This window comes from Nocardioides sp. JCM 18998 (assembly GCF_055391535.1).
On record NZ_AP043886.1, the window covers coordinates 3,731,100 to 3,961,785 of the forward strand.

Below are 230,686 nucleotides of genomic sequence, written 5' to 3' on the forward strand. Positions count from 1 at the left end.
CTGAGGAGATTCCGGCTGAACGCAACGAATGTGATGCCGGGGTGAAGAGTGCGATAGCGCTGGGTCCGGCACACGGAGCCGAGGCAGGCGCGCAGCGCGAACCGCTCGTGTGGATGCTGCACAGTGACGCTCGCGTAATCGATCATGATGCCTGACGTCGTGTCGACGAGAGTGCATCCCTCAGCGTGAAGCTCGCCGCAGCCACCGAGCAGGACCAGCGTCGAGACACCGGCGAGGCCGCGCAGCCAACCGAGCAAGACCATCGACTCATCGTCTCGCGTGCGTCGCACGAGAACCGCCGAACGGTGCAAGACGGGCGTCGATCGACGCGAGAGCGTGACGCGCCAGCCACCTACCGCCGACGGCGCGCCAGCCGTTCGCGGCGATGTGCCGTCCGGCGACCGACCTCCTGCTGGAGGGCGAGGGTGAGCCAGCCGGCGAGCACCATGCCGGAGATGTTGAGGGCGAGCTGCGCGGCGCTGCCCAGCACCTCGTGGCGAGCGCCGAAGGCGATGCCCAGGGCGACGTTGCCCGCCGCCGGGACCGTGGTGACGGAGATGAAGACCCCCGACAGCCCGCCGACCTTGGCGCTCGTCAGCGACAGGACACCGGCTGCGGCGGCGATCAGGGCGACGATGAAGGACCACTTGTCCGGGCTGTAGATGAAGCTGGTGTCCGGACGCTTCCCGGTCACGTCGGCCGCCGTCACCCAGCCGAGCGCCCGTGCCGCCAGCGCAGCGAGTGTGCCCACCGCGATCGCCACCGCGAACCCGATCACCAGCGTCCGCGCCGCCGCGGTGAAGAGACCACGACGGCGCCGTACGAGCGCCAGTCCGAGCGCGGCGATCGCGACGAACTCCGGACCCAGGACCATCGCACCGATGACCAGGATCTGGGAGTCGACGACGATCGCGATCGAGGCCAGCAGCGTCGCCAGCGTCATGAACGCGACGTACGTCCAGTTCAGCTCGGCCTCCTCGTACGCCCGCTGCGTGACCTCCGCCCACACCACGGCATCGGCGCCCGCTCCCGGTGCCCGACGCTCCGAGTCGAGACCGGCCCGCGAGATCCAGGTCGTGACCGGCTCGGCGTGGATGGACCCGCGCTCGGGGACGCCCAGTGCGGTGAGGCGGTCCAGGATGTCGTTCGTCGCCTCGCGGGCGACATCGGCCAGGACGATATCGCCGGGAGGCGCGAGCGAGACGCCGCGCATCACCGCCAGCTGGCTCACCGCCGGCTCACCGGTGAACACCTCGACGACGCGATCGGTCAGGTCTGCGGGCGAGGTGACGCGCAGGTGCTCCATGGTCGGGCTCCCTCTGGGTCGGCGTGAGGACGACTCAGTCTGATGGACGCGCACCGGGCGAGCCAGGACATCCACAGCACACCGAGCCGACGGCGGGCGTTCACCCGTTCCCCCACCCGGAGCGCCGCAACGTGCGATTCTTCTGCCACCTTCCACCTGGCCGCGCGGACACAGACTCGAGCGGTCCCTGCGCGAAAGCCTGCTGCCACATGCTGTCGTACCGCTCCTCCACGCTGCTCGCCTCCACGGCGCTCGCCCTCGGGGCCGCCCTCGTTCCCGCGAGCGCCTTCGCGGACACCGCACTCGCCCCGACCTTCACCACCGCGGACCTCGTCACCGCGCTGACGGCCGCCGAGCCCCCGACCACGGCCGCCGCCAAGGCCGGGTGGAACGCTCAGGGGAGCTCGGCCGAGGCCGGCGCGGCGCCGGTTGCGATGCAGGCGATCTACGCGGTGGACCTCGGCTCGGCCGGCGTCGGCGGCAGCAGCACGCTGGTCGAGGCCCAGCACTCCGGCACGTACATGACACTCAGCAGCCTCGGTGCGGCTGTGCCGACCAAGCGGGTGCTGCAGGCCATCAACCGGCCGCACGCCAGCTGGATCTTCGTCCCGGACGCGTCCCTGGACATGCGCAACACGGATAGCGAGAGCGCGATCGCTCAGATCGCTCCCGACCTGGCGCTCGCCTCCATCGTCGACCCCGCCCAGTCGACGCTGACCGGCACACCGAGCGAGACGGTGGCTGCCGACGGCGCGACGACCTACGTCTTCGCCCTGACCGATCTGACCTCGAAGGGCCAGAGCGGCACCTACACGCTCACCGTCGACGCGGGCGGAGTCGTGACCGCCATCAAGGTCGTCTCCGGTGGCGAGACCGATGTCGCCGACTTCGCCTACGGAGCGCAGCACGTGTCCGTCCCCGCCGCGGGCAGCACCATCACGCTCCAGCAGTTCACCGAGGGCTCGTTCCTGGCGACGATGCCGACCCAGATCAAGGCGGGGGCGACCGTGCTCGCCCGCGGTCTGACCCAGCACGCCCACCACCACACCGTGGCGGTGTCAGCCGTCCGCTCCGCCGCCGGGCGGTTCGCCAGGATCACGAACCGCCTCATCGGCGCGAAGGTCGTCACCACCGAGCAGGTCCCCGGCGGCGCGCGCATCACCGGCACCAACCCGTTCCTGCACCGCCACGTGGCCTACACCGTCACCACCACGGGCAAGAAGGCGGTCGCCCACCGGGCGTGACCGCGCCCTCAGGCAGCCAGCAGGGTGCCCGTCTGGGTCAGGCGCACCACGCGCAGGACGCCGTCGCTGGGGTTGATCAGCGAGACCGTCGACCCCGTACGGCTGGCGGCGCGGCGGATGTCGAGCATCGCATTGATGCCCGAGCAGTCGATGAAGCTGACCGCGCGCATGTCGACGCCGATCGTCGCGGCGCCCTCACCGAGGCAGTCCAGGACGGCGATCCGCAAGGCCGGCGCGGTGGCCAGGTCCAGCTCGCCGCGGGCGAGCACCACCGCGTCGGGCCCGGCGAGGGTCGTGATGGTGAAGGAGGCGGGTCCGCGCATGTCGTGACCTTGTCGTCGTGGAGAACCAAGAACGGTCGCGCCTCAGCCGGCGAACTCGAGAAACCCTCAGTCGCCTTCGACAGTACGGGCAGCGCGCGCCGGAAGCCAGCCGTCGCGGCGCAACTGTGCGGGAGCATCTCCACGACCCTGGACGTGATCGGCGTCACGTCCTATCGTTTGGAGCCGAACGACACGAGCTCATCTCTCCCGTCTCGGAAGGCCACGATGAACGACGACCGCACCCACCAGCCCGACCACAGCGGCGTACGGCGCCGGAACCTCCTCACCGGCGGCGCGACCGCGGCCGTCGGCGCCGCATTGGCCCTCGGCGCGGGACCCGCGCTCGGCGCCGATATCACCACCCGCCGCCCCTCGAAGCCGTTCGGGAAGGCCGAGCTCGTGCTGCTCGGCACCGCGGCCGGGCCCCCGCCGGAGCCAGACCGCGCCGGCATCGCGAGCGCCCTGCACGTCGAGGGCAGGAACTACCTGATCGACTGCGGGCGCAGCTCGGTGACGAACTACTACGACGTCGGGCTGCGCTACGCCGACCTGCAGTCGATCTTCATCACCCACCTGCACGCGGACCACATCGCCGACTACTACAACGTCTTCCTCCTGGCCGGTTGGGGCGTGACCGACGACAACGACGCGCTCACCCAACGCGTCGACGTCTACGGCCCGGGCCCGGCGGGCGCGCTGCAGCCGCCGTTCCACGGTGGCAGCGTCCCCACCGTGGCCCCGCACGACCCGACTCCGGGGCTGGCCGAGATGACCGAGCACCTGGTCAAGGCCTATGCGTACAGCTCCAACGTCTTCATCCGCGACTCCGGCAGCCCCGACCCACGCGACCTGTTCCGCATCCACGAGCTCACCCTCCCGAAGCGGGTCAAGGCGGACCCGCTGACCGACACCGCACCCCGCATGACGCCGTTCAAGGTGATGGAGGACGACCGGGTCCGGGTCACCGCGACCCTGGTCCCGCACGGCCCCGTCTTCCCGAGCTTCGCCTACCGGTTCGACACCGATCACGGGTCGGTCGTGTTCTCGGGCGACACCTCGCTCACCCCGAACCTGGTCCGGCTGGCGAAGGGCGCCGACATCCTGGTGCACGAGGCGATCGACCTGGACGCGCTCGGTGACCTCCCGCCGGCCGCGTTGGACCACCTGCAGAAGTCGCACACGTCGGTGACCGATGTCGGCGGTGTGGCCGAGGCGGCGGGGGTGCGGACCCTCGTCCTGACCCACCTCGTGCCCTCGGCTCACTCCCTGGTCAGCCACGCCCGCTGGAAGCGCCGGGCACAGGTGGGCTTCGGCGGTCGGGTCGTCGTCGGCGAGGACAGGCTGCGCCTGCCGCTGCGCGAGCACCGCCGCTGAGGCAGGCACCGCCGGGCAGCCAAGCCGGGCAGCCACCCTCGGGTGGCTGCTCAGCGACGGGGCGCGAAGGTGACGATGGCGATGTCGTCACTGGGCTCGCCGCCCTGGAAGGCGAGTGCCTCGCGGGCGATGCCGTCGGTGATGGCGTGCACGTCGGCTGGCAGGCCCTGGACGAGTGCCTGCAGGCGCTCCTCGCCGTACATGATCCCGCTCGGTGCGCGTCCCTCGGTGACACCGTCGGTGTAGAGCGTGACGCTGCCCTCGGCGAGGCGGTGTCGAACCGTCGAGAACCTCGGCTTGTCGACGAGTCCGACCGGGGTGCCGAAGATGCCGAGCTCGGTCACACCGCCCTGCGGGCTGCGGAGCAGTGCGGCAGGGTGCCCGGCCAGGCTGACGGCGAGCTCCCATTCGTCGCCCGAGCGTTCGAGGCGCGCCACGACCAGGGTGGAGTAATGGCGGGTCTCGTGCGCTGAGAGCACCGCGTCGACCTGGAGCAGCAGATCGGCCGGATCAGGGTGCTCGATGGCGAACGACCGCACCATGTAGCGCACCAGCGAGGTGACCATGGCCGCCTGGACGCCCTTCCCGCTCACGTCGCCGAGCACGACGATCCATGCGGTGGCACTGACCTGGAAGACGTCGTAGAAGTCGCCACCCACTTCGCGGCCGGTGCCGGCCGGACGGTAGACCGCCGCGATGTCGAGGTGCGGGATCCGCGGCGGGGCGGGCGGGATGAGGGTCTGCTGGAGCGTCTCTGCAAGGGAGGCCGCCTGCGCGCTGGCGACCTCGGCAGCGCGGGTCGCCTCGCGCAGGTCGTCCTCGTACCGGTGACGATCCCGCGTCTCGACGAACACCGCCCGGACCGCCCGACCCGTGCCGGGCGCGAGCAGGCTGGCGTTGAGCAGCACCGGCACGCGACGCTCGTCGGCACCGACCAGGTCGAGGTCGATCTCGCGCACGACCCCGTTGTGCTCGAGCATCGGGAAGAGGTGCGTCTCCACGAAGATCCGTCCGGCGAGCGACAGCAGGCTCGCGAGGGTGCGCCGGGACACCACCTCGTCGGCGCGCCGCCCGACCATGCGGAGGAACTCCGCGTTCGCGCGGACGATCACGCCCGCGCCGTCGGTGACGACGTAGCCGCAGGGAGCGTGCTCGAACAGGTCGGCGGTGCCGGCAGCGGTCTCCACCGAGGTCAGGCGCCCAAGAACTCTCGGATGGCGGCGATCGTCGCGCCGGGGTCACTGAGATGAGGGCAGTGGCCACGCGTGTCGAGGACGGCGAGGGTCGATCCCGCGGTGTGCTCGTGGATGTACTCACCGGCGGACAGCGGCGCCACCGCGTCCACGCCCGACTGGATGACGAGGGTCGGGATCCGCACCTCGGCGAGGTCAGCGCGGTTGTCGCCCCGGAACGTGACGGCGGCGAACTGGGCCGCGATGTCCGGCCGCGTGCGACAGAAGCTCTCCTCGAGCTCGACCTTGACCTCGGTGGCCGCCTCGCCGGCGACCATCGCCGCGAGCGGGTCCTGCCAGCCCAGGTGGTTGCGCTGCATCAGGTCGAGCAGCTCGTCGACGTCGCGCTCGGAGAAGCCACCGACGTACCCGTCGTCGTCGAGGTAGCGCGCGGACGGCGCCACGAGGACCAGCCGGCCGACACGGTCGCGGGCCGCGTTGGCGACCAGGACGCCGATCATGGCCGAGACGGAGTGACCGACGAACACGGCGTCGGTCAGGTCGAGCTCCTCGAACAGCTCGAGGAGATCGTCGCGGTAGGCCTCGAGACTGGTGTAGTGCGCCGCCCGGTACTGGGTCAGGTCGGAGTCCCCGGAGCCGGGCAGGTCGAGGAGGACCACGCGATGGTCGTCGGCGAACGACGGCGCGACGTGGCGCCACATCCGCTGACCACAGCCGAACCCGTGCACGAACACGATCGGGCGAGCGTCGACGGGCCCGTGCGTGGTGACGTTCAGCCGGCCAGCCAGATTCATGACCGAAGGGTATCGGGACAGGCGGACCGCTGGTGACCACCCGCCCGAGGACGATGCCCACGTCGGCGAGCGGTCAGCAGAGTCCTCCAGAGGATCCATCGTGAGCCGGTCCCAGTGCGTGACGAGGGAACGGCCCACGACCGGTCAGGTGGCCGAACGGCCCGAGGTGCTCGCGGGGAAGGTGGCGAGCACCGCTGCGGCGGCGTCCGGTGAGCTGTCGGGCGGGATGACCGTGATCACGCGCCTGCTCCCGTCCATCATCGACAGGGTGACGTTGTGGGTGTCGTCGTCGGGGAAGCATCCGGTCTTGATCCGGCGTCCGGCCCCGACGGCCACCGAGCGCGGTCGGTCCTCCCAGTCGGGCGGGGAGTAGAGGAGCCGGACGATACGCCCGGCCTCATCCGGCCACAGCGCGAACAGCTCTGTCAGCTCGGTGCCCAGGGAACGGCTCTGCGGCCACCACGCCCCGGCCGGCGACCCCGGGACGGGTGCCGTACGTAGGGCAAGACGTGGGAGATCATCGTGCGTGGCCATGGCCACCGCCTCGCGATTGCTGTCTTCGTCAGAATCCGTGAACCGGAGGCCCAGAGCGGGCGGAGCGTGACCTGACGATCACAGTGCTCTTGCACGGTAACAGTGCGCGGGCCGTACGCCCATTCCCCGCGCCCGTGCCCCCGCCCGTTCCTGGCTCGCCCGCCGTGGCGCGGTGCAGGCCGGACGTCACCCGGATCTACTGCGTCAGCTGCTGGAGCTGCAGCGTGTGGTGTCGTGCGCTGCGGGCGAGGGTCGCGATGTGGAGCGTACGACCGTACCCGGCCTGCGCGACATGGCCCTTCTGCCAAGCGGCGTAGGCGAGGCGCAGGCGTCCGCGGCCGTCGACGAAGGCATCCGCTCCCCCGGGCCCGGCGATCCGGCCGGTGCTCTTGAGCAGCGGCGTGTGGCGCGGCTTGGTGCAGGGGCCGGCGACGGACCGACAGATCGCGTAGCCGGTCGCATAGCGGCTGGTGCCGTAGGAGTTCGCCGAGTAGAAGAGATACAGCGTCCCGCGGTAGCGGATCATCGACGGGTTCTCCACGATGACGCCCTCCCATTTCTGGGAGAAGGTGAGCAGGTCGTGGCGACGGCTCCCGGGCGCCCACCCCGTACCCGCGGCGTTGAGCTGGCGGATCGCGAGCCGGCCCTTGCGCTCGTGCGGGATCCCCTCGGCGGCCCAGGCCAGATAGATGTGGTGGGTGCGAGGGTCGACGAAGATGTTGGGGTCGATGACGCCGAAATAGGTGGACGGGTCGCACAGCAGCGACCTCGACAGCGGCCGGTAGGGCCCGGCCGGATCGGAGGCCAGCGCCAGTCCGATGCAGGAGCGGCGACGATCGCTCACGCGGGTGGCGGCGGAGAACGCGGCGAGATAGCGGTGCTTGCCGATCCGCGCCAGCGACGGTGCCCACTGCGAGATGCGCTTGACGTTCTCCCGGGTGCTCGTCCGGGCCGCCCATGCCGGTGCCTCAGGCAGCGCGTCGTTGTACTGCGGCCAGCTGGTGTAGTCGTAGTAGTTCGGCAGGGGCGCCCGCGGTCGCCACGTGCGCAGGTCGGTGCTGGTCAGCACAGGCAGGTTGAGGTTCGAGTTGGTGGTCGCTGCGGCGTAGTAGTGCCGTCCGACCCGCATGACGGTCGGGTCGGCGAAACCGCCGGCATAGCTGGTGAGCTGCGGCGAGAAGGACGGGCTCGGGCTGTAGTCCACGTGCCGGCGGCTCATCCACGAGGGCACCACGATCCGGTCGCTCTGGGCGGCGCGGAGTCGCCAGGTGGCGCCGTAGGCGACGGGATGCGTCGCCGAGACGCCCGGGCCGGCGACCGGCGTGGCGCTGATCGTGGTCGAGCCCGCGAGCGCCACGCCCGCCCGGAACGTCCCGTCCGCGCCCGCCCGCACCGTCGCGAGGACGCGTCCCGTCCGGTTGTCCCGTACGTCCACCTGTCCACCCGCGAAGGGGTGCGTGGTGCCGTCGCTGCGCTCGGTACGCAGCGTGCCCGTGACGCTCACATAGGGATCGGGCTCGCCGCGCACGCCGTACGGCGTGGAGGTCTGGAGGTTCTCGACCGAGGCCGAGCAGTGCCGGTACCGGACGTGGAAGACGTGGCTGTAGCGGTTGCCGCTGACCTCGAACTCGGTGAGCCGCCCGGCCAGGTGCACGGGTGCGACCCGACCACCGGGGCCGGTCCGTCCGCGCCGTGCGTGCCAGGCGCCGCTCTGGGTGGTACGCCAGAAGATGGTGTACGCCCGCGACCCGCGAGGCTTCCTGCTGCGCTTGTCGAAGAGCCGGGCCGCGATCCTGGTCGCGCGCGGACACAGCGACACGGTGCTCTCGGCGGCGTTTCCGGCCCGGACGTGCACGCCGTTGACGGTCACCGTCGCGATCTCCGGTCGCATCTCGGCGGCGGCGGGTCGGATGTCACCCCCGGAGACGAGGGCGAAGGTCGTCGCGAGGACGGCGAGGGCGGAGACGTAGACGAGCAGGCGGCTTCGGAGGACCGAGAAGAAGCGATTCACAGACAGGTGTTCCGGGTCGGAGGCGAGGCGTTGACCGGCGGACAGTAACAGGAGCCCCACCCGCTTCAGCGAAACCTGGCGGCGCGCCCTGCCAGGTGTTCAGGACGCGGTCAGTCCTGCGGCCGGCCGCGCAGTCGCTTGGTCTCCGAGCGCCGCTTCTTGGCGTCCACCCGCCGGCGTTGCGAGCCCTTCGACGGCTTGGTCGGGACCCGACGGCCGGGCGGGGGCTTGAGCGCGTCCTCCAGGCGAGCGGCGAGGCGCTCCTCCGCGGCCTGGCGGTTGCGGTGCTGGGAGCGGTGCTCCGAGGCGACGACGACGACCTGCTCCCCCAGGCGCGCGATGAGGCGCTGCTTCAGGGGCTCCGGGAAGATGTCGCTGGCCCCGAGGTCGAGGATCAGCTCGACGCGGGAGTCGGTGGTGTTGACGTGCTGGCCGCCCGGGCCGGACGAGCGTGAGAACCGCCACGCCAGTGCGGCGTCCGGAACCACGTAGCCGCGTACGGTGATCACCGGGCCATCATGCCCGCCGCTTCATGCCCGCACCGCGTCCTCGGTGTGCGCATGGATCGCATCGACGAGCAGCGGCCACAGCGGTCGGGGCCGGTCGTGCCCCATGTCGTCGACCATCACGAGCCGAGCACCCGGCACGAGCTCGGCGGTACGGCGCCCGCCGCTGGGGTCGATCGCGGTGTCGTCGCGCCCGTGGATGACGAGCGTCGGGACGTCCAGGCTCCGGAGCGCGTCGGCCCGCGAGCCGTCGAGGATCATCGCGGCCAGCTGCCGCGGCACGCCGGCCGGGTAGAAGCGGCGGTCGTAGCTCGCCGCCGCGAACGCACGCAGGTCGGCCACGTCGCCGTACCGGCGCGAGGCCCAGACGAGCTCGCGCTCGGCCGCCGCGATGTAGCCGTCGCGATCGGACGGACGTGGGGTGAGCAGGACCTGCTGGGCCTCAGGCGTCGCCTGCCCGTACTCCGGCTCACCGGTCGAGGACATCATCGAGGTCAGCGACAGCACGCGCTCGGGGAACCCGATCGCCATCCGCTGCGCGATCATGCCGCCCATCGAGGAGCCGACCACGTGGGCGCGATCGATGCCGAGCGCGCGCAGGAGGCCGATCCCGTCGCGGGCCATGTCCAGCAGGGAGTACGGCGCCATCGCCCGGGCCTCGTCGACGTCACCGGACGACAGGGCACCGAGCAGCGCCATCAGGTCGACGGGATGGTCGTCGTACGTCGTCGACAGGCCGCAGTCCCGGTTGTCGTAACGGATCACGTACCGCCCGTGGGAGGCCAGGAGGCGGCAGAGGTCGGCGTCCCAGCCGAGCATCTGGGTGCCGAACCCCATCACCAGGAGGACGGCAGGATCGCTCGGGCTGCCGAAGGTCTCGTACGCCACCACGATGCCGTCATCGGTCTTCACGTGCACTGCCGTCACCCCGTCGCTCGCTTCTCTGTCATGTCTATTCTTACATGTCTTGCAGGACATGTAAGAACCGAGACGTCGGGCTACGCTGGCCCCATGTCGTTGCGTCACGCCGTCCTGGGCCTCCTGGCCCGCCGCCCGTCCACGGGCTACGAGCTCACGCAGACCTTCGACCGCTCGCTGAGCGCCTCGTGGCACGCGCGCCACAGCCAGATCTACCCTGAGCTCGCCAAGCTCCGGGCCGCCGGCATGGTGGAGGTCGTAGGCCGCGGCGCCCGCCGAAGCAAGACGTACGCGATCACGCCCGCCGGCAGCACCGAGCTGCGGCGCTGGCTGGTCGAGGGCGTGCCGGACCGGTCCCAGCGCAACGAGAGCGGCCTGCGCCTCTTCCTCACCCCGCTCCTCGACGCCGCCGACCGGCGGGCCTGCTACCAGCGCGATCTGGCCCAGGTCGAGAGCGATCTCGCGGGCCTGGAGGCGCTGCACCACGGCGCAGCCGACGCAGCCTCCTCCGAGGTGTTCGCGTCGCAGGTCGACCTCGGCATCCGGATCAACGGCGTCCTGCGCACGTGGCTGCAGGAGCAGCTCGACGGCACGAGCGACGCCTCACAGACGCAGCGCTGACGCTCCGAGCGCGGCTCGCTCCGACGCACGGGCGTCGTAGGTCTCCTCGTGCAGCACCGAGGCCAGCGGCGAGCGGTGCCGCCAGCCGTACCGCTCCAGGTCGGGCACGTCCGGAAGGTCGGCGACCGGGCCGACGCACAGCCACGCGACCGGCCGTACGTGCGGGGGCATCCCGACCAGCGAGCGCAGGAACTCCTCGCGGTAGAACGACACCCAGCCGACCCCGACGTCCTCCGCGGTGGCCGCGAGCCAGAGGTTCTGGATCGCGCAGACGGTGGAGTAGAGGCCGGCGTCGGCGATGGCGTGCCGACCCAACGGATTCGGGCCACCACGGGTCGGGTCGTAGCCGACCACGATGCCCATCCCCGACTCGCGGATGCCCTCGATCTTGATCCGACCGAACGTCGCGGCGCGCTCGCCGGCCAGGGTGGCTGCGAAGGTGTCCCGCTCCTGCGCGACGTGGGTCGCGAAGGCGTCCAGGGTCGCCGTCGAGCGGACCAGGACGAAGTCCCACGGCTGGGTCATCCCGACGCTGGGAGCGCAGTGCGCGGCGGACAGGATCCGCTGCAGCGCTTCCGGGGCGACCGGTTCGCCGGTGAACTCCCGCCGGATGTCGCGCCGGCGGTTGATCACCTCGTAGAGCTCGTTCACCGCTTGCGGCTCCGATCGCGGCCGGCGTCGTAGAGATACGACTCGCCGCCCTCGCGACCGAGGGCTTGACCGACCAGGATGACCGCGGCCTGGCGCAGACCGATGCTCCCGACCAGGTCGGCGATGGTGGCGACGGTGCCGCGCAGGATCAGCTCGCCGGGCTGGCTGGCGCGGTGCACGACGACCACGGGGCAGTCCGCGCCGTACTCCCCCACGATCTCGTCCATCAGCTCGCGGATCCGCGTGATCGCCAGGTGCAGCACCAGCGTCGCGCGGGTCGCGGCGAACGCGGCCAGCGACTCGGTGGCCGGCATCGCGGTGGAGCGTGCCTGCGTACGGGTGAGCACGACCGACTGCGCCACCAGCGGCACGGTCAGCTCGCTGCCGACCCGAGCGGCGGCAGCGGCGTAGGCGGGGACGCCGGGTGTGACCGACCACGACACACCGGCCAGGTCGAGGCGCCGCGTCTGCTCGGTGAGCGCCGAGAAGAGCGACGGGTCGCCGGAGGTCAGCCGCACCACGGAGCGGCCCGCGGCGACCGCCCCGACCATCGTCTCGACCATCACGTCGAGGTCGAGGTCCTGGGTGTCGACGAGCGCGGCCTCGGGCGAGCAGTGCGCAAGCACCTCGGGGTCGAGGTAGGTGCCCGGGTAGAGCACCACGTCGGCGTTCGCGAGCAGGCGGGTGGCGCGTACGGTCAGCAGGTCGGCCGCGCCCGGCCCGGCGCCGACGAAGTGGACGATCTTGGCGGAGGGGCTCATCGCACGTACCTCGGTGTCCAGGCCTGGCCGGCGTCGGTGACCCGGGTCGCCGAGGCGCCGACGATGAGCAGGCACTTCATGTCGATGCTGTCGGGGTCGAGCTCGGCGAGGGTCGTGACGGTCAGCGACTCCTCCGCGCGGCCCACGTCGCGCCCGACCACCACCACGGTGTCCGGCTTCCGGTGCTCGAGCAGGATCTGCCGCATCTCGGCGACCTGGGTGGTGCGCGATCGGGAGCGGGGGTTGTAGATCGCAAGCACCAGGTCGGCCTCGGCGATCGCGCGCAGCCGCCGCTCGACGACCTCCCACGGTTTGAGCCGGTCGCTGAGCGAGACCACCGCGAAGTCGGCGCCGATCGGTGCGCCGGCGCGGGCCGCGACCGCGTGGACAGCGCTGAGTCCAGGCAGCACGCGGACCGCCACCCCGGCGTACGCCGGATCCTCGGCGGCCTCGAAGACCGCCGAGGCCATCCCGAAGACGCCCGCGTCGCCGCCGGACACGACGGCCACCCGCTCGCCCCGGCGCGCGAGCTCGAGCGCGAAACGCGCCCGGTCGACCTCGACGGTGTTGCCGCTCGCATGCCGCTGCAGCCCGACGCGCTGCGGCACCCGGGCGACGTACGGCGCATATCCCACCACGTGCTCGACGCTCGCCAGCGCCTCGGCGACCTCGGGCGTCAGCCATCGGTCCGGCCCCGGCCCCAACCCGACCACCAGGAGCTCGGCCGCCGGGGCCTCGATACGGGTCTCGATACGCTCGCTGGCGCTCGCTACTCGACCTCCGACTTCGGTGGTCGAGTGGCCGTCGCGAGGTACGAGCGACGGCGTATCGAGACCCATCGCTGCTCGACCTCCGACTTCGGTGGTCGAGTAGCCGTCGCGAGGTACGAGCGACGGCGTATCGAGACCCGCGAGCCTCGAAACCCCGGCTCGCATCCGCTCGGCGCTGGTCGTCACGCCGCTGTCGCCGGGGACCACGACGAGCGAGAAGTACGGCACCGTGTCGGGGTCGACGTCGGCGACCGGGAGCCAGCGTTCCTCGGCTTGGGAGGCCCGCTCGACGTACCAGGAGCCCTCGAGTCGGCCCGCGGCGGCGAGGGCCGCACGAACCGCCGGGAACGTGCGGCCGAGCTTCATGATGATCGCGCCATCCGTGTCGGCCAGGCGGCGGGCCAGCTCGGGCTCGGGCAGGGTGCCGGGCAGGACGGTGAGCACGTCGCTCTGCCGGACCAGCGGGCCCGCAGCGCCGGCGACGGCGGCTGTCGCAGCGGCGAAGGCCGGGATCCCGGGCACGACCGACGTGACGTAGCGGTCCTTGAACCGGTCGTGCAGGTACATCGAGGAGCCGTAGAACAACGGATCCCCCTCGGCGAGCAGCACGACGTCGCGCCCGGCGTCCAGGTGCGTGCCGAGCCGGTTCGCGCACTCCTCGTAGAAGTCGGCCATCGCGCCGACGTAGCCGCCGGGGTGGTCGGTGGTGCCGGTGGTGACCGGGTAGCGCAGCTCCTCCTCGAGGGCGTCGGCCGGGATGAGGTCGGCCGCGATGCGGCGAGCGTGCGACTGCCTGCGGACACCCGCGTGGAAGGCGACGACGTCGGCCTCGCCGATGATCCGCGCCGCCTTGATCGTGATCAGCTCCGGGTCGCCCGGGCCGATCCCGACGACGGTGAAGCTGCCCCTCGCCATGCCTCCCGCGCTCATCACTCGACCTCCTGGGCGAGCGCGTTGAGCGCGGAGGAGGTCATCGCCGAGCCGCCACGGCGACCGCGCACCGTGACGTACGGGATGTCGATGTCGTGCTCGCCGGCCAGGTCGACCAGCGCCTGCTTCGACTCGGCCGCACCGATGAAGCCGACCGGGCAGCCCACGATCGCGGCCGGTCGCGGACCGCCGTCGAGGATCAGCTCGAGCAGGTGGAAGAGGGCGGTCGGGGCGTTGCCGATCGCGACCACCGCCCCTTCCAGGTGCGGCACCCACAGCGAGACCGCAGCGGCCGTACGGGTGGTCCCCATCGCCCGCGCGAGCGCTGGCACGCGCTCGTCGTTGAGCAGGCAGAGCACCTCGTTGTCCTTCGGCAACCGGGCGCGGGTGACGCCGGTCGCGACCATGGTGGCGTCGCACAGCATCGGCGCTCCGGCCTCGAGCGCCGCACGGGCGGCCGCGACGACGCGCGGGTGGACGACGAGGTCGGCGGCGAGGTCGACCTGGCCACTGCCGTGGATCATCCGGACCGCGAGCTTCTCCGCGTCCGCCGGCACCCGCGACAGGTCGGCCTCGCGACGGATGGTGGCGAAGGAGTCGACGTAGATCGCCGGGCCGCTGTCCACGTACGCATAGCGGCGCGGAGGCCTGCGCAGGTCGCCGGGGTGATCGACGGGGTGATCGATGGGGTGATCGACGCGCTGGGTCATCGGGGATCCTCCGGGATGAGCACCCCACGCCACGGCGTGACGATCAGGGTGGGGGCGGCTGCGGTGAGCGTGGCGAGCAGCGGGCGGTCGAGCAGGGCGTCGGGGATCTCGACGTGATGCCCGCCCGGCACGTCGCCGTACGGAAGCGGTCCGGCCGGCGGTGGCACGCGCGGGTCGACGGGCCGGGTCGGCGTCAGCGGCGCGGGGAGCTCGCGGACGTGCCACGCCGCGGCGGCACCGCTGCCGCGGGCGGCGAGGAAGCGCGCGGCGAGGCCGGCGAGCTCCGTGGCCGCGTCGTCGAGCCGCACGATCCGTCCGTACGCGGCGCCGACTCGCAGCTGCGCGGAGCCGGCGTCGAGGGCGACCAGCCCGAGATCGCAGTCCCGGTCGCGGAGATCGCCGCGGCCGTCGTCGAGGACGAAGAGGAACCGTCCCGGCAGCTCGCCGAGGCGGGCATCGGCGAGCAGGGCGGCGTCGAGGGCGTCGGCGGCCGGGCGCAGATCCGCGACGCCACCGGCGAGCCCGGTCTGCGGCGAGACCATCACGTTGCGCACCAGGTCATGGGCGCGGCTCGGGAGGAGGCCGGTCCCCTCGATCGTCGTCAGCACGCCCTCCGGGAGCGCACCGTCATCGGACGGCAGTCCGCGGAGCTGGAGGTTGGTCCGGGAGGTCAGGTGGATGCGGCCGTCGCCGTACCGCTCGGCGACCTCGAGAAGCGAGCGCAGGCTCGCGGCGGAGACACGGCCGCCGATCAGGCGCAGCCGCACGAGCAGCCCGTCATCGGCCGGCCAGGGCCGGAGCACGCCGGGACAGCGGTCCGCGCGTACGCGGGGTGGGGAGGGCACCGACGGGTCCTTCGGGGTCTGGGACCCGTGCGCGGGGTCCGCGATGACCGGGCGACGGTTGTCACCTGGGCCAGCAGGTCTTCGGACTCGGGATCATCCGGACGAGGCGCCTTCCCAGATCACCTTGGATCCAGTGGCTGTATCGCTACGTGCCCCGCCCGTCACCCATACCGCTGCGCGTCAGTCCCGGATTCACACCGGGTTCCCTGACTCCACGTGGGAGTGCGACTGGCGCGCTCAGACTACGCGACCGCGGGCGTGCGCGTTCGAAGGCCCACGCGAACGCCGGCCGGCGCTCCTCACGGCGGCCGGTCGTGGCCTCGGTGACCAGACCGAGGCGCCCGGCGATGGCGTGTCCAGGTTCGCCAGCGACTCACTGTGCTCGATGAAGTAGCCGGTGACGTGGACGCTGATCGGGATGCCGGGGTCGACGTAGAAGCGATGGACGCCGGGCAGCTCCGAGGGTCGGGTCCGAAGGTCCGCATCCCCGGGAACGGGTCGCCGGGTGCGCGCCCGACGTAGACCGGCAGACCGTCGAGGCCGCGGGCGTCACGCGAGGCAACTGGTGAGAACGGGGCACGCTGCCGGCCTGGCAGGGGCCCCGTTCTCACCAGTTTCTCTGCTGTCCGCCCCTCACGCGACGAAGATGCAGAACGGGTGCCCGGCCGGGTCGGCGAGGACGTAGAGCGGCTCCTCCGGATCGGCCGTCCTGTCCAGGAGCAGCGTCGCACCCAGATCCTCGGCCCGCTCGCGCTGGCGATGGAGGGTCTCGACGTCCTCCACTGTGCAGTCGAGATGCATCTGCATTGGCACATCGGGCTCGGGCCACGTCGTCGGATCCAGGCGATCGACCTGCTGGAAGGCGAGGTGACTGCCGCCATTCGGGTCGATCAGCACGAGCCAGTCGGCATCGTCCGTCCCCGACGCCGGCGGCTCGTCCCCCGGCCGGTACGTCATGCCCAGCAGCAGACGGTAGAACTCGGCGAGGCCGCGGATGTCGGTTCCGTCGATGACGGTCTGGAGGAGCCGAGGGTGGTCGCTCACCGCTCCATCGTGACAAAGCCGAGCGCGTCGCGCGAGGGGGTAGGCGCTCGATCAGCACGCACCCCGCGTATGACCGCGGCGCGCATGGCCTCACCCGCCGTGGGTACCTGCCAGGTCGACGTCGTCCCGCCGCCCGCTTCACGCAACGGGCGAGCGGGACGATTCGTGTCCGAGCACACCGCGCCCGTACCTGCGCCGCGTCGGTGCCCGCCTCGCCAGCCGTCGGGCGATCGTCGACGGAGGTAGGCTCGACGGCGTCCGGCCGTCGCGCCGGGTGCACCCCGCCGCGTCATTCGGCTCCATCATTCGGCGCCGCCCTCCACCCTCCCGGCCGGGAGGCGCGCCTCAGCCTTCGACCCTCGAAGGAGTACGCGCATGACCACCTCCTCGGACGCCGACTCGGCCCTGTTCGGCAACCGGTTCGCGACCCAGGCCCCGCCCAGCCAGACCTTCCCAGCGGGCGGGATGACGTCCTCCGACGCCTACCGGCTGGTGGCCTCCGAGATGGAGATCGAGGGCGAGCCCGCACGCAACCTGGCCACCTTCGTCACCACCTGGATGGAGCCGGAGGCGCAGCAGCTGATCGCGGAGAACCTGCACCGCAACTTCATCGACCACGCCGAGTACCCGCGCACCGCCGAGATCGAGCAGCGCTGCATCCGGATGCTCGCGGATCTGTTCCACGCCCCCGGCGAGACGACGGGCGCCCGCACCCAGGGCTCGTCCGAGGCGATCATGCTCGCGGCGCTGTCGCTCAAGTGGAACTGGCGCACCCGTCAACGCGCTGCCGGCCGCCCGACGACGAGCCCCAACCTCGTCTTCGGCGGCGACGTCCACGTCGTCTGGGACAAGTTCTGCCGCTACTTCGACGTCGAGCCGCGGGTCGTACCGCTGCGTCCCGGCAAGTACACCATCGGGCCCGAGGACGTCGCGCCGCACCTCGACGAGAACACCATCGGCGTCGCCACCGTGCTCGGCACCACCTTCACCGGTCACCGCGACGACATCGTCGGGATCAACGAGCTGCTGCTCCGGATCCGTACCGAGCGCGACCTGGACATCCCGTTGCATGTCGACGGGGCGAGCGGCGGCTTCGTGTGGCCGTTCCTGTATCCCGACTCCCTGTGGGACTTCCGCCTCGAACAGGTCCGCTCGATCAACGTCTCAGGACACAAGTTCGGACTCGTCTACCCCGGCGTGGGCTGGCTGATCTTCCGGGAGAGGGCCGATCTGGCTCCCGACCTGGTCTTCAAGGAGAACTATCTCGGCAAGACCGACGAGACGTTCACGCTCAACTTCTCGACCGGCTCGGCGATGGTTCTCGCGCAGTACTACAACTTCGTGCGGTACGGGCGGGCCGGCTACCGGTACCTGCTCGACACGATGCAGCACAACGCGAACAGGCTTGCCGATCGTCTCGAGGAGATGGGCCGGTTCGAGATCATCGGCCGCGAGCAGGAGCAGCTTCCGCTGGTGGCGTTCCGTCTGGCCGGCGAGGCTCCGTACAACGAGTTCGACATCTCCTGGCAGCTGTCCGCCGAGCGCGGCTGGATGGTGCCTGCGTACACCATGCCGCCGAACGCTCAGGAGGTGACGATCATGCGGGCCCTGGTGAAGGAGACCTTCAACCAGGAGCAGGTCGACACCCTCGCGCAGGACATCGCCGACGCCTGCACGACGCTCGACGCGAAGGGCGGCGCTCACCAGTCCGAGCGGGCGCAGATGGTGATCGGCCCCGGACACTGAGGCACGCGCGCACGCCGAGCCCGCGGCCTCTCAACGCTCAAGGCCAGCCGGAACCGTGGAGGTCGCGAGCAGGCCTGCGAGAAACGCGCTCGCTCCGTCCTCGACCTTCACCGTGGCCAGCTCGTCGCCGCGCGTGACACCGCGGTTGACGATGACGATCGGCGTGCCCTGGCGGGCGGCGGCGCGTACGAAACGCAACCCGCTCATCACCGTGAGCGAGCTCCCGATGACCAGGAGCGCCGGCGCCTGCTCGACCGCCTCGAAGCACTGGCGTACGTCCTCACGGTCGGCATTCTCGCCGAAGAAGACGACGTGCGGCTTGAGGACACCGCCGCACCGCTCGCACCCCGGCACCACGAATCCGGTCGTCTGCTCCAGGTCGACGTCGCCGTCCGGCCGGGAGGCGACGTCGGCATGCGCCTCGATCCAGCCGGGGTTCGCCTCGTCGAGCCTGCGCTGCAGGTCCGTGCGCTCGGAAGTGTCCCCGCAGGTCAGGCAGACGACCTCGGAGACCCGACCGTGCAGGGCGACGAGTCGCCGACTGCCCGCGGTCTCGTGCAGACCGTCGACGTTCTGGGTGATGAGGAAGCGGCAGGTTCCCCGCGTCTCGAGCTCGGCGAGGGCATGGTGACCCGCGTTGGGCGCAGCGCGCCCATGCGCTGCCAGCCGATGTGGGAACGGGCCCAGTAGCGCTGCTGCTGGGCCGCGCCCGAGCGGAACTCCGCGATCGTCATCGGGTTGCGGTTGCGCGAACCCGGTCCCCGGTAGTCGGGGATCCCCGAGTCGGTGCTCATGCCCGCGCCGGTCAGCGCCACGAAGCCTCCGGCGAGCAGCTGGGTCGCCGGATCAGTCTCCACCACGTCAGTATGGCTCGCCGAAGCAATCCGGCCAGAACCGTGGCACACCAGCACATTCCGCCGCGCGTGTGCCCGGTTCGTGTCATCCTGTCGCCGCGGTAGGAACGGCCGGCGGTTCGCACCACCGCTCAGAACAGTGAGCTTGAGAAGGAACGGCCGCGTCATGGAGGCTTCGCCGAACGCAGTGGGCGACGCCGATCCGCGCGGCGGAGCGGCACCCGCTGTCGCCGTTGGCCGTCAGGTCGTCGTCGACCGGGCCGGCCAGGTGATCGGATACGAGCTGCTCTACCGACCCCTGCAGGAGGGTGCTCCTCTCCCGTCCGGGGAGCAGATGACCGCCGACGTGGTCCTTGGCGCGCTGACCATCGGCATGAGCCAGCTCGTCGGCGACAAGGTGGTCTTCTGCAACGCCGAGCGCGGCATGCTCACCGGCGCGACCCCTGTCACCCTGCCATCGCACCGCACGATCATCGAGGTGCTGGAGACGGTCGCGCTCGACGACGACATCGTCGCGGGCTGCGCCGGGCTCGTGGCACAGGGCTACCGGCTCGCGCTCGACGACTTCGTCTGGATCGACGGTGCCGAGCGGCTGCTCGACCTGGCCGCCATCGTGAAGCTCGACGTCCGTGCCGGGACGCGGGACGAGGTCGAGGCCTTGGCCCGCCGATGCGCGCCCTACGACGTACTCCTGTTGGCCGAGAAGCTCGAGACCGAAGAGGAGGTCGCCTGGGCCCGGGCAGCGGGGTTCGACTACTTCCAGGGCTACGCCATCGAGCGCCCGGAGGTGGTGCGCTCCTCGACCCTGCCCTCCTCCACGGCTGCCCACGTCCAGCTCGCAGCGACGATGCTGACCGAGGACATCGACTTCGGCGACCTCGAAAGGCTCTTGCGCCGCGAGCCGGGACTGGTGATCCAGGTGCTCCAGCTCGCCGCGCTCGGCGCCGGCCACGGCCTGCGACGCGAGCTGCAGACCCTCCGGGAGGCGCTCGTGCTGCTCGGCACCGTCCGGATCAAGCAGTGGGTCGCCCTCACCCTCCTCTCGGGTCGGCCGGGCGCCGCCGTCGACGCGCTGGCCACGGCGCTCGTACGGGCCCGCACCTGCGAGCTGCTCGCCGACTCCCGGCTGCTCGGCGACCCGTCCTTCGCCTTCACCGCCGGGTTGCTCTCCACCCTCGACCTGCTGCTCGGCATCCCTCTCGAGGAGGTCGAGTCGACCGTCGATCTACCCACGGCAGTCGCGGACGCGGCCTTCCGCAAGGCCGGCCCGGTCGGGGCGATGGTCGCAGAGGTCACGGCGTACCAGTCCTCCATCGCACACGGCCGCACGGCCGGGCCCACGTCTGACATCGACGGCGCCTCCGCTGCCGCCTTCGGGTGGGCGATGCCGTTCGTGAGTACCTTCGCCGACTAGTCGGGCCCCCTGCGAAGCACCAGGGCGATACCTCATTCCGGCGATCTCCGTGCGCTAGCGGCCAACGGTGGTCCAGCCGCTCGTACGGTCCAGACAGCCGGCGTCCGGACGTCGGTTCCGACCAGAAGCTGCTGCCCATGGAAGGAGACATCATGGCGGCACGCGCGCAGACCGATCCCGACTTCGCGTTCGCGGGACTGGCCACGCCGGAGGCGGAGAGCGCGGAGGCGGTCGAGGTCGCCCGGAGGGCGCCCCATCCGCTCGGTGCCTTGGCGGGCCTCGTGGGCACGTGGAAGGGCCATGGCTTCAACGCCATCTGGAGGCCGCACCGGGTCACCCAGCACGACCGCTTCCTGGAGCTGAACAGGACCGACGAGACCCTGGTGTTCACCCGGATCAACGGACCCATCCCGAACCGTGGCCTCGCGATGCACGACATCGAGATGCACGGCCTGACCTACATGCAGCAGATCAGCGAGTCGAGCACCGGCGCGGGCCTCCACATCGAGCCGGGGATCTGGGCCACGGTGCCGCCCACCACCGATCCCCACGAGCCGGCATCGGTGGTCCGGATGGCGTCGATCCCGCACGGCACGGTCATCCTCGCCCAGGGCATCGCCTCGGTCCAGCAGGGTGGAGCGCTGCACATCCCGGACAACAACATCCTGCCCTTCTTCTTCGGTCAGACCGCCCCCGCGAACAACCAGTTCCAGAGCGTGGCCGCGACGTTCGACGAGCTGGACCTGTCGCACGCGACGCCTTTCCGGTTCGTGGCCCCCGGGGTGTCGCAGGCCATCGTCAAGAACCCCAACAGCGTGCTGCAGGCGGCACTCCAGGCCTCGCTGCAGGGCACGTCCTTGAAGAGCGTGACGGCCCTGCACGTGGCGACCAATCACAGCGTCATCAAGGCCGGGGGCGGTACGGCGAACACGGCGTTCCTGGCCGCGAGCGGCAACCCTCCGGGAGGCAACGCGAACGCCGCACGGGCCGAGGCGACGTTCTGGCTCGAGACGATCGCCGGCACCGGGGGCCATCCGGACAAGCATCAGCTCCAGTACACGCAGCTGGTGATGCTCGACTTCAACGGCATCCGCTGGCCGCACGTGAGTGTCGCGACCCTCGTCAAGCAGTAGCCGCAGGTGTGGCCCGTACGTCAGCCGAGGGACTCGACGCAGATACGCCGCCGGTGCGCGTGCGGCGCGGTCCGGCGGCGTATCCGTCGACTGGAGATGGCTGGCGACTACTCGCTCTGGTCGCCGGCGAGCGTTCCGGCGGCCACCATGCCGAGCTCTGCGTGCGGTGCGTCGTGCTCGGAGGCCGGGGGCTGCCGCTTGAGCGTGGGGATCAGCAGCCCGGCGAATGCGGCGATGAGCATGCCGACAGCCAGCATCCCGAAGCCGGCGGTGTAACCGGACTCCTTGGGCAGACCGCTCGCGGCGACGTGGGAGGTGACGATGCTGGCCATCAGCGCAGACCCGACGCTCCCGCCGATGGTGCGGATGTTGGCATTCATGCCCGACGCGACGCCGGTCTGCTCGGGCGGCACCGCGGCCACGATGAGGCCCGACATGGCGGCGAACGCGGCCCCGATGCCGATGCCCATGACGCCGGTCGCGACGTAGATCTCCCACTGCTGGTCGTGCGCGAAGGCCATCAGGCCGATCCCGACGGCCGCGACCGCGCAGCCGGCCACGACCAGCGTCTTGCCGCCGAAGCGAGCGGCGAGCCCGCCGGCCAGCATGGAGACGACGAACATCGTCACCGTGTTGGGCAGGAGCATCAGACCCGACTGGGTGATGCTGGCACCGAAGCCGTACCCCGCCTGCGAGGAGGTCTGGACGAACTCCGGCAGGAAGGCGAACGTCGCGTACATCCCGACGCCGACCAGGAGCGCGACCAGGTTGTTGGTCCACACCGCGGTCTGGCGCATCATCCGCATGTCGATGAGCGGCGCAGCCGAGTGCTGCTCGGAGAACACCCACGCAGCGGCGAGCACGACCGCCAGCACCAGCAGGCCGATCACCTTGACCGAGCCCCAGCCCCAGTCGGGCGCCTCGCTGAGCGCGACCAGGAAGCACACCAGCCACGCCGAGAGCAGCAGCGCCGGCTGCCAGCTGATCCGTCCCGGGGTACGTACCGGCGACTCGGGCACGAAGAGCAGCGCAGCCACCGCGGCGATCGCGGTGATGATCATCGGGATCCAGAACAGCCAGTGCCAGCTCAGGGCATCGACGATCGGGCCGGCAAGAACGATGCCCACCCCGGCACCCACGGCGGTGAGCGAGGCGATGATGCCGACCGCGCCGGTCACCTTCTCCTTCGGGAACTCGTCACGGATGATGCCGAAGGCCAACGGCAGGACGCCTCCACCGATGCCCTGGATGGCGCGGGCGACGATCATCACCGACAGCGAGCTCGCAACCGCTGCCAGCAGCGATCCGACGGCCAGCGCGACGAGCGTCGCGACGAACACCTTCTCCTTGCCGAGCATGTCGCCGATGCGCCCCATGATCGGGGTGAAGATCGAGGCCGAGAGCAGGTAGGCCGTCATCACCCACGTGACCGAGCTCTGCGAGGCGTGCAGCTCGGCACCGACGGTGGCCAGGACCGGCATGATGAGCGATTGGAGCAGCGCGTACGCCCCCACTCCGATCGCCAGCACGGCGAACGTGACCTGGTAGTGAGCGCGTGATGCCGATGCCATCAAGTACCTCTCAGCAGAAAACGGAAACCCCCTCCGGAACTCTAGAGTAAAATGCATGGCTGAATGCATCTCTGTGGTGAGCGCCACTATCGGGTGCTGCCGCCGGCAGCACCGCGCGCAGATGCTTCTCGGCGACCTCACTGCCCTCGCAGGCTCTGCGTGCGCGCTCGGCGCGGCCCGGATGAAGGAGGTGCGCGTGTTTGCGGCTAGCCTGCGCGCTCCGCCCCGAGAGGAGTCTCCGCATGGCCACCGACTACGACGCATCCCGCAAGACCGAAGAGGAGCAGAAGGAGGAGAGCCTGGAGGCTCGTCGCCTCGCCGCGGGCGAACTCGACAAGAACTCGGGCAAGGTCGACGAGGACGAGACCGAGCTGGCCGAGTCCTACGAGCTTCCTGGCGCGGATCTCTCGCACGAGACCCTCGAGATCGAGGTCACGCCGAAGCAGGCCAACGAGTTCACCTGCACGTCGTGCTTCCTCGTCCAGCACATGTCGCGCCGCGCGGCGGTAGGTCCCGATCTCTGCCGCGACTGCGCCTGAACGACCGACAGGCACTCCCGGCGGCGTGAGTGCCTGTCCCGCAAGAGTCGGGTCCACCCGGAAGCGGACGATCGCAGACGTAGCCGGTGAGGTCGCGCTCCTCGACCACCCACCGGTCGTCGCTGTCGCCGGACTGGCCTAGCCTCGAGCCAGCCCGCAACCGGTCGAAGGAGACTCGATGTCGCAACGCATCTCGGTCGAGCGTCTGATCGACGCCACCCCTGCTGAGATCTACGCGGTTGTCACTGATCCCGCTGCTCACGTTCGGATCGACGGATCCGGCATGCTCGTGACCGCTCCGGACGCCCGTCCGGTCACCGCCGTGGGCGACACGTTCACGATGGAGATGGACCGGGCTCCGCTCGGTGACCTCCCGATGGGCCGGTACGCCGTGGTGAACACCATCACCGCGATCGAGCCCGACCGCCTGGTCGAGTGGGCCGTCGGAGGCGAGGGCCGCACGCCGATCGGCCACGTCTACGGCTTCCTGATCGAGCCGGTCACCGACGGCACCACGCGTGTCACGTCGTACTGCGACTGGTCCGGGCTGCATCCCAAGCTGGTCGGCAAGATCACGTTCCCCGTCGTGCCCGCCACCATGATGGAGCAGACACTCGAGCGGTTGGCTCGGCTCGTGTGACGGCGGTCGGCCGTCGGCAAGCTTCGCGACCTCTGACCCGCGACCTGTCGCGGCCTTGCTGGTCTCCGGTGGGCGTCAGTTCCCGCCGGCGGGGAGCGCCTCGAGCATGACGTCGGGATGGTCGCTCGCGGTCTTCTTCGCCCGCCACTGGTCGACGAAGAGCGCGAGATGGGTGCCGTCGCTGCGCTGCAGGACCTCGACGCCCCGGATCCCGGCCAGCGCGGCCGCGCCCTCGGCATCGGTGCGCCGGGCCACCTGGTAGTCGAGTCGTGAGAAGCGGATCGGGGCGTTGAACTCGTTGGTCATCCGGTCCTCGACCACCTCGAACTGCATCGGCCCGACCGCCGCGAGGACCGGGTTCTGGTCACCGCGAAGGTCGGAGCGCAGCACCTGGACGACGCCCTCCTGGTCGAGCTGCTCGATACCGCGGCGGAACTGCTTGTACCGGCCGATGTCGCCCGCGCTGGCGGTCACGAAGTGCTCGGGGGCGAACGTGGGCACGGGCGGGTACTCGATCGACTCGCCGGCGTACACGGTGTCACCGACCCGCAGCGCCGTCGCGTTCACCAGGCCGATGATGTCGCCGGCCTCGGCGGTCTCCACCGACGTCGTCTCGCGACCGAAGACGGCCTGGGCGAACTTCGTGGCGAAGGGCCGGCCGGTCGCGGCGTGCGTCACGACCATGCCCCGCTCGAACGAGCCGGACACGACCCGCGCGTACGCGAGGCGGTCGCGATGGGCGGCGTTCATCCCGGACTGCACCTTGAAGACGAAGGCGCTGAAGTCGTCGGTGACCTGGCGGATCGCGCCGTCGACGCCCGCGGTCTCACCGGGCGCCGGGGCGAGGTCGAGCAGCAGGTCGAGGAGCTGGGCGACGCCGAAGTTCTGCAGCGCCGAGGCGAACATGACCGGCGTGGTCTTCCCGGCCAGGAAGCGCTCCTGGTCGTGGTCGGCCTCGTCGAGCTCGAGCAGCTCGTGCTCCTCGACCGCGGCGGCCCACACCCGGGCGTCGGACTCCTCCACCTCGCCCGGCCCCATCCGCCTCTCGGGCGCGCGGGTGGCGCCGCCGGCCGTACGCGTGTACTTCACGAACTCGCCCGTACGGCGGTCCAGCACGCCGCGGAAGTCCCCCGCCTCGCCGACCGGCCAGGTCAGCGGGGTTGGGCGCAGCCCGATCTTCTCGGAGATCAGGTCCATGAGCTCCAGCGCTGACAGCCCCGGCCGGTCCCACTTGTTGATCACCGTGATCACCGGGATGCCGCGCAGCGCGCAGACCCGGAAGAGCTTGAGGGTCTGCGGTTCGAGGCCCTTGCCGGCGTCGACCAGCATGACCGCCGAGTCGACCGCGGAGAGGACCCGGTACGTGTCCTCGGAGAAGTCGCTGTGGCCGGGGGTGTCGACCAGATTGACCACGTGGTCGCGGTAGACGAACTGGAGCGCGGCCGAGGTGATCGAGATCCCGCGGGCCTTCTCCATCGCCATCCAGTCGGACACCGTGCGGCGCCGATCGCCCTTGCCGTGGACCGCTCCGGCCTCGTTGATGGCCCGGGCATGCAGGGCGAGCGCCTCGGTCAGGGTCGACTTGCCCGCGTCGGGGTGGCTGATGACGGCGAACGTACGGCGGGGGCGGGAGTCGGGCACCGGAAGAATCTACCGGCCGACCGGCGACTTCACCGACTCGTGCGTAGCCCTCTCGCCCCATCACGAGCACGAGGATCACCACGATGACGGCACCCCTCGCGAGTACGACACGGCATCATGCATCGACGTCGGCCCGCGTCGGAGCCGCCACCTGTGAGTTCCGTATGCAAACGGTTCACGGCGGTCGGAAACTCCTAGACTCGAAGGTCCAGCGGCCACCACGGGAGGGCACCCCACATGGGCACGACGAGGCACGGATTCTCCACGTTTCTCACCCTGGCGTTCGTGGCCTCGGCTGCGGTCGGCCTGAGTCCGGCCGCGCGGGCAGCGGACGTGCCATCCCTCGCCAACGCGCCGATCCCGGCGGTATGCGGCCAGCAGGCCACGGCCCTGGACGGGTACGAGAAGGACAATCCGCGTACCGGCGGACACGTCGCGCTCCGAGTGGACCAGGCGGTCAGCGGTCTCGCCAGCGGCGACCCCGGCCGGGCCGCCGGCCAGGCGGGTCCGGTGACTGCGGTTCCTCTGACGTGCAGCATCCACGGCGCGGCGAAGCCCGATCTTCTCCTGATCTACAGCCCCGGAGCCCGGCTCCTCGCGACCCTCCGTCTCGTGACAGCGATCGGCACCCAAGCCCACGCCACCATCTCGGAACTCAAGGCCGTTAATGCGTGGTCTTCACCGGGGCGCTCGCCCGCCGCCTTCAGGTTCACCGTGACCACGTCCAACGCCCGCGGCTTCCTGCGGACCATTTACCACTCGAAGCTGACCTGGTCACAAGGACATGTGCACTTCCGCCTGGGGAACCCCCGGAACATCGACGGCGCACCGGAAGGCACCTCGCAGAGCACCATCACCGGCCAGCCTGGGCCGGCGATGCCGATCGTCAGGGGCGCGAAGAGCGCCGGTCGGCTCAAGCCCGCGCCACTCGGGTTGGGCCGGTATCTCGCGCGTCATGGCGGTGGCGCCCTGATGCGCTTCTACCATGCCTTCCACGGCATTGCACTGGTCTTCGAGCCCCGCAGCGGTAAGGCGGTCCTCGTGGCAAATAGTGTTCTCCCGGACTTCACGCAAAGCGTCGATCCCGGTCCCAGCGGCTGGCGGCAGATCGGCGTCTACTGGAGCCGCACCACCGACATCCCCTTGTGTCGCGATGTGAAGGGCGACCCGTACACCGCTGCGCACATCGCGGAGGTCTCCCTCGGTCTCAGTTGTAGGCCGAGTGCGGACGACAGTGCCGTCAAGGTCGGCCGGTGGCCGGCCGGCGGGCAGCCCGTCGCCTCCCCGTACACGTACTGACCGGAGGCTCTGCTCCACGTACGCTCCGGCTGGCGTGCGCCGGGCCCCGTCTTGCATCTCCCCTGGTCATCGGCGCATCCTGGCGCACCCGTAGCATTCTCCGCCGCTGCCGGAGCCAGAACGAGGAATGTCGTGCCAGCAGGAGAGCAGGCGGATTCCGCCCTCCGTGATGCGCAGACGCGCCGGAGCCTCGCTGCCTACACGGGGCAGGCATTCGCTGCGTTGGTGGTCGGCATCGGTTCGCTGTGTCTGGGCATCGGCGTGCTCATGGACGCGAACGGCGATGCGAAGCCGGGCGTTCCCTCCTTCGTCCTGCTGGTCGTGATGTTGGTCGGCCTCTTCGGAACACCCTTCGGACTCCTGTTCCTCCTCAACTGCGCGCGGGTGGCGTGGGTCCTCGCCCATCATCCGTGGACAGCCGTGCCGTCCACATACGAGATGGTGGGTAGCAATGCGTTTGGAAACGGCCAGCCGACCGTGACGCTGGGCTCCGAGACCAGCAAGCACACGCTCACGCTTCTCGCGTTCAAGTGGCGCTGGAGGCGCTTCGCCCAGTCGGAACTCTTGTTCGCCGGACGACCCAGCCGCGCCGGCGTCATCGCAACGACCGACCGGCGCGCGATCGTGTGGGCGGGCAGGTCCCTGGTCACATGGATCGAGATGCGGTGGCTCAGCAAAGGATGACGGTCAGTCTTGCGATGCTGGCGAGTCAGACGATCGTGGACCCCGACAAGGCCTGATACCGGCCGCGACTCACGCGCTCGACCTGGAGGTCCTTGAGGCAGACCAGTGGCGTGCTCTTCGGCCCGGTTAGGGGTGCTGTGGCTTAAGAGGCTGTGTCCGCGGATTGCGGCGGAGGGCGTATAGGTCCGGGAGGTCGCCGCGACACACGAGCACCTCGCATCCGCACTGCCACCGGCCCGATTGCCGCGCCCATGGCTCAGGTCCACCGAGAGCATCGATTGCACCTGACACGCGACATGCGGACTGTCGAACTCCGCTGTCTAGTCGGCACACGTGGTGTCAGTGGTGTCACTTCGCCGCGATGAGGCGCATTTCCTCAAGACGAGCCGGATCTGTCGATGACAGGTCGATTCACTTCTCGCGGGCCGGGGAGCGAAGTCGGATACCCGGGCGAGCGCGGAGCCGGACGCAAGCGCGCCGGGTCGGACGGAGGATCTGCATGCCCGCCGGTGTCGATGTGGTGTCGACGTTGAACGGGAGCGTTTCGTACGGGCGCTAGGTCTGCGGCTCGTCTGGGCGGCAACACGGCTGGTTCCGGCATTCCGGTGCGAGCGCGGCGAGACCCGGACCGTCGCCGGACTGGTCCCATCTGCGTGGGCGCGGCGCTAGGCTCCCGCCATGTCGGCGTTGGGTCCGATGATGTCGCGTCGCGAGGTCGTCCCAGTCGTGCAGGCGGCTGTCGAGGAAGCACTCGCTCGCCGGCACCCGCTCTGCATCCTCCTGCGGGCCGAGCTCGGTGCAGGGAGGTCACACCTCATGCGCGAGGTGGTGTCGACTCTGGAAGCTCGCTCCCGCCAGGTCGAGGCAGCACCGGCATCGATCAGCAGGCCGTACTCAGTGATGACGAGTCTGCTGGGCCTACCCCCGCCCGCGACCGTCCCGGCTCGCTACGACGAGGTCCTGCTGGAGCAGGTCGACGAGCTGTCGAGCGACGGAGCGCTCATCCTCGCCGTCGACGACCTCGATCTCGCCGATGCCGAGTCGCTGCAGATGCTCGAGCGACTGATCGCGGGATCGAGCGTGTCTCCCATCGCCGTTCTGGGCACGATCAGGACCGGCCAGCAGCGCGACGAGGTTGCCCGCTTCATCGCCCGGTCCCAGGTCGCGATCCTCGACGTACCGCCGTTCGACCTGCTCGACCTCGATGCCCTGGTGCACGAGCACACGGGGGATTGGCCAGACCCAGCAGTGCGCTCGATGCTCGCGCCGGTAGCCGGGAATGCCCTGCACGCGCTCGCGATCCTCGACGGGTTGGTCGCCTCCGGAGCATTGCGAGAGACCGGAAGGATCGGTGCGGCTGCCGCGTCCAGCAGCCCCACGGTCGACATCCGCAACACCGTCGCGACGATGGTCGCGACATTGGCGGGCACGAGTCTCGACGTCGCGCGCGCCCTGGCGGTGTACGGCGCACCAGCCACCATCGAGGACATCGCGGGCGTCTTGGCAGTACCGCCACTTTCTTTGCTCGGACCGGTCCAGCGCCTGCTCGACGCGCACGTCGTCGTGGCGGTTGGCGAAGCCATCACCTTCGCCAACGACCTCTACCGGCAGGCGGTCTACGACGCGGCTCCACTCCCGGTACGGCGCCTGCTTCACAGCGCAGCCGGTGCACACGGCGGACCTGCGGAGCGAGCTCGGCACGTGATGGCGTCGCAGGCGCGGCCGGACGAGGTGGTGGGCGCGGTGCTCGCCGCCGCGCACGACCTGGACAACGCCCCCGGCGTCACCGCTGAGCTGGTCGCCGACGCCCTGGCCAGCACCGATGTCGACGAGGAAGCAGCGGCGGCTCTGACCGCGACGCGCGCTCGCGCGCTGGCGCGATCGGGACGGCTACGAGAGGCGTGGGAGGCGGCCCACGCCGCGCAGGCTCGCACCCAGGACCCCGCCGTCCTGACCGCGCTGCGCCGGGTCGAGCTCTTCAGCCTCACCACCCGAGGACAGGTCGACGCCGCCCAGAAGCTCATCTCCGCAACGCTCGTCCTGCCCCTTCCCGACCGGATCCGCGCGATGCTGGCTCACCACCGCAGCTACCTGAGCCTGCTGGGTGGGCGTGGCCCGGTGCCCCTCGAACCGCTGGCCGCTGCTGCGGACGACGTACCTCTCAACGGGCTCGTCGCGGAGGCACTGCGCCGGTGCCTCCTCGGCGACACGGCGGTGGCTCTGGAGTACGGCTGGCTCGCCTCCCGCCGCTACCTGGCCGCCGATCACGACCCGAACGAGGGCCTCTCGGCCGACATCTGGCTCCCGTTCATCGAGCTCTTCCACAGCGGGCCGGACGCGGCACGACTAGCGCTGCACGAGGTGGTCCGGCGGCGCGACGAACGCGGCGACGGCTGGCAGACAGCAGGTCACCAGTCCATCGGCGGCGGCATCGACGCCCTCGCCGGAAACCTCGAGGATGCGGTGGCCCAGTACGACGCTGCGGCGGAGTCGGCCACCCGCAGTGAGCTGGGCTGGACTTCCCAGATGGTCGGCTGGCGCATCCTGCTCGACGTGCTGCGGGGCGACTCACCCGCTGCTGCCCGCCGCTTGGCCGCTTGGGACGCCGACCCGGGCGTCGTACAGCTCGGGATCCCGCAGGTCGAGCGGGCCCGGATGGCCCTGCTCGAGGCGGAGCGTCGCTACGCGGAGGCGGCCGACATCGCCCAGCGCGTCTGGTCGCAGGCCATCGACCTGCGGTTGTACGCGTGGGCAGCGATGACGGCACCGGAGGTCGCACGGATCGCGCTGCGGGCAGCCGACGACGACCTTCGCCTGCGCGTCGCCTCCGACCTCAGGAACCTGCCGGAGATGACGGGAACCCCGCCACGCATCGCCGCCACCCTGGCACGGGCGATGTGCGAAGGGATGTACGCCGACCTTCCGCGCACCGCCGCCGAGATCGCCGAGCTGGCGGCCGACAGCGGCGACGGGCTTCTTCGGCTGACAGCCACCGAGGAGGCTGCCGTGGCCACGGCGCTGACCGGAGACCGCGACGAGGCGAGGTCGCGCGCTCGCGACGCTCTCGCCCTTGCCGGGGCCTTCGGTGCCTCCGGCGTCGCTGCCCGAGTCTCGGGTCGGATGCGCTCGGCCGGCGTACGGCTGGGCTCGGCCGCGACCCGCGCCCGACCGAGTCACGGCTGGGAGAGCCTGACGCCGACGGAGCGCACGGTGGTCGACCTGATCGCGCAGGGACTCTCCGGGCCCGAGATCGCGCGCCAGCTCCATCTCTCCCCACGGACGGTGCAGACCCACGTCTCGCACGCGCTCGCCAAGCTGCAGGTTTCCAACCGCGTCCAGCTCGCCGCCGTTGCGCTCTCACGGTCGACGTCCACCACGGCAGAGTGAGGAACCGCGCCACCTGCCCCTCGTGCCGCGCTGCCTGAAACATCGGGTAGGGGTGGCGCGAGAACCTACGTCATCGCGCCGATGTTGGCGGCCCTCGACTGAACCAGAGTCGGTCTCATCACCGCACCACGACTCTGCAGGAGAAGACCATGAAGCCGACCAACCTGTTCCTGGGCCTCGCGCCCTGGTTCCTGTTCTCGTTCACCGCCGAGCTGCTCGGCCCCAACGGCGTCATGTACGGCGCCGCCCTGGCGTGCCTCGGCTCGCTCGTCCTGGCGATCCGGAGCCTGCGCACGGGCGGGTTCAACCTGATCGACGTAGCCGGAGTGGCGACCTTCGGCATCCTGACGGCGGTCGCGGCCGCGTCGGACCACACCGTTCGCCACGACATCGTCGACTACGGTCGCGGCGGTGCGGCCGCCGTACTGGCCCTGCTGATGCTGCTGTCGGCGGTCACCGTGCCGTTCACCGAGTCGTTGGCCCGTGGCGAGGTCGACCGCCGTTACTGGGGAAGCCCGGTCTTTCGCGCCGTGAACCGCAAGATCTCGATGATCTGGGCCGGCCTGATCGCCATCATGGCCGCTTCCCACCTGGTCGCCGGCGCGTTGACCGCTGCGGGGGATGACCGTCCGATCTTCCGGATCGCGCTCAACTGGGGCGTCCCGGCGCTGATCGTGCTGCGCGGCCTGAAGCTGACCGAGCAGGTCGCCGGGCAGGGCCTGCGCTCGGACCGCGCCGTCGCCCAGCAGGTCACCGGTGGCGCCGCATGAGCACCGCCGTCACCGGGGGGCCGCACGTCGCGGACACCGAACCGGCGCTGAGCCGCCGAAGCTGGCTGACCCTGGTCGCGATGACCGGCAGCCTCTCCATGATCATGCTCGACCAGACGGTCGTCAGCGTCTCGCTCCCGACGATGACACGGGACCTGCCGCTCACCTCGAGCGGCGCCCAGTGGGTCGTCAACGCCTACGTGCTCGCCATGGCAGCAGCGGTCGCTCTCGGGGGCCGACTCGGCTCCAAGCTCGGACCAGTCACGACCTTCTGTGCCGGCGTCACCACGTTCTTCCTGGCTTCCGCCCTGTGCGGACTGGCGCCGGCAGGCGGTTGGGGCCAGGACTGGATGATCGCCGCTCGTGTCGGGCAGGGCCTCGGGGCCGCCCTGATGATGCCGGTCAGCGCGACGATCGTGATGAGCGCCTTCCCGACACGGATGCGAGGGCGCGCCATGGGCACCTACGTCGGCATCAGCCAGATCTTCCTGGCCCTCGGGCCGCTCCTGGGCGGCACCTGCACCCAGTGGCTGTCGTGGCGAGCGGTCTTCTGGATCAACCTTCCCGTCGGTGTCGCCGCACTGATCCTCGTCGCCGCCGCCCGACCGCAGAACCCGAAGCAGGCGCGCCTCACCGTCAGCCCGCTCGACACCACGATGCTCGTCGCCGGCGTCGCCGCCAGCGTGTACGCCCTCCAGCAGTCCTCGAGCTGGGGCTGGGACTCGGCTAAGACGCTCGGCATCCTGGGCGCCGGTCTGGTCGTGCTGGCGACGTTCGTGTGGCGGCAGACGCGCCAGGACCAGCCACTCGTCGACGTGCGGCTGTTCCGGAACCGGGCGTTCACCGGCGACGTACTCGTGCTCTTCGCGACCCAGTTCGGGATGCTCGCGATGACGCTCTACGCCTCGCTCTACGCCCAGAACCTGCTGGGCTACAGCCCGATCAAGGCCGGCTTCACCGCGCTGGCGATGATCGTGCCGCTGATGATCGGCGCCCAGGTCGCGGGCCGTTGGTACGACCGCTCCGGCGCTCGGCCGCCCCTGCTCACCGGTCTGACGATCGCCACGATCGGCGCTGCCCTGTGGACCGTGGCCCTGCCGAACATCGCCTATGCCTCCAAGGTCCCCGGGATGGCGCTGGTCGGCCTCGGCCTGGGCCTCGTCTTCTCGCCGATCAACACCGACGCGCTCAGCAGGGTCAGCGCTAGCGCCCGGCCTCAGGCCTCCGGCATCGTGCAGACCGTGCGTCAGCTCGGTGGGACCCTCGGAGTGGCGGTGATCGGATCGGTGATCCTTGCGCACGAGGACCCGCACCTGGTCCCGGCCGACCGGATCGCCAACACCGCCCAGGCCATGACCTATGGCTTCTGGATCGCCGTCGCCGTCTTCGCCTGCGGTCTGCTCGCCGGATGGGCGCTCCTCCCCCGGCGCAGCCCGTCGGTCACACCGGACGCAGCAACAGACGCGGCATCGGACGCAGCACGCGTCTGACCGCCCGACTCAGCCCGGTCCAGCGGCCCGGCACGGCAGGCGCACCGTCGCCACCGTGCCGTGGCCCGCTTCGGCGTCCGGCAGGACCACCAACGAGCCCCCCGCGGCCGCGAGCCTGATCCGCAGCGACGCCAGCCCCACGTGACCCATCGCCACCTTGTCCGCCGCCTCCCCCAGGTCCATACCGACGCCGTCGTCGCTCACGACCAGGACGGCGGCCCCGACCGCTGAGCCGTCGTCCGCCTCGACACGCAGCAGCACCCGAGCCTCACTCGCCGCCGCATGCTTGCCGATGTTCGCCAGCAGCTCGCGGGCCGCGGCGTACAGCAAGGCCTCGACCTCCGGCTCGAGCCGCGCGCCCTCCTCCTCGGGCCAGCCTTCGGTGTCCACGTGCACCGTCGTTGTTCCGGCACGGGCGGACGTCGCGGCGAGCGCGCGCAACGACGCGGGCAGGCCCGCCGTCGAGAGTACCGCCGGATGCAGCTCGGTCAGAGCGCTGCGCAGGAGCTCGCGTGCCCGGCGCAGCGCTTCTGCGACGCGCTCGACCGCCTGAGACTGGTCCAGGGCTCCGTCGCGGGGTGGCCGTAGCTGCTCGATCTCCTGGCCTGCGGCCAGCACGTACTGCAGCGCTCCGTCGTGCAGCGTGTCGGACAGCGCGGCACGCTCACGCGCCTCCACACCGAGTAGGTCGCGCAGCAGTTCCGACCGCTCCGCCGCCAGCGCTCCGATCGTCAGCAGGCGCCATCGCTGGATGAACGCCAGCGACACGCACCCGAAGCTCACGCAGGCCACCATGACGGTGCGCAGCGCCGCCCACGACCACAGCGCGTGCGAGCTGCCGTGGTTCACCGTCGACGAGGCGAAGCACGCGGCCACCGTGGCGACGCAGACGATCGCGCACGTCACCGGGCGCACCTGCGCGGCAGCCACCACGGGGATCACGAAGAAGCCGTACCCGAGCGGGTCCGCGGTGCGCGTATCGCCCGGTGTCGTGCCCGCCACCAGGGCGACCGCCGCCAGCGCCACCGCATCCACGACGAGCGCCACCCACTGCAGTCGAAGGGGCGCCCGGCCGCCGCGGTCGTTCCACACGGCCGCCGCGACGCACCACCCGACGTATCCGGCCAAGATCACGAAGCACGCCGTTCCGCGCCCGCTCGGCGGCACGAGCACCAGAGTCGCCCCGATGAAGGCGATGAGGGCGTACCGCATCGCGAACTGCAGCCTGATCCCACGGAAGCGCTGCGAGAGCAGCAGCCCCGCCAACCCGGGATCGGCGGCCGCCAAGGCCCGCATCGAGCCGCTGCCGCCCCCTGCCGCGTCGCGCTCCGCGGCAGGCCGTGCCGTTGCGTCCGATGCCAAGGCCACCACCTCCGCCCACCGACCGCCGGGGTCTCGGACAGCAGCACCGTAGCGCGGGCGCCGGATCCCCGCCGTCCCACCGCTGTCCTGCGGTGTCCACCGATCGGCGGACACCGCTCTCCGCCGGCGGATCCACGAACCGGCGGACACCGCTCGGCGCCGAGGCGTTCGAGAGTGGAACAGCGGCAACCAGCCGCACCACCGGAAGGAATCTGCATCATGAATCGCATCGCTCGTGCCGCCGTGGCCGGCGCAGCCCTGACCTCACTCGCAAGCGGCGTCCTCGTCGTCGGTACCGGCGTCGCCAACGCCCAGCCGCCGACACCGACGCATCGAGCCGCCAGCCCAGCACGGCACGGCGAGCACCGGCGTCCGACCGGGCGGCGGCGCACCACGGGGGCGCCCGTCGTGTCCGTAGGCTCCACGATCGGGTTCAACCTGTACGACGACAGCGCCGAGACCCTGGACTTCGTCAAGACCACCGGGTCGCTGCCCGCCCCGCCGAGTGCACCCATCACCCCCGGCCACCACGTCAACCTCGAACTGCCGGAGCCGTTCTTCGGCGGCGACAAGGGCTCGGCCTACTACGACGTGATGGCGCCCGACGGCACCCAGACCGGCACGATGGAGCTCGACCTCGCCGACCCCGACGGCTACGGCAACACGATCTGGACCGCGACGTTCCTCGACATGGACGGCAAGCCGCTGAAGACGATGACCGTGCCCGGCAACCCGGCATCGAACGCCGGCCTGGACGTGGAGGACACGTCGGGCAGCCCGATGAGCACCCAGGCCCTGGCCGCCGGCTCCGACGCCGAGCAGACGATCCTGGACTCGGTGTGCCAGACCGTGTCCAGTGCCTGCACCTTCGACGCCACCAGCGAGACGAAGAACTACTCGGCTCCCAAGCTGCTCGCCGAGGGCTACAACGGTGGCAGCGAGGACGCCGAGATCACCGCGAACAACGGTTACACCGACTCGACGACCGACACCTGGGGCGCCGCCATCACCGCCGAGAGCGAGCTCGGTCCGATCAAGGCCTCCGTCCAGGCCAACTACTCCCACGCCGTGTCGGAGAGCACCGACTTCTCCACCAGCTACGAGGGCTCGGTCAGCCCGGGAGACACCGGCTACGTGTCGGTCGAGGTTCCCCAGTACGAGGACACCGGCACGATGACCATCCACCTCGGGAACACCACGTGGACGTTGCCCGGAATCACCGTCGACAACGCCATCCCCAACGCCGCGCTGATGTACGAGTACAGCCAGGCGACGGGCAACGTGCCCCTGCCGCTGGACCCCGGATCGCACGCCTGACGCAGCGGGCGTACGACGCCGAGGCTCCGACCCGAACCAGGGTCGGAGCCTCGACTGCGCTCTCCAGCGCTCACGCTCGGGCCTCTGTAGAGAAGCGGTCCTACGATGCGTCCATGGAGCAGCGTGTCAGCGCGGTGGTCGTCGACGACCATCCGTTCTACCGCGACGGCATCAGCCGCGGCCTGGCGCAGAGCGGCCGCATCGACGTCATCGGCGAGGCCGGCGACGGGCGCGAGGGATGGGACCTGATCCGAGAGCAGGAGCCCGACGTAGCGGTCGTCGACGTGCAGATGCCCGTCATGAGCGGCACCGAACTGGTCCACGCCGTCGTACGGGACAAGCTGCGCACCCGGGTGCTGCTGCTCTCCGCGATCACCGACAGCGCCGTGGTCTTCCACGCCTTGCAGGAGGGCGCCGCCGGTTACCTGGCCAAGGACGCCTCCCGGCTCGACATCGTCGCCGCCGTCATCGACGTCGCCCGCGGCCGAACGGTTGTCCCACCCGAGCTCGCGGCCGGCCTGGTCGACCAGATCCGCCTCCGAGCGGACGTCCGCGGACCTGTCCTGTCCGAGCGCGAGGCCCAGGTGCTCGAGGGCTTCGCCCGTGGCCTGTCGATCCCCCAGCTCGCTCAGGAGCTGTTCATCGGCTCCAGCACCGTCAAGACCCACACCCAACGGCTCTACGAGAAGCTCGGCGTCTCCGATCGGGCCGCCGCGGTGGCCGAGGGCATGCGACGCGGCCTCCTCGACTGACACTGAGCAACGTCGATCAGGCGCATCGACATGCGTCCGACCGTCGCTCTCGATCCGTTCGCCGCCCTCAGTTCGCCAAACGGCTCGAACCACTCTGGTCGTCCCTGCACACCTGGTGCGCACCTGGCCACAAATGCACTGTGGCCCCGACCGGGTTCCCCCTGGTCAGGGCCACAATTCAACGCGTGCGCGAGGGGGGACTTGAACCAGCAAAAGTGCCGCCTGACCTGCGGGTTTACCTTCAGCTGAGCGTCACTTCGACCCTGTTCAAGCCCGTTGGGACCCGTTCGACCAGGAGGCGTGCCCCCTGGGGGTGCACCACCACTTGATGACATGAGCGAGTCTATGCGGCTGCTCGCGCGGAGGTGCCGCGTTGGTGCCAGCTCGCTGGCACCGCCTACGACACCGTGCGCGCCGGCGGAGGACCGACGCGCACAGTGGCTTATCGAGCCGCGGGGTTAGCGCTTGTGGTTTGCCTTACCGACGATCTTCACCGTCCCAGCGCTCGGCGAGAAGCTCCCCGTGCCGGCGTACGAGGCGACGATGGTGTGGCTCCCCTTACCGATCTTGAGACGGAGCTTGACCTTGCCCGACGCAGTCTCCGCGATGGCGCCGACCTTCTTCCCGTTGTCCGTGAAGACGACCGCCCCGGCGGGGACCGCCGCGCCGGTCGCCGTGGCCTTGGTCGTGGCCGTCACCACGACCTTCTTGCCCGCCACGACCTTCTTGCGGCTGGCGCTGACGGTGGTCGAGGTGGCCGGCGGAGGACTGGCGAACGTGACGCCCGCAGTCACGTACTCGGCCGGCGTACCGATCACCGCGTCGGTGGCGACGATGTCGCAGGGACTGTGGACGTCGCAGGTGCCCTTCTCGGCGGATGAGTAGTTCACGAAGGACTTCCCGCTGTGCACCGTCACGGTTGCGGATGCCTGCCCACTCGCATTGGGAGTCACCTGCACGAGAGTTCCGGCGTCACACCCACCCACGTTCTGCGCGGTCGCAGCAGCAACCGTGCACTGAGCGATGAAGAGCGACTTGTTCGCGGTGAATCCGCTGAGCGTGACTGTCACCTTCTGGTTGTTCGCGAGATTGCTCGCCGGCGTGACCGTCATGGTCGGCGTGGTGTCTGCCTGTGCTGCAGACACGCCTCCGCCACCGGCGAGAAGCAGGACGACGGGAGCCAGAGCGGCGCCGATGGCGATGTGCGGTTTCATTCTTCCTCCAGGGTTGGGTGTTGATGAGCGTGGGTGAGTAGCCGCGGCACGACGTCCGGTTCAGTCGTCCAGGGCGTTGCGGATGCTTCGCAGTCGCTGGTTCGCCCAGGCGGCATACCCCAGCGCACCCAGGCAGATCGCGAAGCCCACCAGGATCAGCGCTGTGGTGGAGACATAGACACCGGAGCGCGTGTCGCTGACCGGTGCGATCTGCGCGGCGACCGTGGGCGCGGCCGTCACGGTGACCACCGCGACGGGGCCGGCCGCCGGGGTCTGCTGTGGCACCGTTCCACCGTCCGGAGCTGCGGCTGCGACGGTGTCGGCCGTGGTCGCCTCCGTCGCATCGGGCGTGGGGAGCGTTGAGGCACCCGAAGCGGCCGCGCTCGGAGTCGAAGAGCCGGTGGCGCTGGCAGCGGCGGTCGCCTCCGGTTGTGTGATCGGGATCCTCCCGATCACCGGCACGTTCGAGTTCGGCAGGAAGCAGGCCGTCGTCACGATGAAGACGCCGCCCGGACCGCTGACGCGTGCAGTGGCCACGAAGGCGACCGTGGCAGGGGTGCTCGCATTGGGGTTCTTCGCCACGTTGTTCTGCGGCATCTGCAACACCAGATCCCCCTTCGCGTCAGCCGGGACCGTCACCTTGGGGAGAGTGAGTGCGCCGGAGACCTCGAGCGGGTTGCCGATCTGCGTCGGACTCGTCTGCCAGCGGTCGGCCTTGAGCGTCTCGGTCGCGCCGCCGACCTTCGTCCCGACGGACATGTCGGTCGAGTAGGCGTCGACGGTGGTGGCTCCCAAAGCAGAGGCGTTCTGCCGCAGCTGTTCGGAGAACTGGAACGTCAGCGTGCCGCTCATCGACACCTTGTCACCGGGCTTGACGCTGGTCGGGACGTTGAGCTGCAGACGCACCGTCGCGCCATCCGGGGTCACCGCCGAGATGCCCTTCGCTGTCAGCAGACACTTGTAGGCCGTCTGCGCCGTCAGCGTCTCGGTGGTGTCCGCGGCGACCGCGGACGAAGCGGGAACCACAAGCGCCCCGAGGAGCGCGGTGGGCGCCATCGCCAGGATGGCCACGACGAGGCGACGGGAGCGGTAGGCGATTGAATTCTTCATCTCAGGTCCTGCTCTGTGGTGGATTCGAAGATCGAGCTCGGAGGAGTGCTGCCCGTGCTGCGGAGAGCCGAAGTCCGGCTCGAACAGCGACGACCAGGAGGAGTGCGGGCAGCGTCAGCACCATGAGGATCAGGAGCCACGCCGGTACGAACGTCCCGCTGCGTACCGTGTTGGCGGGGATCTGTGTCTCATCCGCGAGATGAGCCGCGGCCTCGGGATCTGCAGTAGGTACGGAACCCGCCGTGGTCCGGGCGTCAGCGCGCGCCGCGACAGAGTGACCGGCTTGGGCCTCGGCGTGCGCCGGGGCTGCTGAGGCGACACCGGCCAACGTCCAGATCAGCATGAGCAGCGCTGCCCCGCCGCGTCGGATGCTCATGCTCGCGCCAACGCTCGGGTCGGCGGGACGAAGCTCGCGCGCTCGACGGGGGCCAGGGCCGCGAGCCGCACGGCCCACACGGTCGCAACGATCACGACGAGCACCGGAGCGAACGGGATGCTCAGTCGCTGATCCACGCCGATGCTCGCGATGATCATCCGGGACGCCACGATGCCGAGGAACGATCCGACGACGACACCGAAGCCTGCCGACGTGCCGGCGACCAGGAGGATCCGGGCACCCAGCATCCGTTCGAGGTCGCGACGCGCCAGACCCAGCGCCCGGAGGGTGGCGTGCTCGCGTGTGGATTGAGCGAGCGAGAGCGCTGCCGTAGCCGCGGCGCCCATGATGGCGACCACCACGGCAAGGCTCAGGATCCCCGCAGCCGCGGCGCGCGCCACTCCGAGGGCCTGTGCCGCCCGGACATCCAGGATCACGGGGCCGGCCACGGGAAGGAGCCCGCCCTGGATCGCGATGCCGGTGATCTCGTCCACGACATGGGCACGATCGACGCCCGGTTTCAAGGCGATCCACACCAGCTTGCGATCCGGCTGTGCGTCGACACGCCCGAGCGTCTCCTGGCTCACCATCGACGGCACGGGAAGGCCCTTGACGTAGTGCACCGTCAGATCGCGGGCGTGGCCGTCCGGCCCAAGGATCGTGACGTGGCTGCCGGCCGAGAACGGGGGTACGCGGAGGTGGGTAGGTAGATGCTGTCGTCGCGCACCTCCGAGACGGGACTGCCGTGGGGCAGCGCACGTTGCATCGCCTGCTCGTCGAGCGCGGCCGTTCCGATCGAGATCCGCACCCTGCCGTCCTGTCCTCGACCGCTGATCGTGACGTTGCGGCCGAACGTGACGCCGGAGGCCGACTCGACTCCTTCGACCCCGGTGAGCGCCGTGAGCGTCGCGTCGCCGATGGGCGCGGCACCGGCCACCGCTCCGACCGTCAGGTCGGGGAGGTCCGAATCGCTCAGCCGGGCGGACGTCGCGGCCTGGACCGATGACAACGCCACCCAGGAGAGGACGATCATCCCGACGGCCAGCGAGACAGCCACCGCCTCGATCACCGCCAGCTGCGGCTTGCGTACGACATCGAGCAGACCGAGACGTCGATGCACGACTCGAGAGCGCCACGCGAGGCTCTGCGCGATGACCTTCATGACCGGCGAGAGCAGGAAGGCCGACCCGATCGTCGCGACGGCAACACCGGCCGCCGTCGCTGCCGGCGCATGGCTCCCTGCCTCGTGCAGTGCGATGAGAGCACCGCCCACCGCAAGCGTCGCCGCGACCACGGTGCGGGTGTTCGTGCTTCGAGTGGGCGTCGCCATCGCCGCCTTCAGCGCGGCTGACGGCGCAATGCGAGACGCGCTCCAGGTCGGGATGGCCGCGCTGAGGAGCGCCAGGCCCGTACCGAGGACGATCGGCAGGACCACGGCCGCCTGACGGATGACGAACGAGGAGCCGTCGATCGGCGGCAGACCTGGGACGAGTCCGACAGCGGGCAACAGCAGTCGCGCGGTGCCCAGACCCAGTATCACGCCGATCGTGGCGCCGCCCAGCCCCAGGAGTGTCGACTCCACGGCCACGAGCGCACCGACCTGCGCGCGGGTCGCGCCGATGCAGCGCGCCAGGGCCCAGACACGACGCCTGGTCGCAAGGTTGGCGCCCGCCGTCGTCGCAGCGATGAGTGCAGCCACGACGCTCGACACGCCCGCTAGGGCCGAGACCACGCTGCCCACGGTGTCGATCTCACGCGACTGCAGCGCACGCTTCGCATCAATGATCTCGTCGGTCCGTTGCGGGAACCCGACCGGTGCGACGCGATTGATGTCGTCGACCAGGGCGCTGAGATCCGCGCCCGGCCTTGCGGCGATGGTCACCGTGTTGGGGCCGTCGACGCCCGCCAGCGTTTCGGCCACCGCGGTGGTGACGATGCCGTACGCACTCCTGAGCCGATCGACGGAGCCGTGGGTGTCGACGACTCCGACGACCCGGTAGAGCTGCGTGGGGATGCCGGGGCGCCCCAAGGCGAGCGAGTCGCCTAGCCGGATGCCCAGCTGATCGAGGGTGTAGGTGCTCAGTGCGATCTCGTCGCTGCCCTGTGGGGCTCGCCCTGCACTCACGGTCTGCCAGCGGAACGCAGGGTGGGTGTTCAAGGACTCCACGGCGAGCCCGAGGGTCGACGAGCCCGCCTGAGCGACGGCCGTCGCCTGCACGGTGGTCCCGACCGAGGCGACCTCGGACAGGCCCGCGACGCGGCGAATGTCGCGCTGTGGGATCGCCGTCGAGGTGCTGCCGACGGCCGCGGAGTCCTGGGCGGTGTTGAGCGCCGAGCGCTGCACGATGTCGACTCCGTTCACCTCGACCCGGAGTCCGTGGTCGACCGCACGCTGGGCGCTGGCACCCAGCGTGAGAGCCGTCGTCAACGCCGCAGCGCCCAGGATGGCGGCGCTCAAGGTCACGAGGATCCGGCCGGGACGGCGCCGCGCCTCCGCCGATCCGAGCCGAGCCAACGCTGCGGCCCGGCGCGATGCTGGACCGAACATCATGCGCCGACCTCGTAGGCGACGCCGGAGCTGCTCGTGCCTGCGGGTGCTCCCGGGACGACCTGGGTCAGTCGTCCGCTGTCCATCGCGTAGACCTTGTCGCCCCGTGCCGCGACGAGCGGGTCGTGGCTGATCACCACGACCGCATGCCCATGGTCGTGGGCGACCCCGAGCAGCATGTCGACCATCTGATGTGCCGACGGAGGATCGAGTGCGGCCGTCGGCTCATCGGCGAAGACCACCTCGGGATCGGCGAGCAGGGCGCGGATGACGGCCACCCGCTGCTGCTGTCCGCCTGAGAGCTGGCTCGGCAGGTGATCGAGACGCTCGCTCATGCCGAGGTCGGCGGCAAGATTCTCCAGCCGGTCCTCGTCCGCGGTTCGGCCGTCGAGCTCCAGCGGCAGCGTGATGTTCTGTCGTGCTGTGAGGGAGTCGATCAGGTTGAAGGACTGGAAGACGAAGCCGAGCTTCTGGCGGCGAAGCTTCGCCATCTGCCGATCGCCTCGGCGGGTGATCTCGACGCCGGCGATCTCGACCGTGCCGGTATCGGGTCGATCGAGGCCGGCGAGGACCTGGAGCAGGGTGGACTTGCCGGAACCGGAGGGTCCGGCGACCACGGCCATCTCGCCGGGATAGACGTCCAGGTCGACCGCATCGAGTGCACGGACGGACGAGCCGTCCGGCCTCTGATAGGTCCTGTTGAGGTCGCGGGCTACGACGATGGGGCTAGTCATGAGACTCCTCGCGTCTGGGATCGGGCTGGACACCGCAACGCCTCAGAGCACGCTCGGGCGAGGCATACGGACGGCACGGATGCTTGGTGTACGAGTTGGCGATGGGCGTATGAGTTGGTGCTTCGGTGTTTCCCCGGTGTCGAGCCCCATGGCGAGGAAGCTCAGTGACGCGCGAACGCCGAGTCGTCCTCATCTGACCGAGCGGATCGGGACCACGGCGACGGCCCCGACCAGGGCGAGGAGCGAGGCCACAGCGAACATCGCCTGATAGCCGACCAGCGAGATCGCCAGGCTTCCGATGAGCGGGGCGACCATCTGGCCGACCGACGCCGCGACGTTGAGGATGCCGAGGTCCTTGCCCGCTTCGCTCTCCACGGGAAGGACCATCGTCATCAGGGCTTGGTCCACGGCGAGATAGACGCCGAATCCGAACCCGGTGATGACGAACGAGACGATGAAGGCGGTGATGGTCGGAAAGAAGATCGGGATCGTGCTCGCAGCCGCCATGACGACTGACGACACGATGACCGGCGTCTTCCTCCTCCCGATCCGATCCGAGATGCGTCCGGCGGGATAGACAGCGATGAGGATCGCGATCACGGCAGTCACCGACACGACCGGCACGAGATCGGCGGCTCGTTGGCGACCGAGGCCGAGGTAGTCCTGCATCGTGTAGAGCAGGTAAGACGTCACCGAGCTGTAGCCGGCATACATCGTCACCCTGGCCAGGAAGGCCCACGCGAAATCGGGGTGCTTTCGCGGGGAGACCCAGAACTGGGTGGCGAAAGCACGTGCTGTGAGGCGTGGGGGTCGCGGGAGCCGGCTGCTGTCGCGGCGCAATCCGTAGGCGATCGGGACCCCGAGCAGCGTGATCAGCGCCAGCACCAGGAAGCCCGTCGACAGGTGGGCGCTGAGCAGCGTGCCGACGAGAACGCCCGAGAGGATGCCGGCCCACATGCCCAGGCCGCCGACCGCTGCGACGGTGCCGCGACTCTCCGCTGGTGTGCGCTCGGCCAGCACGGCGAACAGCGGCGCCGCCACGAGCGAGTAGGCGATCGTGAGTGCCATCGCGAGCACCACCAGAGCAGCGATCGTGGTCGCTAGGGCGAACGCCGCGATGATCGCGGCGCAGGCACAGAACCCGCCAAGCATCCAGGGCGCTCGGCGCCCCCACCGCGAGCGGGTGGCGTCCGACAGCTGGCCCGCGAGGGGCAGCGCCACCAGCGAGGTGACGGCGCTGACGAACGAGATGATGCCCAGGTTCACTACCTTGTGATCGCTATCGATCAGGTCGACCCGGAACGGGATCATGAACTGGGTGACGGCACCGTTGGCGAAGTTCACGACGAACTGCAGGCCGAAGTAGGCCCACGTCAGCTGCCGAAGCCGGTCTGACGCGACCAGGTGCGGCATACCGGGGTCGCTCGCCGTTCGCAACGCGGGGTCAGACATTGCGGCGCTCATGGCGTCGGCTCCTTCGGGTGGGTAGGAGTGATGCGGTGTGGCTACGGCGCACTGCCCCCGGGGTGGATCGGGTCGTCTGCTGCCGGCGGTGCGAGCAAGATCGTGTGGAACAGGCTCTGGTTCCGTGCCGACTCCCGGCGATCGAGCCTGAGTCGAGCTGCTCTGTCGCAAGGTGGCTGGGAACCGACATGCGATGAACGTACGGAGCGGCCAGCCCCCGCCCCATGACCCTCGGGCCCGCATTCGTTGACCAAAACAATCAGGCCTGAGGACACGGAACGAGCGGACTTCGACCCGCTCAGCGGAGGCCCACTGTCGCCCGGCTGGGCGCGACTTCCGGATGATCCGTCCTGCGGCCGGCGTCGGTCTTCGAGTGCTGCGCTGCAGCCTGCAGCCGGAACCACAGGAACCCGTATCCGCTCACTGTCAGGCGGTAGGCCCCGGTCGCGATGGTGGGGAAGGGCACCGAACCGGTGATCTCGATCGGCTCGTAGCCGTCGAGTGCCGAGAGATCGACGTCGGTCGCCTGCGGATGCGGCGAGAAGTTGCTCAAGCAGAGCACGATGTCGTCGTCGTGGCGTCGCAGGAAACAGAGGACCGCCTCGTTGCTGCCACCGAGGTCCTCGAACGACCCGAGCCCGAATGCCGGGTGTCGCGCTCGGAGGGCCAACATCTTCTGGGTCCATCGGAGCAGGGAGGACCTGTCCTCCATCTCCGCCTCGACGTTGACACGCTGGTAGCCGAAGACGGTGTCCTGGATCAGCGGCAGGCTCAGCCTGCCCGGATTCGCCTTCGAGAAGCCCGCGTTGCGATCAGCGCTCCACTGCATGGGGGTGCGGACACCGTCGCGATCTCCGAGCCAGATGTTGTCGCCCATGCCGATCTCGTCGCCGTAGTACAGCACCGGCGAACCCGGCAGCGAGAGGAGGAGCGCGGTGAGCAGCTCCATCTGGTCGAGCTGATTGTCGAGCAGCGGCGCGAGGCGCCGCCGGATCCCGAGATTCGCCCTCATCCGCGGGTCCTCGGCGTAGTGCGACCACATGAACGCCCGGTCCTCGTCGGTGACGGCCTCGAGGGTGAGCTCGTCGTGGTTGCGCAAGAAGATGCCCCACTGACAGCCAGCCGGTGCCACCGGCGTCTGGGCCAGGATGTCGGTCACCGGGAGGCGCGTTCCTCGCCGGGCGGCCATGAAGAGTCGCGGCATCAGCGGGAAGTGGAAGGCCATGTGGCACTCGTCGTCGTCCCCGAAGTAGTCCGCCACCTGGCTGGGCCAGCCGTTGGCCTCGGCGAGCAGCACCCGGTCGGGGTAGTCCGCCTCGATGATGCCGCGAAGGTGCTTCAGAAAGCCGTGGGTCCGGTCGAGGTGTGCGCAGTCGGTCCCGTCCTCTTCGAAGAGGTACGGGACGGCATCGAGCCGGAACCCGTCCACACCCAGGTCCAGCCAGAACCGCATGGCGCCGATGACGGCCGTACGCACGGCCGGGTTCTCGAAGTTGAGGTCGGGCTGGTGGGAGTAGAAGCGATGCCAGTAGTACTGCTCGCGGACCGGGTCCCAGGTCCAGTTCGAGGTCTCCACGTCGGGGAAGATGATCGGCGCTCCGGGATAGTCGACGTTGGTGTCGGACCAGACGTAGAAGTCGCCGTACTCCCCCACCGGATCGTGGCGCGACGCGACGAACCACGCGTGCTCATCGCTGGTGTGATTCATGACGAAGTCCACGATGATCCGCAGGCCCCTCGCGTGAGCTGCCGCGAGCAGCCGCTTGAAGTCCTCGAGCGTGCCGACGTCGGGGGCGACATCGGTGTAGTCGCTGACGTCGTACCCGCCGTCTCGCAGTGGAGAGGGATAGAACGGCGGAAGCCACAGACAGTCCACGCCCAACCACTGCAGGTAGTCGAGACGCTGTTCGACACCGTGGAGGTCACCGATGCCATCGCCGTTGGAGTCCTGGAAGGACCGCACCATCAGCTCGTAGAAGACGGCGCCCTGGAACCACCGGGGGTGGTGGGCGCTCAACGAGACGATGCCGACGCTGGGTTCGGCGGGCTCGACGGGGGTGTCGGGCTTGTCGAGGAGTGACATGGTGCGGGTCCTTGCGTTCAGGGATGGATATGCCGGCGATGCGCCCATCGCGGGCGATCGGTGTCTGCAGCGGTAGATGGCGCGCACGGCGCGAACGGATCTTCTAGGCCCGGCGCTCGGCGAGAGCGGTGTGAGCCTGCAGACGTACGGAGCGTTGAGCAGCACGGGCGATGGGCTTCGCCGCGGGGTCGATCCACCGTGCCAGCGCTACGAGGCGTCGCTGGGCCGCCCGGCCGCTGAGATCGACCTCGACGGTGGCGGGCCAGCCGCCATGACCCACGTCGATGCGGGCGCGGAGACTGACGCTCTCGAGGACACTCATGAGTGCCGCGGCGTGCATGGTGCTGCTGCAGCCGACAGCCAGCCATCGCAGCCAGTCCCGGCCATCAGCACATCGCGCCCCGCGCAGGGAATCCAGGGACCGGCAGGCCGCATCGAGGCCCTCGGGGCGAGCGACCGCATCCGGGAGGAACCGAATCGAGTCGACCGCGCTCAGATCGCCGAACTCCGAAGCTCCTCGGCGAGGAGGGTCTGAGAGGGATCCTGCGGCCCGTCGCCGAACCGCATGACGATTCCGGGTGCGCGTCCGAATGGTGCCCAGCCGGGATCGCCGGACTTCACGAAGCGCACGAACGCACCGTGCATCTCGTGGGCCAGCTCCTCCGGCGGGTCGACGCCGAGCATCTCCGCGCCGATGGAGGTGGAGGTGAGCAGTGCCTCGAAGTCGTCCTGGACGAACGGGATGTCAAAGGTGTGGTCGGCTCCCATGCCAGCGGGCAACGAAGGCGACTGCCACGTGAACCGGTACGCGTGACACGCGCCCTGGTGCGCCTGGGCCATCCGCAGGCTCGGTATCCCGAAGAAGGCATCGGAGAGCACCCCACACAGCGCAACCAGGTCCGAGTCGGTGCCGCGCGCCCGGCGGTAGCGCCCGAGCAGCTCGTCCGTGATGCCGAGATGCTCGGTCATGAGGGGGATCAAGACCTCACTCTCCGGGCCGGCGAGCCCGAGCCTGGCCATCATCCCGGCGACCTCGTCGTTGGTGGCGCCGACGAGAAGGTCGACGTGGCGCGCGGCACCGTCGCCGAGCGCCTCCAGCACCGGCCTCGGCAGGCTCGGTGTGCCGTGGGTGACAGCGAACGCGATCGGCAGACGAGCCTCGTCCAGCGAGATGTCACTTCCGGCGAGTTCGTCGACCTCCTGGAGGACCCGACGCGTCTCCTCCTCCGACAGCGCACGCATCGCGGTGCGCGTGGGGTCGCAGCCCGCTAGGCGGGCGACCAGCTCGGTCTTCGCCCGTGCCGTCTCGATCGAGAACGATCCGTGCGGCGCGCCGCTCTGAGTCACCGCCCGCCGGAAGAGTCCAACGGCCAGGGGGGACGCCATCAGCATCGCGACGCATACGGCACCTCCCGACTGGCCCATCACGGTGACGTTCTCGGGGTCTCCTCCGAAGGCGGTGATGTTGCGCTGGACCCAGGCGAGCGCGGCGATCTGATCACGAAGACCCAGGTTGTCGACGCCTTGCTCGATCGAGTCGTCGAACAGCATGAAGCCGTCGAGACCGGTGCGGTAGTTGACGGCGACGTGGACGATCCCGTCGCGCACCCAGCTGTCGCCACGATGGGCAGGAGCAGTTCCGACGCCGGAGATGAAGCCTCCGCCGTGGATCCAGACCAGAACAGGAGCCTTCTCGGCACCAACCGGGGCGTGCACCGTCAGAGTCAGGCAGTCGAAGCTCTGCTCTGGCGGGTTGAAGTAGCCGTTCCACGGATCGTCGGTCCGCCAAGGCTGGATCGCTCCTGGTGCGGGCTCTCGAGCCTCCCGTACGCCCTCCCAGGGCTTCATCGGGGCTGGTGCGGCGAACCGGCGCTCACCGACCGGCGCCTCGGCGTAGGGGATCCCCGCGAACAGAACGGTCGCGCCGCGCCGAGTGCCGACTACGACCCCGCTCGCGGTGGTGACGATCGGGTCGTCGCTAGGCATGGACACGTCCCTCGGGGGCGGGATAGAGAGTGTCGATCTCCGCGGCGTACTTCGCGGCGATGGGCCGACGGCGGAGCTTCAAGGTCGGGGTGAGCTCCTCGCCGCCCGGCTGCCAGAAGGTGGGCAGGATCGCGAAGCGCTTGATCTGCTCGACCCGGGCCAGCTTCTGGTTGGCATGATCGATGCCGTCCTGGATGACCCGTCGCAGACCGGGGTCCTCGGCCAGAACCGCCGCATCGGCCGCCAGCCCGTTCTTCTCCGCGTACGCGGCGGCCAGATCCGCGTCGAGAGCGATCAGGGCGACGACATAGGGACGCGCATCACCGATGGCGACCACTGATCCCGCGAGAGGGCACGCGGTCTTGACCTGGTTCTCGATGTTCGACGGCGACATGTTCTTGCCGCCGGTGTTGATGATGATCTCCTTCATCCGATCGACGATCGTCAGGTACCCGTCGGCGTCGACCGTCCCGACGTCACCGGTGTGCAGCCATCCGTCGGCGTCGAGCGCCGCGGCGGTGAGCTCGGGCTGGTTGCGGTAGCCCCGCATCACGCCCCTGCTGCGCACCAGCACCTCGTCGTTCTCCCCCAGCTTCAGCTCGACCCCGCGGGCCGGGCGGCCTACGGTGCCGAGCCGCACGGTGGCGGGCAGGTTCAGCGTTCCGATCACGCCGAGCTCTGACATTCCCCACGCCTCACAGACCGGCAGGCCGATCCCGAGGATGAACTCCATGGCCTCGTTCGAGATCGGGGCGGCACCGGACAGGGCCAGCTTGGTCTTGTCGAGGCCGAGGCGAGCCCGCATCCGCGAGAGCACCAGACGCTCAGCGAGCGCGACCTGGAACGATTCGACCGCCGACAGCGAGCGTCCTGCCGATTGAGCACGGACTCGCCGACGCCCCGTGTCGACCGCCCAGGCAACCAGGCGACCCGTGATTCCCCGCTGCTCGGCCATGGCCGTCTGGAGCGCGGCGATGAGCCGGTACCAGAGCATCGGTACGGCGACGAAGACGGTCGGCCTGACCGCCGGGAGCGCGCCGAGCAGTTCCTGCCGGTTCGCCACCGTGGTGACCTCGATGCCCCAGACCATCGGCGTGTAGTGCGCCAGATAGCGGTTCACGATGTGCGCGTCGGGCAGGTAGGAGATGACCCGTTCGTGATCGCCGACCGCCATCACATCGAACACCACCGAGAGGTTGTTGAGCAGACCTCCGTGGGTGAGCTCCACGCCCTTCGGATCCCCAACGGTGCCGGAGGTGAAGATCAGGGTGGCGACGTCCTCGGGTCCGACGGCTCGCCAGGCGGCATCGAAGTCGAAGTCGGACGTCCGCTGCTCCATCAGGGCCTGCAGCGACATCGTCGCCCCGTCGGCCTCGCCTTGGACGCAGACGACGTGCTCGACGTCGCTGCCGGCGCGTGCTTCGGTCACGACGGCGAGGAACTCCTCCTCGCACACGACGACGCGGTTCGCGGCGTTGGAGAACAGGTAGGAGATCTGTTCGGGGGCGCTGGTCGTGTAGATCGAGAACGGGATGGCACCCAGGTGCATCACGGCGGCATCGATCACGTTGAACTCCGGGCGGTTGATCAGCATCAGCCCGACCGTGTCACCGCGCTCGACGCCCAGTGCGGCGAGACCGGCCGCAACGCGACGCACGCGTTCACCGTATTCGCGCCACGACCAGCTCACCGTGCCGTCGTAGCTGCGCAACGCCACGTGGTCGGCGCATGCCGCGACCGTCGATTGGAACAGTGCGCAGAGGCTAGGCGCCTTCTCGACATCAGCGAGCGTCAGTGGAGGCCTGTGCACGAGCCTTCCCTCCTTCGGTACGGCGCTCGTCGGCAAGGAGACCCTTCGCCACATGGGTCACCTGGATCTCGTTCGAGCCGGCGTAGATCATCAACGACTTCGCATCCCGGGCGAGCTGCTCGACCCGGTACTCGGCCATGTAGCCGTTGCCCCCGAACAGCTGCACCGCTTCCATTGCGACCGCTGTCGCGGCCTCCGAAGCGTAGAGCTTCATCGCAGACGCCTCGGCCAGCGTCGGCAGCTTGCCAGCGCGAACGTGCTCGAGGAGGGAGAACACCATGTTCTGCACGTTGATCCGGGCGACTTCCATCGTGGCAAGCTTCAGCTGGATCAGCTGGAGGTCTCCGATCGGCCGGCCCCACAGCTCCCGATTGCGCGCGTACTCCAACGACAGTCGCTGGCACTCGTTGATGATGCCGAGTGCGAGGACCGCGACGCCCATCCGCTCGCTGGCGAAGCTCGAGCGAACGCTGTCACGACCGTCACCGCTCGCGCTGTTGCCACCCGCGAGGAGACGCTCAGGTCCCAGCCGAACGTTGTCGAAGAACAACTCCCCGGTGGGAGAGCTCATCATGCCCATCTTCTTGAAGGCCTTGCCCTGGGTGAGGCCCTCCATGCCGGAGTCGAGCACGAAGCTGAGGACCTGCCGTTGGCGCGGGTCACCGCCGTCCTGCTCGTCGAGCTTGGCGTACACGACGATCACGTCGGCGAAGGGACCGTTGGTGATGAACGTCTTGCGGCCGTTGAGGATGTAGTCGTCGCCCTCGCGTCGGACGTAGGTCCGCATGCCGCCGAAGGCGTCGGAGCCGGCGTCGGGCTCGGTGATCGCCCAGGCACCGACGTGCTCGAACGTGGCGAGCTTGGGCAGCCAGCGCTCCTTCTGCTCCAGCGAGCCCTTGTTCCAGATCGTGGCCGCGGTGAGGCCGAGGGAGACACCGATCGAGGCGACAGTGCCGAGGCTCACGCCTGCGAGCTCGCTGATCATGACCGCAGCCATGCTCTCGGCGCCATCGAGGCCGCCTCGACGCCCGTCCTTCGTCCGCTCGCCGGCATCCGAGACGGCCGCCTCGGCCTTGCGACGCTCCCGGGCCAGGGCCTTGCCCACGGCGTCGGCCGCCATCGCGTCCAGGCCGAAGGAGGCCCAGAGCGAGCGGATGATCTCGTACGGCGCCAGCTCTCCGGTCTCGAGCCGGTCGAGGTGGGGTCTGATCTCCTTGTCGATGAAGCCCCGAACGGCTTCCTGGATCGCCAGGTCGCTCTCCGACCACTCGATCATCAGCTCACGCCCACTCGGTGAGGCGCTGAGCGACGTCGGCGATCGTCCACGGGTCGTCGGTCTCGGTGGTGTGGGCGACACTCCAGCCCTGCAGCTGCTGGATCGAACCGCCCTGGACGGCGTAGACCTGCCCGGTCACCTCGCACTTGTCCGTGCACAGCCAGGCCACCAGCGGCGAGATGTTCGCCGGATGGAACGGATCGATCACCCCGGCCTCGATGGTCGAGCGCATGACGTCGCCGAAGCCCGGAGTCGCCTCGGTGAGCCGCGTCCGGGCGACGGGCGCGATAGCGTTGACCCGAACGCCGTACTGGCCCAGCTCCTCGGCAGCAACGAGGGTCATCGCGGCGATGCCGGCCTTGGCGGCGCCGTAGTTGACCTGACCGGCGTTGGCGACCGTCACACCCGACCCCGAGGCGGTGTTCACCACCGCGGCACGGGGCTGGCGGCCGGCCTTGCTCTCGGCCTTCCAATACGCCGCGGCGTGCCGCAGCATCGAGAAGTGGCCCTTGAGGTGGACCTGGATGACGCTGTCCCACTGGCTCTCGTCGAAGTTGGCCAGGTAGCCGTCGCGCAGGATGCCGGCGTTGTTGACGAGGACGTCGAGTCCGCCGAAGGCGTCCACGGTGTGGTCGATCAGTGCCTTGGCGCCGTCCCACGTGGCCACGTTGTCGGTGTTAGCGATGGCCTGACCACCGAGCGCCTCGATCTCCGCGACGACCTCGTGCGCGGGGCCGGTGTCGGCCCCGTTGCCGTCGTTGGCGCCGCCGAGGTCGTTGACGACGACCTTGGCGCCCTCTCGGGCGAAGAGCAGCGCGTGCTCGCGACCGATCCCTCGGCCGGCGCCGGTGATGACGGTGATGGCTCCGTCGAGTGCTCCCATGATGATGGATCTCCTGGTGTTGTCGCTGTGAGGTGTTTAGTCGGCGATCTCGACGAGGCCGTCGGAGAGCGCGAGGACGTCGCTGTCGGCGGTCGTCTCGAAGGCGAAGGTGGTGGCGCCGTTGTGCCGTCCGGTCTCCCACACGCGGGTGGTCAGGTCCTGTCCCGGCAGGACCATCTTCGAGAAGCGGACGGCGAGTCGGCGAAGGCGGGTGACGTCGGAGTCAGCGACGGTGCTCAGCACTCCCCACGACGCCATCGCCAGGCTGCACAGTCCATGCGCGATGATGCCCGGCAGGCCGGCGTCCTTGGCGACCTCCGCGTCGAGATGGATCGGTACCGGATCGCCCGAGGCCACCGAGTAGCGGAACGTCTGGTCGTCGTCGACGTGCGCGACCGATACTCCTGCAGGTTCCTTGTCGCGCAGCGCGGCGTCGAACCTGTGCTCCGGGGCGAGCTCGCCCACCTGCGAACCAGCGTCGTGATTGCGGATGAAGCTGGTGACGTACTGCTCGTTGACCAGCTCACCGGTCGTCTCGTCGCGGCACTCGAGGTGCACGGCGAGCCGGGTGCCGTTGGCCAGCCCCTCGTAGCCGATGACGCGCCCCCGCGACGACAGCACGTCGCCGGGCCGGATCGCACGATGGAAGTAGAAGTCCTGCTCGCCGTGGACCACCCGCCCGAACAGGGCGGTGGGCACCACCTCGAGGGCCGGCTCGAGCATGGCGTCGAAGACGGGCACGATCGCGAACACCGGGTTGGCGATCGAGCCGTCTCGGTGTGCGGGGATCGGATCGTTGGTGGCCGCTGCGTACGCGGCGATCCGCTCTGCCGTCACGGCGAAGGTGATCGGCTCGGTCCAGACGCCGATCCCGGACTCGTCGAAGGACAGGTCGCGGGGCATGCCGGCCCGCTCAGGCGCTCGCCGTGGCGGCGAGCTTCTCGAGGGTGTCTTCGAGGTTCTCCGCGGCATCCTTCTCCACGGCCTTGCCCAGCGCGCCGACGATCAGCTGACCGGCGAACTCGGCCTCGATGTTGACGGTGGTGCCGGTGCCGTTCGGCGCCAGGGCGAAGCTGAACTTGCTGGTGACGCCGGCCATGCCCTTGCCCTCGATCGTGAGGGAGGAGCCACGCTCGATGGCGCTGACCGTCCACTCGAGCTTGTTCGCCATGCCCAGCATGACGACCTTCTCGACGAGCTTGGCGCCGACGCTCAGCTCAGCCGGCGGCGTCTCGAGCCATCCGGCGTGGATCGTCAGCCACGAGTCCCAGGTGCTGGTGTCGGAGATGGTGGCCCAGACCGACTCGGGGCTGGCGGCGAGGTCCTTACTGGCGGAAACGTGTCCCATGGTGATGCTCCTTGAGTGGTGTGTGGATCAGCGCTCTGCGCGCTGGTAGATGGAGACGACAGCGGTGCCGCCAAGGCCGATGTTGTGCTGCAGCGCGGCGCTGACGCCGTCCACCTGGCGCCGCTCGGCGGTGCCACGCAGCTGCCAGGTGAGCTCGGCGCACTGGGCCAGCCCGGTCGCACCGAGCGGGTGCCCCTTCGAGATCAGGCCACCGGACGGGTTCACCACCCAGCGCCCGCCGTAGGTCGTGTCGTTGTTGTCGATCAGCTTCGGTGCCTCACCCTCGCCGCAGAGGCCGAGGGCCTCGTAGAGAAGCAGCTCGTTGGCGGAGAAGCAGTCGTGGAGCTCGATGACCTGGACATCCTCGGGGCCGAGTCCAGCCATCGCGTACGCCTGCTGGGCGGCCTTCACGTTCATGTCGTAGCCGATGATGCTCTTGCAGGTGCCGTCGAAGGTGGACGCGAAGTCGGTGGTCAGACCCTGTCCGACGATCTCGACCGCCTGAGCGGCGAGGTCATGCTCCTCGACGAACCGCTCACTCGCGAGAACGGCCGCTCCCGAGCCGTCCGAGGTCGGCGAGCACTGCAGCTTGGTCAGCGGCGAGTAGATCCCGGGCGAGTTCAGGATGTCCTCCAGCGAGTACTCCTGCTGGAACTGGGCGTACGGGTTGTTGACCGAGTGCTTGTGGTTCTTGTAGCCGATCTTCGCGAAGTGCTCTGCCGTGCTGCCGTACTGCTGCATGTGCTCGCGCCCGGCGGCGCCGAACATCCAGGGAGCGGGCGGGAAGCGCACCTCCGAGATCTCGGCGAGGGCCTGGAAGTGGTTCGCCATCGGTTGCTCACGGTCATCGAAGGTGCTGCCGAGCGATCCGGGCTGCATCTTCTCGAAGCCGACCGCAAGCGTCAGATCTGCCTCGCCTGAGCGGATCGACTTTGCTGCGAGGTACAGCGCGCTGGAGCCGGTCGAGCAGTTGCTGTTCACGTTGAAGATCGGGATGCCCGTCAGGCCGAGCTCGTAGGCAGCCCGGTGGCCGGACGTCGACTCGCCGTACACGTAACCGACGTAGGCCTCCTCGATCTGGTCGTAGCGGACGCCCGCGTCCTCGAGAGCCTTGGTACCGGACTCCTTGACCATCTGGGGGTAGTCCCAGCCTTCGCGGCGCCCGGGCTTCTCGAACTTCGTCATCCCGACGCCGACTACGAACACGCGGTTCTTGTTCTTCGCCATGCCACGAATCTAGGAGCCCGCGACTCAGGTTCCGATGACCGCGGAAACCGACTTCGTTGACTGATTCGCTCACCATGCTGGTGGGTCCGGTCTCTTGCTAGTTTTCCGTGGTGAACTCGACCCGAACCGTTCCGATGAACCTGGTCGGCACGCTCGCACGTTTCGCAGACGAGCGCGGCTGGGCGACGGACGAGCTGCTCGCGAGCGCCGGCCTGTCGCCGCAGCTGCTGCGTGACGCCGGCGCCCGCCTGACCGAGGACCAGCTGGTCGCACTGGTGCAGCAGGTGTGGCGTGTCACCGACGACGAGTTGTTCGGCATCGGTCGTCACCCCCTTCCTCGGGGAACGTTCCGTCTTCTCTGCTACGCGCTCGTCGGTGCCCCTGACCTGCGAGGCGCGCTGGACCGTTTGAGCGGTTTCCTGCGCGCGATCCCGGCCATTCCGGTCGAGGTCGAGATGCCCCGTGAGGGGGACGAAGTGGCCTTGATCTTCACGCTCGAGCCGCGCACCGACTTCGGCCGGCTGGGCCTCGTCGTCAGCTTGGGCGCCTCCGCGCGACTCCTCGCCTGGATGCTGCGCCGCAACCTCGCCGTGCTGCGCGTCGACCTGCCGTTCGCGCGCCCAGACGACGTCGAAACTGTTCGGACGCTGGTAGACGGCCCCATCGCCTTCGACGCCGGCCGGGCTGCGATCGTGGTGGACCGTGCGTGGCTGGGATCTCCGCTCATGCGCGACGAACGCGATATCGAGGAGCTGATCGCGACCTCACCGCGCGCCCTGCTCACGCCGCCACGCTACGAGCTGACGACCGGCGAGCAGGTGCGCCGCTTGATCGAATCCGGTCTCCGACAAGGTGAGATCCCGGGTGCCGACGAGGTTGCGAGTCGACTCGCCATGAGCCCACAGACCCTTCGTCGCCGACTTGCCGAGCACGGCACGAGCGTCCGAGGCCTGACCGAGGACGTGCGTCGCGACGCGGCGATCGCCGCGCTGAAGCGGGGTGACGTGTCGGCGGCAGACCTGGCCGAGCAGCTGGGGTTCTCGGAGCCGAGCGCCTTCGCCCGTGCCTTCCGGCGCTGGACCGGCACGACCCCGGGCGCCTATCGGCAGGACCATCGCATCGACGGATGAGCCGCTCGGCCGGCCCCGACCCTGGGCCGATGGCCCGTCCGACACGGCGGTGGACCGGTGCGGGGACGCCAGGTCGCGGAGACATACCACGGCTCACCGGGCGACGGCCGGCAGGGTGTAGTCCCCCTCGGTGATGCGTCCGACCAAGAAGTAGACGACGACGAGCTGGTTGATCGCCCGCTGGTAGCGATAGTCCTCCAACAGGGCGTACCTACCGATCCGGACAAGCAGTTCATCCGTGAAGCGTGCGAATCCGGCCGGGGCGAATTTGATGTTTGCCAGAATGCGATCGTGGCAGCGCGAGACTGGGCCATTGAGAGCACCGAGGCGACGTTCGCGCGGGCGCGAGACTGCTTGGTCGGCGTTGATGCCGATGACCCCGCAATGTTGCCTGGCGTCCGAGCTGCCGCGGCGCTTGGCTTCGAACCGGCACCCGCGGCGCCGCTCTTCTGCTTCCTGCCGGCAGTGTGGCCGCCCGAGTCACGCGCCTGGATTCGTGACATGCGTGTACGGCACGGGCACGTGGCGTCGGACGCAAATGGGCCCGTCACCCGGGTGCCGTGGTCGACGTGGGACTACTTCGAGATCGAGGCCAGCACGAATCACCTACTGGTGGAGTGCGGGTTCGATCCCCGACCCGCGGGACGGCTGTGGCTGCTCAAGCCGCCGCCCGGCTTCGTTTCTCTCGAGGCCGTGGCGTCACATCTCTTGGCCTCGGCGAACGAAGCCGGGCTACCGATCTTTGCGGATGTCGCCTTCGCCGACCATGTTGAACGCGAGGTCGAAGAGATCTTCGGCAATCGCTGATGCGCCATGCCGCCATGTCAAGACCGGAGGAACCGGCCACGCTAGGGCTGCTGCACGGCCTCACCTCGATCTGCAAAGCGTGTGACGAGGTGCAGAGGTGAGACAGAGAAGTGGGATGGGAGGGGAAGAGGGTCCCGCCGTCGGCGCGCGTGCGCTGTTCGATCCAGGCCATGACGTGCTCCTTCGACCCTTGTTAAGTGTCGGCGGTGCACCCCCAGAAGCGGCCAGGTGCCCCCACGGTGCCCCCATGGGGTGAAATGCACTGTGGCCCTGACCGGGTTTCCCCTGGTCAGGGCCACAATTCAACGCGTGCGCGAGGGGGGACTTGAACCCCCACCCACTATACGTGGACTAGCACCTCAAGCTAGCGCGTCTGCCTATTCCGCCACCCGCGCGTTGACAGGAAGAACGTTAGCAGTGGGGCGCCCGGGACACGAATCGGGGGCACCCGGCAGGGGAACGGCGGTTGTCAGCAGGCCGTACGGAGGCTTGCGGCGTCCATGTCGGCGAGGCGATGGGCGGCCAGCGCGCGCTCGGCGACGGTGGCGCCGGGGTCGTTGGCCAGGCGGCGCAGGGCGTCCATCCGGCGGGTTCGGCGGCTCGGGTCCTGCAGCTTCGCGTAGTGCACGACGGGGTGCCCCATCGCCCACGCGAGCTGCTCGACGGAGGCGATGCGCCACTGCTCGCTCAGCGTCGCCTGCGGGATGATCCGGTCCGTCATCGTGGTCATGCCCGACTAACGCGACGCGACGTCTCGGGCTACGGCACCGTCGGTGGGTCTAGTCCACTGAGACCCCTGATAACCGACCCCTGATAATCACAGGGTGAGCTTCACGATCTCTTTCGTCACCGGCGCGACGCCGGACAAGTGGGCCCGGATCTGGCGCGACCGCGAGAAGGAGCGTCTCGAGCTCGTCCCGGTCACCGAGGAGGAGCAGCTCGCCGGCGTCCGCAATGGTGCGCACTCGATGGGGCTGGTCCGGCTGCCGATCGAACGCGACGGGCTGCACTGCATCCCCCTCTACGAGGAGCAGCAGGTCGTGGTCGTCGGCAAGGAGCACTACCTGTCGCTCGCCGACGAGGTCACCCTGGCCGAGCTCGCCGAGGAGCAGCTCGTCCTCCCCCACCCGTCCGGCTGGACGCCCAGCGCCAAGCAGCTCGACTGGCCGGCGATGTCGGAGAAGGACGCCATCGAGGTGGCCGCATCGGGCGGTGGCGTGGCGATCGTCCCCGCCTCGGTCGCACGACTCTTCCACCGCAAGGACGTCGCCGCCGTGCCGGTGCCCGAGCTCGAGCCCACCAAGGTCGGCATCGCCTGGCGCATCGACGACGAGGACCCGCGGGTGCAGACCTTCATCGGGATCGTCCGCGGCCGGACGGCACGCAGCTCGCGCGGTTAACCCGTACCGGAGCGGGTACGGGCAGGGAGCACCGACTGAAGGGAGTCTCCATGCCCGATCTGAACGACGCCGCCCACCAGGCCAAGGCGCTCGCCCGGCGCGGCGCGCACGCCGCGACCGCCGTCCTCGACGCGAGCTTCCACCCGTTCCGGACCGTGAGGGGTCTGGCGAACGGCGACGAGCCGATGCCGCCGCCGACGGACACCGCGAGCGAGCCGCCGCTGCCCGATCCGGAGCGGCCGGTCGATCCGGCCGCCGAGCCGGCACCGCCGCGTCCGGATCCCGAGCGGGTCGTCGAGGAGCCCGAGCCCGTACCCGACCTCCCGGTCGAGGCCTCCGGTCCGGCTCCGCACATCCCGCCGCGGATCGCGGGCGAGGTGGAGCGGGACTACGGCGACGAGCTGCCCGGGTTCAGGAACGGGGACGAGCCTCCGCCACGGTGAGCTCCAGCCACTCCGCCAGCGCGCGGGCACTGAGGTCGACGAGGGTGAGCCAGTCCATGGCGCCCTCGTCGGCCTTGTCCGAGACATGCTTGACCAGACGTACCGGCACCCCTGCCTGACGGCAGGCCCACGCGATCGCGTAGCCCTCCATGTCGACCAGGTCCGCCCTTTCCGCCAGGCCCGCGCGCACCGCGGGATCGGAGACGAACAGGTCCCCCGTCGCCAGCCGTACGGGCGACACGCCGTCCTCGGCCCCGGGCAGGGCGATCCACTCCTGTGGGTCGTACCCGAACTTCCGCAGCGCTCCCACCGACAGGTCGTGGTTGAGCACATCGGTGATCTCGTGCAGACCCTCGAGATGATCGTGCAGAGCACCCGCGGAGCCGATGTTGACCACCAGGTCGTACGGCGTCCCGAGCGCCTCGGCGCGGGCCAGTGCGGAGGCGACGGCCGAGGCGGCCGCCACCTTCCCGACCCCGCAAATGAGCACGGGGATCGATGACGGGACGTAGGCCACCTCGGCCTTGGTCGCGGAGACCACGAGCACGCTCATGGCCCCGACGTTAATCCGTCACTTGAGCTCGCTGGACGACAGCCCCAGCACCCGCCGCGCCACGATCAGCTGCTGGATCTGCTGCGTGCCCTCGAAGATGTCGAGGATCTTGGAGTCGCGCGACCACTTCTCCAGCAGTTCGTTCTCCTCGTAGCCGAGCGTGGAGCACAGCTCGACGCACGACAGGGTGATGTCGGAGCCGACCCGTCCGGCCTTCGCCTTGGCCATCGAGGCCTCCAGCGAGTTCGGCTTGCGGTTGTCGGCCATCCAGGCGGCCTGCATCATCAGCAGGTAGGCGCCCTCCCAGTCGGCCTCCATCTGCAGCAGCCTGGCGGCCGCGGCGTGCTGGAGATGCGCCGGTCGGTCGTAGTCGACCACCACGCCGGCCTTGGCCAGCAGATCGCGGGTGAGGTCGAGCGAGGCGCGGGCGCAGCCCACCGCCATCGACGCCACCAGCGGACGGGTGTTGTCGAAGGTCGCCATGGCACCGGCGAAGCCCTCGTTGGTGTTGATCTCCGGGTTGCCGAGGAGGTTCTCGGCCGGGACCCGGGCGTCGGTGAACGTGATCACCGCGGTGTCGGAGGCGCGGATGCCGAGCTTGTGCTCGAGCCGCTCCACCTTCACCCCGGGGGTCGACTTGGGCACCAGGAAGGACTTGATCGCCGCGCGTCCGAGCGACTTGTCCAGCGTCGCCCAGACCACGATCGAGTCGGAGCGCTCACCGGAGGTGACGAAGATCTTCTCGCCGTTGAGGACGTAGTGGTCGCCGTCGAGCACAGCCGTCGTCGAGACCTGCGCGGAGTCGGAGCCGAACGCCGGCTCGGTGATCGCCATCGAGGCCCAGGTCCCCTCGAAGCGCTGGAGCTGCTCGTCGTTGGCGACCGACGCGATCGCGGAGTTGCCCAGGCCCTGGCGCGGCATGGACAGCAGCAGGCCCGTATCGCCCCAGCACATCTCGGCCACGGTCATCACCGAGGCGAGGTTGGAGCCGTTCTTGTTGCCGGCCGCGCCGTCGTCCGTACGCCGCACGCCCGCAGCGCCGGCGCCCTCGCCGGTGCCCGACTCGGCCAGCCCGTCGGCCATGGCCGCGAGCATGTCGAGCTCCTTGGGATAGGCATGCTCGGCTCGGTCGTACTTGCGCGAGATCGGTCGCAGCATGTTCATCGCGACCTGGTGGACCTGGTCGCGGAGCGGACGGAACTTCTTCGGGTCGTCCAGATTGATGGCCATCAGACCAGCACCGTGCCTTCCATGACGCCGACCGCACGCAGGTCGCGGTACCAGCGCTCGACGGGGTGTTCCTTGACGAAGCCGTGGCCGCCGAGTAGCTGCACGCCGTCCAGCCCGATCCGCATGCCCTTGTCGGCGCAGATCTTGCGGGCCAGGGCGATCTCGCGGGTGGCGTGCTTGCCGCGCGCGACCCGCGAGGCCGCCTTGTAGGTGACCAGCCGCATCGCCTGCAGCTCGATCGCCATGTCGGCCACCATGAACGCCACCGACTGGCGATGGGCGATCGGCTCGCCGAAGGCCTGCCGCTCCTTGACGTACGGGGTGACGTAGTCGAGCACGGCCTGGGCGGTGCCGATCGCGAGTGCGCACCAGGCGAGCCGCGAGAGCCGGACGCACTCGGTGTAGGTGGAGCCGTCGGTCGCCCCGAGGATCGCGTCGACCGGGACGCGGACGTCCTCCAGTCGCAGCGTGGTCAGGCCCGCGGCCCGTACGCCCATCGCCGGGTCGCCCTCGACGCTCAGGCCCTCGGTGCTGGACTCGACCAGGACGAGGACGGGCGCGCCCGCGAGCGTGACGCCGACGATGAAGAGCTCTGCCTCCGCACCCCGCGCGACGAGCGCCTTCGTGCCGTTGAGGACCAGCGCGTCACCCTCGCGAACCGCTGTCGTCGACGGGGTGAGCACGTCGAAGAGGACGGCCGGCTCGGCCAGCGCCAGTGCCGCGGCCGGCACGCCCCTATCGGACGGCTCGGTGAACGCCGGCAGGTACGTCTGCTGCTGCTCATCGGTCCCCCACAGCCCGACGCCGGTAGCGACCGCGCCGGGTGAGAGCACCGCCACCGCCAGGCCCATGTCGCCGCGGGCGAGCGCCTCGGCGACCAGGGTGCCGGCGACCGCGGAGCGGGTCTCGGCGATGCCGCCGAGCTCGTCGGGGACGCCGAGGATCGGGATGCCGATCTCGAGGCTGGCGGCGAGCACCTCATCGGGCGCCGCGCAGGCCTCGTTCGCCTCGGCGGCCGCGGGGCGCAGCGCCTCGGCGGCGTACTCGCTGACGACGTCCACCAGCATCTGCTCGTCCTCGGTCGGCGTCAGGTCGAAGACGCCGTCGCCCGAGGAGCCCGGCACGCGCTTGCCCGCCGTGCCCCTACTGCCGGCCCTCTGGAACGTGCGCCCCGCCGAGGCGATCGCCCGGAAGCCGTTGCTGGTGGTGGTGAAGACCGCCTGCTCGGTCTGCTTGCGCAAGCCGACACGGTCGAGCAGCTCGCTCTGCGCCAGCCGATTGAGACCGGCGACGAGATAGCCGATCGGGTCTCGGCTCTCACCGGACGGGACGCCGTGTCGGCCGCCGCCCTTGAGGTTGTTGATGAGGGACATGCTGTTCAATGTAACTGTGAGTTACACACGCGTCTACAGGACATGCGGTGGCGCGGGTCACGGGCACGCCCACCGGTAGGCTGCGCCCGTGAGTGAGAGCAGTCCCGAGCAGGTCAACGCCCCGTACGGCCCCCTTCCGAGCGGCGGCACCGTCCGCCCGATGACCCGCTGGGGCACCCCGGTGATGCACCGGCCGCAGGCCCGGGTCGACGTCTTCGACGACGCGTTGCGGGCACTGGCCGCCGACATGACCGCCACGATGTATGCCGCCGACGGGGTCGGCCTGGCGGCCTGCCAGATCGGCGAGGACGTCGCGATGTTCCTCTTCGACTGTCCCGACGCGAGCGGTCAGCGCACCGTCGGCGTGGTCTGCAACCCCGTCCTGACCCTGCCCGAGGGCGACGCCCGCGTGCTCGACGAGGACGAGGAGGGCTGCCTCTCCTACCCCGGCGCCTTCATCGACTGCGCCCGCCCGGACTGGGCAGCGGTCGACGGCGTCGGGCTCGACGGCGAACCGGTCCACTTCGAGGGCGACGGACTCCTCGCCCGCTGCCTGCAGCACGAGACCGACCACACCGTCGGCACCGTCTTCGGCGACCGGATCGGCGACAAGGCCCGCAAGAAGCTGCAGAAGCAGCACGACAAGCTCCGCCGGGACTACCCGCCGGAGTGGCCGGCCGACGAGCTCTGAGCCGATTCGGCCCCGATGGTTCCGAGGCCCTCACGGCGGGCGGTGACGTAGCAGGCGACGGCACTCGCGGCGGCGACGTTGAGGCTGTCGACACCGGCCGCCATCGGGATGATGGCGCGCCGGTCGGCGACCCTCTCCCAGCGCGGGGTGAGGCCGTGGCCCTCGGAGCCGAGGACGAGGGCGACCCGGTCGAGTCCGGCGACGGCCTCCTCGATCGGGACCGAGTCCTCGGCCAGCGTCAACGCCACCGTGGTGAACCCCATCTCCGACAGCGCGGGCAGCGCGTCGTACCAGTCGACGATCCGCGTCCACGGGACCGCGAACACGGTGCCCATCGAGACCTTGATCGCGCGCCGGTACAGCGGGTCGGCGCAGCGTGGTGCCAGCAGGACGGCATCGAAGCCGAGGGCGGCGCCGTTGCGGAACGCGGCGCCGACGTTGGCATGGTCCATCAGATCCTCGAGGACCAGGACCGAGCGCGCCCTCTCGAGCACCGAGGCCACCGAGCGCAGCGGCTGGCGCTCCATCGAGGCCAGTGCCCCGCGGTGCACGTGGAAGCCGGTGACCTCCTCGATCAGCTGCTCGGAGAGCACGTAGCACGGGGCGTCGGACCCATCGAGCACGTCCTGCAGGCCGTCGATCCAGCGCGGCGCCAACAGGAACGAACGGGCGTCGAAGCCACCGGCGGCGGCGCGGCGCACCACCTTCTCCCCCTCGGCCAGGAAGAGGCCCTGGCTGGCCTCGACCGACTTGCGCAGCTCCACGTCGCGCAGGTCCCGGTAGTCGGCCAGACGCGGGTCTTCGGCCGAGGCGACCTCGATCAGCTCGGCCATCAGAAGCCGTCGGGGTGGGCGATCCGGACGACCTCGCCGACCACGATGATCGCCGGCGGCCGTACGTCCTCGGCGACCAGCACCTTCGCCAGGGTGCCGAGCGTGGCGAGGACGGTGCGCTCGGTCGGCATCGAGCCGTCGCAGACGACCGCGACCGGGGTGTCGGCATCGCGACCGCCGCCGATCAGTGCGGAGGCGATCGCGGGGGCGTTCTCCACGGCCATCATCAGCACCACCGTGCCGGTCAGCTGCGCGACGCCCGCCCAGTTGGTCAGCGACTCGGCGTGCCCCGGCGGCAGGTGGCCCGAGATCACGGTGAACTCGTGTGTGACGCCGCGATGGGTGACCGGGATGCCGGCCAGACCCGGGACCGAGACCGGAGACGTCAGCCCTGGGATCACGGTGACCGGAACGCCCGCCTCGCGGCAGGCGATGATCTCCTCGTAGCCGCGTCCGAAGACGAAGTTGTCGCCGCCCTTGAACCGCGCGACCCGCTTGCCCTCGAGAGCCTTCTCCACGATCACCTGGTTGATGAACTCCTGGCTGGCCGAGCGCCCGCGCGGAAGCTTCGCCACGTCGACGACCTCCACGTCGGCCGGCAGCTCGGCGAGGAGCTCACGCGGCGCGAGCCGGTCGGCGACGACCACGTCCGCCTCCATCAGCGCCTTGCGGCCCGCGACGGTGATCAGCTCCGGATCGCCCGGGCCACCACCGACGAGCGTGACGCCGGGTGTGTGGCTGGCGGCGGTACGGGCCGCGATCCGACCCTCCCGCATCCCCTCGACGACCGCGTCGCGGAGCGCCGCCGAGCGGCGCGGCTCCCGGTTGCTCAGCACGGCGACGGTGACGCCGTCGTGTCGGCCCGTGGCGGGGGTCCAGGCCGAGCCCTGGGCGGCGTCGTCGGAGCGGACGCAGAAGATCCGGCGCTCCTCGGCCGCGGCGACGACCGCCGCATTCACCTCGGCGGAGTCGGTGGCCGCCATCGCGTACCAGGCGCCGTCGAGGTCGCTCGGAGCGAAGGCCCGCTGCTCCCAGGTGATCTCCGCACCGAGGCCCTCGATCGATGGCGTGACCTCCGGGGCCACCACGACCACCTCGGCGCCGGCGGCGATCAGCGTCGGGATGCGGCGCTGGGCGACCTGGCCGCCACCGACGACGACCACCCGCCGCCCGTGCAGCAGCAGTCCGACCGGGTACGGCGTGAGGTTCTCGTCCACCGGGCCATTCTCCCGTGTCGCCTCTCCCCCGCACCGACGCGGTACCGAGGAACGGACTACGTTCGTGTTGAGACCCGATCCGCTTCCACCCCCAGGAGGACAGATGTCGCTCGACCGCCCGGTCACCCCGGATCCGTACCCGCTGCTCCCGGCCGCCCCGAGCTTCACCGTCACCAGCGAGGACGTCACCGACGGCCAGCCGCTGAAGAACGACCAGGTCAACGAGTTCGGCAACACCTCGCCGCAGCTCTCGTGGGAGCCGGTCGAGGGCGCCCAGAGCTACACGGTGACCTGCTTCGACCCCGACGCCCCGACCCCGAGCGGCTTCTGGCACTGGGTGCTCGTCGACCTCCCGGCCGACGTGACGAGCCTCCCGACCGGCGCCGGCGGAGCCGGTGCCGACCTGCCCGGCGGCGCCTTCATGTGCCGCAACGACATGGGTGGCAAGGAGTTCGTCGGCGCCGCACCGCCGGCCGGCGACCAGATCCACCGCTACTTCTTCGTCGTGCACGCCGTCACCGAGCCGTCGCTCGGCGTCGACAGCGACGCGACGCCGGCGGTGGTGAGCTTCAACCTGGCCTTCAAGACCGCCGCCCGCGCGATCCTGCACGGCACCTACCAGCACTGATCCCCGTACGCCCGGGCGCCACCGCGCCCGGGCGTACGACGCGTGCTGCGCCGTGTCGAGGACGATCACCGCCGAACAACCACCCAGAACCGGGACCCGGCCAGGTGCCGGCAGCGATGTCGCGCGCCCTACTCTCTGACGTATGCAGACGTGGCGGACGCGCACGGTGGCGCATCCGACCGCGCTCGTGCGCTACCGCCTGCTGACGGGTCTGGTGGGCCTCGGGATCGTGGTCGGCGCGGGCGTCCACGCCTCGCTCGGCGACCTCCCCGGGCTCTTCTCCCTGGTGCTCATCGCGGCGGTGCCGGTCGCCGGCCGGTTGGTCGCGCCGCGGATCGCCGGGGTGTACGGCGTTCTCGGCGGCGTCGCGCTCGCCGACGGCGTCGCCCGCGACGTCAACGACACCGCCACCCTGTTCGTGATCTGGGCGGTCGTGGTCGTGGCCAGCCACCTCCTCTTCATCCGGCCCCGCGTGCTCGCACTCTCCTCGGGGAACGCCGCCGTCCTCTCCGGCGCGGTGCTCGTGATCACCGAGCGGCATGTCGATCTCGGGCTCCACCCGATCGACCAGATGTTCATCGGGCTCGCTCTGTACATCGCGACGATCTGGGTGCTCGCCCTGGCGCCCACGATGCTGACCAACGGCTGGGCGAACCGGGACGTCGTGCTGCGCCGCAACCTCGGCTGGCTCGCCGTCGGCGTGACCTACTCCAGCATCCTGGTCGGGCTCCTGGCGCTCCTCGCCCATCCGTCCGATCGCACCAGCGCCGCGACCGTCGCGGCGCTGGTGCCCATCGCATTCGGCTTCGGCGCCTGGCAGACCCAGCGCAACGTGAGCCTGCGCCGGGTCTCGAAGGCGCTGACGGAGGCAGCGGTGACAACGCCGTGGCCGGCCGGCGCGATCCTCGAGACCCTCAGCGGCCTGGTCGGCTCCCACGTACGGGCCTCGCGGGTCGCGATCCTCGACGCGCCCACCGACGGCAGCCTGTGGGCACCCATCGACGCCTCCCGGTTCCTCGTCGTCGAGCGGCTCGCCGGCGACTTCGGGTTCACCCACAGCGACGCCCGCGTCGTGGCCGGCCTGACCTCGATGGCCCGCGGCTCCCTGGACTACGCCGATCGCGAGCGGCGCCTCCAGCACCAGGCGCTCACCGACCACCTCACCGGGCTGTGGAGCTACCAGCACTGGCTCGACCTGCTGCTGCGGGCGAGCACCGACCCCGCCGACGACGGCCACCGCCTCGGCGTGGTCTTCCTGGACTGCGACGGGTTCAAGCAGATCAACAGCCGCTACGGCCACCTCGACGCCGACATCATCCTGGCCACCCTCGGCGACCGGCTGCTCCAGCTCAGCGCCACGGTCGGCTGGTGCTTCGCGCGCTTCGGCGGCGACGAGTTCACCGGGTGGCTGCGCGAGCACGGCGTGGCCAGCTCCTTCGACAAGCGCTGCCAGGAGCTCGCCGAGGCCCTCGCCGCACCGATCCAGGTCGGACCGCACACCGTGTCGGTGACCGCGAGCATCGGGCGGGCGGTCACCAGCGACGCGCCGTCCGCCTACGGGCAGACCGCCGAGGAGCTGGTCGAGAGCGCCGAGATCGACATGCGCCGGCGCAAGCTGCACAAGCCGGGCGCCGTCCTCACGCGACATGCTCACCGCGACGTCGTGCAGGAGATGCTCGCCGCCGGCGACGTCGCGGTGGCCTACCAGCCCATCGTCACGCTCGCGGATCGCGAGATCTGGGGCGTCGAGGCCCTGCTGCGTGGCCGGTCGGGGTCGCTCGGCCTGATCCCACCGCCGGTGCTCGTCGAGTCGGCCGCCGAGGCACACCTGCTCGACGCCGTCACCGGCGAGCTGATGGAGCAGGCCCTCGACCTCGTCGAGCAGGCCCGTACGGTCTGCCGGCGGCCCGTCACGCTGACCCTCAACCTCGAGGTCCAGCAGTTCCACGACAGCAACGAGCTGCTCGACCGTCTCGTCGAGCGGGCCGAGGCCAGCGACATCACCGTCGTGCTCGAGCTGGCCGAGCGCGAGCCGATGCCCTGGACGCCCGAGCGCGATCGCCTGGCCGACGAGCTCGCCATGCACGGCATCGGCGTCGGCCTCGATGACCTCGGCGCAGGCGAGTCCCGCCTGACGCTGGTCGGCAGCCGCGCGTGGGATCTGGTCAAGCTCGACCGGAGTCTGCTGTTGGAGGACCACCTGGGCCGCGGCCCGGTCGTGCTGCACCACCTGATGGGGATCCTCGACGACTATCGGCTGGGCCACACGCTGATGGAGGGCATCGAGACCGCCACGCAGGAGCGGATCGCCCGGGACCTCGGCATCCGGTACGGCCAGGGCAACGGGTACGCCGCGGCGATGGGTGGCTCCGAACTGCTCGACGCGCTGCGCTCAGGCGCCCTCGCCCGTCCACGCTCCGGCTAGCATTCGGAGCAAATGAGCACCGGGAAGCGGATCGCGTACGTCCTGCCCGTCTTCAACGAGGCGACCGGGCTGTCGGCGTTCCACGCCGCGCTCGTGGCGGTCGCCGAGCAGCGTCCCGACCTCGCGTTCGAGTTCGTCTACGTCGACGACGGCTCGCGCGACGCCTCCCTGGAGCAGCTGCTCGCGATGCGGGACGCCGACCCCCGCGTCACCGTGCTGGCGTTGGCCCGCAACTTCGGTCACCAGCTGGCCGTCACCGCCGGCCTCGACGCCGCCCATGCGGCGGACGCCGACGCGGTCGTCGTGATGGACACCGACCTGCAGGACCCACCGTCGATCAGCCTCGAGCTCGTCCAGCGGTGGGAGGCGGGCGTGGACGTGGTGTACGCGCAGCGCCGCACCCGGCAGGACACCGCCTTCAAGCGGACCAGCGCGGCCGGCTTCTACTGGGTGCTCGACAAGATGGCCGAGACCCCGATCCCGCGCAACGTCGGTGACTTCCGGCTGATGGATCGCCGGGTGGTGGCCGAGGTGGTCAAGTACCGCGAGCACAACCGCTTCATCCGCGGCATCGTCGCCCAGGTCGGCTTCCGCCAGGAGGCGCTCCTGTTCGACCGCGACGAGCGCTTCGCCGGCGAGTCGAAGTATCCGCTGAAGAAGATGCTGAAGCTCGCCGCCGACGGGATCATGGGGTTCTCGACCCGGCCGCTGCGCCTGATCACCCACCTCGGCCTCGCGATCTCCGGGCTGTCCCTGCTGGGCGTGCTCTACGTGCTCGGCATCCGTCTCTTCGACGCGAGCAACGCGGTGCCCGGCTGGGCGTTCCTCGCGGTGGCGATGTTCTTCCTGGGCGGCGTCCAGCTGATCGTGCTCGGCGTGATCGGGAGCTACGTCGGACGCACGTACGTCGAGGTCCTCGACCGGCCGCTGTACGCGGTGTCGATGGTGGCGCGCGGCGGCACTGCGCCCCGGACTGAATGAGACCACGCTCACATCGGTAAAGGAATACGCGGCGCGCGGAGTTGGTGTAGGGGGCAAACCCCGCCACAATCGGGCGGTCGAGCGACGACGGTGGCCGTGGGGGCTCACCACCGACTCGGCACCGGATCGGCGGGACCGAGCCGGGGAAGGATGAGACGTGCCCTTGCCGCCGTACGCCACACCGCGCGCCCGCATCGACACCGCGCGCCGGATCGCGGCGCTCGCGCTCCCCCTCGGGCTGATCGCGCTGGGAGCCACGCCGGCGCACTCCGCGCCCACCTCGCCCACCGCACCCTCCTCGACGCACGCCATCACGTCGCGCTCGACCTATGCGACCGACGCCGACACGGCCGCGCAGACCGTGCACATCGCAGTGCCGGCCGGCGTCACCCCGACCTCGGTGAGCGGCACCGTCACCTTCCAGGGCGATGGCGCGTCCAGCGCCGTGGGCCAGGTCGCGTTCCTGCTCGGCGACAAGGTCGTCAGGACCGTTCCTAAGCAGGCCGCCACCGCCGGTGCGCCCTTCACGTTCCCGGTCGGCGCCTCCGACGTCGTCGACGGGTACCTCGACTTCTCCTTCCGCTACACCACCGACGGCTCGGCGAACCCCGCCGACGGCTGTGCCGCTCGCCCCGACCTCGGCAACGCCCAGATCGATGACGTCACCCTGGCCGTCAGCGGCCAGGAGACGACGCCCCCGACCGTGGCCGACTTCTTCGGTCCGGCCGTGCACCACATCTCGGTCGTCGTGCCCGACGACGCCGAGCCCGCCGTCCGCCAGGCCGGCCTCGCGGCCGTCGCCGCGACGGCGCACGTGTACGGCAACGACGCCGATGTCGACCTGACCGGCGACGACGTCGCGACGGTGGCCGCCGCTGCGGGCGTCGGCGATCGTGCGGTCGTCGTCTCCGCCGGCACCGGCGCGCCGGAGGCGAGCGTCTCCGCCACCGACGGGCTACCGACGCTGACGCTGGCCGGCGACCCTGCGCGACTGAGCAAGGCCGCCGCCGCCCTGGGCTCGGACATGCTCGCGCTCACCGACAGCGGCAGCAGCGCGCACCTGGAGCAGAGCGGCGTCGCCGCGGCCGAGCCGACGCACACCTTCGCATCGCTGGGCCAGGCCACGCCGACCGTGCACGGGCTCGGCACCTCCGAGTTCGGCGTCAGCGCCAAGCTCTCCGACTTCGGTCGCTCGGTCTCCGACGTGAAGGTCCACCTGGTCGGTCAGCACAGCGCGGTCCCGGACTCGGTCTCTGCAATGCTCTCCTACTACTGGAACGGCCAGCTGATCGGCTCGCGCAACGTCACCGGCGACGGCGACGCGATCGACCAGGACATCACCGTCCCGGCGAGCAAGCTGTCGGCGTTCAATACCCTCGACGTGAAGATGGTCGCCATCCCGGCGCGCGACCAGCCGGCCGGGACCAAGCTCTGCGGCACCGCCCTGGCCCAGCTGCCGATCGAGGTCGACTTCGACGGCACCGCCTCCACCCTCACGGCGACCCCCGGGCAGCCGTTCGCGCCCGGCTTCACCCGCTTCCCGCAGACGCTCGACAACGTCATGACCGTCGCCGTCGGCAGCCGCCCCGGCGCGCTGGCGGACGCCGCCGCGCTGGTCGCCTCCCTGCAGCGGCTCAACACCGCGGAGCTCGACGTCCGACTGGTCCCCGTGGCCACCTTCATCGGCTCCTCCGCGCCCGGCCTGGTCGTCGGCGCGACGTCCTCGCAGGTCGCGGCGCTCGACGCCCCGCTGAAGATGGCGGCGTTCCGCACGATCGACGCCAAGGACGTGCACTTCGGCGCCGGCGTCGACGCGCCGTACGCCGCCCTGCAGGCCTTCGAGCAGAACGGTCGCGACGTCCTGCTGCTCTCCTCGTGGAGCCCGGCCAGCTCCGCTGCGGACACCGGCGACGCGCTCGAGCAGCACCTCGTCGACTGGCTCGACGCCGATCCCAACGGCTGGTACAGCCTGCACGGCGACCTCGCCGTCGCCCAGAGCGCGACCGCGGACCCGGTGCAGCTCGACAGCCACGCCGTCTCGCCCCAGCCCGCCACGGTCCACCACGTCTCCAAGAAGGCTCGGATCGCCGTCATCGCCGCCGGCGTCCTGCTGGTCGCCATGTGCTTCCAGCTGCTCGCCCGCCGCCAGGTGCGCCGCCGCGCCGCGAAGCTGGTCGACGCCGAGATCCTCGAGGCCGACGACCGGGGACCGAAGGAGCAATGAGCGACGCCGCGGCGCGCCACCGGCCCGGAGCGAACCGAGCCGGAGTGCTCGACGCCGCCTCCGCCCGGGTCGCGACCGTGCGGCTCCAGCTCGTCACGTTCTGGGCCTCCCTGGACCGCCCGGTCGTCGGACGCCGCGTCCCCGGCTCCGCGGTCGTGGGCCTGACCGGTCTGCTGCTCTCCTGCGTCGCCGGCTACATCGCCTACCGGACCGGCTCCGCGACCTGGTACGGCGACTCCCAGGCCCACCAGACCATCGCGCGACGCATCTTCGACTCCCAGGCCCCCGGGTTCCAGCAGCTCGGCACCGTCTGGCTGCCGATGCCGCACCTGCTGCTGATGCCGTTCGTCGCCAACACCTGGATGTGGTCCTCCGGCGTCGGCGGCAGCCTGCTCGGGGCGGGCTGCGCTGCGGCGACCGCCACCGCGACATACCGGATCGCGGCACGGCTCGGCTTCGGCCGCGGAGCCCGGCTGATCGCGGTCCTGGTGCTGTGGAGCAACGTCAGCTACCTCTACATCTGCACCACCGCGCTCACCGAGCCGGTCCTCATCGCCGCCTTCGCCTGCACCATCGCGGGCCTGACCCACTGGGCGACGGCGACCCGGGCGATGAGCGGCGGCGAGCTCGCGGTCTTCGCGGGCCTGCCGGCGATGGTCGCGATGCTGTCGCGCTACGAGGGCTGGGTGCTGGTGGCCGGCATGGTGGTCTATGTCGCGGCCATCGAGTACCGCCGCCTGCGCGACACCACCGACCGGGTCTGGCGCTTCATCCTGACCCGGCGGATCGTGCCCGTCCTCATCGCGCCGCTCTTCGGGCTGCTGTGCCCGTTCGTCGGCGTCGGCTGGTGGCTGGCGTACAACTACGCGATCTACCACAACCCGCTCGAGTTCATGACGGGTCAGTACTCCGCACTGCACCAGCAGGCGTACGACATCTCACGCGGCACCGTCACCACCAAGGGCGACCTGGCGATCAGCCTCAACGTCTACCACTGGTGCGTGTGGGAGATCGTGGGCGCGGTGGCGGTCACGCTCGGCGCCCTCGGCTTCCTGCTGGCGTTCTTCCGCGAGGGGCTCTCCACGCGAGTCCTCACCATGGGGCTGGCGTTCTCCACGTACGCCTTCATGGTGACCAGCCTCTACCTCGGCCAGACCGTCATCTGGAGCGACCACTCGATGCCGACCGGCCTCTGGAACGTGCGGTTCGCTGTCTCCCCCATCATCTTCTTCGCGCTGGGCACCGCGGCACTGGTCGACCGGCTCTCGGGCTGGCTCCAGGTCGCGCGCCCGTTGCGCCCCTCCTGGCGAAGCATCGCCGCCGGCGTCCCGGCGGTCGCCGTCGGCGTCGCACTGCTGGTCCAGCTCGGCTGGTGGGCGCAGGCCCCGGTGACCCGCTCGCCGGTGATCCAGGAGGGTCACCTGAGCCTGGTGCAGCGTCCGATGAAGGTCGTGAACTACCTCCACGACCACTACCACGGCGGCATGATCCTGATGAACGAGAGCGCCCCGGGCAACGCGATCATCCCGCTGGTCGGCCTGCCCAACAAGGAGTACTGGGACGTCGCCACCGGTCAGGGCTACGAGGACGCGATGAAGGCGCCGACGACGCACGCCGAGTGGATCGTGGTCAACGCGACGACGCACAACTCCAACCCCGACCCGGTCTTCCTCTACATGCGCCGCCACCCGGAGCTCTACGGCAACTACCGGGTCGTGGCACGCGACGGCACCGAGACGCTCTACCACCTGCAGCGGTGGGCCCAGTGAAGGCGCTCGAGGCGGAGTACGCCCGGATCGGCGACCTGCTGCGCGACCAGGGGCTGATCACCCCCGAGCAGCTCGACGCCGCGCTGGAGGCCCAGCGCACCGAGGGCGGCCTGCTCGGGCGTCACCTCATCCTGGGCGGCGCGATCGGGCGCCGCGAGATGTACCGCGCGCTCGCCGCCCAGTGGGGCGTCGAGGTGGTCGACCTGGTCAAGCAGCCGTCGACCGCGCAGGACCTGCTGCTGCACGGCGACCCGCGCCGCTTCGCCGAGGCGGGCTGGGTGCCGTGGCGTCTCGACGGCGGCGTCCTCACCATCGCCACCTGCGTCCCGCCCACGCAGCCCGTCATCGACGCCGCGCTGGCGCTGCCGGGCGTCGCCGACGTGGAGGTACGTGCCACCACCGACTGGGACGTGCTCCGCACCGTCCAGGACGCCGGCCGTGAGCGACTGCTCTACCGGATCACCGACCACATGGCCGATGCCACGCCGCACGCCTCCGCGCGGCACGGCGTCGTGCGCTGGCACCGCGTCGTACCGCTGCTCGTGCTGGCGCTCGCCCTCGGCGCGTTCGTCCTCGACCCGCCGCTCGCGGTCGTGGCCGCGTTCTGCGTCACGAACGTGCTCTTCGCGGTCAACATCGTCTTCAAGACCCTGGCCGGGCTGCGGGCGCCGTTCCGGCTGCGGCAGAAGCGGAAGTGGCAGCAGGCCGTCGTGGCCGAGCGCAAGCGGCGGGGTGCCCCGGCGGAGTGGCCGCGCCGCATCCCCGACGAGGACCTGCCGGTCTACACGATCCTGGTGCCGGTCTACGACGAGGTCGAGGTCGTCTCCAAGGTGATCGCGAACCTCGACCGGCTCGACTACCCCAAGTCGAAGCTCGACGTGATGATCCTCCTCGAGGAGAGCGACACCCGGACCATCGAGGCCGCCAAGGCCACCCGCCCGCCGGAGTACGTCCGGATCGTGATCGTCCCGGAGGGGGCGCCCCAGACCAAGCCGCGCGCCTGCAACTACGGCCTGGAGTTCGCCCGCGGCGAGTACGTCGTGATCTTCGACGCCGAGGACCGGCCGCACGCCGATCAGCTGCGGCGGGCGATCGACGCGTTCGAGGCCAACCGGCTGCTGCGGACCTACGTCGACCCGGCCACGCCCCGGCTGGTCTGCGTCCAGGCCTCCCTCATGTACTTCAACGCCGAGTACAACCTGCTCACCCGGCTCTTCGCGATCGAGTACGCGCACTGGTTCGACGCGATGCTGCCCGGGCTCGACGACTCCGGTCTACCGCTCCCGCTGGGCGGCACCAGCAACCACTTCGAGACGACCACGTTGCGTGATCTGGGGGCATGGGACCCGTACAACGTGACCGAGGACGCCGACCTCGGGCTGCGGCTGGCGAGCCAGGGCTTCGCGGTCGGCACCATCGAGACCGCCACCGAAGAGGAGGCCTGCGCCGAGACGGTCGCCTGGATCAAGCAGCGCACCCGCTGGATCAAGGGCTACATGATCACCGCGTCGGTCAACACCCGCCACCTCGGCCGCTGGTATCGCGGGAACGGTCTGGGCGGCATCATCACCATGGCCTGCCTGGTCCTCGGCACCCCGCTGGCGTTCCTCGCCTACCCGTTCTCGCTGCTCTTCACCGTGCTGACCTACGTCGGCATCAAGACCGGCGGGCTGCACTTCCCCGCCGGCGCGCTGTCGGCCGGCATCCTGATCATGGTCGCCGGCAACAGCGCGATGGTGCTCTCCGCACTGGTGGCCGCCTGGCGCCGCTACAACTGGCGGGTCGCACTCTTCGCGTTCCTCAACCCGGTCTACTGGCTGCTGCACTCGGTCGCCGCGTGGCGGGCCGCCTATCAGCTGATCTTCGACCCGTTCACCTGGGAGAAGACCCCGCACGGTCTGACCGGCGACTACGACTCGAGCCACGAGCTCGCCTGATTCGGGGCTCCGTCCGGATCGAGTCGGGGCTCCGTCCGGATCGAGTCGGGGCTCAGTACTCCGGCGGGCCATCGCTGGCGCGCTTGAGCAGCGTCGCGAAGTCGGTCGGGTGCGCGAACTCGTCCTCGACCAGCCGGCGCTTGACCGCGGGTGCGGCGGAGGCGCCCGCCGCCCCCGTACCACTGCCGCCGACGAGCGCCGCGAACTCGGCCGCCGCCCGGTCGACCCGCTTCTGCAGATCGCCGTCGGCGGCCGCGCCCGCCGCCGCGAAGTCGTCCGTGGCGGCGAAGACGCCGGTCGGGACGACCACCGCGTGCAGGTAGGCGAAGAGCGGGCGCAGGGCGTGCTCGATGACCAGGCTGTGCCGGGCGGTGCCGGCGGTCGCCGCCGCCAGCACCGGCTTGCCGTCCAGCACGCCCATCTCGAGAACGTCGAAGAAGGTCTTGAAGAGCCCGGAGTAGGAGGCCGAGAAGACCGGTGTCACCGCGATGACGCCATCGGCGCGGTGGACCGCGTCGATCGCCTTCTTGAGCTCCGCCGACGGGAAGCCCGTCAGCAGGTTGTCCGTCAGAGCGTGCGCGAGTCCGCGCAGCTCGACGTGCTCCACCTCCACCTCGGCCCCGCGGGCGTTGACCGCCCGCGAGGTCGCATCGGCCAGCATGTCGGCCAGCAGCCGGGTGCTCGACGGGACGCTGAGGCCCGCCGAGACCACCACGATCTTCGTACGGTGCTCGAGCGTGTCGGCCCCCATCACAGCTCTCCGTCCAGCACCTTGGCGACCTCGGGGTCGTCCAGGTCGCGGTCGGAGGTGCCCGTGGCGTCGTCCCCGGCGCCGTAGAGGGCGGTGTCGGTCGGGCCGCCGGCCTTCGCGAGCAGCGAGGCGTGGGTCGGCGCGTCCGGGACGCCCGGCTTGCGCAGCTTGGCGAACTCCTCGCGCAGGGTCGGCAGGATCTCGCCGTAGAGGTCGAGCTGCTCGAGCACCGTCTTGAGCGGGAGGCCGGCGTGATCGATGAGGAACAGCTGACGCTGGTAGTCACCGACGTAGTCGTGGAACGCCAGCGTGCGCTCGATGACCTGCTGCGGCGAGCCGACGGTCAGCGGGGTGGCCTCCATGAAGTCCTCGAGGGCCGGTCCGTGTCCGTAGACGGGCGCGTTGTCGAAGTACGGCCGGAACTCGTTGATCGCGTCCTGGCTGTTCTTCCGCATGAAGAACTGGCCGCCGAGGCCGACGATCGCCTGCTCCTGGGTGCCGTGCCCGTAGTGCTCGAAGCGCTGGCGGTACAGGTTGACCATCTGCGCGGCGTGCGACGACGGCCAGAAGATGTGGTTGTGGAAGAAGCCGTCACCGTAGTAGGCGGCCTGCTCCGCGATCTCGGGCGAGCGGATCGAGCCGTGCCACACGAACGGCGCGACGCCGTCCAGCGGACGAGGGGTCGAGGTGTAGCCCTGCAGCGGGGTGCGGAAGCGGCCCTTCCAGTCGACGTTGGTCTCGGACCACAGCTGGCGCAGCAGCGCGTAGTTCTCGACCGCGAGGTTGATCCCCTGGCGGATGTCCTTGCCGAACCACGGGTAGACCGGGCCGGTGTTGCCACGCCCCATCATGAGGTCGACGCGACCGTCGAGCAGGTGCTGGATCTTGGCGTAGTCCTCCGCGATCAGCACCGGGTCGGTCGTGGTGATCAGCGTCGTCGAGGTGCTGAGCAGCAGCTTCTCGGTCTGGGCGCCGATGTAGGCCAGGGTGGCGGTCGGGTTGGAGGCGATGAACGGCGGGTTGTGGTGCTCGCCCGTGGCGAAGACGTCGAGCCCGACCTCCTCGGCCTTCTTCGCGATCGCGACGGTGGCCTTGATCCGCTCGTACTCCGTGGGGGTCGTGCCCGTGGTCGGGTCGGTGGTGACATCACCGACGGTGAAGATGCCGAACTGCATGCCCATCGCTGTCTCCGTTCTAGGTGTCGCCCACGTTAGTTGAATCGTGAACTATCCGCCAGAACCGACGGCGCCTCCAGGCTATTCCCCACCTCGCGCGACCTGTCACGCACAGACATCCCTGACTGCTCGGGCGAGAGGTCAGCGGTCGCGCCGCACATCGGCCGCGCCCTGGTCCAGCGCCTCGAGCAGGGCCTCGCGCACGGCGGCGAGATAGGTGCCCACCGCCTCCTGCGCCTCACGGGTGTCCGGGCACAGCGCGGCCAGGTGGAGGCGCCCCTCCTCGCGGCTGATCCGCAGCCAGGCGTTGTCCGTACGCCCGACACCGGCGAAGTGGATGCCGCGGTCGTACGCCTCCGTGCCCGCACCAGGGATCCTGCGCAGATCGAGGTAGGAGACCAGCTGCGGCCGGTCGAGCTGCCCCATCGTCGCCAGCCCGTTCATCAGCAGTGCCCCCAGGGCGACGTGCACCGGCATCGCGGCCAGCCCCTTCGCCGTGGCGTACGCCGCCTCGGCCGCGGCCACCGTCTCGGTGAACGGCTCCTCGCCGACCGGCAGGTCGACCGGCGCGAAGGTGCAGAACGAGCCGTGCGACATGCGGGTGTCGTCGGCGCGGGTGTCGAGCACGATCGCCCCCAGGTAGCGGTCGACCTTGGCGAGCCGACGCTCGCTGAGGGCGAGCGCGGCGAGGACGCCGCTCAGGAACCGGGCACCGGCGTCGCGGCACAGGGCGTCGAAGGCGGCGACCTCGTCACCGATCAGCGCATCCGATTCGCACAGCACGACGGGCGCCGTCGCCCCCGGCGGCAGGCCGAGGTCGAGCGGGAAGCGCGGCAGACGGTAGTCGTGACGCCCGAGGATCTCCAGCCAGCTCCGGACCTCCCGCGACTCGAGGCCGAACCCGGCCGCCCGCTCGCGCTCGGCCGCCGCATGGTCGAGGAAGCTGCCGGCGGCGGGCAGGTCCGCGGACGGCTCGCCGCGCTCGGCGACATAGGCGGTGGCGAGCTCGGCGGGCACCATCAGCTGCGCGACGCTGTCGGTGAAGGCGTGGTCACAGGCCCAGAGCCAGCTCCAGCCGTCCTCACGGGCCACGGCCAGCAGCAGGAACGGTGGCCAGGAGTCGGGGCGGCACGTCTCGTCCGCGAGGCCGGTGACGTACTCCTCCCACGCCCTCTCCGAGTCCTCCGCCCGGGCATCGGCCGGTCCGGTGACCTCGACGGCCTCGAAGGCGACGTCGTCCGCTGCGACCAGTCGTCGCACCGTCTCGGGACCGGAGAGGTCGAACCAGGAGCGCAGTCCTTCATGCCGGGACACGAAGCGGCCGAGTGCCCGGGCGAGCGCATCCGCGTCGAGCGCCCCGCTCTGGTGGCTCGCGGTGCCGGTCCAGGCCCGGTGTGTGCCCCCGACAGCGGTCGTCCGGCGGTAGGCGTCGAGGTGGTCCTGCTGCAGGAACGACGGCGACCCTGAACTGACCGGTGCCCCTGCGGCGGCCCCGAGTGCGGCGCCGGTCGGCTGGATCCGGACGGCCCGGCCCGGCTCCGGCGCCCAGCGGCGCAGGAGGTCGATCCTCACGCGGACACCCCGCCCCCGACGGCCGCGTGGACGCCGACCGTCGCAGCGACGTCCTCGAGGAGACGGCTCACGCCGGCGACGAGGCCGCGCATCATCCGCTCGCCCGCGCCCGTCGCGGGGTAGCGGGCCGACAGGTCGAGCCCGTCGCGGGTCCGGACGAACCAGAGGTGGACCTCGTCGTCGCCGTAGGCCGGGCCGCGCAGCACGCGGGCCTGCTGCCAGCCGTCCCACTGCGCCGCGCCCGGCACGAACCGCCCGTCGATGAAGGAGACCGTGAGCTTCGGCCCCTCGCTCAACCCGAGCTCCTCCATCACGCGGGTGAGGGGTTGCTCGACGAGATCGCGGTTGGCCACGAGCCGGGCCTGCGCATGGACGAGCAGCTCGGCCAGGGTGGGGTGCGCCGCGAGATCGAGGTCGACGGGGCAGAAGCCGACGTACCACCCGATCGCGGTCGCGTGCTCCAGCGCGACGCGGGTGTGCATCGGCACCACGAGTCGCAGCCGCTCAGCACTCTGCTGCTCGCGCAGCACCTGACCGATCGCGGCCAGCAGACCCGCCTGGAGCGAGCCTCCCCCAGCCGTGCACAGCTGACCGAAGGCGTCCGCCGTACGGGCATCGACGAGCCGGCTGCCCAGGCTCGAGCGGGCCGGGTCGAGGCGCTGGCCCGGGATCCCCAGCCCCGGCCCGGCGGGCGGGTCGATCCCGGGGCAGCGCGGGAAGCCGTCGCCGGCGACGAACGCGCGCCAACGAGCGATGTCGAGAGTGCCGGGTCGGTCGTCGCCACGGGCAGCGGGCACGAGGCTCGCGGGATCGGGGAGATGGGCGCCGCCGAGCCCTGCGAGCGAGGCGTCGCTCTCGCCGTCCGCAGCCCGCTCATAGAGCGCCGCGATCTCATCGAACCAGAGCAGCTCCGAGGAGGCGTCCATCGCACGGTGGTCGGCACCGAACACGAGGGTGAAGTCGTCGGCGCCCGGCTCGGTGATGGTGGCGAACACGCAGTGCGGCCAGACCGCCGGGCTGAGCGCCGCGAAGTACTCCGCGATCATCCGGTCGGCGGCCGCCCCGGTGTGCGCGCCGAGCACATCGTGCTTGACGGCGACCGCATCCGGCTCGATGACATGTCGCCGCCAACCGTCATCGTCGAGGACGGCATCGACGCGGAGTGCCTCGTGGCGGGCGAACCACGCCCGGAGCGCGCGGATGAGTGTGTCGGCGACGAACGGCGCCGGTAGGCGCATCACACCGCCGCTCCAACCGCCGGCGTCGTCTCGGCCGCGGGGTCGCTCGTGATCCGGGCCGACGCTCCGCCGGCCCGGATGCCACCCAGGGCCGTCGCCGACGGCCATCGAGGCAGGGGTCCACGTCGTCACGATGCCCGGCGGGAGGTGATAGGCGTACAGGTCGGCGTACTCCACGGAGTGGGTCCTCTCTGATGCGAAGCAACCGCGGCAGGTGCTGCCGGGTCCCGAAATAGCCCAGATCAGATCTGGAGGTTCCCTCTCCCGAGGCGCATCCTTCCGGGTCCACGGTGGTCTAGGCCACCCGATCCGCCTGTGACCTGGTTCACATCCACCGATGGTGGACACTTGCGGGGTGAGGCGGCTTCACTGTGGGCCGCCACACCCCGCACCTGCCTCGGAAGGTCGCATCATGGTCGGCTCCACCCGTTCGTCCGCGCCATCGGTGCGGCTCGAGCGCGCCGGTGGATGTGCGCGCGGCGGTCCGCGGAGCCGGCACCTCGAAGTCGAGACGCGGTGACCCGTACGCCACGCTCCGATCGCCTCACCGTCGACGACGCGCTCTTCGAGACGATGCGGCGTGTCCTGGAGACGCCTGTCGTCTCGCAGACGGTATGGCGGTTCCACACCCCTCTGGACCGCGAGCGGTTGGAACGGTTCCACGCAGGACTCCAGCGCGGACCACTGGCGAGACGGCTGGTCCGCTCACGAGTGCCGGGAGCGCGCGATCACTGGGTACGGGCCAACCTGGTCTCGCCGCTGATCCTCGGCGACCCGATCAGCGACCTCGGCGGCTGGATCGCCTTCCGGGCCGCGGCCCGGCTGTCCCCGGAGGACGGCCCCGCCTGGGAGCTCGCGTACGCCCCGATGGCCGACGGGGGCTCGGCGCTGTCGTTCGTGAACTCGCACGTGGTTGCCGACGGCACGCTGAAGCTGCGCGCCCTCGCCGCCGCGGCGAGCGGCGACACCCTGCCGGTGCTGCCGAGCGAGGGAGCGGCGGTGCCGCGGCGCCGGCCGGGCGGGCTTCGAGCCGAGCTGCGCGACCGCTTCACCCCGATCGGCGGCGCCGGCCTCGCGGTACCGGCGCTGTTCCGGCACCACCCGGACACGGGTTCCGGGACGGACGTGCCCGAGCGGCCCGACGACGATGCGTCGTGGACGCCCCCGGTCGTGGTCGTCGACGTGCCGGTCGCGACGTGGCAGCGCACCGCCAGCGCCGACGGCGGCTCGGCCAACGCCCTGCTGCTGGCGCTCTGCGCGGAGATCGCCGTACGGGCCGGGCGTGCTGCACCCGGGGAGACGGTCACCGTCGCCTCGCCGGTCAGTACGCGCACCGACCACGACCTGCGCTCGAACGCGAGCACCGGTGTCAGCGTCCCGGTCAGGATCGGCGCCGACGGCCATGCCGCCTCGCTCGCCGAGGTCCGAGCGAGTGCCCGCGCCGCCTACGCCGCGCTGGCGAGCCGGGGTGCCCGGGCCGACCCGCTCACTGCCGCACGCGGCCTCCTCCCCCACCTGCCGGCCGGGGCGAGTCGCCGGTTCGCGGCGAGCTGGCCGGCCCCGCTGGTGCTCGCCTCCGACCTCGGCACCCTGCCGCCCAGTGTGCTCGCGCCCACCGGCGCGCCGGCGACGAGCGTGCTCAACCGGTCCACGACGCCGCCGACCACGCGCGGCGCCGCCCGGAGCACCTCAGCCGGCCTGTCGGCCTGGTGGGGCTCCACCGGGACGACGGCGACGCTCGGGGTAGCGGGCGCGGATCCGGACGCGTTCCCCGATCCGCCCGTCCTGCAGACCCATGTCGAAGCCGCCCTGACGGATCGCGGGCTTGCTAGGTTCCGCGTGTGGTCCTGATCAGCGCACACCGGTGCGGCGCCGGCGATGACGCCGCCGGCGAGAACGGCCTGCACGCGCTCGACCACTCCCTGGAGCTGACCTCGCCGACCGGAGGGGTCGACTACGTCGAGTTCGACGTGCGCCGTCTGCCCGACGGCAGCCTCGTCGTCACCCACGACGAGCCGGACGACGGCGTCGAGCTGCTGCCCTACGGCACGATCCTCGAGCACCTGGCCGGGCACGCCGGCGCGCACATCGACCTCAAGGGCGAGGGGTACGAGATCGAGGCGACCGAGGCGGCGCTGCGGCTCATCCCGGCCGACCGGATCGTCGTCACCACCGGCTCGGTCGCCGGCTCGCGACGGTTGCGGGACTGGGCCGACGAGCAGGGCCATCCGATCCGGGTCGGTCTCTCGACCGGCACCTCGTTGAGCGGCCTGTCGCCGCTGAAGGCACTCGCCTCGATGCGGCGCCAGCTCTTCCCCTGGCGCCGCTACGCCGACGCCCGTGCCGATGTGCTCTGTGCCCACCACGTCCTCGCCGCGCTGACCCTGCGCCGCCTCGCGGCCCGCAAGGGACTCGACCTGCTGGTATGGACCGTCGACGACGAGCGGCTGCTCCGGTGGTGGCTGCGGCCGGGCCGGGCGTGGCTGGTGACCACCAACCATCCCGCCCGTGGGCTCGCGGTGCGGCGGCCTGACAGGATGCATGCGTGACCACCGACGTCCTGGGTGCGCCCTACACCGCCGAGACGATCCCGTTCCCCGACGACCACGAGGGCACGGTCGTGGCCACGCTGGTCCGGCTCGGGGCTGAGACGCCGACACGCAAGGCCGTGCTGCACGTGCACGGCTTCGCGGACTACTTCTTCCAGACCGAGTACGCCGAGTGGTGGGCCGCGCGCGGCTACGACTTCTACGCCGTCGACCTGCCGAAGTACGGCCGCTCGATGCTCGCGCACCAGACCCCGAACTACACCACCGACCTGCGCGACTACTTCCCCGTCCTCGACGAGGCGTGGAAGCGGATCCGCGCCGATCACGACTCGGTGATCATCACCGGGCACTCCACCGGTGGCCTGACCACCCCGTTGTGGGTGGACGCGCGCCGGCCCGAGGGCGTGGCCGGCATGTTCCTCAACTCACCGTGGTTCGACCTGCAGGGTCCGGCGGCCCTGCGGATCCTCGGCACGCCGGTGATCAAGCAGCTCGGCAAGTACCAGCCGATGCGCGTCATCCCGCGCTCGGTCTCGGGCTTCTACACCCGCTCCCTGCACCGCGACCACGAGGGCGAGTGGGACTTCAACCTGGTCTGGAAACCGGTGGAGTCCTTCACGGTGCACGCCGGCTGGCTCCGGGCGATCCGCAACGGCCATGCCGCGCTGCACGCCGGCCTCGACGTGCAGGCGCCGGTGCTGGTGCTCTCCTCCGGCGCCACCGGACACCCGGACCCGGCCGGTGCCGTGGACGAGATCGTCCACGGCACCGACATCGTGCTCGATGTGGCCCAGATCCGGCGCTGGTCCACCGCCGTCGGGCCGCACGTCACCTACATCGCGGTCCCCGGTGCCAAGCACGACGTCGTGCTCTCGGCCCCCGCGGTCCGCGAGCGGGCGTACGCCGAGCTCGACCGGTGGCTGCGCGCCTACGTGGAGTGAGGGGCGATCACGCCGGCTCCGGAAGCGCTCCGTCCACCTCCCGATCCGTCGGCGATGCGGACTCGATGGTCGACCGCGGCCCGGTGAACCATCGCTTGACCGAGAGATGCCAGTAGGCGGTCAGCAGGAGCAGCGCGCCCGGCATCACCAGCACCGCGTAGTTGACGTACTTCATCGAGAAGCCGTCCATCCACGGCACGCCGACGCTCGCGGTGGGCAGGATGCCGACGACGGACATGATGGCGATCTCGGCGACGGCGATCGGGTTCATCCACCGGTAGCGCCGGCCGTTGTTCACCGCACCGGCCTCGAACGCGTCGCCACGGCGCCACCGCAGGAAGATCGGGATCGCGAACGCGCCGTAGAGGCCGAGCACGCCGATCGAGACGACCGCATAGAAGGCGATCGGGCTCGGCGCGCCGTTGATGTCCACCTTGATCAGCGCGGGCAACGTGACGAGCAGGGCGATGACGGTCGACAGCACCACGGCGTTCACCGGCGTCTTGGACCGGTTCACCGTCGACCAGAGGCGGGAGGCAGGGACGGCGCCGTCGCGGGAGAACGCGAAGATGACGCGGCTGCAGGACGTCAGGCACGCGCACGTGCAGAAGAACTGCGCGGCCGTCGAGATGAAGACGATGACCGCCGCGGTATGCGGCGTGAACGCCTGACCGAGCAGGACGAAGATGCCTCCGCCACCCGCGCTGAGCGCGCCCTTGTCCTGGACGGCGAAGAGCAGGCTCAGCAGCAGGACCCAGCCGCCGAGGGCGGAGTACAGGATCGAGCTGGTGATGCCCTTGGCTGCCGAGTTCGAGGCGCCCTTGGTCTCCTCGGAGAGGTGGACCGAGGCGTCGTACCCGGTGATCGTGTACTGGGTCAGGACGGCGCCCAGCGGCAGGATCATCAGGATGAACCCGATGCCGTGGGTGCTGCCGCCGAAGAATCCGGTGTTGTTCACCGTCGTGCCGAACACCTCACCGACGGAGTTGTGGTGGGTGCCGTCGGCGGTGAAGAACCAGAGCATCACGACGATGACGCTCGCGCCGATCACGTGCCACCAGACCGAGACGTTGTTCATGATCGCGAGCAGGTGGCTGGAGAAGATGTTCACCGCCGCTGCGAGCACCAGGATCACGACGAACTCGATGAAGACACGGGTCAGTGAGTAGTCAGCCGCCCACGAGCTCGACAGGCTGCCGACGAAGCTGTCGAAGAATCCCGCACAGCCGTAGGCGACCGAGGCGAAGATCCCGAGCAGGCCGATCACGTTGAGCCAGCCGGTGAAGAACCCGGCCGCCGGCCCACCGAGCTTGCTGGCCCACCAGTAGATGCCGCCGGAGGTCGGGTACGTCGAGACCAGCTCGGCCATGCAGTAGCCGATCACCAGGATGAGCGTCGCCATCACGGGCCAGCCCCAGGCGATGCCGGCTGGGCCGCCATTGTTCCAGCCGACGTAGAAGGTCGTCAGGCAGCCGGCCAGGATCGAGATGATCGAGAACGAGATGGCGAAGTTGGAGAATCCGGACCAGGTCCGGGCCAGCTCCTGCTTGTAGCCGAGGCGTGCGAGATGGGCCTCGTCGGCGCTCAGGTCGACGGTGTCGTGTCCCTCAGGCATGGTGTGCCCTTCCGATTCCGTGGGAGTGGGTGGAACGGAACCTAGGCAGCGTTTTGTCGCGTTGAGCGCACCCGTTGTTACGGCCCGATGAAGTTGTCGCCGGCCTTGAGCCGGACGCCGGTCGCGCCCAGCTGGCGAGCCCCGGCGATCAGGCTCGCGATGGTACGGGCAGCGGTGTCGTAGTCCAGCCCGTGCGGAGGGCGGATGTTGGAGACGCAGTTGCGGGCGCTGTCGACCACGCCGGGCCGTGGGTCCCAGGTGAGGTAGGCGCCCAGGGAGTCGCTGGCCGAGAGACCGGGCCGCTCGCCGATGAGCACCAGGGCGAGCCGTGCGCCCAGGGCGGCACCGATGTGGTCGCCGAGCGCGACACGGGCCTGGGTGGCGACGGCGACCGGAGCCAGCGTCGTGGCGGCGTCGAGCAGCGGCAGGAGCGCCGCCACGAGCGGCACGGCATGCGCCTCCACCGCCGCCGCGGAGAGTCCGTCGGCGAGCACCACCGCGAGATCCGCCGACCCGCACCCGCCGATGCCCGAGCCCGGCACCCGGCCGAGGTCGGGACGGGCCAGGTACGTGGCCCGGTCGGGAGCCGCCGAGGTGACCACGACGGGCTCGCCCAGCCCGTACGCGACCAGCTGAGCGCGTACGGCCGCGAGGTCGAGCGGCTGATGGACGGCGTCCCGGGCGACCGCGTGCGCGGCGCCCAGCTCGAGCAGGGCGTGCGTCGGCAGGGCGTCGCCGCTGCGGCCGATCCCGATCCGTGCGGGCGTGCCCTGCCGCAGCGGGGCCCAGAAGTCGCCGCTCACACCAGCTCCCGCAGCGGCGACCGGGCGGGATCGACCGCGCGGATGCCGCCGTCCGGGTCGAGCATCCCGAGGCCGTCGAGCCACGCCTCGAACTCCGGCGCCGACCGCTTGCCGAGCACCCGGCGGGCGTAGAGCGCGTCGTGGAAGGAGGTGGACTGGTAGCCGAGCATCACGTCGTCGGTGCCGGGCACCCCCATCACGTAGCTGCAGCCCGCGACGCCGAGCAGGGTCAACAGCGTGTCCATGTCGTCCTGGTCGGCCTCGGCGTGGTTGGTGTAGCAGATGTCGACGCCCATCGGCAGCCCGAGCAGCTTGCCGCAGAAGTGGTCCTCGAGCCCGGCGCGCACGATCTGCTTGCCGTCGTACAGGTACTCCGGCCCGATGAAGCCGACCACCGTGTTCACCAGGAACGGGTCGAAGGCGCGCGCCACGCCGTACGCCCGGGCCTCGAGCGTCTGCTGGTCGACCGGCCGGCCATTCGTGCCGAGGTGGGCACCGGCGGACAGCGCCGAGCCCTGGCCGGTCTCGAAGTACATGGTCTGCGACCCGACCGATCCGCGGTCGAGCGCGCGCGAGGCGTCGCGTGCCTCCGCGAGCATGGCCAGCTCGACGCCGAAGGCCGCGTTGGTGCCCTGGGTGCCGCCGATCGACTGGAAGACGAGATCGACCGGCAGTCCGCGCTCCATCAGCTGCAGCGTCGTGGTCACGTGGGTGAGCACGCACGACTGGGTGGGGATGGCGTAGCGCTCGCGCAGCTCGTCGACGAGCACCAGCAGACGACCGACACTGCGCGGGTCGTCCGACGCCGGGTTGATGCCGATGGTCGCATCGCCGGACCCGAGCAGCAGCCCGTCCAGGATCGAGGTGGCGATCCCGGCGGCGTCGTCGGTGGGGTGGTTCGGCTGCAGCCGGGTGGAGAGCCGCCCGCGCAGCCCGATCGTGGTCCGGAAGGCCGTCCGGACCTCGATCGCGGCAGCGACGGCGATGAGGTCCTGGTTACGCATCAGCTTCGAGACGGCAGCGGCCATCTCCGGGGTCAGCCCCGCAGCGACGGCACCGAGCCGTGCGGCGTCACTACGAGCCGCCGCGTCGAGGAGCCACTCCCGCAGCGCCCCGACGCTCAGGTGACGGATCGGCGCGAACGCCGTCACGTCGTGGCTCGACCAGATCAGCCGGGTGATGTCGTCGTCCTCGGGAACGACCGGCTCCTCGAGGAAGGTCGTCAGCGGCAGATCGGCCAGGACGAACCGCGCGGCGGCACGCTCCGCGTCCGAGGCGGCCGCGCACCCGGCGAGCGCGTCACCCGAGCGATGCGGCGATGCCTTGGCCAGGACGTCGACGAGGCCGTCGAAGGCGTAGGTGCGCCCGCGCAGGGTCTGGGTGAGTCGCATGCGCACACTGTGCCTGCCCGGTGTTACGCCGGTGTGACGCCTCAGGACGCGGGCTGGTCGCCCTCCTCGGACGCATCGGACGGGCCGGTCGCGTCCCCGGTGGGCGGCAGCACCGGGGTCCCCGGCTGCGCGACCGCCGAGGCCTCCGCGATCGCCTCCTGCACCGCGGCGTCGGCCTCCGTGCTGGTGGTCGGGACCTCGCCTGCGCCCGGGCCCATGTCGACGCGCTTGAAGTCCCCCGCCGCCTTCGCCGGGATACCGAGCGAGGAGCTGAGGGAGGAGCCGAGCCCCTCGATCGTCTTGGTGAACTCGCTGGGCAGGATCCACAGCTTGTTGGCGTCGCCCTGCGCGATCTGCGGCAGCAGCTGGAGGTACTGGTAGGCCAGCAGCGACTGGTCCGGCTGCCCGTCGTGGATCGCCTGGAAGACGGTCTGGATGGCCTGGCCCTCGCCCTGGGCCCGGAGGATCGAGGCCTCCCGGTCGGCCTGGGCGGCGAGGATCCGCGCCTCGCGCGCACCCTCGGCGGTGAGGATGGCGGACTGCTTGTTGCCCTCCGCGGTGAGGATCGCGGACTGGCGCTGGCCCTCAGCGGTGAGGATGAGCGCGCGCTTGTCGCGGTCCGCGCGCATCTGCTTCTCCATCGCGTCCTTGATCGAGCCCGGCGGGTCGATGCTCTTCACCTCGACCCGCTTGACCTTGATGCCCCAGCGGCCGGTGGCCTCGTCGAGCACCGTGGCGAGGCCGGAGTTGATGCGCTCGCGGCTGGTCAGCGTCTGCTCGAGGTCCATGCCGCCGGCGATGTTGCGCAGCGTGGTCATGGTGAGCTGCTCGACGGCGGTGATGTAGTTCGCGATCTCGTACGTCGCAGCGACGGGGTCGACGACCTGGAAGTAGATGACCGTGTCGATCGAGACGGTGAGGTTGTCCTCGGTGATCACCGGCTGCGGCGGGAACGTGACGACCTGCTCGCGCAGGTCGGCCTTGTAGCGGACGTTGTCGATGAACGGCACGATGATGTTGAGGCCCGGCTGCAGCGTCCCCTTGTACTTGCCGAATCGCTCGACGATGCCCGCACGCGCCTGCGGCACGATCTTGACCGTCTTGGCGAGCAGGACGATCACGAACAGGACGACCAGCAGCAGCAGGATCAGAATCGCCATGGAGGCTCCTCAGCTCTCGAGAGTCGCAACAGGATGAACGTAGGCGGTGGCGCCCTGGATCCGCAGCACTTCGACGGTGCTGCCCTCGGGGATCACGAGCGTCTCGTCGTACGGGAGGGCCGTCCAGTACGAGCCGTCGATCTTGATCTGGCCCGGGGTGGCGGCGCTCAGGCGCTGCGCCGTGACGACCTGCTTGCCGATCAGCGCGGCCGGACCCAGCACGAGGTCGGGTCCCTGGTGCAGTCGCCGCACGATGCTGGGCCGGACGAGGGCCAGCATCCCGATCGAGGCGACCGCGAAGACGACCACCTGGATGACGATCGAGTCGGTCGCGAACGACGTCACCATCGCGGCCAGCGCCCCGACGGCGATCATCTCCAGGATCAGGTCCAGGCTGGCCAGCTCACCGATCGTGAACAGGATCGAGATGCCCAGCCACGCCGCCCACGGATTGTCCCCCAGCCAGTCCATGCAACCGACTGTAGTGCGGTGGCCTCAGAGCGCGCGGCGAGTTCGGCGACGCGCCGCGAAGCGGCCGTCGACCCGGTCGAGGACCAGCGGCATGCCGAACGTCTTGGAGAGGTTCGCCTCGTTGAGCTCGGTCTCGATCAGGCCGGCCGTGACGACCTGGCCACGACGCAGCATCAGCACGTGGGTGAAGCCCTGCGGGATCTCCTCGACGTGATGGCTGACCAGCACCGTGGCCGGCGAGTCCGGGTCGAAGGCGAGCGTCGAGAGGGTGGAGACGAGGTCCTCGCGACCGCCGAGGTCGAGCCCGGCGGCGGGCTCGTCGAGGAGGAGCAGCTCGGGGTCGACCATGAGGGCGCGGGCGATCTGGACGCGCTTGCGCTCGCCCTCCGACAGTGTCCCGAAGAGACGGTCGGCGAGGTGTGAGATGCCGACCTCGACAAGCAGCGACTCGGCCCGGGCGTGGTCGATCTCGTCGTACTGCTCGCGCCAGCGGCCGTAGATGCCGTACGACGCGGTCACGATGACGTCGCGGACGTTCTCGTCGTTGGGGATGCGGCCGGCGAGGGCGGCGCTGGTGACTCCGATGCGCGGCCGGATCTCGCTCAGGTCGACCCGGCCCAGGCGCGCCTCGAGGATGTCGACGGTGCCCTTGGTCGGGTGCATCTGGGCGGCCGCGATCTGCATCAGCGTGGTCTTGCCGGCGCCGTTCGGGCCGAGGATGACCCACCTCTCGTCCTCCTCCACCCGCCAGCTGACGGTGTCGAGCAGGAGGCTCTGCCCACGGCGGACGGTGACGTCGACGAGATCGAGGACAGCAGCCATGGGCGTAAAGGTATCGGCAGGCCGACCGGGCGAACGCATCGGGCACCGGAGCGATGGAGTCGGCGCACCGAGCGCGCTAGCCTTCGACGCCGTGAGTCCCGTCCCGCCTGCCCTCCGCCTCGCCTGGTGGGGCACGGCCTGGCTGCGTGGCCAGGTCGTCACCGACCTCATGCTCGACGCCGTCATCGACGACGACGCGACCCACACGTTCGCCGGTCTCGCCGGCCTCGGACTCGGCGGCCCCGCGAACGATGAGGCTGCGGCCGAGACGCTGATCGGCGGCCTCGGCCGGCTGCGCGCCGAAGGGGCCACCGTGCTCGGCGCCGCCTATCCCGCCGAGGGCGACGGCGTCGGGCTCGGCGGCCCGCCGCCGTTCAACCATGCCGCCCTCGAGGCAGGTCAAGCGGTGGTCAGCGACGCCGGCATCGGCCTGGTGCCCGTTCGCGTCGGCGCGGTCCTGACCTGGCAGGGGTACGCCGCGCAGCGCCGCCAGCTGCCCGACGTCGGCGAGGCAGACCGCGGGCTGCGCACCGCCCTGATGGAGTCGACCCGGGCCCTGGCCGACCTCGACGTGGCCAAGTGGCGGCCCGAGGTCGCTGACCGGCTGATGAACCTGCGCCACCGTACGGCGCTGCACGCCGCCCCCGGGGTGCCGGATCGCTGCGTCGAGCTCGCGGAGCGCGGGCTCCAGGCCGCCGAGATCGTGGAGCTCGCGCTGGAGGACGAGGGCGCCGCGGTCTCCGCGTACGAGATGAACGCCCGCCGCGACGCACTCGTCCCCCTCGATCGGGCGGCCCGCCGCGCGCTGACCGCAGCCGGGTCCCCCGAGGTGTGGCCGCACTGAGGGCCATCGGGTCCGTACGGGATAGCCTTGCGACGCCATGGCTGACGCTCCTGACACCCTGCTGATCACGCTCACCGGCCGCGACCGGCCCGGCGTGACGTCCTCGACCCTCGCCACCCTGGCCCTCGCCGGCGTCGACGTCGTCGACCTGGAGCAGATCGTGCTCCGCGGTCGACTGGTGCTCGGTCTCCTGGTGACGTCGCCGGCCGATGCCGCGGCCGCCGAGGCGCTGCGGTCCGCCGTCGAGGAGACCGCGGGCGGACTGGAGATGTCCGTCGAGATCGAGCCGGGCTCGGGCGACACGCCGCGCCGCTCGCGCGAGCGCGCCCACGTCACCGTCCTCGGCACGCCGCTCAAGGCGGCCGCGATGGCCGCCGTGACCCGCCGGATCGCCTCCGCGGGCGCCAACATCGACCAGATCGTCCGGATGGCGCGCTACCCGGTGACCGCGTTCGACCTGCACGTCTCGGGCGCCTCGCCGGAGGTGCTGCGGACCGAGCTGGCCATCGAGGCCGCCGCCCAGGGGATCGACATCGCGGTCCAGCCGGAGAACCTCCAGCGCCGCGGCATGAAGCTCATCGTGATGGACGTCGACTCCACCCTCATCGACGGCGAGGTGATCGAGATGATCGCCGCCCACGCCGGCTGCGAGGACGAGGTCGCCCGGGTCACCGAGGCCGCGATGCGCGGCGAGCTCGACTTCGAGGAGTCGCTGCGTGCCCGGGTCGCGCTGCTGAAGGGCGTCCCCGCCACGGCGCTGGACCAGGTCTACGACGCGATCCAGCTCAACCCCGGCGCCCGCACGATGGTCCGTACGCTGCGCCGCCTCGGCTACCGCTTCGCGATCGTCTCCGGCGGCTTCTCCCAGATCACCGATCGGCTCGCCGCCGACCTCGGGATCCACTACGCCCGTGCCAACGAGCTCGAGATCGTCGACGGCGTCCTGACCGGCAACGTGGTCGGCGAGGTCGTCGACCGGGCCGGCAAGGCCCGCGCGCTGCGTGAGTTCGCCGCCGAGCTCGGCCTCACCTCGGCCTCCACCGTCGCGATCGGCGACGGCGCCAACGACCTCGACATGCTGGCCGCCGCCGGCCTCGGCGTGGCCTACAACGCCAAGCCGGCCGTACGGGCCGCCGCACACACCGCGGTCAACGTGCCGTACCTCGACACGATCATGTACCTGCTCGGCATCACCCGCGACGAGATCGAGGCCGCCGACGCCGAGGCCGGCTTCGTCACCCCCACGCCGCCGCTGCTCTGAGCCGGCTCAGGCGGGGTCTCGATTCGGGTCTCGATACGCTCGCTGGCGCACGCTCGTCGACCCCAAGATCGCCCGCGCACGCTCCTCGACCTCCAAGATCGCCCGCGCACGCTCCTCGACCTCCAAGATCGCCCGCGCACGCTCCTCGACCTCCGGGGTCGCCGGCGCTCGCTCCTCGACCTCCGGGGTCACCGGCTCTCGCTGGTCGAGTAGCCCGAGCCGCCAGGCGAGGGCGTATCGAGACCTAGACGGTCCGGCGGTGCGGGATGCCGATCGCGACGACGGCGGCGAGCACCGACGCGATGCCGCACATGAGGAACAGCTCGCGGTAGGCGTCGATCGAGGGCAGCGCGAAGTCGCCGACGACGATGACGCTGCCGGCCAGGACGCTGCTGCCGATGGCGCTGGCGAGCGAGGAGCCGAGCGAGCGGGCCAGGGAGTTGATGCCGTTGGCGGCGGCGAGCTCGCTGGCCGGTGTGTTGGCGTTGATGATCGACGGCAGGGCGGCGTAGCCGATGCCCGTACCGGTGCCGATGATGGTCGACCCGACGATGATCTGCCACAGGTCGGCGTGCACGGTCATCCGGAAGATGAAGCCGGCGGCGACGATCATCGCGCCGAGGGCGAGCGTCTGCGGACCGCCGCGTGAGGAGATCAGCTTCGCCGCCACCGGCGAGAGGACCAGCATCATCAGGCCACTGGGCAGCATCGCGAGACCGCCGACCACCAGCGAGGAGCCGAAGCCGTAGCCGGTCGCCTCGGGCGCCTCGACGTACGCGGCCGTGCCGATGAACGAGGCGAAGAGGGCGAAGCCGAAGAGGATCGAGGCGACGTTGGCCAGGATGATCGGCTTGCGGCTCAGCGAGGCCAGGTCGACCAGCGGCTCCGCGATCTTGGTCTGCGACCAGACGAAGAGGGCGAGCAGGAGCGCCGAGGCGACGATCAGGGTCCAGACGCGCGCCGAGCCCCAGCCCCAGTCGGAGGCCTGGCTCAGCGGGAGCAACAGGCACACGAGCGTGCCACCGAGCAGGACGGTGCCGAGGATGTCGACCTTGCCGCCGCTGCGGTTGGGCGACTCGGGGACGATCGCCATGACGCCGACGAAGGCAAGCACGCCGACCACGGCGGTGATCCAGAAGAGCGCGTGGAAGTCGGCGTGCTCGGCGACGAGACCGGCCAGCGGCAGGCCCAGCGCGCTCCCGACGCCGAGCATGGCGCTGATCAGCGCGACCGCGCTGCCGACGCGCTCCTTGGGCAGGAGGCCGGCGAGAAGCGAGATGCCGAGCGGGATGGCGGCCACCGAAGCTCCCTGGATCGCGCGGCCGGCGATGAGCAGCGCGATGTTGGAGGTCACGGCGGTCAGCAGCGAGCCGGCGACGAGCGCGCCGAGTGCGACGAGCAGCAGCAGCCGCTTGCCGAACATGTCGCCGAGCCTGCCCATCACGGGCACCGAGACGGCGCCGACCAGCAGCGTCGAGGTGAGCAGCCAGCTCACGTTGCTCGAGGAGGTGTGGAGGTCCGCGGGAAGCTCCCCCAGCACCGGGATGAGAAGCGACTGGGCGAGCGAGACGACGAAGGCGCCCAGGCCGACGACGAGCAGCTCGAGCCGGGCGCGACCCGGCGAGGTGTGCGAGGCGATCTCGGCGTCGTTGACGCCGGCCGGCTGGTGCTGCATGGAGAGCCTTCCCGATAGTTGACCCGAGCAACCTATCCCCAATTGGCACTGCGTGCCACTTTTGACACGCAGCCGCACGCGACTTAGGTTGGCGCCGTGTCCGCCGACCAGCTCACCATCCGCGATCGCGCGCGCGAGGCCGTACGCCTGGACGTCCAGCAGGTGGCGTGGCAGCTCTTCGCCGAGCACGGGTACGACACCACCACGGTCGACGAGATCGCGGCCGCGGCCGGCATGTCGCGACGTACGTTCTTCCGCTACTTCCAGGGCAAGGACGACCTGATCCTGGCCCGGATGATCGAGTCCGGGGAGGCACTGCTCGCGGCGCTGCTCGCGCTGCCGGCGCAGATCGAGGCCTGGCCGGCGCTCCGGACGGCGTTCCAGCTGATCGTCGAGCGGCAGAACGCCGACCCCGAGCGCTCGAGCCGGCTGCACCAGATGCTGCGCGACGAGCCAGCCGTACGGGCCACGGTGCAGGAGTGGCGTCGGCGCTGGACCGCGCTGCTGGGCCCGGCGGTGGCTGCACGCCTCCCCGCGACCGCGCACGTGGCGCTGCATGCCGAGGCCGTCGTCCGCAGCGCCCTGGAGTGCCTCGAGGCGGCTCAGGAGGCCTGGGCCGGCGACCGTACGGCCGACCTGGCGATGCTGGTCGACGAGGCGATGGGGGCCGTGCGCCCGCTCCCCTGAGGCCGGAGGCTAGCCGCGACCCACGTGGTGGGCGAGCAGGGTCGCGCCGGCCTCCTCGAGCTCGTCCCAGTCACCGTCGACGGTGAACACCGCGACGGAGGTGGTCGGGAAGCCGGCGACGAGCGCGTTGCTCGCCTCCTCGTCGCCGTTGCCGTCGTCCACCAGCTGGGCGAGCATGCCGACGGTCGGGTTGTGGCCGATGACGATCAGCGTCCGCACCGATGGATCGGTGTCGCGGATCAGGTCGAGCGTCGTGTCACTGCCGGCGGCGTACAGCGCCTCGACGTGCTGCGCGAGGTCGATGTCCCAGCCGGCGCCGGTGGCGACGTCCTCCCAGGTCTCGGCGGTACGGGCCGCGCCGGAGACGAGGGCGTCATCCGGCGCGACCTCCTGCCGCGCCAGCCACTCACCGGCCTCACGGGCGTCTGCGTGGCCGCGGTCGGTGAGCTGTCGCTCGTAGTCGGTGGGAGCCGAGGCCTCCGCCTTGGCGTGCCGCATGATGACCAGGGTCCGCATGCGGTCGAGCCTAGGCGACGGGAGCCGGCGCCGCCGAGACTGCCCGAGCGTGTCCGATGGTTCGGATCGCCGGGATCAGGCACCCATCGCGTGGTAGCCGCCGTCGACGTGCACGATCTCGCCGGTGGTGGCCGGGAAGAAGTCGCTCAGCAGCGCGCAGACGGTCTTGGCGGTCGGGATCTGGTCGGTGTTGTCCCAGCCGAGCGGCGCGCGCGAACCCCACGCCTCGTCGATCTCCTCGAAGCCCGGGATCGCCTTGGCGGCGAGCGTCTTGAGCGGGCCGGCGGAGACCAGGTTGACCCGGATGCCCTGCGGGCCGAGGTCGCGGGCGAGGTAGCGGTTGGTCGACTCGAGGGCGGCCTTGGCCACGCCCATCCAGTCGTACGCGGGCCAGGCGACGGTGGCGTCGAAGGTCAGCCCGACGATGCCGGCGCCCGGGGTCATCAGCGGCTGGGTCGCGATGGCGAGGCTCTTGAGGGAGTACGCGGAGACCTGGACGGCCTGCGCCACGTCCTCCCAGGGACCGGTGAGGAACTTGCCGCCCAGCAGCGTCTCGGGGTTGCCGTACGCGATCGAGTGCACGACGCCGTCGAGCTTCGCGTCGGCGCCGAGGTGCTCGCGGATCTGGTCGGCCAGGCCGTCGAGGTGCTCCTGGTTGGTGACGTCGAGGTCGAGCACCGGGGGCTCGGCCGGGAGGCGCTTGGCGATGCGCTTGGTGATCGAGAGCGCGCGGCCGAAGTTGGAGATCAGGACCGTCGCGCCCTGCTCCTGGGCGACCTTGGCGACCGCGAAGCCGATCGAGGTGTCCATCGTGACCCCGGCGACCAGGATCGTCTTACCGTCGAGAAGTCCCATCAGGTTTTCCTGTCTGTGTTGGTGCGGTGGTCGAGCCGGCGAGCGCCAGCGAGCCGTGTCGAGACGCTCAGTGGCCCATGCCGAGGCCGCCGTCGACCGGGATCACCGCGCCGGTGACGTACCCGGCGTGGGGGCTGGCGAGCCACGTGACGGCGTTCGCGATCTCGGCGGTGTCGCCGTAGCGCCCCAGCGGGACCTGCTGCTTGATCGCGGCCTTCTGGTCGTCGGTGAGCACGTCGGTCATGTCGGTGGTGATGAAGCCCGGGGCGACCACGTTGGCGGTGATCGAGCGGGACCCGAGCTCCCGGGCCAGCGAGCGGGCGAGACCGACGAGGCCGGACTTGGAGGCGGCGTAGTTGGCCTGGCCGGCGCTGCCGAGCAGGCCGACCACCGAGGAGATGAAGATCAGGCGACCGCGCTTGAGACGGAGCATGCCCTTGGCGGCACGCTTCGCGAGGCGGTACGAGCCGGTGAGATTGGTGTCGATGACCGAGGACCACTCGTCCTCACCCATCCGCAGGATCAGCGTGTCGTGGGTGATGCCGGCGTTGGCGACGAGGATCTCGACAGGCCCGTGGGCCTCCTCGATCTGCGTGAACGCGGCGTCGACCTGCTCCTGGTCGGTGATGTCGCAGCGCACGTCGAGCGCGCCGTCGGGGGCGCCACCGTTGCGGGTGGTCACCGCGACCTTGTCACCCTGGGCCAGGAAGGCCTCGGCGATGGCGCGGCCGATACCGCGGTTGCCACCGGTGACAAGCACGGAGCGGGGGCTGCCGGGATCGGTTCCGCTGGTGGTGGACTGGGGGGAATCGCTCACGTCCTGGGACGCTAACGCTTACCGGCAGGTACGCCTACTACCGGCCGGTACCGGCGTGTGTGGGGCCGCTCACAGCCCGCCTCCCGCCGGGGCCGGGTCGGCAGCGTCAGGCCTCGTCCTCGAGGCGGAACCCCACCTTGAGGCCGACCTGGAAGTGCTCCACGGCGCCATCCTTGACCTGGCCGCGGACCTGGGTCATCTCGAACCAGTCGATGTGGCGCAGGGTCTTGCTCGCCCGCTCGACGGCGTTGCGGATGGCGGCGTCGATGCCCTCGGGAGAGGTGCCGACGATTTCGGTGACGCGGTAGGTACGGTTGCTCATGCCTTGAGACTAGTGCCGCCCGATCCGCGGCGGTCCTCCGACGTAGGATCGGTCTCATGGCAAAGGGGCACGATCAGCCGATCCGGATCACCACCGCTGCGGAGAGCCGGCAGGTCGACATCGCCCAGCGGCAGAAGCGGTACCTGATCGCGATGTCGATCCGTACGGCCTGCTTCATCGGCGCCGTGATCGCCGGTGTCAACGGGTGGAACTGGGTGTGGCCGTTCCTCATCGTCGCGGCGATCTTCCTGCCGTACATCGGCGTGGTGATGGCCAACGCGGCCAACACCAAGGGCCAGTCCGAGATGGATCTGCTCGACACCCACTACCACCACAACGAGCTCGACTGATGGAGCCGGACGTCTGCTCGGCCAAGGGCTGCCCCGCGCCGGCGACCTGGGCGCTGTCGTGGAACAACCCGAAGATCCACACCCCCGATCGCCGCAAGATCTGGCTCGCGTGCGACGAGCACAAGGACTCCCTCGGCGCGTTCCTCAGCGCACGCGGGTTCCTGCAGGAGACCGGGCCGCACGACGGGACGCTGCAGCCGCGCTGACGGTTCATCGAGGTATGCAGGTCGACCGACACTTCCCACGGTGAGTTCCGCACGGGAAGTGCGGGTTCGTCGGCATACCTCGATGAACCGTCGCGCCCTCGTGCCTCGGTCGCTGATCGACCTCGGCGATCCAGGCGGCTGCCCGCTGCGGATCAGCCGCCGATCGCCGACATCGGGCGATCGGGCTGCAGGAACGTCGGGTCGTCGATCCCGTGGCCGGCGCGCTTGCCGGCCATCGCGCTGACCCAGCGCCGGGCCAGCTCCTCGTCGGAGGCGCCGGCGCGCAGGGCCGTACGGAGGTCCGACTCCTCACGGGCGAAGAGACAGTTGCGGACCTGTCCGTCGGCGGTCAGCCGGACGCGGTCGCAGTCGCCGCAGAACGGTCGGGTGACCGAGGCGATCACGCCGACGGTGGCGGGGCCGCCGTCGACGAGGAAGAGCTCGGCCGGCGCGCTCCCCCGCGGCTCCTCGGCCGCAGTGAGGGTGAACTCCTTCTCCAGCCGCTCGAAGGTCTGGTCCGCCGTCACCATGCCCTCGCGCGACCAGCCGTGCTGGGCGTCGAGCGGCATCTGCTCGATGAACCGCAGCTGGTAGTCGTGCGCCACCGCCCACTCGAGCAGCTCGGCCGCCTGGTCGTCGTTGACGTCGCGGAGCAGGACGGCGTTGATCTTGATCGGCCCGAGGCCCGCCTCCGCCGCGGCGGCGAGACCCTCGACGACGTCATGGAGCCGATCGCGGCGGGTGATCCTCGCGAAGGTCTCGGGTCGGATGGAGTCGAGCGAGACGTTCACCCGGTCCAGCCCGGCGGCGGCGAGGGGCGCTGCGAGCCGGGCGAGGCCCAGGCCGTTCGTGGTGGCGGAGAGCTCGAGGTCGCCTTCTCCGTCCGGCACCGCGATGGCCCGGGTGCGGGCGACGATGTCGACCAGACCGCGCCGGACGAGCGGCTCGCCGCCGGTGAACCGGATCTCGCGCACCCCGAGCCGCTGTACCGCCACGGTCGCCAGCCGCACGATCTCGTCGTCGGTGAGCAGGCGCTCGTGGGGCAGCCAGTCGAGGCCCTCTTCCGGCATGCAGTAGCTGCAGCGGAGGTTGCACTTGTCGGTCAGGGAGATCCGCAGGTCGGCGGCCACCCGGCCGTACCGATCGATCAGCGGTGTCGTCTCCACCACATCAGTCTAGGCGTAACGAGCGAGGCCGCCGAGCTTGCTCGAGCGTGCCGAGCGAGCGAGCCAGCGCGCAGCGCGCTCGGTGCAACCCTTTGCCGATCATCGAAGCCTCAGGTCGTGCGGTTAGCCTCATCGGGTGCGATCGTTCCGCTTCCTGCTCAGCCGACGTTGGGCGCTGTTCACCGTGGCGGTCGCGATCCTGGCGTACGGCACCTGGTGGCTGGGCGACTGGCAGTGGGGCCGCCTGGAGAGCAAGCATCACGGCAACGCGATCATCACCGCGCACCTGCGCCAGGAGCCGGCGCCGGTCGACTCGGTGCTCACGCCCGGGGGCGAGGTCGACAGCAGCACCGAGTGGACGCGGGTGAGCGCCACCGGCACGTACGACACGGCGCACACCATCACCTGGCGCTACCGCACCAACGACCACAGCGAGGCGGGCGTCGACGTCGTCGTCCCGCTGATCACCGCCGATGGCACCGGCGTCCTGGTGGACCGCGGCTTCCTGAAGTCGCAGGATCAGGACAACCATCCCGTCGCGATCCCCGACCCGCCGTCGGGCCAGGTCACGGTGACCGGCTGGGTGCGCGCCGACGCGACCGGCGACAGCACGAAGGTGAGCGCGCTCGGCACGCGGGCGATCTCGAGCATCGCCATCGCTCCGGCGATCGGTCGCACGCTGGACGGCGGCTGGATCCAGATGGAGGCGGAGTCGCCCGCGCCGGCGACCGCACTCGCACCCAACGACCAGCCGGACCTGAGCAACGGTCCGCACTTCTTCTACGCGCTGCAGTGGTGGTTCTTCGGCCTGCTCGCGGTGGGCGGGTTCTTCTACCTGATGTACGACGAGCGCCGGCTGTACCTGCACCCGCCGGTCGCCGATCCTGCCGACACCGACCCCCCGGCCGTCGTCCCGGCCTCCGAGCAGGTGGCATTCGCCCGGGCCGCCGCCTCCGATGCGCGCAAGGCCAAGCAGCACGAGAAGAACGCCCGCAAGCAGGCCCTCGCCGCCGCGTACGCCAAGGCGCGCGAGGCCGACGCCGCGAACCGGACGAAGGCGTTCGGCTCCAGCGTCGAGCGGAACAAGCACCGCACCGACGTCTGAGCGCCCGCCGGGCGGGGCTCAGTCCACGGCCCGTGCGCGATCCTTGATCGCGGCGATGACCTCGGTCTTGGCGTCGGCGTACGCGTTCATGTCCGGCCAGTCCTGCGCGAGCAGCGCGCGCTTGGTGCGCTCGTAGAGCTCCCGGTCCTCCGCATCGGTCCGCAGCCGGTCGCGGAGCAGCAGGTAGTCGGTGATCGCCTGATCGCCGATCTGCAGGACGTGCACGTGGACGTCACGCTCAGGCGTGCGGACCAGCCGGTGGCCCGGCTCGCGGACCCGCAGCTCGTAGCCGGCGTCGATCAACGGGCCGAGGTAGTCCTCCTCAGCCGTGATGTCGTCGACGACGACCAGCACGTCGATGATCGGCTTGGCGGCCAGGCCGGGACGGAGGTGGAGCCGATGTGCTCCACCCGCACCGCCGATCCGAGCCGGCCGCGGATGCGCGCCTCGTGCTCCGCGAACGTCGCCGGCCAGGAGTCGTCATAGGCGGCCAGGACGAGCTCGCGCCTCTCGACGCCGCCGATCAGCTCCACGACCGTGACGTCGGCGCGACGTCGTTCACGTTCGGCGGCCACGACGTCAGGCCTGGGCGGCGAACTGGGTCCGGTAGAGATCCGCGTAGAGCCCGCCGTCGGCGAGCAGCGACTCGTGCGTGCCGGACTGGGCGATCCGGCCGGCCTCGACGACCAGGATCTGGTCGGCGTGCCGGATGGTCGAGAGCCGGTGCGCGATGACGAGGGACGTACGCCCCGCGAGCGCCGCATCGAGCGCCCGCTGGACGGCCGCCTCGGACTCGCTGTCCAGGTGGGCCGTGGCCTCGTCGAGGACCACGATCGCGGGCGCCTTGAGCAGCAGCCGGGCGATGGCCAGACGCTGACGCTCGCCGCCGGAGAGCCGGTAGCCACGGTCGCCGACGACGGTGTCGAGGCCGTCGGGCAGGCTGCCGACGAGCGCGTCGATCTGGGCCGAGCGCAGCGCCGCCCAGATCTCGTCCTCGCCGGCCGAGGGGCGGGCGTAGAGCAGGTTGGCCCGGACGGTGTCGTGGAACATGTGGGCGTCCTGGGTGACGTAGCCGACGGCGTCCTCGAGGGACTCCAGCGTCACGTCGCGAACGTCCTCGCCGCCGACCCGCACCGCTCCGGCCGTCACGTCGTAGAGCCGGGCGACCAGGTGGGTCACCGTCGACTTCCCGGCGCCGGACGGGCCGACGAGGGCGACCATCTGCCCGGGCGCGGCGGTGAAGGTGATGTCGTGCAGGACCGGGGCGCCGGTGCCGGTCTCCGCGCGTGCCACCACCTCCAGCGAGGCGAGCGACACCTCGTCGGCGCGCGGATAGGTGAAGGCGACGTGGTCGAACTCCAGGCTCGCGGCTCCCCCGAGGTCGCGCGGCAGCGCCACCGCCGAGGGCTTCTCCTGGATGAGCGAGGGCAGGTCGAGCACCTCGAAGACCCGCTCGAAGGAGACCAGTGCGGTCATCACGTCGATGCGGGCGTTGGACAGGCTCTGCAATGGGCCGAGCAGCCGCACCAGGAGCAGGCCGAGCGCGGTCAGCGTGCCCAGCGAGAAGTGACCGCGGATGACCAGCCAGCCGCCGACGCCGTAGACGAGTGCGGTGGCGAGCGCCGGGACCAGCTGCATCGCCATCGAGAAGATCCGGGTGAGCAACGCGATCCGCACGCCCAGGTCGCGCACGTAGCCGGCCTTGTCGGCGAAGTTCCGGTCCTCCTCGGCGCGGCGTCCGAAGAGCTTGAGCAGCATCGCGCCGCCGACGTTGAAGCGCTCGGTCATGGCCGTGGCCAGATCGGCGTTGCCGTTCATCTGGTCGCGGGTCAGCCCCGCCATCCGGGCGCCGACCCAGCGCGAGGTGACCAGCAGGATCGGGAACAGCAGCAGGCACAGCAACGTCACCTGCCAACTCAGCGTCAGCATCGTGGCGCCGACCACGACCGCCGCGATGAAGCTCGAGACGGTGTTGGACAGCGTCGAGGTGAAGGCGCGCTGCGCGCCGATGACGTCGTTGTTGAGCCGGGAGACCAGTGCGCCGGTCTGGGTGCGGGTGAAGAACGCCAGCGACTGGCGCTGCACGTGCCCGAAGACCCGCGTGCGCAGGTCGAAGATCAGGCCCTCGCCGATCCGCGAGGAGAAGTAGCCGGATGCGATCCCGAGCATCGCGTCGAGGATCGCGACGCCGGCCATGATGCCGGCCAGCCACCAGACCAGCGAGAGGTCACCCTGGAGGATGCCGTCGTCGACGACCCACTTCGTCAGCAGCGGCGTGATCACGACCAGGGCCGCGTCGACGACCATCAGCGCGACGAAGCCGGTGATGAGTCGCCGTTGCGGACCCGCGAAGGACAGCACCCGCCGTACGGTCCCGCGCGTCAGGCGCTGGTCCAGGACGTCGCGGTCCGATCGCAGGTTGCGGTAGATGCCACCGACCCCCAGATTGCCCACCATCAGCTGTGCACCCTCTGATCAGTGGAGCGAGACGAGTTCCGCGTAGGAGTCGTTCCACAGGTCCTCGACGCCGTCGGGGAGGATCAGCACGCGGTCCGGCTCGAGCGCGTGCACGGCGCCCTCGTCGTGGGTGACCAGGATGATCGCGCCCTCGTAGGTGCGGATCGCGTTGAGGACCTCCTCGCGAGAGGCCGGGTCGAGGTTGTTGGTCGGCTCGTCGAGCAGCAGCACGTTGGCCTGGCTGACGACCAGCGAGGCGAGCGCGAGTCGGGTCTTCTCGCCACCGGACAGCACGCCGGCCGGCTTGTGCGCGTCGTCGCCCTGGAAGAGGAACGCACCGAGGACCGTACGGGCCTCGACGTCGGTCAGCTGCGGCGCGGCCGACTGCATGTTCTGCAGCACCGAGCGCTCGATGTCGAGCGTCTCGTGCTCCTGGGCGTAGTAGCCGATCTTCAGGCCGTGGCCCGGCACGATCTCGCCGGTGTCCGGCTTGTCGACGCCGGCGAGGATGCGCAGCATCGTGGTCTTGCCGGCTCCGTTGAGACCGAGGATGACCACCCGCGAGCCCTTGTCGATCGCGAGGTCGACGGCGGTGAAGATCTCCAGCGCGCCGTACGACTTGGACAGGTCCTTCGCCATCAGCGGGGTCTTGCCCGACGGCTGCGGCGAAGGGAACTTGATCGCGGCGACCTTGTCGGTCTGACGCTCGCCCTCGAGGCCGACGGTGAGCTTCGCGGCGCGCTTGAGCATGGACTGGGCCGCCGAGGCGCCGGAGGCCCGGGCCTTCATCTTGTTGGCCTGGTCGGTGAGCGTCTTGGCCTTGTTCTGCGCGTTCATCATCTCGCGCTTGCGGCGGGCCTCATCGGTCTCGCGCTGCTGGAGGTACGGCTTCCAGCCCATGTTGTAGACGTCGATCGCGGCCCGGTTGGCATCGAGGTGGAAGACCTTGTTGACGGTCTCCTCGAGCAGGTCGTTGTCGTGGGAGATCACGATGAAGCCGCCCTTGAACGTCTTCATCCACTCGCGCAACCAGATGATGGAGTCGGCGTCGAGGTGGTTGGTCGGCTCGTCGAGGATCAGCACCTCGGCGTCGCTGAACAGGATCCGGACCAGCTCGACGCGGCGGCGCTGGCCACCGGAGAGGGTCTTCAGCGGCTGCTCCCACAAGCGCTCCGGGAGGCCCAGGGCGTGCGCGATCCGCTTGGCCTCGGACTCGGCCGCGTAGCCGCCGCCGGCCTCGAACTCGTCGAGGGCCCGGGCGAAGCGCCGCATGCCCTTGTCGTGCACCTTCTGCTCCGTGGAGGACATCTGCTCCTCGGCCGAGCGCATCCGCCGTACGGCGTCGTCGAGACCGCGTGCGGACAGGATCCGGTCGCGCACCGGGATCTCCGGATCACCGACGCGCGGATCCTGCGGCAGATAGCCGAGCTCGCCGGCGCGGGAGACCTCGCCTGCGGCGGGCGCCAGGTCACCGGCAAGCACCTTGGTGAGGGTGGTCTTGCCGGCGCCGTTGCGGCCGACCAGACCGACCTTGTCGCCGGGGCCGACGCGGAAGCTGACGTTCTCCATGAGGAGGCGCGCACCGACGCGGACCTCGAGGCTCTGGGCGGTGATCATGAGGTCGCCTAGTCTAGGGCGCGGGGGTCACGCCCCTGCATTCGCCGAAGATCCGTGGGGACGACAGATGCGCTTCAACGCCAAGGCTCGACTCGACTCGAGCCGCACCCGCGACGTGGGCGGATCGAGGGGCGCCGGTGGCAGCAGCAGCATCGGGTTGCCGCACATCGCCGGCGGTGGGGGCGTCATCGGCGTGATCGTCGTGGTGATCGTCGTCCTCCTGCAGATGCAGGGCGGCGGTGGCGGTCTCGGCGCGGCGATCAACGGCTCGGCGTTCACCACCGACTCCCTGGGCCTCACGGGCGCTGGCGGCACTGCCTTCGACTACGGCACGTGCCGGACCGGCCAGGACGCCAACGACAGCGACGAATGCGCGCTGGTGGCGGTCGAGAACTCACTGACCGACTACTGGTCGAAGCAGCCCCAGGTCGCCGGCCGGTTCCAGCCCGAGGCGGCGATCGACGTCTTCCGCGGCGCGGTGCAGACCAACGGCTGCGGCAACGCGACCAGTGACGTCGGCCCGTTCTACTGCGCCGGCGATCAGACGATCTACCTCGACACCGCCTTCTACGACACCATCTACCGACAGCTCGGCGGCGACGCCACCCCGTTCGTGCGGGCGTACGTCATCGCACACGAGTACGGCCACCACATCCAGGACCTGCTCGGCACGATGGGCAAGGTCCGCACCCAGCAGGGTGCCACGTCCGATTCGGTCCGGCTCGAGCTGCAGGCCGACTGCTACGCGGGCATGTGGGCCGCGGCCGCCACCACCGTGCCGGACGCCGACGGCGACGTGCTGATCGAGGACCTGACCCGCCAGGACATCGACGACGCGATCGGCGCCGCCAAGACCGTCGGCGACGACTACATCCAGCAGCGGGCCGGTGGTCGGGTCAACCCCGAGCAGTGGACGCACGGCTCCTCGGCCGAGCGCGAGCACTGGTTCGAGACCGGCCTGAATGCACACGACAACCTCCGCGCCTGCGACACGTTCTCCGCCAAGAGCCTCGGTTGAGAGGTCACATTTCGCGGCTCGAGACGTCACCTATCGGGCGTTGAGGTGTCACGTGTCGGGCCGCGAGAGGTCCGTTCTCGTGGCGTGAAGGGTCATCTGTCGCCAGCGAGATGACCCCTCGGCCCTCAACTACCGACCGCTCGACCGTCGAGAAGTGACCACTCAGCCGATCAGGGCCTCGACGGCGGCGAACTGACGCTGCAGGGCGCGCAGATGCGGGGCGACGGCGGGGTGACGGAACTTGGAGACCAGGGCACCCTCTCCCCCGGCGACGCGGGCCAGCGCCCACTCGGCGCGGGTCAGCGCGGTGTAGACGGCGCTGATCTGGGCGGCTCGGGTGACCTGCCCGCGAGTGGCCAGGCCGTCGGGCAGGCCGAGCAGGTAAGCGTCCAGCAGCGGCTCGAACTCCTCGCGAGCCGTGATGAGATAGAGACCCAGGTCGGCACCGGCGGCGCCGTATCCCAGGCACGCCCAGTCGAGCGCGACCAGCAGGTCGCCGTCGCGGCCGGGCAGGTTGGCCGGCGTCGGATCGCCGTGCTGGGCGACCTGCGGCAGCGCGTCGAGCTCGTCGAGGAAGGCCTCGCGTCGCCGCCAGAGCTCGTGCGCGGCGTCGGCGACGGTCGTGCGCTCCAGGGTCGGCCAGCCGCCGCGCGCCTCGACGCGCCGTAGCCGGTCGCGGAGCTGGTTGCGGGCGAGCCACCGCACGTGCGCCAGGTCGGCGCCGGCGAAGCGGCCGAGGGCGTGCATGACGAAGAGCCCGGCGTTCGCGCTGTCCTCCACCCACTCGGTGGTGAGCGTGATCCCCTCGGCGTCCTCCTCGATCGCCGTCGGGGCGTGTCGCACTCCGGGGACGTCGTCGAGCAGCCCGTACGAGGCGACGTCGGCCTCGCGCCGCCAGTAGGCGAAGTGCCGTGGATCGCTGAGCTGGGGCGGGTCGTGCGGTCCCGGGGCGGCGAGCCGCTTGATCACGACGGCCTGCTCCCCCAGCGAGGCACGCCAGAGCCCGAGCGTGGACGTACCCGTCCCACCAGGCATCGGATGCCACCCCGGCTCGGGCTGCCACATGATCGGAAACTATCCGATGTCACGCCGTTCGAAGCGCAACCACGCAACGAGCGCGATCGTGCCGGCGATCGCGATGAGCACCACGAAGGGCAGCCAGCGCCAGGGATCCGCCGGGTAGGCCGGCACCGAGGAGTACGGCGAGACGTGGACGATCCAGCCCGGCAGGTGCAGCAGGTCGCCCGCCACGGTCAGGAAGACGCACCCGCCCAGTGCCGCCCAGCCGAGCGCGGCACGATGCGCGCTCCGCGCGTGGCACAGCAGCGCGACCCCGACGACGACCCACGCGGCCGGGATCCAGGCGAGAGCGGCGACCAGGGCGGTCCATGACCGACCGCCGTCGTCGCCGTAACCGCCGAGGATCAGGCCCAGCCAGAGCCCGATGCCGGTCAGCACGAGGAGCCACGCGACCCCGCCGAGCGCGACCAGGGACGTCGCCCGCCACCACGAGCCGCGCGAGGCGCCGGTCGAGAGCGCGAGCTCGGCCCGACCGGCTGTCTCGTCGTCGGCGGCGTGGGTGATCACGGCGATGCCGAAGCAGGTGACGAGGATCCCGGCGACCGAGAGGATCGCCGCGATCAGGGCGCCGCCGAGCTGGTCCAGCACCTCCTGGACGTTGACCGAGTCGAGCAGCTCCTGCAGCCCCGGCGCGATCGCACCGAACAGGACGCCCAGCGCGAGGCATCCCAGGCTCCACAGGGGCAGGGCGAGCGACTGGTTGCGGAGCACGAGCGCGTACGGGCCGGCGAAGGTTCGTCGCCCATCGACGCGACCCGGGCGTGCCGCCACCAGTCCCGAGCCCAGGTCGCGATGCGCCCGCATCGCCTGGGCGGCCAGCAGCAACGTGCCCGCCGTGAGGGGGTAGAGCAGGCCCACCCAGGGGCGGGTGCCGCTCCACGCCCTCAGCTGAGTGTTCCACCCGAGCGGCGAGAGCCAGCTCAGCCACTGCGCGTGGTCCGAGGCGTCGCCGGCGGCCCGGACCGCGAACAGCACCCCCATGATCGCGGCGGCGATGCCTGCGCAGGTACGCGCGCTCGCCGAGACCTGGCAGGCCACCGCACCGACCCCGGTCGCGACCAGGCCGGTGCCGAGCCAGACGACACCGAACCACAGCGAGCCCACCACCGGCAGGCCGCCGACGAGGCACATCAGCGCCACCAGCGCTCCGAGCACGACACCGACGCCAGCCGATTCCGCCACGGCGGCCGCGAGTGGCGCGTCGCGTCCGACGGCCGTGGCGCCGAGCATCTCGGCCCGGCCGCACTCCTCCTCGACCCTGGTGTGCCGGCGGATCAGGGCGATGAAGAGCGCGCAGGCGAACGCCGCATACGTCACGGTCAGCTTCGTCATCGCCAGCTCGCCCAGCGAATGCGGGTCCATCACCCGCCCGTACAGCGCGCGCAGCGCGGGCTGGTCGTTGATCGCCTGCGCGGCCGAGAGGCGGTCGGCGGCGCTGCCGTAGAGCGAGTCGGTGGCGGCGGCCGAGGCGTAGGTCATGAGCGCCATCAGGGCGAGGACGATGCTCACCGGCACCCGGTCGCGGCGCAGGTTCTGCCGCAGCAACCGGCTCGCGCCGGTCGCCGTACCGCCGTCGCGCCTCATCCGTCGTCGGCATCCTGCGCCGGGGCGCGATAGGCGTCCAGGAAGAGGGTCTCGAGGTCGGCGCCGTGCTCCATGCCGGGGTCGCGCCGGCGCAGCTCCTCGAGCGTCCCGGACTCGACCGTACGGCCGTCGCGGATGATCGTGACCCGCGCGGCGAGCCGCTCGACCTCGGAGAGGATGTGGCTCGAGAGCAGGACCGTCGCGCCGCGGGCGAGGTGCTCGGCGACGCACTCGCGGAAGACCTGCTCCATCAGGGGGTCCAGGCCGCTGGTGGGCTCATCGAGGATCAACAGCTCGGTCTCGACGGCGAACGCGGCGATGAGGGCGACCTTCTGTCGGTTCCCCTTGGAGTAGGCCCGACCCTTCTTGGTCGGGTCGAAGCCGAAGCGCTCCATCATCTCGGCCTTGCGGCTCTGGGCCGGATCGGCGCCGCGCATCCGGAGCAGCAGATCGACCGTCTCCCCGCCGGAGAGGTTCGGCCACAGGTCGACGTCGCCGGGGACGTACGCCAACCGGCGGTGGAGGGTCGGCGCATTGCGCCACGGGTCCTCCCCGAAGAGCCGTACGGTGCCGCCGGTCGCGCGCATCAGGCCCAGGAGGATCCGGATGGTGGTCGACTTGCCGGCGCCGTTGGGTCCGAGGAAGCCGTGCACCTCGCCCGCCTGGACGCGCAGGTCGAACCCGTCGAGCGCCCGGACGTGGCCGAACGTCTTGACCAGCCCCCGGACGTCGATCACGGCGCTCATCGCCGGGCACCGGCTGTTTCGAACGTCGTCGCCGCGCCGGCGATCGCTGCGTCGTGGCACGCCATGCCGGCGACTCTAGCCAGCCGGGGTCTCGGCGTTGATGACATCGACCAGGACGCTCTGCGCGTCGCCGATCGCCTTCTCCAGCACGTCGCGGCGCGGGTCGCTGATGTGCCCGTGCACCAGGACGGTGTCGTCCGGGCGCGCCTCCTCGATGCCGCCGTAGACCAGCGGCCCGGTCAGTCCGTCGAGGATCCGGGCGGCGTGCCCGTCGGCCGCCTCCAGGGCGGCTCGGGCCTGGTTGTCGCGCCTGCGGGCGAACCGCTGCTGGCTCCACCCGCCGGCCTTGGTCCGCCCCTGCACGTGCCGCTTGCCGACCTTGCTCGCGGTGATCTCGGGCCCGGAGAGCCTCGCGACGGCGAAGCCGCCCTTGCGGATCAGCAGCACGCCCCAGTCCGCCGGGGGCGCAGCGGCCTCCGCGAACGCTGTCACCGACACGGCACCGTCGTACGAGCGCTCGAACGGAAGGCGCGCCGAGAACGTCGACCCGTCGGGAGCGACCCCGCACAGGGCACCGTCGCTCACCGAGAGCTCAGCCGCTCCCCCATGCCGAGCGCAGAAGTTTTCGATCCAGCGACCGATCCTCACCACCGACACCAGCACCACAGCCACCCGCCAACCCTAGCCAGCGGCGCCCGCCGCGCGGACGGGCGTGGTGCGGACGAACGGTCGAACGCCGCGGGGCTCCTCGCCGGACGACATCCGACCCAAGCGCGACGCAAGCCACCGTCCGGCGTGTCCCCTCGGTGTTCGCGCCGGGCGGGAGCGCCCGACGGCCGGCCGGGCGGTGGGCGCCGTCAGGCGCCTACCCACGTCTCAGACGTTGAACCCCAACGCCCGCAGCATCTCGCGGCCATCCGGCGTGATCTTGTCCGGCCCCCACGGCGGCATCCAGACCCAGTTGATGTGCACGTCGTTGACCATGCCCTCGAGGGCCGTGTTGGTCTGGTCGGTGATGACGTCGGTCAGCGGGCAGGCCGCCGAGGTGAGCGTCATGTCGAGGACGACGCGGGAGTCCTCCTCGATGTGGATGCCGTAGACCAGGCCGAGGTCGACGACGTTGATGCCGAGCTCGGGGTCGACGACGTCCTTCATCGCCTCGGAGACGTCATCCAGCGTGAGGGTCGCGCCGTCGGCGACGCTCCCCATGATCGATGCGGCGGTCAGGTCCTCGGTCATCGGTTCTCCTCCTTGGCGGCCTGGGTGGAGGCGTCCTGGAACGCCATCCAGCCCAGCAGCGCGCACTTGATTCGGGCGGTCAGCTTGGCGGCTCCGGCGAAGGCGACGGCGTCCTCGAGGACGTCCTCGTCGGGCTCCACCTGACCCTTGCCGCGCATCATCTCCAGGAACGCCGCGTGGATCGGCTCGACCTCGGTGAGGGTCTTGCCGACCAGCAGCTCGGTCATCACCGACACCGAGGCCGAGGAGATCGAGCAGCCGAGGTTCTCGTACGAGATGTCGCGTACGACGTCGCCGTCGAGATGAACACGCAGGGTGATCTCGTCGCCACAGGTCGGGTTCACGTGGTGGACCTCGGCCTCGTACGGCTCGCGCAGGCCGGAGTTCAGCTTGCGCTTCGCGTGGTCGAGGATGATGTCCTGGTACAGGGAATCCAATTCGGAGCTCATCGCACTCTCCCCCTTCCTCAGGCCAACTTGAAGTAGGAGCGGGTGTATTCCAGGCCCTCGATCAGCGAGTCGATCTCGGCCGGCGTCGTGTAGAGGTACGACGACATCCGGGTCGAGGCCTGCACGCCGAAGCGGGCGTGCGCCGGCTTGGCGCAGTGGTGCCCGGCCCGTACGGCGATGCCCTTCGAGTCCAGCACCTGGGCGATGTCGTGCGGGTGCACGCCGTCGAGCTCGAAGGAGATCGCGCCGCCGCGCTGGGTCGCGTCGAGCGGACCGAGCACCTTCAGGCCCGGGACCGTGGCGAGCCCCTCGAGGGCATACGCGGTGATCGCCTGCTCGTGGGCGTGGATCGCATCGAGCCCGAGGTGGCCCAGGTACTCGACCGCGGCGCCGAGGCCGACGGCCTCGACGATCGGCGGGGTGCCGGCCTCGAACTTGTGCGGGATCCCGGCGTAGGTCGAGCGCTCCATCCGGACGGTGGCGATCATCTCGCCGCCGCCGAGGAACGGCGGCAGCTGCTCGAGCAGCTCGCGCCGGCCCCAGAGCACGCCGATGCCGGTCGGGCCGACGGTCTTGTGGCCGGTGAAGGCCAGGAAGTCGGGACGCTCCTCGAGCGGCATCCCGGCCAGGTCGATCGGCAGCTGCGGCGCGGCCTGGGAGGCGTCGACCACGACGATCGCGCCCACGGCGTGGGCACGCTTGGCGATCTCGGCCACCGGCAGGATCGTGCCGAGCATGTTGGAGACCCACGCCAGCGAGACGACCTTGGTGCGCTCGTTGATCAGGTCGTCGATGTTCGACACGTCGAGGTGGCCGTCGTCGGTCAGCCCGAACCAGCGCAGAGTCGCGCCGGTCCGCTCTGCGAGCAGCTGCCAGGGCACGATGTTGGAGTGGTGCTCCAGCTCGGTGATGACGATCTCATCACCCTCGCCGATGCTCAGATCGGCCCCCGAGCCGGTCGTGGGGCGGGCCCACGCGAGCGTGTTCGCCACCAGGTTGAGCGCCTCCGAGGCGTTCTTGGTGAAGATCACCTCGTCGCGGTCCGGCGCGCCGATGAAGCGCGCAACCGCATCCCGGCCACCCTCGAACGCCTCGGTCGACTCCGCACCGAGGTGGTGCATCGCACGCGCGATGTTGGCGTTGTGCCGCTCGAGGTGGTCGACCATCGTGTCGATCACGATCTGCGGCTTCTGCGAGGTGTTGGCGCTGTCGAGGTACACGAGAGGTACCGCAGCGCCACCATCCACAGCGAAGGAGCGCTCGAGGATCGGGAAGTCCTTGCGGACGATCTCGAGCTCGGGCAGCAGGCCGGCCAACCCGGAGGTCGAGCCTGTCGAGACCATGGTCAGACCGCCACGCCGGTGTACTTCGCGTAGCCGTTGGCCTCGAGCTCGTCGGCGAGCTCCTGGCCACCCGACTCCGCGATCCGGCCGTCGACGAAGACGTGTACGAAGTCCGGCTTCACGTAGCGCAGGATGCGGGTGTAGTGCGTGATCAGCAGGACGCCCTTCCCCTCGCGCGCAGCGAAGTCGTTGATGCCCTGCGAGACGACCTTCAGCGCGTCGATGTCGAGTCCGGAGTCGATCTCGTCGAGGATCGCCACCTTCGGGTCCAGCAGGTCGAGCTGGGCGATCTCGGCGCGCTTCTTCTCACCGCCGGAGAAGCCCTCGTTGACCGAGCGCTGCGAGAACGCGGCGTCGAGGTTCATCCGGTCCAGGGCGCCGTTGACGTCCTTGACCCAGGTGCGCAGCTTGGGGGCCTCACCGTCGAGGGCCGTCTTGGCCGTACGCAGGAAGTTGGCCATCGACACACCGGGGACCTCGACCGGGTACTGCATCGCGAGGAAGAGGCCGGCCCGCGCCCGCTCGTCCGGCGACATCTCGAGCAGGTCCTTGCCGTCGAGCGTCACCGTGCCGCCGGTGATCGTGTACTTCGGGTGACCCGCGATGGCGTACGCGGTGGTCGACTTGCCCGAGCCGTTGGGGCCCATGATCGCGTGGGTCTCGCCGTCCTTGATGGTCAGCGTGACGCCCTTGAGGATCTCCTTGGGGCCGTCCTCGGTGTCGACCGAGACCTGCAGGTCCTTGATCTCAAGCGTGCTCATCAGGCGTTGTCCTTCTCGTTGTTCAGTACGTTCTTGGCGAGCTCTGCCTCCACGGTGGCGGTGAGCTTCTCCTCCAGGTCTCCGACCCCGATCTGGCGGATCAGGTCGTTGAAGAACCCGTGCACGACCAGGCGGCGCGCCTCGGACTCCGGGATGCCGCGGCTGCGCAGGTAGAACAGCTGCTCGTCGTCGAAGCGGCCGACCGCCGACGCGTGGCCCGCGCCCTCGATCTCGCCGGTCTCGATCTCCAAGTTGGGGACCGAGTCGGCCTGGCAGCCGTCGGTGAGGACGAGGTTGCGGTTCTCCTCGTAGGTCTCGATGCCCTCGGCGACCTTGCGGATCAGCACGTTGCCGATCCACACGGTGCGCGCGCCCTCGCCCTGCAGCGCGCCCTTGTAGACCACGTGCGACTTGGTCTTTGGGGCGGTGTGGTCGACGAAGAGGCGGTGCTCGATGTGCTGGCCAGCGTCGGCGAAGTAGAGGCCCAGCATCTCGACCGAGCCGCCGGGGCCGGCGTACTCGGCGGTGCTGTCGTTGCGGACCACGTTGCCGCCGAAGGTGACGTCGATGTGCTTGAACTGCGCGTCGCGGCCGACCTTGATGTGGCGGTGACCCACGTGCACGGCGTCGTCGGCCCAGTCGTCGATGGAGACCACGGTCAGCTGGGCGCCGTCCTCGACCACGATCTCGACGTTGTCGGCGAGCGTCGCCGAGCCCTCGAAGTGGAAGACGACGGTTGCCTTGGAGAAGCGGCCGGCCCGGACGACGACGTGCTGCGCGACGGCCGGCTCCACACCGGTGCCGCGGACGATGATGACGCTGGCGTCCTCGACCACCGTGTCGGCGGGGATCTCGTACAGCACGACGCCCGGGGCCGCCTCGGCGACGCGGGCGGCGATCCGGTCGGTCGGCACGAAGCCGGCCACGCCGATCAGGCCCGGGGCGTCGTCGACGACCTCGACACCCTCGGCGAGCTGCTCGACGACCTCCAGCGCGCCGCCGAAGGTGGCGTCGGTGTGCAGGCCACGCAGCCGCTTGAGCGGAGTGAAGCGCCAGATCTCCTCACGACCGGTCGGGACCGGGTGGTCCGCCAGGTCGAAGGAGCCCTCCGGGTGGAGGTGGGACTCGACGCGCTCGTTGGTGGCGTCGAGCTCGAGGGCGGCGGCCATCGAGCTTGTCGAGATGTTCGCCTCGACAGGCTCGGCGTACGTGTCCGTCATCAGCCGACGGCTCCTTCCATCTGCAGTTCGATGAGGCGGTTGAGCTCGAGGGCGTACTCCATCGGGAGCTCCTTGGCGATCGGCTCGACGAAGCCGCGCACGATCATCGCCATCGCCTCGTCCTCGGCCATGCCGCGGCTCATGAGGTAGAAGAGCTGGTCGTCGGAGACCTTCGAGACCGAGGCCTCGTGACCCATGGAGACGTCGTCCTCGCGGATGTCGACGTAGGGGTACGTGTCGGATCGGCTGATCTGGTCGACCAGCAGCGCGTCGCACAGGACGTTGGACTTCGAGCCGTGCGCGCCCTCGTTGATCTGGATGAGGCCGCGGTACGACGTACGGCCGCCACCACGTGCGACCGACTTCGACAGGATCGAGGACGACGTGTTCGGGGCGGCGTGCACCATCTTCGCGCCCGCGTCCTGGTGCTGGCCCTCGCCCGCGAAGGCGATCGAGAGGGTCTCGCCCTTGGCGTGCTCACCCATGAGGTAGACGGCCGGGTACTTCATCGTGACCTTGGAGCCGATGTTGCCGTCGACCCACTCCATCGTCGCGCCGGCCTCGCAGACCGCACGCTTGGTGACGAGGTTGTAGACGTTGTTCGACCAGTTCTGGATGGTCGTGTAGCGGCAGCGGCCGCCCTTCTTCACGATGATCTCGACGACCGCGGAGTGCAGCGAGTCCGACGAGTAGATCGGCGCGGTGCAGCCCTCGACGTAGTGAACGTAGGCGTCCTCGTCGACGATGATGAGGGTGCGCTCGAACTGGCCCATGTTCTCGGTGTTGATCCGGAAGTAGGCCTGCAGCGGGATGTCCACATGGACGCCCTTGGGCACGTAGATGAACGAGCCGCCCGACCACACCGAGGTGTTGAGCGCGGCGAACTTGTTGTCGCCGACCGGGATGACGGTGCCGAAGTACTCCTTGAAGAGCTCCTCGTGCTGCTTCAGCGCGGTGTCGGTGTCGACGAAGATGACGCCCTGCTCCTCCAGGTCCTCGCGGATCTGGTGGTAGACGACCTCGGACTCGTACTGGGCAGCGACGCCCGCGACGAGGCGCTGCTTCTCCGCTTCCGGGATGCCGAGCTTGTCGTAGGTGTTCTTGATGTCCTCGGGCAGGTCGTCCCAGCTCGCGGCCTGCTTCTCCGTGGAGCGGACGAAGTACTTGATGTTGTCGAAGTCGATGCCCGACAGGTCCGATCCCCACGTGGGCATCGGCTTGCGGCCGAAGAGCTTGAGGCCCTTCAGGCGCAGGTCGAGCATCCACTGCGGCTCCGACTTCTTGCCCGAGATGTCGCGGACGACGTCCTCGTTCAGACCACGCTGCGCGTCGGCGCCGACGTCGTTCTTGTCGGCCCAGCCGAACTCGTACTTGCCGATCCCCTTGAGCTCGGGGTTCAGCTCTTCGATCGAGGTCATACCGTGACCTGCTTCCTCTCATCGGTGCTGCGTGTTCCGGTGGTCGAGCCTGTCGAGACCGGGGTGATGCTGGTGGTGGTCGGGATGCATGTGGTGCAGACGCCGTCGCCGTGGGCGATGGTCGCCAGCCGCTGGACGTGGGTGCCGAGGACCTCGCCGATCGCGGCCGTCTCGGCCTCGCAGAGCTGCGGGAACTCGTGCGCGACGTGGGAGACCGGGCAGTGCTGTTGGCACAACTGCTCGCCCACCACCGGCAATTCCCGGACCGAGGCGACGTAGCCCTCGTCGGTGAAGACCTGGGCGAGGACCTGGGCCGGCGTCAGCTCGGGCTTGCTCTGGCTGATCCGGTCGAAGCCGGCTCGGATGAAGTCGGCACGCTTCACGGCGAAGGCCCGCAGGCCCTCCTCGCCGACCGTCTGCGCGAGGAAGCGCAGCGCCTGGGCGGCGAGGTCGTCGTACTGCTGGTCGAAGCCCTCGCGTCCGCGCTCGGTGAGCGCGAAGGCCTTCGCCGGGCGGCCCCGCCCCTTGGGCGTGTCGCTGCGGGGCTCGCGCGCCTCCACGGCGCCCTCCTCGACGAGCTGGTCGAGGTGGCGTCGTACGGCGGCGGGCGTCAGATCCAGCCGCTCCGCGAGCGCGGCGGCGGTCGAGGGACCGTCGACGAGGATCGACCGGGCCACGCGCTGGCGCGTGTTCTGGTCATCGGCCCGAACGGCCGCCTCGTCGAATTTCACAACACTATTGTGACGATATTGATCGAGTGCTTCAACGAAGGCCACCCTTACCTGCCGACGATGAGAGGCGGATCACGGCCGCACCACCCGCTCTCGCGCCGAAGCGGGGCCTGCGACGGGTCCTCCCTACACTGGCGCGCGTGCCAACCCCCGCTGTCGAGGTCACCGACCTGCGCATGACCTACGGCACCAAGACCGCCGTCGACGGCCTCTCGCTCAGCGTCGAGGCCGGCTCGATCACCGCCGTGCTCGGCCCGAACGGCGCCGGGAAGACCACCACGCTCGAGACGTGCGAGGGCTACCGCAAGCCGCAGGCCGGGCGTGTCCGGGTGCTCGGGCTCGACCCGGTCGCCCAGCGCCGCGAGCTGCTCCCGCGCATCGGCGTGATGCTGCAGGGCCAGGGCGCCTGGAGCGGCGTACGGGCGATGGAGATGCTGCGCCACATCTCCCGGCTGCACGCGCACCCGCTGGACGTGGATCAGCTCGCGGAGCGACTGGGCCTCGGCGAGTGCGGCCGCACGCCGTACCGGCGCCTCTCCGGTGGCCAGCAGCAGCGCCTCGGCCTCGCGATGGCGATCGTCGGGCGCCCCGAGATCGTCTTCGTCGACGAGCCGACCGCCGGCATGGACCCGGCCGCGCGCCGCACCACCTGGGAGCTGCTGCAGGAGTTGCGAGAGTCCGGCGTGACGGTGGTCCTCACCACCCACTACCTGGAGGAGGCCGAGCAGCTCGCCGACCAGGTCCACATCATCGACCACGGCCAGCTGATCGCGTCGGGCTCGCCGGCCGAGCTGACCCGTGGGTCGTCCGCGACGATCCAGCTGGTCGTCGACCAGGAGCTGCCCGCGGACGCCGAGGCGGCCCTGCGCACGTCGGTCGCGGAGTGGAGTGCGAAGTTCGAGGTGGGCGTCCGCTCGATGAGCTTCGGCTCGCGCACTCTGGAGGACGTGTTCCTCGAGCTGACCGGAAGGGGCCTGGAGAATGGCCGGGACCATGACTGACGTCTCGCTGGACCTCTCACCGCGCCCCGGTGGCGCGCCGCTGCTGCGCCAGGTGCTGGCGCAGGCCTCGATGGAGGCGCGGCTGATGCTGCGCAACGGCGAGCAGCTGCTGCTGGCCGTGGTGATCCCGGTGCTGATCCTGGTCGGCGGCGTGACCGCCGGCGAGCACCTCGACCTCAAGCTGACCGACCCCCGCCCGCTGGTCGACATCTTCACGCCCGGCGTGATCGCGCTCGCGGTGATGTCGACCTCCTTCACCTCGCTCGCGATCGCCACCGGCTTCGAGCGCCGCTACGGCGTGATCAAGCGGCTCGGCTCCTCGCCGCTGCCCCGCTCCGGACTCCTGCTCGGCAAGATCCTCGCGCTGCTCGCGGTCCAGCTGGTGCAGATCATCCTGATCGGCGCGGTCGGGCAGCTGCTCGGCTGGACGCCGAAGGCCGGGGTGCTCGGCGCCGTCCTCGCGGTGGCGCTCGGAACGGCGGCGTTCGCGTCGCTGGGCCTGCTGGTCGCCGGCACCCTGCGCGCCGAGGCGACCCTCGCGGCCGCCAACCTCGTCTACCTGCTCCTGATGGCCGGTGGCGCGGTGGTGCTGCCGGTCAGCGCGTACGGTTCCTTCGGCGACGTCGCCCGCTGGCTGCCCTCGGGTGCTCTCGGCGAGGCGATGCGCTCGGCGTTCCTCGACGGCGACGTCGCCTGGCGCGACCTCGGCGTGCTCACCGTGTGGGCGGTCCTCGGGACCACCCTGACTGCTAGGACCTTCAAGTGGGAATGACCTCCACGACACCCGTGGCGTCGGGCGCCAAGACCCCGGGCCGGATCACGGCCTGGCTGCGGGCACGGCTCGTACCGCTCGCCATCGCGAACCTCTGCGCCAACATCCTGCTCGTCGTGACCGGCGGTGTCGTACGGCTCACGTCGTCGGGGCTCGGCTGCCCGACGTGGCCCAAGTGCACCGACGGCTCCTACGTGAAGCACGGCGCGACCGGCATCCACGGCGTCATCGAGTTCAGCAACCGGATGCTGACCTATGTCCTGACCGCGATCGCGATCGCCGTCGTGATCGCCGCCTGGAAGCACGTCGGCCGGGTGCGCCGGCTCGCGATCGGCATCGCCCTGGGCATCCCGCTGCAGGCCGTGATCGGCGGCATCAGCGTGCTCACCGACCTCAACCCGTGGGTCGTCTCGCTGCACCTGCTCGCCTCGATGGCGATGATCGGCCTCTGCGTCTGGATGCTCGACATCCTCTGGTCCCCCACCCGCGAGGCGTCCTCCCCGCGGGTGGCGGCGCTCGCCTGGGCGACCTTCGCCGTCGGTTGGGTGGTGCTCTGGCTCGGCACCGTCGTCACCGGCTCCGGGCCGCACTCGGGTGACCTCGAGTCGAAGCGCACCGGCCTCGACCCGGCGCGGATGTCGCACATCCACGCGTTCGCCGTCGACGTGCTCGTCGCGCTCACCGTGTGGCTGCTCGTGGTCGTGCGGCGCTCCCCCTACCTGCGCCTCGTCGTCGGCGCGCTCCTGGGAGTCGAGCTGCTGCAGGGCGTGGTCGGCTGGATCCAGTACGAGACCGGCCTGCCCGCCTTCGTCGTCGGACTGCACATGCTGGGCGCCGCCCTCACCGCCGCCGGCCTCGCCCGCGTCGTGCTCTCGACCAAGGCCCACTGACTCCGGCCTCCGTCGCGGTTGACTCGGGCCTCCGTCCACGTTGAGTCGGGCCTCCGTCCACGTTGAGTCGGGCCTCCGTCGCGGTCGAGTCTGGCCTCTGTCACCAGCGTCGGTTGTCGTACGCGCTCGCCAGGGCGATCCGCAGCTCGCGGATCCACCGATCCCTGCGCTCTCCGGTGAAGTCACCGTTGCGGATGATGATCGCCGTCCAACCGTGGTCCCGGAGCCACGCATGGCGGGCGGCGTCCCCACGCCGCTGGTCTGCGGTGCGCTCGTGGAAGTCGAAGCCGTCATACTCGATGTAGATGCGACGGCGCACGTAGGCGAAGTCGAGGCGGTACGTGGGCACGCCGTCGATCTCGATCCAGACCTGGGGCTCCGGCATCGGCAGGCCGGCATCGTGGATCTCGAGCCAGGTCCAGGACTCGCGCGGCGACTCGATCCTCGGGTCTACGAGCTGAGCCAGCTCGCGGAGCTGGATGACGCCGCGCCGCCGCTTGAAGCGGGGCAACAGCGCACGAAGGTCGTCCGCGACGACACCGTGCAGGCGGGCGAAGCCGTTGAGAGCCGCCATCGCTTCCCGACGCCGGAGGTTGCATCCGAGATCGAGTGCCGTGCGCAGGGGCGTCGTCACCTGGAGCCCGCCGAGGGTCATGACGTCCTCGGCGAGCAGGTCCCTCGTGCGACCGCGTACGTCATGCCGCTGGGTCGGGGAACTCCCCCGCAGGACGCAGGTCTCGACGGGCGGCAGCACTTCGAGCTCGACGTAGGTGAGCGTGTCGACGCCATGGATGGCGGCGGCCGTGCGATCGACAGCGACGTGCCCGTCGGAGACGACGAGGGCGACCGCCGCGGCACGAAGCACGACGCAGTCCTCCAGATCCGCACGGACGAAGGCCTCCCGTACGACCGCGCGAATCACACCGTCGCTGACCAATCGATAGAACTCGTGCCGCGTCATGCCGAGATCGAGCAGCTCGGCACGTCGGAAGGGTCGATCGGGTATCGCGATCGCGGGAGTGGTCATGTAGCGAGCGTCGACCCGATCCGCACGCCCGTGCCACCGGGACGTGCGAGGCTGTGGAACGGCGCGCACGAACGGCGTCCTGTGCGCGGAATCAGGCCGTTCGTGTACCTGCCGTGGCGCCCGCTCGACCGAGACGGGGACCCGACTCAACCGAGACGGAGACCCGACTCAACGGGTACGGAGGCCCGAGTCGGTCAGCGGGTGACGAGCGGGTCGACCGCGACGGCGACGAAGAGCAGCGAGAGGTAGAGGTTGCTGCTGTGGAAGAGGTGCATCGGCTGGATGACCGAGAGGTCCTCGGTGCCGCGGGCGCGGACATGCATCCGGTGCGCCTGGACGAGGAATACAACGCCCAGCACCGTGGCGGCGACGGGGTAGAACCAGCCGGTGTCCGCGACCGGCCACAGCAGCAGCGAGACCGCGACCATCACCCACGAGTAGAGGACGATCTGGCGACCGACCTCGTGCGCCGGCTTCACGACCGGGAGCATCGGGACGTCGACGTTGGCGTAGTCCTCGCGGTAGCGCAGGGCGAGCGCCCAGGTGTGCGGCGGCGTCCAGAAGAAGACGACCAGGAACAGGATGAACGGCGCCCACGACAGCTGATCGGTGACGGCGGTCCAGCCGATCATCGCCGGGAAGCAGCCGGCGATGCCGCCCCAGACGATGTTCTGGGTGGTGCGCCGCTTGAGCAGCATCGTGTAGACGAAGACGTAGAACGCGTTGGCGCCGAGCGAGAGCGCCGCGGACAGCGGGTTCACCCAGATCAGCAGGATCGCGGTCGACAACGCCGCCAGGACCACGCCGAAGACGAGCGCCGAGACCGGCGAGACGATGTGGCGCGGCAGCGCCCGGCGTCGCGTACGGCGCATCTGCTCGTCGATGTCACGGTCGTAGACGCAGTTGAAGACCGATGCCGAGCCGGCCGAGAGCGTCCCGCCGATGACGGTCGCGACGACCAAGCCGAGACCGGGGACACCGCGGGCCGCGAAGAACATCACCGGCACGGTGGTGAGCAGCAGCAGCTCGATCACGCGGGGCTTGGTCAGCCCGACATAGGCGGCGACGACGTCCTTGAACGTCGCCCGGGTCGAGTCGATCTCCTGGGTGTCGACACCCGGGGCGCTCTCACCGACGTACGTCACAGACATCCCTTACTTATTGGTAACTGCTTTGATGCTGCGACGGCCCGGGTACCGGCCCGCCACGAGCTTGCCGCCATCGCCTGACAGCGGGTGTGAGTCTAACCCCGACTCTCGGTAGGCTCGGAGTTGACGTACGTCTCAGAGAGGACCCCCGTGACCACAACTCCTGCCCTTGAGTGGACCGACCTTGACAAGAAGGCCGTCGACACCGCTCGGGTCTTGGCGATGGATGCTGTTCAGAAGGTGGGCAACGGCCACCCCGGTACCGCCATGAGCCTCGCGCCCGCGGCCTACCTGATCTTCCAGAAGGTGATGAAGCACAGCCCGTCCGACCCGAGCTGGCTCGGTCGTGACCGCTTCGTGCTGTCCTGCGGGCACAGCTCGATCACCCTCTACACCCAGCTCTTCCTCGGCGGCTTCGGTCTCGAGATCGAGGACATCGAGTCGCTGCGCACGTGGGGCAGCAAGACCCCGGGGCACCCGGAGTTCGGCCACACCGCCGGCGTCGAGGTCACCACCGGCCCGCTCGGCCAGGGTGTCGCCAACGCTGTCGGCATGGCGCTGGCCGCCCGCCGCGAGCGCGGCCTGCTCGACCCGAACGCCAAGCCGGGCGAGTCGCTCTTCGACCACCACATCTACGCGATCGCCTCCGACGGCGACCTCGAGGAGGGTGTGAGCGGCGAGGCCTCCTCGATCGCCGGCACCCAGCAGCTCGGCAACCTCACCGTCATCTACGACGCCAACAAGATCTCGATCGAGGGCAACACCGACGTCGCGTTCACCGAGGACGTCGCGAAGCGGTACGAGGCGTACGGCTGGCACGTCCAGACCGTCGACTGGCTGCACAACGGCGACCACGCCGACGGCGGGAAGTACCACGAGGACGTCGAGGCGCTGTACGCCGCGGTCCGGGCCGCCGACGCGGTCACCGACCAGCCGAGCATCATCGTCCTCAAGACGATCCTGGCCTGGCCGGCCCCGAACGCGCAGAACACCGAGGCCGCACACGGCTCGGCGCTCGGCGCCGACGAGATCGCCGCCACCAAGAAGCTGATGGGCTTCGACCCGGAGCAGCACTTCGACGTGCCGGCCGACGTGATCGAGCACACGCGCGGGCTGATCGCCCGCGGCAAGGAGCTCGAGGCCGCCTGGAACGAGCGGTACGCCGCCTGGGCCGCCGCCAACCCGGAGCAGGTCGCGATCCTCGAGCGGATGAAGAGCCGCTCGCTGCCCGAGGGCCTCGAGGCCGCCCTGCCGGTCTTCCCGGCCGACGCCAAGGGTGTCGCCACCCGTGCCGCCTCCGGCAAGGTGATCAACGCGATCGCCGACCTGATGCCCGAGCTGTGGGGCGGCTCGGCCGACCTGGCCGGCTCGAACAACACCACCATCGCCGACGCCAAGTCCGCCATCCCGGCGAGCCGCTCGACGCACGACTGGGCAGGCGACCCCTACCAGGGCCGCGTCCTGCACTTCGGCATCCGCGAGCACGCGATGGGCGCGATCATGAACGGCATCGCCGTCCACGGTGGCACCCGCGTCTTCGGCGGCACCTTCCTGCAGTTCTCCGACTACATGCGTGGTGCCGTCCGCGTCGGCGCGCTGATGGGCGCCCCGGTCGTGCATGTGTGGACGCACGACTCGGTCGGTCTCGGCGAGGACGGCCCGACGCACCAGCCGATCGAGCACCTGTGGGCGCTGCGCGCCATCCCGGGCCTCGACGTGGTCCGCCCGGCCGACGGCAACGAGACCGCCGCGGCGTGGCTCCAGGCCCTGAAGCACACCGACCGCCCGACCGCCCTCATCCTGTCGCGCCAGAACCTGCCCACGGTTCCGCGTGGCGAGGACGGCTTCTCGACGACGGAGAACGTCGGCAAGGGCGGCTACGTCCTCATCGACGCCGAGGGCGGCCAGCCGGACGTGATCCTGATCGGCACCGGTTCCGAGGTGCAGCTGGCGGTCACCGCCCGTGAGCAGCTCAAGGCCGAGGGCATCAACGCCCGCGTCGTCTCGATGCCGTCCGTCGAGTGGTTCGAGCAGCAGACCCAGGCCTACCGCGACTCGGTGCTGCTGCCGGGCGTCAAGGCCCGCGTCTCGGTCGAGGCCGGCATCAAGCAGGGCTGGCGCGAGTACGTCGGCGACGACGGCCGGATGATCAGCATCGAGCACTACGGCGCCAGCGCCGACGGCGCTCGCATCTTCCGGGAGTTCGGCATCACCGCCGAGGCCGTCACCCAGGCGGCCAAGGACAGCCTGCAGGCGACCCGCCGCTGAGGTAGATCGCCGCCGCGCTAGAGTGGAAATTGGATCGTTCAAAACGTACAGAGGAGTTCCCATGAGTGACCGTCTCAAGGCGCTGGCCGACGCCGGCGTCTCCATCTGGCTCGACGACCTGTCGCGCGAGCGCATCGAGACCGGAAACCTGGCCGACCTGGTCAAGGGCTCCTCGGTCGTGGGTGTGACGACCAACCCGACCATCTTCGCGGCGGCGATCGCCAACGGCGAGCGCTACGACGCCCAGGTCGCCGACCTCGTCAAGGGCGGCGCCGACGTCGACACGGTGATCTTCGCGCTCACCACCGAGGACGTCCGCAACGCGTGCGACATCCTCGCCCCGGTCGCCGAGGCGACCAAGGACGACGGCCGCGTCTCGATCGAGGTCGAGCCGACCCTCGCCAACGAGACGCAGGCGACGATCGACAGCGCGAAGGCCCTGTGGGCCGCTGTCGACCGCAGCAACGCCCTCATCAAGATCCCGGCCACCCTCGAGGGTCTGCCGGCCATCACGGCCGTCATCGCCGAGGGCATCAGCGTCAACGTCACGCTGATCTTCTCCGAGGAGCGCTACCGCGCCGTCATGGACGCGTACCTCACCGGTCTCGAGCAGGCCAAGGCCAACGGCCACGACCTGTCCGCGATCCGCTCGGTCGCGTCGTTCTTCGTGTCGCGCGTCGACACCGAGATCGACGCCCGCCTGGACAAGATCGGCACCGACGAGGCCCTCGCCCTGCGCGGCAAGGCAGCCGTCGCGAACGCCCGCCTCGCGTACGCCGCCTTCCAGGAGGTGCACGCCGGCGAGCGCTGGACCGCCCTCGCCGCGGCCGGCGCGAACGCCCAGCGTCCGCTGTGGGCCTCGACCGGTGTGAAGAACCCGGCCTACTCCGACACCATGTACATCACCGACCTGGTCGTCGCCGACACGGTCAACACCATGCCGGAGAAGACCATGCAGGCCTTCGCCGACCACGGTGAGCTCGTCGCCGGCAACAACGGTGACGCGGTGAGCGGCAAGGGCGACGAGGCCAAGGCCGTCTTCGAGCAGCTGGCTGCCGTCGGCGTCGACCTCGCCGACGTCTTCACCGTCCTCGAGACCGAGGGTGTCGACAAGTTCAAGGTCTCCTGGACCGAGCTGCTCGACACCGTCAAGGGTCAGATGGCGAAGGCCGGGGCCTGATCCCGTGAGCGCGCCCGTGGACGCCACGACGACTGCGGCGTGGAGCCGGCTCGGCGAGCTCGCCGCCGGCTTCGCCCCCGACCTCCGCTCGGCCCTCGCCGACGAGCAGTGGGTACGCCGCTCGACCCTGCAGGCCGCCGACCTGCACGTCGACCTCTCCAAGAACCTCGTCACGCCCGAGATCTGGAAGACCCTCCGCGACCTCGCCGCCGACGTCGACCTCGAGACTCGTCGTGACGCCATGTTCGCCGGTGACCACATCAACGTCACCGAGGACCGGGCCGTGCTCCACACCGCGCTGCGGCTGCCCGCCGACGCGCACCTGACCGTCGACGGGCAGGACCCGGTCGCCGACGTCCACGACGTGCTCAAGCGCGTCTACGACTTCGCCGACCGGGTCCGCTCCGGCGCCTGGACCGGCGTCACCGGCAAGCGGATCCGTACGGTCGTCAACATCGGCATCGGCGGCTCGGACCTCGGTCCGGTGATGGCGTACGAGGCTCTCGCGGCCTATCGCCACGCCGACATCGAGTGTCGCTTCATCTCCAACATCGACCCGACCGACGCGGCTCGCACGCTGACCGGGCTCGACCCGGAGACGACCCTGTTCATCGTCTCCAGCAAGACCTTCGGCACCCTCGAGACGCTGACCAACGCGCGGCTGTGCCGCAGCTGGCTCCTCGAGCAGCTCTCCACGGACGCACAGGGCGAGGTCGACCAGAAGGACGCGGTCGCCAAGCACTTCGTCGCCGTCTCCACCAACCTGGAGAAGGTCGCCGACTTCGGCATCGACCCGGCCAACGCGTTCGGCTTCTGGGACTGGGTCGGCGGCCGCTACTCCGTCGACTCCGCGATCGGCACCTCCCTGGCGATCGCGATCGGCCCCGAGGCGTTCGCCGACTTCCTGGCCGGCTTCCACGCCCTGGACGAGCACTTCCGGACCGCTCCCCTGGACGAGAACGTCCCGGTCCTGATGGGCCTGCTCAACGTCTGGTACGTCAACTTCCTCGGCGCCCACACCCACGCCGTGCTCCCGTACTCCCAGCTCATGCACCGCTTCCCGGCATACCTGCAGCAGCTGACCATGGAGTCCAACGGCAAGGGCGTGCGCTGGGACGGCACCCCGGTCTCCACCGACACCGGCGAGATCTTCTGGGGCGAGCCGGGCACCAACGGCCAGCACGCCTTCTACCAGCTGATCCACCAGGGCACCCGGCTGATCCCCGCCGACTTCATCGCGTTCGCGAATCCCGCCTACGGGCTGAAGGACGCGGACACCGACGTCCACGAGCTCTTCCTGGCCAACTTCTTCGCCCAGACCAAGGCGCTCGCGTTCGGCAAGACCGCTGACGAGGTCCGCGCCGAGGGCACGCCCGAGCACATCGTCCCGGCCCGGGTCTTCACCGGCAACCGGCCGACCACCTCGATCATGGCTCCCGATCTGACGCCGTCCGTGCTGGGCCAGCTGATCGCGCTGTACGAGCACACCACGTTCGTCCAGGGCGTGGTCTGGGGCATCGACAGCTTCGATCAGTGGGGCGTCGAGCTCGGCAAGCAGCTCGCCCTCCAGGTCAGCCCGGCGGTCAGCGGTGACGCCCAGGCACTCGCCGATCAGGACCCATCGACACAGGCCCTGATCGAGTACTACCGGGCACACCGGAGGTGAGCCCGCGAGCCGCGCGGTCCAGCACCCCGCGCAACCCGTTGCGCGATCCTCTGGACCGCCGGCTCCCGCGCATCGCGCCGCCGTGCGGTCTGGTCCTCTTCGGCGTCACCGGCGACCTGTCGCGCAAGAAGGTGATGCCGGCGATCTACGACCTGGCCAATCGCGGCCTGCTGCCGCCCGGCTTCTCGCTGACCGGCTTCGCCCGGCGGGACTGGGCCGACGAGGACTTCGCCCAGGTGGTGCACGACTCGGTCAAGGAGCACGCCCGTACGCCGTTCCGCGAGGAGGTCTGGGACCAGCTCGCTGAGGGCTTCCGGTTCGTCTCGGGCGACTTCGGCGACGATGCCGCCTTCGAGGACCTGCGCCACACGATCGAGGAGCTCGACGAGACCCGCGGCACGGGCGGCAACCACGCCTTCTACCTCGCGATCCCGCCCGGCGCGTTCGGCGACGTGGTCGGCCAGCTGCGCGAGCACGGCCTGACCGAGACCGGTCCCGACGCCTGGCGCCGGGTGGTGGTCGAGAAGCCGTTCGGCCACGACCTCACCTCCGCACGCCGTCTCAACGAGACCCTGGACAGCGTCTTCCCGGACGGCTCGATCTTCCGGATCGACCACTATCTCGGCAAGGAGACGGTGCAGAACATCCTCGCGCTGCGCTTCGCGAACACGATGTTCGAGCCGATCTGGAACGCCAACTACGTCGACCACGTGCAGATCACGATGGCCGAGGACGTCGGCATCGGCGGCCGCGCCGGCTACTACGACGGGATCGGCGCCGCCCGCGACGTCATCCAGAACCACCTGATGCAGCTCATGTCCCTGGTCGCGATGGAGGAGCCGGCCGGCTTCGACGCCACCGCCCTACGGATCGAGAAGCAGAAGGTGCTCTCCTCGGTCCGGCTGCCGGACGACCTGGCGGCCACCACGGCCCGCGGCCAGTACGCCGCCGGCTGGGCGGGCGGCGAGAAGGTCGCCGGCTTCCTCGAGGAGGACGGCATCTCGCCCAAGTCGGCGACCGAGACGTTCGCCGCGATCACCCTGAACGTGGACAACCGCCGCTGGGCGGGCGTCCCGTTCTACCTCCGTACCGGCAAGCGCCTGGGGCGTCGTGTCACCGAGGTCGCGGTCGTCTTCAAGAGCGCTCCACACCAGCTCTTCAACCCGGCCTCGACCGAGGAGCTCACCCAGAACGCGCTCGTCATCCGCATCCAGCCCGACGAGGGCATGACCGTACGGTTCGGCTCCAAGGTGCCCGGCACCGCGATGGAGATCCGCGACGTGACGATGGACTTCGCGTACGGCAGCACCTTCACCGAGGCCTCCCCGGAGGCGTACGAGCGACTCATCCTCGACGTGCTGCTCGGCGACCCGCCGCTCTTCCCGCGGCACGAGGAGGTCGAGCTCTCCTGGCGGATCCTCGACCCGATCCTCGACTTCTGGGCCGCCCAGGACCGCAAGGGGACGCGCCCGGAGGCCTACGACTCCGGCACCTGGGGCCCCGCGGGCGCCGATGCGATGCTGGCCCGTGACGGCCGGGCCTGGAGGCGACCGTGACCCGCACGCTGAACCAGACGACCAGCGCCGGGATCGCCGCGGAGTTCGTCCGCGCCCGTACCCACGCCGGCAGCCCCGCGATGGGCATGGTGATGACGCTGATCCTCGTCGTCGAGGAGGAGCACGCCGTCAATGCGCTGGAGGCCGCCCGCTCGGCCTCGCGCGAGCATCCCGCGCGGGTGCTCGCGGTCGTCCTCGGCTCCTCGCGCGGTGCGGCCCAGGTCGACGCCGAGGTCACCGTCGGCGCCGGCTGGAGCGGGGAGATGGCGCTGATCCGGCTCTCCGGCGAGGTCGTACGCCACCCCGAGTCCGTGGTCCTCCCGCTGCTCCTGCCCGACTCCCCCGTGGTCGCATGGTGGCCGGGTGCCGCGCCGGTCGACCCGGCGAGCGACCCGTTGGGTCGGTTGGCGAGCCGACGGATCACGGATGTCCGTACGACCACCACGGGCCGCGCCCGGGCCCTGCACGTCCAGTGCGCCGCGTACGCCCCGGGCAACACCGACCTCGCCTGGACCCGGCTCACTGGGTGGCGGGCGCTGCTGGCCGCCGCGCTCGACCAGCAGCCGCTCAAGGTCACCGGCGGATCGGTCAGCGCCGAGCGACTCGACCCGAGCGCCGACCTCATGGTGGCCTGGCTGTCGAGCCGGCTGCGTGTTGACATCAAGCACAAAGTCTCCGATGGGCCGGGTCTCACCGAGGTCGTGCTCGAGACGGCCAAGGGGCCGATCCGGCTCGCCCGCGACGACGGCCGCCACGCCGTGCTCAGCACACCGGGCAACCCGGACAGACCGGTCGCGCTCGCCCGCCGCGACGTTCCCGAGCTGCTCGCCGAGGAGCTCCGCCGTCTCGACGAGGACGCCGTCTACTCCAGCACCGCCCGCTTCCTCACCCGCCGCGTCGCCAGCCGCCGCAGCCCGAACCGAAAGGCCACCAAGAAGTGACCAGTCCCCATGTCGAGCCCCGCGTCGAGGTCCACGAGGACGCCGCCGAGCTCGCGACCGCCGTCGCCGGCGAGCTGCTCAACCGGATCGCGGACGCCCAGGCCTCCGGGGCCATCCCGAACATCTGCCTGACCGGCGGCACCATCGCCGAGGCCATCCACCGCGAGGTCGCCCGGCTGGCCGACGACTCGGGCGTCGACTGGGGTGCCGTGGAGTTCTGGTTCGGCGACGAGCGCTTCGTCTCCCCCGACTCCCCCGATCGCAACGCGGGCCAGGCCAAGGCGGCGTTCCTGGACGAGGTCGGCGTGCCCGCCCACCGCATCCACCAGATGCCGTCCCCGGCCGACGTCAGCGACGTCGAGCTCGGCGCCGCCGCGTACGCCCAGGAGGTGCTCGCGATGGGCGGCCACTTCGACGTGATGATGCTCGGCGTCGGCCCCGACGGCCACGTCGCATCCCTGTTCCCGGGCTTCCCGCAGCTCGACGCCACCAACGCCCTCGCGGTCGGCGTCACCGGCTCGCCCAAGCCGCCGCCGGAGCGGATCAGCCTCACCTTCCAGGCCATCCGGGACGCCTCGGCGGTCTGGTTCCTGGTCAGCGGCGACGGCAAGGCCGACGCGGTCGCCAGCGCGTTGGGCGGTGCCGACGTGCACGAGATCCCCGCGGTCGGCGCCCACGGTCACGATGAGACCATCTGGTTCCTCGACCGGGCCGCCGCCTCCAAGATCTGAGCGCGACGCGACGCACGATCGCGCGAAGAACCCGCCGAGCCGGCGCATCGTGCGCCGGCTCGGCGGGTTCTTAGATGAAGCTGTGCCGACTCGGCGTCAGAAGATGATCTCGCCCGACTTGCGGCGCGAGCGCAGCAGGTTGATGGCGTCCTCGAGGATGTCCTCGGCCTCCTTGTCGGAGCGCCGCTCCTTCACGTACGCCAGGTGCGTCTTGTACGGCTCGATCTTGGGGGCCGCCGGCGCGTTCTCCGCGTCGAGACCACCCGGGAGACCGCACTTCGGGCAGTCCCACGAGTCCGGCGGGGTCGCCTCGACCGCGAAGGTGATCACCGAGCGGTGCTCACGAGCGCAGAAGTAGGTGACCGCCTTGCGCGGAGCCGCGTCGCCGCGCTCCGCCTCGCCCATCGGGCCAGCCCCGACCCGACTACCCCGGATCGCGTTCGCTCCACCAGCCATGTGTGTTGTTCCTTCGCTAGATCAGTACGCGAGCAGCAGGCCGAGTGCGATCACGCACGCGAACCAGATGACGCCGATGCCGATGGTCAGACGGTCGAGATTGCGCTCTGCGACCGAGGAGCCGCCGAGGGAGCTCGAGACGCCGCCGCCGAACATGTCGGAGAGGCCACCGCCTCGCCCCTTGTGCAACAGCACCAGCAGAATCATCAGGGCGCTCGCGACCATCAGGACGATGGTGAAGAGAAGTTCCAGCACGATCGGGAATCCTACGTCACATCCGCGCGATCACAGCGCGGGGAGGTCGTAGAAGCGGCAGATCGCGGAAAACTCGTCCACGACCAGGCTCGCGCCCCCGACGAGGGCACCGTCGACATCGGGCTTGGCCATGATGCCGACGATGTTGTTCGCCTTCACCGAGCCGCCGTACAGGACCCGTACGGACTGCGCGGCCTCGGCTCCGTGCAGCTTCTCCACGGTCGCACGCAGCGCCGCGCAGACCTCTTGAGCGTCCTCCGGGGTGGCGACCTCGCCGGTGCCGATCGCCCAGACCGGCTCGTACGCGATCACCAGGCCGGCGACCTGCTCGGCACTCAGCCCCGCGAGCGAGCCGACGAGCTGCTCGGTGCAGTAGGGCACGTGAGCGCCCTCCTGACGGACCGGGAGATCCTCGCCGACGCAGACGATCGGCGTGATGCCGGCCGCGAGGCTCGCAGCGGCCTTGCGCGCCACGAGCGCGTCGGTCTCGCCGTGGTGCTCACGGCGTTCCGAGTGACCGGCCACGACGTACGAGCAGCCGAGCTTGGCCAGCATCGCCGCCGAGATCTCGCCGGTGAACGCACCCGACTCATGGACCGAGACGTCCTGGGCGCCGTACCGGATCGACAGCTTGTCGCCGTCGACCAGGGTCTGCACCGACCGGATGTCGGTGAAGGGCGGAACCACCACGACCTCGGCCTTGCCGTAGTCGTGGCGCTTGTCCGACAGCGTCCATGCGAGCTTCTGGACCAGAACCACCGCTTCTTGGTGGTTGAGGTTCATCTTCCAGTTGCCCGCCATGAGCGGGGTGCGCTTACCCAATTTTCCTAGTCCTCCAGGGCAGAGTTGTCAGGCGCTTCCAGCACCGTGATCCCCGGGAGCTCCTTGCCCTCCAGGTACTCCAGCGACGCGCCACCGCCCGTCGAGATGTGACCGAACTGGTCATCCTCGAAGCCGAGCGCACGGACCGCCGCGGCGGAGTCGCCGCCGCCGACGACCGAGAGGCCGCCGACCTTGGTCAGAGCCGCCGCGACGGCACGGGTGCCCTCGGCGAAGGCGGGCTGCTCGAAGACGCCCATCGGGCCGTTCCAGAAGACCGTACGGGCCTTCTCGACGACCGCGGCGAACGCCTCGCCCGACTCCGGGCCGATGTCCAGGCCGAGGGAGCCCGCCGGGATCTGGTCGGCCGCTACCACCCGGGCCGACGCCTCGTCGCCGAACGCGTCGGCGACCACGATGTCGGTCGGCAGGACGATCTGGACGCCGTTGGCCTTCGCCCGCTCGAGGTACTCGAGCACGGTCGGGATCTGGTCCTCCTCGAGCAGGGACTTGCCGACCTCGTGGCCCTGGGCCTTGAGGAAGGTGAAGACCATGCCGCCACCGATGAGCAGGGTGTCGGCCTTGCCGAGCAGGTTGTCGATGACGCCGAGCTTGTCGGAGACCTTCGAGCCACCCAGGACGACCGCGTACGGGCGCTCGGGGGTGTCGGTCAGCCGACGCAGCACGTCGATCTCGGCCTGGACCAGGCCGCCCATCGCGTGCGGGAGCAGCGTGGCGACGTCGTAGACCGACGCCTGCTTGCGGTGCACCACGCCGAAGCCGTCGGAGACGAAGGCATCGGCCAGGCCCGCGAGCTCGGCCGCGAAGGCGCTACGCACGGCGTCGTCCTTCGAGGTCTCCCCGGCGTTGAAGCGGACGTTCTCCAGGAGCGCCACCTGGCCGTCGGCCAGTCCGGCGACGGTCTCCTGCGCCGAGGCGCCGACAGTGTCGGTCGCGAAGGCGACCGGCTGGCCGAGCAGCTCGCCGAGTCGCTGCGCGACCGGGGCGAGGCTGTACTTCGCCTCGGGGGCACCGTCGGGGCGGCCGAGGTGGGCGGTGACGACCACCCGCGCGCCGGCATCGGCCAGCGCGCGGATGGTCGGAACCGAAGCCCGGATCCGGCCGTCGTCGGTGATCTGTCCGTCCTTGAGGGGGACATTGAGGTCAGAGCGGACGAGGACGCGCTTGCCGGCGACCTCTCCGAGTCCGGTGTAGGACCCCATGGATCAGAGGCTCTTGCCCATGTAGTCGATCAGGTCGGCGAGGCGGTTGGAGTAGCCCCACTCGTTGTCGTACCAGGACGCGACCTTGACCTGGTTGCCGATGACCTTGGTCAGCGGAGCGTCGAAGATCGACGAGGCCGGGTTGGTGACGATGTCCGAGGAGACGATCGGGTCGGTCGAGTAGACTAGGAACTTGCCGTCGGCGGCCTTGCGGACGATCTCGTTGATCTCCTCGACCGAGGTCTCGCGCGAGGCCTCGAACGACAGGTCGGTGAGCGAGCCGGTCGGGGTGGGGACGCGCAGGGCGTAGCCGTCGAGCTTGCCCTTGAGCTCCGGCAGGACCAGGCCGATGGCCTTCGCGGCACCGGTCGAGGTGGGGACGATGTTGATCGCGGCGGCACGGGCGCGACGCAGGTCCTTGTGGATGTTGTCCTGCAGGTTCTGGTCCGCGGTGTAGGCGTGGACCGTGGTCATCAGGCCCTTGTTGATGCCGATGCCCTCGTGCAGCGCCTTGGCGAGCGGGGCGAGGCAGTTGGTGGTGCAGGACGCGTTCGAGACGACGGTGTGCTTGTCGGCGTCGTAGAGGTCGTGGTTGACGCCCATCACGATGGTGATGTCCTCGTTGGAGGCCGGCGCCGAGATGATGACCTTCTTGGCGCCACCGTTGTCGACGTGGGCGCGCGCCTTGGTGGCGTCGGTGAAGAAGCCGGTCGACTCGACCACGATGTCGACGTCGAGCTCGGACCACTTCAGGTTCGCGGGGTCGCGCTCCGAGAAGACCTTGACGACCTGCTCGCCGATCTTGATCTCGCCGTCGGTGGCGGTGACGTCGGCGTCGAGGACACCGAGGATCGAGTCGTACTTGAGCAGGTGCGCGAGGACCGAGACGTCGGACAGGTCGTTGACGCCGACGATCTCGATGTCGAGGCCGGAGGCGCGCACGGCGCGGAAGAAGTTGCGGCCGATGCGGCCGAAGCCGTTGATGCCTACGCGAACAGTCATGTTCTCTCCAATGGTCGGGGGCCTTTGGTGACCCTCGTTGCGTTAGGGCCTTCTGTGACCCGCATCCGACCCTACCGAGTCTGCCGGTGCCTACGGACGGGTAGCCACTGTCACGATCCAAGGGTGCGATAGTGTGACCGCACACACAGTGGCGTCTTGGCGTACGTTTGGTGGACGTCCCGTGGCGAAACCGTTGTCGATATCGTTTTACATGAGTAGTGTCAGCGCATGATTCCGCCCCGGGTAACGATTCGCGAGGTCGCACAGGCCGCCGGCGTCTCCGTCGCCACCGTCTCCAAGGTCCTCAACGACCGCTACGGCGTATCCGAGGCCACGGCCACCCGCGTGCGCGGCATCATCAACGACCTCGGCTACGAGTCCAGCCTGGTCGCCAGGAGCCTGCGCAACCAGAAGACGAACGTCATCGGCGTCCTGGTCGCCGACCTCGAGCCGTTCAGCGCCGAGGTGCTCAAGGGCGTCGCGGACGTGCTTCGCGGCACCGAGTACGAGCTGGTCGCCTACGCCGGCGCCGCCCGCCTCGGCGAGCACGTCGGCTGGGAGCGGCGCCACCTCAACCGGCTCAGCGGCACCCTGATCGACGGCGCCGTCCTGGTCACCCCGACGGTGACCGACATCGTCGCCAACGTCCCGATCGTCGCCGTCGACCCGCACGCCGGCCGCTCCGACATCCCCACCGTCGACTCCGACAACTCCCGTGGCGGCTACCTCGCCGCACAGCACCTGCTCTCGCTCGGCCATCGGCGGATCGCGATGGTCACCGGCCGCCCCGACCTGATGTCCTCCCAGCTGCGCGAGGACGGCTTCCGCACCGCGCTGAACGAGGCGCATCTGCCCGCGGGCGGGTTCCAGCTCGTCCCCGGCGCCTACGACCCGGCGATCGCCTCGGAGAGCGCCCGTGCGCTGCTGACCCTGCCGGCCGACATGCGGCCCACCGCCGTCTTCGCGGCCAACGACGCCACCGCGCTCGCCACCATCGAGGTGGCCCGCTCCCTCGGCCTGCGCGTTCCCGAGGACCTCTCCGTGATCGGCTTCGACAACGTCCCGGACGCGGCGATGTGCGACCCGGGCCTCACCACCATCGAGCAGCCGATCCGCGAGATGGGCCGACGCGCCGCCCACCTGCTGGTCGAACGCCTCCACGCCGCCGACCTCTCCGCCGTGCCGTCCGGGATCCACGTACGCCTCGACACCCGGCTCGTCCCGCGCGGCTCGACGGCGGCGCCCGCGCTGCTCGACGGCACTACGGGGATCGGCTGATGCCCCGCATCGACCTGTCGCTCGACGAGCTCTGGGAGCGTCGCGAGGAGCTGCCCGAGCCCGCCGGGCTCGACGCGTTCTGGCAGCGCACCCTCACCGAGGCGGCAGCGATCCCGCTCGACGTCCGGATGACGCGCGTCGAGAGCGTCCTCACCACCGTCGAGACGTACGACGTCACCTACGCCGGCTTCGGCGGACACCCGATCAAGGGCTGGCTGCACCTGCCCGCCGCGCCACTGCGCGGAGACGCTCCGCTGCCCGGGGTCGTGCAGTACCACGGCTACAACGGCGGTCGCGGGCTCGCCCACGAGTTCACCTTCTGGGCCCAGGCCGGCTTCGCCCACTTCGTGATGGACACCCGCGGCCAGGGCAGCGGCTGGTCCAACGGCGACACGCCGGATCCGGGCGGCAGCGGCGCGCCCGCCCAGGGCGGGTTCCTCACCCGCGGTCTCGACAGCCCCGACGACCACTTCTACCGACGCGTCTTCGTCGACGCGGTCCGGGCGGTCGAGGTCCTGCGGGGCCACCACGCGGTCGACGCCGCGAAGGTCGCCGTCACCGGCCACAGCCAGGGCGGTGGCATCAGCCTCGCCGCAGCCTCGCTCTCCCCCCACGTCGTCGCCACGATGCCGGACGTGCCGTTCCTGTCGCACTTCCGCCGTGCTGTCGACATCTCCCCCGGCGACCCCTACGCCGAGATCGCCCGCTACCTCGGCGCGCACCGTGGCCGTACGAAGCAGGTCTTCGAGACGCTCGCCCACTTCGACACCGCGATCCTCGGCAAGCGGGCCCATGCCCCGGCCCTGTTCTCGGTGGCGATGATGGACACCATCTGCCTGCCGTCGACCGTCTTCGCCGCCTACCACGCCTACGCCGGCCAGAAGCGGATCCAGGTGTACGAGTTCAACGACCACGAGGGCGGCGGAGCCTTCCAGTCCCGTGCCCAGGTGAACTGGCTCAGGGCGACACTCGCCAGCTGACGCTTCGCTTCCACTCCGCGACCGGCCGTGCCGGGAGCGGCGCTCCCGCCGGGGCCAGCACTCACACTCATGCCTCCCGCACCAGCGCACCGTCCATCGGTCGCGCTGGAGGAAGCGGACGACGGGCGATGCGGCGAGGGCCTCCCCGCCCGGCGACGCCCGCCGTCACCACCGCGCGAGACACCGCCGGGCGTGTCCCTCGGGGCATCCCGGGGCATCGTCCGGCGCGGCGGCGCCGCCGACGCGGGCGATCGGCGGACGCGCAGACACGCCACCAACCTCGAAGCTCAGTCGTCGACCAGCATGTCCGGCGTCAGCGACGCCTCGGTGTCCGGGATGCCGAGCTCCTCGGCGCGCTTGTCGGCCATCGCCAGCAGGCGACGGATCCGGCCGGCGATGGCGTCCTTGGTGAGCGGCGGCTCGTGCAGCTGGCCGAGCTCCTCGAGGGAGGCCTGCTTGTGCTCGAGCCGGAGCTCGCCGGCCATCTTGAGGTGGTCGGGGACCTCGGCGCCGAGGATCTCCATCGCCCGGTCGACGCGCGCGCCGGCGGCGACGGCGGCGCGGGCGGAGCGACGCAGGTTCGCGTCGTCGAAGTTGGCGAGCCGGTTGGCCGTCGCGCGGACCTCGCGACGCATCCGCCGCTCCTCCCACGCCATCAGCGACTCATGCGCGCCGAGGCGGGTCAGGAGCTGGCCGATCGCGTCGCCGTCACGGATGACGACGCGGTCGACGCCTCGGACCTCCCGGGCCTTGGCCTGGATCCCGAGGCGACGCGCGACGCCGACGAGCGCCAGCGCGGCCTCCGCGCCGGGGCAGGTCACCTCGAGCGAGCTCGAGCGGCCCGGCTCGGTCAGCGAGCCGTGCGCGAGGAATGCCCCGCGCCAGGACGCGACCGAGTCGCAGGCCGCGCCGGCCACGACGGCCGGCGGCAGGCCGCGGACGGGTCGACCGCGCTGGTCGAGCAGGCCGGTCTGGCGCGCGAGCGCCTCGCCGTCCTTCACGACCCGCACGATGTAGCGCGAGCCCTTGCGGATGCCGTTGCCCTGGACGATCGCGACCTCGGCGTGGTGGCCGTAGACCTCGGCGATGTCCTTGCGCAGCCGACGCGCGGCTGCACCGGTGTCGAGCTCGGCCTCGACCACGATTCTGCTGTTGACGATGTGCAGGCCGCCCGCGAAGCGCAGCGTCGTCGCGACCTCGGCCTTGCGACAGCACGTCTTCGTGATCTGGGTGCTCGAGAGCTCCGCCTTCACCTGTCCCGTCATCGCCATGCCGAGGAGTCTCCCACGTCAGTCAACGACCCTGGACGCCGGTCACTTGGCAACGGTCGCCGTCACCACGCGGGCGTCAGCGGACGTCACGCGGTGCACGTCACCCGTGAGGGCGACGATGGCGCGCTCGACGTGGGCGCCCGTGATCGCCGCGGCGACCGAGCCGGTGGCGGTGTCGCTGTCCGCGATGCCCTCGGCGACCGCCGTGTCGACCTTCTCACCGGCGGAGGAGGCGACCCAGATCTCGATGTCGCCGGGCTCGACGACCTTGGTCAGCGAGCGGTCGGTGAAGGCGAAGCGGGTGGTCGGGACGGTGAAGGTCACGACGGCCGACTCCCCTGCCTCGAGCGCGACGCGCTGGTAGCCGACAAGCTGGGAGACCGGGCGGACGATCGAGCCGAGCAGGTCGCGGCCGTACACCTGGACCACGTCGGAGCCGGCGACGGCACCGGTGTTGGTGACCGTCACGGTGACGTCGAACGAGCCGTTCGTCGCGGCCGACGCCGAGGCGGTCAGCTCGCTGTAGGCGAACGACGTGTACGACAGCCCGAAGCCGAACGGGCGCACCGGCGTCGGATCGGTCGAGGTGACCTCGGACGGCCCGCCGAGCAGCGGCTGCATGTAGGAGTACGGCTGCGCGCCGGAGGCACGCGGCAGGCTGACGGGCAGGCGCCCGGACGGGTTGGTCGCACCGGTGACGATGTCGGCGATCGCCGAGCCGCCCTCCTCGCCGGGGAAGAACGCCTGGAGGACCGCCGCGGGGGCGTTCTCGCCCTCGAAGGCCCAGCCGATGGCGTACGGACGTCCGGTGACGAGGACCAGGACCACCGGCGTACCGGTTGCGGTGATCGCCTCGACCAGCTCCCGCTGGACGCCGGGCAGGTCGAGCGAGTCGGCGTCGTTGCCCTCGCCCACGGTGCCGCGGCCGAAGAGGCCGGCCTGGTCGCCGACGACGACGATGGCGACGTCGCAGGAGGAAGCGGCATCGATCGCGGCGGCGAAGCCGGAGCGGTCCTCGCCCTCGACGGCGCAGCCCTCGACGAGGCTGACCTGCGAGCCGGCCAGCTGCTCGCGCAGCGCCTCGGCGATGGTCGGGACCTCGAAGCCGAGCTCGAACTCCGGCTTGCCGTGGAGCACGTGGTTGGCGAAGGAGTAGCAGCCCATCAGTGCCTCGGCGCGGTCCGCGTTCGGGCCGATCACGGCCACCGTGCCCGGCGTGGCCAACGGCAGCGTGCCGTCGTTGGCCAGCAGGACGACCGACTCGGCCGCGAGGCGGCGCGCGATCGCACGGTGCCGGGGTGAGTCGAGGTCGATCCGGGTCGGGGCCTCGCCGAGGGTGGCGACGAAGTCCTCGTCGAGGAGGCCGAGCTCCTCCTTCTGCTTGAGCGCACGGAGCACGGCGCGGTCCACCAGCGCCTCGTCGACCTCACCGGCGCGGATCAGTGCGGCGAGCGGCTCGAGGTAGGCGTCTCCGCTGGGCAGCTCGATGTCGACGCCGGCCTCGAGGGCCAGTGCGGCGGCGCGGCCGCGGTCGGCGACGACGGCGTGCATGACGGTGAGGAACGCGACGCCGAAGTAGTCGGCGACGACGGTGCCCTCGAAGCCCCACTGCTCGCGCAGGATGCCGGTGAGGTGCTCCGAGGAGCCGTGGAGTGGGATGCCGTCGACGTCGTTGTAGGCGGCCATGACGGACTTGACGCCGCCGTCGAGCAGCGCCATCTCGAACGGCGGCAGGAAGACGTCGGCGATCTCGCGCGGACCGGCCGAGACCGGGGCGTGGTTGCGGCCGGCACGCGAGCCGGAGTAGGCGACGAAGTGCTTGAGGGTGGCGTGCACGCCACCGGCCTGGAGGCCCTTGACGTAGGCCGTGCCGATCGTGCCGACGACGTACGGGTCCTCGGCGATGGCCTCCTCGGTCCGGCCCCAGCGCGGGTCGCGGATGACGTCGAGGACGGGGGCCAGACCCTGGTGGATGCCGAGCGCCTTCATGTCCGCGCCGATCTGCTCGGCCATCTCCTGGACGAGGTCGGGGTCGAACGAGGCGCCCCAGGCGAGCGGCGTCGGGAAGGTCGCGGCCTTCCAGGCGGCGAGGCCGGTGAGGCACTCCTCGTGGACCAGCGCCGGGATGCCCAGTCGGGTCTCGGCGATGAGGCGCTTCTGCTCCGCCCACAGCCACGCGGCGCGCTCGGCCGGCTCGACCGGCCGGGTGCCGTACACGCGGGTGTAGTGGCCGAGGCCGTGCTCGGTGATCTCGGAGAGCTTGCTGCCCTCGCGGGAGTTGTTCATCTCGCCGGCCATCGGCGCGACGACCTCACCCCCGTGGTCGAGCCAGTAGCCGACGATCTGGGCCAGCTTCTCCTCGAGGGTCATGCGGGCGTGGAGGTCGGCGACGCGATCGGAGACGCGTGGCATGGCCACGGGGTGAGAGGTCACGAGCGAGCTCTTTCAGGTTGAGAGCGTGAGGGGAAGGTACGGGGCCTGGTGGGCCCGAGGTGGGTGACGCGGATGGGGCCGCGTCACCCACCGGGAGGGATCAGCCCTTGACGGCGCCCTGGAGGCCGCCGACGATGCGACGCTCGAACGCGGTGAAGAACACCAGCGCCGGGATCATCGACAGCGACGTGAAGGCGAGCACCGCGGCCGTGTCGGAGCCGTGGGCGGAGTGGAACTGCTGCACGCCGAGCGGCAGGGTGTACCGGTTCGGGTCGCTGAGCACGAACAGCGGCAGCAGGTAGCTGTTCCAGCTCGCCACGAAGGTCAGGATGCCCGTGGTGAGGACGCCCGGAAGCGACAGTGGGAGCACCATCCGGAAGTAGAACGAGAGCCGGCTGCAGCCGTCCACCGCCGCCGCCTCCTCGATCTCGTCCGGGATCGCCTGCAGGAAGGGCACCAGGATGATGATCGTGGTCGGCAGCGCGAACGCGACCTGCGGCAGGATCACGCCGATGATCGAGTTCGTCAGGTGGATCTTGTTCAGGATGATGAACAGCGGCGTGATGGCCACCGTGATCGGGAACATCAGGCCCGCCGCGAAGAGCGCGAACATGAACCCGCGACCGCGGAAGCGGTAGCGGGCGAGCACGTAGCTCGCGCTCAGGCCCAACGACACCACCAGCAGCGTGGTGGCGCCGGCGGCGACGACGGAGTTGAGGAACTCGCGCCAGAACGTCGACGACTGGAGGATGTTGCCGTACGTCGACCAGCGCCACGGGTTCGGGAAGCCGGCCGGGTCGACCGTCAGCTGGGAGTTGTCCCGGAAGCCGCCGAGCACGATGTAGGCGACCGGCGCGAGGCTCAGGCCGATGATGACGAGCGCGATGAAGTAGACCGCCGGGCTGCCCCACGGGTCCTTGGGCTTCGCGCCGCCGCCCTTCGAGCGGTTGCCCTTCTTGGTACGGGGCGCCTCGATGGATGCGGTGGTCATCGCTTCCTCTTTCCGTCGGTGACTGCACCGGAGATGTCGCGGCTGAGCACGATGCGCTGGTAGAGCACAGCGACGATCAGTGAGATGACGAAGAGGACGACCGCCACCGCGTTGCCGTAGCCGTAGAGGCCGGTACGCGGGCCGTAGTGCGCCATGTACGTCGCCATCGTGGAGATGCCGTCGCGGTCGACGTTGAACTCGCCCCAGACGATCCAGGGCAGGTCGAAGAGCTGCAGCGCCCCGATGATCGACAGGAAGGCCCAGATGCGGATCGTGGGACCGAGCAGCGGCAGGGTGATCTGGCGCTGCATCTGCCAGTAGCTGGCACCGTCGATCGAGGCGGCCTCGTAGAGCTCCTCGGGGATGTTCTGGAGTCCGGCCATCAGCAGGATGATCGCGAAGCCGAGGTACTTCCAGGTCAGGATCGCCATCAGCGTCCACAGCGACATGTGCGGGCCGAGCCAGGAGATCTCGACCGTGCCGAAGATGTGCATCTTGGTCAGCAGGTCGTTGATCGCACCGTTCACCGGAAGCATCAGGCTGAGACCCGTACCCGCGATGACCTCGGAGACGACCCACGGCACGAAGACGAGCACGCGGATCACCGAGCGGCCACGCATCTTGCGGTTCAGCAGCAGCGCCAGCAGGATCGCGAGCGGTCCCTGGATCAGCAGCGAGAGCACGACGATCTCGAAGTTGTGCATCACCGCCCGGTGGAACTCAGGGTCGGTGAGGATGACCTTGTAGTTGTGCAGGCCGATGAAGTCGGTCGGCGGGCCGAAGCCCTTCCAGCGGTAGAAGCCGTAGTAGATCGCGGCGAAGACCGGGGCGATCACGAAGCCGACGAACACCAGGATCGCCGGGCCCGACAGCAGGGTGATCTCGAAGCGCTCGCGCCAGCTGGTGCGCTGGCGAGGAGCCCGACCGACGGCGGTCATGGGCGACACGGAGTCCGTGCCGCCCACGACCGTGGTGGTGCCGTCGAGCGAGCTCTCCAGAGCCGAGGGGGCCTGGGGAGTTTCACTCATGAGTTGCTATTACCCCTTGGAACTAGCGTTGTTGACCGCGTCAACGATGCTCTGCGGGTCGCTGTTCTGGCCCGACATGAAGTTGACGACGGCCGTGTTCAGCGCGCCACCCACGGTCGAGCCGAAGAGGGTGTCGAGGAACAGGACGGAGTACTTCGCGTTGTTGCTGGCGTCGAGCGCGGCCTTGGTGGCGGCGCCGGTGACGCTGCCCTGGGCGGCCTTGTTCGCCGGGATGGCCGAGAACGCGGTGTAGTACGCGCTCTGCTGGTCGGTGGTGGCGAGGAAGTTCAGGAAGTCGCTGCACTCCTTCGGGGCCCACGCCGAGCAGGAGTAGCCGTCGGCACCCTGCATCATCGCGGTCGGGTCACCCTTGCCGTCGGGGGTCGACGGGAACGGGAAGTAGCCGAGGTCCGCGAGCGGCTTCTTGTTCGGCGTCAGGTCACCGACCACGCCCGGCTCCCAGGCGCCCATGAGCTCGCCGGCGACCTTGTGGTTGGCCAGCAGGCCCGCGGTCGAGGCGGCGCTGCCCTGGGCGGCCACGTTGAACGCGTCCTTCTCGAACGGGTCGGAGGAGACGAACTCGCCGAGGTCCTTGCCGGCCTGCAGGAAGCAGTCGTCGTCGAACTTGGCGCTGGTGGCGGCCTCGTTGAGGGCGTCCTGGCTGCAGTCGCGCACGGCGAACATGTAGTACCAGTGAGCGGCCGGCCAGCCGTCCTTGCCGCCGACGGCCAGCGGGGTGCCGGCGGCCTTCAGCTTGGCGGCGTCGTCGGTCAGCTCGGCCATCGTGGTCGGCGTGGAGGTGATGCCGGCCTTCTTGAAGACGTCCTGGCTGTACCAGATGCCCTCGGGGGTGACCGAGAGCGGAATGCCGTACGACTTGCCGTCGGCCTGGTAGATCGACAGCGCGCCGGCGCTCACGTTGCTCTGGACGTCCGACGACAGGGTGACCTCGCTGAGCTGGCCCGCCTGGACCATCGCGAGCATCTTGCCGCCGCCGCGCTGGTACATGATGTCGGGGGCCGAGCCCTCGCCGGCCTGGAGGGCCGTCTGGAGCTTGCCGTCGTAGTCCTCGTTCTGAACGCTCTGGACCTTGATCGTGACGTTCGGGTTCGCCGCGTGGTACGCGGTGGCGGCGTCCTGGAAGTACTGCAGGCCGGGACCCGTCGTGGAGTTGGTCCACAGGGTCATCGAGACCGGACCACCGGACGAGCTCTTGTCGCCGCTAGCGGTGTTCGACGAGTTGTCCGAGCTGCCGCAGGCAGCCGTGGTGAGAAGCAGGCCGGCAGCCGCGACGGTGACGACCGTCCGCTTGGCCGTGGGGATGAAAGACATCAAGCACCTCGTTGAGTCAGGTCGGCGTGTGGTGCACGCCACAACAGGCAGGAGCCTCTCAGGCGGGAGGTTCGGTGTCAATCGTTATCGATAACGTTTTCGCAATCAAAATCCCGAACGCCCCCGAGGTGAACGCTCACACGCCGTGGGGTCAGAGCCCGCCGCTGAGCACCCGCTGGTAGGCGGCGGCCAGGAGGACCGGATCGTGCCGGGCGGAGCCGTCGGCCATCGCGATCCGCTCGATCACCAACCGCGCACCCAGCGCATCGGTCATCTCGCGCAACGCGTCGAGCCCCTCCATGCCGGCATCCGCCAGCACGGTGTCGACCTGGAGGTCCGGAGCGTGGGCACACAGCACGCCGAGGTGGTCGGCCGGGCCGAAGCCCTGCGTCTCCCCCGCCTGCTCGGCGAGGTTGAGCACGACCAGCACCCGGGCGCCGGTGGTGACCAGGGCCTCACGCAGCGCCGGGACCATCAGGTGCGGCATCACCGAGGTGAACCACGAGCCCGGGCCGATCACGACCCAGTCGGCCGCATGGATCGCCTCCAACGCCGCCGGCGCGGCCGGTGGATCGGCGGGCTCGAGCGCGATCGAGTCGATGGTGCCGTTGGTCGTCGCCACCTCCACCTGGCCCCGTACGGTCGTGAGCCGGTCGGGGTCGGCCGGGTCGAGGCCGCGGACCTCGGCGCGGATGTCCATCGGGACCAGCGCCATCGGCAGCACCCGGCCGCGGGCGCCGAGCAGACGGCCCACCCAGTCCAGGGCGGCGACGTGGTCGTCGAGCAGCTCCCAGAGGCCGACGATCAGGAGGTTCCCGAGGTTGTGACCGTTCATCTCGCCGTCGCCGGCGAAGCGGTGCTGCATGACGCTGGCCCAGGTCACGCCCCAGTCGTCGTGGCTGCACAGCGCGGCCAGGGCCATCCGCAGATCGCCGGGCGGCAGCACCCCGAACTCCCCGCGGAGCCGACCGGAGGACCCGCCGTTGTCGGCGACCGTGACGATCGCCGTCAGCTCGTCGAGGACGACCTCCTCGAAGAGGATGCGCAGCGCGGAGAGAGAGGCGTACAGGCCGTGGCCGCCGCCGAAGGCGATCAGCGAGAGTGCACGCTCCGCACCGCCCTGCCCCGACAGCCTGGGCATCGAGGCCGGCGCGTCGCTCATTCGCGCCCCAGGTCCCGGTGGGCGGTGGCGGCGTCGTGGCCCAGGGCACGCAGGCGGCGCGCGATCTCCTCCGACATCGCCACGCTGCGGTGCTTGCCGCCGGTGCAGCCGATCGCGATCCGCATGAAGCGCTTGCCCTCGCGCAGGTAGCCCGGGGCGACCCCGGCCAGCACCTTGACGTAGCCGTCGAGGAACTCCTGGGCGCCCTCCTGGGCGTAGACGTACTCCGCGACGTCGGCGTCGGTGCCGTTGTGCGCGCGCAGCTCGGGGACCCAATGCGGATTCGGCAGGAAGCGCATGTCGGCGAGGAAGTCGGCGTCGACGGGGATGCCGTACTTGAAGCCGAAGCTGATCACCGTCACCGTCAGCCGGGTGCGCTCGGGGCTGCCGAAGGCCTGCGCGACCCGGTCGGTGAGCTGATGGACATTGAGCGCGCCGGTGTCGATGACGAGGTCCGCCGAGGCGCGCAGCTCGCCGAGTACGACGCGCTCACGCTGGAGGGCGTCGAGGAGCCGGTCCTTGCCCTGCATCGGGTGGGGCCGCCGGGCCGCCTCCTGGCGGCGGACGAGGACCTCGTCGGCGGCGTCGAGGAAGAGCAGCGTCGACTGGCGATCGAGGACGTCGTGGGCCATCGAGTCGACCAGCTGCTCGAAGAAGGCGCCGGAGCGCACGTCCACCACCACGGCGATCGGCTGCTGACGACCGCGCGAGGCGTCAACCAGCCGGACCACGTCCGGCAGCAGGCTCGGCGGGAGGTTGTCGATGACGTAGAAGCCGAGGTCCTCGAGCTCCTTGGCGGCGGTGCTGCGCCCCGCGCCGGTCATGCCGGTCACGACGACGACCTCGCCGGCCGTCGACGGATCCTGGGTGTCCTGGACGGGCTCGGTCATCAGATCTCCTCGATCTCACCGGTCGTGACGTTGATCGCCACCCTAGGCGACTTCGCGGCCTCGGCGACCGCATCCTTGATCGCGGCCGCGGTGGCCGGGCCGATGCCGGGCAGCGCCGCGATCTCCTCGGTGGTGGCGGCCCGCAGCTTGCGCAGCGAGCCGAAGTGCTTGAGCAGCGTCTTGCGCCGCACCTCCCCCAGTCCGGGCACGTCGTCGAGCATGCTCTCCACCATGCTGGCGCTGCGCCGACCGCGGTGATGGGTGATCGCGAAGCGATGCGCCTCGTCACGCAGCCGTTGCAACAAGTAGAGCCCCTCGGAGCTGCGGGGAAGGATCACCGGGTCGGTGTCGCCGGGCACCCAGACCTCCTCGAGCCGCTTCGCCAACCCGACGACCGGAACGTCGTCGATGCCGAGCTCGTCGAGGGCCCGTACGGCCGCTGCGACCTGCGGGGCGCCGCCATCGACGACCACCAGGCCGGGGGCGTACGCGAACTTGCGGGGCCGGCCCGTCTCCGGGTCGACCAGCATCGGACCGCCCTCAGGGTCGGCGATCGAGCTCGCCTGCTCGTCGAGCAGCCGCTTGAACCGGCGGGTGATGACCTCGTGCATCGCCTTCACGTCGTCGGAGCCGTCCTGGCCCTTGATGATGAAGCGGCGGTACTCGCTCTTGCGCGCCAGCCCGTCCTCGAACACGACCATCGAGGCCACGATCTCGGTCCCCTGCAGGTGCGAGATGTCGTAGCACTCGATCCGCAGCGGCGCCTCCTCGAGATCCAGCGCGTCGCGGATCTCCTCCAGCGCGCGGTTGCGGGTGGTGAGGTCGGAGGCACGCTTGGTCTTGTGCAGCGCGAGCGCCTGGGTGGCATTCGTCGCGACGGTCTCCTGCAGGGTGCGCTTGTCGCCGCGCTGCGGCACCCGGATCTGGACCTTGCTGCCCTTCACGTCCGCGAGCAGACGCTCCATCGTCTCGACGTCGGGCGGCAGCGCCGGCACGAGGATCTCGCGCGGGATCGCCTCGCCCTCCTCGCCGGCGTAGAGCTGCAGCAGGAAGTGCTCGACCAGCTCGGCCGTCTCGCCCTCCTCGACCCTGTCGGCGACCCAGCCGCGCTGGCCCTTGATCCGCCCACCGCGGACGTAGAAGATCTGGACGCCCACCTCCAGGGGGTCCTCGGCCAGCGCGATGATGTCGGCATCGGACCCGTCGCCGAGCACGACGGCCTGCTTCTCCAGTGCGCGGTTCATGGCACCGAGGTCGTCGCGCAGTCGCGCGGCGCGCTCGAAGTCGAGCTCGTCGCTGGCGGCGTACATCTCCTTCTCGATGCGACGCAGGAAGCCGGCCGTCTGCCCGCCAATGAAGTCGCAGAAGTCGTCGACGATCTTGCGGTGGTCCTCGGGGCTGATCTTGCCGACGCAGGGCGCGCTGCACTTGTCGATGTAGCCGAGCAGGCAGGGTCGCCCGATCTGCTGGCTGCGCTTGAAGACGCCGTTGCTACACGAGCGCATCGGGAAGACCCGCAACAGCACGTCGACCGTCTCGCGGATCGCCCACGCGTGGCCGTACGGGCCGAAGTAGCGGGTGCCCTTCCGCTTCGCGCCACGCCCCACCATCACCCGCGGGAACTCGTCCGAGAGCGTGACCGCGAGCCAGGGGTACGACTTGTCGTCGCGGTACTTCACGTTGAAGCGCGGGTCGTACTCCTTGATCCAGGAGTACTCCAGCGCCAGCGCCTCGACCTCGGTGTTGACCACCGTCCACTCCACGCTCGCCGCGGTGGTGACCATCGTGGCGGTGCGCGGGTGGAGGTTGGCGATGTCCTGGAAGTAGGAGGTCAGCCGTGGGCGCAGCGACTTCGCCTTGCCGACGTAGATGACCCGGCCCTTGGCGTCGCGGAAGCGATAGACCCCGGGCTGGGTCGGGATCTCCCCCGGCTTCGGGCGGTAGGTGCGGGGGTCTGCCACAGGCCTGAGTTTACGTTCAGCCCTGCTCGACGAGGTTGCCGCCGTCGACCTTGACCGTGGCCTTCTCCAAGGGCTGGGTGGCAGGGCCGGTGATCACCGAGCCGTCCTTAATGGAGAACTTGCTGCCGTGGCAGGCGCAGTCGATGCTGCCGTCCGCGATCGAGGAGACCTGGCAGCCCTGGTGGGTGCAGGTCGCGCTGAATGCCTGGTAGTCCCCCGCGGTGGGCTGGGTGACGACGACGTTGGCGTCGGCGTAGAGCTTGCCGCCGCCGACGGGCACGTCGGAGCTCGGGCCGAGGGTCGTGCCCCCGCCGGCCGAGGACGATGTGCCACCGGACGTGGAGCCGGTCGATCCGGACGACCCCGCCCCGCTGTCGTCGCTGATCGTGTCGCCGGAGCCACAGGCGGCCAGCAGCGGTACGCCGACGGCTGTCAGCGCGGCGCCTCCGACGACATGGCGGCGGGTGATCTTCTGCTCGGTCACGACGGGTTCCTCTCGGAAGATGGTTGAGATTTCACGCTACGTGGGGTGCGCGACCGCCTCCGCAAGAGAATCCTGAGAACTCCCCGAGAAAGTCGGCCCCACTGGGTCAGCGCTGCGCGGAAGCAGCCTTCTTGGCGCCCGTCTTCTTCGCCGGAGCCTTCTTCGGAGCGGAAGCCTTCGCGGCGGGAGCCTTCGTGGCGGGCGCGCGCTTGCGGGCCTTCTTCGGCTCGGTCGGCTGCTCGGCCTCCTTGCCCTCCAGCAGCGGCACCAGGAACCGGCCGGTGTGGCTGGCCGGGTTGGCCGCGACCTGCTCGGGCGTGCCCTCGGCGACGACCGTGCCGCCGCGCGAGCCGCCCTCGGGGCCCATGTCGATCAGCCAGTCGGCGGTCTTGATCACGTCGAGGTTGTGCTCGATGGTCAGGACCGTGTTGCCCTTCTCGACCAGGCTCTGGAGCACCTTGAGAAGCTTGCGGATGTCCTCGAAGTGCAGACCCGTGGTGGGCTCGTCGAGGACGTAGACCGTCCGGCCGGTGGAGCGCTTCTGCAGCTCGGAGGCGAGCTTGACCCGCTGCGCCTCGCCACCCGAGAGGGTGGTGGCGGGCTGTCCGAGACGGACGTAGCCGAGGCCGACCTCGACCAGCGTGGTCAGGTGACGGCTGATCGCGGGCACGGCGGCGAAGAACTCGACCGCCTCCTCGATCGGCATGTCGAGGACCTCGCCGATGTTCTTGCCCTTGTAGTGCACCTCGAGCGTCTCGCGGTTGTAGCGCTGGCCGTGGCACACCTCGCACGGCACGTAGACGTCCGGCAGGAAGTTCATCTCGATCTTGATGGTGCCGTCGCCGGAGCACGCCTCGCAACGGCCGCCCTTGACGTTGAACGAGAACCGGCCCTGCTGGTAGCCGCGCATCTTCGCCTCGGGGGTCGCGGCGAAGAGCTTGCGGACGTGGTCGAAGACGCCGGTGTACGTGGCCGGGTTGGAGCGCGGCGTACGGCCGATCGGCGACTGGTCGACGTGGATCACCTTGTCGACGTGCTCGAGGCCGGTGATCGTGCGGTGGCGGCCCGGGATCGTGCGCGCGCCGTAGATCTGCTTGGCCAGCGAGGTGTAGAGGATGTCGTTGACCAGGGTCGACTTGCCCGAGCCGGAGACGCCGGTGACGGCGCAGAAGACGCCGAGCGGGAAGTCGACGGTGACGTTCTTGAGGTTGTTCTCACGGGCGTCGTGGACCGTGAGAGCACGCTCGGGCGTACGCGGGCGGCGGACGGCCGGAACCGGGATCTCGCGCTTGCCGGCGAGGTACTGCCCCGTCATCGACTTCTCGTTGGCGTAGAGCTCCTTGACCGTGCCGCTGTGCACAACATGGCCGCCGTGCTCGCCGGCGCCGGGGCCGATGTCGACGACCCAGTCGGCGACGTTGATCGTGTCCTCGTCGTGCTCGACGACGATCAGGGTGTTGCCCAGGCTCTTGAGCCGGACGAGGGTCTCGATGAGCTTCTGGTTGTCGCGCTGGTGCAGGCCGATGGACGGCTCGTCCAGGACGTAGAGGACGCCGACCAGGCCGGCGCCGATCTGGGTGGCAAGCCGGATCCGCTGCGCCTCGCCGCCGGACAGCGAGCCGCTCGGACGGTCGAGGGAGAGGTAGTCGAGGCCGACGTCGAGCAGGAAGCGCAGCCGCTCCTGGATCTCCTTGAGCACCCGCTCGGCGATCTGCTTCTCGCGCTCGCTGAGCACGACCGCGTTGAGGTATTCGGAGGCCTCGTTGATGGGCAGGGCACAGACCTCGGCGATGTTCTTGCCGCCGTTGTCCTTGTCCCCGAGGGTGACCGACATCGAGACGGGCTTGAGCCGGCTGCCCTCACACGTCGGGCAGGGCACCTCGCGCATGAAGCCCTCGAAGCGCTCGCGGCTGGTGTCGGACTCGGCCTCGCGGTGACGGCGCTCGATGTAACGGCGCACGCCCTCGAAGTCGGCGTCGTACGCGCGCTGACGGCCGTACCGGTTGCGGGTGACGACGTGCACCTTGGTGCTGTGCCCATTGAGGATGGCGCGCTGTGCCGTGGTGGGGAGCTGCTCCCACGGCGTGTTGAGGTCGAAGCCGAGCTCGTCGCCCAGCGCGCCCATCAGCCGCAGGAAGTACTCGGCGATGTGGGCGTGGCTCCACGGCTGGATCGCGCCCTCCCCCAGCGTGGCCTGCGGGTTGGGGACCACCAGCTCGGGGTCGACCTCCATCCGGGTGCCGAGGCCGGAGCAGGCCGGGCAGGCGCCGAACGGGCTGTTGAAGGAGAAGGAACGCGGCTCGAGGTCGTCGGTCTCGATGGGGTGCTCGTTGGGGCACGCCATCTTCTCGCTGAACTTCACCTGCTCGCCGCCCTCGCCGTCGGGCCCTGGGACGAAGTCGAAGACGACCAGGCCGCCGGCGAGCTCGAGCGCTGTCTCGACCGAGTCGGTCAGCCGACGCTTCGAGGACTCCTTGACGGAGAGGCGGTCGACGACCACCTCGATGGTGTGCTTCTTCTGCTTGTCGAGCTTCGGCGGGTTGTCGAGCGTGTGGGTCTCGTCGTCGACGCGCGCGCGGCTGAAGCCCTGCTGCTGGAGCTGGCTGAAGAGCTCGACGTACTCGCCCTTGCGGCCGCGGATGACGGGCGCGAGCACCTGGAAGCGCCGGCCCTCCCCCATCGCGAGGACGCGGTCCACGATCTGCTGCGGGGTCTGCCGCTCGATCGGGGCGCCACAGGTCGGGCAGTGCGCACGACCGGCGCGGGCGTAGAGCAGACGGAGGTAGTCGTAGACCTCGGTGATCGTGCCGACCGTCGAGCGCGGGTTCTTGGAGGTCGACTTCTGGTCGATCGAGACCGCGGGGCTCAGGCCCTCGATGAAGTCGACGTCCGGCTTGTCCATCTGGCCGAGGAACTGCCGCGCGTACGCGGAGAGCGACTCGACGTAGCGTCGCTGGCCCTCGGCGAAGATCGTGTCGAACGCGAGCGACGACTTGCCGGAGCCCGAGAGGCCGGTGAAGACGATGAGCGCATCGCGGGGAAGGTCGAGCGAGACGTCCTTGAGGTTGTGCTCACGCGCACCCCGGATGATGAGCTGGTCCGCCACCGCGGTCCCTTCAGGAGAGTTGGATCGAACAAGTGTTCGCCATGCTAACAGGTCGGACCAACGCCTCCCGCGTTGTGGTCGACGGTGCCAGGATGGCGGGGTGACTTCACCTGCGGATCCCCTGAATGCGGCCACCGATCGCCTGATCGCGAGCGTCGAGGCCCTGTCCGATGACGAGTGGGCCGCGCCCAGCATGCTGCCCGGCTGGAGCCGCGGTCACGTGGTCGCGCACCTGGCGCTGAACGGCGAGGCGATGGCCGCCGCGGTGCTCGGCGTCATCGGCGGACAGCCGCGCCCGATGTACGCATCGGACGCGGCCCGCGACGAGGCGATCGCGGAGCTGGCACAGACCCACCGCGCACCGCTCTGGCGTCGGTTCCTCGTCGCGACCAGCCGCCTCGACGAGGCGCTCTCGGCACTCGCGGAGGCCCCGACCGAGGTGGTCGAGACGCTGATCGATCGGACGCCGGGCAGCGCGCGACGCTTCCCTGCGGGCGCCACGGCCGGGATGCGGCTGCGCGAGATCGAGATCCACCACGTCGACCTGGGCGCCGGCTACGGGCCGGCCGACTGGCCGGTGCCCTTCGTCCGCGAGCTGCTCGGCTACGGTGCCTCGCGCCCTGCCGACGGCGTCGACGCACTGCTCGTCGCCTCCGACCTCGACTGGAGGCACCAGCTCGGCAGCGGCGGGCCCACCGTGACCGGCCCCGCCCACGGGCTCGCCTGGTGGCTCACCGGCAGGCCCCCGTACGAGGGTGTCGAGCTGAGCGTCGAGGGCGGCGACCTGCCGCGGATCGGAGCGTTGTGATGGCGTACACCGGGGAGGTGCGGCCCGGCGGCGCCGGGGACGTCCGCGAGCTCGATGCGCTGACGATCACCAAGGTCGCCGTCGACCCGAAGATGTCGAACAACTGCTACCTCCTGCGCTGTCACGCGACCGGCGAGCAGCTGCTCATCGACGCCGCCGCCGAGGCCACGACCCTGCTCCGCCTCATCGGCGCCGCCGGGCTGGCCACCGTCGTGACGACGCACCAGCACTGGGACCACCACCGGGCCCTGTCCGATGTGGTCGCGGTGACCGGCGCCTCGGCGCTGTGCGGCGAGCCGGACGCCTCGGCGATCGCCGATGCCACCGGGGTCCCCGTCGCCCGTACGCTCGCGCAGGGCGACACCGTGACCGTCGGCGACTGCGTCCTCGACGTGATCGCGATCCGCGGGCACACGCCGGGCTCGATCGCGCTGCTCTACACCGATCCCGCGGGGTCTCCTCACCTGTGGACCGGCGACTCACTCTTCCCCGGCGGCGTCGGCAACACGTTCGGCGACGCCGCGGCCTTCGAGCAGCTGATCACCGACGTCGAGGAGCGGATCTTCCAGCGGCTGCCGGATGAGACATGGTTCTACCCCGGCCACGGCAATGACTCCACGCTCGGCGCCGAGCGCCCGCAGCTGGCCGAATGGCGCGAGCGCGGCTGGTGAGATGAGCCTCGCCGCCGGCGTCGTCATCGCCGCCCTGGTCGCGGGCTGGCTGGCTCCGGCCGCTCTGACGACGGCCGGCTGCCGGCGGCGCGGCAACGGCTGGGGTCTCGCCGTGCTGGGTGGGCTGCTCTTCCCGCTCGCCTGGGCCGGGTGGTACCTCCGGGACCGGCACCGGGGCACCGTCGCCTGACCATCGGCCGGCGCGGGGTCGCGAGAAACTGGTGGGAAGCGGCGCCGCCCCACCGCCGGATCACGCCACTTCCCACCTGTTGCTTCGGTCGGTGGCTCAGCGCTCGAGGACGGCCTTGAGTCGGTGGAGGTCCTCGCTCACCGTGGCGGCGTCGCGGTCGAAGTCCTCCTCGCTCATCCCCGGGAGCTGGCGCAGTGTGAACAGCACCTCGCTGACCCCTCCGTACGCCATCACCCGGACCGGGTTGTTCACGACCTCGCCCGAGGGCAGATGTACGTCGTGATCGAGGACGCCGAGGTCGTTGCGCGGCGCGAAGGTGAAGGTGATCGCGCCCATCGGCGAATCGGTCGCCCAGGCCGAGCCGTTCCATGTGACCTCGGCGCCGGCGAGACCGCTGGCCCACTGCGGCAGGTTGGCCGGCTCGACCGCGAAGTCGTAGACCTCGGCTGCCGGGCGGTTGATCCAGACGCTGACGTGCCGTGAGCGCGGGAGGGCATCGGTCATGCCATCGACCCTAGTCGGCCGGCCTCCGGCACCGCAGGTCCATCAAGGTATGCAGTTGAACCGGCGCTCCCCACGGTGAGTTCCGCACGGGAAGCGCCGGTTCGGCTACATACCTCGATGAGCCGGCAGGCGTTCGCCCACGGTGAACGCACTTCGCCACGACCCCAGCCGGGCCTAGCGTGGCGGCATGGGCCAGGTCATCGAGTTCCCACAGCAGCCCCAGCCGGACGCAGCAGCGACCCCGGGCCCGGCGATCGAGCCGCTGTGGCGCCATGCCGTCGGTGAGGTTCTGCGCGAGGAGCGCGGTGTCCAGGAGCGCACCCTCGCCGACGTCGCCAGCTCCGCCGGCGTCTCGACGCAGTACCTCTCCGAGGTCGAGCGCGGCCGCAAGGAGGCCAGCTCGGAGGTGCTCGGCGCCGTCGCCGGTGCCCTCGGACTGCGGCTGGTGGATCTGACAGGCCGGGTCACGCGACGCCTCGACGCCGGCCGCGTGACCGGCCCGGTGTGCCTGGCCGCCTGACGCAGTCGTGATGCGGCCGACCGGCGAGGCCGGGGCCGCGCTCATCGGGCGGCAAGCAGCCGCCGGCTCTCCAGTACCGCGTCTGCCACGCCGTACGCCACGCTCTCCTGCGCCGTGAGGACCAGGTCGCGGTCGGTGTCGCGGTGCACCTCCTCGACGCCTCGACCCGTGTGCCGGGCGAGGATGGTCTCCAGCTCGGTCCGCAGCCGCAGGATCTCCTTGGCCGCCACCTGCAGGTCGGGTACGTCGCCGCGCGTGCCGCCCTGAGCCGGCTGTTCGAGCACGACCCGCGCGCGGGGCAGCACCGAGCGTGACCCGGGCGCTCCGGCGGCGAGCAGCACCGCCGCCGCGCCTCGCGCCTGCCCCACGCAGGTGGTGGCCACGGGTGCGGCGATGAAATCCATGGTGTCGTAGACGGCCAGCATCGCGGTGGGGTCGCCACCGGGGCTGTTGAGGTAGAGGTTGATCGGGGTCTCGGGGCTCTCCGACTCCAGGTGGAGCAGCTGGGCGATGACGACGTTGGCGACGCCGTCGTCGATGGGCGTGCCGACGTAGACGATCCGGTCGCCGAGCAGGCGGCTGTAGATGTCCACGGCGCGTTCCCCGTGGCGGGTGCGCTCGACCACGGACGGGATGGTGTAGCTGCTCACGGCGCCACCGCGCCGAAGGCCATCTCCCGGCGGGCCGGGGAGATCGCGTCGACGCTGTCGAGGACGGCGTCGACCAGGCCGTAGGCGCGGGCCTCCTCGGCGGTGAACCAGCGGTCGCGCACCGAGTCTGCGTCGACCCGCTCCACGCTCTGGCCGGTCAGCTCGGCGGTGATGCGCAGCATCCTCCGGGTCATCTGCTCCAGCCGGGTGGCCTGGACCTCGATGTCGGCGGCGCTGCCGCCGATGCCGGCCGAGCCCTTGTGCAGCAGCACCTCGGCGTTGGGCAGTACGAAGCGCTTGCCCGGGGTGCCGGCGGTGAGAAGGAACTGCCCCATGCTGGCAGCCAGGCCCATGCCGAGGGTCGCGACGTCGTTGGGGATCAGGCGCATGACGTCGTAGATCGCCATGCCCGCTGTGACGGACCCGCCGGGGCTGTTGATGTAGAGGCTGATGTCGCGGTGCGGGTCCTCGGCAGCGAGGAGGAGCAGCTGGGCGCAGATGCGATTGGCGATCGGGTCGTCGACCTCCTGGCCGAGGACGATGATGCGCTGGTGCAGCAGGCGGTCGGCCAGCTGGTCGTCGAGCGGTCCGGTGGGCGGTTGCGGTGTCTGGGTCATGTCTCGAGCCTGGCCGCAGGCTGCCGGTGAGCCCAGCGGATCCGCCGAGGGCAGATCCGCCCTGGGCAGAGGACCCGCTCACCGTCTTCGTGCGCGGTGCCAGCGCGCCGGCCTCAGCGCCCCCTGGCCATCGCGAACAGCCCCCGCACCGAGCCGGCCAGGACGTTGCCCATCGCGTAGTGGTCGTCCCAGACGGCGACCTTGCCGTCGCGCACGGTGAACGTGCCGCAGACCCAGAAGGACGCCTTCCAGCGGCCGATCCGCAGGTGGTCCGTGCGATCGGTGAGCACGACGTCGCCGTCGGCGGCCATCGCGTGCATGTCGGCCGAGAACTTCACGTTGCGGCGCTCCAGGTCGAGCAGCGTGCGGCGTACGCGCTTGCCCCGCAGGGTCGGCAGGCCGGTGTTGCGCCACTCGGCGTCGTCGCTCAACAGCTCCACCGCCTCGACGGCGCGACCGTCGGCGAGCAGGTCGAGGAAGGTACGGACCACGGCAGCGGAGTCGCTCATGCGTCCCGACGCTACTGGCGACCGCCGCCGGCCGGTAGACCTCTCCCGGGCACGCTTCGCCGCCAGCGTGCGGGCTCGCCTAGGCTGGGCGGGTGATCGAGCTCCGCACCCCCACCCAGATCGAAGAGATGAAGCCCGCCGGCCGGTTCGTCGCCGACGTGCTCCTGGCCCTGAAGGACGCGGCCGCGGTCGGGGTGAACCTGCTCGAGCTCGACGCCCTCGCGCACCGGATGATCAAGGACGCCGGCGCGGAGTCGTGCTACATCGACTACCACCCGAGCTTCGGCGCGAGCCCGTTCGGCAAGGTGCTGTGCACGAGCGTCAACGACGCGGTCCTGCACGGCCTGCCGTACGACTACACGCTCCAAGACGGCGACCTCCTCAGCGTCGACTTCGCCGCCAGCGTCGACGGGTGGGTCTCCGACTCCGCCCTCTCCGTCGTGGTCGGGAACGCCCGACAGGAGGACCTCGACCTGATCGAGACCACCACCCGGGCACTCGCCGCCGGCATCGGCGCGGCCCAGGCCGGCAACAAGATCGGCGACATCTCGCACGCCATCGCGACCGTCGCCCGCGAGGCCGGCCTGCAGATCAACACCCAGTTCGGCGGCCACGGCGTCGGCCGCACGATGCACGGCGAGCCGCACGTCCCCAACGACGGCCGCCCCGGTCGCGGCTTCAAGCTGCAGCCCGGTCTGGTGATCGCGATCGAGCCGTGGTTCCTGCACACCACCGACGAGATCTACACCGACCCCGACGGCTGGACCCTGCGCAGCAAGGACGGCTCCCGCGGCGCCCACATGGAGCACACCGTCGCGATCACCGCCGACGGCCCGCTGGTGCTGACCGCGCGCGACTGAGGTTCCGAGGCTTGCGGCGCTCGCCCCTCGACCCCGATGGTCGAGGTGCGAGGAGCGTTAGCGATGGGCCGCGAGACCCCCGATCACTCCTCATCAGGCAGCGACGAGCCGACGGCGACCTCGGCGAGGACCGGCTCCTCCTCGTGGACGTACTTGCCGCCCGCCAGCAACGAGGCGATCGCGGCGAGCACGCACATCACCGCGGCCGCGCCGAAGACCACGATCAGACCCTGATGGAACGGCTCGGACATGAGCTGCGGGAAGAAGGTCTTGCCGGTCAGGACGTCCAGATCCGGCGTGCCGAGCGGGATGCCGGCCTTGTCGATCTGGTCGAGGATCGTCTGGATCGGGTTGAAGCCGAGGAACGACGCGAACAGCGACCCCACCGGCGGCAGCTGACCGGCCGCTTCGGCGGCCTGCGACGACACCCCGTGTGCGGCCAGCCCGCCGGTCATCGTCGTCGGCAGCTTCGAGGCCAGGCCCGCGATCATCAGCGAGAAGAAGACGCCGATCGAGAGCGATGAGCCGGCGTTGAAGAAGGTCCCACGCATCCCGGAGGCGGCGCCGCGCTGGTCGGCGGGGACGGAGTTCATGATCGCCGAGACGTTGGGCGCGGCGAAGAGTCCCGAGGCGAGCCCGTTGACCAGCAGGAGCGCCGCGAAGGCCCCATAGTTGAAGTCCACCGGGATGATCAGGAAGCCGACGAACGTCGCCGCCACCAGCAGCATCCCGCCCGCCGCGAAGAGGCGCGCACCGAACCGGTCGGAGAGCACACCGGAGATCGGCCCGGCGATGAGGAAGCCGACCGTCAGCGGGAGCATGTAGATGCCGGCCCACAGCGGCGTCGACTCGTAGGAGTAGCCGTGCAGCGGCAGCCAGATGCCCTGCAGCCAGATGATCAGCATGAACTGCATGCCGCCCCGCGCCACCGAGGAGAGCAGACCGGCCAGGTTGCCGGCCCAGAACGGCCTGATCTTGAACAGCGACATCGCGAACATCGGGTCCGGCGAGCGGGTCTCGATCCAGCAGAACAGCGCCAGCAGCAACGCCCCGCCGACGATGCCGCCCAGCACCCAGGGGTTGGTCCAGCCCATCGTGTGCGAGCCGTACGGCTGGATGCCGTACGTGATGGCGACCAGGATCGAGGTGAGTCCCACCGCGAAGGTGAGGTTGCCGGGCAGATCGAGGCCGCCGGGGCGCCGCGTCCCGGTCTCATGCAGCGACTTGTAGGACCAGATCGTGCCGAGGACGCCGATCGGCACCGAGACCCAGAAGACGGCGCGCCAGTCCCACTCGGAGAGCACGCCGCCGATGACCAGGCCGAGGAACGAGCCGGCGACAGCGGCGACGTTGTTGATGCCGAGCGCCATGCCGCGCTGCTCGGCGGGGAACGCGTCGGTCAGGATCGCCGTCGAGTTGGCGAACAGCATCGAGCCGCCGATGCCCTGGATGACGCGACCCGCGATCAGCCACTGGGCACCGCGCGCGCCGTCGAACGGGTCGAGCGAGAGCAGGATCGAGGCGATCGTGAAGACGACGAAGCCCAGGTTGTAGATCTTCACCCGGCCGTACATGTCGCCCAGGCGCCCCAGCATCACGACCAACACCGCTGAGACGACCAGGAAGCCCATGATCATCCACAGCAGGTAGCTCACGTTGCCGGCGCCGAGCGGGTCGAGGTGGATCCCCTTGAAGATCGCCGGCAGCGAGATGATCACGATCGAGCTGTTGATCGTCGAGATCAGGATGCCGAGCGTGGTGTTGGACAGGGCCACCCACTTGTAGGAGGGGTGGTCGGCGGCCCAGCGGGGCTGTTGCGTGGGAGCACTCACTCACGCAGTTTACTTGCCCTTGCTAACAAATTTCGAGAGGTGAAACGGCCTACGCTGGGGCGCATGGATGAGGCCAGGGACCCCGCCCGGATGCATCGCTACGGCCCCGAGGCGGACAAGGTCGCCACACGTCTGGCGGAGCTGAGCGTGGCGCGACTACGGGATCCGGTGCCGCTCGACGGCACCAGCACGTACGACGCCCTGCACGCCGTCGCCGGCGAGACCGTCACCGCCGACGGCCTCGGGGGCGACGCCGTCACCACCCTGTGGGACGAGGTGCTGTCGCGGGCGTGCATCTCCACCGACCACCCGCGTTACCTGGCCTTCATCCCGAGCGCACCGGCGAAGGCGGCCGCGGCGTTCGACATGCTGATCGGCGCCTCGAGCGTCTACGGCGGCAGCTGGCTCGAGGGGGCCGGGGCCGTCTACGCCGAGAACCAGGCGCTGCGCTGGATCGCCGATCTGGCCGGCCTGCCGGCGGAGGCCGGGGGCGTCTTCGTCCAGGGCGGGACGTCGGGCAACCTCTCGGCGCTCGTCGCGGCCCGGGCAGCGATGCACCGCCGCCGCGGGGAGCGGCCGGTGCGCTGGGCGGTGCTGCTGAGCGATGAGACCCACTCGTCCGTACGGCACTCGCTGGAGCTGGTGATGGATGTCGACGTCGTCGTCATCCCGGGCGACGAGCGCGGCCGGATGAACGGCACCGCCGTCGCGGCCTGGGCCGAGGCCGCCACCTCGGAGGAGCGGGCGGCGGTGTGCGCCGTCGTCGCCACCGCGGGCACCACCAACCTCGGGGTCGTCGACGACATCGACGGCATCGCCGACGTCTGCGAGCAACACGGCTGGTGGCTCCATGTCGACGGCGCCTACGGGGGTGCCGCCCTGGCTGCGCCGTCGGTCCGGGATCTCTTCGCGGGCATCTCGCGCGCCGACTCCCTCATCGTGGATCCGCACAAGTGGCTCTTCGCGCCGTTCGACGCGTGCGCCCTGCTCTACCGCGACCCGACCCTGGCCCGAGCGGCGCACACCCAGCACGCCAGCTACCTCGACTCGGTCAACCTGCGTGGCGAGTGGAACCCGAGCGACTTCGCCGTCCAGCTGAGCCGACGGGCCCGGGGGCTGCCGTTCTGGTTCTCCCTCGCGGTGCACGGCACCACCGCCTATCGCGAGGCCGTCGAGCGCACGCTCGAGGTGGCCCGAGCCGCCCGGGCGCTGGTCGACGAGGCCGAGCACCTCGAGCTCCTGGTCGAGCCCGACCTCTCGGTGCTCATCTTCGAACGGACCGGCTGGACGGAGGGCGACTACGCCGACTGGAGCACACGGCTCCTGGAGGATGACATCGCCTTCATGATGCCCAGCCGGCACCGCGGGCGGGTCTGCACCCGCATCGCGGTGGTCAACCCGCTCACCACCGTCGCCGACGTGGCTCGGGTGCTCGACTCGATGCGCTGAGCCGGGCCGACCCCTGCGACACTGTCCGCCATGCGGCAGGGACTGAGCGAGCGCGAGAGCGACATCCTCGGCTTCGAGCGCTCGTGGTGGACCCACGGCGGCGGCAAGGAGACCGCCATCCGGGAGCGGTTCGACCTCAGCGCCGGCGACTACTACCGGCTGCTCGGCGAGCTGATCGACCACCCGGACGCGTTGGCGGCCGACCCCCTGCTCGTACGCCGGCTGCGTCGCCAGCGACTGACCCGGCAGCGCGAGCGATCGGCTCGTCGCGGCTCCGATTAGTCCGATCGGGCTATCTAAACCTCGCAGCGGGACTATCTTGTCCCGGTCTTCGTGACACCGCGTCGGGGCTGTGATTAACGTACTTCCTGCCGAGCCGCTGATGACCCGAGACGTCAGCGGCTCGGCTTTTCTGTTCCCCACCGGCGGATCCCGTCCGGGGCCTCTATTCTCGCTCCATGGCGTCCTTTGCACCGGGCACGAGCCCGACCCGCTTCGAGCTCCGTACCGCGACCAACCAGGCTCCCCCGCTGGTCGGCCACAACGTGGTCACCAGCGATGCGGCTCTCTCCGAGGCCGTGCTCCGCCACGGGTCCGACGAGGTGCTCGACTCGCTGGTCGCGTTGGGCGCCGAGGCCGGCACCGCCGACGCGCGCGAGCACGGCATGCTGGCCAACGCCCACCACCCGGAGCTGGTCAACTACGACCGCTTCGGCAACCGGGTCGACGAGGTCCGGTTCCATCCCTCGTGGCACTGGCTGATGGAGCGCGCGGTCGGGCACGGTCTGGCCGCGGCGCCCTGGGAGCGCCAGGCCGGCGGAGACGCCCACGCCCATCTGCGTCGCGCGGCCGGCTTCCTGGCCTGGTCGCAGACCGAGCCCGGTCACGGCTGCCCGATCTCGATGACGTACGCGGCGGTCCCGGCCCTGCGCGCCGACGCCGCCCTCGCGGCGGAGTGGGCGCCCCTGCTCGCCTCGCTGCGCTACGACCCCGGTCTGCGGCCCGCGAGCGCCAAGCTCGGCGCGCTGGCCGGCATGGGGATGACCGAGAAGCAGGGCGGCTCCGACGTCCGGGCGAACGTGACGATCGCGCGCCCGACCGGCACGGAGGGCGAGTACACCCTGCACGGGCACAAGTGGTTCACCTCCGCGCCTCAGAACGACCTCTTCCTCGTGCTGGCCCAGGCGCCGGGCGGCGTGACCTGCTTCGTGATGCCGCGCGTCCTGGCCGACGGCTCCCCCAACCGTCTCGACGTGGTCCGGCTCAAGGACAAGCTCGGCAACCGGTCGAACGCCTCCTCGGAGCTGGAGTTCGACGGCACCGTCGTACGCCGGCTCGGCGAGGAGGGCCGCGGGGTGCGGACGATCATCGAGATGGTCGCCGCGACCCGGCTCGACTGCGTCGTCGGCTCGGCCTCGCTGATGCGCAAGGCCGTCGCCGAGGCGTCGTGGCACGTCGCGCACCGCTCCGCATTCGGCGGCGTGTTGGCCGACAAGCCGCTGATGCGCAACGTGATCGCCGACCTCGCCGTCGAGTCCGAGGCGGCCACCGCCCTCGCGATGCGGCTCGCCTCGGCGGTGGATCGCGTCGGCACCTCGACCCAGGAGGCCGCCTTCCGACGCCTGGCCCTGCCGCTCGCGAAGTTCTGGGTCTGCAAGCGCACCCCGGGGATGGTCGCCGAGGCGCTCGAGTGCCTGGGTGGCAACGGCTATGTCGAGGAGTCCGGTCTGCCGCTGCTCTACCGCGAGGCGCCGCTCAACTCCGTCTGGGAGGGCTCCGGCAACGTCAACGCACTCGACGTGCTGCGCGCCCTGTCGCGCGAGCCGGAGGCGCTCGACGCCTACCTGACCGAGATCGGCGGCGCCCGCGGCGCCGACCCGCGCCTCGACGCGGCGACCGAGCAGCTCCTGGCCATGCTCGGCTCCCTGATGGGCTCCCCCGACGAGCTCGAGGCGTCGGCCCGGCGGCTCGCCGGACGGATGGCGGCCGTGCTGCAGGGCTCGCTGCTCGTCCGGTACGCCCCCGCCGAGGTCGCCGACGTCTTCTGCGCCTCGCGGCTCGGCTGGGCCGACGGAAACGGCCACGACGGGACGTACGGCATGCTCCCGGGTGGCGATCTGGCGGCCATCGTCGCGCGCACCACCCCGACGCTCGCATGACAGCGCGGTGATGACCGCGACGCCGGCCGCAACGCCGGCCACTCCCGGGGTCCGGATGGGCACGCCCGTCGGGCGCGCGGTGGTCGCCGCGGCCACGCTCGGCTCGGGCATGGCACTGCTGGACGGCACGGTCGTCAACGTCGCACTGCACCGCATCGGCGAGGACCTCGACGCCTCGCTGGCGCAGCTGCAGTGGATCACGAACGCCTACCTGCTCACCCTGGCGAGCCTGATCCTGCTGGGCGGGTCGTTCGGCGACCGCTTCGGGCGTCGGCGGGTCTTCGTGATCGGCGTGGTGTGGTTCGCGGCGGCGTCACTGGCCTGCGGCCTGGCCCCGTCCGCCGACGTGCTGATCGGCGCCCGCGCCCTCCAGGGCATCGGCGGCGCCCTGCTCACCCCCGGCAGCCTGGCGATGATCCAGGGCGCCTTCGCGCCCGAGGACCGGGCTCCGGCGATCGGCGCCTGGTCGGGGCTGGGCAGCATCGCCGCGGCGATCGGCCCCTTCATCGGCGGCACGCTCATCGACTACGCCAACTGGCGCTGGATCTTCCTGCTCAACCTGCCGCTTGCCGCCATCACCGTGCTGATCGCGACCCGTGCGGTGCCGGAGACGAGGGATCCGCACGCCTCCTCCCGCTTCGACATGGCCGGCGCCGTGCTCGCGGCGGTGGCGCTCGGCGGAACCACGTACGCGCTGATCGAGTGGGGCGGGGCCGCCGCCCTCATCGCCGCCGTCGTCGGCGTCGGGGCCGGGGTCGCCTTCGTGATGGTCGAGCGCCGGGTCGCGGAGCCGATGCTCGACCTGCGGCTCTTCCACGACCTGACGTTCAGCGCCTCGAACGCGATGACCCTGCTGGTCTACGGCGCGCTCGGCTCGCTCACCTTCTTCGTCGTGCTCGAGCTGCAGACCGCCGCCGGCTGGTCGGCGCTGGTCGCCGGGGCCGCGTTCGTCCCGCTGACCGTGATGATGGTGCTGTTCGCCTCCTCCGGCGGACGCCTCGCCCAGCGGATCGGCCCGCGCATCCCGATGAGCGTCGGACCGCTCGTGATGGCGCTCGGCACCCTGGCGTTGACCCGCATCGGCCCCGACGCCGACTACTGGACCGACGTCCTGCCCCCGGTGACCTTCTTCGGGGCCGGTCTGGCGATGATGGTCGCGCCGCTCACCGCGACCGTCCTGGCCGCCGCACCCGACGAGCAGGCCGGCCTGGCCAGCGGCGTCAACAACGCCGTCGCCCGCTCGGGCTCGCTGCTCGCGGTCGCTGCTCTGCCGGTCGCCGTCGGCCTCAGCGGCGACGAGTACGCCGACCCGGTCGCCTTCGACAGCGCCTTCGGTCACGCGATGCTGATCTGCGCGGCGCTCCTGGTCGCCGGCGGCGCCGTCTCCTGGATCACCATCCGTCGACCCGAGGGGATGGGCGGATGATCACGATCGACCCCGGTGCCGCCGAGCCGCCGTACGAGCAGGTCAAGGCCCGGATCACCGCGCAGGCGGCGAGCGGCGAGCTGCCCGCCGGCACCCGTCTGCCGCCCGTACGCCAGCTCGCCGAGCAGCTCGGCCTGGCCGCGAACACCGTCGCCAAGGCCTACCGCGAGCTGGAGCAGGCCGGCGTCATCGAGACCCGCGGCCGGGCGGGCAGCTTCGTCGCCGGAGCCGGGGTCGAGCGCGAGGCTCGCGCCGCCGCAGCCGCCTACGCCGAACGGGCCGTCGCCCTCGGGTTGTCGCCCGTCGAGGCGCTGCGGCATGTGCAGCGCGCCCTCCGCCTGGACTGAGACGACGAACCGTCCCTCCTCTGCCGCGGCGAGCCGCTAGGTTCGTCGGCATGGAGACGCTGGTCACCCAGGGACACCGAGCCACCGGGCTCTTCGACGTCCGCCCCACCCGGGTCAACCCGCTCGACGCCTTCGCCGGCCCGCGCCGCACGCTGCAGCGGTTGCGGCTCAAGGAGTGGGTCGGCTGGACCTTCATGCACCCCGAGCTCTCCGCCTCGATGATCCTGCAGGACGCGAACTACCTGGCCAGCTCGGAGATCTACGTCCGCGACGCCGCGACCCAGCGGCTCACCCAGCACAGCGCCAACGCGCGCGGCGGCAGCCTGCGACTCCCCGAGGCGCTCTACGGGTCGTCGCCGCGGATCGAGCGGCCGGGCTACCGGATCGCGTACGACCTCAGTCCGCTCGGCGGCACCCACCGGATCCACGTCGACATCGCGGCGTCGCGGTCCGGCCAGCTGCCCATCAGGGCGGACCTGGAGCTGGACGGCTCCGGCGCCTCGGCACCGCTCTCGGTCAGCCAGCCGCTGCTTCCCCGCGGCGAGATGTACACCCACAAGCTGGTCTTCCCCGTCGCCGGCACCCTCACGGTCGGCGAGCACACCTACGTCTTCGACCCCGCCCGCGACCTGGTCATCCTCGACGAGCACAAGACGTTCCTGCCGTACCGCACGCACTGGCTGTGGGGCACCTTCGCCGTGCGGCACGACGACGGCATCGTCGGCGCCAACTTCTGCGAGCGTCCCGACGCCGCGAACACGCCCGGCGAGTCGTGCCTCTGGCTGCCGGGCGAGGACGGCACGCCGACCTGCGTCGGGCTCGACCAGGTCGCCTTCGTGGCGGAGACCGACCCTGCGTCCGACGCCCTTCCTCGCTGGCACGGCTTCTCCCACGACGGCCGGCTCGACGTCACCTTCACCCCGGACGGGCGCAAGGACGTCAAGCACCAGCTGCTCGTGGCCACCATCGACTACTGGCAGCTCTACGGCACCTGGTCGGGCCAGATCGGCGGCCGTACCGTGGATGCGGTCCGCGGTGTGATGGAGAAGATGGACGCCCGCCTCTGAAGCGCCGCCCACCGAACTCACGGACGCCGAGCTCACGGACGCCGAACTCACGGACGCCGAACTCACGGTCGCCGAACTCACGGTCGCCGAACTCACGGTCGCCGAACTCACGGTCGCCGAGCTTGTCGAGGCGCCTCGACAGGCTCGGCGACCGAGCACCGACCGCTAGCTGAGCTCGAGGCCCGGGTAGAGCGGGTTCTTCTCGAGGAGCTCGGCGCTCGCTGCCTTGGTGCGGTCGGCCACGCCGTCCGCCAGGACATACGACGCCTTGGAGACACCGCCGTCCTTGGTGGTGCCGGCCTCGGTGTTCTTCAGGACGTCGACGATGAGCTCGGCGACCTTGTCGAACTCGTCGTGGCCGAAGCCGCGAGAGGTCAGCGCCGGGGTGCCGAGTCGGACGCCGGACGTGTACCACGCGCCGTTCGGGTCGGAGGGGACGGAGTTTCGGTTGGTGACGACGCCGGCGTCGAGCAGCGCCGACTCCGCCTGGCGGCCGGTGAGGCCGAAGTTGGAGACGTCGAGCAGGACGATGTGGTTGTCCGTGCCGCCGGTGACGAGGTTGGCGCCGCGCGACAGGAAGCCCTGGGCGAGCGACTGGGCGTTGTCGGCGACGTTCTGCGCGTAGGTGCGGAACGAGTCCTGACGGGCCTCGGCGAAGGCGACGGCCTTGGCGGCCATCACGTGCGAGAGCGGGCCACCGAGGACCATCGGGCAGCCGCGGTCGACCGACGGCGCGTACTCCTCCGTGGAGAGGATGAAGCCACCGCGCGGGCCCCGCAGCGACTTGTGCGACGTCGAGGTGACGACGTGGGCGTAGGGAACCGGGTTCTCCTCCCCGGTGAAGACCTTGCCGGCGACCAGGCCGGCGAAGTGGGCCATGTCGACCATGAGGGTCGCACCCACCGAGTCGGCGATCTCGCGCATCTTGGCGAAGTTCACCCGGCGCGGGTACGCGGAGTAGCCGGCGACCAGGATGAGCGGCTTGAACTCCTTGACCTTCTTGGCCACGGCGTCGTAGTCGAGCAGGCCCGTCTCCGGGTCGGTGCCGTACTGGTTCTGGTGGAACATCTTGCCGGAGATGTTGGGGCGGAAGCCGTGGGTGAGGTGTCCGCCCGCGTCCAGGCTCATGCCGAGCAGGCGCTGGTTGCCGAGCTCGTTGCGGAGCTTCTCCCAGTCGGCCTCGGACAGGTCGTTCATGTTCTTCACGCCGGCGTTCTGCAGCCACGGGCCCTCGACGCGGTGGGCGAGGATCGCCCAGTACGCGGTGAGGTTGGCGTCGATGCCGGAGTGCGGCTGCACGTAGGCGTACTCGGCGCCGAAGAGCTCGCGGGCGTGCTCGGCGGCGAGGGCCTCGACGGTATCGACGTTCTGGCAGCCCGCGTAGAAGCGATGGCCGACGGTTCCCTCGGCGTACTTGTCCGAGAACCAGGTGCCCATCGTCATGAGCACGGCCGGGGAGGCGTAGTTCTCCGAGGCGATGAGCTTGAGGGAGGCTCGCTGGTCGGCGAGCTCCTTGCGCGTGGCCTCCGCAACACGCGGCTCGACCGAGGCGATCACCTCGAGAGCCTGCTGGTACGCGGAGCTGGTCAGGGACGACAGGTCAGCCATAGCGCGAATCCTAGTGACAGGACCCCTCGGAACGCATGATCGGCGACGACCCCCGTCCGAGGTGACGTGGACCACACGGTGCCGCTCCCAGCGGGACGCGCCGTCCACATCACGGACAGGCGTCTCGCAATACGGGATACGTGCTTGTCGCAACCCTGTCCGAGGGTTGAGACTCGTCGCCATGGTCTCCGCTGCAACGCACATGTACCTCGTGGTCCGTCGCCACGTGGACTTCGGGCGTACCCGCAGCATGATCTGTTGGCCTCGCTGACCTCGACACCTGGGCCCGACGCCATCCCGCTCGGCACCAGCTGTTGAACCGCCGCCCGACCGACCTCCCCGGGCGCGCGAGCACGAGGACCACCCCTCCACATCCCATCGGGGCCTTCGTACAGCGCGTCTTCACACGCTAGGAACTCTGACACCGATGCCTGACCTGCGCTTCACGGCGAAGACTGCGACCAAGACCGAGATCCCGCGCCCCAAGCGCGCGGAGGGTCAGTGGGCGCTCGGCTACACCGAGCCGCTCAACAAGAACGAGCAGTCGAAGAAGGACGACGACCCGCTGAACGTGCGGAACCGGATCCTCTACACCTACTCCAAGCGCGGCTTCGACTCGATCGACCCGGCCGACCTGCGCGGCCGCTTCCGCTGGATGGGTCTCTACACCCAGCGCAAGCCCGGGATCGACGGCGGCAAGACCGGCTCGCTGCCCGAGGAGGAGCTGGACGACCGCTTCTTCATGATGCGGATCCGTACCGACGGCGCCATCCTGTCGCCCGCCGCGCTGCGCGAGCTCGGCGGCATCTCGACGGACTACGCCCGCGGCAGCGCCGACATCACCGATCGGCAGAACATCCAGCTGCACTGGATCGACATCAAGGACGTCCCCTCCATCTGGGAGCGGCTCGAGTCGGTGGGCCTGCAGACCGTCGAGGCGTGCGGCGACAGCCCTCGCCCGTTCCTCGGCTCCCCCGTCGCCGGCGTCGCGCAGGACGAGATCATCGACGGCACCCCGGCGCTCGAGGAGATCAAGCGCCGCTACCTGAACAACCCGGAGTTCTCGAACTTCCCGCGCAAGTTCAAGACCTCGGTCAGCGGCCACCCGAGCCTGGACGGCGCGCCCGAGGTCAACGACGTCGCGTTCGTCGGCGTCGTCCACCCCGAGCACGGCCCCGGATTCGACCTGTGGGTCGGCGGCGGCCTGTCCACCAACCCGATGTTCGCCCAGCGCCTCGGCGTGTGGATCCCGCTCGACGAGGTGCCGGACGTCTGGGCCGGCGTCGCGGGCATCTTCCGCGACTACGGCTACCGCCGGCTGCGCTCCAAGGCCCGGCTGAAGTTCCTGGTGGCCGACTGGGGCAAGGAGAAGTTCCGCGAGGTCCTCGAGAACGAGTACCTCGAGCGTGAGCTCATCTCGCACGAGTCGCCCGTCGCCGCGACCCGCAGCGGCGACCACATCGGCGTGCACGAGCAGAAGGACGGCAAGTTCTACCTCGGCCTCGCGCCGACGGTCGGCCGGATCAACGGCGGCCTGCTGCTCGCGCTGGCCGACCTGCTCGAGCAGTACGGCGCGCTCGGTGCACGCCTCACCTCGTACCAGAAGCTCGTCGTCCTCGGCGTCGAGGCCGGCCAGGTCGACGCGCTGGTCGCCGAGCTCGACAAGATCGGTCTGCAGGCCAACCCCTCCAACTGGCGCCGCTCCACCATGTCGTGCACCGGGATCGAGTACTGCAAGCTCGCCATCGTCGAGACCAAGCAGCGCGCCATCGACCTGATCTCCTCGCTCGAGGACAAGCTGCCCGACCTCGACGTGCCGGTGACCATCAACGTCAACGGCTGCCCCAACTCCTGCGCCCGATCGCAGGTCGCCGACATCGGCCTCAAGGGCCAGCTCGTCATGGACGACGCCGGCAACCAGGTCGAGGGCTTCCAGGTCCACCTCGGCGGCGGTATCGGCGAGATCACCCGCTGGGGTCGCAAGCTGCGTGCCCACAAGGTGACCAGCGCCGGACTCGACGCCTATGTCGAGACCGTCGTCCGCAACTACCTCGCCGACCGTACGGGCTCCGGCGAGCGGTTCGCGGACTGGATCGAGCGGGCGGACGAGGCGCTGCTGCGCGGCGACAAGTCGCTGGAGGAGGTCTCCTCGTGAGCCTCTCCACTGCCGCGGCCCGCGCGAACCGCGGGTCGCACACCGAGGGCCGTACGCCCGAGGAGCTGCGCGAGCTCGTTTCCCACTGGGGTGCCGAGCTGGAGCTGGCGCCTGCCGAGGTCATCATCGAGTGGGCCGCGGCGACCTTCGGCGACCGGTTCTGCGTGACCTCCTCGATGGGCGACGCGGTGCTCGCGCACCTCGCCTCGAAGGTGGTGCCCGGCATCGACGTCGTCTTCCTCGACACCGGCTACCACTTCATCGAGACCATCGGCACCCGTGACGCGGTCGAGGCGACCCTGCCGGTCAACCTGATCACTCTCACGCCCGTGCAGTCGGTCGCGGAGCAGGACGCCGAGTACGGCAAGGACCTGTTCGCCCGCGACCCCGACCTGTGCTGCGCGCTGCGCAAGGTCAAGCCGCTGGCCGAGGGCCTGGCGGGCTACGACGCCTGGGCGACCGGGCTGCGCCGCGCCGAGACCCACAACCGGGTGATCGCGCCGGTCGTCGGCTGGGACGCGAAGAAGGGGAAGGTCAAGGTCTCCCCCATCGCCCGCTGGTCCGACGAGCAGGTCGAGGCCTACATCGCCGACAACGGCATCCTGGTCAACCCGCTCGTCTACGACGGCTACCCGTCGATCGGCTGCGCCCCCTGCACCCGCCGCGTCGCCCCCGGCGAGGACCCGCGCAGCGGGCGCTGGGCCGGCATGAACAAGACCGAGTGCGGCATCCACACCTGATGCTCCGCCTGCCCCCTCACTCCGTTACGACCACGAAGGGAGACCACTGATGGCAGCCCCCGCCCTGGTGGCGCTCGCTCACGGAAGCCGTGACCCCCGTTCCGCCGCCACCATCAACGCACTCGTCGCCGAGGTCCGCGCCCAGCGTCCCGACCTCCGCGTCGAGGCGGCTTTCCTCGAGCTGTCGAAGCCGACGTTCCACACCGTCGTCGACAGGCTCGTCAAGGCCGGGCACGACGAGATCGTCGTTGTACCGCTGCTGTTGACGGAGGCCTACCACGCCAAGGTCGATGTACCCTCCGCCGTCGCCGAGGTCACGGCGAAGCACCCCGAGGTGAAGGTGCGGGCGACCGCGATCCTCGGTCTCGAGGCCTGTTTCCTCGAGGTTCTCGACGAGCGCCTGCGCGCCGCCCTGTCGGTTGCCCGGGTGCGCGAGCTGGACGCCCTGGTGCTCGCCGCGGCCGGTTCCTCGGACCCGCTCGCCAACCAGACCGTCGCCCGACTGGCGCGGATCTGGGGTGCCCACCACAGGCTGCCCGTCACCGCCGCGTACGCCTCATCGGCGCCGCCGGCGACCGGTGAGGCGGTGCGGGCGTTCCGCGGCGAGGGTCGCCGCCACATCGCGGTGGCGTCGCTCTTCCTGGCACCTGGCTTCCTGCCGGACCGCGCCGCCGAGCTGGCCATCGAGGCCGGCGCCGTCGCGGTCTCCGAGCCGCTGGGCGCCCACCCCGAGGTCGCCCGCACGGTCCTCGCGCGGTATGCCGTCGGGGCCGTGGAGCTCGTCCCCGTCTGACGCCGAATTTGCAGCAAGGACCGCCGAGTTTGCACCTGAGGTGCAAACTCGGCGGTCCTTGCTGCGATCTCGGGGTTAGCCGACGAGACGCTCCAACAGGCGGTCGAGCTCGGCGGCCGGATCCGCGGTGAGACCGCCGTGGACCGGGCCGGGCTGGAGCACCGTGCTCTTGGGCGCCTTGAGCAGGCCGAAGCGGGAGTTGGCGGTGTCGACCAGCTCGCGGGTGCCGTACGCCGTGGCGCGCTGGCCGGTCGCGAAGCCGGCATGCGCGCGGCCGCGGCAGATGTCGTCGACCGCGTCGAGCGCGGACTCGAGTCGCTCCACCGACAGGTCGCCGGCGAAGGCCGCGATGCGCGCACGCTCGAGGTGCCAGGCGGCGTCGAGGAAGCCGTCCTCCTCGCAGAACAGCACGACACCGACGTTGAGGAACTCCTCGCGGTCGGGACGGGGCACGCAACGCAGCACGACGTACTGGTACGGCTTCAGGGTGCTCACGCGCTCACCGCCGTCGGCAGCCACTGGCGGGTGCCGAGTCGCGTGAGCAGGAAGCGGACGTACGCCGCACGCAGCTCGGCCGGGGTCGCGGCGCCGGGCACCGGCTCGAGCCACTCGTCGGGGACCTCGGCGACGATCGCGGTGAGCGCCGCCTCGTCGAGCAGTGGCGTGACCTCGTCGTCGACGCCCTTCAGCCGGTCGGCGTAGGCACCGAAGATGTGTTCGTCGCTGTTCCAGGGCTGGTTGGCGAACCGCTGCGGATCGGTGACGCCGCCCGCCCAGGCGTGGTGGAAGTAGAGGCTGGCGCCGTGGTCGATGACCCACAGGTCGCTGCCCCACAGCAGCAGGTTGGGGTTGCGGAAGCTGCGGTCGACGTTGGCGATAAAGGCGTCGAACCACAGCACGCGGGCGGGATCGGTCCCACCGACGACATCACCGTCGTAGCCGAAGGCGCCGGGCAGGAAGTCGATGCCGAGGTTGAGACCGGCGCTCGCGTTGAGGAGGTCCTGGACCTCCTCGTCGGCCTCGTAGCGGGCGATCGCGGGGTCGACGTCGAGCATCACGAGACGCGGCGTCTTGAGGCCGAGGCGGGTCGCGATGCCGCTGGCGATCACCTCGGCGACCAGGACGCGCAGTCCTTGGCCGGCGCCGCGGAACTTGCAGACGTAGGTGCCGAGGTCATCGCCCTCGACGATGCCGGGCAGGCTGCCGCCCTCACGCAGCGGGGTGACGTAGCGGGTGACGGTGACGCGCTGCAGGGTCACGCGCTCAACTCCTTGCGGCGCTGCTCGAGCACCTTGGCGACGCTCTTGGAGGTGATGGTGTCGGTCTCGACCCGCTTACGCTCCGCCTCGAGGTCGAAGCCGGCCTCCGGCCACCCGAGATCCATCCCGCGCAGCGCCTCGAGCAGAAGCTCGGCCACCGCGAGGTTGCGGTACCACTTCCGGTCGCTGGGGACCACGAACCACGGCGCGTGCTCGGTGTCGGTGCGCTCGAGCGCGATCTCGTACGCCCGGGTGTAGTCGGCCCAGAGCTGACGCTCGTCGAGGTCGCCGGCGTTGTACTTCCAGTACTTGCTGGAATCGTCGAGGCGGCGCTGGAGGCGCTGCAGCTGCTCCTCGGGTGAGATGTGCAGCATGCACTTCACGATCACGGTGCCGTCGTCGACGAGACGCTTCTCGAACTCGTTGATGGCGTCGTAGCGGCGTTCGATCTCGGGAGGCGTGGCGAGCTCGCGGACCCGGCCGATGAGGACGTCCTCGTAGTGGGACCGGTCGAAGACGCCGACGTAGCCGGCACCGGGAACGACCTTCTCGATGCGCCACAGGAAGTCGTGCTCTCGCTCCTCCTCGGTCGGCGCCTTGAAGGAGGTGATCCGTAGACCCTGCGGGTCCATCAGGCCGACGGTGTGGACCAGGACGCCGCCCTTGCCGGAGGTGTCCATCCCCTGCAGGACGAGGAGGAGGCGTCGGCGATCTCCGCTCTTGCCGAGCGCGAAGAGCTTGGACTGGAGATCGAGGAGCTCCTCGCCGAGCTCCTGGAGCTCCCGCTCCCCCTGCTTGCGCCCACCTTTGATGGCGGGCGTGGCATCGGTCGAGTAGTCGGACAGGTCGACCGCGCCCGGCTTGAGACGCAGAGCACGGGCCAGCTTCGTGACAGTCACACGTCGGATTCTGGCAGGTCATCCGAGAACGCGTCCTCGTCGTCCTCCGCGGCCGCCCGCACGGCCTCGCGTACGACGCTCATCGCCATCCCCGGCGGGTAGCCCTTGCGGGCGAGCATCCCGACGAGCCGACGAGTCTGGGTGACCTCGTCGAAGCGCCCGAGCGAGCGGATCCGCTTGGCCACCAGCTCGCGGGCCGCTGACTCCTCGTCCTCGGGGTCGACCTCGTCGAGCGCCTCGCGGGCCACCTCGTCGGCAACGCCCTTGCGACGCAGCTCCTGGGCGAGGGCTCGCCGGGCGAGTCCCTTGCCCGACTGCCGGCTGTCGACCCACAGCCGCGCGAAGGCGGCGTCGTCGATCAGGCCGACCTCCTCGAACCGATCGAGCAGCCGGTCGGCGATCTCTTGCGGGACCAGCTTCTTGGCCAGCCTGTCCGCGAGCTCCTTGCGGGTGCGGGCCTGACCGGTGAGTTGATCGAGGAGGATCTTGCGCGCCACCGACTCGGGATCGGCATCGGGGCCGCTGGCCACCTCGTCGAGCGGCTCGGATGGGCCGCCATCGCCTGTGCGCTGTCGCCGACGGCCCGTGGAGCCCCGACGCTGCGAGCGCTCGGAGACGCGCGCGAACGGCTCCGCCGTCTCGGTCGGGGCGCGACGCGTCCACGCGTCCACCCCGACCGAGACGTCACCGAGCCAGTCGGGCGGATTCCCGGCCGCCCACGGGTCAGTCACTGACACCGTCTGCTCGGGGATCAGAAGTCGTCGACACCGATCGGCTCGGCCAGCGGGGCCTCGTCGACGGTGGCGCCCACGCCGAGCTTCTCGAGGATCTTCTTCTCGAGCTCGTTGGCGAGGTCGGGGTTGTCCTTGAGGAAGTTGCGGGCGTTCTCCTTGCCCTGGCCGAGCTGGTCGCCCTCGTAGGTGAACCAGGCACCGGCCTTGCGGACGAGGCCGGCCTCGACCCCGACATCGATCAGGCCGCCCTCGCGGGAGATGCCCTTGCCGTACATGATGTCGAACTCCGCCTGCTTGAACGGCGGGGCGACCTTGTTCTTGACCACCTTGACGCGGGTGCGGTTGCCGACCATGTCGGTGCCGTCCTTGAGCGTCTCGATGCGGCGGACGTCGAGGCGGACCGACGCGTAGAACTTCAGCGCGCGACCACCGGTGGTGGTCTCGGGCGAGCCGAACATGACGCCGATCTTCTCGCGCAGCTGGTTGATGAAGATCGCCGTCGTCTTGGACTGGTTGAGCGCACCGGTCATCTTGCGCAGCGCCTGCGACATGAGGCGGGCCTGCAGGCCGACGTGGCTGTCACCCATCTCACCCTCGATCTCGGCACGCGGCACGAGCGCGGCGACCGAGTCGATGACGATCAGGTCGAGCGCACCCGAGCGGACCAGCATGTCGGCGATCTCGAGCGCCTGCTCACCGGAGTCGGGCTGGCTCACCAGCAGGGCGTCGGTGTCGACGCCGAGCGCCTTGGCGTAGTCGGGGTCGAGCGCGTGCTCGGCGTCGATGAAGGCGACGATGCCGCCGGCGCGCTGAGCACTGGCGACGGCGTGCAGCGCGACCGTCGTCTTACCGGAGGACTCCGGGCCGTAGATCTCCACGACGCGACCTCGCGGGAGCCCGCCGAGGCCGAGGGCCACGTCGAGCGCGATCGCGCCGGTCGGGATCACCTCGAGCGGAGCCCGGGTGTCATCGCCCAGTCGCATGACCGAGCCCTTGCCGTACTGCTTCTCGATGCCTGCGAGCGCCAGCTCAAGAGCCTTCTCGCGGTCTCCACCAGCCATGATGGTCCTTCCCTGAGGGGCCTTCTGGCCCGCCGTCTTTGCCACTTTTCCTCGCGTCTTCGTCATCAAGGCTGGACGCTAGGCGGAGCCACCGACAGTTTGGTGTCGGCGCCTGTGGAAAAGGCTGCTCACAGCGTCACCTGTGGAAGAAATCTAACCCGAACAGATGTTCGATCCAAGGTGATGCCGCGGCGTGTCGCGACCTGTCCCGATTTCTCAGCGCAGGTGGGCGGGGAGCTCACGGGCGGCCCACACGGCCTCCCAGACCTCTTTGGCCGCGTAGCCGTCGGCGAGTGCCTCGGCGGCCGTGCGGCCCCCGAGGTCGGCGAGGACGAACTGCGAGGCCCAGACCTCGGCATAGCCCGCACCGAGGGCCTCCTCCATCCGGCGCCAGAACTCGGTGTGGCGCATCAGCCGGTCCAGCGGACGCCGGTGACGTCCCACGCGTGGTGGACCACGTCATGGAGGTGATAGCGGCCGAGCGTCTCGACGGTGAACTCGCTGCCGTTGGAGCGCAGCCCGCGCCGCCCCCATGCGCCGGGCGGCACGGTGTCGTAGAGGTCAGCCACCTTCGCGGCGGCGTCGAGCAGCTCCTCGGAGACGACCTGCGGGTCGCTGCGGTCGTAGCGCTTCTCGATCGCCGTCTCGTCCTGGTCCCAGTTGGCGAAGGTCGGCTCATCCTCGGCCAGCATCAGGCGCACCCGCTCCGCGAAGACGAGGTGGACGTCGCGTACGTGCGCGCCGTACTCGAGCGGCGACCACACACCGTCGCGCGGTCGTACGCGCGCGGACGCATCGGCGAGCACCCGCTCCCATGCCGTGGCGTTGTCGCGCAGGATCGGCGCGAGCCGATCGACGGTGACGCGTTGCGCCTCGAAGCCGCACTCGGGGCAGGCCTCGTCGAGGACCCAGGTCCAGTCCTTGGTGTCCGGCTCGATGGCGGGTTCGCTCATGCAGAAAACTCTCGCACGAGGCACCAACGGATTTGTCAGGGGTCGGCGCTAGCGTTCGCGACATGACTGGATCGCGGCCCGGCATCTCCGTTCTGCAGGGCACGGCGCTCACGCTCGGGGCGGTGCTGGGCACCGGCGTGATCTCGCTGCCCGCGATCGCCGCGACCAAGGCGGGCCCGGCCTCGCTCCTGGCGTGGGCCTCGCTGCTGCTGGTCTCGATCCCGCTCGCGGCGACCTTCGCCGCTCTCGGCGCCCGCTACCCGGGCGGCGGCGGGGTGACCACCTACGCCCGCCTCGCCTTCGGCGACCACGCCGCCACCGCGCTCGGGTGCGCCTTCTTCCTGACCATCGGCATCGGCGCACCGGTGGCGGCCGGATTCGCCGGCGAGTACGTCGCCGACTACCTCGGCCGGGGACGCGGCACGACCCTGGCCGTCGCGGCCGGGATCATCCTGATCGTCACGACCCTCAACTGGTTCGGGATCAGGCTGTCGGCGCGGGTCCAGCTGGCCATCGCGATCGTGCTCGCGGCGGTGCTCGCGGTGACGGTGCTGATCGCGCTGCCGCATGCCCGGGCGAGCAACCTCCACCCCTTCGCGCCGCACGGCTTCCATGGCGTCGTGGCAGCCGCCGGTGCCCTCGTCTGGGCGTTCGCCGGGTGGGAGATCATGGCGTCGGTCTCCGGGGAGTACGCCCATCCGGCTCGTGACATCCCCCGGGCAGCGGCCGCCACGCTCGCGATCGTCGCGGTGCTCTATCTGGGCGTCGCCTTCGCGACCACGGCCGTGCTCGGCGGCGACCCCGGCAGGGCGCCGCTCTCCGCCCTCCTGGTGGTCGGCATCGGCGGCGTCGCCCGGCCCGTGATGACCGTCGTCGCGCTGCTGCTGACGATCGGCACGATGAACTCCTACTTCGCCGGTGCGGCCCGGCTGGGCGCGGCGCTCGCCCAGGAGCGGTCGCTGCCGGGGTGGCTCGACCAGCGTGGCGAGCCGCGTCGGTCACTCGCTGTGGTGTCACTCCTCGGGCTGGGCACACTGGCCGTCATGGCGCTCACCGGCACCGGCACCGAGCGCACGCTGCTGGTCACGACGGGAACGTTCGCGCTGGCCTACCTCGTCGCCACGGTGGCCGCCGTACGGCTGCTTCCCGGCGGCACCCGGGGCTGGTGGGCCGCATGCGTCTCGGTGCTCGCCTCGATCGGCCTGGTCGCGGCCACCGGATGGAACGTCCTGATCTCGATCCTCGTCGGCGTGGTCGGCGCCGTCTGGGCCTGGCTGCGCAACCGCGAGCCGGCCGCGCCGCTGCCGCCCGACCCGACTCCCGGGCTCGCCTGAGGCTGCTTGGATGGACGCCATGTCATCGGAGCCGGCCGTGACCGATCCCCTCGACGCCTTCAGCGCGCCCACCCGGGAGTGGTTCACAGCGGCGTTCGCCACGCCGACGCCCGCCCAGGCGGGCGCGTGGCAGGCGATCAGCAAGGGGCGCCATGCCCTGGTGGTGGCACCGACCGGGTCGGGCAAGACGCTGAGCGCGTTCCTCTGGTCCCTCGACCTGCTGATGACCCAGCCCGTGCCGGCCAAGGCCGAGCGCTGCCGGGTCCTCTACATCTCACCGCTCAAGGCACTCGCGGTCGATGTCGAGCGCAACCTGCGCGCTCCGCTCGCCGGCATCACGCACACGGCCGCCCGGCTCGGACTCGAGGTGCCCGAGGTGCGGGTGGGCGTACGGTCGGGCGACACGACGGCGGCCGACCGACGCCGCCTGACCACGACCCCACCCGACGTGCTCATCACGACCCCCGAGTCGCTGTTCCTGATGCTCACCGGTCAGGCCCGCGAGACCCTGCGCAGCATCGAGACCGTGATCATCGACGAGGTGCACGCCGTCGCCGGGACGAAGCGCGGAGCACACCTCGCGCTGAGCCTGGAGCGCCTCGACGCGCTGCTTGACCGGCCCGCCCAGCGGATCGGCCTGTCTGCGACCGTGCGCCCCCTGGAGGAGGTGGCCCGCTTCCTCGGCGGCGAGGCGCCGGTGGAGATCGTCGCGCCGCCGTCGTCGAAGGAGTGGGATCTGCGCGTGGTCGTGCCGGTCGAGGACATGACAGCCCCCGGGGAGTACGACGAGGACGCGGGCGATCCCCAGCGCGCCGGGTCGATCTGGCCACACGTCGAGGAGCACGTCGCCGGGCTGATCGCCGAGCATCGCTCGACGATCGTCTTCGCCAACTCACGGCGCCTGGCCGAGCGGCTGACCGCACGGCTCAACGAGATCGCCTCGGGCGTCGAGACCGGAGCGGAGCGGCGGCCGCCCGCCGAGGCGATGGGTCAGGCCGGCATGTCGAGCCTCGCCGCGCCACCGTCCGCGGAGCCGGGCACGATCATCGCGAAGGCGCACCACGGCTCGGTCTCCAAGGAGCAGCGCGCGCTGATCGAGGACGACCTCAAGCGCGGTCGGCTGCCGGCCGTCGTGGCCACCAGCAGCCTCGAGCTGGGCATCGACATGGGCTCGGTCGACCTCGTCGTCCAGATCGAGTCGCCGCCCAGCGTTGCGAGCGCCCTGCAGCGCGTCGGCCGAGCCGGCCACCAGGTCGGGGAGGTCTCGCACGGCGTGCTGTTCCCGAAGCACCGCGGCGACCTCGCCCAGACCGCCGTCGCCGTCGAGCGGATGCGGACCGGCCAGATCGAGTCGCTCGCCGTTCCGGCCAATCCCCTCGACGTGCTCGCCCAGCAGGTGGTGGCTGCGACCGCCGTGGACGTCTGGCCGGTCGACGAGCTCTTCGAGCTCGTCCGCCGGGCGGCGCCCTTCACCGCCCTGCCACGCAGCGCGTACGACGCCACCCTGGACCTGCTCGCCGGGCGCTATCCCTCGGACGAGTTCGCCGAGCTGCGGCCCCGCATCGTGTGGGATCGGGTGGCCGGCACCCTCACCGGCCGCCCCGGGGCGCAGCGACTGGCGGTGACCAGCGGCGGCACCATCCCCGACCGTGGCCTCTTCGGGGTCTACCTGGTCGGCGAGAGCGCCGCAGGCGGCAAGCGGGTGGGCGAGCTCGACGAGGAGATGGTCTACGAGTCCCGCGTCGGCGACGTCTTCGCGCTGGGCGCGACGAGCTGGCGGATCGAGGACATCACCCACGACCGGGTGCTGGTCTCCCCCGCGCCCGGCATCCCCGGACGGCTCCCGTTCTGGAAGGGCGACCAGCTCGGTCGGCCCGCGGAGCTCGGGGCGGCGATCGGTGGCTTCACCCGCGAGCTCGCAGCGCTGCCCATCCCGGTGGCGACCGAGCGCGTGATGACGAGCGGCCTCGACGACTACGCCGCCGGCAACCTCCTGGGCTACCTGCACGAGCAGATCGAGGCGACCCGGACCCTGCCGAGCGACACCAGCATCGTGGTCGAGCGCTTCCGCGACGAGCTCGGCGACTGGCGCCTGGTGGTGCACTCCCCCTACGGCACCCCCGTTCATGCTCCGTGGGCGCTGGCGATCAATGCCCGGCTGCGCGAGCGCTACGGCATCGACGGCCAGGCCGTCGCCTCGGACGACGGCATCGTGCTGCGGATCCCCGATACCGAGGCCGAGCCACCGAGTGGCGACGTGGTGGTCTTCGCTCCCGACGAGATCGAGGACATCGTCACCTCGGAGATCGGCGGGTCGGCCCTCTTCGCCTCCCGTTTCCGCGAGTGCGCCGCCCGCGCCCTCCTGTTGCCGCGGCGCGATCCCGGTCGTCGCTCGCCGCTGTGGCAGCAGCGCCAGCGGGCAGCGTCCCTGTTGGAGGTCGCGGCCCAGTATCCGAGCTTCCCGATCGTCCTCGAGGCGGTCCGCGAGTGCCTGCGCGACGTCTACGACCTGCCGGCCCTGGTGACGCTCCTGGGCAGGGTCGAGCGTCGTGAGGTGCAGGTCGTCGACGTCGCCACACCGCAGCCCAGCCCCTATGCGCGGAGCCTGCTGTTCGGCTACGTCGCGCAGTTCATGTACGAGGGCGACTCGCCCATCGCCGAACGGCGGGCCGCCGCGCTCTCCCTCGACCAGGGGCTGCTCGCCGAGCTGCTCGGCCGCGCCGAGCTGCGCGAGCTCCTCGACCCGGACGTGCTGACCGAGGTCGAGTCCGAGCTGCAGCGCACCGCGCCCGATCGCAGGGCGCGCGGCGAGGAGGGTGTCGCCGACCTGCTGCGACTCATCGGGCCGTTGAGCACCGCCGAGGTCCGGGATCGCTCCGCCGACGGGTCCCCGATCGAGGAATGGCTCGGCGCCCTGCGCACGAGCCGCCGGATCGTCGAGGTCCGGATGAGCGGCGAGCCGCGCTGGGCCGTCATCGAGGACGTGGCTCGGCTGCGGGACGGCCTCGGGGTGCCGGTCCCGCCCGGCACCCCCGCGACCTTCGCCGAGCCCGTCGAGGACCCGGTCGGCGACCTGGTCTCGCGCTTCGCTCGCACGCACGGTCCCTTCGCCGCCGAACAGGTCGCCGAGCGGCTGGGCCTCGGCGTCGCCGTGGTGCGCCACACCCTGCAGCGGCTCGCGGCCCGTGGCCGGGTGCTCGACGGCGAGTTCCGCCCCGGTGGGTCCGGCACCGAGTGGTGCGACGCCGACGTCCTGCGCACGCTGCGGCGCCGCTCGCTGGCCCGGCTCCGCAAGGAGATCGAGCCGGTCGAGCCGACCACGCTGGCCCGCTTCCTGCCGGCCTGGCAGCGGGTCGCGCCGATCGATCCGAGGGCAGCGCGTCCGGGGGCGAGCAGGGGGCTGCGCGGTGTCGATGGGGTTCTGACCGCGATCGAGCAGCTGGCGGGGTCGCCCGTCCCGGCCAGCGCGTTGGAGCCGCTCGTGCTGGCCGCCCGCGTGCGCGACTACGAGCCGGCGTTCCTCGACGAGCTGACGGCCTCGGGTGAGGTCCTCTGGGCCGGGCACGGTCCGTTGCCGGGCAGCGACGGATGGGTCTCGCTGCACCTGGCCGACACGGCCGATCTGACCCTGCCCGAGACGCAGCCCTTCGAGCAGAGCGATCTCGCCGACCTGCTGCTCGAGGCCCTGGCCCCCGGCGGCGCCTGGTTCTTCCGGCAGCTCTCCGACGCGGTCGGGGCCACCGACGATGCTGCCCTCAGCGCCGCTCTGTGGGAGCTGGCCTGGGCGGGCCGGATCGGCAACGACACCCTCGCGCCACTGCGCGCCCTCACCCGCTCCGGTACGCCCGCGCACCGCTCCCGCCGGCCCGCGCCGCGCACCCGACTGGCCGGCAGCCGTCCCAGGATGCCGATCCGGACCGGGCCACCGGAGACCTCGGGCCGGTGGTCGCTGCTGCCCCCGATCGACACCGATCCGACCCGGCGCGCGCATGCCGCGGCGGAGCGGCTCCTCGACCGCTACGGCGTCGTCACCCGCGGCGCCGTCACGGCCGAGCGTGTGCCGGGCGGGTTCGCGGCGGTCTACAAGGTGCTCTCCGCCTTCGAGGAGTCCGGGCGGTGCCGACGGGGATACTTCGTGGAGGGCCTCGGCGCAGCCCAGTTCGGCACCGCGGGGGCCGTCGACCGGCTCCGCACCTTCACCCTCAGCGCCGACGACGCCGACGGCCGGGAGCCGACCGTGGTCTGCCTCGCCGCGACCGACCCGGCCAATCCGTACGGCGCCGCCCTGGCGTGGCCGGAGCGGGTCGCGACAGGCTCGACCTCCGAGCCCGCCGAGATCGGCCACAAGCCCGGCCGCAAGGCGGGCGCCGTCGTCGTCCTCGTCGACGGCTCCCTCGCCCTCTACGTCGAGCGGGGCGGCCGCACCCTGCTCTCGTGGACCGACGAGCTCGCGCCGCTCGCCGCGGCCGCCGGCGCGCTCGCCCAGGCCGTACGCCGCGGTGCCCTCGGCCGGCTCACCGTGGAGAAGGCCGACGGAGCCCCGCTTCTCGGCTCCGGGGACACCCCGCTGCGCCAGGCGCTGCAGCAGGCCGGCTTCGTCGCCTCGCCCCGGGGGCTGCGGCTGCGCGAGGGTCAGCCCGGTGCCTGAGGGCGACGCGGTCCTGCGTACGGCGCGTCGACTCGACCGGGCGCTCTCCGGTCAGACGCTCACCTCCAGCGACTTCCGCGTCCCCCAGCTCGCCACCGTCGATCTCAGCGGACAACGGGTGGAGTCGACGCACACCCGCGGCAAGCATCTGCTGACCCGCATCGGCACCGACTGGACGCTGCACACCCACCTCAAGATGGAGGGCTCATGGGCGACGCTGCGCCCACATCAGCGCTGGCCGAAGGCCTCGCATCTGGCCCGGGTGGTCCTGACGACCGAGCAGGCCCTGGCAGTGGGCTTCCAGCTCGGGCTCGTCGAGCTGCTCCCCCGATCGGAGGAGACCGCCGCCTTCACCCATCTCGGTCCCGACCTGCTCGGTCCCGACTGGGACGAGGCGGAGGCGGCTCGCAGGCTGCGCGAGCAGCCGGAGCGACCGGTCTTCGACGCCCTGCGCGACCAACGCAACCTCGCCGGGCTCGGCACCATGTGGGCCGCGGAGGTCTGCTTCACGATGGGCGTCCACCCGACCATCCCGGTCGCGAAGGTGCCCGACCTGACCCGGATGCTCCGGGTGGCGCACCTCAAGCTCGACCAAGCGATGACCCGTCGACCACCGGTCAACGCCGTCTACGGGCGCAGCCGCGCAGCATGCCCGCGCTGCGCGGGCCCGGTACGACGCCTGGAGATGGGCGAGGAGGGCCGGCCACGGCCCGCGTACTTCTGCCCGTCCTGCCAGCCCGAGCGCTGACCGACCGCGGTCAGGCTGCGGAGGCCACCACGTCGGACGCGGTGCGCACCGGGATCGGCGTCGGCCGCAGCGCGGCCTCCTCGACCGCGACCGCGTCGGAGACCTCACGCAGAACCGTCGAGAGGGTGACGTCGAGGGCGCTGCACAGCGAGGAGAGCAGCTCCGAGGAGGCCTCCTTCTGTCCGCGCTCGATCTCGGAGATGTAGCCGAGGCTGACCCGCGCACCCGCGGAGACCTCGCGCAGCGTCATGCCGCGATCCACGCGCTGAGCACGGAGCACCTCACCGAGCACCCGCCGGAACAGCACCATCGGCTTGCCTCCTGTGTTCGAACCGTCCATCGCTGTGGTGTGCCAACGCTACCCGAGGCCGCCTGATTCCCGCGGTACCCGGTCGATCAAGATCGACTCGAGCGCGGCGAGCGCTCGTGCACACGTCTCTGCCTGGATCGTCGGCCGGTCGCCGTCGAGCCTGAGCTCAACCGCATCGAGCAGCCCCGGACCGGCCAGTCCGACGTACACGGTCCCGACCGGCTTCCCCTCCTGCTCGGTCGGTCCCGCGACCCCGGTCGTCGCCAGGGCCCAGGTCGCGCCGGTCAGCCCGCGGGCACCCGCCGCCATCGCGGCGGCGCACGGCGCCGAGACCACCCCGTACGTCTCGACCACCGACTCCGGCACTCCGAGGAGCGAGACCTTCAGCGCCGTCGCGTACGTCACTGCTCCACCGAGGTAGGTCTCCGAGACCCCGGGCACCGCGGTGATCGTGGCGGCGAGCTGCCCGCCGGTCAGCGACTCGGCCGTGGCAAGCGTCTGCCCCGCGGCACGTAGCGCGAGGTGGACGCGGGTCGGCAGCGGCGGCTCGCTCATGAAACGGAGTCTGACACGTAACCTCACCCCCATGGCTCTGCCCATCGAGGAGTACGCACTGATCGGCGACAGGCGCACCGCGGCGCTGGTCGGAACCAACGGCTCGGTCGACTGGATGTGTCTGCCGTCGTTCGACTCGCCGGCCTGCTTCGCCGGCCTGCTCGGCAGCGACGACCACGGCCACTGGCAGCTCGTCCCGGTCGGTGAGTACCAGGTGAGGCGCCGCTACCTGGGCGCCTCGACCGCCCTCGAGACGACCTTCACCACCATGACCGGCGAGGTCACCCTGACCGACCTGATGCCGGAGGGCGACGGCCAGGCCGACCTGGTGCGGATCGTGCGCGGCGTGGCCGGCACCGTGACGATGGACCACCGCTGGGTCGTCCGGCTCGACTACGGACGGGTGCTGCCGTGGGTGCGCCGGCGCTCGATCAACCGGCAGCACGCGATCACCGCGACCGCCGGTCCGGACATGCTGGTGCTGCGCGGTCCCCGGCTGCCACGCGCGGTCGACCACCAGCACAGCGACACCTTCGACGTGAACGAGGGCGACGAGCTCGCCTTCGTCACCACCTGGCTGCCCTCCTACGACCCGCTCACCGAGCTCGCCGACCTCCCCGAGGTGCTGCGCACCGCCCACGAGACCATCGACCGTGACCACGAGTGGGCGAAGCGCTGCGCGACCGACGTGCCGCACCGCGACGTCGTGCTGCGCTCACTGATGACGCTGCGGCTGATGACCGACTCGCGCAGCGGTGGAGTCGTCGCCGCGCCCACCACCTCCCTGCCGGAGGACTTCGGCGGCGAGCGCAACTGGGACTACCGCTACTGCTGGCTGCGCGACGCGTCGCTGACGGTCGCCAGCCTGATCCGGGCGGGGTACGTCGACGAGGCGACGCTGTGGCGCGAGTGGCTGCTGCGCGCCGTGGCCGGTGACCCGCAGGATCTGCAGATCATGTACGGCATCGACGGGCGCCGCCGGCTCCCGGAGAGCACCCTCGACCACCTGCCGGGCTATGCCGGGTCCCGGCCGGTGCGGATCGGGAACGCGGCTGTCGAGCAGGTCCAGCACGACGTGCTCGGCGAGCTGATGGACGCGCTCGCCGCCGACCGGGACGCCGGTGGCCGCGCCGACACGAACGCCTGGGCGATGCAGCGCGCCCTGATCAGCGAGCTCGCCGAGCACTGGCGCGAGCCCGACAACGGGCTGTGGGAGATCCGGGGCGAGCCCCGGCAGTTCACCCACTCCCGGGTCATGATGTGGGTCGCCTTCGATCGCGCCATCGGAGCCGTCGAGCGGCACGGGCTCGACGGCCCGGTCGAGGAATGGCGTGCCATCCGCGACGAGATCTGCGAGGCGGTCCTCGCCGAGGGGTACGACGCCGAGCGCAACACCTTCGTCCAGCACGACGCGACCACCGAGGTCGACGCCTCGCTGCTGATGCTGCCTCTCGTCGGCTTCCTCCCCGGCGACGACCGACGCGTCCTCGGCACGATCGCGGCGATCGAGCAGGACCTCATGCGCGACGGGCTGGTGCTGCGCTACCGCACCTCCAGCGGGGTCGACGGCCTCGCCGGCGACGAGCACCCGTTCCTCGCCTGCTCGTTCTGGCTGGTGAGCGCGTACGCGATGGCGGGGCGCCTCGACGACGCGCACGCCCTCTTCGACCGACTCGTCGGGCTGACCAACGACGTAGGGCTGCTGAGCGAGGAGTACGACCCCGTCCGCGAGCGGATGGTGGGGAACTTCCCGCAGGCGTTCAGCCACCTGGCGCTGATCCAGGCCGCGTTCGCGCTCGCCGACGCAGGCTGAGCCGGCCCGCGTACGCCGCAGCGCCGGTCGGTACGAGGATCCGTACCGACCGGCGCTGCTGGTCCGCGCTGAGGGGTGCTCAGTGCTTGTGCCGCGGGACCCGGACGATCGTCGTGATGGTCTTCGCCGGGGTGGTGGCGGTGCCCGCATAGACGATCCGGACCTTGTGCCTGCCCGGCGTGGCCTTCGTCAGGACGATGACGACCTTGCCGTGCCGGACCACGCCGCCGCCGCGGATGCCCTTGCCGCGGATCTTGATCTTGCCGCCATTGGCAGCGCCCTTGCCGGTGCTGACCTTGATCGTCAGGGTGGCGTGCCCGTGCTTGAACGTGACCTGGTGGTTGCCCGGCTTGATCGTGACGCCGTGGCCGCCCTGCCCTCCCGTGGTCGGGCTGGTGGTGGGCGACGACGACGTGGTCGGGCTCGGCGACGTCGAAGGGCTGGTCGACGTGGTCGGGCTCGGCGAGGTGGTCGGCGACGGGGACGAGCTGGTGTCGCCGCCGCCGGTGCTCGCCGGGTTGACCGTCCAGGCCATCCCGACGCCGGTGCTGCGCTCGGCGGCGTCGGTGACGCTGATCGTCGCCGAGCCGGTGCCCGCCGCCGTCGGCGTGCCGCTGATGACACCGGTCGACTCGTTGATGCTCACGCCGGCCGGCAGGCCGGTCGCCGAGTAGGTGTACGGTGCCGTGCCCCCGGTGGCCGTGGCGGTCACCGGGGTGATCGCCGTACCAGCCGTCCAGGTCTGCGCCGGCAGGGTGTCGAGCACCAGCATCGCCGTCACGTTGAGCGTGAAGGTCGTGGTGCTGGTGTCGAAGCCGGCGCTGCCGGTGTAGGTGGCGGTGATGGTGTGCGCACCGCCCGCCAGCATCGCCGAGGCGAGGGACAGCGTGGCGATCCCGTTGGCGCCGACCGCCGCCGTGCCGAGCAGTGTGTCGCCGTCCTTGAACTCCACCGAGCCGGACGGGCTGCCGTCGTCGGAGGAGACCGTGGCGGTGACCGAGCCCGACCCGGCCGTGACGGCCTGCGGGTCGGTCGCGCTCACCGCGGTGGCCGTCTTCGGCAGATCCAGCGGGATCTCGACGACGGTGCCGGTGGTGTCACCCACCACGGTGAGCGCGCCGGTTGCTCCGGCGGGCAACGTGAAGGCGACGTGGGCGGTGCCGCGGTCGTCGTACGGCTGCGTGCTGTTGCCGTGCGTGACCGTGGCGCTGCCGATCTTCGTCGTGCCGAGCATCACGGAGAGGGTGTCGTCCCGCTTGTCCCCCGCCGTGTTGGCGGCCGACTTGCCGGTCATGTCGAGCGAGGCGAGGTCGAACGAGATCGCCTGGTCCTGACCGGTGATCGCCGGCGGCACGTTGTCCGTGGTCGGGAAGGTCAGCTGCACGCCGCGCTGGGAGGCGTCCACCGGCAGGGCGGTGGTCGCGTAGCCCTTCATGTAGTCGACCTGTGCCTGGAGGTCGGTCTGCTCGGTGTCCTCCTGGTTGCTGCCGTTGGCGAGCACCCAGAAGTTGTCACCGCCGCTGGCCAGGAACGAGTTCACCGTGACGCTGTAGTGCTGGGTGAGGCTGATCGGGGCGCCGTTGAGCCACATCCCGTCGACGACACCGAGCTTCGCGCCGGCGTGAACCGGGTCCGCCACCTCGTGGTACGTGTACGTGAAGCCCTTGCTGATGCCGAGCTTCAGGAACGGCCGGGCCGGGATGTTGGCCTTGGCGTTGTCGATGTTGTCGCGCGACCACTGCTCCTCGAGCAGCTGCTTGAGCTGCGCTCCGGTCAGGGTCATGTTGGTCAGCTCGTTGGCGAACGGCTGGACATCGGCCGCCGCCCGGTACGTCAGGTCACCGGAGCCGTCGGCGTCGGTGCCCTCGAGGTCGGCACGGAGACCGCCCGGGTTCATGAACGCGATCTGCGCCGAGCCGTTGGTCGCCGAGACGTAGCCGTTCGGGTCGTCGCTCGACGTCGCCCAGCGCTGGATCTCAGCGATCTGGTTGCCCAGCGTCGACTCGCCACCGCGGTTCTCGGTGCCGTCGCTGAGCCGGGCCCGGTCGAACGGGCCGCCGAGCTTGCCCAGCGTCTGCGCGCCGACCGTCTTCGAGGCCGTGACGGCCTGGTCGACGATCGTGGCGACGGCGGCGTCCTCCGGCGCGCTGAACAGCGTGCTCACCGGACCCTTGACGCCGGCGATGTTCGAGGTGACGTCGGTCGGCACGCCGTCGGCGTCGAAGGAGTAGACGAGCTGGGCGAGCGCCACGCCGTACGAGCCGGCCTGCATGACCGGGCGGGTGGTGAGCGGGTTGCTCGTCGTCGCATCCTTGTCCATCGAGCAGGCGTACTCGAGGTGGGTGTGGCCCGACAGGACGGCGTCGACGTTGTCGTCGAGACCGTTCAGCTCGTTGGCGAACGAGCCGCTGTCGAGCAGCGTCGAGCAGTCGGTCGACGCCGCGCCCTCGTGCGTCAGCAGCACGACGATCGCATCGCCGCTCTGCTTGAGCTGGTCGGCGTACTTGTTGATCGTCGCGATCGTCTGGGCCGGGTTCTGCACGGTGACGCCGGCGAGGTTCGCCGGGCTCTCCAGCGAGACCAGGTCCGGGGTGACGGTGCCGACGAAGCCGATCTTGACCGTCTTGCCGGAGTCGAGGGTGATCGACTTCTCCGCGGTCGGCGGCGCGACCGGCTTGCCGGTGGCGTTGTCGATCACGTTGGCTGCGAGGTACGGCATGCCGTCCGGGTCCTTGGCGGACGCGGCCGGGCCGTACGGGTTGGTGGTCGGGTCGTACGGCTTCATCAGCCGGTTGACCAGGTCCTTCCAGCCCACGTTGTTCGCGCCGAGCGAGGCCTGGCCGTCGAACTCGTGGTTGCCGACGGTCGAGACGTCGAGACCGATGCTGGTCAGGGCGTCGAGCGACGGCTTGTCGTGCGCGGTGAACGACTCGAAGGTCGAGGCGCCCACGTTGTCGCCGCCGGAGACGAAGAGCGTCTTGTCCGCTCCGTACTCGTCGCGCAGCTCGTTGACCGCGCCACCGAGGGCGGCCGCGCCACCGTCGGAGGAGTCGGCGATGAGACGACCGTGGAAGTCGTTGACGCCCACGATCTGGACGTCGGTGACCTTGCCGGCATCCGCCAGGGTCGGGAGCTTCAGCCCCATCACCATCGGGTTGTGGTCCGAGCTGCGGAACGGGGTGGCGACCGCGAGGTCCCGAGCGAGCGTCGCGCCCGCCGGGACCGTCGCGCCCGGTGCCGTGCCGTAGTAGAAGTCGGTCGCGTTGGTGTTGAACCGGCCGTAGTCGTACGCGTCGGTCTCGTTGGCGTTGATCTCCCACACGTCGGCGCCGGTGAGCATCGACTCGAGGCCCGCGGAGATGAACTCGTGGTCGATCGAGCCGACCGTGCCGTAGCCGACCTGGTCGGTGCCGGACGTGCCGCTGGTGTTCGGCGTGGCGACGTGCAGCTGGCCGGACGCGTCGGTGCCTACGTTGACGTTCGACGTGTAGTTGTAGGTGATGTCGTTCGTGTCGCTCGACTCGATCAGCGAGAAGTCCAGACCGCCCTGGGAGTCGCTCAGCACCTCGTTGACCGGGTCCTCGTCGGTGTAGGAGTTGAAGTCACCGACCATCAGCACCTTGTCGGTGTCCCACTTGTCGGCGAACTCGTTCGCGAAGCGGACCAGCTCCTTGGCCTCGGCCGTGCGGGCCGTGTTGTATGCGCCCACGAGCGGGTCGGACTTGTTGTCGCCGGTGACGGTGATCTTCGGGTCGTCGCTGGTGGAGGTGCCACCCTTCGACTTGAAGTGGTTCACGATGACCGCGAAGCCGGCCGAGTTCGGGTAGCCCTTCGGCTTGAAGAACTGGGCGAGCGGCTCGCGGGCCAGGTCGAACGGGGTGGCGCCGTTGTAGGTCGGCTGCGCGTTGTTGCCGACGCCGTCGGGGCTCATCGGGTTGGCCGGGAAGTCGATGTCCGACGCACCCACCGGGACGATGGTCGCCCTCTTGTAGATGAACGCCGAGCGGATGACGTCCTGGCCCGAGGCGTACGAGCAGCTCGCGTTCGCGAGCGAGGCCGCGTTGCCGTCGATCGGGGTCACGCCGTCACCGCGCAGGATCGAGCACATGTGGGTGTACGGGGTGGCGTCGGTGGCCTCCTCGGGCGACTTCACGTAGCCCCACACGTCGCTGCCGGCAGCCTTGTTGAGCTGGTCGACGAGGTACTTCAACGCCTCGTCACGGTTCGCGATCGGCGTGCCTTGGCCCTGGTCCTTGAGGTTGCTCAGGTCCGGGGAGAGCGGGCTGTTGGTGATGCCCCGCTTGAGCTTGATCGGGTTCTCGATCTCCTCGAGCGAGATGATGTCGGCCCCCGAACCATGGTTCACGGCGTGGGTGTCGATGCCGCCGAGGCCGTTGATCGCGGTCACGATCTTCGCGGTCTGGCGGGCGAAGTCCTCGTCACGAGCGGCGCCGCGAGGAGCGTTCATCGCCCCGGCCTTGTAGGCCGTCGGGTTGCCCGAGACGTCGTCCCACTTGGTGGCCTGGCCGAACGGCGAGACGCACTGGTACGTCAGCTCGCGGTGGGCAGCCCGGTCGTAGTCGTACTGGCACCCCTTGGTGGTCGAGGAGTTCACGCCGTCGGCGGAGTTTCCGATCGCCGGGTTGTCGGCGGCGAACTGCTCGCCGGTCTCGGTGAAGTAGTTCTCGACGTTGAACGTCGCGACCCGCAGGTTGCTGGTGCCGTCGGCGTTGATGTTCGCCGGGTTCGGCGCCTGGTTGGTCGTCCGGGTGTCCTCGAACGTCACGGCGTCGGTCCCGAGGTCCGGGGTGCCCTCGGTGGTCTGCGTGCCGGGCGTGCCGAGGACGGCGCGGTCGGGCTGCAGGTACCACTTGCCGGGGCGGGTGGCAGCGGTCTGGGACAGGTCGGGCCAATAGCCGAGCACGAGCGCGTGCCCGGGCGCCGCGGTGACGTGGGCACCGACGCGTGCCGAGTGGGTCGCGTCCATGTACGGCAGCGGGATGGCGCTGTTGCCGCTCTTGCTCGGGTTGTAGTGCGTGCTGCTCGAGGTGAAGAACGTGTTGGTGCCGTCACCGAGGAAGTAGCCCCGGTCGACGATGTCGTTCTCGGCGGTCTGGATGCAGGTGGCGTTCGAGGTCTTGCAGATCTCGGTCGGCTGGACCAGCGGCTTGTCGCCGCTGGCGAGACCGAGCTCGCCGTCGCTCTCGAAATCGTACGTGTCGGTCACGACGGCGTCGGTCGGCGCGTACGCCTCCCACTCGTGCGCCTCACGGTCGGCGTAGTGCACCGGCAGCGCGGTCTGGGTGGTGACGGTGCCGAGCGAGCTGGCGAGACGGTGCGTGTTCGCGACCGTGGCGGTGAGCTCGGTGGCGGTCTCCGAGGACGCGGCGCTGGCCGCCTTGTACTCGCTGACGGTGCCGCTGACCTTGACCGAGTCGCCGACCGCGATGGCGGCGCCCTGGGCGTCCTTGCCCTGGAAGGCGGTGCCGGCGTAGAAGACGAAGATCGCCTCGGAGGCCGGCGCGGTCGCCACGTCGGCGTCGGGGGTCTGGATGACGAAGCCGGAGAGGCCGGAGTTCGGCGTGCCGATGGTGGCGCTGGTGCCGGTGCCGGAGTAGCCCGCGTCCCAGACCGCAGTCACCACGCCCTGCGTGGTGACCGTCTGGCCCGCCCCGGTGCCGGTGGCCGGTGCGTACGTCGAGCGACCGTTGGCGGCGGTGCCCTGGATCGTGGCGATCGAGACCAGGTTGTTGGTGACGGTGATGTTGAAGGTGACGTCGACGGTGGTCGCATCACTCGTGTTGGTCACGGTCACGGTAACCGGCGTCGCCGGCTGCACCGTGCTCGGTGTGCCGCTGATCGCGCCCGTGGTCGTGTTCAGGCTGAGCCCGCCGGGCAGCGTGCTGCCCGCCTTGAGCGCGAAGGTGTAGCTGTTCGTGGCCGGGGAGACCTGGAGCTCGATGTCGGCGTCGCTGCTGGTGTCGAGCGTCTGGTCGCCGGGGTTGGTGACGAGGAAGCTGCCGACGGTGAGCGTGAAGCTGATCGAGGCGTTGTCGTTGAGGCCGTCCGCCGCCTTGACGGTGATCGGGTACACACCCGCCACCGTCGGAGTCCCGCTGATCACACCCGTGGCGCTGTTCAGCGTCACGCCCGCAGGAAGCGCGCTCGTGGTCGTGTACGCGATCGTGCCGACGCCGCCGCTGGCTGCCAGGTCGATCGGCGCCATGGTCTGACCGGTGAGCGCCGTCTGATCCGCGACAGGAGCGAGCTTCAGCTGCGGCTGGGTGTCACCGTTCGAGTTGATGGCGATCGGTGCGATCGTCGTGAAGTCAGCGTTGTTGTTGTTCGTGTCGCTGCCGACCGGAGAGCGCAACGCTGCAGCCGAGCCGCTCGTGGCCTTGCCCGTGACAGCACCCTCATAGGCGACCGGGACATACCCGGTGGTCGGGCCGTACCCGAGCGCATCGACGACATGGTCCGTGCCAGTCAGGTCGCCACCGGGCAGGGCGGTCGCATCCTGGGTGTCCAGAAGTGCGACGGTGCCATCGGCATAGTGCCAGCACAGCGTCGAGTAGTCGTCCGGCGCGGGAAGATCGACACCGTTGGCGCCCCCAGTGGGCGAGCATCCGGTGCTCGAGGTGGTTCCCGAGATCAGGTAGAACGAGTGCGCCGGAATGATGCCGGTCAGGTCCGACTGCTGGGTCGGTGCGACCACTGCCGGCGTCGCGTTCGACGCCGGGACGTAGGCGATCGAGTCATTGCTCAGGTCGACGTTCGAGTCGGTCGGGTTGTAGAGCTCGATGAAGTTGTTCTTGTACGCGCTGCCGTTGTACGAGCCATCGCCCCACACCTCCGCGATCACGACGTGGCTGGCGGTGTCGCCGTCCGCGACCGTGAAGGTGAAGCTCTTCGTCGTCATCGACGGGGTGTCGTCGCTGTCGGTGACCTTCGCGGTCAGGTGGTAGGTGCCGGGCGCGGTCGGCAGGCCGGAGATCGTGCCCTTGGCGTCGACCGTCAGGCCACTGCCGTCCGCGTCGGAGGTCAGGTCGTACATGTACGGCGCGACGCCGCCCGAGACGCCCAGCGAGATCGGTGCGATCGGGGTGTTGCGATAGCCGTTCACGTCGCTGATCTGAGACAGCGCCAGCGCCGGCGGGTTGGTGACGGTGAAGGTGAAGCTCTGCGACGACGTCGCCGACGCGGAGTCGGTGGCGGTCACGGAGAGGTGGTACGTGCCGACGGCCGTCGGCGTACCGGTGATGGCGCCCGTGCTCGCGTTGATGCTCAGCCCGCTGCCAGCGTCCCCACCCAGGCTGTAGCTGTACGGCGCCGTGCCGCCCGTCGCGCTCACCGTGAACGAGGAGATCGGGGTCTTGCGGTAGCCGGACTTGTCAGCGATCGCGGCCAGCGCGAGGGCGCCGGTGCCGCCGCCCGTGGAGTCCGTCGCCGAGCCCTCCGGCGTCGGTGCCGTCGCGGCAGCAAAGTCGGCTGCGTTGTCGTCAGTGTCGACACCCAGCGTGCCGCGCGAAATGGAGGTTGCGTTCGCCGTGGCACCGGCATGGTTCGAACCCTCGAAGACACTCGTCGTCGTGCCCCAGCCGACGAAGTCGACCACCGACGGGGCGAACGTCCACGGTGCAGCAGCGTTCGTCTGTGCAGCTATAGCGGCAGTGCCGTTGACGAGGTACACCTGACCGCCGGTGCCGCTCAGGGCCAACGGCGACGTGGTGATCGCAAGGTCCACGTTCGGCAGTGGCTTGTCGGTAACGGTCGTCCCGGCAGCCAGCTGCACGAGGAAGTGACCGTGGGCCGCAACGATTCCGCTCAGAGCGTTGACGCCCGAGGTGCCCGGAGCGGTGGTCGCCGTGGCAGAGCGGTACTGCAGGCTCATCCCTGAAAGGCTGAGCGGTCCGCTGGTGGGGTTATAGATCTCGACGAAGTCATAGGTGTACGGGGCACCTGTGTTGCCGCCACCGCCGTACACCTCGTTGATGACCAGGTGGTTGACAGCCGCGTGCGCAGCGTCGGGCGTCAGGACTTGCAGACCGGCGACGGCGGTGGCCGTCCCGAGAACAGCTGCCGCGATGCGGCGTACGGCGGACATGTGATGGGACTCCCCGGTGGTGGCGGCTGGACGAGACCGACCGGACGGGGTCGGCGTGTTGCCAAACCACTGAACCCAAGCGAGCGTCTGTTACCGGGCGGCTGTTCTCAGGTAAACAGCCGGTAAGAGAATCAGGAAGACCCTCAGCGAAGACGTGGCGCCGTCAGCGGCGCAGGTTCGCGCGCTGCTTCCAGATGCTCGCGTAGAACTGGTAGCCGGAGATCATCGTCAGCACCACGGCGGCGGCCAGGCCGAGCTCGAAGATCAGGTGCAGGATCTTGCCCGGCCACTCCCACCAGTCGGCGGCGTCGGGGTCCGTCAGCGGGAGCACCAGACCACCGAGCGCGAGGCCCTGGATGAACGTCTTCCACTTGCCGAGGGTGTCGGCGGCGAGGACCACCTTGGAGGCAACCGCCAGACGTACGAAGGTCACGCTCCACTCCCGGATCAGCACCAGGATCGTCACCCACCACCAGACCTCGCCGATGATCGAGAGCCCGATGAAGGCCATGCCGGTGATGGCCTTGTCGGCGATCGGATCGGCGATCTTGCCGAAGTCGGTGATCAGGTTGTGCTTGCGCGCCAGGTCGCCATCGATCTTGTCCGTGGCCATGGCGACGAAGAAGATCGCCCAGGCGATCAGACGCCAGGTGGCGTCGTTGCCGTCGTGCACGAGCAGCGCCCAGGCGAAGAACGGCACCAGGATGATCCGCAACGTCGTCAGGACGTTCGGGACGTTCCAGTTGCTCGGCTGCGCGGCCTCGGTCTCGGTCACGACCCGACCCTATCGGTAGGGCGGCCACGCTCCCCTGTCGCCGCACACCGGCGCCGTGCCGGAGGGCCGAGTCACCCGTGCCGGAGGGCCGAGTCGGCGGTGCCGGAGGGCCGAGTCACCCGTGCCGGAGCGCCGAGTCGGCGGTGCCGGAGGGCCTAGTCGACCTCGGCGATGAGGTCGACGCCCTCGCTGGCGACCACGGTGGCCCGGACGAGGTCGCCCCTCTTGAGACCGGTGGGTGCGCCGCCGTCCTTGCCGACGAGCGTGGTCATGCCGTCCACGTCGGGGCCCTGGTGGGCGGCCCGGCCGACGATCTCGACCTCGCCGTCCTCGTCGTCGTCCTCACCCTCGTCGATGACCTCGACGAGCACCTCGACGCGCTCGCCGATGCGCTCCTCGGCGCGCTGGGCGGTGAGCTCCTCGACCAGGTTGCTGACGTGGGCCAGGCGTGCGGCGACCTCGTCCTCGTCAAGCTTGTCGGTGAAGCCGGCGGCCTCCGTGCCCTCCTCGTCGGAGTACCCGAAGACGCCGGTGACGTCGAGACGGGCGGCCTCGAGGAAGTCACAGAGGATCTCGAGGTCCTCCTCGGTCTCGCCCGGGAAGCCGACGATGACGTTGGACCGGATCCCGGCCTCCGGCGCGTACCGGCGGACGTCCTCGAGCAGCTTGAGGAACGACTCCGGGTCGCCGAAGCGCTTCATCTTGCGCAGCACCGCGTTGGAGGCGTGCTGGAAGGAGAGGTCGAAGTACGGAACCACGCCCGGCGTCGAGGCGATCGCCTTGATCAGGCCCGGGCGGGTCTCGGCGGGCTGCAGGTAGGAGACCCGGACCCGCTCGATGCCGTCGACGGCGGCGAGCTCGGGCAGCAGGGTCTCGAGCAGACGCAGGTCGCCGAGGTCCTTGCCGTAGGAGGTGGAGTTCTCCGAGACCAGGAAGAGCTCCTTGACGCCCTGGCCGGCCAGCCACTGCGCCTCGTGCAGCACGTCGCTGGGACGGCGCGAGACGAAGGAGCCGCGGAAGCTCGGGATGGCGCAGAAGGTGCAGCGACGGTCGCAGCCGGAGGCCAGCTTGAGCGGCGCCCACGGGGCGTCGTCGAGCCGCGCCCGTACGGCGGAGAAGTCCTTCTCGGCTCCGCCGAGCATGCCGATGACGTTGTCGTCGATCGCGCCCATGCCGGGCACCGAGATGGTGGACGCGTCGCGCTCGACCGGGCTGATCGGCAGCAGCAGCCGCCGGTCGCTGGGGACGTGCGCCTCGTGGTGGCCGCCGGAGACGATGGAGCGCAGCTTGGCGGCGATGTCCGGATAGTCGTCGAACCCGAGGACGGCGTCGGCCTCGGGCAGCTGGTCGGCGAGCTCCTTGCCGTAGCGCTCCGCCATGCAGCCGACCGCGACGACGGCCTGCGCGCGGCCCGTCTCCTTGAGATCGGCGGCCTCGAGGAGGGTGTCGACGGAGTCCTTCTTGGCCTGCTCGACGAAGCCGCAGGTGTTGACCACCACGGTGTCGGCCTCGGAGGGGTCGGTGACGAGCCGGAAGCCGCCCGCCTGGAGCCGGCCGGCCAGCTCCTCGGAGTCGACCTCGTTGCGGGTGCACCCCAGGGTCACCATCGCCACGGAGAGGGGCTGCCCGGTGTGCTCAGTCGTCTCAGTCATCACCGTCGAGTATGACGCGATCAGGGGCCCCGCGACGATTCGCCATGGACGATGCGCGGAGCCCCTGATGGTGCGTGTCGTGACGTCGGTCAGTCGGCGGTGTACGTCTTCTGCGCCGACTTCCCGATCGAGCCGATGGCCTCGGGCTTGCCGCCCTTGATCGAGACCGCGAGGGAGCCGTCCGAGGACTGGATCCGGACCGGCGGGGAGACCTTGAGCGACTTGCTCTGGCCGAAGGCCAGGTCGCCGGTGAAGACGACGGTGCCGGTGGCGTCGCGGACGACGACCTGGGCGCCGCCACCCGCCGCGGTGACGGTGAGCGGCACCGGCGCGGCGGTCTTGCCGTACGGGTTGCTGGTGCCGGCCGAGCCGCTGTCGAGGCTGATCTGCGGGGCGGGCGAGGCCGGCGAGCCGGCCATCACCAGGCGAGCGACCGACCAGACCAGGACGACCGCCATCACCGCGGCGACGAGGACGGACCAGTTCGGGCCGCCGCGCATCGGGCGCAGGCCGCCGTGCCCCACGGCGAGCTCGGCCTCGAAGACGGCGCGCGGGTCGACCGGGGCGTCGGCGTAGGTGGTGTCGTACGTGGCGAGCAGCGGGGTGGCGTCGACGCCGAGGACCCGCGCGATGGTGCGCAGGTGACCGCGGGCGTAGAAGTCGCCGCCGCAGGGCAGGAAGTCATCGACCTCGATCGACTCGAGGACGTGCGGCCGGATCCGGGTCCGCTCGGCGAGCTGGTCGATGCTGAGCCCGACGCGGGCCCGGGCGATCGCGAGCTGCGGACCGATGACCGGGTGCTCGGCCGGGATGATGCCGGAGTCGACCAGGTCGTCGAAGACCACCTGGTGCTCATCGTCGGCGACGATGCGGACGTGCTGGGTGGCGTCGTGGTCGAGCCGGGCGTCCATCGGCGCCAGCGCGGCCTGGCCGACGACCTCGACGCGGACCGCCACGGCGGGCGCGCGCAGCGGGCTCGGCGTCGGGCTGGCGACCATCGGGGCCACCGCGTCGATCTCGGGAGCGGCGGCCTCGGTCCCCGGTCGCCGGACGACGACCGTGTCCTCGACGCCCTCCGAGGAGTCGACACCCCGTACGGCGGGACGCTCGGCCGTGTCGGCGAGCAGCGCCGCGCGCTCCGCGGTGTCGGCGCGGTCCGCGGCCGCGGCGGCCTTGGCGGCCTCCGCGATCAGGGCCGGGTCGATCTCGACGATGTCGACCCCGACGGGAGCGAGCTGGAGCAGCGTGTCGGTCAGGCTCTCCCCCGCGCCGGTGACGGTGGTGCCGAGTCCGAGCGGGACCGCGAACGGGACGCCGTACATCCGCTCGGCCAGCCGGCCGAGACGCAGCCCGACGCCGTGCAGGTCCTCGAGCTGGGCGGCGTTATCGACCGGCAGCACCGAGAGCCGACCGTCGCGCCACAGCCCGGCGACGCCGGCGGGACGCACCTGGTGCTCGACCTCGTCGATGTCGGTCCACGGCAGACCGCGCCAGCTGCGACCGAAGCGCATCCGGACGCCCTGGTCGTCGACGATGACGATCGGCGTACGGGCGCTCCACGCCAGCGCACCGTGGACCGCGGCGAGCAGCAGCAGGGCAACGCCCACCACGAGCGAGAACCCGCCGCGCGCCGCGAAGCCGATCCCGAGGAGCGCCGCACACGCGGCGACCCCGGCGCTGAACCGCGCGTTGCGTCGTACCTCGACCATCACATCTCTCCCTGAATGGTGGCGATCACGCCGTCGATCTCGTCGGGCTTGACCAGGACGTCGCGGGCCTTGGAGCCCTCCGACGGTCCGACCACGCCACGGCTCTCCATGATGTCCATGAGGCGTCCGGCCTTGGCGAAGCCGACGCGCAGCTTGCGCTGCAGCATCGACGTCGAGCCGAACTGGGTGCTGACGACGAGCTCGACGGCCTGGATGACCAGGTCGAGGTCGTCGCCGATGTCGTCGTCCAGGACGCGCTTGCTCTCGGCCGGTGCCGTGACGTCCTCGCGGTAGCTCGGCTCGAGCTGACCCTTGACGTGCTTGACCACGGCCTCGATCTCGCTGTCGCCGACCCACGAGCCCTGCACGCGGATCGGCTTGGAGGCGCCCATCGGCAGGAACAGGCCGTCGCCCTGGCCGACCAGCTTCTCGGCGCCCGGCTGGTCCAGCACGACGCGCGAGTCGGCCAGCGACGAGGTCGCGAACGCGAGTCGCGAGGGCACGTTGGCCTTGATCAGACCGGTGACGACGTCGACCGAGGGTCGCTGCGTCGCCAGGATCAGGTGGATGCCGGCGGCGCGCGCGAGCTGGGTGATGCGCACGACCGAGGACTCGACGTCGCGCGGGGCGACCATCATCAGGTCGGCGAGCTCGTCGATGACGACGAGGAGGTACGGGTACGGCGAGAGCTCGCGCTCGCTGTGCTCCGGGACCTCGACCTTGCCGGCCCGTACGGCCTTGTTGAAGTCGTCGATGTGACGGAAGCCGAAGTTGGCGAGGTCGTCGTACCGCATGTCCATCTCGCGGCAGACCCACTCGAGCGCCTCGGCGGCCTTCTTCGGGTTGGTGATGATCGGGGTGATCAGGTGCGGCACGCCCTCGTAGGCGGTCAGCTCGACGCGCTTGGGGTCGACCATGATCATCCGGACCTCGTCCGGCGTCGAGCGCATCAGGATCGAGGTGATCATCGAGTTGATGAAGGACGACTTGCCGGAGCCGGTGGCGCCCGCCACCAGGAGGTGCGGCATCTTCGCGAGGTTCGCGACGACGAAGCCGCCCTCGACGTCCTTGCCGAGGCCGACGACCATCGGATGGGTGTTGGTGCGTGCGGTGTTCGAGCGCAGCACGTCGCCCAGCGAGACGATCTCCTTGTCCCGGTTGGGGATCTCGACACCGACGGCCGACTTGCCGGGGATCGGGCTGAGGATGCGGACGTCGGCCGATGCGACGGCGTACGCGATGTTCTTCTGGATGCCGAGGATCTTCTCGACCTTGACGCCGGTGCCGACCTCGACGACGTAGCGGGTGACCGTCGGGCCACGGGTGTAGTCGGTGACCCGGGCGTCAATGCTGAACTCGTCGAGCACCCCCTGGAGCCGGCTGACGATCTCGTCGGAGGCGGCGGTACGGGACTGGTGGGCGTCGCCGGCCTTCAGCACGGTGCTGTCGGGCAGCGTGTAAGTGATGTCGCCGGAGAGCGCGAGCTGCTCGACGCGCTGCGGCAGCTGGGCGTGCGGCGGCGGCTCGAGGTCCCCCTTCTCCTCGCGGGCGCCGACCGGCGCGGTGCGGGCGGCGCGCTCGGCGATCTTCTTCAGGCGCGGGTTGGTCCGCTCGGAGCCGTCCTCGTCGTCGAGCGGGTCGAAGAAGCCGGTCGACTCACCCGGCGCCTCGGCGAAGAGATCGATGCCGGCGTCCTCGCGCTGCTCGCCGAGGAGGTCGACGCTGCTGAACTCCTGGGCCAGGTCGAGGGCGTCCTTGTCGCGCCCGGCCAGGTCGTCGAGCTTGCCGGGACGCTTGCCGCGGCGCTTCTTCTTGGCGTCGGTGGGCACCTCCGGATCGGGGACGACCGGGGTGTCGTAGGCGGGCACCTCGATCCGGCTGCCGGTCTCGTCGGCGAAGAGCTTGTTGGAGCGGTCGCGGCGCGAGCGCCCGTCGTAGAGGTCGCCGCCCAGATCGGCGTGCGCGTCGTCATCGTCCTCGTGGTGCAGGCCCAGCGCCCGGTCGCGGAACTCCGCGAGGCGGTGCGGCACCTGGTAGAGCGGGGTGGAGGTGATGACGAGGACGCCGAAGAACGCGAGCAGCGCCAGCACCGGGACGACGACGAGGTCGGAGCGGAGCAGGTCGAGCAGGAGGCTGGCGACCACGTACCCGACGGCGCCGCCGGCGGCCTGGAGGTCGGTGGAGTCGCCGTTGACCGGCTGCGGGTTGCCGTTGGCGATCTGGACGATGCCGAGCACGCCGAGCCCGAGGGCGCCCCAGCCGATCATCTGGCGGCCGACGGGGCCGCCTTTCTGCGGGTCGCGCAGGGTGCGGACGGCGCCGTAGACGAGGCCGAGCGGCACCAGCCAGCCGACCTTGCCGACCGATCCGGCGACAGCGACGCGGGTGACGTGGAAGACCTGGCCGGCGAGCTGGAACCAGACCGCGGCCGCCACCACGACCGACACGGCGAGCAGGAAGAGGCCGACGCCGTCGCGGCGGTGCTCCGGCTCGAGGTCGCGGGCGGTGTGGCCGACGCTGCGCGCCACCGCTCCGACACCACGGGCGATGCCCATCCAGATGGTGACGACGAGGCGGGCGAGGGCGTCGAACGTACGGGCGACCGGTCCCCGTCCGGTGCGGACGGCGCGCGGCGCCGGGCGCGCTGCGGGCCGCTTGGCAGCGCTCTTGGCAGGGGGCCTGCCACTGCTCTTGGAGCTGCTGCCACGCGCGGGGGCTTTCGCGGCGGCACGCGGCGGGGAAGACGTACGGGTCGCCATGGTCTTCACCCTATTTGCTGATCACACCCGTCACAGGGACCTCAGGAGTGCGTGTCGCCCACTCCCGCACCAGCCCAACCCCGAGATTGCACCTGGGACCGCCGAGTTTGCACCTGTAGGTGCAGACTCGGCGGTCCCAGGTGAAGATTCGGCGCTATGCCTCGATGACGACCGGCACGATCATCGGGCGCCGGCGGTGGGTGTCGGAGACCCAGCGGCCGATCGCACGTCGTACGGCCTGCTGCATCGCGTAGGTGTCGGTGGCGCCCTCGGCGATGACCCGGTTGACCGCATCCACGATCGGCTGGCGGATCTCGTCGAAGGTCGACTCGTCCCAGGCGTTGCCGCGGGCGTGGATCTCCGGGCCGGCCGAGACCTTGCCGGAGACCGAGTCGACGACCACGATCACCGAGATGAAGCCCTCCTCGCCGAGGATGCGGCGATCCTTGAGGTCGGCCTCGGTGATGTCGCCGACCGAGGTGCCGTCCACGAAGACGTAGCCGCAGTCGACCTTGCCGACCACCCGGGCGACGCCGTCGATCAGGTCGACGGCGACGCCGTCCTCCGCGATCACCACGTTGTCGATGCCGACCGCCCGGGCCAGCTCGCCGTTGGCCAGCAGGTGTCGGACCTCGCCGTGCACCGGCATCACGTTGCGCGGGCGGACGATGTTGTAGCAGTAGAGCAGCTCGCCGGCCGACGCGTGACCGGAGACGTGGACCAGGGCATTGCCCTTGTGCACCACGTTGGCGCCGAGTCGGGCCAGGCCGTTGATCACGCGGTAGACGGCGTTCTCGTTGCCCGGGATGAGCGAGGAGGCGAGCAGCACGGTGTCGCCCGGCTCGAGCTGGACGAAGTTGTGGCTGCGGTTCGCGATCCGCGACAGCGCCGACATCGGCTCGCCCTGGGAGCCGGTGGAGATCAGCACCTGCTTCTCCGGCGGCAGCTCGGCGAGCTCCTTGGCGTCGACGATCACCCCCGGTGGGACGTGCAGGTAGCCGAGGTCTGAGGCGATCTGCATGTTGCGGACCATCGAACGGCCGACGTACCCGACCTTGCGGCCGTGCTTGTCCGCCGCGTCCAGGACCTGCTGCACACGGTGCACGTGCGAGGCGAAGCACGCGACGATGATGCGCTGGGAGGACTCGCGGAAGACCTGCTCGATCGCCGGGGTGATCCGCTTCTCGGCGGTGGTGAAGCCGGGGACCTCGGCGTTGGTCGAGTCGGTGAGGAAGAGGTCGACACCCTCCTCGCCGAGCCGTGCGAAGGCGCGCAGGTCGGTGATCCGGCCGTCCAGCGGGAGCTGGTCCATCTTGAAGTCACCGGTGTGCAGGGCCATGCCGGCACCCGTGCGGATGGCGACGGCGAGCGCGTCCGGGATGGAGTGGTTGACCGCGACGAACTCGAGCTCGAAGGGGCCGAACGTGATCCGGTCGCCCTCCTTGACCTCGTGGTGGACGGTCTCGCGGAGCCGGTGCTCGCGCAGCTTGGAGCCGAGCAGGGCAAGGGTCAGCTTGGAGCCGACCAGCGGGATGTCCTGGCGCTCGCGCAGCAGGTACGGGGTCGCGCCGATGTGGTCCTCGTGACCGTGGGTCAGGACCAGCGCCTCGACGGCGTCGAGCCGCTCGCGGATGCAGGACCAGTCCGGGAGGATCAGGTCGACGCCGGGCTGGTTGTCCTCGGGGAAGAGGACGCCGCAGTCGACGATGAGCAGCCGGTCGGCGTACTCGAAGACCGTCATGTTCCGGCCGACCTCGCCGAGGCCGCCGAGCGGGATGACCCGCAGTGCGCCCTCGGGGAGCTCGGCCGGGGCCGACAGCTCGGGGTGGGGGTGGCTCATAGGGGCCCTTCCTAGCAGTGGATCAGGCTCGGCTGGATCAGAGCAGCCCGGCGGCGGAGAGTCCGGCGGTGAGCCCGGCGTACTCCTCGTCGTCGAGCGGGACCAGCGGCGAGCGGACGTTGCGGTTGTCCAGGACGCCGAGCGCCTGGAGGGCGCCCTTGGCGGTGACGGCGCCGTAGTTCGGCACGCCCATGATCGCGGCGTACGCGGGGCGCAGCTGCGCATCGATCTTGCGGGCGGTGGCGACGTCACCGGCCTGGAAGGCCTGGATCATCGCGCGGATCTCGTTGCCGGCCGCGTGCGCGACGACCGAGACCACGCCGACCGCGCCGTAGGCCAGGAAGCCGAGCGTGAGCGGGTCGTCGCCGGAGTAGACCGAGAACCCGAGGTCGGTGAGGAACGAGGCCTGCGAGACGTCGCCGGCGGCGTCCTTGACCGCTGTGACCCGACCCCAGGTCGCGATCTCGCGGTAGGCCTCGGCGGAGATCTTCGTGCCGGTGCGGCCCGGCACGTCGTAGAGCATGATCGGCGCCTTGGTGGCGTCCGCGACCTGCTTGAAGTGGTGCAGCAGGCCGCGCTGGCCGGGCTTCGAGTAGTACGGGGTGACGAGCAGGAGGCCGTCGGCGCCGTTGGCCTCGGCCTGCTCCGCGAGCTGGAGCGTCGTACGGGTGTCGTTGGTGCCGATGCCGGCGACGAGCGGGACGTCGGCGCCGACCGCCTCGCGGATCGCGCGCAGGATCTGTCCGTCCTCCTCGACGGTGGTCGTCGGCGACTCGCCCGTGGTGCCGGAGAGGACGAGGCCGTCGTGTCCGTTGTCGAGCAGGTGCTTGGCGACCTTCTGGGCCTGCTCGAGGTCGACGGCGCCGGAGGCGTCGACGGGCGTGACCATCGCGGTCAGGACGGTTCCGAACGGAGCAGCGGACGACCCAGCAGAAGACATGGGCTGAGCCTATCGCCCCGTACGGGACGTCATACGAGGTGACCGGCCGAAGGGCTCACCTCGTATGACGTCACCGCTCAGACGTGGGGCATGACCTCCGCGGCGACCAGGTCGAGGTGCTCGAGGTCCTGCAGGTCGAGCACCTGCAGGTAGACCCGGCAGGCGCCTGCCTCGGCGAAGCGGCGGATCTTCGCGACGACCTCGTCCGGCGTACCGGCGAGGCCGTTCTCGCGCAGCTCGCCCTTCTCCCGCCCGATCGCGGCGGCACGGCGGTCGAGCTCGGCCTCGGTCGCGCCGACGCAGAGCACCTGGGCGGCGCCGTAGGTCATGCTGGCGCCATCGCGTCCGGCCGCCTCGACGGCCGCCCGCACCCGCGTGAACTGGGTGGAGGTGTCCTCGATGCTGCCGAACGGGACGTTGAACTCGTCGGCATAGGCGGCCGCCAGCGCCGGCGTGCGCTTCTTGCCGTTGCCGCCGACCACGACGTGGATCGAGCCGCGGTGGCCGGCAGTCTGCACCGGCTTCGGCAGCGCCGGGCTGTCGATGATCTGGTAGTGCTTGCCGGAGAAGGTGTACGGAGCAGTCGCGTCCTGATGGGCCCATAGCCCGGTGATCAGCTCGAGCTGCTCCTCGAGGCGGTCGAAACGCTCGCCCAGGTCCGGGAACGGGATGCCGTACGCGGCGTGCTCGGCGTCGAACCAGCCCGCGCCGAGTCCGAAGTCGACCCGCCCGCCGGACATCTGGTCGACGTTGGCCACGCTGATCGCGAGCGGCCCAGGGTGGCGGAAGGTCGCACTGGTGACCAGCGTGCCGAGCCGGATCGTCGAGGTCTCGCGGGCGATGCCGGCGAGCGTGATCCAGGCGTCGCTCGGCCCCGGCTGCCCGCTGACGTCCCCCATCTTGAGGTAGTGGTCGGAGCGGAAGAAGGCCCCGAATCCGAGCTTCTCCGCCCGCTGGGCGATGGTCACGAGGTCGTCGTACGAGGCACCCTGCTGGGGTTCGGTGAAGATGCGCAGCTCCATGCCTCGACCCTACCGACCATCGGACCGGCCCCGCCTCCCGCCGACTGGGCCTGTCCGAAGGCCGAGTCAGGCGTGCCCGAGGGCCGAGTCGGGCTAGGGGCTGGCGGCGAGGAAGAGGAACGCGGCCAGCAGGATCAGGTGCAGGCCGCCGTGAAGGGTCTTGGCGCGGCCGGGCACGACGGTGAGCATGCTGACCACCAGCGTGATCGCGAGCAACACCATCTGGGTCGGCTCGAGGCCGAGGACGAGCGGGCCGTCGAGCCAGTGGGACGCCAGCGCGATCACCGGGATGGTGAGACCGATGGAGGCCATCGCGGAGCCGTACGCGAGGTTGAGGCTGATCTGGACGCGGTCGGCCCGTGCCTGGCGTACGGCCGCGATCGACTCCGGCAGCAGCACCAGCAGTGCGATGATCACGCCGACGACGGTCTCGGGCAGGCCGAGCGCGTGGACGCCGTCCTTGATCGCCCCGGACTCGACCTTGGCCAACCCCACCACTCCGACCAGCGCCACCAGCAGGGTGATCGCGCTGATGATCGCGGAGCGGCGACCCGGCGGGTCGGCGTGACCGTCCTCGTCCAGGTCGCGGGTCGTCCCGTCGGCCGCCACCGGCAGGAAGAAGTCGCGGTAGCGCCCGGTCTGGGTGAGCACGAACAGCACGTAGACCGCGAGCGAGGCGAGCGCCGCGAAGGCGAGCTGTGGTCCGGTGAAGATCGGGCCCGGGTGGGAGGTGGTGAAGCGCGGGAGCACCAGGCAGAGCACCGCGACGGTGGCGACCGCGGCGAGCGCGGCGCCGGTCCCCTCGGGGTTGAACGTCGCCATCCGGGTGCGGATCGCCCCGATCAGCAGAGCCGCCCCGGCGATGCCGTTGATGCAGATCATCACCGCCGAGAAGACGGTGTCGCGCGCCAGCGCCTCGGTCCCGGAGCCGCCGGAGACCATCAGCGCGACGATGAGCCCCACCTCGATCACCGTCACGGCGACCGCGAGCAGGAGCGAGCCCATCGGCTCGCCGACCTGGTGGGCGACCACCTCCGCGTGATGCACCGCGGCCAGCACCGCCCCGGCGATCAGCGCGGCGATGAGCACGACGACCAGGCCGTGGGGGTGACTGCCCCAGGTCAGCAGGAGCTCGATGTCGGCCAGGATCGGCAGGGTGATGGTCCAGCGCAGCTTCGTCATCAGCGCCTGCAGGCGGTACAGCACGGCTCCCCCACTCCCTCAGCCGGTGGTGCGGCGCAGCCGCACCCGGTCGTACGTGTCGCGGTGCTCGCGCTCCGTCTCCACCCACTGCGACGCGTCGTACGCCGGAAAGCGGATGTCGCCGTCGGCGTCGAGCGGTACGAGGGTGAGCAGCTGGTCGGTCGCCAGCGGGAGTGCGAGCTCGTAGATCTGCGCTCCCCCGGCGATGAAGAGCTCTCCCCCGGCACGGGCGGCGGTCTCGAGCGCGGCCTCCAGCGAGTGCGCGACGAGCACGTCTGCCCCACCCTCACCGGCGGACCACGACGGGTCGCGGGTCACCACGACCGTCGTACGCCCGGGCAGGGGCCGCCCGATCGTGTCGTAGGTGGCGCGACCCATCACGAGCACGCCGCCCATCGTGATCGCCTTGAACTCCGCCAGCTCGCCCGGAAGGCGCCACGGGATCGCCGCGGCGCCGTCGGCCACGCGGCCCGGCGAATTGCCGATCACCCCGTTGCGAGCGACCGCCGCGATGAGCGTGACCCTCCCCGGCTCCGGCACGGGCACGACCTCAGACACTGATCGGCGCCTTGATCGCCGGGTACGGGTCGTAGCCCTCGACGGCGATGTCGTCGAGGTCGAAGCCGTCGATCTCGGTGATCGCGGGATTGAGCACCAGCGTCGGCAGCGGCCGCGGCTCGCGGGTCAGCTGGAGCCGGGCCTGGTCGAGGTGGTTGAGGTAGAGGTGCGCGTCGCCGAGCGTGTGCACGAAGTCGCCCACCTCGAGGCCGGTCACCTGGGCGATCATGTGCGTGAGGAGCGCGTACGACGCGATGTTGAACGGCACACCCAGGAAGACGTCGGCGGAGCGCTGGTAGAGCTGGCAGCTGAGCCGGCCCGGGCCGTCCTCCTGCGGGGCGACGTAGAACTGGAAGAGCGAGTGGCACGGAGGCAACGCCATCTCGTCGACCTCGGCCGGGTTCCAGGCCGACACGATGTGGCGGCGGCTGTCCGGCTTGGTCCGGATCTGCTCGATCACCTGGGCCAGCTGGTCGATGTGTCGCACACCCCCCGACGTGGCGGGCGCCGGCCAGGAGCGCCACTGGGCGCCGTAGACGGGGCCGAGGTCGCCGTTCTCGTCGGCCCACTCGTCCCAGATCGTGATCCCGCGCTCCTGCAGCCAGCGGACGTTGGTGTCGCCGCGGAGGAACCACAGCAGCTCACCGAAGACCGATCGGGTGTGCACCTTCTTCGTCGTCAGCAGCGGGAAGCCCGCCGTGAGGTCGTAGCGGGTCTGGTGACCGAAGACGCTCAGCGTGCCGGTGCCGGTCCGGTCGGTCTTCTCGACCCCTTCGTCGAGGATGCGGGTCAGGAGATCGAGATACGACTGCACGCGCTCACCCTAGGCGACCGAGCGGCAGCGCGAGCGAGGGAGCCAGAAGCGAAGCGTCGCGGGGCTCAGCCGAGGTCGAGGGTGCCGGCGATCGTCGTACGGGTCGCGCCGCCGACCCAGATGGTGTCGCCGTCGGTCTCGACGTGGACGCGTCCACGCCGTCCCAGCGCGGTCCCCTGGCTCGCCACGTACGACGGCGGCAGGGTGCCTCCGCCGATCAGCCACTGCGCTAGGGCGGCGTTCAACGACCCCGTCACGGGGTCCTCGTTGAACCCGAGGTCGGGCCCGAAGCACCGGACCTCGATGGCGCAGTCGGACCCACTGGGATGCAGTCCGACCACGCCCACCTCGAGCCCGGCGAACGCCGACATGTCGGGCTCGAGCGCCAGCACGGCAGCGGCGTCCCGCAATCGCACGACGGCGAAGTGGGGTCCGTTGTCCAGCCACACCGCGTCGATCACGTCGGTGAGCTCGATCCGCAGCGCGCTGCAGACCGCGTCGAGGGTGGCGCCTTCCACGACGGACGACGTCATCGGCGGCGCGGCGAAGGCGAGCCGTGCGCCGTCACGACGCAGCTCGACGAGGCCGACCGCGCACTCCTGCACGAGCAGCGGCCCCTGCGGCGTACCGCCCGCCTCCAGCCAGGCGTGCGCCGAGCCCAGGGTCGGGTGGCCGGCGAAGGGCAGCTCGCCACCCGGCGTGAAGATCCGCAACCGGTAGTCGGCCGAGGCGGTCGTCGGGCTCAGCAGGAACGTCGTCTCCGACAGGTTGGTCCAGCGGGCGAAGCTCGCCATCTGCTCGTCGCTCAGGCCGTCGGCGTCGTGCACCACAGCCACCGGGTTGCCCAACAGGGGCTCGGCGGAGAAGACATCGACCTGCCGGAAATGACGCATGCGCAGACGCTATCGAAAGCGTCTGCGCATGCGTTCCGCGGTGCCGCCGGACGGAGTCCGGCCCGGCGCGAGGGTCAGACGACGCCGCGCAGGAAGTACCACACGAAGAAGCCGGCCACGACCGCGAGCAGCGGGTGCACCTTGCGCCAGTCGCCGCGACCGAGCGCGATCAGGACGTACATGACCACGCCCGCGCCGACGCCGGTGGCGATCGAGTACGTGAACGGCATCAGGGTCATGGTGCAGAACGCCGGGACGGCCATCCCCATGTCGGACCAGTCGATGCCCGAGGCCTGGCTGATCATCAGCGCGCCGACGACCACGAGGGCCGGGCCGGTGGCCGAGGACGGGATGATGCCGACGATCGGCGAGAGGAACATCGCGAGCAGGAAGAGCACGCCGGTGACGATGTTCGCCAGGCCCGTACGGGCGCCCTGGGCGACACCGGAGGTGGACTCCACGAAGATCGTGTTGGAGGAGGCCGAGCCCGCACCGCCTGCGATCGCGCCGACGGACTCGACGACGAGGACGTTGCGCATCTGCGGCAGGCGACCCTGCTCGTCGACGAGGTCGGCCTCGCGACCGATCGCCAGAGCGGTGCCCATCGCGTCGAAGAAGTTCGCCATCAGGACGGTCAGGACCAGGCCGATGCCCGCACCCCAGCCGAGGACGCTGAACACGTGGAAGCGGGCGTCGCCGATGAGGCCGAAGTCCGGCGTTGCGAAGACCTTGTGCGGCCAGGTCGCGCCGGCGACCGGGGTGCCGTCGGAGAGGCCGTTGACGATCATGCCGGCGACCGTGCCGACCACGATGGCGATGAGCAGGGCGCCGGGGATCTTGCGGGCCATCATGACCGCCGCCACCAGAAGGGTCAGCACGAAGACGAACGTGCCCCAGTTACGGAAGTGGTCGTTCAGCGCGACGATGGTGCCGCCGCCCTCGGGGTGGATCACGATGCCGCCGTCGACGAAGCCGATCAGCGCGATGAAGAGACCGATGCCGGCGCCGATCGCCCGCTTGAGGCCGTCCGGGATGGCGTTCATGATCGCCTCGCGCAGGCCCACCAGGACCAGGATCAGCATCACGACGCCCTCGATGACGATGACACCCATCGCGTCGGCCCAGCTGAGGCCGCGACCGGCGACGAGGGTGAACGCGACGAAGGCGTTGACGCCCAGGCCGGCGGCGAGCGCCATCGGCACGTTGGCGAACACGCCCATCGCGATCGTCATGACACCGGCGACCAGCGCGGTGACCGTGACGAGCTGGACCGGGTCCAGCGTCAGGCCGGCGCTGTCCGGTACGGCGCCGAGGATGGCCGGATTGAGGGCGACGATGTAGGCCATCGTCGCGAAGGTCACCAGACCACCGATGATCTCGGTGCGCACGGTGCTGCCGCGCTCGCTGATGCGGAAGAAGCGATCCATAGAGGGACGTCCTAGGGTCGAAGAACCGGTTCGGGCAGGGTCATCTGTTCGCGGCCCGAACCAGCATGCAAGACATGACGGCCCGAATTATGGACGTCCACCAAGTTCTCACGCCATCCGGGGAACTCCTCAGGCCTCCCGCTCGTCCGGGTAGCGCGGTCCGGTGAGCGTCCACAGGGAGCCGATCCGCCCGCCCGTCGTGGCCAGCACCCGGGGCCGGACGATCCGCCAGCCGATGCCGAGCACCAGCGCGATCGCCGGGATGCCGAGGACGACCACGATGAAGGTGGTCTTGTGCCAGAACTCGGCCGACTCCTGCCACCCGGAGACCGCCATGCCCGCGAGCACGAGGGCGATGAAGACCAGCCCGATGATGCTCGTCCACGGCGACCACGGCGCCTGCAGCGTGCTCGCCGGGATCACCCCGCGGTCGCTGAGCTGGCGCAACCGGATCTGGCACACGAAGATCGAGCCCCAGGTGAAGAGCACGCCGATCGAGGCGCACTCCAGCGCGATGTCGAAGGCCGATCCGGGCGCGACCGCGTTGAGGATCGAGCCGAGCGCGTAGATGACGGCCGTCATCAGGATCCCCGCGTACGGGACGCCACTGCCGCTCATCCGCAGGGTGAAGCCCGGCGCCTGCTTGGCCAGGCCCAGGCTGCGCAGCACCCGCCCGGTCGTGTAGAGGCCCGAGTTGAGGCTCGACAGCGCGGCGATGATCAGGATCCCCTGCAGGATGTTGCCGATGTCGTGGAAGCCGAGCCGGTCGAAGACGGTCACGAACGGGCTGGTGCCGGACTCGTAGTCGGTGGTCGGCAACATCGAGACCAGCAGCAGCAGCGAGCCGACGTAGAAGACGCCGATCCGGACGATGACGGCGTTGACGGCTCGCGGCACCTCGCGACGCGCGTCCTGCATCTCGCCGGCCGCGACGCCGACCATCTCGATCGCGGCGTAGGCGAAGACGACACTCGACATGATGAGGATGGGGCCGTACCAGTGGTAGCCGCCGCCGGTGGGCCAGAAGCCGCCGGGGTTGCTCCAGAGGTTGTCGAACCCGGCCCGGTGGTCGCCGATGTTGAGCCGCCCCACGACGAGCACGATGCCGACCAGCAGGAAGGCGATGATCGCGGTGACCTTGAGCAGCGAGGCCCAGAACTCGAACTCGCCGAACGCCTTCGCCGAGAGCAGGTTGACCGCGAGGACCACCACCAGCGCGATCAGCACGGTCAGCCAGGCCGGCATGCCCGCACGGAAGTGCTTGACGTAGAGACCGACTGCGGAGAGGTCCGCGATGCCGGTCAGCGCCCAGTTGAGCCAGTACATCCAGCCGGTGACGTAGGCGCCGAGCTCGCCGTAGAACTCCCGCATGTACGACACGAACGCACCCGAGGTGGCGCGGTACAGGACCAGCTCGCCGAGGGCGCGCATCAGGAAGTACGCGATCACGCCGACCACGGCGTAGCTGACCACCAGCGCCGGGCCGGTGCTGTTGAGGCGGGCCGCCGATCCGAGGAAGAGCCCGGTGCCGATGGCCCCGCCGATCGCGATCATCTGGACCTGGCGGCGCCCCAGGGTCTGCTGATAGCCCTCCTGCTCGTCGAGCTGCTCCCGCTCGATCGCGCTGGTCATCAGCCCTCCAGCGACATCGGTCCGTAGACCTCCCGGTCGCGCTCGAGCAGCACCACCCCTGTCACGCCTTCCTCGGAGAGCTCCCTCCAGAACTCCCCCACCCACGATTCCGCGTCGCCCTGGGACGGGAAGCGCTGGTCGGCGTACTCCTCGGACACGGCGACCTCACGGCCTGAGGCGTCCTCGAGGCGCCACCACCACGTGCGCTCGGGCTCGGCGGGCGGGCGGTAGGGCGACGGTGCGTCGGTCATTCACTGCTCCCGGACATGCGAAGGGACGAACGGCGGCGAGGTGAGCTGGAAGATCTCCCGCCGGCCACGGACATCGATGCCGATCTCGGCCTCGGGATCCACCCGGGCGGAGAGGAGGACCAGAGCGATCCCTCGCCCGAGGGTCGGGCTGAAGGTACCCGAGGTGACCTCTCCGACCATCATGTCCGCGCTGATCGAGGCGGCCATGTGTGGGCGCGGGATGGCGCGACCGGTGGCGACGATGCCGCGCAACACCCGTGCCGGCCCCGCCTCACGGACCGGCGCGAGGACCTCACGGCCCCAGAAGGCGTCCTTCTTCCAGCCGACCGCCCACCCGACCCCGCCCTCGAGCGGGTTGACCTCGGGCGAGATGTCCTGGCCGTGCAGCGGGTAGCCCATCTCGGTGCGCAGGGTGTCGCGGGCGCCCAGGCCGCAGGGCCTGATGCCGTGCGGCTCGCCCGCAGCGATCAACGCGTCCCAGAGGGCACCGGCGACGTCGTTGTCGGCGACCAGCTCGTAGCCGCGCTCGCCGGTGTAGCCGGTCCGGCACACGACGACGTCGTGACCCTCGTACGGCGCCTCGGCGAAGGACATGTAGCCGTGCCCCGAGGGCAGGCCGATCGCGTCCAGGACGTCGTCGGACCGCGGCCCCTGCACCGCGAGCACGACGTAGTCCCGGTGATGGTCGGCGACGGTGATGCCGTCGGGTGCCGTCGCGGCGAGGCGACGGACGACCTCGGCCGTGTTGGCCGCGTTGGGGATCAGGAAGACGTGCTCGTCGTCGCGGTAGTACGCGATGAGGTCGTCGACGATCCCGCCGCTCGCGTCGTCCAGGCACAGCGTGTACTGCGCCTTGCCCGGGCCGATCCGGCGCAGGTCGTTGGAGAGGCAGGCGTTGACGTACGCCGCAGCGCCCGGGCCGCGCACCGTCGCCTTGCCGAGGTGGCTGACGTCGAAGATCCCGACCGCCTCCCGGACGGCGGCGTGCTCCTTGGCGACCCCACCGCCCGCGTAGTCCAGGGGCATCGACCACCCCCCGAACTCACCGAATCGGGCGCCGAGCGCGACGTGGCGATCGTGCAACGGAGAGGTCGACAGGTCACCGGTGGAGTCCCCCATGCCTGTGAACGTACCGCGTAGGCTGCGCGCGTGACGACCTTCTCCCTGCGATCCGCCAGCCCCGCCAAGACCCGTGCCGAGGCGGTCGTGGTCGGCGTGCTCCAGGGACCGAAGGGACCGACCCTCGCCGGTGGCGGCGAGGACGTCGCCGAGGCGCTCGGCCGCAAGCTGCGCGGGCTGCTCGCCTCGCTCGGCGTGAGCGGCAAGGCCGGCGAGGTCGTCCGTCTCCCCGCCGGTGATGCCCTGTCCGCGCAGCTGCTGGTCCTGGTCGGCATCGGCGCCGAGAGCAGCACCGCCGCGGTGCGCCGCGCGGCCGGGTCGGCCGCGCGTGCCGTGCCCAACGCGACGTCGGTCGCCCTCGCCCTGCCCGCCGACACCCCCGACCTGGTGCGAGCCGTCACCGAGGGCGTGATCCTGGGCGCCTACACGTTCGACCGCTACCGCTCGGGCGCCGGGGCCGACGGCGGCGAGGCGGCCTCCTCGCCCGCCGATGTCATCGTGCTCTCCCCTGCGGCCAAGGACGCCGCGGTGGTGACCGCCTTCGAGCAGGCGCAGGTCCTGGCCGCCGCCGTGTCGACGGCGCGGGACTGGGTCAACACCCCGCCGCAGGACCTGACGCCGCCGCTCTTCGCCGAGGCGGTCCTCGCGGCCGTCGCGGAGGTCGAGGGCGTCACCGCCACCGTCTTCGACGAGGACGCCCTGACCGAGATGGGCTGCGGCGGCATCCTTGCCGTCGGCGCCGGCTCCGCCGCGCCGCCGCGCCTGGTCGAGCTCGCCTACACCCCCGCCGCCTCGGACGCGGCGAGCCCGCACCTCGCGCTGGTCGGCAAGGGCATCACCTTCGACTCCGGCGGGCTGAGCATCAAGACCGGTCCGGGCATGGTCACCATGAAGTCCGACATGCACGGCGCCGCGAGCGTCGTGCAGGCGACCCTGGTGATCGCGGCGCTCGGCCTGCCCGTACGGGTCTCGGCGTTCGTGCCGATGGCCGAGAACATGGTCTCCGGCGCCGCGATGCGACCGGGCGACATCATCCGGCACTACGGCGGGACCACCTCGGAGATGCTCAACGCCGACGCCGAGGGCCGACTGGTCCTCGCCGACGCGCTGGTCCGGGCCACCGAGGTCGCGCCCGACCTGATCGTCGACGTCGCGACCCTGACCGGCGCGATGGTCGCCGCGCTCGGCGACCGGATCACCGGCGTGCTGGGCACGCCCGAGACCGTCGAGGCGGTGCTCGCGGCGGCGCGGGTCGCCGGGGAGGAGGCCTGGCCGATGCCGCTGCCCGAGATCATGGCCGAGCGGGTGCACTCCTCGACGATCGCCGACCTGGCCCAGCACGACTTCATCCGCTGGGGCGGCGCGCTCTTCGCCGGGGCCTTCCTGCGCGAGTTCACCGCCGGGATGCCGTGGGCGCACCTCGACATCGCCGGCCCGTCGTGGAACGGCGGCGGCGCCTACGCGCACCTCACCCCGGGCGGCACCGGGACCGCGGTGGCGACCCTCGTGGACCTCGCCCGCGGCCTCGCCGCCGACGCCTGAGCGGCTACTTGCCCTCGAGCTTGCGCTGCTGCCTGACCCGGCTGTTGTAATCACGCATCCGCTGCGGGACGCCCACCACGGCCGCGTCGTAGGACGGCACCTGCCGGTCGTTGCAGAACTCGTGCGCCCAGCGCACCGACGGGACCCGACGCCGCGTCCACTCGCCGTCGTGCGCCACCAGCAGCAGGGTCACGTCGCTGACGGCTGTCCGCGGCTCGACGAAGCCCTCGACGCCCCTCCGCGAGGTCACGAACGAGTCCAGGTGCGCGACGTCCGCGCTGTCCGCTGCGCGTACGCGCGTCGATCCCGTACGGGCGCTCTCGCGCGCCGGAGCACTCCAGCGTCCGCCGCGGCGCCACCGATCCCACCAGGCCATGGATGAAGTGTGCCGGTCCGCGCCAGAGGTTGGTGGCATTCGCGGTTACTCACTGGTATCGGAACCGGGTTCTGGACAGGTAGAGGCGGGGTGCCAAGATGGGGGCACTCAAACCCTTGATCGTCTGAGCGCCGATCACCGCGGAAACGAAGGAACTCCATTGGCCACCGAAGTCACCCTCCCGGCACTCGGCGAATCCGTCACCGAGGGCACCGTCACCCGCTGGCTGAAGAACGTCGGCGACACTGTGGCCGTCGACGAGCCGCTGCTCGAGGTCTCCACCGACAAGGTCGACACCGAGATCCCCTCCCCCGTCGCCGGCACGCTGCTCGAGCTCCGCGCCGCTGAGGACGACACCGTCGAGGTCGGCGCGATCCTCGCCGTGATCGGTGCTGCCGACGAGGCCGGCGACTCCGCCGCCCCGGCCGCTCCCGAGGCTCCCGCCGAGCAGGCCGCCCCCGCCGCCGAGGCCGCCCCCGCCGCCGAGGCCGCTCCGGCCCCCGCCGAGGCTCCCGCCGCCGAGACCCCCGCCGCCGAGGCGCCGGCCGCTGGTGGCAACGCCACCCCGGTGACCCTTCCCGCCCTGGGCGAGTCGGTCACCGAGGGCACCGTCACCCGCTGGCTGAAGAACGTCGGCGACACCGTCGCGGTCGACGAGCCGCTGCTCGAGGTCTCCACCGACAAGGTCGACACCGAGATCCCCTCGCCCGTCGCCGGCACGCTGCTGTCGCAGTCGGTCGCCGAGGACGAGACCGTCGAGGTCGGCGCCGAGCTCGCGCTGATCGGTGACGCCGGCGCCGCTCCTGCCGCCGAGACCCCGGCCGCCCCGGCTCCTGCCGCCGAGACCCCGGCGGCCCCGGCCCCGGCCGCCCCGGCCCCCGCCGCCGAGGCGCCCGCCGCTCCGGCTCCCGCGGCTCCGGCCCCCTCGGCTCCGGCCCCCGCCGCCGAGGCGCCCGCCGCTCCGGCTGCTCCGGCTCCGACCAGCCCGGCTGCGTCCGCGCCGCTCGCGCCGGTCAGCACCATCGAGGCCGGCGGGTACGTCACCCCGCTCGTGCGCAAGCTCGCCAACCAGCACGGCGTCGACCTCAACACCGTCACCGGCTCCGGTGTCGGTGGCCGCATCCGCAAGGAGGACGTGCTCGCCGCCGCCGAGGCGAAGAACGCGCCCGCCGCCGCTGCTCCGGCCGCTGCCGCCCCGGCTGCTGCCGCCGCCCCGGCCGCCGCCTCGCCGCTGCGTGGCACCACCGAGAAGCTCTCGCGTCTGCGCAAGGTCATCGCCCAGCGCATGGTCGAGTCGGTCCAGGTCTCGGCCCAGCTCACCCAGGTGATGGAGGTCGACGTCACCAACATCGCCCGCCTGCGCGACGCCAACAAGGCCGCCTTCAAGGCACGCGAGGGCGTCAATCTCTCGTACCTGCCGTTCTTCACCAAGGCCGTCGTCGACGCGCTCAAGGTGCACCCGAAGCTCAACGCCACCATCGACACCGAGGCCGGCGAGGTCACGTACTACGACGTCGAGAACATCGCGTTCGCCGTCGACACCGAGCGCGGCCTGCTCACGCCGGTCGTCAAGGAGACGGGTGACCTGTCGATCGCCGGCATCGCGAAGAAGATCGCCGACGTCGCCGAGCGCACCCGCACCAACAAGATCACCCCGGACGAGCTCTCCGGTGGCACCTTCACGATCACCAACCTCGGCTCGTTCGGTGCGCTTCAGGACACGCCGATCATCAACCAGCCGCAGGTCGCCATCCTCGGCCCCGGCGCCGTGGTCAAGCGCGCCGTCGTCATCGACGACCCGAACCTCGGCGAGACGATCGCGGTCCGCTACATGGTCAACCTGTCGCTGACCTACGACCACCGCCTGGTCGACGGCGCCGACGCCGGTCGCTTCCTCCAGGACGTCAAGAAGCGCCTCGAGGCCGCCGCCTTCGAGATCTGAGATCTCCCCGGTGTGAGGCGCTAGCCTCACGCCATGCTCAACCGCCGCGCCCTGCTCCTCGGCCTTCCAGCCGCCGGAGTGGGCGCGGCGGTTGTCGTTCTCGGCGGTGTCGAATCGGGTGGACTGCCCGGCAAGACCCGCCTCGACGACCTGCTCGGCCTGACCGGGGCCGACGGCGTCATCCCGCACATCACGCCGGGACGTGTCGAGACCGGCTCGTTCGTCTCACGCCACCGCCAGGACGCGCGGACGCACTGGGCGCTGATGCTGCCGCCGGGTGAGCACCGCGACCTCCCGCTGGTGGTCGCCCTGCATGGTCGCGGCGGCACCTACGACTCCTCGGTCCACCAACTCGGCATCCCGCAGTTCCTGGCGCAGGCCGTGGCCGACGGCGTCACGCCCTTCGCCGTCGCCTCGGTCGACGGCGGCGACTCGTACTGGCACCCCCACGACGGCGTCGATAGCGGCGCGATGGTCACCGACGAGCTCCTCCCGATGCTGGGCGAGCGCTACGGCCGCACCCTCGACCCCCGCCGGATCGGACTCTACGGCTGGTCGATGGGCGGGTACGGCGCCCTGCGTCTGGCCGGGATCCTCGGACCCGAGCGGGTCCGCGGGGTGGCCGTCGCCAGCCCGGCGATCTGGGTCGATTCCTCCGGCGTCTCCTCGGCCGGCTTCTCCAGCCCCGAGGAGTACGACACGTACTCGGTCTTCCAGGACCAGGCCGACCTGACCGGCATCCCGGTACGGGTGGACATCGGCCGCGACGACCCGTTCTACGTCGCGGTCAAGCGGTACGTCGCCGGCTTCCCGGAGTCGGCCCACGTGGTCAGCAGCTTCCCGCGCGGTGCGCACGACGCGGGCTTCTGGCGCCGGATGCTGCCGGCCGAGCTCTCCTTCCTGGGCCGCCGGCTGCACGGTGGCGGGTCGACTCGCGAGTAACACACCCCCGGCGTAGCCTCGAGACGTGAGTGAGCTGCGCTTCGAGGACCACGGGACGATCGACTACCTCGAGGCCTGGGAGCTGCAGAAGCGGGTCCACGCCGAGGTCGTCGAGGGCACCCGTCCCGACACCGTGCTGCTGCTCGAGCACCCGCCGACCTACACCGCCGGCAAGCGCACCGACCCGTGGGAGCGACCGGTCGACTCCGGCGGCGCCCCGGTCATCGACGTCGACCGCGGCGGCAAGATCACCTTCCACGGCCCCGGTCAGCTGGTCGCCTACCCGATCGTGCGCCTGCCCGACCACGTCCTGGTGGTCGACTTCGTGCGCCGCCTCGAGGAGGCGATGATCCGGACCTGCGCCGACCTCGGCGTCACCACCGCCCGCGTCCCGGGCCGCAGCGGCGTCTGGCTGAAGGCCGACCCTTCGACGGGCTCGGGGCCCGGTCGCCCCGAGCGGAAGATCGCCGCGATCGGCCTGCGCGTCAGCCGGGGCGTGACGATGCACGGCCTGGCGATGAACTGCGACGTGGAGATGAGCTGGTACGACCGGTTCGTCCCCTGCGGCATCGCCGACGCCGGCGTCACCAGCCTCAGCCTCGAGCTGGGCGAGGACGTCACGGTGAAGGACGTGGAGCCGGTGCTGCAGCGCCACCTCACCACGTACCTCGCCTGGGAGCCGTACGACGCGACCCCCGACTACGAGCCGCGACCGGAGCCGAAGCACGCTCCGAAGATCCAGCTCCTGACGCCCTCGACCTGAGGCGCGGACCGCTCGACGACGCCGTACCGCTGATCAGGCGAGCGGGATGCCGGCGCCGCCCTTGTCGGCCTGGTAGACCGCCGACAGCTCCTCGTAGGTCGCGGACAGCCGACGCATCCGCTCCTGGAGATCCTCGGACCCGGCCGCGAGCTCGGCGATCGAGCGTGAGGTCCAGAACGCGTTCTGCCGGCGGTAGTCGCCGCCGAACACCTCCTGGAGGATCCGCAGGTCGTGCGGGATCGCGAACGCGTCGCGCGAGTCCTGGTGGCTGAACAGGTACGTGATGTTGTCGAACCCGGTCCAGGTGATCGCCGAGAGGCACAGCGAGCACGGCTCGTGGGTGGAGAGGAAGAGCAGATCGCCGGTCGCGGGACGCTCGGGCAGCTCGTAGAAGCTCTTGAGGCAGTGCACCTCCCCGTGCCACAGCGGGTTGGCGGTCTCGTGGTTGGTCTCGGCCAGGACCAGCGAGAGGTCGTCCTTGCGCAGCAGCGCGGCACCGAAGATCTTGTCACCGGCGGTCACGCCCCGGCGTGTCATCGGGACGATGTCCTGCTCGATGACGTCGAGGAAGCGAGCGGCGAGCCGCTCGTCGATGGCAGGCACGGCGGCAGTGTCGGTCATGGTCCCATCCTGCCAGTCCCGACTGCGTCCCCGGGCGGTGTCCGGCGTACCCTGGAAGGGTGACTCTCGCCCCTGAAGGACGCAAGCTTCTCCGCCTGGAGGTCCGCAACGCGGAGACCCCGATCGAGCGCAAGCCGGAGTGGATCAAGACGCGGGCGAAGATGGGCCCGGAGTACACCCAGCTCCAGCAGCTGGTGAAGACCGAGGGATTGCACACGGTCTGCCAGGAGGCGGGCTGCCCCAACATCTACGAGTGCTGGGAGGACCGCGAGGCCACCTTCCTCATCGGCGGCGATCAGTGCACCCGACGCTGCGACTTCTGCCAGATCGACACCGGCAGGCCGCAGCCGCTCGACCGGGACGAGCCGCGCCGCGTCGCGGAGTCGGTCCAGACGATGGGCCTGAAGTACGCCACCATCACCGGCGTCGCGCGCGACGACCTGGAGGACGGCGGCGCCTGGCTGTACGCCGAGACCGTCCGCGCGATCCACGAGCTCAACCCCGGCACCGGCGTCGAGAACCTCGTTCCCGACTTCAACGGCAAGCCGGACCTGCTCGCTGAGGTCTTCGAGTCCCGCCCCGAGGTGCTGGCGCACAACCTGGAGACCGTGCCCCGGATCTTCAAGCGGATCCGCCCGGCGTTCCGTTACGAGCGCTCCCTCGACGTGCTCACCCAGGCCCGCGCGTTCGGCCTGGTCACCAAGTCGAACCTCATCCTTGGCATGGGCGAGACCCGTGAGGAGATCAGCCAGGCGCTGCAGGACCTGCACGACGCCGGCTGCGAGCTCATCACCATCACCCAGTACCTGCGCCCCAGCCTGCGCCACCACCCGGTGGAGCGCTGGGTCAAGCCGGAGGAGTTCCTCGAGCTCAACGAGGAGGCCGAGGAGATCGGGTTCTCCGGCGTGCTGTCCGGTCCGCTCGTTCGTTCGTCGTACCGCGCCGGGCGGCTGTACCGTCAGGCCATCGAGCGTCGCGAGACGCCGACCAGCGTCTGATCCATCGGCCTGACACGACCCGTACCGCTTGCTAGAGAGGCACCACCGCTGATGTCCCAGCTCGACCCGAGCTCGATGAGCCGACGGCAGCAGTTCGCCGAGACCTACCGGATGACCAAGCAGAACGACCCGTCGGTCGGTCTGGTGGTCGCCGGGGCGTTCCTCGTCGGCGCGATCGTCGGTGGCGTCCTGTTCGCGCTGCTGCCCGCCAGCGGCATTCTCGGCATCATCTTCACCGTCGTCGGCGCGGTCCTCTTCGGTGCCGTCGCCGCGCTGCTGATCTTCTCCCGCCGCGCGCAGAAGGCCGCGTACGCCCGGATCGAGGGCCAGCCCGGTGCCGCCGCCGCCGCGCTCAACATGCTGCGTCGCGGCTGGACCGTGACCCCCGCGGTCGGCTTCAACAAGAACCAGGACGTGGTGCACCGCGTCGTCGGCCCGCCGGGAGTCGTCCTGGTCGCCGAGGGCACCAGCCCGGCCCGGGTCAAGGCGCTGCTCGCCACCGAGCGCACCAAGCACCAGCGGGTGCTGCCGGAGACCCCGATCTCCGAGATCATCGCCGGCAACGGCGAGGGCGAGGTCCCGCTGCCGAAGCTGGTGCGCCAGTTCACCCGGATGAAGCGCCAGGTGAAGCCGGCCGAGATCACCGACATCCTCTACCGGCTCAAGGCCCTCGACGCGCAGCGCGGCACGCTGCCGGTGCCGAAGGGCCCGATGCCGACCAGCATGAAGGGCCAGCGCGGCAACATGCGCGGTCGCTGAGCACCACCCCTGTACGGACGCGCGGAGCGGGCCGGTCCACTGGACCGGCCCGCTCCGGCGATTTCCCCGGCGAACTCCCGGGCTGCCTCGGACGAGGGTCAGCTCGCCTTGCCGGCACTCTTCATCAGGGTCGCCATGTCCACGGTCTCGGCCTTCGGCGGCGCGGTGACGTCGACCTTGGTGCCGAAGTCGCTCATGTGCATGGTCGTGGTGCCGAGCTTGCCCATCTCCATCTTCATCTGGACCGGGCGGTGATCGCCGTCGATCCAGATGCTCTCCTTCATCGAGTCCGGCACGGTGACACCGGTCGACGGCAGGCCGCTCGGCATCATCGCGGACATCGCGCCCTTCACGTCCAGGGTGAAGTCGTACTGCTTGGTGTCGACGCCGTCGACGGTCGCCGGACCGACGTACGTGCCGCCGGTGACGTACTTGGCGTACTTGTCGAGGCTGCCGGCCGGATTCTGCAGAGTGTCGCTCAGCCCGGAGGTGTCCATCCCGGTGAGCTGGCCGATCTCCGCGAAGTCCATGGACATCCACTTCTTGCCGCCCGGGAGCTGGGCCGCGGCGGCCGGCGGCAGCTGCATGTACATGGACGTGCCGATCATCCGGAGGTCCATCTGCTGGCCGCTGACGGTCGCCGATACCTGGGCGGCGACCGACGGCTTCACCTGCTCGACGCCCTCCATGTGCATCGTCGCGGCAGAGCCGAGTGACACGTCGGCGGAGAACTTCATCGAGGTCAGGTCGCCCGTCGCGGAGGCGAGCAGGCTGTGGGCGTCGTCGACGCTGACGGCAGCGCCCGGCTTCAGCCCGGAGACGGAGGAGGTGGAATCGGTGGCGGTGGTCGACGAGTCGTTGCTGCCGCACGCGCCCACGAGGGTCAGCGGGGCGACGGCGAGCGCGGCGAAAGCGGTCCGACGGAGGTTGGTCGGCATGAGGAGGCCTCTCTGGTGGCGGTCGGGACCCACGCTACTTGGCGGTGCCGAGGCCGTTCATCAGCTTCGTCATGTCCTGGACCTCACCGGCGGGCGGGGCCTTCACGCTGACCGGCGTGCCCCAGTCGGAGAAGGTCTCGGTGACGCTCTCGGCGCCGACCTTCATCGCCATCTTCCGGTAGCGGCCGTCACCGTCGAACCACACGTCCATGGACTCGGTCTTGGGGATCGAGCCGGCGGCACCGGCCGCAGCGCTGGGGACGGCACTGGCGAGGGCCTTGCCGTCGATGGTGAAGCGGTAGTGGTCGGTCTGGGAGCCGTCGACGGTCTCCTTGCCGACGTAGGTGCCGCCGGACACCGCGTCGCTGAAACGGTCGAACATCGCCGACGGGTCGAGCGAGTCGAGCCCCATCTGACCGATCGGGCTGTTCTTGTCGTCCATCGACACCTTCACGTACTTGGCGCCGAACATCGCCGACTTCATGTACATCGCGTTGTCGACCATCAGCATCGTGAGGTCGCCGCCGAGGGTCGAGGAGGTCAGGTGGAGCGAGGCCTCGAGCGGCTTCGCGGCCATGTCCATGTCGCCCGAGCCGGACATGGCGACCTGGCCGGTCATCCTCATGTCCACGTGCACGGTGGTCGCGGACGCGACAGCGTCGCTGAACATCTGCTTGATGCTGGCCGCGTCGACCGTCGAGCCGGCCGCGAACGCGTCGCCGCCGGCGGCGGAGCCGTCAGCGGAGTCTCCCCCGGCGCTGTCGGTGCTGCCGGCCACCGGGGACGACACCGGGCCGGTCGTGCCGGTCGACGCCGCCGGGGTGTCCCCCGCGCCGTCGGTGGAGCCGCCGCAGGCGGCGGTGAGCGAGAGCATCGCCACCGCGAGGGCGGCGAGCGCCGTGCGTGGTCGCTGTGTCATCCGAGAGTTCCCTTCAGTCGAGCAGTCGACGGAAGAACGATCGGTACGTCTGAAGGGTCACGGTCGCGGTGCCGCACGCGAGGTCGTGGGCGCCACGACCGTCGGGACGGAAGATGAGCGGCGGGATCACGAGCGCGACCATCAGCTGGCGCGCGAGGGTGCGCAGCGGGTCGAGCGGGCGGGGGTCGCCGTCGATGCGCACGGTGCGCAGGCGGGTGGCGAGCTTGCCGAAGGATCCGCCCGCCAGGGTGGTGAGCACGGTCGACTCGAGGACGTACACCGGCAGGGCCAGGCTGCTGGCCATGTCGCCCGCGGTGAAGAACCGGTGCGGCCCGACGACGAAGATCACCAGCAGGCTCGAGAGCACCCAGTCGATGAAGAGCGCGAGCGTCCGGTGACGCCACGACGCCGTCTCGAAGGGCAGGGCGCGGCGGTCGGCGGACGCGGGCAGGGTCGAGCTCACCGGTACAGCCTAGGTGGGGCGTGCCGAGATCCGACGGTCGTGCCCGGAGCCATGATCGGGACCGTGTGCCGGGTCACCCGCCACCAAGGTCTTGTTAACACGCCGGAAACATTGGGGCGACTTCACGAAATGTTCACTCCGTAAGGTCCGCCGGGAAGACCGACACACCCAGACGCGTGTTCTGCCAGCGTCGACGCGAGGAGCCACCAGCACATGACCGCCAACGCCGTACGCCTCGGAGCCATCCGCAAGATCGAGGCCAACGAGGCCCCCGCCGCCTTCTTCAACGGCGAGGACGACGCCCCCAGCATCTTCGGTGAGAACGTCTTCTCGCTGGCCGTGATGCAGAAGCGGCTCCCGAAGTCGGTCTACAAGTCGGTCGCCGCCACCATCCAGAACGGCGACAAGCTCGACCCGGCGGTCGCGGACATCGTCTCCTCGGCGATGAAGGACTGGGCGATGGAGCGCGGGGTCACGCACTATGCGCACGTCTTCTACCCGCTGACCGGCCTCACCGCCGAGAAGCACGACTCGTTCATGGAGCCGGTCGGCGACGGCACCGCGATCTGGGAGTTCCAGGGCAAGACCCTGATCCAGGGCGAGCCGGACGCCTCCTCCTTCCCCAACGGCGGCACCCGCTCCACGTTCGAGGCGCGCGGATACACGGGCTGGGACGTCCAGTCGCCCGCGTACATCCTGGAGAACCCGAACGGCAACACGCTGTGCATCCCGACGATCTTCGTCTCGATGACCGGTGAGGCCCTCGACCACAAGACCCCGCTGCTGCGCTCGCAGAGCGCGATGTCGGTCCAGGCCCAGCGCGTCCTGTCCCTCTTCGGTCACCAGGACATCGACAACGTCGTCTCCTACTGCGGCCCCGAGCAGGAGTACTTCCTGGTCGACTCCGCCTTCGTGAACTCCCGCCCCGACCTGCTCATCGCCGGTCGCACCCTCTTCGGCGCCAAGCCGCCGAAGGGCCAGGAGTTCGACGACCACTACTTCGGTGCCATCCCGGAGCGCGTCCTCGGCTTCATGCACGACACCGAGCGCGCCCTGTTCAAGCTCGGCATCCCGGCCAAGACCCGCCACAACGAGGTCGCGCCGGGCCAGTTCGAGATCGCCCCGGTCTTCGAGCGCGCCAACCTCGCCTCGGACCACCAGCAGCTGCTGATGTCGACGTTCAAGTCGGTCGCCAAGAAGCACGGCTTCGAGTGCCTCTTCCACGAGAAGCCGTTCGCCGGCGTCAACGGCTCGGGCAAGCACGTGAACTTCTCGTTCGGCAACGGCAACCAGGGCAACTTCCTCAACCCGGGCGACAACCCGCACGACAACGCCCAGTTCCTGGTGTTCTGTGCCGCGATCATCCGCGCGGTCCACCTGCACGGCGGCCTGCTGCGCCTCTCCATCGCCTCGGCCGGCAACGACCACCGTCTGGGCGCCAACGAGGCCCCGCCGGCGATCATCTCGATCTTCCTCGGTGACCAGCTCGCCGACGTCTTCGACCAGATCGCCAAGGGCGGTGCGACCTCCTCGAAGCAGAAGGGCAAGCTCTCGGTCGGCGTCGACAGCCTCCCGGTCCTGACCCAGGACGCCGGCGACCGCAACCGCACCTCGCCGATGGCCTTCACCGGCAACCGCTTCGAGTTCCGCGCCGCGGGCTCGAACCAGACGGTCGCCGCCCCGATGGTCGTGATCAACACGATCATGGCCGAGGCGCTCGACCACATCGCGACCGAGCTCGAGGCCAAGGTCGCCGCCGGCACCGAGTTCAACGACGCCGTCCAGGCCGTCCTGGCCGCCATCGTCGAGCAGCACGGCGCTGTCATCTTCAACGGCAACGGCTACTCCGAGGAGTGGCACGCCGAGGCCGAGCAGCGCGGCCTCAAGAACCTCCGCACCACCGTCGACGCCCTGCCGGAGTACCTGACCCCGGAGTCCAAGGCGCTCTTCGCCAAGTACGGCGTGTTCAGCGAGACCGAGGTCGAGTCCCGCTTCGAGATCGGCGTCGAGCAGTACGTCATGGCCCTCAACGTCGAGTCGAACCTGACCGCGGAGATCGCCCAGACCACGATCCTCCCGACCGTGATCCGTCACCAGACCGAGCTCGCCGCCAACGTGGCCGCGCTCAAGGCTGCCGGCGTGGAGGCCGACACGAGCGACCTCGTCACGGTCAGCGAGCTCGTCGCCGAGCTCCGGGCGGGCATCGTCGCGCTGAAGGCCGCCAAGGCCGGTGCCCACGACGCCGGTGCCGGCATCGCCGAGGCGGCGTACTACCGCGACGCCGTGCTGCCCGCGATGCTCCGCGTCCGGGCCGCCGCGGACGCCCTCGAGGGCGTCGTGGCCGACGACCTCTGGGTGCTCCCGACGTACCAGGAGATGCTCTTCATCCGCTGAGGCGGCTGACGTCAAGAATCGCTCCACCAACGGGGGCCGTCACCCTCACCGGGTGTCGGCCCCCGTTGGCGATTGTGTAGGTTGCAAGGCAGGTTCCCGACCGGACTCACCAAGGAGAAGTCGTGTTCAAGACCAACGATGAGCTGATGAAGTTCATCCAGGACGAGGGCGTCGAGTTCGTCGACGTCCGCTTCGTCGACCTTCCCGGAATCCAGCAGCACCTCACCGTCCCGGTGTCGTCCTTCACGCTGGAGCCGGCCGCCTTCGACGGCTCGTCGATCCGCGGCTTCCAGAGCATCCACGAGTCCGACATGGCGCTCTACCCGGACGTCACGACGGCCTACATCGACCCGTTCCGCAAGAACAAGACGCTGGCGATGATGTACTTCGTCCACGACCCGATCACGGGCGAGGCGTACTCCCGCGACCCGCGCAACATCGCCCGCAAGGCGCTCGCGTACCTGGAGACGACCGGCATCGGCGACACCGCCTTCTTCGCTCCCGAGGCGGAGTTCTTCATCTTCGACTCCGTCCGCTTCGCCACCGGCATGAACAAGTCGTTCTACGAGGTCGAGTCGTTCGAGGGCTCGTGGAACACCGGGGCGGCCAATAACCCCGACGGCACGCCCAACCGCGGCTACAAGGTCCGCACCAAGGGCGGCTACTTCCCGGTGACGCCGACCGACGGCACGCAGGACCTGCGCGACGACATGGTCAAGCATCTCGAGGAGGCCGGTCTGCTCGTCGAGCGGGCTCACCACGAGGTCGGCACCGCCGCCCAGGCCGAGATCAACTACCGGTTCGACACGCTGCTCAAGGCGGCGGACGACATCATGAAGTTCAAGTACATCGTCCGCAACACGGCCTGGGAGGCCGGCAAGACGGTCACCTTCATGCCGAAGCCGATCTTCGGCGACAACGGTTCGGGCATGCACGTGCACCAGTCGATCTGGAACAACGGCGAGCCGCTGTTCTACGACGAGAACGGCTACGGCGGCCTGTCCGACCTGGCCCGCTGGTACATCGGCGGCATCCTCAAGCACGCACCGGCCGTGCTCGCCTTCACCAACCCGACGGTCAACTCCTACCACCGCCTGGTGCCGGGCTTCGAGGCCCCGATCTCGCTGGTCTACTCCTCGCGCAACCGCTCCGCGGCCGTCCGGATCCCGATCACGGGGTCCAACCCGAAGGCCAAGCGCATCGAGACCCGCTTCCCGGACCCGTCCTCGAACCCCTACCTCGCCTTCTCGGCGCTGCTGCTCGCCGGCATCGACGGCATCAAGAACAAGATCGAGCCGCCCGCGCCGATCGACAAGGACATCTACGAGCTGCCGCCGGACGAGATGGCCGAGATCGCCCAGGTCCCGACCACCCTCGGCGACGTGCTCCAGGCGCTCAAGGACGACCACGACTTCCTCACCGTCGGCGACGTCTTCACCGAGGACCTCATCGAGATGTGGATCGAGTGGAAGACCAACAACGAGATCCTGCCCGTGCAGCTGCGCCCGCACCCGCACGAGTTCGAGCTCTACTACGACATCTGATCGACGTCGTAGACGACCGGCCCCTGACCCGCGGATACGCGTGGTCAGGGGCCGGTTCCGTCGTCTCAGGCGGTCGAGGTTCCGCGACGACTCCGCAGGCGATGCGCCGAAGCGCCCTCACCAGGATCGGACCGGGGTCTCGGCAGGGCGGCTCCCACCGGGGCAGCGCGTCACTCGCAGAACGCCGGAGGACATTGCCGGAGCCGCTGTCGCTATCCGTGGCGGGTGGCGACGGCTTCATCGACGACGAAGGCCGTCACGGCCGCGATGATGATCACCGGCATCTGCTCGCTCGCCGAGCTCCCGAGGAGGAGCACGACGAGCAGGATGCTGGAGACCGGGAGCCGGGTGACGGCCACGCCGGCCGCCATGCCCATGGCCAGAGCCGGCGTCGTGCCGAGGCCCGGGAGGAAGGACGCGGCCAGCACGCCGAAGGCGGCACCCAGGAAGATGGCCGGGAAGACCTGGCCGCCACGGAACGTGCCGAGGCACACGGCGTACGCCACCGCCTTGCACACGAGCAACAGCACCAGCGCACCCGTCGACCACGCGCCCGGATCTGTGGCGAGCGTTCCGAGCGTGCCCTGCCCGGACAGGGCGACCTCGGCCGGCGAGTGGTCGGTCGCGAGCGCGTAGACGGCGGCGCTGACGCCGGCCACCAGCCCGGCCCCGACCGTGACGATCCTCGTCCGCGTCACGGCCAGGTCCGCCGTACGCCGGCCGACCGCGACGATCACCGTCGTGGCGGCCGCAACCACCACTGCGACCGGGATCGCCCAGACGACGTCAGCGGCCACGAGCTCGGCCGGTCGGAGGTCAGGGATCGCGAGCGCCCCGATCCCGAGGCCGGTCCATCTGCCGAGCCCGGTGAACACGAGCGCGCCGACGCCGCTCGAGAGCAGGCAGGGCAGGATGACCAGCAGTGCCTTGCGCCGCGCGAGACCGCCGAGCTCGAGGAACACCACCGCGGCGACGAGGGGGTTGCCGAAGATCGCCGAGATCGCTGCGGCGGAACCGCTGGCCGAGACGATCGTGGCCGTGTCGGCATCGAGCGTCCGCCGGGACAGCCGCCCGCCGAGGAGCGCCAGGCCACTGCCGATGGCGATCAGGGGCGCCTCGGGACCGACCACAGCGCCGAGGGCGAGGCTCGCCACGGCGGCGATCACGATGCCGGGCAGGTCACGTGGCGCGGTCGCCCCGCCGCCCATCCCGTGAGCGGGCACATGCCCGCCGTGCCCAGGTAGGCGTGTGACGGCGAGCGCCACGAGGACGCCGGCCACGACGAGCGCGACGACCGGCCACCAGGCGGGCGGATCGTCGTAGCCGAGTCGGTGGGGCAACGAGTGCCAGGCGAGATGCTCGAGCTCGTGGACCGTGACGAGGAAGGTCCACGCCACCAGCGACAGCGGGACGCCGATCGCGGCCGCGAGACCGAGCAGCGCGACGTACGCCCTGCTGTGCAGCAGCACGCCGAGGTCCTCGCCCGCCGGGGCAGTCACGTCTGCCCGGACAGACGGACGCGGACGGGATCGGTGAGCGTCGTGATCGCTCGTCCGGCGGCGGGCGACGCGGGCGGCGGCGCAACCGTCGCCCTCGCGCCTCCAGCAGCCGCCATGGCAGGAACGTAGCGAGTCCTACGGACGGGTCTGCTCACCCGTTGTGCGTGAGAAGGCGGCGCAGGCGGAGGGCGCCCGTGCGCTCGGCGGTACGCCGTCCTGGGACACGGGCACGAGGCGCGGCCGTCCTGCGTGGTCCCCGGCGTCGACTCAGGGCTGATCTGCCGGCGGACCGAACAGCGCCACGTAGCGCAGCGCGAGCTCGGTCTGGGCGGCCCGACGGGTCAGGGGGCGGCCGAGCAGCTCCTCGGCACGCGACAGCCGGTATCGGACGGTGTTCTTGTGCACGAACAGCTCCTCGGCCGCATCCTCGACGTTGCGATGGACCAAGAACGCGAGGGCGGTCTGGCGAACCAGCGCCAGGTTCTTCTCCGCGCCGCACAGCGGGCCCACCTCGCGACGGACCAACCTTCGCAGCTGCTCCTCGTTGCCCGCGGTCAGGCAGAGCAGCTCCACCTCGTCGTAGCGCACCGTGCGCGGCGCGGCGATCGCGGAGGCGGCCAGGCGGTAGGCCGCCATCGCCTCGACGTGGCTGCTGCGGAAGCCGAGTAGACCGCGAGCCGTCGTCCCCACCGCCAACCGCAGCCCGCTGGCGTCCAGCCGCGCGCCGAGGTCGCCGACCGCCGCGAGATCGGGCGCTCGGGGGGTCGCACACCAGCCCCACAGATCGCGCCGGCCGGCCAGGTGCGTCAGCGGCACCGAGCACCCCAAGGACTGTCCCAGCGCGAGGGCCGCCTCCTCGAGGCGTGCGACGACATCGTCGCTGCCGGCCTCGTCCGTCCACAGCACGAAGGCGGTCTGGTGCTGGTGCACCGCATGCCCCAGCGCGGTGGAGGGCTCCTCCACGGCGCCGGGATGGGCACCGAGCAGCAGGTCGATGATGGCCGCGCGGCGCGCGACGGCGCCCTGACGGATCCGGTCGCGCTCGGCGTAGAACGTCTCGATCAGACGCTCCACCGAGTCGTCGATCCACGCGCCCGCACGCCGCCACACGAAGACCAGCGCCTCGCGCCGGTCGGGCGAGCCCTGCAACGGCTCCTCGGTGACGTCGGTGATGAAGGCGAACACCTCCTGGTGGGCCACCCGGTAGATCTTCAGCAGCACGCCGAGCTCCATGCCGCGCCGCGCCAGCGCTCGGGCGAGAAACCCGGCCTCCGGCGGCAGCTCGTGGCGGTACTCGGGCTCCAGGAGGATCGCGAGGAACGCGCGCCACTGCGCACGGGTGCTCCCCGACAGGTCCTGGACCAGCAGCGGGTCCTCGGCGATCTCCGGGAGCTGGCCGAGGATGCCGTCGCCGACCCGGCGGACGAACTCCTCGACCGCCTCGGCCCGCAGCGCGCCCTCGACGAACGCACGCAGCCAGGCGGCCGGCTCCCCCCGGTCGCTCGGGTCGTTCGGCTCGTTCGGCTCGTTCGGGGGCATCGACTTCCTGGTCTCCTCGGGCGCGTGCGCATCGACGTCGTAGCGGGCGCCACACCGCATTGGACTGCGGTACAAACACCGACCGCAACTCTGGCCCCTCCACCCAAGTGCCCGGCCCCGGTCGGCTGGCACTGTCGCCCAGACCACCTCCACGAGACAGGGATGGGACAAGGACATGGGCGTGCGCGGGGACATCACCGGGGACATCTCTGGGGACACCACGGGCGACATCACGGGCGTCGTGATGACAGGACCCGTCTCCACCACCCTTGCGGTTGGCACTGCGGCCACGACCGTGGCCGAGCCCGACTACCGCTTCACCCTCGCCAACGAGCGCACCTTCCTGGCGTGGGTGCGCACGACGCTCGCGCTCGTCGCGGCTGCCGTCGCGGTCGCTCAGGTCGCGCCGCCGTTCTCCGTGCACGCGGCGGGCACCGTCCTGGGGGTTGCGCTCGCCGCCACGGCGTTGGCGAGCGCCGTACTCGGCTACCTGCGGTGGCGACACAACGACCGGGCGATCCGGAGGGCCGACCCGCTACCGCGGACCCCCGGCCTGGCGCTGCTCACCGTCGCGCTGGGGGCTGTGGTGGCGACGGTGGCCGTGCTCCTGCTCCTCGACCTGTCATGACCTCGACCACCCGCGGCGACCCCGGCCTGCAGCCGGAGCGCACCACGCTGGCCCGGCGTCGTACGGCGCTCTCGGCCGTCGGGCTCGGGCTGGCGTTCATCCGGCTCGGCCTCGAAGGGCGGGGCGCCGCGGAGGTGCTGGCCGGGCTCGCCGCACTGGCCACCGCCCTGGCCCTGACCGCTCGCGCCGCGCGGGCGGACACGCCCTCCTCCTACCCCGTCACCGCCACCGCAGCGGCGCTGACGGCCCTGTGCTCGATCGTGCTCGGCCTCCTGCTCCACCCGAGCTGAGCCTCCCCCGACCCGACGACCACCATCCACTGCCCTACCGACCCACGATCACCGGCCCGAGCGGCCGAGGAGAGGACCACCGTGACCAGCACACCCCGCGAGGCCAGCGAGACCATCCGGCTCGCCCACAAGGAGCTCTACGCCGCCCTACCCTTCGAGGAGAGCATCGAGGCGGCCGAGCGCGGCCTGGTCGCGCGCTGGACCGGAGGCGTGATCCGCGACAGCCAGGGCCGCACGGTCTGGGATGCGGATGCCTACGCCTTCGTCGCCGGCGAGGCGCCCGCAACCGTCAATCCCAGCCTGTGGCGCCACTGCAGCCAGACGGCCCGCCACGGGCTGTACGAGGTCGCCGAGGGGCTCTACCAGGTCCGCGGACTCGACATCGCCAACATCACCTTCGTCGAGGGCGAGCGTGGCGTGATCGCGGTCGACCCCCTCGTCTCGGTGGAGACCGCGGCCGCCGCGCTCGCGCTCTACCGCGAGCACCGGGGCGAGCGTCCGGTGACAGCGGTCGTCTATACCCACTCCCACATCGACCACTTCGGCGGCGTGAAGGGGGTGACCACCCAGGTGGAGGTCGACAGCGGCGCGGTGCCGGTCGTCGCGCCGGTGGGCTTCCTGGAGCACGCCATCGGTGAGAACGTCTTCGCGGGCGCAGCGATGGCGCGGCGGGCCGGCTACATGTTCGGGGCAGCGCTCGAGCGCGGTCCGCGTGGCCAGGTGGGCGCCGGCATCGGCCAGACCAACTCCACCGGAACGGTCTCGCTGATCAAGCCGACCGTGCTCGTCGAGCACGACGGCCAGGAGCTGGTCCTCGACGGGGTCCGCTTCGTCTTCCAGCTCACGCCCGACTCCGAGGCCCCCTCGGAGTTCCACTTCTACCTTCCGGAGCACCGGGCACTGTGCGTGGCCGAGAACGCCACCGCGACGATGCACAACCTGGTCACCCTGCGCGGCGCCCTGGTGCGCGACCCGCATTCCTGGGCGGGCTACCTGCACGAGACCCTCGAGACGTGGGGACGCGAGGCGCAGGTGCTCTTCGCCGGCCACCACTGGCCCGCGTTCGGGAACGACGCCGTACGCGAGCGGCTGACGCGCCAGCGCGACCTCTACGCCTACCTCCACGACCAGACGCTGCGACTGGTCAACCGTGGCTGGACCGGCGCCGAGATCGCCGAGGAGCTGCGCCTGCCACCGGTCCTGGAGCGCACGTGGCACGCCCGCGGCTACTACGGCACCCTGAGCCACAACGTGAAGGCGATCTATCAGCGCTACATGGGGTGGTACGACGGCAATCCGGCCCACCTGTGGGAGCACCCGCCGGCGGCGAAGGCCACCCGCTTCGTCCGTGACATGGGCGGCGCCGAGGTGGTGGTGGAGCGGGCTTCCGCGGCGTACGGCGAGGGCGACTTCCGCTGGGCCGCCGAGCTGCTCAACCACGTGGTCTTCGCCCAGCCCGGCCACGCGGGCGCCAAGGCCCTGCTCGCCGACACCTACGAGCAGCTCGGGTACGGCGCCGAGAGCGGGCCGTGGCGCTGCGTCTACCTCTCCGGCGCACGCGAGCTGCGCTCCGGCGGCTTCGGCACGCCGCTGGCCTCGGCCGGCGCCGACATCGTGCGCGAGCTCTCGCCCGAGCAGGTCTTCGACGCGATCGCGATCCGGGTGGACGGTCCACGCTGCTGGCACGAGCGGCTGAGCCTGGACGTCGTGCTCGGCAGCGGCGACGACGGGCCGGTCTCCCGGCACCGGCTGCGGCTCGCCGACGGTGTGCTCACCCACTCCCCGCGGCCCCAGGAGGACGAGCCGGACGCCGTACTGCGACTGCCGTCGGCAGCGGCACTCGCCGGACTGCTCCTCAGCGGTCCCCCCGACGCTGCCGCACTGTCCGCCGCGGGCGCGGACATCGACGGGGACAGCGCCGTCCTCGGCCGGCTGCTCGCCGCGCTCGACGCCCCCGACCCCGACTTCGCCATCGTCACCCCGGAGTGATCATGACATCGACGCACCTCTCGTCGGCGGCGCCAGAACCGGCCCCGGAACCGGCCCCAGAACCGGCCCCGCCGGCCCCGGCGGAGCCGGCAACGGTGACCGGGCGCCGCGCCTGGTTGGTCACCGGCCTCCTGGTGGCCTTCATGCTGATCAACTTCGGCGACAAGGCGGTCCTCGGGCTGGCGGCCGACCCGATGATGGACGACCTGGGGATGAGCTCGGCACAGTACGGCCTCGTCGCGAGCGCGTTCTACCTGCTCTTCAGCATCTCCGCGCTGGTGGTCGGCTTCCTCGCCAATCGGCGTTCGAACAAGCGGATCCTCCTCGTCCTCGCCGTGGTCTGGGCGCTCACCCAGGCGCCGATCCTGCTCGCCGCGGGGATCGGCACGCTCCTGGTGAGCCGCATCGTCCTGGGCGCCGCCGAGGGTCCCGCGAACCCCCTGGCGGTCGATGCCGCCCAGCGATGGTTCCCCGACCACCGCCGCAACCTGCCCACCTCGCTGGTCAACCTCGGGGCGGCCCTCGGCGTGGTCCTCCTCGCCCCCGCGCTGTCCTACCTCATCGACCACCACGGCTGGCGCTCGGCGTTCCTCGCGATGCTGCTGCTCGGTCTGGCATGGTCGGTGGCCTGGGCGGTCCTCGGCCGCGACAGCGCCGCGGCGGGTGCCACCGCACCCGGGCTCCTCGGCGGGGCGCGCGATGACGCGCATCACGCGGGCGAGTCGCCCGTCCGCTACCGCGCGCTGTTCCTGCACGGCACCGGCCTGGCCGTGCTGGTGGCCGGCTTCGTCGTCTACTGGGGGCTCGCCCTGCTGGTGGCGTGGGTGCCGGTCTACCTGAGCAAGGGTCTCGCGCTCGGGACGTCGAGGGCCGGCACCCTCGTGGTGCTGCCCTGGCTGGCGGGGGCGATCCTGATCCCCCTCCAGGGCCTGCTCAGCGACCGGCTGATGCAGCGCGGCGTCTCCTCCCGGATCGCCCGGGCGGCGCTCTCCGCCACGTGCATGCTGCTCGCGGCGCTCTGCCTGGCCGCATTGACGGTGGCGCCGGGCACACCGGCGAAGATCGCGCTGCTCACCGTCGGGTTCTCCCTCGGGACCGTCCAGGTGGGCGTCGGCATGAGCCTGCTGGCCGAGATCACCCCGGCGGCCCAGCGTGCCGCCGCCCTGGGCACGCTGACCGCCGTGGTCGGCGTCGCCGGGGTGATCGCGCCCGCGCTGACCGGACGGCTGGTCGACGCCGCGGGCGAGCACGTGGCGCGCGGGTACCACCACGCGTTCCTGCTCGCGGCGGTGCTGATGGCCATCGGTGCCGTGCTCCTCCTCGCGCTGGGACGTCCGCAGCGTGACGCGACGCGGCTCGCCGCAGCCACGCGCACCTGAGGCCGGCGAGCCGGCGAGCGGCCTCCGAGCACCGGCTCTCGTCGGCGGCGGCCCGAGCAGCCTCGACCTGACGGAGATCCTGTCCCATGCCGGGCCACGCTCCGAGCCCTCATGAGAATCGGGTGAGGCGCGCGACGGCACACCGGCGCAGGGTCGACGGTGGCGGGGCCGCGGACGGCCTCGACGAGGCGGTGCACCCCTTCCGCCGATCGGACGACGGCACGGAGGTGAGACATGTCAGGTTCGTCGCCCGCGCACGTCCCCCCGGGCACGTCGGCGGCGCATGGCGGTCGTTCCCCGGTGATGGCCGTGGTCACGCTCGCGGTGATCGTGACCTCGTCCTCGGCGAGCAGTCTCAACCTTGCGCTGCCGTCGGTCGCGGCCGGCACCGGCGCCAGCCAGACCCAGCTGCTCTGGATCGTCGATGCGTACACGGTCCCGATGGCGGGGCTGCTGCTCGCCGCCGGCGCGCTCGGCGATCGGTTCGGACGCCGCCTGATGCTCGTCATCGGGCTGAGCCTCTTCGGTGCCGGAGCCCTGGTCGCCAGCCTGATCGACTCCCCCGAGGCGCTCATCGTCTGCCGGCTCGTGATGGGGATCGCGG

Annotated in this window: 201 protein-coding genes, 1 tRNA gene, 2 pseudogenes and 1 riboswitch (2 of these 205 only partly in view); of the genes and pseudogenes, 78 read left to right on the forward strand and 126 right to left on the reverse strand. The window is 70.6% G+C overall.

Going from position 1 to position 230,686, the window contains the following annotated elements; genetic code table 11:
• Positions 1-263 carry the beginning of a hypothetical protein gene (locus tag ACZ5L9_RS17620; RefSeq protein WP_464530177.1) on the reverse strand. The gene continues 271 nt to the left of window position 1, outside the view, so the window shows 263 of its 534 coding nt (coding positions 1-263); it begins with the start codon at positions 261-263; the stop codon falls past the left edge of the window.
• A gap of 89 nt (positions 264-352) precedes the next feature.
• Positions 353-1,306: a DUF389 domain-containing protein gene (locus tag ACZ5L9_RS17625; protein WP_464530179.1), complete on the reverse strand. Its 954-nt coding sequence runs from the start codon at positions 1,304-1,306 to the stop codon at positions 353-355.
• Between the two features lie 209 nt (positions 1,307-1,515).
• Between ACZ5L9_RS17625 and ACZ5L9_RS17630 the strand changes: the two genes are divergently transcribed.
• Positions 1,516-2,550, forward strand: coding sequence for a hypothetical protein (locus ACZ5L9_RS17630; protein WP_464530182.1), 1,035 nt, complete (start codon positions 1,516-1,518; stop codon positions 2,548-2,550).
• Between the two features lie 8 nt (positions 2,551-2,558).
• Here the strand turns inward: ACZ5L9_RS17630 and ACZ5L9_RS17635 are convergent, their stop codons facing one another.
• Positions 2,559-2,873 (reverse strand): STAS domain-containing protein, encoded by a 315-nt coding sequence (locus ACZ5L9_RS17635; protein ID WP_464530184.1) that lies wholly within the window; start codon positions 2,871-2,873, stop codon positions 2,559-2,561.
• Positions 2,874-3,098: 225 nt separating this feature from the next.
• Here ACZ5L9_RS17635 and ACZ5L9_RS17640 point away from each other — a divergent pair, with 225 nt between their 5' ends.
• A complete protein-coding gene (locus tag ACZ5L9_RS17640) occupies positions 3,099-4,247 on the forward strand; it encodes an MBL fold metallo-hydrolase (protein ID WP_464530186.1) in 1,149 nt (382 codons plus the stop codon).
• Between the two features lie 50 nt (positions 4,248-4,297).
• Here the strand turns inward: ACZ5L9_RS17640 and ACZ5L9_RS17645 are convergent, their stop codons facing one another.
• From ACZ5L9_RS17645 to ACZ5L9_RS17670, 6 genes are all read right to left on the reverse strand, one after another.
• The gene (locus ACZ5L9_RS17645) at positions 4,298-5,434 is read right to left on the reverse strand and encodes a PP2C family protein-serine/threonine phosphatase (RefSeq protein WP_464530190.1); all 1,137 of its coding nucleotides are present in this window, start codon (positions 5,432-5,434) and stop codon (positions 4,298-4,300) included.
• Between the two features lie 5 nt (positions 5,435-5,439).
• Positions 5,440-6,234: an alpha/beta fold hydrolase gene (locus tag ACZ5L9_RS17650; protein WP_464530193.1), complete on the reverse strand. Its 795-nt coding sequence runs from the start codon at positions 6,232-6,234 to the stop codon at positions 5,440-5,442.
• A gap of 144 nt (positions 6,235-6,378) precedes the next feature.
• Positions 6,379-6,768, reverse strand: a complete 390-nt coding sequence (locus ACZ5L9_RS17655; protein ID WP_464530196.1) for a DUF5994 family protein — start codon at positions 6,766-6,768, stop codon at positions 6,379-6,381.
• A 196-nt stretch (positions 6,769-6,964) separates the two neighbouring features.
• Complete coding sequence (locus ACZ5L9_RS17660; RefSeq protein ID WP_464530199.1) at positions 6,965-8,779, reverse strand: glycoside hydrolase family 43 protein; 1,815 nt, start codon at positions 8,777-8,779, stop codon at positions 6,965-6,967.
• Between the two features lie 110 nt (positions 8,780-8,889).
• Positions 8,890-9,288 (reverse strand): alternative ribosome rescue aminoacyl-tRNA hydrolase ArfB, encoded by a 399-nt coding sequence (arfB, locus tag ACZ5L9_RS17665; RefSeq protein WP_464530203.1) that lies wholly within the window; start codon positions 9,286-9,288, stop codon positions 8,890-8,892.
• Between the two features lie 21 nt (positions 9,289-9,309).
• Positions 9,310-10,212 carry an alpha/beta fold hydrolase gene (locus ACZ5L9_RS17670; protein ID WP_464530207.1) on the reverse strand — a complete coding sequence of 301 codons (903 nt, stop codon included), beginning with the start codon at positions 10,210-10,212 and terminating at the stop codon, positions 9,310-9,312.
• Between the two features lie 84 nt (positions 10,213-10,296).
• On the opposite strand from ACZ5L9_RS17670, the gene ACZ5L9_RS17675 reads away from it, so the two are divergent.
• Complete coding sequence (locus ACZ5L9_RS17675) at positions 10,297-10,824, forward strand: PadR family transcriptional regulator (RefSeq protein ID WP_464530210.1); 528 nt, start codon at positions 10,297-10,299, stop codon at positions 10,822-10,824.
• Here ACZ5L9_RS17675 and bluB read toward each other — a convergent pair.
• The 6 genes from bluB to ACZ5L9_RS17705 all read right to left on the reverse strand — a co-directional run bounded on the left by bluB (position 10,807) and on the right by ACZ5L9_RS17705 (position 16,535).
• Entirely contained in the window at positions 10,807-11,475 is a 669-nt protein-coding gene (bluB, locus tag ACZ5L9_RS17680) for a 5,6-dimethylbenzimidazole synthase (RefSeq protein ID WP_464530212.1), read from the reverse strand. The two genes, ACZ5L9_RS17675 and bluB, sit on opposite strands and share 18 nt — an antisense overlap.
• Positions 11,472-12,236, reverse strand: coding sequence for a cobalt-precorrin-4/precorrin-4 C(11)-methyltransferase (locus ACZ5L9_RS17685; protein ID WP_464530215.1), 765 nt, complete (start codon positions 12,234-12,236; stop codon positions 11,472-11,474). Before ACZ5L9_RS17685 ends, bluB begins: the two co-directional genes overlap by 4 nt.
• Positions 12,233-13,936 carry a precorrin-3B C(17)-methyltransferase gene (gene cobJ / locus ACZ5L9_RS17690; RefSeq protein WP_464530217.1) on the reverse strand — a complete coding sequence of 568 codons (1,704 nt, stop codon included), beginning with the start codon at positions 13,934-13,936 and terminating at the stop codon, positions 12,233-12,235. Before cobJ ends, ACZ5L9_RS17685 begins: the two co-directional genes overlap by 4 nt.
• Positions 13,936-14,646 (reverse strand): precorrin-8X methylmutase, encoded by a 711-nt coding sequence (locus ACZ5L9_RS17695; protein WP_464530220.1) that lies wholly within the window; start codon positions 14,644-14,646, stop codon positions 13,936-13,938. The genes cobJ and ACZ5L9_RS17695 overlap by 1 nt, the downstream gene beginning before the upstream one ends.
• The gene (locus ACZ5L9_RS17700; protein ID WP_464530224.1) at positions 14,643-15,491 is read right to left on the reverse strand and encodes a nitrite reductase; all 849 of its coding nucleotides are present in this window, start codon (positions 15,489-15,491) and stop codon (positions 14,643-14,645) included. Before ACZ5L9_RS17700 ends, ACZ5L9_RS17695 begins: the two co-directional genes overlap by 4 nt.
• A gap of 55 nt (positions 15,492-15,546) precedes the next feature.
• Positions 15,547-15,739: riboswitch (cobalamin riboswitch) on the reverse strand.
• A gap of 385 nt (positions 15,740-16,124) precedes the next feature.
• Positions 16,125-16,535, reverse strand: coding sequence for a VOC family protein (locus ACZ5L9_RS17705; protein WP_464530227.1), 411 nt, complete (start codon positions 16,533-16,535; stop codon positions 16,125-16,127).
• A gap of 375 nt (positions 16,536-16,910) precedes the next feature.
• Between ACZ5L9_RS17705 and ACZ5L9_RS17710 the strand changes: the two genes are divergently transcribed.
• A complete protein-coding gene (locus ACZ5L9_RS17710; RefSeq protein ID WP_464530230.1) occupies positions 16,911-18,281 on the forward strand; it encodes a glutamate decarboxylase in 1,371 nt (456 codons plus the stop codon).
• A 30-nt stretch (positions 18,282-18,311) separates the two neighbouring features.
• Here the strand turns inward: ACZ5L9_RS17710 and ACZ5L9_RS17715 are convergent, their stop codons facing one another.
• Positions 18,312-18,968, reverse strand: coding sequence for a Sir2 family NAD-dependent protein deacetylase (locus ACZ5L9_RS17715; RefSeq protein WP_464536908.1), 657 nt, complete (start codon positions 18,966-18,968; stop codon positions 18,312-18,314).
• A gap of 333 nt (positions 18,969-19,301) precedes the next feature.
• On the opposite strand from ACZ5L9_RS17715, the gene ACZ5L9_RS17720 reads away from it, so the two are divergent.
• Both ACZ5L9_RS17720 and ACZ5L9_RS17725 read left to right on the forward strand, forming a co-directional pair.
• Positions 19,302-20,549 (forward strand): EAL and HDOD domain-containing protein, encoded by a 1,248-nt coding sequence (locus tag ACZ5L9_RS17720; protein WP_464530232.1) that lies wholly within the window; start codon positions 19,302-19,304, stop codon positions 20,547-20,549.
• Positions 20,550-20,701: 152 nt separating this feature from the next.
• Positions 20,702-21,682, forward strand: coding sequence for a heme-binding protein (locus tag ACZ5L9_RS17725; RefSeq protein WP_464530234.1), 981 nt, complete (start codon positions 20,702-20,704; stop codon positions 21,680-21,682).
• Between the two features lie 107 nt (positions 21,683-21,789).
• Here ACZ5L9_RS17725 and ACZ5L9_RS17730 read toward each other — a convergent pair whose 3' ends face one another.
• Entirely contained in the window at positions 21,790-23,253 is a 1,464-nt protein-coding gene (locus tag ACZ5L9_RS17730; RefSeq protein ID WP_464530238.1) for an MFS transporter, read from the reverse strand.
• Positions 23,254-23,495: 242 nt separating this feature from the next.
• On the opposite strand from ACZ5L9_RS17730, the gene ACZ5L9_RS17735 reads away from it, so the two are divergent.
• Together ACZ5L9_RS17735 and ACZ5L9_RS17740 are read left to right on the forward strand one after the other, a co-directional pair.
• On the forward strand, positions 23,496-23,792 hold the full coding sequence (locus ACZ5L9_RS17735; protein ID WP_464530240.1) for a DUF4193 domain-containing protein: 297 nt from the start codon (positions 23,496-23,498) through the stop codon (positions 23,790-23,792).
• Positions 23,793-23,970: 178 nt separating this feature from the next.
• Positions 23,971-24,432, forward strand: a complete 462-nt coding sequence (locus ACZ5L9_RS17740) for an SRPBCC family protein (RefSeq protein WP_464530242.1) — start codon at positions 23,971-23,973, stop codon at positions 24,430-24,432.
• A 75-nt stretch (positions 24,433-24,507) separates the two neighbouring features.
• Here the strand turns inward: ACZ5L9_RS17740 and ACZ5L9_RS17745 are convergent, their stop codons facing one another.
• Positions 24,508-26,073: a peptide chain release factor 3 gene (locus tag ACZ5L9_RS17745; RefSeq protein WP_464530245.1), complete on the reverse strand. Its 1,566-nt coding sequence runs from the start codon at positions 26,071-26,073 to the stop codon at positions 24,508-24,510.
• Between the two features lie 285 nt (positions 26,074-26,358).
• Here ACZ5L9_RS17745 and ACZ5L9_RS17750 point away from each other — a divergent pair, with 285 nt between their 5' ends.
• The 5 genes from ACZ5L9_RS17750 (at position 26,359) to ACZ5L9_RS17770 (ending at position 33,703) form a co-directional block, all read left to right on the forward strand.
• Positions 26,359-27,372, forward strand: a complete 1,014-nt coding sequence (locus ACZ5L9_RS17750; protein WP_464530248.1) for a hypothetical protein — start codon at positions 26,359-26,361, stop codon at positions 27,370-27,372.
• A gap of 132 nt (positions 27,373-27,504) precedes the next feature.
• Complete coding sequence (locus tag ACZ5L9_RS17755; protein ID WP_464530251.1) at positions 27,505-28,056, forward strand: hypothetical protein; 552 nt, start codon at positions 27,505-27,507, stop codon at positions 28,054-28,056.
• A gap of 900 nt (positions 28,057-28,956) precedes the next feature.
• Complete coding sequence (locus tag ACZ5L9_RS17760) at positions 28,957-31,443, forward strand: helix-turn-helix transcriptional regulator (RefSeq protein ID WP_464530254.1); 2,487 nt, start codon at positions 28,957-28,959, stop codon at positions 31,441-31,443.
• Positions 31,444-31,592: 149 nt separating this feature from the next.
• The gene (locus tag ACZ5L9_RS17765; RefSeq protein ID WP_464530257.1) at positions 31,593-32,213 is read left to right on the forward strand and encodes a hypothetical protein; all 621 of its coding nucleotides are present in this window, start codon (positions 31,593-31,595) and stop codon (positions 32,211-32,213) included.
• Entirely contained in the window at positions 32,210-33,703 is a 1,494-nt protein-coding gene (locus ACZ5L9_RS17770) for an MFS transporter (protein WP_464530260.1), read from the forward strand. The genes ACZ5L9_RS17765 and ACZ5L9_RS17770 overlap by 4 nt, the downstream gene beginning before the upstream one ends.
• A 9-nt stretch (positions 33,704-33,712) precedes the next feature.
• On the opposite strand, the gene ACZ5L9_RS17775 is transcribed toward ACZ5L9_RS17770, so the two are convergent.
• The gene (locus ACZ5L9_RS17775) at positions 33,713-35,065 is read right to left on the reverse strand and encodes a sensor histidine kinase (RefSeq protein WP_464530263.1); all 1,353 of its coding nucleotides are present in this window, start codon (positions 35,063-35,065) and stop codon (positions 33,713-33,715) included.
• A 219-nt stretch (positions 35,066-35,284) separates the two neighbouring features.
• Between ACZ5L9_RS17775 and ACZ5L9_RS17780 the strand changes: the two genes are divergently transcribed.
• Together ACZ5L9_RS17780 and ACZ5L9_RS17785 are read left to right on the forward strand one after the other, a co-directional pair.
• Positions 35,285-36,382, forward strand: a complete 1,098-nt coding sequence (locus tag ACZ5L9_RS17780) for a hypothetical protein (protein ID WP_464530266.1) — start codon at positions 35,285-35,287, stop codon at positions 36,380-36,382.
• A 113-nt stretch (positions 36,383-36,495) separates the two neighbouring features.
• Positions 36,496-37,134: a response regulator gene (locus ACZ5L9_RS17785; RefSeq protein ID WP_464530268.1), complete on the forward strand. Its 639-nt coding sequence runs from the start codon at positions 36,496-36,498 to the stop codon at positions 37,132-37,134.
• A 458-nt stretch (positions 37,135-37,592) separates the two neighbouring features.
• Here ACZ5L9_RS17785 and ACZ5L9_RS17790 read toward each other — a convergent pair whose 3' ends face one another.
• The 15 genes from ACZ5L9_RS17790 to ACZ5L9_RS17860 form a co-directional block, all read right to left on the reverse strand.
• A complete protein-coding gene (locus ACZ5L9_RS17790) occupies positions 37,593-38,348 on the reverse strand; it encodes an Ig-like domain repeat protein (protein WP_464530270.1) in 756 nt (251 codons plus the stop codon).
• Between the two features lie 60 nt (positions 38,349-38,408).
• Complete coding sequence (locus ACZ5L9_RS17795; protein ID WP_464530272.1) at positions 38,409-39,458, reverse strand: DUF6801 domain-containing protein; 1,050 nt, start codon at positions 39,456-39,458, stop codon at positions 38,409-38,411.
• Positions 39,459-39,830: 372 nt separating this feature from the next.
• Positions 39,831-40,424 (reverse strand): FtsX-like permease family protein, encoded by a 594-nt coding sequence (locus tag ACZ5L9_RS17800; RefSeq protein WP_464536910.1) that lies wholly within the window; start codon positions 40,422-40,424, stop codon positions 39,831-39,833.
• 35 nt (positions 40,425-40,459) lie between these two features.
• A complete protein-coding gene (locus ACZ5L9_RS17805) occupies positions 40,460-42,292 on the reverse strand; it encodes an ABC transporter permease (RefSeq protein ID WP_464530275.1) in 1,833 nt (610 codons plus the stop codon).
• 89 nt (positions 42,293-42,381) lie between these two features.
• Entirely contained in the window at positions 42,382-43,116 is a 735-nt protein-coding gene (locus ACZ5L9_RS17810) for an ABC transporter ATP-binding protein (protein ID WP_464530277.1), read from the reverse strand.
• Between the two features lie 189 nt (positions 43,117-43,305).
• Positions 43,306-44,751, reverse strand: coding sequence for an MFS transporter (locus ACZ5L9_RS17815; protein ID WP_464530280.1), 1,446 nt, complete (start codon positions 44,749-44,751; stop codon positions 43,306-43,308).
• Positions 44,752-44,878: 127 nt separating this feature from the next.
• Positions 44,879-46,663 (reverse strand): maltose alpha-D-glucosyltransferase, encoded by a 1,785-nt coding sequence (gene treS, locus ACZ5L9_RS17820; RefSeq protein ID WP_464530283.1) that lies wholly within the window; start codon positions 46,661-46,663, stop codon positions 44,879-44,881.
• A 103-nt stretch (positions 46,664-46,766) separates the two neighbouring features.
• A complete protein-coding gene (locus tag ACZ5L9_RS17825; protein ID WP_464530286.1) occupies positions 46,767-46,985 on the reverse strand; it encodes a hypothetical protein in 219 nt (72 codons plus the stop codon).
• A 170-nt stretch (positions 46,986-47,155) separates the two neighbouring features.
• Entirely contained in the window at positions 47,156-48,649 is a 1,494-nt protein-coding gene (locus ACZ5L9_RS17830; RefSeq protein ID WP_464530288.1) for a carboxylesterase/lipase family protein, read from the reverse strand.
• Positions 48,642-50,513 carry an AMP-dependent synthetase/ligase gene (locus ACZ5L9_RS17835; protein ID WP_464530291.1) on the reverse strand — a complete coding sequence of 624 codons (1,872 nt, stop codon included), beginning with the start codon at positions 50,511-50,513 and terminating at the stop codon, positions 48,642-48,644. Before ACZ5L9_RS17835 ends, ACZ5L9_RS17830 begins: the two co-directional genes overlap by 8 nt.
• A complete protein-coding gene (locus ACZ5L9_RS17840) occupies positions 50,431-51,735 on the reverse strand; it encodes an acyl-CoA dehydrogenase family protein (protein ID WP_464530294.1) in 1,305 nt (434 codons plus the stop codon). Before ACZ5L9_RS17840 ends, ACZ5L9_RS17835 begins: the two co-directional genes overlap by 83 nt.
• A 4-nt stretch (positions 51,736-51,739) precedes the next feature.
• Positions 51,740-52,618, reverse strand: a complete 879-nt coding sequence (locus ACZ5L9_RS17845; RefSeq protein ID WP_464530298.1) for an SDR family oxidoreductase — start codon at positions 52,616-52,618, stop codon at positions 51,740-51,742.
• Between the two features lie 36 nt (positions 52,619-52,654).
• Positions 52,655-53,521 (reverse strand): MaoC/PaaZ C-terminal domain-containing protein, encoded by an 867-nt coding sequence (locus ACZ5L9_RS17850; RefSeq protein ID WP_464530302.1) that lies wholly within the window; start codon positions 53,519-53,521, stop codon positions 52,655-52,657.
• Between the two features lie 10 nt (positions 53,522-53,531).
• The gene (locus tag ACZ5L9_RS17855) at positions 53,532-53,966 is read right to left on the reverse strand and encodes a type II toxin-antitoxin system Rv0910 family toxin (RefSeq protein WP_464530306.1); all 435 of its coding nucleotides are present in this window, start codon (positions 53,964-53,966) and stop codon (positions 53,532-53,534) included.
• 27 nt (positions 53,967-53,993) lie between these two features.
• Positions 53,994-55,193: a lipid-transfer protein gene (locus ACZ5L9_RS17860; protein ID WP_464530311.1), complete on the reverse strand. Its 1,200-nt coding sequence runs from the start codon at positions 55,191-55,193 to the stop codon at positions 53,994-53,996.
• A gap of 110 nt (positions 55,194-55,303) precedes the next feature.
• Here ACZ5L9_RS17860 and ACZ5L9_RS17865 point away from each other — a divergent pair, with 110 nt between their 5' ends.
• Both ACZ5L9_RS17865 and ACZ5L9_RS17870 read left to right on the forward strand, forming a co-directional pair.
• Positions 55,304-56,323: an AraC family transcriptional regulator gene (locus ACZ5L9_RS17865; RefSeq protein WP_464530313.1), complete on the forward strand. Its 1,020-nt coding sequence runs from the start codon at positions 55,304-55,306 to the stop codon at positions 56,321-56,323.
• A gap of 291 nt (positions 56,324-56,614) precedes the next feature.
• Positions 56,615-57,130, forward strand: a complete 516-nt coding sequence (locus ACZ5L9_RS17870) for a DUF5956 family protein (protein ID WP_464530315.1) — start codon at positions 56,615-56,617, stop codon at positions 57,128-57,130.
• A gap of 310 nt (positions 57,131-57,440) precedes the next feature.
• Here the strand turns inward: ACZ5L9_RS17870 and ACZ5L9_RS17875 are convergent.
• Both ACZ5L9_RS17875 and ACZ5L9_RS17880 read right to left on the reverse strand, forming a co-directional pair.
• Positions 57,441-57,525 (reverse strand) — tRNA-Leu (locus ACZ5L9_RS17875).
• A gap of 74 nt (positions 57,526-57,599) precedes the next feature.
• Entirely contained in the window at positions 57,600-57,860 is a 261-nt protein-coding gene (locus ACZ5L9_RS17880) for a hypothetical protein (RefSeq protein WP_464530317.1), read from the reverse strand.
• Between the two features lie 94 nt (positions 57,861-57,954).
• Here ACZ5L9_RS17880 and ACZ5L9_RS17885 point away from each other — a divergent pair, with 94 nt between their 5' ends.
• The gene (locus tag ACZ5L9_RS17885) at positions 57,955-58,530 is read left to right on the forward strand and encodes a LysR family substrate-binding domain-containing protein (RefSeq protein ID WP_464530319.1); all 576 of its coding nucleotides are present in this window, start codon (positions 57,955-57,957) and stop codon (positions 58,528-58,530) included.
• A gap of 50 nt (positions 58,531-58,580) precedes the next feature.
• Entirely contained in the window at positions 58,581-58,973 is a 393-nt protein-coding gene (locus tag ACZ5L9_RS17890) for a hypothetical protein (RefSeq protein ID WP_464530322.1), read from the forward strand.
• On the opposite strand, the gene ACZ5L9_RS17895 is transcribed toward ACZ5L9_RS17890, so the two are convergent.
• Genes ACZ5L9_RS17895 through ACZ5L9_RS17905 form a run of 3 tightly spaced genes read right to left on the reverse strand, consistent with a single transcriptional unit; the run spans position 58,942 to position 62,129 of the window.
• On the reverse strand, positions 58,942-59,526 hold the full coding sequence (locus tag ACZ5L9_RS17895) for a nucleosidase (protein ID WP_464530324.1): 585 nt from the start codon (positions 59,524-59,526) through the stop codon (positions 58,942-58,944). The genes ACZ5L9_RS17890 and ACZ5L9_RS17895 overlap by 32 nt on opposite strands.
• 18 nt (positions 59,527-59,544) lie before the next feature.
• On the reverse strand, positions 59,545-60,756 hold the full coding sequence (locus ACZ5L9_RS17900; RefSeq protein ID WP_464530326.1) for an acyl-CoA dehydrogenase family protein: 1,212 nt from the start codon (positions 60,754-60,756) through the stop codon (positions 59,545-59,547).
• The gene (locus tag ACZ5L9_RS17905; RefSeq protein ID WP_464530329.1) at positions 60,756-62,129 is read right to left on the reverse strand and encodes an acyl-CoA dehydrogenase family protein; all 1,374 of its coding nucleotides are present in this window, start codon (positions 62,127-62,129) and stop codon (positions 60,756-60,758) included. The genes ACZ5L9_RS17900 and ACZ5L9_RS17905 overlap by 1 nt, the downstream gene beginning before the upstream one ends.
• An 88-nt stretch (positions 62,130-62,217) precedes the next feature.
• Between ACZ5L9_RS17905 and def the strand changes: the two genes are divergently transcribed.
• Complete coding sequence (gene def / locus ACZ5L9_RS17910) at positions 62,218-62,820, forward strand: peptide deformylase (protein ID WP_464530332.1); 603 nt, start codon at positions 62,218-62,220, stop codon at positions 62,818-62,820.
• Here the strand turns inward: def and ACZ5L9_RS17915 are convergent.
• Positions 62,787-63,653: a TrmH family RNA methyltransferase gene (locus ACZ5L9_RS17915; protein WP_464530334.1), complete on the reverse strand. Its 867-nt coding sequence runs from the start codon at positions 63,651-63,653 to the stop codon at positions 62,787-62,789. The genes def and ACZ5L9_RS17915 overlap by 34 nt on opposite strands.
• The gene (cobA, locus tag ACZ5L9_RS17920; RefSeq protein ID WP_464530337.1) at positions 63,653-64,870 is read right to left on the reverse strand and encodes a uroporphyrinogen-III C-methyltransferase; all 1,218 of its coding nucleotides are present in this window, start codon (positions 64,868-64,870) and stop codon (positions 63,653-63,655) included. Before cobA ends, ACZ5L9_RS17915 begins: the two co-directional genes overlap by 1 nt.
• A gap of 103 nt (positions 64,871-64,973) precedes the next feature.
• On the opposite strand from cobA, the gene ACZ5L9_RS17925 reads away from it, so the two are divergent.
• From ACZ5L9_RS17925 to ACZ5L9_RS17950, 6 genes are all read left to right on the forward strand, one after another.
• Complete coding sequence (locus tag ACZ5L9_RS17925; protein ID WP_464530339.1) at positions 64,974-65,498, forward strand: YbhB/YbcL family Raf kinase inhibitor-like protein; 525 nt, start codon at positions 64,974-64,976, stop codon at positions 65,496-65,498.
• Positions 65,499-65,640: 142 nt separating this feature from the next.
• Positions 65,641-67,923, forward strand: coding sequence for an EAL domain-containing protein (locus ACZ5L9_RS17930; protein WP_464530342.1), 2,283 nt, complete (start codon positions 65,641-65,643; stop codon positions 67,921-67,923).
• A gap of 12 nt (positions 67,924-67,935) precedes the next feature.
• Positions 67,936-68,904 (forward strand): glycosyltransferase family 2 protein, encoded by a 969-nt coding sequence (locus ACZ5L9_RS17935; RefSeq protein ID WP_464530344.1) that lies wholly within the window; start codon positions 67,936-67,938, stop codon positions 68,902-68,904.
• Between the two features lie 157 nt (positions 68,905-69,061).
• Positions 69,062-71,128, forward strand: a complete 2,067-nt coding sequence (locus ACZ5L9_RS17940) for a hypothetical protein (protein ID WP_464530346.1) — start codon at positions 69,062-69,064, stop codon at positions 71,126-71,128.
• Positions 71,125-72,897 (forward strand): hypothetical protein, encoded by a 1,773-nt coding sequence (locus tag ACZ5L9_RS17945; protein ID WP_464530348.1) that lies wholly within the window; start codon positions 71,125-71,127, stop codon positions 72,895-72,897. The genes ACZ5L9_RS17940 and ACZ5L9_RS17945 overlap by 4 nt, the downstream gene beginning before the upstream one ends.
• Positions 72,885-74,834 (forward strand): glycosyltransferase, encoded by a 1,950-nt coding sequence (locus tag ACZ5L9_RS17950; protein ID WP_464530350.1) that lies wholly within the window; start codon positions 72,885-72,887, stop codon positions 74,832-74,834. Before ACZ5L9_RS17945 ends, ACZ5L9_RS17950 begins: the two co-directional genes overlap by 13 nt.
• Positions 74,835-74,886: 52 nt before the next feature.
• Here ACZ5L9_RS17950 and ACZ5L9_RS17955 read toward each other — a convergent pair whose 3' ends face one another.
• The 4 genes from ACZ5L9_RS17955 to ACZ5L9_RS17970 form a co-directional block, all read right to left on the reverse strand.
• Positions 74,887-75,585, reverse strand: coding sequence for a CE1759 family FMN reductase (locus tag ACZ5L9_RS17955; RefSeq protein WP_464530352.1), 699 nt, complete (start codon positions 75,583-75,585; stop codon positions 74,887-74,889).
• Complete coding sequence (locus tag ACZ5L9_RS17960) at positions 75,585-76,760, reverse strand: CE1758 family FMN-dependent luciferase-like monooxygenase (RefSeq protein ID WP_464536912.1); 1,176 nt, start codon at positions 76,758-76,760, stop codon at positions 75,585-75,587. Before ACZ5L9_RS17960 ends, ACZ5L9_RS17955 begins: the two co-directional genes overlap by 1 nt.
• Before the next feature lie 141 nt (positions 76,761-76,901).
• Positions 76,902-78,332 (reverse strand): condensation domain-containing protein, encoded by a 1,431-nt coding sequence (locus ACZ5L9_RS17965; RefSeq protein ID WP_464530355.1) that lies wholly within the window; start codon positions 78,330-78,332, stop codon positions 76,902-76,904.
• On the reverse strand, positions 78,329-79,747 hold the full coding sequence (locus ACZ5L9_RS17970) for a condensation domain-containing protein (RefSeq protein WP_464530358.1): 1,419 nt from the start codon (positions 79,745-79,747) through the stop codon (positions 78,329-78,331). Before ACZ5L9_RS17970 ends, ACZ5L9_RS17965 begins: the two co-directional genes overlap by 4 nt.
• 339 nt (positions 79,748-80,086) lie before the next feature.
• Here ACZ5L9_RS17970 and ACZ5L9_RS17975 point away from each other — a divergent pair, with 339 nt between their 5' ends.
• Genes ACZ5L9_RS17975 through ACZ5L9_RS17985 form a run of 3 tightly spaced genes read left to right on the forward strand, consistent with a single transcriptional unit; the run spans position 80,087 to position 83,060 of the window.
• Positions 80,087-81,421, forward strand: coding sequence for a hypothetical protein (locus tag ACZ5L9_RS17975; protein WP_464530359.1), 1,335 nt, complete (start codon positions 80,087-80,089; stop codon positions 81,419-81,421).
• Positions 81,412-82,119 carry a glycerophosphodiester phosphodiesterase gene (locus tag ACZ5L9_RS17980; protein ID WP_464530361.1) on the forward strand — a complete coding sequence of 236 codons (708 nt, stop codon included), beginning with the start codon at positions 81,412-81,414 and terminating at the stop codon, positions 82,117-82,119. The genes ACZ5L9_RS17975 and ACZ5L9_RS17980 overlap by 10 nt, the downstream gene beginning before the upstream one ends.
• Positions 82,116-83,060, forward strand: a complete 945-nt coding sequence (locus tag ACZ5L9_RS17985; protein WP_464530363.1) for an alpha/beta hydrolase — start codon at positions 82,116-82,118, stop codon at positions 83,058-83,060. Before ACZ5L9_RS17980 ends, ACZ5L9_RS17985 begins: the two co-directional genes overlap by 4 nt.
• Before the next feature lie 7 nt (positions 83,061-83,067).
• On the opposite strand, the gene ACZ5L9_RS17990 is transcribed toward ACZ5L9_RS17985, so the two are convergent.
• From ACZ5L9_RS17990 to ACZ5L9_RS18015, 6 genes are all read right to left on the reverse strand, one after another.
• Positions 83,068-84,675 (reverse strand): amino acid permease, encoded by a 1,608-nt coding sequence (locus ACZ5L9_RS17990; RefSeq protein WP_464530365.1) that lies wholly within the window; start codon positions 84,673-84,675, stop codon positions 83,068-83,070.
• Between the two features lie 77 nt (positions 84,676-84,752).
• The gene (gene eutC / locus ACZ5L9_RS17995) at positions 84,753-85,478 is read right to left on the reverse strand and encodes an ethanolamine ammonia-lyase subunit EutC (protein ID WP_464530368.1); all 726 of its coding nucleotides are present in this window, start codon (positions 85,476-85,478) and stop codon (positions 84,753-84,755) included.
• Positions 85,475-86,869, reverse strand: a complete 1,395-nt coding sequence (locus tag ACZ5L9_RS18000; protein ID WP_464530371.1) for an ethanolamine ammonia-lyase subunit EutB — start codon at positions 86,867-86,869, stop codon at positions 85,475-85,477. Before ACZ5L9_RS18000 ends, eutC begins: the two co-directional genes overlap by 4 nt.
• A 41-nt stretch (positions 86,870-86,910) precedes the next feature.
• On the reverse strand, positions 86,911-88,029 hold the full coding sequence (locus ACZ5L9_RS18005; RefSeq protein WP_464530374.1) for an SPFH domain-containing protein: 1,119 nt from the start codon (positions 88,027-88,029) through the stop codon (positions 86,911-86,913).
• Positions 88,030-88,038: 9 nt separating this feature from the next.
• Positions 88,039-88,500 carry an NfeD family protein gene (locus ACZ5L9_RS18010; protein ID WP_464530378.1) on the reverse strand — a complete coding sequence of 154 codons (462 nt, stop codon included), beginning with the start codon at positions 88,498-88,500 and terminating at the stop codon, positions 88,039-88,041.
• 24 nt (positions 88,501-88,524) lie between these two features.
• Positions 88,525-89,322: an ABC transporter ATP-binding protein gene (locus tag ACZ5L9_RS18015; protein WP_464530381.1), complete on the reverse strand. Its 798-nt coding sequence runs from the start codon at positions 89,320-89,322 to the stop codon at positions 88,525-88,527.
• A 91-nt stretch (positions 89,323-89,413) separates the two neighbouring features.
• Here ACZ5L9_RS18015 and ACZ5L9_RS18020 point away from each other — a divergent pair, with 91 nt between their 5' ends.
• A complete protein-coding gene (locus tag ACZ5L9_RS18020; protein ID WP_464530385.1) occupies positions 89,414-90,166 on the forward strand; it encodes a hypothetical protein in 753 nt (250 codons plus the stop codon).
• A gap of 37 nt (positions 90,167-90,203) precedes the next feature.
• Positions 90,204-91,427, forward strand: coding sequence for a phosphoserine phosphatase SerB (gene serB, locus ACZ5L9_RS18025; RefSeq protein ID WP_464530388.1), 1,224 nt, complete (start codon positions 90,204-90,206; stop codon positions 91,425-91,427).
• 244 nt (positions 91,428-91,671) lie between these two features.
• Here the strand turns inward: serB and ACZ5L9_RS18030 are convergent, their stop codons facing one another.
• Positions 91,672-93,102, reverse strand: a complete 1,431-nt coding sequence (locus tag ACZ5L9_RS18030) for an MFS transporter (protein WP_464530391.1) — start codon at positions 93,100-93,102, stop codon at positions 91,672-91,674.
• Positions 93,103-93,198: 96 nt separating this feature from the next.
• Here ACZ5L9_RS18030 and ACZ5L9_RS18035 point away from each other — a divergent pair, with 96 nt between their 5' ends.
• Entirely contained in the window at positions 93,199-93,789 is a 591-nt protein-coding gene (locus ACZ5L9_RS18035; RefSeq protein ID WP_464530393.1) for a TetR family transcriptional regulator, read from the forward strand.
• A 9-nt stretch (positions 93,790-93,798) separates the two neighbouring features.
• On the opposite strand, the gene ACZ5L9_RS18040 is transcribed toward ACZ5L9_RS18035, so the two are convergent.
• The 4 genes from ACZ5L9_RS18040 to ACZ5L9_RS18055 form a co-directional block, all read right to left on the reverse strand.
• On the reverse strand, positions 93,799-94,305 hold the full coding sequence (locus ACZ5L9_RS18040) for a SixA phosphatase family protein (protein WP_464530395.1): 507 nt from the start codon (positions 94,303-94,305) through the stop codon (positions 93,799-93,801).
• A 75-nt stretch (positions 94,306-94,380) separates the two neighbouring features.
• A complete protein-coding gene (gene fabI / locus ACZ5L9_RS18045; protein ID WP_464530397.1) occupies positions 94,381-95,160 on the reverse strand; it encodes an enoyl-ACP reductase FabI in 780 nt (259 codons plus the stop codon).
• Between the two features lie 67 nt (positions 95,161-95,227).
• Entirely contained in the window at positions 95,228-95,977 is a 750-nt protein-coding gene (locus tag ACZ5L9_RS18050; protein WP_464530400.1) for a beta-ketoacyl-ACP reductase, read from the reverse strand.
• A 106-nt stretch (positions 95,978-96,083) separates the two neighbouring features.
• Positions 96,084-96,299, reverse strand: coding sequence for a dodecin (locus ACZ5L9_RS18055; protein ID WP_464530404.1), 216 nt, complete (start codon positions 96,297-96,299; stop codon positions 96,084-96,086).
• 56 nt (positions 96,300-96,355) lie between these two features.
• On the opposite strand from ACZ5L9_RS18055, the gene ACZ5L9_RS18060 reads away from it, so the two are divergent.
• Positions 96,356-96,649 (forward strand): DUF3099 domain-containing protein, encoded by a 294-nt coding sequence (locus ACZ5L9_RS18060; protein ID WP_464530409.1) that lies wholly within the window; start codon positions 96,356-96,358, stop codon positions 96,647-96,649.
• Positions 96,649-96,855 (forward strand): acetone carboxylase, encoded by a 207-nt coding sequence (locus ACZ5L9_RS18065; protein WP_464530411.1) that lies wholly within the window; start codon positions 96,649-96,651, stop codon positions 96,853-96,855. The genes ACZ5L9_RS18060 and ACZ5L9_RS18065 overlap by 1 nt, the downstream gene beginning before the upstream one ends.
• 152 nt (positions 96,856-97,007) lie before the next feature.
• On the opposite strand, the gene moaA is transcribed toward ACZ5L9_RS18065, so the two are convergent.
• A complete protein-coding gene (moaA, locus tag ACZ5L9_RS18070; protein WP_464530413.1) occupies positions 97,008-98,024 on the reverse strand; it encodes a GTP 3',8-cyclase MoaA in 1,017 nt (338 codons plus the stop codon).
• A gap of 133 nt (positions 98,025-98,157) precedes the next feature.
• On the opposite strand from moaA, the gene ACZ5L9_RS18075 reads away from it, so the two are divergent.
• A complete protein-coding gene (locus ACZ5L9_RS18075; protein ID WP_464530415.1) occupies positions 98,158-99,126 on the forward strand; it encodes an SURF1 family cytochrome oxidase biogenesis protein in 969 nt (322 codons plus the stop codon).
• Between the two features lie 18 nt (positions 99,127-99,144).
• Here ACZ5L9_RS18075 and ACZ5L9_RS18080 read toward each other — a convergent pair.
• From ACZ5L9_RS18080 to ACZ5L9_RS18090, 3 genes and pseudogenes are all read right to left on the reverse strand, one after another.
• Positions 99,145-99,701, reverse strand: a pseudogene (locus ACZ5L9_RS18080) (GrpB family protein).
• Positions 99,702-99,705: 4 nt separating this feature from the next.
• Positions 99,706-101,583 (reverse strand): ABC transporter ATP-binding protein, encoded by a 1,878-nt coding sequence (locus tag ACZ5L9_RS18085; protein WP_464530418.1) that lies wholly within the window; start codon positions 101,581-101,583, stop codon positions 99,706-99,708.
• A gap of 18 nt (positions 101,584-101,601) precedes the next feature.
• A complete protein-coding gene (locus ACZ5L9_RS18090; RefSeq protein WP_464530420.1) occupies positions 101,602-103,200 on the reverse strand; it encodes an ABC-F family ATP-binding cassette domain-containing protein in 1,599 nt (532 codons plus the stop codon).
• A gap of 67 nt (positions 103,201-103,267) precedes the next feature.
• On the opposite strand from ACZ5L9_RS18090, the gene ypfJ reads away from it, so the two are divergent.
• On the forward strand, positions 103,268-104,218 hold the full coding sequence (ypfJ, locus tag ACZ5L9_RS18095; RefSeq protein ID WP_464530422.1) for a KPN_02809 family neutral zinc metallopeptidase: 951 nt from the start codon (positions 103,268-103,270) through the stop codon (positions 104,216-104,218).
• Between the two features lie 162 nt (positions 104,219-104,380).
• Here ypfJ and ACZ5L9_RS18100 read toward each other — a convergent pair whose 3' ends face one another.
• From ACZ5L9_RS18100 to ACZ5L9_RS18150, 11 genes and pseudogenes are all read right to left on the reverse strand, one after another.
• Positions 104,381-105,283, reverse strand: a complete 903-nt coding sequence (locus tag ACZ5L9_RS18100) for an aminoglycoside phosphotransferase family protein (protein ID WP_464530424.1) — start codon at positions 105,281-105,283, stop codon at positions 104,381-104,383.
• A 9-nt stretch (positions 105,284-105,292) separates the two neighbouring features.
• Positions 105,293-106,882, reverse strand: coding sequence for an ABC transporter permease (locus tag ACZ5L9_RS18105; protein WP_464530426.1), 1,590 nt, complete (start codon positions 106,880-106,882; stop codon positions 105,293-105,295).
• Between the two features lie 89 nt (positions 106,883-106,971).
• Positions 106,972-107,628: pseudogene (locus tag ACZ5L9_RS18110) on the reverse strand (ABC transporter ATP-binding protein); the annotation flags it as partial.
• A 75-nt stretch (positions 107,629-107,703) separates the two neighbouring features.
• A complete protein-coding gene (locus ACZ5L9_RS18115; RefSeq protein WP_464530428.1) occupies positions 107,704-108,300 on the reverse strand; it encodes an acVLRF1 family peptidyl-tRNA hydrolase in 597 nt (198 codons plus the stop codon).
• A gap of 204 nt (positions 108,301-108,504) precedes the next feature.
• Positions 108,505-108,837 carry a metal-sulfur cluster assembly factor gene (locus tag ACZ5L9_RS18120; protein WP_464536914.1) on the reverse strand — a complete coding sequence of 111 codons (333 nt, stop codon included), beginning with the start codon at positions 108,835-108,837 and terminating at the stop codon, positions 108,505-108,507.
• Between the two features lie 26 nt (positions 108,838-108,863).
• Positions 108,864-109,316, reverse strand: coding sequence for a Fe-S cluster assembly sulfur transfer protein SufU (sufU, locus tag ACZ5L9_RS18125; protein WP_464530430.1), 453 nt, complete (start codon positions 109,314-109,316; stop codon positions 108,864-108,866).
• Positions 109,317-109,333: 17 nt separating this feature from the next.
• The gene (locus ACZ5L9_RS18130) at positions 109,334-110,659 is read right to left on the reverse strand and encodes a cysteine desulfurase (RefSeq protein ID WP_464530432.1); all 1,326 of its coding nucleotides are present in this window, start codon (positions 110,657-110,659) and stop codon (positions 109,334-109,336) included.
• A 2-nt stretch (positions 110,660-110,661) separates the two neighbouring features.
• A complete protein-coding gene (gene sufC / locus ACZ5L9_RS18135; RefSeq protein ID WP_464530434.1) occupies positions 110,662-111,420 on the reverse strand; it encodes a Fe-S cluster assembly ATPase SufC in 759 nt (252 codons plus the stop codon).
• Positions 111,420-112,640, reverse strand: coding sequence for a Fe-S cluster assembly protein SufD (gene sufD / locus ACZ5L9_RS18140; protein WP_464530436.1), 1,221 nt, complete (start codon positions 112,638-112,640; stop codon positions 111,420-111,422). Before sufD ends, sufC begins: the two co-directional genes overlap by 1 nt.
• Positions 112,640-114,058: a Fe-S cluster assembly protein SufB gene (gene sufB / locus ACZ5L9_RS18145; RefSeq protein ID WP_464530438.1), complete on the reverse strand. Its 1,419-nt coding sequence runs from the start codon at positions 114,056-114,058 to the stop codon at positions 112,640-112,642. The genes sufD and sufB overlap by 1 nt, the downstream gene beginning before the upstream one ends.
• Positions 114,055-114,789, reverse strand: a complete 735-nt coding sequence (locus ACZ5L9_RS18150; protein WP_464530440.1) for a helix-turn-helix transcriptional regulator — start codon at positions 114,787-114,789, stop codon at positions 114,055-114,057. The genes sufB and ACZ5L9_RS18150 overlap by 4 nt, the downstream gene beginning before the upstream one ends.
• 140 nt (positions 114,790-114,929) lie before the next feature.
• Between ACZ5L9_RS18150 and ACZ5L9_RS18155 the strand changes: the two genes are divergently transcribed.
• Genes ACZ5L9_RS18155 through ACZ5L9_RS18165 form a run of 3 tightly spaced genes read left to right on the forward strand, consistent with a single transcriptional unit; the run spans position 114,930 to position 117,452 of the window.
• On the forward strand, positions 114,930-115,790 hold the full coding sequence (locus ACZ5L9_RS18155) for an ABC transporter ATP-binding protein (protein ID WP_464530442.1): 861 nt from the start codon (positions 114,930-114,932) through the stop codon (positions 115,788-115,790).
• Positions 115,783-116,562, forward strand: a complete 780-nt coding sequence (locus tag ACZ5L9_RS18160) for an ABC transporter permease (protein ID WP_464530444.1) — start codon at positions 115,783-115,785, stop codon at positions 116,560-116,562. The genes ACZ5L9_RS18155 and ACZ5L9_RS18160 overlap by 8 nt, the downstream gene beginning before the upstream one ends.
• Entirely contained in the window at positions 116,559-117,452 is an 894-nt protein-coding gene (locus tag ACZ5L9_RS18165; protein ID WP_464530446.1) for a COX15/CtaA family protein, read from the forward strand. The genes ACZ5L9_RS18160 and ACZ5L9_RS18165 overlap by 4 nt, the downstream gene beginning before the upstream one ends.
• A gap of 100 nt (positions 117,453-117,552) precedes the next feature.
• On the opposite strand, the gene ACZ5L9_RS18170 is transcribed toward ACZ5L9_RS18165, so the two are convergent.
• Positions 117,553-118,479: a DUF559 domain-containing protein gene (locus ACZ5L9_RS18170; protein WP_464530448.1), complete on the reverse strand. Its 927-nt coding sequence runs from the start codon at positions 118,477-118,479 to the stop codon at positions 117,553-117,555.
• 194 nt (positions 118,480-118,673) lie between these two features.
• Positions 118,674-119,630, reverse strand: a complete 957-nt coding sequence (locus ACZ5L9_RS18175) for a heme o synthase (protein ID WP_464530450.1) — start codon at positions 119,628-119,630, stop codon at positions 118,674-118,676.
• A gap of 147 nt (positions 119,631-119,777) precedes the next feature.
• On the opposite strand from ACZ5L9_RS18175, the gene tkt reads away from it, so the two are divergent.
• The 6 genes from tkt (at position 119,778) to pgl (ending at position 127,969) form a co-directional block, all read left to right on the forward strand.
• The gene (gene tkt / locus ACZ5L9_RS18180) at positions 119,778-121,895 is read left to right on the forward strand and encodes a transketolase (RefSeq protein ID WP_464530452.1); all 2,118 of its coding nucleotides are present in this window, start codon (positions 119,778-119,780) and stop codon (positions 121,893-121,895) included.
• Between the two features lie 61 nt (positions 121,896-121,956).
• On the forward strand, positions 121,957-123,075 hold the full coding sequence (tal, locus tag ACZ5L9_RS18185) for a transaldolase (RefSeq protein ID WP_464530454.1): 1,119 nt from the start codon (positions 121,957-121,959) through the stop codon (positions 123,073-123,075).
• 4 nt (positions 123,076-123,079) lie between these two features.
• Positions 123,080-124,741 (forward strand): glucose-6-phosphate isomerase, encoded by a 1,662-nt coding sequence (gene pgi, locus ACZ5L9_RS18190; protein WP_464530456.1) that lies wholly within the window; start codon positions 123,080-123,082, stop codon positions 124,739-124,741.
• Positions 124,738-126,297: a glucose-6-phosphate dehydrogenase gene (gene zwf / locus ACZ5L9_RS18195; protein ID WP_464530458.1), complete on the forward strand. Its 1,560-nt coding sequence runs from the start codon at positions 124,738-124,740 to the stop codon at positions 126,295-126,297. Before pgi ends, zwf begins: the two co-directional genes overlap by 4 nt.
• On the forward strand, positions 126,294-127,238 hold the full coding sequence (locus ACZ5L9_RS18200) for a glucose-6-phosphate dehydrogenase assembly protein OpcA (RefSeq protein ID WP_464530460.1): 945 nt from the start codon (positions 126,294-126,296) through the stop codon (positions 127,236-127,238). The genes zwf and ACZ5L9_RS18200 overlap by 4 nt, the downstream gene beginning before the upstream one ends.
• Positions 127,235-127,969, forward strand: a complete 735-nt coding sequence (pgl, locus tag ACZ5L9_RS18205; RefSeq protein ID WP_464530462.1) for a 6-phosphogluconolactonase — start codon at positions 127,235-127,237, stop codon at positions 127,967-127,969. The genes ACZ5L9_RS18200 and pgl overlap by 4 nt, the downstream gene beginning before the upstream one ends.
• Before the next feature lie 96 nt (positions 127,970-128,065).
• Here the strand turns inward: pgl and ACZ5L9_RS18210 are convergent, their stop codons facing one another.
• Genes ACZ5L9_RS18210 through gap form a run of 5 tightly spaced genes read right to left on the reverse strand, consistent with a single transcriptional unit; the run spans position 128,066 to position 131,724 of the window.
• The gene (locus ACZ5L9_RS18210) at positions 128,066-128,425 is read right to left on the reverse strand and encodes an RNA polymerase-binding protein RbpA (protein WP_464530465.1); all 360 of its coding nucleotides are present in this window, start codon (positions 128,423-128,425) and stop codon (positions 128,066-128,068) included.
• Between the two features lie 21 nt (positions 128,426-128,446).
• Positions 128,447-128,677 carry a preprotein translocase subunit SecG gene (gene secG / locus ACZ5L9_RS18215; RefSeq protein ID WP_464536916.1) on the reverse strand — a complete coding sequence of 77 codons (231 nt, stop codon included), beginning with the start codon at positions 128,675-128,677 and terminating at the stop codon, positions 128,447-128,449.
• A 33-nt stretch (positions 128,678-128,710) separates the two neighbouring features.
• Entirely contained in the window at positions 128,711-129,481 is a 771-nt protein-coding gene (gene tpiA / locus ACZ5L9_RS18220; protein WP_464536918.1) for a triose-phosphate isomerase, read from the reverse strand.
• Positions 129,482-129,507: 26 nt separating this feature from the next.
• On the reverse strand, positions 129,508-130,722 hold the full coding sequence (locus ACZ5L9_RS18225; protein WP_464530467.1) for a phosphoglycerate kinase: 1,215 nt from the start codon (positions 130,720-130,722) through the stop codon (positions 129,508-129,510).
• Between the two features lie 3 nt (positions 130,723-130,725).
• Positions 130,726-131,724, reverse strand: a complete 999-nt coding sequence (gap, locus tag ACZ5L9_RS18230) for a type I glyceraldehyde-3-phosphate dehydrogenase (RefSeq protein ID WP_464530469.1) — start codon at positions 131,722-131,724, stop codon at positions 130,726-130,728.
• A gap of 228 nt (positions 131,725-131,952) precedes the next feature.
• On the opposite strand from gap, the gene ACZ5L9_RS18235 reads away from it, so the two are divergent.
• Together ACZ5L9_RS18235 and ACZ5L9_RS18240 are read left to right on the forward strand one after the other, a co-directional pair.
• Entirely contained in the window at positions 131,953-133,002 is a 1,050-nt protein-coding gene (locus ACZ5L9_RS18235) for a LacI family DNA-binding transcriptional regulator (protein ID WP_464530473.1), read from the forward strand.
• Positions 133,002-133,982, forward strand: a complete 981-nt coding sequence (locus ACZ5L9_RS18240; protein WP_464530476.1) for an acetylxylan esterase — start codon at positions 133,002-133,004, stop codon at positions 133,980-133,982. Before ACZ5L9_RS18235 ends, ACZ5L9_RS18240 begins: the two co-directional genes overlap by 1 nt.
• A 287-nt stretch (positions 133,983-134,269) precedes the next feature.
• On the opposite strand, the gene whiA is transcribed toward ACZ5L9_RS18240, so the two are convergent.
• The 10 genes from whiA to uvrA all read right to left on the reverse strand — a co-directional run bounded on the left by whiA (position 134,270) and on the right by uvrA (position 148,640).
• Positions 134,270-135,253 carry a DNA-binding protein WhiA gene (gene whiA / locus ACZ5L9_RS18245; RefSeq protein ID WP_464530479.1) on the reverse strand — a complete coding sequence of 328 codons (984 nt, stop codon included), beginning with the start codon at positions 135,251-135,253 and terminating at the stop codon, positions 134,270-134,272.
• Between the two features lie 42 nt (positions 135,254-135,295).
• On the reverse strand, positions 135,296-137,686 hold the full coding sequence (locus ACZ5L9_RS18250; protein WP_464530481.1) for a beta-xylosidase/alpha-l-arabinosidase: 2,391 nt from the start codon (positions 137,684-137,686) through the stop codon (positions 135,296-135,298).
• 100 nt (positions 137,687-137,786) lie between these two features.
• Complete coding sequence (locus tag ACZ5L9_RS18255; RefSeq protein ID WP_464530484.1) at positions 137,787-138,677, reverse strand: carbohydrate ABC transporter permease; 891 nt, start codon at positions 138,675-138,677, stop codon at positions 137,787-137,789.
• On the reverse strand, positions 138,674-139,705 hold the full coding sequence (locus tag ACZ5L9_RS18260) for a carbohydrate ABC transporter permease (protein ID WP_464530487.1): 1,032 nt from the start codon (positions 139,703-139,705) through the stop codon (positions 138,674-138,676). The genes ACZ5L9_RS18255 and ACZ5L9_RS18260 overlap by 4 nt, the downstream gene beginning before the upstream one ends.
• 9 nt (positions 139,706-139,714) lie before the next feature.
• Entirely contained in the window at positions 139,715-141,037 is a 1,323-nt protein-coding gene (locus tag ACZ5L9_RS18265) for an ABC transporter substrate-binding protein (protein WP_464530489.1), read from the reverse strand.
• A 151-nt stretch (positions 141,038-141,188) separates the two neighbouring features.
• Positions 141,189-142,178, reverse strand: a complete 990-nt coding sequence (locus ACZ5L9_RS18270; RefSeq protein WP_464536920.1) for a gluconeogenesis factor YvcK family protein — start codon at positions 142,176-142,178, stop codon at positions 141,189-141,191.
• Positions 142,179-142,195: 17 nt separating this feature from the next.
• On the reverse strand, positions 142,196-143,089 hold the full coding sequence (gene rapZ / locus ACZ5L9_RS18275; protein ID WP_464530490.1) for an RNase adapter RapZ: 894 nt from the start codon (positions 143,087-143,089) through the stop codon (positions 142,196-142,198).
• Positions 143,089-145,050, reverse strand: coding sequence for an excinuclease ABC subunit UvrC (gene uvrC, locus ACZ5L9_RS18280; RefSeq protein ID WP_464530492.1), 1,962 nt, complete (start codon positions 145,048-145,050; stop codon positions 143,089-143,091). Before uvrC ends, rapZ begins: the two co-directional genes overlap by 1 nt.
• Positions 145,051-145,066: 16 nt before the next feature.
• Positions 145,067-145,534, reverse strand: coding sequence for a Rieske (2Fe-2S) protein (locus ACZ5L9_RS18285; protein ID WP_464530495.1), 468 nt, complete (start codon positions 145,532-145,534; stop codon positions 145,067-145,069).
• A gap of 106 nt (positions 145,535-145,640) precedes the next feature.
• Positions 145,641-148,640: an excinuclease ABC subunit UvrA gene (uvrA, locus tag ACZ5L9_RS18290; RefSeq protein ID WP_464530498.1), complete on the reverse strand. Its 3,000-nt coding sequence runs from the start codon at positions 148,638-148,640 to the stop codon at positions 145,641-145,643.
• 100 nt (positions 148,641-148,740) lie between these two features.
• Here uvrA and ACZ5L9_RS18295 point away from each other — a divergent pair, with 100 nt between their 5' ends.
• From ACZ5L9_RS18295 to ACZ5L9_RS18305, 3 genes are read left to right on the forward strand one after another with little or no spacing between them, the layout of a single operon-like run.
• The gene (locus tag ACZ5L9_RS18295) at positions 148,741-149,448 is read left to right on the forward strand and encodes a maleylpyruvate isomerase family mycothiol-dependent enzyme (protein WP_464530501.1); all 708 of its coding nucleotides are present in this window, start codon (positions 148,741-148,743) and stop codon (positions 149,446-149,448) included.
• Entirely contained in the window at positions 149,448-150,119 is a 672-nt protein-coding gene (locus ACZ5L9_RS18300; RefSeq protein ID WP_464530504.1) for an MBL fold metallo-hydrolase, read from the forward strand. The genes ACZ5L9_RS18295 and ACZ5L9_RS18300 overlap by 1 nt, the downstream gene beginning before the upstream one ends.
• A 1-nt stretch (position 150,120) precedes the next feature.
• Positions 150,121-150,309, forward strand: a complete 189-nt coding sequence (locus ACZ5L9_RS18305; protein ID WP_464530507.1) for a hypothetical protein — start codon at positions 150,121-150,123, stop codon at positions 150,307-150,309.
• A gap of 96 nt (positions 150,310-150,405) precedes the next feature.
• Here the strand turns inward: ACZ5L9_RS18305 and ACZ5L9_RS18310 are convergent, their stop codons facing one another.
• A complete protein-coding gene (locus tag ACZ5L9_RS18310; protein WP_464530510.1) occupies positions 150,406-150,813 on the reverse strand; it encodes an SRPBCC family protein in 408 nt (135 codons plus the stop codon).
• Between the two features lie 187 nt (positions 150,814-151,000).
• On the opposite strand from ACZ5L9_RS18310, the gene ACZ5L9_RS18315 reads away from it, so the two are divergent.
• Positions 151,001-151,333, forward strand: coding sequence for a helix-turn-helix domain-containing protein (locus tag ACZ5L9_RS18315; RefSeq protein ID WP_464530514.1), 333 nt, complete (start codon positions 151,001-151,003; stop codon positions 151,331-151,333).
• 41 nt (positions 151,334-151,374) lie between these two features.
• On the opposite strand, the gene ACZ5L9_RS18320 is transcribed toward ACZ5L9_RS18315, so the two are convergent.
• The 3 genes from ACZ5L9_RS18320 to ACZ5L9_RS18330 form a co-directional block, all read right to left on the reverse strand.
• The gene (locus ACZ5L9_RS18320; protein WP_464530517.1) at positions 151,375-151,983 is read right to left on the reverse strand and encodes a ClpP family protease; all 609 of its coding nucleotides are present in this window, start codon (positions 151,981-151,983) and stop codon (positions 151,375-151,377) included.
• The gene (locus ACZ5L9_RS18325; protein ID WP_464530520.1) at positions 151,980-152,600 is read right to left on the reverse strand and encodes a ClpP family protease; all 621 of its coding nucleotides are present in this window, start codon (positions 152,598-152,600) and stop codon (positions 151,980-151,982) included. The genes ACZ5L9_RS18320 and ACZ5L9_RS18325 overlap by 4 nt, the downstream gene beginning before the upstream one ends.
• Before the next feature lie 113 nt (positions 152,601-152,713).
• A complete protein-coding gene (locus tag ACZ5L9_RS18330; RefSeq protein WP_464530522.1) occupies positions 152,714-153,109 on the reverse strand; it encodes a limonene-1,2-epoxide hydrolase family protein in 396 nt (131 codons plus the stop codon).
• Positions 153,110-153,201: 92 nt separating this feature from the next.
• Here ACZ5L9_RS18330 and map point away from each other — a divergent pair, with 92 nt between their 5' ends.
• Positions 153,202-153,969 carry a type I methionyl aminopeptidase gene (gene map, locus ACZ5L9_RS18335; RefSeq protein WP_464530526.1) on the forward strand — a complete coding sequence of 256 codons (768 nt, stop codon included), beginning with the start codon at positions 153,202-153,204 and terminating at the stop codon, positions 153,967-153,969.
• An 83-nt stretch (positions 153,970-154,052) separates the two neighbouring features.
• Here the strand turns inward: map and ACZ5L9_RS18340 are convergent, their stop codons facing one another.
• On the reverse strand, positions 154,053-155,801 hold the full coding sequence (locus ACZ5L9_RS18340) for an MFS transporter (protein WP_464530529.1): 1,749 nt from the start codon (positions 155,799-155,801) through the stop codon (positions 154,053-154,055).
• A gap of 63 nt (positions 155,802-155,864) precedes the next feature.
• On the opposite strand from ACZ5L9_RS18340, the gene ACZ5L9_RS18345 reads away from it, so the two are divergent.
• The 6 genes from ACZ5L9_RS18345 (at position 155,865) to ACZ5L9_RS18370 (ending at position 162,249) form a co-directional block, all read left to right on the forward strand.
• Entirely contained in the window at positions 155,865-157,250 is a 1,386-nt protein-coding gene (locus ACZ5L9_RS18345; RefSeq protein ID WP_464530532.1) for a pyridoxal phosphate-dependent decarboxylase family protein, read from the forward strand.
• Between the two features lie 30 nt (positions 157,251-157,280).
• Positions 157,281-157,532 (forward strand): DUF3263 domain-containing protein, encoded by a 252-nt coding sequence (locus ACZ5L9_RS18350; RefSeq protein ID WP_464530535.1) that lies wholly within the window; start codon positions 157,281-157,283, stop codon positions 157,530-157,532.
• Positions 157,533-157,708: 176 nt separating this feature from the next.
• Positions 157,709-159,409 carry an acyl-CoA dehydrogenase family protein gene (locus tag ACZ5L9_RS18355; RefSeq protein ID WP_464530539.1) on the forward strand — a complete coding sequence of 567 codons (1,701 nt, stop codon included), beginning with the start codon at positions 157,709-157,711 and terminating at the stop codon, positions 159,407-159,409.
• A gap of 10 nt (positions 159,410-159,419) precedes the next feature.
• A complete protein-coding gene (locus ACZ5L9_RS18360) occupies positions 159,420-160,835 on the forward strand; it encodes an MFS transporter (RefSeq protein ID WP_464530543.1) in 1,416 nt (471 codons plus the stop codon).
• Entirely contained in the window at positions 160,832-161,182 is a 351-nt protein-coding gene (locus tag ACZ5L9_RS18365) for a GntR family transcriptional regulator (protein ID WP_464530547.1), read from the forward strand. The genes ACZ5L9_RS18360 and ACZ5L9_RS18365 overlap by 4 nt, the downstream gene beginning before the upstream one ends.
• A gap of 50 nt (positions 161,183-161,232) precedes the next feature.
• Positions 161,233-162,249 (forward strand): DUF2804 family protein, encoded by a 1,017-nt coding sequence (locus tag ACZ5L9_RS18370; protein WP_464530550.1) that lies wholly within the window; start codon positions 161,233-161,235, stop codon positions 162,247-162,249.
• Between the two features lie 165 nt (positions 162,250-162,414).
• On the opposite strand, the gene ACZ5L9_RS18375 is transcribed toward ACZ5L9_RS18370, so the two are convergent.
• Positions 162,415-163,857 carry a glycine hydroxymethyltransferase gene (locus ACZ5L9_RS18375; protein ID WP_464530554.1) on the reverse strand — a complete coding sequence of 481 codons (1,443 nt, stop codon included), beginning with the start codon at positions 163,855-163,857 and terminating at the stop codon, positions 162,415-162,417.
• Between the two features lie 427 nt (positions 163,858-164,284).
• Between ACZ5L9_RS18375 and ACZ5L9_RS18380 the strand changes: the two genes are divergently transcribed.
• Genes ACZ5L9_RS18380 through ACZ5L9_RS18390 form a run of 3 tightly spaced genes read left to right on the forward strand, consistent with a single transcriptional unit; the run spans position 164,285 to position 167,545 of the window.
• On the forward strand, positions 164,285-166,012 hold the full coding sequence (locus tag ACZ5L9_RS18380; protein ID WP_464530556.1) for a nitrite/sulfite reductase: 1,728 nt from the start codon (positions 164,285-164,287) through the stop codon (positions 166,010-166,012).
• Positions 166,009-166,752 carry a phosphoadenylyl-sulfate reductase gene (locus ACZ5L9_RS18385; protein WP_464530559.1) on the forward strand — a complete coding sequence of 248 codons (744 nt, stop codon included), beginning with the start codon at positions 166,009-166,011 and terminating at the stop codon, positions 166,750-166,752. The genes ACZ5L9_RS18380 and ACZ5L9_RS18385 overlap by 4 nt, the downstream gene beginning before the upstream one ends.
• Before the next feature lie 49 nt (positions 166,753-166,801).
• Entirely contained in the window at positions 166,802-167,545 is a 744-nt protein-coding gene (locus ACZ5L9_RS18390) for a sirohydrochlorin chelatase (protein ID WP_464530562.1), read from the forward strand.
• A 75-nt stretch (positions 167,546-167,620) separates the two neighbouring features.
• Here ACZ5L9_RS18390 and ACZ5L9_RS18395 read toward each other — a convergent pair whose 3' ends face one another.
• The 7 genes from ACZ5L9_RS18395 to ACZ5L9_RS18425 all read right to left on the reverse strand — a co-directional run bounded on the left by ACZ5L9_RS18395 (position 167,621) and on the right by ACZ5L9_RS18425 (position 172,451).
• On the reverse strand, positions 167,621-168,040 hold the full coding sequence (locus ACZ5L9_RS18395; RefSeq protein ID WP_464530565.1) for a DUF3037 domain-containing protein: 420 nt from the start codon (positions 168,038-168,040) through the stop codon (positions 167,621-167,623).
• Entirely contained in the window at positions 168,037-168,804 is a 768-nt protein-coding gene (locus tag ACZ5L9_RS18400; RefSeq protein WP_464530567.1) for a HipA family kinase, read from the reverse strand. The genes ACZ5L9_RS18395 and ACZ5L9_RS18400 overlap by 4 nt, the downstream gene beginning before the upstream one ends.
• Positions 168,801-169,703: a PPK2 family polyphosphate kinase gene (locus ACZ5L9_RS18405; protein WP_464530570.1), complete on the reverse strand. Its 903-nt coding sequence runs from the start codon at positions 169,701-169,703 to the stop codon at positions 168,801-168,803. Before ACZ5L9_RS18405 ends, ACZ5L9_RS18400 begins: the two co-directional genes overlap by 4 nt.
• Positions 169,700-170,434 (reverse strand): regulatory protein RecX, encoded by a 735-nt coding sequence (locus ACZ5L9_RS18410; protein WP_464530572.1) that lies wholly within the window; start codon positions 170,432-170,434, stop codon positions 169,700-169,702. The genes ACZ5L9_RS18405 and ACZ5L9_RS18410 overlap by 4 nt, the downstream gene beginning before the upstream one ends.
• A 20-nt stretch (positions 170,435-170,454) precedes the next feature.
• On the reverse strand, positions 170,455-171,498 hold the full coding sequence (gene recA, locus ACZ5L9_RS18415) for a recombinase RecA (RefSeq protein ID WP_464530575.1): 1,044 nt from the start codon (positions 171,496-171,498) through the stop codon (positions 170,455-170,457).
• Between the two features lie 216 nt (positions 171,499-171,714).
• Entirely contained in the window at positions 171,715-171,909 is a 195-nt protein-coding gene (locus ACZ5L9_RS18420; protein WP_464530579.1) for a DUF3046 domain-containing protein, read from the reverse strand.
• Positions 171,909-172,451, reverse strand: a complete 543-nt coding sequence (locus tag ACZ5L9_RS18425; protein WP_464530583.1) for a DinB family protein — start codon at positions 172,449-172,451, stop codon at positions 171,909-171,911. Before ACZ5L9_RS18425 ends, ACZ5L9_RS18420 begins: the two co-directional genes overlap by 1 nt.
• Positions 172,452-172,513: 62 nt before the next feature.
• Between ACZ5L9_RS18425 and ACZ5L9_RS18430 the strand changes: the two genes are divergently transcribed.
• Genes ACZ5L9_RS18430 through ACZ5L9_RS18440 form a run of 3 tightly spaced genes read left to right on the forward strand, consistent with a single transcriptional unit; the run spans position 172,514 to position 179,181 of the window.
• Positions 172,514-173,785: an APC family permease gene (locus tag ACZ5L9_RS18430; protein WP_464530587.1), complete on the forward strand. Its 1,272-nt coding sequence runs from the start codon at positions 172,514-172,516 to the stop codon at positions 173,783-173,785.
• 19 nt (positions 173,786-173,804) lie between these two features.
• The gene (locus ACZ5L9_RS18435) at positions 173,805-178,433 is read left to right on the forward strand and encodes an ATP-dependent helicase (protein WP_464530592.1); all 4,629 of its coding nucleotides are present in this window, start codon (positions 173,805-173,807) and stop codon (positions 178,431-178,433) included.
• Positions 178,426-179,181 carry a DNA-formamidopyrimidine glycosylase family protein gene (locus tag ACZ5L9_RS18440; RefSeq protein WP_464530594.1) on the forward strand — a complete coding sequence of 252 codons (756 nt, stop codon included), beginning with the start codon at positions 178,426-178,428 and terminating at the stop codon, positions 179,179-179,181. The genes ACZ5L9_RS18435 and ACZ5L9_RS18440 overlap by 8 nt, the downstream gene beginning before the upstream one ends.
• 10 nt (positions 179,182-179,191) lie before the next feature.
• Here the strand turns inward: ACZ5L9_RS18440 and ACZ5L9_RS18445 are convergent, their stop codons facing one another.
• Both ACZ5L9_RS18445 and ACZ5L9_RS18450 read right to left on the reverse strand, forming a co-directional pair.
• Positions 179,192-179,491, reverse strand: coding sequence for a helix-turn-helix domain-containing protein (locus ACZ5L9_RS18445; RefSeq protein WP_464536922.1), 300 nt, complete (start codon positions 179,489-179,491; stop codon positions 179,192-179,194).
• A gap of 48 nt (positions 179,492-179,539) precedes the next feature.
• A complete protein-coding gene (locus ACZ5L9_RS18450; RefSeq protein ID WP_464530597.1) occupies positions 179,540-180,046 on the reverse strand; it encodes a CinA family protein in 507 nt (168 codons plus the stop codon).
• A gap of 31 nt (positions 180,047-180,077) precedes the next feature.
• Here ACZ5L9_RS18450 and ACZ5L9_RS18455 point away from each other — a divergent pair, with 31 nt between their 5' ends.
• The gene (locus ACZ5L9_RS18455) at positions 180,078-181,859 is read left to right on the forward strand and encodes a glycoside hydrolase family 15 protein (protein ID WP_464530600.1); all 1,782 of its coding nucleotides are present in this window, start codon (positions 180,078-180,080) and stop codon (positions 181,857-181,859) included.
• Between the two features lie 79 nt (positions 181,860-181,938).
• Here ACZ5L9_RS18455 and ACZ5L9_RS18460 read toward each other — a convergent pair whose 3' ends face one another.
• From ACZ5L9_RS18460 to gcvT, 16 genes are all read right to left on the reverse strand, one after another.
• The gene (locus tag ACZ5L9_RS18460; RefSeq protein WP_464530603.1) at positions 181,939-189,963 is read right to left on the reverse strand and encodes a putative Ig domain-containing protein; all 8,025 of its coding nucleotides are present in this window, start codon (positions 189,961-189,963) and stop codon (positions 181,939-181,941) included.
• A 163-nt stretch (positions 189,964-190,126) separates the two neighbouring features.
• Positions 190,127-190,738, reverse strand: coding sequence for a CDP-diacylglycerol--glycerol-3-phosphate 3-phosphatidyltransferase (pgsA, locus tag ACZ5L9_RS18465; RefSeq protein ID WP_464530605.1), 612 nt, complete (start codon positions 190,736-190,738; stop codon positions 190,127-190,129).
• 155 nt (positions 190,739-190,893) lie between these two features.
• Positions 190,894-192,390: a 30S ribosomal protein S12 methylthiotransferase RimO gene (gene rimO, locus ACZ5L9_RS18470; protein WP_464530609.1), complete on the reverse strand. Its 1,497-nt coding sequence runs from the start codon at positions 192,388-192,390 to the stop codon at positions 190,894-190,896.
• Between the two features lie 89 nt (positions 192,391-192,479).
• Complete coding sequence (locus ACZ5L9_RS18475) at positions 192,480-194,099, reverse strand: helix-turn-helix domain-containing protein (protein ID WP_464530612.1); 1,620 nt, start codon at positions 194,097-194,099, stop codon at positions 192,480-192,482.
• Entirely contained in the window at positions 194,099-196,858 is a 2,760-nt protein-coding gene (locus ACZ5L9_RS18480; protein ID WP_464530615.1) for a DNA translocase FtsK, read from the reverse strand. The genes ACZ5L9_RS18475 and ACZ5L9_RS18480 overlap by 1 nt, the downstream gene beginning before the upstream one ends.
• A 154-nt stretch (positions 196,859-197,012) precedes the next feature.
• Positions 197,013-198,698 (reverse strand): ribonuclease J, encoded by a 1,686-nt coding sequence (locus tag ACZ5L9_RS18485; protein ID WP_464530619.1) that lies wholly within the window; start codon positions 198,696-198,698, stop codon positions 197,013-197,015.
• A 37-nt stretch (positions 198,699-198,735) separates the two neighbouring features.
• Positions 198,736-199,638 (reverse strand): 4-hydroxy-tetrahydrodipicolinate synthase, encoded by a 903-nt coding sequence (dapA, locus tag ACZ5L9_RS18490; RefSeq protein WP_464530622.1) that lies wholly within the window; start codon positions 199,636-199,638, stop codon positions 198,736-198,738.
• Positions 199,639-199,715: 77 nt separating this feature from the next.
• On the reverse strand, positions 199,716-200,660 hold the full coding sequence (locus ACZ5L9_RS18495) for an LLM class F420-dependent oxidoreductase (protein ID WP_464530626.1): 945 nt from the start codon (positions 200,658-200,660) through the stop codon (positions 199,716-199,718).
• A gap of 93 nt (positions 200,661-200,753) precedes the next feature.
• The gene (locus ACZ5L9_RS18500) at positions 200,754-201,866 is read right to left on the reverse strand and encodes a calcium:cation antiporter (protein WP_464530629.1); all 1,113 of its coding nucleotides are present in this window, start codon (positions 201,864-201,866) and stop codon (positions 200,754-200,756) included.
• Positions 201,867-201,881: 15 nt separating this feature from the next.
• Positions 201,882-202,421 (reverse strand): dihydrofolate reductase, encoded by a 540-nt coding sequence (locus ACZ5L9_RS18505; RefSeq protein ID WP_464530632.1) that lies wholly within the window; start codon positions 202,419-202,421, stop codon positions 201,882-201,884.
• Positions 202,414-203,235, reverse strand: coding sequence for a thymidylate synthase (locus ACZ5L9_RS18510; RefSeq protein WP_464530636.1), 822 nt, complete (start codon positions 203,233-203,235; stop codon positions 202,414-202,416). Before ACZ5L9_RS18510 ends, ACZ5L9_RS18505 begins: the two co-directional genes overlap by 8 nt.
• A 65-nt stretch (positions 203,236-203,300) precedes the next feature.
• Complete coding sequence (locus ACZ5L9_RS18515; protein WP_464530638.1) at positions 203,301-204,128, reverse strand: PhzF family phenazine biosynthesis protein; 828 nt, start codon at positions 204,126-204,128, stop codon at positions 203,301-203,303.
• Positions 204,129-204,202: 74 nt separating this feature from the next.
• Complete coding sequence (locus ACZ5L9_RS18520; RefSeq protein ID WP_464530640.1) at positions 204,203-205,555, reverse strand: NCS2 family permease; 1,353 nt, start codon at positions 205,553-205,555, stop codon at positions 204,203-204,205.
• A gap of 129 nt (positions 205,556-205,684) precedes the next feature.
• Positions 205,685-207,187, reverse strand: coding sequence for an amino acid permease (locus ACZ5L9_RS18525; RefSeq protein WP_464530644.1), 1,503 nt, complete (start codon positions 207,185-207,187; stop codon positions 205,685-205,687).
• The gene (locus tag ACZ5L9_RS18530; protein WP_464530648.1) at positions 207,187-207,438 is read right to left on the reverse strand and encodes a hypothetical protein; all 252 of its coding nucleotides are present in this window, start codon (positions 207,436-207,438) and stop codon (positions 207,187-207,189) included. The genes ACZ5L9_RS18525 and ACZ5L9_RS18530 overlap by 1 nt, the downstream gene beginning before the upstream one ends.
• The gene (gcvT, locus tag ACZ5L9_RS18535; RefSeq protein ID WP_464530652.1) at positions 207,439-208,557 is read right to left on the reverse strand and encodes a glycine cleavage system aminomethyltransferase GcvT; all 1,119 of its coding nucleotides are present in this window, start codon (positions 208,555-208,557) and stop codon (positions 207,439-207,441) included.
• A gap of 30 nt (positions 208,558-208,587) precedes the next feature.
• Between gcvT and ACZ5L9_RS18540 the strand changes: the two genes are divergently transcribed.
• A complete protein-coding gene (locus ACZ5L9_RS18540; protein ID WP_464530656.1) occupies positions 208,588-210,099 on the forward strand; it encodes a leucyl aminopeptidase in 1,512 nt (503 codons plus the stop codon).
• A gap of 4 nt (positions 210,100-210,103) precedes the next feature.
• On the opposite strand, the gene ACZ5L9_RS18545 is transcribed toward ACZ5L9_RS18540, so the two are convergent.
• On the reverse strand, positions 210,104-210,475 hold the full coding sequence (locus ACZ5L9_RS18545) for a hypothetical protein (RefSeq protein WP_464530658.1): 372 nt from the start codon (positions 210,473-210,475) through the stop codon (positions 210,104-210,106).
• A 160-nt stretch (positions 210,476-210,635) separates the two neighbouring features.
• On the opposite strand from ACZ5L9_RS18545, the gene sucB reads away from it, so the two are divergent.
• From sucB to lipB, 3 genes are read left to right on the forward strand one after another with little or no spacing between them, the layout of a single operon-like run.
• Positions 210,636-212,417 (forward strand): 2-oxoglutarate dehydrogenase, E2 component, dihydrolipoamide succinyltransferase, encoded by a 1,782-nt coding sequence (sucB, locus tag ACZ5L9_RS18550; protein ID WP_464530661.1) that lies wholly within the window; start codon positions 210,636-210,638, stop codon positions 212,415-212,417.
• Positions 212,418-212,450: 33 nt separating this feature from the next.
• Complete coding sequence (locus ACZ5L9_RS18555; protein WP_464530663.1) at positions 212,451-213,359, forward strand: alpha/beta hydrolase; 909 nt, start codon at positions 212,451-212,453, stop codon at positions 213,357-213,359.
• Positions 213,360-213,384: 25 nt separating this feature from the next.
• Entirely contained in the window at positions 213,385-214,122 is a 738-nt protein-coding gene (gene lipB / locus ACZ5L9_RS18560) for a lipoyl(octanoyl) transferase LipB (protein WP_464530665.1), read from the forward strand.
• A 33-nt stretch (positions 214,123-214,155) separates the two neighbouring features.
• Here lipB and ACZ5L9_RS18565 read toward each other — a convergent pair whose 3' ends face one another.
• Positions 214,156-214,743 (reverse strand): cytidine/deoxycytidylate deaminase family protein, encoded by a 588-nt coding sequence (locus tag ACZ5L9_RS18565; protein WP_464530669.1) that lies wholly within the window; start codon positions 214,741-214,743, stop codon positions 214,156-214,158.
• Between the two features lie 59 nt (positions 214,744-214,802).
• Between ACZ5L9_RS18565 and lipA the strand changes: the two genes are divergently transcribed.
• Both lipA and ACZ5L9_RS18575 read left to right on the forward strand, forming a co-directional pair.
• A complete protein-coding gene (lipA, locus tag ACZ5L9_RS18570) occupies positions 214,803-215,741 on the forward strand; it encodes a lipoyl synthase (protein WP_464530672.1) in 939 nt (312 codons plus the stop codon).
• A 51-nt stretch (positions 215,742-215,792) separates the two neighbouring features.
• Complete coding sequence (locus tag ACZ5L9_RS18575) at positions 215,793-216,500, forward strand: DUF4191 domain-containing protein (protein WP_464530676.1); 708 nt, start codon at positions 215,793-215,795, stop codon at positions 216,498-216,500.
• Positions 216,501-216,598: 98 nt separating this feature from the next.
• Here the strand turns inward: ACZ5L9_RS18575 and ACZ5L9_RS18580 are convergent, their stop codons facing one another.
• Genes ACZ5L9_RS18580 through ACZ5L9_RS18590 form a run of 3 tightly spaced genes read right to left on the reverse strand, consistent with a single transcriptional unit; the run spans position 216,599 to position 218,820 of the window.
• Positions 216,599-217,438: an SCO4651 family lipoprotein gene (locus ACZ5L9_RS18580; protein ID WP_464530680.1), complete on the reverse strand. Its 840-nt coding sequence runs from the start codon at positions 217,436-217,438 to the stop codon at positions 216,599-216,601.
• Between the two features lie 34 nt (positions 217,439-217,472).
• Positions 217,473-218,357, reverse strand: coding sequence for an SCO4651 family lipoprotein (locus ACZ5L9_RS18585; RefSeq protein WP_464530684.1), 885 nt, complete (start codon positions 218,355-218,357; stop codon positions 217,473-217,475).
• A gap of 13 nt (positions 218,358-218,370) precedes the next feature.
• Positions 218,371-218,820, reverse strand: a complete 450-nt coding sequence (locus ACZ5L9_RS18590) for an RDD family protein (protein WP_464530687.1) — start codon at positions 218,818-218,820, stop codon at positions 218,371-218,373.
• Between the two features lie 213 nt (positions 218,821-219,033).
• On the opposite strand from ACZ5L9_RS18590, the gene ACZ5L9_RS18595 reads away from it, so the two are divergent.
• Positions 219,034-221,214: a glutamine synthetase III family protein gene (locus ACZ5L9_RS18595; protein ID WP_464530690.1), complete on the forward strand. Its 2,181-nt coding sequence runs from the start codon at positions 219,034-219,036 to the stop codon at positions 221,212-221,214.
• Positions 221,215-221,336: 122 nt separating this feature from the next.
• A complete protein-coding gene (gene glnA / locus ACZ5L9_RS18600) occupies positions 221,337-222,758 on the forward strand; it encodes a type I glutamate--ammonia ligase (RefSeq protein ID WP_464530692.1) in 1,422 nt (473 codons plus the stop codon).
• A gap of 212 nt (positions 222,759-222,970) precedes the next feature.
• Here the strand turns inward: glnA and ACZ5L9_RS18605 are convergent, their stop codons facing one another.
• Both ACZ5L9_RS18605 and ACZ5L9_RS18610 read right to left on the reverse strand, forming a co-directional pair.
• Complete coding sequence (locus tag ACZ5L9_RS18605; protein ID WP_464530694.1) at positions 222,971-224,257, reverse strand: chloride channel protein; 1,287 nt, start codon at positions 224,255-224,257, stop codon at positions 222,971-222,973.
• A gap of 267 nt (positions 224,258-224,524) precedes the next feature.
• The gene (locus ACZ5L9_RS18610) at positions 224,525-225,796 is read right to left on the reverse strand and encodes a PucR family transcriptional regulator (RefSeq protein WP_464530696.1); all 1,272 of its coding nucleotides are present in this window, start codon (positions 225,794-225,796) and stop codon (positions 224,525-224,527) included.
• 181 nt (positions 225,797-225,977) lie between these two features.
• On the opposite strand from ACZ5L9_RS18610, the gene ACZ5L9_RS18615 reads away from it, so the two are divergent.
• The 5 genes from ACZ5L9_RS18615 to ACZ5L9_RS18635 all read left to right on the forward strand — a co-directional run.
• Positions 225,978-226,424 carry a YidH family protein gene (locus ACZ5L9_RS18615; RefSeq protein WP_464530700.1) on the forward strand — a complete coding sequence of 149 codons (447 nt, stop codon included), beginning with the start codon at positions 225,978-225,980 and terminating at the stop codon, positions 226,422-226,424.
• A complete protein-coding gene (locus ACZ5L9_RS18620; protein ID WP_464530702.1) occupies positions 226,421-226,714 on the forward strand; it encodes a DUF202 domain-containing protein in 294 nt (97 codons plus the stop codon). The genes ACZ5L9_RS18615 and ACZ5L9_RS18620 overlap by 4 nt, the downstream gene beginning before the upstream one ends.
• 81 nt (positions 226,715-226,795) lie before the next feature.
• Complete coding sequence (locus tag ACZ5L9_RS18625) at positions 226,796-228,703, forward strand: alkyl/aryl-sulfatase (protein ID WP_464530705.1); 1,908 nt, start codon at positions 226,796-226,798, stop codon at positions 228,701-228,703.
• 95 nt (positions 228,704-228,798) lie between these two features.
• Entirely contained in the window at positions 228,799-230,082 is a 1,284-nt protein-coding gene (locus tag ACZ5L9_RS18630; protein WP_464530707.1) for an MFS transporter, read from the forward strand.
• A 234-nt stretch (positions 230,083-230,316) separates the two neighbouring features.
• Positions 230,317-230,686, forward strand: partial view of an MFS transporter gene (locus ACZ5L9_RS18635; protein ID WP_464530710.1) — the 5' portion only. The gene runs 995 nt beyond the window's last position; the window shows 370 of its 1,365 coding nt (coding positions 1-370); its start codon is at positions 230,317-230,319; the stop codon falls past the right edge of the window.

Bases quoted from the DNA above. Each gene is read 5' to 3' on its own strand.
- rapZ (WP_464530490.1), bottom strand. From the start codon at position 143,089: ATGACCGAGCCCGTCCAGGACACCCAGGATCCGTCGACGGCCGGCGAG.
- ACZ5L9_RS18555 (WP_464530663.1), top strand. From the start codon at position 212,451: ATGCTCAACCGCCGCGCCCTGCTCCTCGGCCTTCCAGCCGCCGGAGTG.
- ACZ5L9_RS18130 (WP_464530432.1), bottom strand. From the start codon at position 110,659: ATGGTCTCGACAGGCTCGACCTCCGGGTTGGCCGGCCTGCTGCCCGAG.
- ACZ5L9_RS17845 (WP_464530298.1), bottom strand. From the start codon at position 52,618: ATGGGAGCACTCGACGGAGCCATCACCGTCATCACCGGCGCCGGCCGA.
- ACZ5L9_RS17710 (WP_464530230.1), top strand. From the start codon at position 16,911: ATGACCACCTCCTCGGACGCCGACTCGGCCCTGTTCGGCAACCGGTTC.
- tpiA (WP_464536918.1), bottom strand. From the start codon at position 129,481: ATGGCGGGCAACTGGAAGATGAACCTCAACCACCAAGAAGCGGTGGTT.
- ACZ5L9_RS17850 (WP_464530302.1), bottom strand. From the start codon at position 53,521: ATGCCCCGCGACCTGTCCTTCGACGAGTCCGGGATCGGCGTCTGGACC.
- recA (WP_464530575.1), bottom strand. From the start codon at position 171,498: ATGGCTGGTGGAGACCGCGAGAAGGCTCTTGAGCTGGCGCTCGCAGGC.
- ACZ5L9_RS18375 (WP_464530554.1), bottom strand. From the start codon at position 163,857: ATGGCTGACCTGTCGTCCCTGACCAGCTCCGCGTACCAGCAGGCTCTC.
- fabI (WP_464530397.1), bottom strand. From the start codon at position 95,160: ATGGGACTTCTCGACGGTAAGACGATCCTGGTCGCCGGGGTCACGATG.
- ACZ5L9_RS18090 (WP_464530420.1), bottom strand. From the start codon at position 103,200: ATGATCACCGCCCAGAGCCTCGAGGTCCGCGTCGGTGCGCGCCTCCTC.
- ACZ5L9_RS18420 (WP_464530579.1), bottom strand. From the start codon at position 171,909: ATGCGCCACACCGAGTTCTGGCGCCGGATGGAGGAGGCCCTCGGTGCG.
- gap (WP_464530469.1), bottom strand. From the start codon at position 131,724: ATGACTGTTCGCGTAGGCATCAACGGCTTCGGCCGCATCGGCCGCAAC.
- ACZ5L9_RS18060 (WP_464530409.1), top strand. From the start codon at position 96,356: ATGGCAAAGGGGCACGATCAGCCGATCCGGATCACCACCGCTGCGGAG.
- ACZ5L9_RS18010 (WP_464530378.1), bottom strand. From the start codon at position 88,500: ATGGACTGGCTGGGGGACAATCCGTGGGCGGCGTGGCTGGGCATCTCG.
- ACZ5L9_RS18260 (WP_464530487.1), bottom strand. From the start codon at position 139,705: ATGAGTGAAACTCCCCAGGCCCCCTCGGCTCTGGAGAGCTCGCTCGAC.
- ACZ5L9_RS18480 (WP_464530615.1), bottom strand. From the start codon at position 196,858: ATGGCGACCCGTACGTCTTCCCCGCCGCGTGCCGCCGCGAAAGCCCCC.
- ACZ5L9_RS17635 (WP_464530184.1), bottom strand. From the start codon at position 2,873: ATGCGCGGACCCGCCTCCTTCACCATCACGACCCTCGCCGGGCCCGAC.
- ACZ5L9_RS18380 (WP_464530556.1), top strand. From the start codon at position 164,285: ATGCCTGACCTGCGCTTCACGGCGAAGACTGCGACCAAGACCGAGATC.
- ACZ5L9_RS17770 (WP_464530260.1), top strand. From the start codon at position 32,210: ATGAGCACCGCCGTCACCGGGGGGCCGCACGTCGCGGACACCGAACCG.
- ACZ5L9_RS17930 (WP_464530342.1), top strand. From the start codon at position 65,641: ATGCAGACGTGGCGGACGCGCACGGTGGCGCATCCGACCGCGCTCGTG.
- ACZ5L9_RS18365 (WP_464530547.1), top strand. From the start codon at position 160,832: ATGATCACGATCGACCCCGGTGCCGCCGAGCCGCCGTACGAGCAGGTC.
- ACZ5L9_RS18105 (WP_464530426.1), bottom strand. From the start codon at position 106,882: ATGAGGCGCGACGGCGGTACGGCGACCGGCGCGAGCCGGTTGCTGCGG.
- ACZ5L9_RS18210 (WP_464530465.1), bottom strand. From the start codon at position 128,425: ATGGCTGGTGGAGCGAACGCGATCCGGGGTAGTCGGGTCGGGGCTGGC.
- ACZ5L9_RS17675 (WP_464530210.1), top strand. From the start codon at position 10,297: ATGTCGTTGCGTCACGCCGTCCTGGGCCTCCTGGCCCGCCGCCCGTCC.
- ACZ5L9_RS17735 (WP_464530240.1), top strand. From the start codon at position 23,496: ATGGCCACCGACTACGACGCATCCCGCAAGACCGAAGAGGAGCAGAAG.
- ACZ5L9_RS17840 (WP_464530294.1), bottom strand. From the start codon at position 51,735: ATGATCGAGTGGTCGGAGAGCGACCTGGCGATCCAGGAAGCCGTTCGG.
- ACZ5L9_RS17685 (WP_464530215.1), bottom strand. From the start codon at position 12,236: ATGAGCCCCTCCGCCAAGATCGTCCACTTCGTCGGCGCCGGGCCGGGC.
- ACZ5L9_RS18265 (WP_464530489.1), bottom strand. From the start codon at position 141,037: ATGTCTTTCATCCCCACGGCCAAGCGGACGGTCGTCACCGTCGCGGCT.
- ACZ5L9_RS18305 (WP_464530507.1), top strand. From the start codon at position 150,121: ATGAGCCTCGCCGCCGGCGTCGTCATCGCCGCCCTGGTCGCGGGCTGG.
- ACZ5L9_RS18255 (WP_464530484.1), bottom strand. From the start codon at position 138,677: ATGACCACCGCATCCATCGAGGCGCCCCGTACCAAGAAGGGCAACCGC.
- ACZ5L9_RS17780 (WP_464530266.1), top strand. From the start codon at position 35,285: ATGAATCGCATCGCTCGTGCCGCCGTGGCCGGCGCAGCCCTGACCTCA.
- ACZ5L9_RS18235 (WP_464530473.1), top strand. From the start codon at position 131,953: ATGATTCCGCCCCGGGTAACGATTCGCGAGGTCGCACAGGCCGCCGGC.
- ACZ5L9_RS18055 (WP_464530404.1), bottom strand. From the start codon at position 96,299: ATGAGCAACCGTACCTACCGCGTCACCGAAATCGTCGGCACCTCTCCC.
- ACZ5L9_RS18225 (WP_464530467.1), bottom strand. From the start codon at position 130,722: ATGGGGTCCTACACCGGACTCGGAGAGGTCGCCGGCAAGCGCGTCCTC.
- ACZ5L9_RS18595 (WP_464530690.1), top strand. From the start codon at position 219,034: ATGACCGCCAACGCCGTACGCCTCGGAGCCATCCGCAAGATCGAGGCC.
- sufB (WP_464530438.1), bottom strand. From the start codon at position 114,058: ATGACCTCGATCGAAGAGCTGAACCCCGAGCTCAAGGGGATCGGCAAG.
- ACZ5L9_RS17650 (WP_464530193.1), bottom strand. From the start codon at position 6,234: ATGAATCTGGCTGGCCGGCTGAACGTCACCACGCACGGGCCCGTCGAC.
- ACZ5L9_RS18450 (WP_464530597.1), bottom strand. From the start codon at position 180,046: ATGAGCGAGCCGCCGCTGCCGACCCGCGTCCACCTCGCGCTACGTGCC.
- ACZ5L9_RS18370 (WP_464530550.1), top strand. From the start codon at position 161,233: ATGGAGACGCTGGTCACCCAGGGACACCGAGCCACCGGGCTCTTCGAC.
- ACZ5L9_RS18015 (WP_464530381.1), bottom strand. From the start codon at position 89,322: ATGGCTGCTGTCCTCGATCTCGTCGACGTCACCGTCCGCCGTGGGCAG.
- ACZ5L9_RS17640 (WP_464530186.1), top strand. From the start codon at position 3,099: ATGAACGACGACCGCACCCACCAGCCCGACCACAGCGGCGTACGGCGC.
- sufU (WP_464530430.1), bottom strand. From the start codon at position 109,316: ATGAGCTCCGAATTGGATTCCCTGTACCAGGACATCATCCTCGACCAC.
- ACZ5L9_RS18525 (WP_464530644.1), bottom strand. From the start codon at position 207,187: ATGACCAGCGCGATCGAGCGGGAGCAGCTCGACGAGCAGGAGGGCTAT.
- ACZ5L9_RS17895 (WP_464530324.1), bottom strand. From the start codon at position 59,526: ATGAGCGTGCTCGTGGTCTCCGCGACCAAGGCCGAGGTGGCCTACGTC.
- ACZ5L9_RS18310 (WP_464530510.1), bottom strand. From the start codon at position 150,813: ATGACCGATGCCCTCCCGCGCTCACGGCACGTCAGCGTCTGGATCAAC.
- ACZ5L9_RS18520 (WP_464530640.1), bottom strand. From the start codon at position 205,555: ATGGATCGCTTCTTCCGCATCAGCGAGCGCGGCAGCACCGTGCGCACC.
- ACZ5L9_RS17905 (WP_464530329.1), bottom strand. From the start codon at position 62,129: ATGTCCCTCATCAACAACCTCAAGGGCGGCGGCCGACACGGCGTCCCG.
- ACZ5L9_RS17625 (WP_464530179.1), bottom strand. From the start codon at position 1,306: ATGGAGCACCTGCGCGTCACCTCGCCCGCAGACCTGACCGATCGCGTC.
- ACZ5L9_RS18430 (WP_464530587.1), top strand. From the start codon at position 172,514: ATGACTGGATCGCGGCCCGGCATCTCCGTTCTGCAGGGCACGGCGCTC.
- whiA (WP_464530479.1), bottom strand. From the start codon at position 135,253: ATGGCGATGACGGGACAGGTGAAGGCGGAGCTCTCGAGCACCCAGATC.
- ACZ5L9_RS18445 (WP_464536922.1), bottom strand. From the start codon at position 179,491: ATGGTGCTGTTCCGGCGGGTGCTCGGTGAGGTGCTCCGTGCTCAGCGC.
- ACZ5L9_RS17740 (WP_464530242.1), top strand. From the start codon at position 23,971: ATGTCGCAACGCATCTCGGTCGAGCGTCTGATCGACGCCACCCCTGCT.
- ACZ5L9_RS18620 (WP_464530702.1), top strand. From the start codon at position 226,421: ATGACCTCGACCACCCGCGGCGACCCCGGCCTGCAGCCGGAGCGCACC.
- ACZ5L9_RS17630 (WP_464530182.1), top strand. From the start codon at position 1,516: ATGCTGTCGTACCGCTCCTCCACGCTGCTCGCCTCCACGGCGCTCGCC.
- ACZ5L9_RS18165 (WP_464530446.1), top strand. From the start codon at position 116,559: ATGACCTCCACGACACCCGTGGCGTCGGGCGCCAAGACCCCGGGCCGG.
- ACZ5L9_RS18485 (WP_464530619.1), bottom strand. From the start codon at position 198,698: ATGAGCCACCCCCACCCCGAGCTGTCGGCCCCGGCCGAGCTCCCCGAG.
- ACZ5L9_RS18390 (WP_464530562.1), top strand. From the start codon at position 166,802: ATGGCAGCCCCCGCCCTGGTGGCGCTCGCTCACGGAAGCCGTGACCCC.
- ACZ5L9_RS18345 (WP_464530532.1), top strand. From the start codon at position 155,865: ATGGATGAGGCCAGGGACCCCGCCCGGATGCATCGCTACGGCCCCGAG.
- ACZ5L9_RS18350 (WP_464530535.1), top strand. From the start codon at position 157,281: ATGCGGCAGGGACTGAGCGAGCGCGAGAGCGACATCCTCGGCTTCGAG.
- ACZ5L9_RS18460 (WP_464530603.1), bottom strand. From the start codon at position 189,963: ATGTCCGCCGTACGCCGCATCGCGGCAGCTGTTCTCGGGACGGCCACC.
- ACZ5L9_RS18270 (WP_464536920.1), bottom strand. From the start codon at position 142,178: ATGCCCAGGCTGTCGGGGCAGGGCGGTGCGGAGCGTGCACTCTCGCTG.
- ACZ5L9_RS17860 (WP_464530311.1), bottom strand. From the start codon at position 55,193: ATGGCGAAGAACAAGAACCGCGTGTTCGTAGTCGGCGTCGGGATGACG.
- ACZ5L9_RS18575 (WP_464530676.1), top strand. From the start codon at position 215,793: ATGTCCCAGCTCGACCCGAGCTCGATGAGCCGACGGCAGCAGTTCGCC.
- ACZ5L9_RS17990 (WP_464530365.1), bottom strand. From the start codon at position 84,675: ATGCCTGAGGGACACGACACCGTCGACCTGAGCGCCGACGAGGCCCAT.
- ACZ5L9_RS17720 (WP_464530232.1), top strand. From the start codon at position 19,302: ATGGAGGCTTCGCCGAACGCAGTGGGCGACGCCGATCCGCGCGGCGGA.
- ACZ5L9_RS18355 (WP_464530539.1), top strand. From the start codon at position 157,709: ATGGCGTCCTTTGCACCGGGCACGAGCCCGACCCGCTTCGAGCTCCGT.
- tal (WP_464530454.1), top strand. From the start codon at position 121,957: ATGAGTGACCGTCTCAAGGCGCTGGCCGACGCCGGCGTCTCCATCTGG.
- ACZ5L9_RS18425 (WP_464530583.1), bottom strand. From the start codon at position 172,451: ATGAGCGAACCCGCCATCGAGCCGGACACCAAGGACTGGACCTGGGTC.
- cobJ (WP_464530217.1), bottom strand. From the start codon at position 13,936: ATGAGCGCGGGAGGCATGGCGAGGGGCAGCTTCACCGTCGTCGGGATC.
- ACZ5L9_RS17825 (WP_464530286.1), bottom strand. From the start codon at position 46,985: ATGAGTGTCCTCGAGAGCGTCAGTCTCCGCGCCCGCATCGACGTGGGT.
- ACZ5L9_RS17795 (WP_464530272.1), bottom strand. From the start codon at position 39,458: ATGAAGAATTCAATCGCCTACCGCTCCCGTCGCCTCGTCGTGGCCATC.
- sufD (WP_464530436.1), bottom strand. From the start codon at position 112,640: ATGACGGACACGTACGCCGAGCCTGTCGAGGCGAACATCTCGACAAGC.
- ACZ5L9_RS18360 (WP_464530543.1), top strand. From the start codon at position 159,420: ATGACCGCGACGCCGGCCGCAACGCCGGCCACTCCCGGGGTCCGGATG.
- ACZ5L9_RS18545 (WP_464530658.1), bottom strand. From the start codon at position 210,475: ATGGCCTGGTGGGATCGGTGGCGCCGCGGCGGACGCTGGAGTGCTCCG.
- ACZ5L9_RS18040 (WP_464530395.1), bottom strand. From the start codon at position 94,305: ATGCGGACCCTGGTCATCATGCGGCACGCCAAGGCGGAGGCCTCGGCT.
- ACZ5L9_RS18530 (WP_464530648.1), bottom strand. From the start codon at position 207,438: ATGACCGACGCACCGTCGCCCTACCGCCCGCCCGCCGAGCCCGAGCGC.
- ACZ5L9_RS17830 (WP_464530288.1), bottom strand. From the start codon at position 48,649: ATGCCTAGCGACGACCCGATCGTCACCACCGCGAGCGGGGTCGTAGTC.
- ACZ5L9_RS18005 (WP_464530374.1), bottom strand. From the start codon at position 88,029: ATGGCGATTCTGATCCTGCTGCTGCTGGTCGTCCTGTTCGTGATCGTC.
- ACZ5L9_RS18565 (WP_464530669.1), bottom strand. From the start codon at position 214,743: ATGACCGACACTGCCGCCGTGCCTGCCATCGACGAGCGGCTCGCCGCT.
- ACZ5L9_RS17925 (WP_464530339.1), top strand. From the start codon at position 64,974: ATGTCGCTCGACCGCCCGGTCACCCCGGATCCGTACCCGCTGCTCCCG.
- ACZ5L9_RS18160 (WP_464530444.1), top strand. From the start codon at position 115,783: ATGACTGACGTCTCGCTGGACCTCTCACCGCGCCCCGGTGGCGCGCCG.
- ACZ5L9_RS17785 (WP_464530268.1), top strand. From the start codon at position 36,496: ATGGAGCAGCGTGTCAGCGCGGTGGTCGTCGACGACCATCCGTTCTAC.
- ACZ5L9_RS17725 (WP_464530234.1), top strand. From the start codon at position 20,702: ATGGCGGCACGCGCGCAGACCGATCCCGACTTCGCGTTCGCGGGACTG.
- ACZ5L9_RS18495 (WP_464530626.1), bottom strand. From the start codon at position 200,660: ATGGAGCTGCGCATCTTCACCGAACCCCAGCAGGGTGCCTCGTACGAC.
- dapA (WP_464530622.1), bottom strand. From the start codon at position 199,638: ATGTCTTCTGCTGGGTCGTCCGCTGCTCCGTTCGGAACCGTCCTGACC.
- treS (WP_464530283.1), bottom strand. From the start codon at position 46,663: ATGTCACTCCTCGACAAGCCCGACACCCCCGTCGAGCCCGCCGAACCC.
- ACZ5L9_RS17900 (WP_464530326.1), bottom strand. From the start codon at position 60,756: ATGGCCATCAATCTGGACGACCCGAAGAAGTTCCGTCCGCTCCGCGAC.
- ACZ5L9_RS17790 (WP_464530270.1), bottom strand. From the start codon at position 38,348: ATGAAACCGCACATCGCCATCGGCGCCGCTCTGGCTCCCGTCGTCCTG.
- ACZ5L9_RS17855 (WP_464530306.1), bottom strand. From the start codon at position 53,966: ATGGGACACGTTTCCGCCAGTAAGGACCTCGCCGCCAGCCCCGAGTCG.
- ACZ5L9_RS17730 (WP_464530238.1), bottom strand. From the start codon at position 23,253: ATGGCATCGGCATCACGCGCTCACTACCAGGTCACGTTCGCCGTGCTG.
- ACZ5L9_RS17765 (WP_464530257.1), top strand. From the start codon at position 31,593: ATGAAGCCGACCAACCTGTTCCTGGGCCTCGCGCCCTGGTTCCTGTTC.
- ACZ5L9_RS18515 (WP_464530638.1), bottom strand. From the start codon at position 204,128: ATGCGTCATTTCCGGCAGGTCGATGTCTTCTCCGCCGAGCCCCTGTTG.
- ACZ5L9_RS18435 (WP_464530592.1), top strand. From the start codon at position 173,805: ATGTCATCGGAGCCGGCCGTGACCGATCCCCTCGACGCCTTCAGCGCG.
- ACZ5L9_RS18580 (WP_464530680.1), bottom strand. From the start codon at position 217,438: ATGCCGACCAACCTCCGTCGGACCGCTTTCGCCGCGCTCGCCGTCGCC.
- ACZ5L9_RS18170 (WP_464530448.1), bottom strand. From the start codon at position 118,479: ATGACCACTCCCGCGATCGCGATACCCGATCGACCCTTCCGACGTGCC.
- ACZ5L9_RS18065 (WP_464530411.1), top strand. From the start codon at position 96,649: ATGGAGCCGGACGTCTGCTCGGCCAAGGGCTGCCCCGCGCCGGCGACC.
- ypfJ (WP_464530422.1), top strand. From the start codon at position 103,268: ATGCGCTTCAACGCCAAGGCTCGACTCGACTCGAGCCGCACCCGCGAC.
- ACZ5L9_RS18585 (WP_464530684.1), bottom strand. From the start codon at position 218,357: ATGACACAGCGACCACGCACGGCGCTCGCCGCCCTCGCGGTGGCGATG.
- ACZ5L9_RS18315 (WP_464530514.1), top strand. From the start codon at position 151,001: ATGGGCCAGGTCATCGAGTTCCCACAGCAGCCCCAGCCGGACGCAGCA.
- ACZ5L9_RS17760 (WP_464530254.1), top strand. From the start codon at position 28,957: ATGACGAGTCTGCTGGGCCTACCCCCGCCCGCGACCGTCCCGGCTCGC.
- sufC (WP_464530434.1), bottom strand. From the start codon at position 111,420: ATGAGCACGCTTGAGATCAAGGACCTGCAGGTCTCGGTCGACACCGAG.
- ACZ5L9_RS18610 (WP_464530696.1), bottom strand. From the start codon at position 225,796: ATGCCCCCGAACGAGCCGAACGAGCCGAACGACCCGAGCGACCGGGGG.
- ACZ5L9_RS18085 (WP_464530418.1), bottom strand. From the start codon at position 101,583: ATGGTGGGCAATCTGGGGGTCGGTGGCATCTACCGCAACCTGCGATCG.
- ACZ5L9_RS18000 (WP_464530371.1), bottom strand. From the start codon at position 86,869: ATGCGACTCACCCAGACCCTGCGCGGGCGCACCTACGCCTTCGACGGC.
- ACZ5L9_RS17880 (WP_464530317.1), bottom strand. From the start codon at position 57,860: ATGACCACGATGACGGACCGGATCATCCCGCAGGCGACGCTGAGCGAG.
- ACZ5L9_RS17835 (WP_464530291.1), bottom strand. From the start codon at position 50,513: ATGTGGCGAAGGGTCTCCTTGCCGACGAGCGCCGTACCGAAGGAGGGA.
- ACZ5L9_RS18330 (WP_464530522.1), bottom strand. From the start codon at position 153,109: ATGAGCGACTCCGCTGCCGTGGTCCGTACCTTCCTCGACCTGCTCGCC.
- ACZ5L9_RS17800 (WP_464536910.1), bottom strand. From the start codon at position 40,424: ATGGTGAGCCAGGAGACGCTCGGGCGTGTCGACGCACAGCCGGATCGC.
- ACZ5L9_RS18030 (WP_464530391.1), bottom strand. From the start codon at position 93,102: ATGCAGCACCAGCCGGCCGGCGTCAACGACGCCGAGATCGCCTCGCAC.
- ACZ5L9_RS18120 (WP_464536914.1), bottom strand. From the start codon at position 108,837: ATGGGGAGCGTCGCCGACGGCGCGACCCTCACGCTGGATGACGTCTCC.
- ACZ5L9_RS18100 (WP_464530424.1), bottom strand. From the start codon at position 105,283: ATGTGGCAGCCCGAGCCGGGGTGGCATCCGATGCCTGGTGGGACGGGT.
- gcvT (WP_464530652.1), bottom strand. From the start codon at position 208,557: ATGGGGGACTCCACCGGTGACCTGTCGACCTCTCCGTTGCACGATCGC.
- ACZ5L9_RS18325 (WP_464530520.1), bottom strand. From the start codon at position 152,600: ATGACCCAGACACCGCAACCGCCCACCGGACCGCTCGACGACCAGCTG.
- ACZ5L9_RS18175 (WP_464530450.1), bottom strand. From the start codon at position 119,630: ATGTCTGTGACGTACGTCGGTGAGAGCGCCCCGGGTGTCGACACCCAG.
- ACZ5L9_RS17810 (WP_464530277.1), bottom strand. From the start codon at position 43,116: ATGACTAGCCCCATCGTCGTAGCCCGCGACCTCAACAGGACCTATCAG.
- ACZ5L9_RS17655 (WP_464530196.1), bottom strand. From the start codon at position 6,768: ATGGCCACGCACGATGATCTCCCACGTCTTGCCCTACGTACGGCACCC.
- ACZ5L9_RS18475 (WP_464530612.1), bottom strand. From the start codon at position 194,099: ATGGTCGAGGTACGACGCAACGCGCGGTTCAGCGCCGGGGTCGCCGCG.
- ACZ5L9_RS17955 (WP_464530352.1), bottom strand. From the start codon at position 75,585: ATGGGGGCCGACACGCTCGAGCACCGTACGAAGATCGTGGTGGTCTCG.
- ACZ5L9_RS17960 (WP_464536912.1), bottom strand. From the start codon at position 76,760: ATGCAGTTCGGCATCTTCACCGTCGGTGATGTCACCACCGACCCGACC.
- ACZ5L9_RS17935 (WP_464530344.1), top strand. From the start codon at position 67,936: ATGAGCACCGGGAAGCGGATCGCGTACGTCCTGCCCGTCTTCAACGAG.
- rimO (WP_464530609.1), bottom strand. From the start codon at position 192,390: ATGACTGAGACGACTGAGCACACCGGGCAGCCCCTCTCCGTGGCGATG.
- ACZ5L9_RS17890 (WP_464530322.1), top strand. From the start codon at position 58,581: ATGCCCGATCTGAACGACGCCGCCCACCAGGCCAAGGCGCTCGCCCGG.
- ACZ5L9_RS18455 (WP_464530600.1), top strand. From the start codon at position 180,078: ATGGCTCTGCCCATCGAGGAGTACGCACTGATCGGCGACAGGCGCACC.
- serB (WP_464530388.1), top strand. From the start codon at position 90,204: ATGGCTGACGCTCCTGACACCCTGCTGATCACGCTCACCGGCCGCGAC.
- ACZ5L9_RS17695 (WP_464530220.1), bottom strand. From the start codon at position 14,646: ATGACCCAGCGCGTCGATCACCCCATCGATCACCCCGTCGATCACCCC.
- ACZ5L9_RS18240 (WP_464530476.1), top strand. From the start codon at position 133,002: ATGCCCCGCATCGACCTGTCGCTCGACGAGCTCTGGGAGCGTCGCGAG.
- ACZ5L9_RS17945 (WP_464530348.1), top strand. From the start codon at position 71,125: ATGAGCGACGCCGCGGCGCGCCACCGGCCCGGAGCGAACCGAGCCGGA.
- ACZ5L9_RS17915 (WP_464530334.1), bottom strand. From the start codon at position 63,653: ATGGCCGAGCTGATCGAGGTCGCCTCGGCCGAAGACCCGCGTCTGGCC.
- ACZ5L9_RS18300 (WP_464530504.1), top strand. From the start codon at position 149,448: ATGGCGTACACCGGGGAGGTGCGGCCCGGCGGCGCCGGGGACGTCCGC.